This is a genomic window from Williamsia sp. Y853, assembly GCF_056786495.1.
The window spans coordinates 57,672-288,357 of sequence record NZ_JBXCJC010000002.1 but is presented as its reverse complement, the minus strand read 5'-3'; the positions used below and the strand labels follow the sequence as shown (position 1 = coordinate 288,357).

The following is a 230,686-nucleotide window of genomic DNA, read 5'->3' as shown; positions in this document are numbered from 1 at the left end:
CACCGGAGAGAACGACGACGCAGGCGCCACGACCCCACAGAGCAGGGCCGCAGCCGCGACCGCGGCGATGGCGGCCACCGCCACCGCGGCGTGATCGTCCGGGCCGAGGACCACCAGGACCGCGGTCACGCCGAATCCGATGGCACCGGCGGCGATGAGGATCGACGCCTGCGCGAGGTCGGCGTAGGAACGTCCACGCAGGCACAGCAGTGTGGCGATGATCAACGCGTACACCGTGCAACGCCAACTGAAGTCATCGACGGGGTAGGCCACCATCGCGATGCCGGCCACCGCGGCCACCGAGGTGCCCGCGATGATCCCGGTTAGGTACCGCCCTGCCGTCCTGGCCCGGAGTTCGAGTGCTGCGGCCGACGGTAGTGCCATGGCGCCGATCGCCCCGATGCCCTCGATGGCGGGGCGTGGCGCCGAGTCGACGGGATCGATGGCCGCGCCTGCGGTCGGTACCGGGGGCAGCGGCAACCTCGCGAGCAGGATCGTGATGCGCGGTGCCATCGAGATCGCCAGGATCGCGACAGCGCACAGTCCCGCTCCGAGTTTGACGGCGCCCGGTGAGAAGACAAGCTGCACAAGTGATGCGAAGGTCCCGAAGATCGCGGCGGTGCCGACGGCCGCGTGTATCAACGGACCCGCCGTGGATATGCGATAGGACAGGGCCGCCAACACCGTGACCATCGCACAACCGAGTGTGAGGTGAGCTGCCCCAAAAGCTCCCGGTGGCAACATCATTCCGGTGGCCCATGCCAGCGGCATCGAGCACAACGAGGCGAAGGCCGCCGTGGCCGGATCATCGTAGTAGCGGCCGACAACCGCGCCTGCCACCACGAAGGCGACACAGGCGATCGCGGCGATCAGTATCGGCCAGAGCAGATCACGGTCACCGCGCTCGTGGAGCAGCGACAGCGACAGCAATGCCGATGCCCCCACCGCGACCGCATATCCCATCACCCGGGCCGCGGTGGCATTCCAACTGGAGAACTGCGCCTCGCCGAGGCGGGCGACCGCATCGATGACGTCGTCGAAGAGCACGGCACTCTCGCGGGCCGGTCCTGCCCGCAGGATCAGCAGGTCACCGTCGCGGACCCCGGCCTCGCTCAGGCTGCGGTTGGGTGCGATGGGGTCGTGGCCGACGCGGGACAGTGTCCAATGATCACGGATCGGCCCGGGCCGGGACTCGTTCTCGTCGTCGTCGATGGGTGCTCGGGTACTGATCAGCGCGACCAGATCGGGGATCAGCGCGGCCACCGCAACGGCGGCCGGTAGGCCCACGTCGAACTGCGTCGTTCCACCGATCACCGATACCCGCGCCAGCGCCGGTTCTGCGCCTGCCGCGGCGTCCAGCTCTGCCAAAAGGTCAGCAGCGGTCATGATTCCCCCCAAGAGATCCCCACCCAAGTACCGATGACCATAGCGAATCGCTACGACATCTGGCGCCCGGCAGCGGGATTCGATGTGGACGAATCAGACCCTTCGTGGTGCGGTTCGGACCGCCATGGGGAATGATGTGCCGCCAGGGGAGCAAGTTTGAGGTTCAGGGGTGGGGTTTGAATTCCATGATGTCGCGATGACGGCGGGCACAACCGAGGGTTTTGTCCGTCGAGCGCGGGTGCCGGCACCGCGGACGCCGGGCGGCGAGGTCAATCTTCAGGTGCCGCCGGATGTACCGCGGGTGGTGCCCGGCAATCTCCTGATGAAGATGATGCCCGTGGTGATGGTGTTCGCCGTGGTGGGCATGATCGCGATGATGTTCGTGACCGGCGGACGCAACATGCTGTCGAATCCGCTGTTCATGATGTTCCCGATGATGATGCTGATGTCGATGTTCGGCATGTACGCAGGTGGGGGCAACCGCGGCGGCAAACGTGCTGCCGAACTCAACGAAGAGCGCAAAGACTACTTCCGGTACCTGTGCCAGGTCCGGGACGAGGTCCACGAGACCGGCGGCGCGCAACGGGACGCCCTCGAATGGAGTCATCCCGAACCCGCCGCCCTGCTCGGTGTTGTCGGCGGTAGGCGAATGTGGGAACGGCGCCGCGGCGACAACGATTTCGGCCACGTGCGGGTCGGCGTCGGATCGCAGCGTCTCGCGACCCGCCTGATGCCGCCCGAGACCGGACCCCTCGAAGACGTCGAGCCGGTGTCGGCGGTGGCCCTGCGGCGCTTCGTTCGCACGCATTCCGTGGTGCACGGCCTGCCGACCGCCGTGTCGCTGCGCGGATTCCCGGCGATCAACATCGAAGGGGCCAGACAGGAGACCCGGCAACTGGCTCGATCGATGATGCTGGAACTGTGTGCCTTCCACGGACCCGACCAGCTCATGGTCGCGGTGGTCACCGCCGATCCGGCCGCCGAGTCGTGGGATTGGTGTAAGTGGCTGCCGCACGTCCAGCATCCCTACGAACGGGACGGTGTCGGCTCGGTTCGGATGATCTACCGGTCCCTGGCAGATCTCGAGGACGACCTCGCCACAGATCTCCTCGAACGTGGCCGATTCTCGCGGTCGGCGCCACCGGCCGCGGGCCGGGCCCAGCTCGTCGTGATCATCGACGACGGTCATGTGACCGGCGACGAGCGGATCGTCGGGGACGCCGGCATGGAGGCGGTCTCGGTCCTCGACTTGTCCGCACCGCCGGACGGCTTGGCTGTCCGCCGCGGTCTGCAACTGGTGGTGCGGGACGGAAAAGTGGGTGCGCGCAGCGCATTCGGCGTCGAAGAGTTCGCCGACATGGACTCGCTGAGTGTGCCGGAGGCAGAGGCCTTCGCCCGCACGATGGCCCGCTACCGCTTGGCCACCGCCGCGCAGATGGTCAGCTTGGAGCAGGAGGTGTCGCCGACGGATCCGGGGTTGATGAATCTGCTCGGTATCGGTGATGCGACCCGCCTGGACCTGCGCAGTGTGTGGGCACCGCGTACCGCCCGCAGTCGCCTGCGGGTTCCGATCGGCTACTCGGTCAACGGAACACCGGTCGAGATCGACATCAAAGAGGCGGCCGAGGGTGGCATGGGTCCGCACGGTCTGTGCATCGGTGCCACCGGCTCGGGCAAATCGGAGTTCCTGCGCACGCTGGTCCTCTCGATGGTGGCCTCGCATTCACCCGAGGCGCTCAACCTCGTCCTGGTCGACTTCAAAGGTGGCGCAACGTTTTTGGGTCTCGACGCCGCCCCGCACGTGGCTGCGGTGATCACGAACCTCGAAGAAGAACTGTCGATGGTCGACCGGATGCGCGACGCACTCTCCGGTGAGATGAATCGGCGCCAGGAGCTCTTGCGATCGGCGGGCAACTTCGCGAATGTCGGTGACTACGAACGGGCCCGTGCCGCAGGCGCCGCCCTGGAGCCGATGCCCGCGTTGTTCATCGTGGTGGACGAGTTCTCCGAACTGCTGGCGCAAAAACCGGACTTCGCAGACCTGTTCGTCGCGATCGGTCGGCTGGGCCGTTCGCTGCACATCCATCTCCTGTTGGCGTCGCAGCGCCTCGAAGAGGGTAAGATGCGGGGACTCGACAGTCATCTGTCGTACCGCATCGGTCTGAAGACGTTCTCGGCCAACGAATCCCGCTCGGTCCTGGGTGTGCCCGATGCCTACCACCTGCCGAATGTGCCGGGTTCGGGATATCTGAAATGTGATTCGGCCGAACCGATCCGCTTCAACACCTGTTACGTCTCGGGTCCGTACACGCCGCCGGTGTCGGCGATCGATGCGGTGTATTCACCGACCTCGGGCGGCAGTGGCCGGCTCAAGATGTTCACCGCGGGGCGGGTTCCGCTCGACCCGGTCGTGGTGCCCGAATCGGTTCTGCTGGAGGAAGTTCCAGAACCCGTGAGTGTCGCGCCGACGCGGACGTTGCTCGAGACCGTGGTCGGTCAGATCGAGGGACACGGCCTGGCCGCGCACGAGGTGTGGCTGCCGCCGCTGGATCAGTCGCCGACGATCGACGTGCTCGCCCCGCACTGGCAGACGCCGCAGACCGGCAGGCTCGAGTTCCCGTTGGGCATCGTCGACCGTCCCTATGATCAGCGTCGCGATGTCCTGACCATCGACGTCTCGGGTTCGCGCGGCAACGTGGCGATTGTCGGCGGCCCGCAGTCGGGCAAGTCGAATGCGGTGCGCGCCTTGATCCTTGCCGCTGCCGTAACCCACAGTCCCGAACAGGTGCAGTTCTACTGTCTGGACTTCGGTGGCGGATCGCTGGCCGGGATCGCCGGGTTGCCGCATGTGGGTTCGGTGGCCGGACGCGCCGACATGGATGCGGTCCGCCGGACGGTCGCCGAGGTCGCAGCCCTGGTCCGGCAACGCGAATTGCGGTTCGCGGCGCTCGGGATCGAGTCGATGCGGGACTTCCGGAACCGGCGCAGCGCCGGAGATCAGTCGCTGTCCGAGGACGTCTTCGGCGATGTGTTCCTCGTCGTCGACGGCTATGCGGTGATCCGCGGGGAGTTCGATTTCCTGGAAGAGCAGATCAACAGCATCGTTGCGCAGGGTTTGTCCTACGGCGTCCACGTGATCGTGACCGCGGCCCGGTGGGCCGAGGTCCGGCCTGCAATCAAAGACCTGATCGGCAGCCGCCTCGAACTCCGCCTCGGCGACCCACTCGATTCGGAGATGGGACGCAAGGTCGCCGGGCTCGTCCCCGAGGGCAGGCCCGGGCGTGGCCTGACACCGCAGCAGCTGCACATGTTGATCGCGTTGCCTCGCACCGACTCCGAGACCGGTATCGAGTCGCTCAGCGGTGCACTGGCCGACACCGTCCAGAAACTGTGTGCCGTCTATCCCGACCGCAAGGCCATGGTGGTCCGCAAGCTCGCATCTCACCTCGATCGGGCGGAGATGCTCGAGCGGGTGCGTGAGCGCGGGATCACGCTGACGCCGAAACAGGTCGCCATCGGTGTCGGTGAGGCCGAATTGGCCCCGGTCATCCTCGATTTCGGGGCGCAACCACATTTCATGGCTTTCGCGGACGTCGAGCACGGGAAGACGACGTTGCTGCGGAACATCGTTGCCGGCCTCGTCGAAAACGGCACCGCAGAGGAGACGAAGATCGTCCTGGTCGACTACCGACGGACCATGCTCGGAGTCATCGAGTCGGATCACTTGGCCGGATATGCGAGTTCGGCGCAGACCCTGGCGCCGATGGTGAACGAGTTGGTGGCCTTCTTCACCGCCCGGATACCCGGTGAGGACGTGACGCAACAGCAACTGCGTGAGGGCAACTGGTGGTCCGGCCCGGATGTCTACATCGTGGTCGACGACTACGACATGGTGGCAACAGGTAGCGGGAACCCGTTGATGCCACTGGTCGACCTGCTGTCATCGGCCCGCGACATCGGAATGCATCTGATCGTCACCCGACGGTCGGGCGGCGCGGGACGGGCCCTGTTCGACACGATCATCGGGCGCCTCAAAGATCTGTCGACCGATGGCCTGCTGATGAGTGGTGACCGGGATGAGGGGTATCTGCTCGGCCGGGTCCGACTGCAGCAGTTGGTACCCGGTCGCGGTGAACTCGTCTCACGGTCGCGTCCGCAGGAAATGATCCAGGTCGCCTATCTGCCGCCGCTGTGAACGAGAAAGCTGTGAACGGGAACGCGTTGAACCGGGACGTCAGGGATACCGGCGTCGGTATCCGTGCGACCGTGGCCGACATCGCCTACGACGAGTTCGTGGTCGGCGCGGGCGACGCCACCCCCATCGCATCGATGGTCGCGGGCATCGACAGTGCGGGTGTCACGATCGATGGTCGGCGGATGCACACCACCGAGGCGTGGTCGCGGTTGTTCGCCGAGACGGCCGGGATCGGTCCGGTGACGCTGGCGTACCCCAGCACGTGGGGCCACCGGCGAACCGAGATCCTGCGCAACGCGGCACTTGCGTACTGCAGCCAGTTGGAACTCGTACCGCGCGCGGTGGCGATCGCCCGTTCCCACCTCGACTCGGCGGCCCAATGTGTGGTGGTGATCGAGGTCCACGGGCGCAGCGCGTCCGATAGGCGGATCGACGTCCACGAGCTGCGGTCGTCGGCGGCCGGGCCGCAGATCTCGTCGACCCGGGTTCTCACCGATCCGGAGGGACTACCCGAACTCCTGGCCGACGTGGTGGACAACCGCGTCGAGGCGATTCTGGTCGACGGTCGCGAGCGGGCTGCGGTGGCTGCGGTCTGTCGTGGCGCCGAAGCATCGACCATCGTCGGCCGGGTCCTGACGGTCGACCGGTCACTGTTGCGCCGATTCGGTGGTGCCGAACTGCCTCCCGCACGCATCGACGACGGCCCACCACCGGTCAGAGCCCGGAGCCGGCGCCGCATCGTCGCTGCCGTCGCGGCCCTGCTGGTGGTTGTGGCGGCGGCAGTTGGCGTCGGTGTCGCGGTGATGAGGGAAGGTGCGTCGGCGGCGCCGGTGGCCGAGGCCGATCAGACGGTCCAACTCGGACGCGTGAGTTTGACGGTTCCCGGCGGCTGGCGGAGCAGCAGCGAACCGCCTGCCGAAGGCGTCGTCTCGCGAACCACGTTCGCCGCCGCGGATAACGACAGCCGTCTGATCGTCCTGCAGAACACGGTCCGTGACACCTCTACCTTGGCCTCGGTCGCGGTGAGCCTGCGCAACCGCATCGATCAGCGCGGTGACGCGGTCGTGCAGGAGTTCTCCGCGAGTACGCAGTTCGGGGGCCGCGAGGTGATCAGTTATCGCGAGGTCCCGGTATCGGGTGGGACCATCCGCTGGTACTTGACGGTGGAGCGGGGACTGCAGGTCAGCATCGGTTGTCAGAGCGGATCGGCGGGCGAACCCATCGACGCGCAATGCCGCACGGCGGTCCGATCGGTGCGGATCGAGCCGCGCTGACACGGGCCGGTCTCGAGCGCTGGTCGGAGGCGTTTTGACCATGATGACGCCCGAACGGTACTGTTATTCGTTGGTGCGCGGCCGTCTGGTTTACCGGGCGAGTCGAGGCCTGGGTCCCCACTGGTCGCCAGGGCAACCTCTGCCACGTACCTGACCAGCTCCATATCACCGAAACGACAGGACTTTCTGTGCCTACGTACACCCCGAAGGCGAGTGACATCACGCATGCGTGGCTTGTCATCGACGCCACCGACGTGGTGCTCGGTCGCCTTGCCGTGCAGAGCGCCAATCTGCTCCGCGGCAAGCACAAGCCGACCTACGCCCCCCACATGGATGGTGGCGACTTCGTCATCATCATCAACGCCGAGAAGGTTGCCATCAGCGGCAACAAGCTCGACGACAAACTGCTCTACCGCCACTCGGGTCACCCGGGCGGCCTGAAGTCCCGCACTGTCGGTGAGACCCTGGCCACCCGTCCAGAGCGCCTCGTCGAAAAGGCGATCATCGGGATGCTCCCGAAGACCAAGCTCGGTAACGCCATGGCTTCCAAGCTGAAGGTGTACGCCGGACCCAACCATCCCCACGCGGCTCAGCAGCCCGTGCCCTTCGAGATCACCCAGGTTGCCCAGTGACGGCGCCGGAGGAGCAAAACGTGTCCGATCAGACCGAAGCCGAAGTTGTGGCTGCTGAAGTCGTTGAGGCCGAGGTCGGCGCCGATGACTACACCGTGGACGAGGCTGTTGCCGAAGAGGTCGTCGACACCCGTGCGCCGATCGAGTTCGATCGCCCGGTCCAGACCGTTGGTCGCCGTAAGGAAGCTGTCGTTCGCGTCCGCTTGAGCCCCGGCACCGGCGAGTTCAAGCTCAACGGCCGCAGCCTGGAGGAGTACTTCCCCAACAAGGTGCACCAGCAGCTGATCAAGGCCCCGTTTGTCACCGTGGAGCGCAACGATGCATTCGACATCTTCGCGAACCTGCATGGTGGCGGCCCGTCGGGACAGGCCGGCGCGCTGCGTCTGGCCATTGCCCGCGCACTGATCGAGGTCACACCGGACGATCGCCCGGCCCTGAAAAAGGCCGGCTTCCTCACCCGTGACCCGCGTGCAGTGGAGCGCAAGAAGTACGGCCTGAAGAAGGCGCGTAAGGCTTCGCAGTACAGCAAGCGCTGATCTCTTTTCAGTCGCGAGGATTATCGAGCTCGTCTTGACCACAGGCAGGCGTTCAGAAATCTCTGGACGCCTGCCTGTGTGCATGAGAACCAAAGGAACGTAATGGGGCACCTGTTCGGCACGGATGGTGTTCGGGGACTGGCCAACGCCGACCTGACTCCGGAACTGACACTGTCGCTGGCACAAGCCGGAGCGCGAGTACTCGCGACCCGATCCAACTCCACCGGACGCCCGGTTGCGATTGTCGGCCGTGACACCCGGGCATCGGGGGAGATGCTCGAGGCAGCGGTGTGTGCCGGCTTGACCGCAGCGGGTGTTGACGCCCTGCGCGTCGGTGTCGTGCCCACGCCTGCCGTCGCGTACCTCACCGATCACTACGACGCCGCGTTCGGCGTCATGATCTCGGCTTCACACAATCCGATGCCCGACAACGGGATCAAATTCTTCGGCCCTGGTGGCCACAAACTGGCCGATGCGGCCGAGGACGCCATCGAAACAGCGCTCGACGCTGCCGTACCGCGTCCGACCGGGGCCGATGTCGGGCGGGTCCGTGACGCCGACGACGCCCTGGATATCTACCTGCGGCACCTTTCCGGGATGGTCGAGTCGAACCTGAAGCCGGTGACCGTTGTGGTCGATTGCGCTCACGGCGCCGCCTATCTGGCCGCCCCGCGCGCTTACCGCGCCGCCGGTGCCACGGTGATCGCGATCAGTGCCGATCCCGATGGAAACAACATCAATGATGGTTGCGGGTCAACACATCTGGATCAGGTGCAGGCAGCAGTCCGCGAATACGGTGCCGATCTCGGACTGGCTCACGATGGTGACGCCGATCGGTGCCTGGCAGTGGACGCCTCGGGCGAGATTGTCGACGGCGATGCCATCATGGCGGTGCTCGCGACGTCCATGAAAGACGCAGGCACCCTCAAGGACAACACCCTCGTGGCTACGGTGATGAGCAACCTCGGGTTGCATCACGCCATGACGCAGGCCGGAATTGCGGTGCGCACCACCGGCGTTGGCGACCGGTATGTACTCGAAGAACTTCGCGCCGGTGGTTATTCTCTCGGTGGCGAGCAGTCCGGCCACGTGGTGATCCCGTCACACGGCACCACGGGCGACGGCATCTTGACCGGTCTGGCACTGATGGACCGGATGGCTTCCACCGGTAAATCGCTGGCCGACCTGGCCTCGATCATGCACGCGCTACCGCAGGTGTTGATCAATGTCCGCGTGGCCGACAAGAACGTCGTGGCGCAGGCCGCATCGGTGAAACAAGCTGTCGCAGTGGCCGAAGGCGAACTCGGGACCACCGGGCGCGTGCTCCTGCGGCCGTCAGGGACAGAGCAGTTGGTTCGGGTGATGGTCGAGGCCGCCACCGCCGAGCAGGCCCGGTCTGTTGCCCAGCGGATCGCCGAGGCGGTCGAGGCGGCCTGATCGCCGAAGGCCTTCGGGTCTCGTTTGACGCAGTGCACACGCGCCTGCGCGACGCGCCCGCAAACATCTGACAACAGATGTGACTTGAATCACTGTTTTTCGAATCTTGCTGCTTGTTTGGCCCCTATGTGAATTCTTCGAGAAGTATTCTCGCATTCGCAACCATTGGACGATCGACATGGTTGGGCGACTCTGTTCATGCTGGTAGTTGGCATGGAATGGAATTGGCGTCCCCCGTACTGGGGTCACTGTAGTTCGGTTCTTTGGGGCTGGATAATTGCCTTGGATAATCGGGGTATTTGCCAATGTGAAATTGTAGAAATATCTGATTGACATCATTTACGCCTCTGACCTGCGTAGATACACCACTTAACACTTGTGCAAGAGATTTTTGGGTGAACAGAACTTTATCTGGGTGTAGCTCGTCACCGGCGTCGGCCGTCGAGGTTTTCGTTATGACAGACATGCCTGACTGTGGAATGCTGTTGGCGGGAAATGTTTGAGAAGAAATGCTTTTCCCGAATCGTCAGGTCGCGCAGGGTGACCGTGCTGTCACCTCTATGAAGGGATTCAAAATGGGATCGTCCATTGACATTGATGTACTGGAAATCTTTCAGTTCCTGATCAAGAACGCCGATTTTCTTGGTGTCTTCTTCGGCTCTTGAGCTGAGATAGGCGAAAGCCTGTCGTGATGTCCGCGCCCCGTGTATTCGGGGCGCGGACATCGCTGTTTCGACGGGATGATCCCGGCGCTGCCATCTGAAATCGATCAGGGAACCTCACCGCACACCGGTACGTCCAACCTGGTGGGAGGTCAGCATGGCAAATCAGACCTGGATCGATCCGTTGGAGGTGCGGCGCGTCGGTGGCATCTTCGTCGGCACCGCGCGATCAGTGGATGTTGCGTGCATGGGGTTGGGGGATTGCGACTTCGGTGCCCAGTTGGGCCGCCGCTACGCCCATCACGAATTGGCCTACTCGGCGGGCCTGATGGCGATGGCACAGAGTGTGAGAATGCTGGCGCAATCGGCGCGGCAGTTCGGTGACGGCCTGGTTTGTGCGGCCGACACCTTGGACGGACAAGACACGATCAATGCCGATTCCTTCGGCGATGGGGAAGCCCGGCGTGGGTAGGGGACCAGGCGCCGGCACGAACCTGCAGTCCGAACTCGCTGCCACGCGCGAAGCGGCCGAGTCCGCCCTGGAGTTCTTTGCACATGTCGCACCACTGGCGCAGCGATTGGGGATGACCGACTTCCCCGAGTTCGCGGTGTTCGAGGGGCGCTTTCGCCAGGCTGACGACCTGCGCACGGCCCAACTGCGTGCCGACGGTGTTGTGGTGCAACAACTCCACACAACCGTGGCATCTGCGGTCGCGGTCCAGAAACAACAAGAGGGTGTCCTGGCCGACGTGTGGCCGGATGGGTCCGGGATCGCCGCGCAACAGCAGCTTCAATTGATCGTTCCGCGTGCCGAGGCCGATCTTGCAGAGATCGCCGGGATCGGCGCCGGCATGCTGGTCGCGGCCGACTGCATCGACGTCGCACGCTTCACCCAATACAGCTGTATCGCCATGATCGAACCGGACAACCTCCTCGGTGTTCCGATTGCCTTGTGGCTGAAGATGAAAACAGCATGCTTTGCGCACCACGCCGAACTCCGGGCCGCGATCGGCGCCGCCGTTGACCTGTTCGGGACGGCGGTGACCACCTGCGATGACGCCATCGAAGCGATTCTGTCGGGGCTGTGTAACGCCATGGCAGCGGTCGACAGCGCCGCCTGTCCAGCGGCGGTCTCCGGGGCCGACGGCGAACTCAGACGCGACGGCGGCGGGAGCGCAGATCGGGGCGGTGACGGGGACGGGCCTGCTGGAAGGGCGGGGGAGTCGGGCCGGGGCGGGGTACCGGCGAACCCACAAGCGGACCCGGGTCAGGGTGTGGCGAAAGCCGGCCCAGCCGTTACCGGGCAGTCTGTCTCCGGGGCGACCCCGGTATCACCCGCCACCTTCTCCCGCGGTGAGAGCGGCATCCCGGCTGGTACGGGCACGTCTGGGGTATCCGATGCGCCGGCGCTGGGCGCGTCGGCGTTCTCGGGGGAGGCAGCCGCTGAACTGTTGGGTCCGTTGCTGGGTGTTGTCGGCACCATCGCTGCCGCCGCGGTCACCGGTCTGTCCGAAGCGATCACCACAGTGCTCGCTCAGGGCGGTGGGCTGTCGGCCGACGGGCCGATCGACACGGGGCCCGCGGAAGAACCGGTGGGATCCGATCGTCGTAGCGGACCAGGGGGCGCGGCCGCCTCGATCATGCTGGGCGACAAGATCATCGAGATCGAGGCGGGTTCCGATGGTGCGTCGGTGAACCTTACGGTGACCGGCGCGTGCGGTGATACCGACACCCATGTACTCGAAGTGCGACCGGACGGTTCGATCGGGACCACGGAGGCGACAGCAGGCAGAGACGGCGCCGGGGATCAGGGAGGTGCCGGGGATCAGGGCAGCTCCACCGCAGAAGAAACGGCCACCGAAGAGGGGGCGGCCACCGAACCTGTGGCTCCGCCGTCGCAGGCGTCCCCGGATACCGACGTCACGCCGCCAGCCGTGGCGCAAACGCCGTGCCCGCCCCAAGAGTCGGGATCGCAGACCTCGGTTCCGCAGGCGTCGCCTCAGGCCCCCACCCGGCCGGCGCCGGACATCGAACACACCACGCCCGGAGTCGGTGACACCCCGTCGAACAGGGGCACGCCGGTGTCGCCGCAATCGTCACAACAGGGCGACAGGGCCTCACCTGCGGAGGATGGACAGCTGGCTTTGGCGGGTGACCAGTGAGCGTTGCAGACCTGTTCGATGAGATCATCGCCGCGGCAAGGCGTAAGACCGCCTCTGCGACAAAGAACTACGAGCGACAGGTGGCCGTGCTCGGTGAACGGGTACGGGTGCAGGCCGCCGACGATCGGCACCGCCGGGGTGTCACGCGCGAGTCGGTCGCACGGGGCGGGGCGATACTCCTGCCCGCCGACGACATCGACCTCAGTCCGCACAGCCCGATCTCCACACCGGCATCGATGACCGAAGGAGTTGATGACGTCGCCGACGAGATCGTCAGCGACAACCGGGCCGCATCCGGCGACGGCCCGATCGACACCGGAGTGGACTCCTCGTTCGGCAGCGGTTGGCTGACCGACCGCTGACCGAACCTTCTCGTCCGGTCGGGTCAGCTACGGAGCAGTCGCGTGAGTGGATCGACCACATCTTCGGTACCCGGCGACAGCGATTCGGGATCGACGGTGAGCAGTTTGCCCAGCGCGGCATCGGGATCGCTGAATGCGGAGTAGGTGTTGTCGGAGGTCAGCTGATGAAGCAGGAAACCGGTGAGGACACCGCGGGTCACCCGCTGGGTGGCCCTGCTGTTTCCACCGGCGCCCAGTACCCCACGCACGCTGAATCCCTCGGCCAGGCCACGATTGTCGGCCTTCGGCGCCATCCGCAGAACAGCCTGGCTCTCGGCAGGCAGAGCGCGGCGCAACGCCAACGCATTCGAGGTCATCGACTCGAGCTCACCCGGTGCGGTCAGGATCATCGTCGGAATCCTGATCGCCTCTGCAGCCGGAAGCACAGCCTTGCTGGTCGGTGCCGGATACAGCGCGGCCAGCGCCTTCGCGCGCTCACTCCGGGAAGCAGCTAGTGTGGCCGCACCCGCGCCGAAACCGTGTCCGACGAGCCCGAGGCGATGCTTGTTCACGGTGATGTCGCCGGTGCCGAGACGGACCTCGCTGATCACACCCAGCGCTGTTTCGAGATCGGCGGCCAGTCCCTCGTCGGAGCCGAGCATGCCTTTCTCGGTGGACGGCGCGGCCGCCACGATGCCCCAGGACGCCAGATGCGCGAGCGTCTTGTAGTACTGCTTGGCACCGGTCAGCCAGCCGTGTCCGAACGCGATGCCGGGGAGGTCTTTGCCCTGTGCTGGTGTGTAGATGGTTCCGGGGAGCCCGACGATCGCCATGTCGCCGCGCAGGACCTTGTGCGGTCCCGTTCTGGACAGCTGCGAGAGAAGCTTCTTGGGGTTGGCCACGATCTGACTCTAGGTGATCGCGGCGACCAACGGCAGCAGGCCTTCGTCTAAAGAAAGCAAGTTGGGCCGAGAGTGTCGATTCAGCGCGCATTTGGATCGGGATATTGGGAGAGTATTCGAATGGATGCCAATAAAATCCGCAGTGCCTACCTGTCTTTGATGCAGGAAAAGGGCCATGCCCTGATCCCGCGGTCCCCGCTGGTACCGCAGGACGACCCCACCACATTGTTCACCGGCAGCGGTATGCAACCGCTGTTGAAGTACCTGCTCGGCGAGGAGCATCCGGAAGGCAAACGTCTGGCCGATTCGCAGACCTGCTTGCGTTCGCAGGACATCGAGGAGGTCGGCGACAACCGGCACACCACGTTTTTCGAGATGCTGGGCAATTGGAGTCTCGGCGATTACTTCAAATCCGAACAGATTCCACTGTTCTGGCATTTCCTGACCGATGTCGTCGGTCTCGACCCGAGTCGCATCTATGTCACGGTGTTCGCAGGCGACCCGGAGAACGGCATCCCACGCGACGACGAGAGTGCTGACATCTGGACCGAGTTGTTCACCGCGGCAGGGGTTTCGGCAGATCGAGTGGTACTGCTCACCGAGGAACAGGGCAACGAACAGGGTAACCAGGGCGCGCGGATCGCCTACTACAGCGACAAGAACTGGTGGTCGCGTTCAGGCGGTCCGGCGACGATGCCGGTGGGTGACCCCGGTGGTCCCGACAGCGAGGTCTTCTACTATTTCCCGCAGGTCGAGCACGACACCGCTTTCGGAAAGTACCCGCATCAGAACTCCGACGGCGGGCAGTACATGGAAATCGGCAACTCGGTTTTCATGCAATATGCCAAGACGGACGACGGTTTTGCGCAATTGCCCAAGCGGAACGTCGATTACGGTGGTGGCCTCGAACGGATCGCGGCCGCGGCGATCGACAGCCCGGACGTATATCGGATCAGTCTGCTGTGGCCGATCATCGAGAAGATCGAAGAGCTCACCGCGAAGTCGTATGAGGACAACATTGTGGCGATGCGCGTGATCGCCGACCACATCCGCGGAGCGGTGTTTCTGGCTGTCGACGGTGTTGTCCCGTCGAACAAGGAACAGGGCTACGTGATGCGGCGTCTGCTGCGTCGTGCGATCCGATTCGCCCATCAGCTCGGGGTGGAACAGAACTTGCTCACCCAACTCGTCCCGGTGGTTGCCGACCTCTACACGGAGGCCTACCCCGAGGTGGCGGATCGACGCGACGTGGTGATTGCGGTTCTGGAGAAGGAGGAGCGGTCATTCCGCCGGACGCTTGGCAAGGGATTGCGAGAGCTGAAACGGCTGGGCAAGACCGGCGACACCGTCACCGGCGACGACCTCTTCAAGCTCTCGGACACCTTCGGATTCCCCGTGGAGTTGTCGGCAGAGGAAGCCGTGGCCCGTGGGCTGCCGCTGACCGAGAACTGGCGCGCGGAGTTCGACGACGCCATCGAGGCGCAGCGCGCCCGTTCGCAGGCCTCGACCAAGCTCGGTGCCGGGACCGCCTAGAGCTGTTCCGGGGCTCGCGAATCGGTGGCCGGAGCCCACTTCTGGTGGGCCTGGCCACCCGATTCCGAGCCGAGGCCCTGGGGATCGGCGACGCTGGCGAGCCTGATGTCGAGTTCGGTCTTCCACTCCCGGCTCACCTGCTGGTCGAGAGCGGCAAGCCGCTCGATCAGGGGCGGGTGCTGAGCCGGCGGTGTGCTCGCCTGCAACGTCATGAACAACGAACGCAGGCGGCGCTGGACCTGGGTGGAGCCGGTACTGAAATGCCGGATCTCATCGGTGGCCAATGAGACGTAGTCGTTCCAGGTCCGTCGGTAACCATGTACCCGCGACATCGCCTCCAGTGTGCGGTCGGTGCGCACCCGGGGTGCGAGCAGCAACAACAGATCCTCGAGATGGTCGATGGCCTGGACTGCGCGCCCCGGGTCGTTGATCGCGGGGGACAGCGCTTTGAGCGCAACGTCCACAATTGCCTGCAACGCCGCCGAAGGGCTGACCGATGGCCGATGCGCATCGCCGAAACACAGCGTCCCGAGGAGCTGATGCTTCCGGATCTCGGTGAGCGACAGGGCGTCCCCATGAACGACGAAGAGGGGGGCCTCGAGTGCGACGAAGTCACCGATACGCGGTTGCACCTCGATCTGCGCGCCCCAGCGAACTCCGAGTCGCTGCAGTTGCGGGAGATTGATCGCCACCAGCACCCGGCCTTTGCCGGGCAGTCGTTCCAGTTTCATGGTCACGGAAGGCAGATCGAGATCCGGTGACCGGGTCGCCGGCATCGGGCTCTCGCGGCCTGAGGCGGTGAGATCGGTGGAGATACCGGTGTATGTGCGTTTGATCGCCCGGTGTCCCTCTTCGGCGATCCAGCGAAGTAGCCTCGTGGAGTTCAGGATTCGCCCGACCTTGGAGACGAGTACCACAAACATGATTGCGCTGGCGAAGGCCAGGAGCAATGCGAAGGCGCCGGAGGCGATCGGGGCGCGGTTGTCTTCAGAGGCCATGTCGGAGGCGACGATGAGGGAATAGACAAAGGTGGCCAGGAAAAGACCGTTGGCCCATCGGATGACCGGATCCTGTTGCAGGACAGGTACCACTCGTACCGACACCTGGGTGGCGCCGAACTGCATCGCCAGGGTTGTCGCGGTGAAGACAAGACCGGTCAGTGTGATCATGCCCCCGGCGATCGCACTGAGCAGCGTTGCCATCGAACCGGTATCGACCGTCTCCGACGGAGTTGCATTGTCGATGGCCTGGAAGACGCCGGTCATCACCACCGCCAACAGCACGAGCCCGATCGGGAGTCGCCAGACGCGAACGGTGCCGAGCCGGCGCTTCGTCCGCCGCCACCGCACCCCGTCGCGGATGCGGCGCCCGAGATCACCCAGCACGTGCATCGGCGCGATTACTCCTTGTTCGTCGCCAGCCTGAGCATCTGACCCGGGGTGGCGTTGGGAAGGTACGCGCGCGTCAACGCAATTCCGATGCGGGGCAGGTCGCCCTCGTCGCGGAAGCACATGTAGACCGGCTCGTACCGGGGCTGGAACTTCATCTTGAACGCGTGCAGGGACCGGAATCCGTAGAACGGTTCCATCGCCGCACCCAGTGTGTCGAGGAGACGATCCATGGCCTCGGCATCACCCGATTCGTTCTCGGCCCGCGCCAGCGGGGCACCCGACAGCGAGAGGATCTGTGCACCTTCGGCTTTGAACGCCAGTGCGGAGCTGGCGATGAGGAACTCGATGCAGGGGCGGAAGCCGTCGTCGCGGCGGCGCATCACGTCGAGCGTCCACCCGCGCATGCTGCCATCGGGTCCGAAGACCGGCAGCCACGAGAGCACACCGTGTATCGATCCAGTCTCATCGGTGGCCAGCGCAATGCGAACATCGGGGTCGAGGGCTTCTTCAACGCTGCCAAGGGTGAACCCCATCTCGGGGAGATCTTTGTCGCCGACCCATTCTTCGGAGATCGCGCGGACCTGCGCGAGCACCGCGAACGGTTCGTCCTTCAAAGTGGTCAGTTTGAAGGTGATGCCTTCCTTCTTCGCCCGGTTGATGGCAGATCGGATGTCCTGCCACGGTTTGCCTTTGAAGGCCAGCGTCGGCAGGTCGATGATGGTGTCTTCGGCGATCTGCAGTGTGCGCCAACCCATGTCGCGGGCGACGGTGGCGGTGTTCTCACTGACCGAGAACCAGAAGGGGATCCGGCCGCTGTTCTCGGCGAGGTCGGTGAACTCGCGGACCGTCTCGGTGAGTTTGTCCGGTGCGCAGACCGGGTCGGCGAGTGCAACGAGGGTTCCGGCGGGACGCTGGTATCCGATGACCCCCGTGCCGTCTTTCGTGAAGGCGTAGCGGTTGTTCTCCCAGGTGATCATCCAGCTCATCGTGCTGCCGCCGTGTTCTTTCAACAACGTACGGACCTGCTGCGACGGATCCGGTCCACCGTTCCCGGCCATCACCTTTCGGCTGTTGAACGGGACGGTGAAGGCGTAGCGGCCATTGAACAGCAGGATCAATTCCACGATCCAGAGCAGGCCGGTTCCCATGGTGACCGCACCCTGGCCGACATACGACGAGGTGATGAGGGCAACGATGACAACGATGAGGGCGGCAACGTACAACAGGCCGTAGACCACGGTGATCCACCACGCCCACCGACGCCCACGACGTAGCTGATCCGCGATGAGCAGCACGATCAGCATGGTGACGATCGATCCCCAGCTCAACTTGTCGGTCGAGTCGGTGGGACCAAACGGTCCGTCTCCCGGGAACAGTGCAACCGCGATGTTCACGACCCCGATGAGGACCAGGCCGAGGAAGCTGATCATCCTGATCTCTTGGCGCGTGCGTGGCATCACGCCCGATTCGTGCCTGCTGAAGAACTTTTCGCCGACGATCAGCATGACAGTGACGGCGATCAGGTGCGAGACATCCGCGAGGGTTCCTTCGAAGAGGAACGAAATCGCCACGTAGGCAAGGAGGATCGCTCGGGCCCGCAAGCGCCACGGGGATCGTAGGCAGGCGGTTGCCGCGGCCACGGATGCGACGACCGCGGTGGTCACCCCGACGTCGCGGACCTCGGACAGGCCATCGACCCAGTGCCAGGATGCCGGCAGGAAGATCGCGATGAAGGCTATCGCACCCAGGATTCCGACGAGTTGGCCGACAACCGCGACAACTGCCACCCGCAGAGTGCCCAGCAGCCATTCGGACCAACCGACGAAGATCGCAAGCAACAGGACGATGCTGAGGTATCGCAGCGGGTGCAGTCCGAAGAGTGTGCCCGACAGGGGCGTCCACCATTTACCCTCGGTCAGCGGCTGATAACCGTATGCGACATTGTCGAACCAGCTCTTGTGCTCGACCGCCTCCCACAGTGCCCCGGTGGCGATGCCCAGCACGAGAATGACGGAGATGAGCGCCGCGGTGAACGGGACCCTGCGGATCGTCTGTCCGAGGACCCCGGCAACCTTGGCGACTGCCGACGGTCCCGCAGGTTCAACCTGGGTCTGCGTTGAGGCAGGTTGGGGTGCAACTGCCGTCTGCGCAGTCGTGGTGTCGGCCGCCTTGGTGGCGTTGGTCGCCGCCGGCTCGGTGGTGTTGGTCGCCGCCGGCTCGGTGGTGGCTGCCGCCTGCTCGGCCGGTGTTGCCTCACTGGGGGTCTCGGGCGTGCTCATCGGCACCTTTCGTTTCGTGTCGCCGGACGCGTCCGGCGAGTGGCGGGCCTCAACGGAACATCAGCCCGCATGTGTAGTGCATCGCTACTTCGAATGATTGTCGTATGTCTCACGGCAGACCGAGCCGTTTTCCGAGCCAGGGCATTTCTTGCTTCAGGCCCGCTGACCAGACGGCGAACGAGTGGCCGCCCGGCACGGTGCTGAAATGCACGTCCATCCCGGCGGCCTTCGCGGCTTCGTAGACCTGCATCAGTCCGGGCCGGTATTCGGTGTCGTCTTTACCGACCACAAAAGCGCCTGCCACGCCCGGGTACTGCTTCGTTTTCATCAGGTCCATCGGATTGACGGCAACAAACTTGGCCTCATCTCCGCCGAAGGCAGCATCGACGGTCTGTTTGCGGTTGCCGAGTGTCGGCTCCAACTGGCCGGACAGGTCGAGGAACGTCGGGTAGATCTCCGGATGGTTGGTGGTCATCTGCAGCGCGCAGGTGCCGCCGTACGAGAGTCCGCCGATGGCCCACGCCTTCGCGTTCTCGTCGACCTGGAGGTTCTGTTTGACCCAGTTCGGGACATCTTGCGAGAGATAGGTCGCGACGTTGCCCAGTTTGGAGTCCGTGCACAGCGGATTGGCCAACGCGCTGCCAGTGGCATCGGCCACGACCACGATCGGCGCGAGCCCGTTGTTCTGGTTCGCGTAGTTGTCCATGGTCTCGGGCAGTCGACCGCCGACGAGCCAGTCTTGGGGAGCTCCGGGTTGTCCCGCCATCAGGACCAGAACAGGAAGCAGCGGGCGCGGGTGGGAGAAATAGGCGGGCGGCAGATAGATCTTGGCCGGACGCGCAGTGAAACTCGATGCCGTGGAAGGAATTGATGCGGTGCTGATGCTGCCCTGGGTTGGCAGATCGTGAGGGTTCTTCCATTCATCCGGATCTACGGTCTTGAGATCGTTTCTGCTTGCCTCTTCAAGGGAAATCGTCTTGAAGTGATTGATCCCGAAAACCGACCCGACCGTCGGATATTCGCTGAAGTGTTCGTTGATCGCAGACAACGGCATGACAATCGCGAATATGGCAGCGAGAACTGTGATGACTCTGCCGATGCGACCGCTACCCATGACCAGTCTGGGGATGAAGAGCAGCGCCGCGAAGACCGCCACACCGCCCCAGATGTAGCAGTTCGTGGGCACCGCGTCGGAAAAGAGCTTCCAGACATCCTCGATGAGCCACTTGGACAGGACTACCAGCGCCACCGCGACCGCGGCGGCCACCGGTACCACCACCAGCAGGTACTTCTTCTTGAAGAACAGGATCAGCCAGGCGAGTCCGGCGAACCCGGCGATGTCGATGATCCATGGCAGCGCGCCGTCGAGCACCGATAGGTCCCAGAGCCAGTTCATGCTTGTTTCCTTCGAATGCTGGTGATCGCCGATGCGGGGGAGATCACCGCTTCTGGAAAGATACCCGCAAAAATGCCCGAATAGGGTGTTTGAGAAGGGAATTGGAACGAATGTTGGTTCATCAAGCGTGGAAACAAGAGTGCAGCCAAAGAATCATTGATTCCAGAGGCGGAAGGGATAACTATCGGAGATATTCAGATCGATAACCGGATCAATATCCAGTGATGTCGAAGGTGCCAATCGACTTGGCCACCGGTGGTGGAGGACATACGAATCGAACGTATCCAGGGCGTCCCAACCGACGCATCCCCCTTGACTCTCGCGGCGCTTGCGCTCCGTGATTTCCAAGAGTTCGCTCACTGTAGCCCGGAATGTCGTTTCCTGTCACGCCGAAGCGGAGTTTTGGTTTCGCAAATCTGGTTCTGCTTGCGGCAATTCACTCCTGCCGCAGGCGGCAAGTACCCTGTAGCACTATGTGTGGAATCGTCGGATACGTGGGCAGACGCGATGCTCTCGAGGTTGTTGTCGAGGCGCTGCGGCGGATGGAGTACCGCGGTTACGACTCGGCCGGAGTCGCGATTCTGGACGGCGCGGGTAACGCTGCAGTCGAGAAGAAGGCCGGTCGCCTGGAGAACCTCGACAAGGAACTCGCCTCCATCGGGCGCGAGTCGTTTACCGGTACCACCGGCATCGGGCATACCCGGTGGGCAACCCACGGCCGGCCAACCGACCGCAACGCACACCCGCATACCAGCATCGACGGCAAGATCGCGGTGGTCCACAACGGGATCATCGAGAATTTCGCGGCGTTGCGCGGCGAGGTGGAGCAGGCCGGTATCGAGTTCACGTCCGATACCGACACCGAGACCGCAGTCCACATGATCTACCTGCAGTACGCGTCCGGACCCACCGCAGGCGACTTCGTGGCCAGCGCGTACGCGGTCCTCGCGCGGCTCGAAGGTGCATTCACGCTCGTGTTCACCCACGCCGATCACCCCGACACGATCGTGGCCGCACGCCGGTCGACACCGCTGGTGGTGGGTGTCGGGCAGGGCGAGATGTTCGTGGGTTCCGATGTGGCGGCATTCATCGAGCACACCCGCGACGCCGTCGAACTCGGCCAGGACCAGGTGGTGGTCATCACGGCCGACAGCTACCTGATCACCGACTTCGAGGGGAACGTCCAACCCGGCAAACCGTTCCACATCGACTGGGACCTCGCTGCCGCGGAAAAGGGTGGCTACGACTACTTCATGCTCAAGGAGATCGCCGAGCAGCCGCAGGCACTGGCCGACACCCTGCTCGGTCACTTCGAGAACGGGCGCATCGTCCTCGACGAGCAGCGACTGACCGATGACGACCTGCGCGACATCGACAAGGTCTTCGTGGTGGCCTGCGGTACCGCCTATCACGCCGGATTGCTGTCGAAGTATGCGATCGAACACTGGACCCGGCTGCCGGTCGAGGTCGAACTGGCCAGTGAGTTCCGGTATCGGGATCCGGTGCTGGACCGTTCGACGCTCGTGGTGGCCATCTCGCAGTCGGGGGAGACGGCCGACACCCTCGAGGCGGTGCGGCACGCCAAGGATCAGAAGGCCAAGGTCCTGGCGATCTGCAACACCAATGGTGCCCAGATCCCGCGCGAATCCGATGCCGTCCTCTATACCCATGCGGGCCCCGAGATCGGCGTCGCATCGACCAAGTGTTTCCTCGCGCAGATCACCGCGACCTACCTGGTCGGACTGGCTCTGGCACAGGCACGCGGTACCAAGTACCCCGACGAGGTCGCCCGTGAGTTCGCGGCGCTCGAAGCGATGCCCGCCGCGGTCAGCAAGGTGCTCGACTCCATGGAACCGGTTCGTGCGCTCGCCCGCGACCTCGCCCACTGCGGCACCGTGCTGTTCCTTGGCCGGCATGTGGGCTATCCGGTGGCGCTCGAGGGCGCACTCAAACTCAAGGAACTCGCGTACATCCATGCCGAGGGGTTTGCCGCCGGTGAACTCAAGCATGGCCCGATCGCGCTGATCGAAGACGAGCTCCCGGTGATCATCGTGATGCCGTCACTGACCGGGCGCGCGGTGCTGCATTCGAAGATGATCAGCAATATCCGTGAGATCCAGGCACGTGGGGCGACCACGATCGTCATCGCCGAAGAGGGCGACGAATCAGTGGTGGATGTCGCCGATCACCTGATCCGGATCCCGCAGACACCGACATTGCTCCAGCCGTTGGTTTCGACTGTGCCGCTTCAGGTATTTGCGGCCGCGGTCGCGCAGGCCAGAGGCTACGACGTGGACAAGCCGCGCAACCTGGCCAAGTCTGTCACCGTCGAGTAGTTCAGGGGTTCTCCGGCCATGATCAGCTACTTCACCGCCGACCAGATCCGGGTGGCCGAGGCGGCCACCGGTGATCTGCTGTCCGGTGGTGTGTTGATGGGCCGGGCTGCGCACGCGGTTGCCGGAGTGGTTGCTGCCGAACTGAAGTCCCGGGTCGGCGGATGTTATGGCCGTGTGGTCGGGGTTGTCGCCGGCTCGGGTGACAACGGCGGCGACGCGCTCTATGCCGCCGCCGAGCTCCGCCGTCGCGGGGTACAGGCGCAGGCGGTGCTGCTCGGGGGCGATCGCACCCATGCCGGCGGACTGGCCGCGTTTGAAAAGGCCGGTGGTGTGGTTGTCGAAAGGTTCTCCGACACAGTCGATCTGATCATCGACGGAATCGTCGGACTCAGTGGAACCGGTCCTTTGCGTCCGGCGGCCGCGGAAGTACTTGCCGCCTCTGGTGCGCCCATCATCTCGGTGGACATCCCATCAGGGGTCGAGGCCGATACCGGATTCGTCAATAGTCCTGCAGTCAAGGCGGCGGTCACGGTGACCTTTGGGGCAGCGCGGATCGCGCACGTGATGGCGGCGGCGCAGTGTGGCCGAATCGTGGTGGCGGACATCGGTATCGATGCCGCCGGGTCAACGGTCGGTCAGCTCACGGACGACGACGTGGCGGCGCTGTGGCCGATTCCCGGGCCCGCGGACGACAAATACAGCCAGGGTGTGGTCGGGATCGTTGCCGGGTCTGCCCGTTATCCGGGTGCCGGAGTGCTCTGCACCGGCGCCGCGGTGTCTGCGACGTCGGGCATGGTCAGATATGCCGGAGGCGCAGGCCCGAACGTGTTGGCGCAGTATCCCGAGACCGTGGTCGCCGATGAACCGGAGAACGCCGGGACCGTGCAGGCCTGGGTGGTGGGTCCCGGCGCCGGTGCCGATGCCGATGGCCTCCGGCGACTGGAGTACGTCCTGTCCACCGATCTGCCGGTCCTGATCGACGCCGATGGACTCACGTTGGTCGCTGCGCACCGCGATCTGGTCACAGGCCGCGACGCGCCGACCCTGCTGACCCCGCATGCCGGGGAATTCGCCCGTCTGACCGGATCCGCTCCGGGGCCGGATCGGATCGCGGCAGTGCGTGAACTGGCCGCCGAACTCCGGGCGACGGTACTTCTCAAAGGTCGCGCGACGGTGATCTCCGGGGCCGACGGCCTGTCCCTTGTCAACGACGCGCATTCGTCGTGGGCGGCGACCGCGGGCGCCGGAGACGTACTGTCCGGTATCGCGGGCAGCCTGCTCGCGGCCGGGATCGATGCATCACTCGCCGGCGCCGCCGCGGCCCGGGTACACGCTCTGGCCGCGATCACCGCATCGGGCAACACGGCTCCGATCGGGGCATCTTCCCTGGTCAAGGCCCTGTCACCGACCTTGCGCGAGTTACTCGGTGGCCGCAGGTGAAAGAATGGGACGTGATGAACACTCCGGCACTAGAAGCGCGGATCGATCTTTCGGCGGTCTCGCACAACATCGGCATCCTGCGGGCGCACACCAGCGCCCAGATCATCGCGGTGGTGAAAGCTGACGGATACGGCCATGGCGCCGTCGAGATAGGTCGGGCAGCGCTCGCCGCGGGCGCCGCGGAGTTGGGCGTGACAACGATCGACGAGGCGCTCGAACTGCGCCGCGCGGGGATCACCGCTCCGGTGCTCGCCTGGTTGCACGGTCGCAATTCAGACTTCGTCTCGGCCATCGAGGCAGACGTTCAAGTCGGGATCTCCTCGTCTCGTGAGCTCGAAGCGGTGGTGGCCGCGGCACGTACCGCCGGTCGCGCCGCATCGGTGACCGTCAAGGTCGACACGGGCCTGGCCCGCAACGGGGTACACATCACCGAGTGGGACGACACCAGAGATGCGTTGGCGAAAGCCGTTGCCGAACAGGTGATCACCATGCGCGGTGCGATGAGTCACCTCGTGCGCGGTGACGAACCGGATCATCCGCTCAATGATCTGCAGGCGCAGCGTCTGGACGAGGCCGCTGACGATCTGGCCCGGGTGGGTGCGCCGGTCGAGGTTCGGCACATCGCCAATTCGGCGGCCACCCTGATGCGGCCCGACCTTGCGCGCGATCTGGTGCGTCCGGGAATCGCGATCTATGGGCGCTCACCGATTCCCGATCACGGTGACTTCGGTCTGATACCGGTGATGACATTGTCGGCCGAGGTGCTCTCGGTGAAGAAAGTTCCGGCGGGACAAGGTGTTTCATACAGTCATAGTTGGGTGGCCCCGCACGACACGACCGTCGCGCTGCTTCCGGCCGGGTACGCCGACGGTGTGCCCCGGCTGCTGTCGAACACGCTGAGTGTGCAGATCAACGGTCGCCGATACCCCAATGTGGGCCGCGTCTGCATGGATCAGATGGTCGTCGATGTCGGTCCTGACGGCGGTGGGGTGGTCGTCGGAGACCGGGCCGTCCTGTTCGGTACCGGTGCCGACGGAGGTCCGACCGCGCTCGAATGGGCAGAAGCGATCGGCACCATCGACTACGAGATCATCTCGGGTATCCGTGGCCGTGCGGTCCGGACCTACGTCACCGCGCCCGGTCGCGGTGAGGTGGTCTGATGGAACGATCCGGACGGCTCGAGATCCTCGCAGGCACAGCCGGTGTCGCGACGCTGGGCGCGCTGGCGCTCGGTGCCGCTGCCCGCTCGCTGACCCGCAGGCAACCGGCAACCCCCGATCCGAACTCGATCGAGGATTTTGGCCTGATCTACACCGATCACGCGAGCATCGTGGTCGCCGACGATGGTGTGCCACTTGCAGTTCGGGAAGTCGGACCGGCCGATGCGCCGCTGACGGTGGTATTCATCCACGGGTTCTGCCTGCGCATGTCGACGTGGCATTTCCAGCGCCGCGACCTCGAAAAGCGCTGGGGCCCAGACGTTCGGATGATCTTCTTCGACCATCGTGGGCACGGCGAGTCCGGGCAGGCTTCGGCCGGTTCGTGCACCATCACCCAGATGGCCGCCGATGTCGAAGCTGTGCTGCGAACAGTGGTCCCGACCGGACCGGTTGTCCTGGTGGGTCATTCGATGGGCGGGATGGCGATCATGGCATTGGCGAGCCGACGACCCGAACTGTTCGGGACAAGGGTTCTCGGTGTGGGGCTGGTGGCCTCGGCCGCGCACGGCATCGCGGAGGTGGGTCTGGGGCGCGGTCTGCAGAATCCGCTGGTCGATGCCTTCCGGTTGTCTGTCCGGCAGGCGCCGCGCGCGGTGGAGGCCGGGCGCGGATTGACCCGGATGCTGATGGCCCCGGTGCTGACGGCCGGGAGTTTCGGATCCACATTCCATTCACCGGCGGTCAGCGAGTTCGTCGAGTCGGTCATCCAACGCACCCGGATCGACACGGTGGTCAACTTTCTGCGGTCACTCGAAGAACATGATGAAACAGCCGGACTGGCAGTCCTTTCGGCGATCCCGACCCTGGTTGCGTGCGGCTACGAGGACAAGGTCACCCCGCTTCCGAACTCGGTGGAGCTGCACAACCGGCTGGGCTCGCGATGCGAACTGGTCGGCGTACCGGATTGCGGTCACATGGTGATGCTCGAGAAGCCGGACGTCATCACCGACGCCGTCGAGTCCCTGGTCGAGCGGGCCTGGCAGTCATGAGCCCTGTCCTGCCGCACCAGTGCACTCTGCCGGACGTCGCCGACACCGAGGCCTTCGGCCGCGAACTCGCTGCCGGACTGGCCGCAGGCGACGTGGTGATCCTCGACGGACCACTCGGCGCGGGCAAAACCGCGCTGGCCCGCGGTATCGGCGCCGGACTCGGCGTGACCGGCCGGGTGAGCTCGCCCACGTTCATCATCGCCCGCCAGCACCGGGCGGGTGTAGAGGGTCGGCCGGGCATGATCCACGTCGACGCGTATCGCCTCGGCGGTCTCGATGAACTCGATGCACTCGATCTCGACACCGATCTCGAAGATTCGGTGGTCGTGGTCGAGTGGGGCGAGGGTGTGGCCGAGCGGCTGAGCCGCCGGCACCTGCTGATACGCCTTTCGCGCGACATCGACACCGACGAACGCACCGCCTCCTACGGCTGGATCACAGACTGACCCGATTCTCCCGATCACATGGGTCGAGCTCCGCTTCGCTTCGTCTCCCGATCCCATGGGTCGAGCTCCGCTCCGCTTCGTCTCCCGATGATGTGGGGTTGTGGCGAACAAAACCCCAGGTGAGCTGCGCCAAAACGGCACATCATCGGGGGACGGGTACGCTGGCTCATCGTGCTTGTGCTCGCTATCGATACCGCCACTCCCGAAGTTGTCACCGGGATCGTTGAAGTGACCGCAGAAACGGGTCAGGTCGTCATCCGCGCGCAGCGCAGTGAGGTGACCACCCGCGGTCACGCAGAGATCCTCACCACTCGAATCCTCGAATGCCTCGACGAGGCCGGTCTGGCGCGGTCCGATCTCGACGCCGTTGTTGTCGGGCAGGGCCCCGGACCGTTTACGGGATTGCGGGTCGGGCTGGCCACCGGTGCCGCGTTCGGTGATGCACTGGGTCTGCCGGTGCACGGGGTGTGTTCACTCGACGGCATCGCCGCGCAGGCAACCGATGTCGCTTCGTTGCTGGTGGTCACCGATGCCCGGCGTCGTGAGGTCTACTGGGCGCGTTACTCCTGCGGTGTCCGGACTCACGGACCCGATGTGATGGCGCCTGCCGAACTCGGTTCCAAGCTGGCCGGTGAGAAGATCGATGCCAGTGCCGGATCGCCGAGTCATACAAGTCTTTACGACTACCCGATCCTGACCCCGACCGCACCGACCGCGGTTGGTCTGGTGGCGGTGGCGCTGCCTGACCTGCGCTGCGGTGTGGCGCCCAAGCCACTGATCCCGCTCTATCTTCGTCGGCCCGACGCGGTGGAACTCAAGGATCGAAAGAAATGATCGGACCGCTGCTGGCGCGGGATTCGGCACGATGTGCCCGGATCGAAGCGAAGCTGTTCGCTGAGGACTCACCGTGGCCCGCCGAGGCGTTTCGGTCGGAAATCCTTGTACCCCACAATCATTACTTCGCCATGCGTGATGGTGAGACGCTGATCGGCTACGCCGGGATCTCGGTGCTCGGCCCCGCCGATGACCCCGAGTGCGAGATCCACACCATCGCCGTCGATCCGGAGTATCAGGGTCAGGGGCACGGCCGGGAATTGCTCGCGACGCTGCTCGAGATTGCCGACAGCCGAAATGCGCAGGTGTTCCTCGAGGTTCGGACCGACAACGAGACCGCCATCAACCTGTACCGCCGCAACGGATTCGAAGAGCTTGGTGTGCGCCGGGGTTATTATCAGCCCAGCGGAGCCGACGCCTACACCATGCGCCGCCGGGCGATCGGTGAGCAGTCACAATCGGGAGATTCGCAATGATTGTCATGGGTATCGAGAGTTCCTGCGATGAAACCGGGGTCGGCATCGTTCGGTGGAATCCGGATCAGACCACCACACTGCTGGCCGACGAGGTCGCCTCCAGCGTCGAAGAGCATGCCCGCTACGGCGGTGTGGTCCCGGAAGTGGCGTCGCGCGCGCACCTCGAGGCGATCGTGCCGACCATGCGGCGGGCGCTGAGCGCCGCCGACATCAAGGTGCCGGACGCCATCGCGGTGACGATCGGCCCCGGCCTGGCCGGCGCGCTGCTGGTCGGGGTGGCCGCCGCGAAGGCCTACGCCGCGGCCTGGGATGTTCCGCTCTACGCCGTGAACCATCTCGGTGGACACGTCGCGGTCGACACGCTCGAGCACGGACCGATGCCGCCCTGTGTGGCACTGCTGGTGTCGGGCGGGCACACACATCTGCTGCACGTCACCGACCTGGGTGCGCCGATCACCGAACTCGGCACCACGGTCGACGACGCGGCGGGGGAGGCCTTCGACAAGGTCGCCCGGTTGCTCGGTCTGGGTTTCCCAGGCGGCCCAGCGCTCGATGCGGCTGCCGCACACGGGGATCGGAACGCGATCAAGTTCCCGCGCGGAATGACCGGACCCCGCGATTCCCGCCATGATTTCTCGTTCAGCGGCCTCAAGACCGCAGTCGCGAGGCACGTGGAGAAGTGCCGCCGCGACGGTGTGGAACCGCCGGTTGCCGACATCGCCGCGTCGTTCCAGGAAGCCGTCGCCGATGTGCTGACGATGAAGGCGATCCGGGCCTGCGGCGACGTCGGTGTCGACACCCTGGTGCTCGGCGGTGGTGCGACAGCGAACTCGCGGATCCGGTCGATGGCCAAGGAGCGTTGCGATGCCGCCGGCATCACACTTCGTATTCCGAAGCCGCGGCTGTGTACCGACAACGGTGTCATGATCGCCACGTTGGGGGCACATGTCATCGCCGGTGGGGCATCCCCGTCCGCGTTGACCGTTGCGACAGATCCGGGACTGTCGGTTCAGGTCAGCACCTACTGACCGGCGATGGTGTGTCACGAGTTGGCAGTGGTGTGTCACGAGCGGACATCATCGAGCGAGAATCCGTGACAACCACACTCATTGAGCGCATCCTCGTTGTTAACCCCGACGGGAGGCCACGATGGGTGAGCAGGAGAACAACGATCCGCTGCGCAATCAGTTGCATGCGATGTGGAACTCGGTGGCCGACGGCTGGGCCGCGCAGATCGACTACATCGAGGAACGCGGGGCTGCGGTTACCGAGGTGATGCTCGACGGGCTCGCTCTGACGCCCGGAGACCGTGTCCTGGAACTCGCGTGCGGAACCGGCGCCGCCGGCATCGGTGCAGCGCGGCGTGTCGGTGCGGCCGGGATGGTGACGATGTCGGACGTGGCGCCGGACATGGTCGAGGTGGCCACCCACCGGGTGAAGCAGCTGGGGTTCTCCAACATCGCCACGGCGGTACTGGATATCGAGCAGATCGAGATGCCGGCAGATGCCTTCGACGCGGTGCTCTGCCGGGAGGGCCTGATGTTCGCGGTGGAACCCGCACGTGGTCTCACCGAGATCCATCGCGTGCTCAAACCCGGCGGACGGGTGTCGGTTGCGGTGTGGGCTGCCCGAGAGAGGAATCCGTGGCTCGGAGTGATGTTTGACGGGGTGACCGCGGAGCTGGGTTTCGAGGTCCCGCCGCCAGGTGTCCCCGGTCCGTTCTCACTTGCCGACAGGTCCACGCTCACCGGGTTGATCGATTCGGCAGGATTTGTCGATGTGACCATCCAAGAGGTTGACACACCCTGTGTCGCAGCAGATTTCGATCAATGGTGGGAGAGGGTGTCGGCGATGGCGGGCCCGCTTGCCGCGATCATCAAGAACCTTGCACCCGAAGTCCGGGATTCGCTGCGCCGCCGGTTACGAGAATCGGTTGCCGAGTATCAAACCCGCGACGGCATCGAATTGCCCGGCGTGGCACTGGTTGCCGCGGCCAGACGCCCCTGACCGGAACGTCAGGGCTTTACCTCTGATTGATGTAATCCCGTTGCGCCGCACAGGGACCCGGTGTTGTCGTCGTCGGCCTCGGCTCGCAGGATGGCGCGCTGGACCGGTTTGGCGGCCTCGTAGCGGGCCTGCCCGGCGTCGGTCAGTTCGGTGAACACCGACCGGCGGTCGGCGGCGCACATCGACCGCTCGACGAGCCCGTCCTTTTCCAGGCCGGACACCAGTCGCGACAACGCGCTTTGGCTCAGATGGACCTGGCCGGACAGTTCGTTCATCCGCATCTTGTGGTCGGCGGCAGTGGCGAGGACTTCGAGCACCTCGAACTCGCTACTCGAGATCTGTTGGCAGGCTTGCAGTTCCCGGTCGAGGTCGCACTGCAGTTTGTGGTAGCGCACAGACAGCGCGTGCCAGGCCTTGGCCAGCTCGTCGTCGCTTCGGTGCGGGTGTGACATAGCCGCATTCTAGCACATGCAATGGCATTAATTGCAGACACATTTTATGTAGACGAATAAGATGCAACTGCATATAGTTCGTCGCATGACAGTTGAGCTGAAACGAAACACTGCACAACCGCGGCTGATCGATTCCGGGCAGCCGCCCGACCATGTCACCGCTGCCGGTGGGTGGAGCCGAAAGACCTGGATCTTGCTGGTCGTCCTGGCCGGGGCGCTGTTCCTCGACGGACTCGACATCTCGATGGTGGGGGTTGCGCTGCCGTCCATGGGGGCTGACCTGGGCATGGACCAATCGCAACTGCAATGGATTGTGAGCGGCTACGTGCTGGGTTACGGCGGGCTGTTGCTGCTCGGTGGCCGTACCAGCGACCTGCTGGGTCGACGGAAGGTGTTCTTGACCGCCCTTGCGGTGTTCGGTATCGCCTCGGTGATCAGCGCGGCGACCGAGGTCGACAACCTGATCATCGCCCTGAGGTTCGTCAAGGGTGTGGCGGCCGCGTTCACGGTTCCGGCGGGACTGTCGATCATCACCACCACCTTTGCCGAGGGGCCGGCACGGAACAAGGCGCTCTCGATCTACACCGTCGTCGGTGCCAGCGGCTTCTCGCTCGGTTTGGTCTTCGGTGGACTGCTCACCGAATTGTCTTGGCGTGCAACGTTGATATTCCCGGGACCGGTGGCGGTCCTGCTCCTGGTCGTCGGTATCAGGGTGATCCCGCGGTCGGCGCGGACAAACTTCAGTTGGGCCCAATTCGACGTCGTCGGTGCCATCGCATCGACCGGGGCATTGCTCAGCCTGGTCTACGCGGTGGTTCGAGCTCCCGACATCGGCTGGCTGGCACCGTCGACCATCACCCTGTTCGTCGTTTCTGCCCTGTTGGCTTTCGCATTCGTGGGAGTCGAGATGCGCCATCGTCATCCACTGTTGCGCCTGGGGATCCTGCGTTCGATCGCACTTGTCCATGCCAATTTCTCGGCGGCGGCGATGTTTGGCGGGTATGTCGCGTTCCAGTTCGTGGTGACGCTGTACCTCCAGGATTCGCTGGGCTGGTCACCTCTGGAGATGGCGCTGGGATTCCTGCCGGCGGGAGTGTTGGTCGTGGCGAGCGCCGCATTCATGGATCGGGTGCTGGACCGCGTCGATACCAAGCTCCTGATCTCCGGCGGATTTGTGGCCTTCCTGGCCGGCTACCTCTGGTTCCTGCAGGTGGAACCGGGGGCGAGCTACGTGATCTTCCTGCTGCCCACGGTCATATTCCTCGGGGCGGGCTTTGCGGCGACCTTCCCATCGGTGAACTCGCAGGCCACCGCCGGTGTGGCCGATGAGGAGCAGGGACTTGCATCGGGTTTGGTCAACACCAGCATCCAGATCGGTGGAGCCCTGATGATGGCCGTGGTCACGGCCATTCTGGGCAGTGCAGAACCCGGGGAGCCGGGAGAACTCATCGGTGGAATGGTCCCGGCGATCACCGTCATCGCCGTACTCACGACGGTCGCGTTGTTGACGACCGTTGGCGTGATCGTCACCCAGCGGCGGCGGGTGGCGGTCGCAGCTTGAGAAACTTGCACCCTCGGACCTTGAGTGCTGGCACTCGCATGTATAGAGTGCTAGTCGGCGCCCAGTGAGGTTCCGGCACCCGCGACGACGGGACCGATCCAGGCGCCGAATACGTGTTAGACACAGCTACGGGTCCACCTCGGGCCCGAACTACCCCGAAAGTGGAGGGCTCACATCGTGGCGAGCGTGAACATCAAGCCGCTTGAGGACAAGATCCTCGTCCAGGCCAACGAAGCCGAAACGACGACTGCGTCCGGCCTGGTCATCCCGGAAACGGCGAAAGAAAAGCCGCAGGAAGGCACCGTTGTCGCCGTTGGCGAAGGACGCGTGAACGAGCAGGGCAACCGGATCCCGGTCGACGTCAAAGAAGGCGACACCGTCATCTACAGCAAGTACGGCGGCACCGAGATCAAGTACTCCGGCGAGGAGTACCTGATCCTGTCCGCGCGTGACGTGCTGGCAGTCATCTCCAAGTAAATTCTGGTCTCGAGCGATCGAACCTGAATTGGATCACCGCCCCGGCGTCCCCCAGCGGGGTTGCCGGGGCGGTTCTGTTTTTGCGATCACCCAACTGACCAGCCCACTCACTTTCTAGGAGCCACAACACCCATGGCCAAGCAGATCGAATACAACGACGAGGCCCGGCGCTCGCTCGAACGCGGCGTCAACCAGCTCGCCGACGCGGTCAAGGTGACACTGGGACCCCGCGGTCGGCATGTGGTGCTGGCCAAGGCATTCGGCGGACCCAGCGTCACCAACGACGGCGTCACCATCGCCCGTGAGATCGACCTCGAAGACCCGTTCGAGAACCTCGGTGCTCAGCTCGTCAAGTCGGTTGCCACGAAGACCAACGATGTCGCCGGTGACGGCACCACCACCGCAACCGTTCTCGCACAGGCCATCGTCAAGGCCGGCCTGCGCAACGTGGCCGCAGGCGCCAACCCGATCGAACTCGGATTGGGCATCAGCAAGGCTGCCGATGCATTGTCCGAGGCCTTGATCGCCGCCGCGACCCCGGTCAAGGGCGCAAAGGCCATCGCACAGGTCGCCACGGTCTCTTCGCGCGACGAAGAGGTCGGCGAAATGGTCGGACGCGCGATGGAGCGTGTCGGTGTCGACGGTGTTGTCACCGTCGAGGAGAGCTCGGGTCTGATCACGGATCTGGAAGTCACCGAAGGTGTGCAGTTCGACAAGGGCTACCTGTCGCCGTACTTCGTCAATGACATCGACAGCCAGGAAGCCGTCCTCGAAGACGCTCTGGTGCTCATCTACCGCGACAAGATCAGCTCCTTGCCTGATTTCCTGCCGTTGCTGGAGAAGATCGCCGAGTCCGGTAAGCCGGTCCTGATCCTTGCCGAAGATGTCGAGGGCGAGCCGCTGTCGACCCTGGTCGTGAACTCGATCCGCAAGACGATCCGCGCGGTGGCCGTCAAGGCGCCGTACTTCGGTGACCGCCGCAAGGCATTCCTCGAGGATCTGGCCATTGTCACCGACGGCACCGTCATCACCTCGGACATCGGCATCACCCTCGCTGATGCCGGTCTCGACCTGCTCGGCGGCGCTCGCCGGATTGTCGTCACCAAGGACTCGACCACCATCGTCGACGGCGCAGGCACCACCGAGGCCATCGCGAACCGGGCTGATCAGCTTCGTCGCGAGATCGAGGCCAGCGATTCGGACTGGGATCGCGAGAAGCTCGCCGAGCGGCTGGCCAAGCTTGCAGGCGGCATCGCCGTCATCCGGGTCGGAGCAGCAACCGAGACCGCACTCAAGGAGCGCAAGCACCGGGTCGAGGACGCGGTCGCCGCGGCCAAGGCCGCTGTCGAAGAGGGCATCGTCCCCGGCGGTGGATCTGCCATCGTGCAGGCCTCTGCAGCTGTCCTCGACGATCTCGCCGACAGCCTCTCCGGTGATGAGGCACTTGGTGTTCGGGTGGTCCAGAAGGCCGCTTCGGCGCCCTTGTTCTGGATTGCCAGCAACGCCGGTGCCGACGGCGCCGTTGTGGCCTCCAAGGTCGCCGAGCTGCCTCGCGGGCACGGGTTCAACGCAGGCACCCTGACCTATGGTGATCTGCTCGCCGACGGAATCGTTGATCCGGTGAAGGTGACCCGTTCGGCCATCGTCAACGCTGCATCCGTGGCGCGGATGGTGCTGACCACTGAAGGCACGATCACCGAGAAGCCGGCCGGCGCACCTGCCGGTGACGGACACGGGCATCACGGACACGCTCACTGATTCGTGACAAAGGGCCTGAGCCCAGACAAACAACGGTGCCCCGGCGAGATTTCGCCGGGGCACCGTTGTTTGTCATCAGTTCGGGAAATCTTGCTGTGGCCGAGAATTAACGTCAGTGCCTATTTGACTTCACACTGATTTGAAGTGGCCGGCATCAAGAAGTGGGGGTGGAAGTCACTCGTTGTTCGGGTGGTGCGTTGCTCAGCTCGCGATGCGACGGCCGACGCCGCGCTTCATCAAGATTCCACGCTCGGATTCGGACAGTCCGCCCCAGATGCCATATGGCTCTGCAACGGCCAACGCGTGCTCACGGCAGTGCGCCAGGACCGGGCACTGGTGACAGAGTTCTTTTGCCCGCCGCTCGCGTTGGGCGCGGGCCCGTCCACGCTCGCCGTCCGGATGGAAGAACATCGATGAGTCGATTCCGCGGCACAAGCCCTTCATCTGCCAATCCCAGATGTCGGCGTTAGGTCCTGGGAGGTGGTTTGGTTGAGGCATCTGCTGCTCCCCTTTGACGTGCCTTTGCGGCTTAATTGTGAGCTTTATGAAACCGATTCGACGTTTTCCTTGTCGTCCTGCACACCGTATGCAAATGGGTGAAATGGAGTCAATAGCCCGATATCTAGGGCTACGGCAGGGAAAAGTTAGACCGGTGTTAACCATTCGTTTATTGACGCAGAGCCAACTGTCATGTGGCTGATGTGATGCGAGGGGGGCGCGATTGAGGCCATCACCGCAGTTCACAGCGCTGGATAGGGCGCATGTGGAGTAGCGGGGTCGCGGATGTGGTTCGTTACGAAGACATGAGGACACTGCGTCCGATTAACACGTCGGAAATGATTCGGCCATCTATCGTCAACGTTCTGTCGACGTTTCGGCTGATGCAGGTACGTTAAATCTGCGCTAATTCGATTGTCACCGAGTCTGGAGAGCGATGCAGATCACATTACCCGCTATTGCGTTCGGTGGCAGCGCGAGCGCGCAAGAGATTCCACCGGCAGATGGGGCGTGGTCGCGGTGGTTGCGGGCCGTTGCTCTCGGTGGCCAGGGCTTCTATGCCGCTGCCGCGACCGAGTTGCGCCGGATCGACGGTGACGGTGGTGGTCCGGCGCTCAGGTCGCTGGCTGCGAGTACCCGCGCCGCTCACCTGAGGCAGGGTGGCCGGCACCATCGCGCGGCGGACCACGACGGCGCCGCTCTCCATATCGCGGGCCTGGGAGATCTGGGCGAGACCGAATCGGTGACGGCAGCGTGTGATGCCCTGACCGGATTGGCCGCCGACAATCTCGGGCGAGGCATGTTCACGGCCGCGGAGCGACTTCTCGAGCGTGTCGAGCAGATACTCGGTGATCGCCGCACGGTTCCCGGCGGTGATGCGGGGGACTGGATCTGGGGCCCGCGCCTGGAATTGCGGTGGCACTGGGTGTGGGCTGAGCTGGCGATGTATACCGCAGACCCGGCGGGGGCCGCCGAACACGCCGCCGCCGCAGAGGTGATCGCTATCGCGGGTCCGTCGCTGCGACATAGGATCAAGACCGAATTGATCTGCGCGGCTGCTGCGGCCGCAGTCGGGGATACGGCGGCCGCCGGTGATCGCGCGCGATCGGTTGCCGATGCGGCAGCGGCGGCCCGTCAACTGCCGCTGGAGTGGGCGGCGGCGAAACTGTTGGAGGGAATCGGGGCGGGGGAGCACTGGGCGGGACAGGCCGAGCGGCTGGGTTGTGTACTCGCCGGGCGGGGTGGGGCGATGGGTTAGCGTCAACGGCGCGACGCCAGAGGCTGACTAAGCTGACTGTTCATATGAATCAACAAACGGGGGGCGACTCCTGCTGTCATATGAGCGGGGGGCGACGCCGGGCGGTGTACTGGGGGTGATTCCCTCGGGTCGGCGGGGAAAACTTCCCCACGGTCCGTGGGGGGATGGTCCTCGCATGGACATGGGACATTCGACGAAAAGTAACGCGGAGACATCAACGAGCGATGATTTTTACAGGTGACGAGTTGGATCGGGCGGTTACTGCGGCAACGCAGGGCGATCGGTCAGCTCTCTCCGACGTATTAGAGAGTGTCCGTCCCATGGTTGTGCGCTATTGCAGGGCCCGGGTCGGGGGTGGTGAGCGACATTCGCTCTCGGCCGACGACGTTGCGCAGGAGGTCTGTATGGCCGTCATGACCGCGCTGCCCAGGTATCAGGATCAGGGCAGGCCGTTCATGGCGTTTGTGTACGGCATCGCCGCGCACAAAGTCGCGGACGCACACCGGGCGGCGGGCCGGAACAAGTCCGAGCCGGTCGAAGAGTTACCTGAACAGATGGCAACGGGCGGCGGTCCGGAACAGCGGGCCATCGATTCAGACGCGGGTCGGCGGATGAACGCACTGCTGACGAAGCTTCCGGAGAAGCAGCGAGAAGTCCTGGTACTGCGAGTGGTCGTGGGGTTGTCTGCAGAAGAGACGGCCGTCGCCATCGGCAGTACCGCGGGCGCAGTGCGGGTGGCCCAGCATCGGGCGCTCGCAAAGTTGAAGAAAGAAATCATGAAAGGTGGTGAGGGTAGTGTCCAGAAAGCGTGATCGTCGTGCAGGCGGTGTCGACAAGGGATTCGGAGCCATGCCCTCGCCAGATGACGCCGTGCTGGATGAAGACTCGATCCCGGTGGATCTCGGTGCTGTTCGCGCCGATGACGAGTTCATCGAGGCACTGCTGTCGAAGCCGGTCGTTCCGACTCGCACTCAGGTCGACTACGAACTGGCCGGGCTGCTGTCGACGTGGCGTGACGACATGGTGGCCCAGCCGATCGGACAGAAACCCACTCTCGAAGATGTCGAGGCCGGCATCGCCGCCGCCACACGGCGCCAAGCCACGCAGCGACGTTCGCTGCGTATCGCGCGTTATGCCGGGGGTGCGGTGGCCGCGGTTGCCCTCATCTTCGGTGGTGTGAGCGTGGTTGCCCACAATGCGGCGCCCGGCGACCCGCTGTGGGGTGTCAAAGAAGTGATGTTCGGCGCGGATGCGTCATCCACGTTGGCCATGGCAGACGTCGAGGCCAACATCGACCGGGCCGCGCAAGCATTCGTGGCCGGCGACAAACCGGCCGCGAAAAAGTATCTTGACACCGCGGAATCGCTGCTCGATGACGTGCGTGATGCCGGCGACCGAACGTCCTTGGAGCGCAAGATCGTCAAGATGCGCAGCCTGTTGGACGATCCGACATCGAAGACGTCGACTTCGCGACCGGGATCGGGATCGGACAGCTCGAGTCCGGCCCAGGCGCCGTTGACCGTCACGCCCAGCGCACCCACGGCAACTGTGACGGTGCCGCAGGAAACGGTGACGGTCATCCCGTCGGAGACCGCCGTGAGCGAACCCGTGCCGTCGTCGTCGGAGCCACCGCCCACGATCGTCAGTGAGCCGTCGACCTCAGAGCCGCCGCCGTCGAGTACTCCGAGCAGTGAAGTCCCGGTGGTTCCTCCGGGCTGATGCCGACCGCACTGCTGGTGATCGCTAGATCACCAGCAGCAGTTTCAGTGCGCGTCAGGATTTTCAGTGCACGTCAGGATTCGGTCGGCTTTGCGCGGATCAGTCGTCGCGCAGTTTTAGTCGTCTTCGCGGACGTGCATCATCGCGTCGGCGTATCCACGGCAGTAGTCCCACGTGACATATGCCTCTGGCGACGGATCGACGGCCGGCTCGTGAGGCCGCACGGTTCCCTCGACGAGGAGCTGCAGCAGATTCGCGCGCAGCATGTCCCAGTCGTGGTAGTGGTCGAGTTGGCAGTCGTCGCAGATCACAACAAGACCGCGGACACCGCGGCGATTGAGTAATGCCTCGTAAACGGCGAGGTCGGCGAGGTCTTCCTCGATCGCCATCCGCTCACCCGCGTCCAAGGGTTCTCCGGGAGGGGCTGCATCGAGCGCTGCCGATGGGTCCCCTCGGGGATCGTCGGCAAAAGGATCCGGTGGCAGGCCCGGTGGCAAATGGTCTCGCACCCTGACCACGGTAGTCAGCCGCACCCCACGAGCGCCACTCTGCGCGCGGGGTGGCGAAAAGTTTCCGTTGCGCGGATGACAGTGCGACGGCGATATCGGGGTGTGAGGGGCGGCTCCGCTGCCGTGGCAGGGGTTGCACTTTCGAGCAGATAGGATAGGGGCATTCAAACGACTGTGCTGTCTCACGACGATGGCCCGACCGGAATGAGCGTGCCCGGAATGAACAATCAGATAGCCGGCCCAGCCCACGTGTGGACCGGTGGTGACGATCCGAACAAGGTGGCCATGCTCGGCCTCACCTTCGACGACGTTCTGCTGCTTCCTGCCGCCTCTGATGTCATTCCGAGTGACGTCGATACGTCCACGAAGTTGACAAGGGAGATCACCCTGCGGGTTCCGCTGGTGAGCTCCGCGATGGACACCGTGACCGAGTCGCGCATGGCGATCGCGATGGCCCGTGCCGGTGGCATGGGCGTACTGCACCGGAACCTGTCGATCGAGGCGCAGGCAGGTCAGGTCGAGACGGTGAAGCGTTCCGAGGCGGGCATGGTGACCAATCCGGTCACCTGCAGTCCCACCGACACGCTGGCCGAAGTCGACGCGATGTGCGCCCGGTACCGCATTTCCGGTCTGCCGGTCACCGATGACGCGGGTGAACTGGTCGGCATCATCACCAACCGTGACATGCGGTTCGAGGTCGATCAGAATCGTCCGGTCGCCGAGGTCATGACCAAGGCGCCGTTGATCACCGCGCAAGAAGGTGTCTCCGCGGAGGCCGCGCTCGGGCTCCTGCGCCGGCACAAGATCGAGAAGCTCCCCATCGTCGACGGACATGGCCGGCTCACCGGCTTGATCACCGTCAAAGACTTCGTGAAGACCGATCAGCATCCCCTCGCCACCAAAGACGCCGATGGTCGGCTGCTCGTCGGTGCGGCCGTCGGTACGGGCGGCGACCAGTGGGCCCGCGCGATGGCTTTGGCCGACGCCGGTGTCGACGTCATCATCGTGGACACCGCCCACGCCCACAATCGCCTGGTGCTGGAGATGGTCAGCAAGCTCAAGGCCGAGGTGGGTTCCAAGGTCCAGATCGTCGGCGGAAACGTGGCGACCCGCGCGGCTGCTGCCGCGCTCGTGGAAGCGGGCGCCGACGCGGTCAAGGTCGGTGTCGGACCCGGATCGATCTGCACCACCCGCGTTGTCGCCGGAGTCGGTGCTCCGCAGATCACCGCGGTGATGGAGGCCGTCGCGGTCTGCAAGCCGGCCGGGGTCCCGGTGATCGCCGACGGCGGTCTGCAGTTCTCGGGTGACATCGCCAAGGCGCTGGCCGCAGGCGCATCCACCGCGATGCTGGGATCGCTGCTGGCAGGGACCGCGGAGTCTCCCGGCGAGCTGATCCTGGTGGGCGGCAAGCAGTTCAAGAGCTACCGGGGTATGGGTTCGCTCGGTGCGATGCAGGGTCGCGGTCAGGCCAAGTCGTACTCGAAGGACCGTTACTTCCAGGACGACGTGCTGTCGGAAGAGAAGCTGGTTCCCGAAGGCATCGAAGGCCGGGTTCCGTTCCGCGGACCGTTGTCCCAGGTGATCCACCAACTCGGTGGCGGACTCCGGGCAGCCATGGGCTACACCGGCTCGAGCTCGATCACCGACCTGCAGAATGCGCAGTTCGTGCAGATCACGGCAGCCGGTCTCAAGGAAAGTCATCCGCACGACATCACCATGACCGTCGAGGCACCCAACTACACTTCCCGGTGAAAACCTGGTCGGCGGCGAGCCGGCCGTCCGGGGAGCGGTCAATTCAGCTGGTCGGCATCACCACTGTGTGATGCGCAGCGGCAACGAAAGGCACAACACGTGCGCGATCATGTGGACATCGGCATGGGCAGGACTGCCCGGCGGACATTCGAACTCAGTGACATCAACATCGTTCCGTCCCGCCGGACACGTTCGTCCAAAGAGGTGTCGACCGCCTGGCAGCTCGACGCATACCGTTTCGACACGCCGATCCTGAGTCATCCGACGGACGCGCTGGTCTCGCCGCAGGTGGCCATCGAGCTGGGTCGTCTCGGCGGCCTCGGTGTGCTCAACGGTGAAGGACTATGGGCGCGGCACCGCGACGTCGAAGACAAGATCGCCCAGGTTGTCGAGATCGCAGAGAACGAGATCGATCCGTCGGCCGCGGTTCGCAAGCTGCAGGAACTGCATGCCGCGCCGATCGATCGGGATCTGCTGGGTCAGGCCGTCAAGACGATCCGCGACGCCGGTGTGACCACCGCGGTCCGGGTCAGTCCGCAGAACGCGGCCGAATTGACCCCGGTGCTGGTGGCGGCCGGAGTCGAATTGCTGGTCATCCACGGCACGATCATCTCCGCCGAACATGTCTCACAAGAGGATTCGGCACCCCTGAACCTCAAGACGTTCATCTCCGAGCTCGATGTCCCGGTGATCGCGGGCGGTGTGCACGACCACCGCACCGCGCTGCACCTGATGCGAACCGGGGCTGCCGCGGTCATCGTCGGATACGGATCGACCATGGGATCGACCACCACCAGTGAAGTGCTTGGCATGGGTGTGCCGATGGCAACGGCGATCGCGGACGCCGCTGCGGCGCGGCGCGACTACCTCGACGAAACCGGTGGGCGCTACGTCCACGTCATCGCCGACGGCGACATCAACACTTCCGGTGAGCTCGCGAAGGCAATCGCCTGTGGCGCCGACGCCGCGGTTCTGGGCAGTCCGTTGGCTGCGGCGGCGCAGGCGCCCGGTCGTGGTTACTACTGGCCGGCCGCGGCGGCGCATCCGTCGATGCCGCGTGGCGCGCTCTTGCCGGTGGCCTCCGACGAGGGACGTCCATCCCTCGAGACCGTCCTGCACGGTCCGACGGACGATCCATTCGGTCACCTGAACATCGTTGGCGCACTTCGTCGTTCGATGGCCAAGTCCGGCTACTCGACTCTCAAGGAGTTCCAGAAGGTCGGGCTCTCGGTCTGCGACTGAGTGCCGGGATCGGCCGAAGGTCGAGTCACCGCCGCAGCGTTATGTGACAAGGTACGATGTCACGATGTCTGTATCGCGCGGTAACGGTAACTCGCAGCCAGAGAAGCCTGACGCCCGCCGCGACCACGATTTTGATGTTCTGATCATCGGATCGGGGTTCGGCGGGAGCGTCAGTGCGTTGCGGCTGGTCGAAAAGGGCTACAAGGTCGGCGTTGTCGAGGCCGGACGTCGTTTTTCCGACGAGCAGTTCGCCAAGACGAGCTGGCGGCTGCACAAATGGTTGTGGGCTCCCAAGCTCGGGATGTTCGGGATCCAGCGGATCCATCTGCTCAAAGACGTGATGATCCTGGCTGGCGCCGGGGTGGGCGGCGGGTCGTTGAACTACGCGAACACCCTCTACAAACCGCCGTCACCGTTTTTCGCCGATGCGCAGTGGGCGCACATCACCGACTGGGAGAGTGAACTCTCTCCGTATTACGAGCAGGCCCGTCGCATGCTCGGTGTGGTGACCACTCCGATCGAGACCCATGCCGACCGGGTGATGCGCAAGGTCGCCGAGGAGATGGGTGTGGCCGACACGTTCGGCCCGACGCCCGTCGGGGTGTTCTTCGGTGAAAAGTCCGGTGGCACAGGACGTCCCGGTGAGGACGTGGCAGATCCCTATTTCGGTGGTGTCGGTCCGGACCGTACCGTGTGTACCGAATGCGGTGCCTGTATGACGGGCTGCCGGGTGGGTGCGAAGAACACCTTGCTCAAGAATTATCTTGGTCTGGCCGAGTCCCACGGGGCCAAGATCATCGACCGCACCACGGTGACCGGACTTTCGCAGCGCCGCGATGGTGGCTGGGATGTGCAGACCGGTCGGTCGGCCGCATGGGGCCGGTTGGGCGCGCGCCGCCGGACCCTGACCGCCGGTCAGGTCATCGTTGCCGCCGGTACGTTCAATACGCAGAAGATCATGCACCTTGGCAAGAACAGCGGTGCGCTGCCGGACGTGTCGGATGCGCTCGGGCTGTTGACCCGGACCAACTCCGAGTCGATCCTGGGTGCGATGCGTCGCACATACGATCCGGCACAGGACTTCTCCGAGGGTATCGCGATCACCTCATCCTTCCATCCGGCGCCGGACACGCATATCGAACCGGTGCGGTATGGCAAGGGCTCCAACGCGATTGCTCTGTTGCAGACCATGTTGACCGACGGTGAGCCGGGGCGTTCGCGACGCCTCAAACTGATCGACAAGATTCGTCAGGAAGGACTGGGCAGTCTGATCCAGTTGTTCAAACTGCGGCACTGGAGTCAGCGGACGGTCATCCTGCTGGTGATGCAGAACCGGAACAACTCGCTGACCACCTTTGTGCAGAAGTTCGGGCCGTGGCGCTTCGTGAACAGCAAGCAGGGCCACGGTGAACCCAACCCGACATGGATCCCGGCTGGTAACGAGGCGACGGAACGGGCGGCGGCGCAGTTCGAGGACGGACTTGCGGGCGGAACCTGGGGTGATGTGTTCAACATGCCGCTGACCGCCCACTATCTGGGTGGATGTGTCATCTCGGACACTCCTGAGAACGGTGTTGTCGATCCATATCACCGGGTCTGGAACTATCCGACCCTGCACATCACCGACGGCGCGGCCATCTCGGCGAACCTCGGTGTGAACCCGTCGTTGTCGATCTGCGCGCAGGCCGAACGGGCTGTCGCGTTGTGGCCCAACAAGGGTGAGGTGGACATCCGGCCCGAGCAGGGTCAGCCCTATGTCCAGGTTGTGCCGACCCGGCCCAACTCGCCCGTGGTGCCAGAAGGTGCGCCCGGAGCGCTGCGGCTTCCGCTGACCGTTGTGACGAAGCCCATGCAGGCCGGTGCCTAGGATCGTCTCCCCACGGTCGGAACACAACTGCGACGCGTTTAGACTGGTCCGGTGGCAAACAGCGTAGATACAGGTGTGCAATCAGCGGCCCCGCGTCCGGTACTGGTGGTCGACTTCGGCGCCCAGTACGCGCAGTTGATCGCTCGGCGGGTCCGTGAGGCCCGGATCTATTCAGAGGTGATCCCGCATACTGCGAGCCTCGATGAGATCAAAGCGAAAAACCCTGTTGCACTGGTTCTTTCAGGTGGTCCGGCGTCGGTGTACGCCGAAGACGCGCCGGGGATCGATGGTGGCCTGTTCGAGCTCGGGATACCCGTGCTCGGTATCTGTTACGGATACCAGGCGATGGCCAACGCCCTGGGCGGTGTGGTCGCCAACACCGGTGGCCGCGAATTCGGTCGCACGACGATGACCACGGCAGGCGGTGTTCTCCATGGGGGAACCCCCGATGAGCAGCCGGTCTGGATGAGTCACAACGACGCCGTTCAGGAGCCGCCGCCCGGATTCGTGGTCACCGCGTCGACACCCGGTGCGCCGGTCGCCGCCTTCGAATGTGTGGAGCGCCAGATGGCCGGCGTCCAGTACCACCCCGAGGTCATGCACACGCCGCATGGCCAGCACGTGCTCACCCGGTTCCTGTACGAGGTCGCCGGACTGGAGCCGACATGGACCGCATCGAACATCGCCGATTCCCTGGTGGAGCAGGTCCGCAAGCAGATCGGCGGCGGTCTGGCGATTTGCGGTCTGTCCGGTGGCGTCGACTCGGCTGTGGCCGCGGCATTGGTCCAGCGGGCCGTCGGTGACCGACTGACCTGCGTCTTCGTCGACCATGGGCTGCTGCGCGCCGGCGAGCGTGAACAGGTCCAGCACGACTTCGTCGCTGCCACGGGCGCCCGTCTGGTCACCGTCGATGCCGAAGAGACCTTCCTTCGTGAACTCGCCGACGTCAGCGATCCCGAGACCAAGCGCAAGATCATCGGACGGGAGTTCATCCGGTCGTTCGAAGGAGCGGTCAGCGATGTCCTCGGTGACCGTGCCGCCGACGGCGACAAGGTCGAGTTCCTCGTCCAGGGGACGCTGTACCCGGACGTCGTCGAATCCGGTGGTGGCAGCGGTACCGCGAACATCAAGAGCCATCACAACGTCGGTGGGCTCCCGGAAGACCTCGAGTTCAGTCTTGTCGAGCCGCTCCGCCTGCTGTTCAAGGATGAGGTGCGTGCGGTCGGTCGCGAGCTGGGTCTTCCTGAGGAGATCGTTGCGCGCCAACCCTTCCCGGGACCGGGACTGGCCATCCGCATCGTCGGAGCCGTCAACGCAGAGCGACTCGAGTTGCTGCGCAAGGCCGATCTCATCGCCCGCGAGGAACTGACCACGGCCGGACTCGACAACCAGATCTGGCAGTGCCCGGTCGTGTTGCTCGCCGATGTCCGCAGCGTGGGTGTGCAGGGCGACGGCCGTACCTACGGTCATCCGATCGTGCTGCGCCCGGTGTCGAGTGAAGACGCGATGACCGCCGACTGGACCCGTGTTCCTTATGAGGTCCTCGAACTCATCTCGACTCGCATCACCAACGAGGTGCCTGAGGTGAACCGGGTGGTTCTCGACGTGACGAGCAAGCCGCCGGGCACCATCGAGTGGGAGTGATCGCCGGACCTCGTTTCTGAGGTTTGGCCACCGAGCGGTTGTCCGGCTGCGGTCACTCCGCCGGTTCGGTGTCCTTCTTGTCGTGTTGTCCGCTCTTGTCCGGCCGTCCGCCACTGAAGATCAGTGCGAATCCGACCAGGACGGCAACGGCCAACGTGCTCCACAGCGCGGTGCCCGAATTGGTGATGTCCGGGCCGCCGAGAAGTCCCCAGATCGCCACCAGGAGAGCTCCGATACCGCTCAGGGCGAGTGTTGGAGAGAACTTATCCACGGGTGACCTCCACGTTTCCGAGTGACGCGCTCAGGTCGAGGGTCAGGACGGGACCTTCGGTGCCGTCCCGTCCGCCGTCCAGACCGTCGGGGCACTTGACCTCACCGACCGCGACATCGCAGTCGGCGCGGATGTTCATGTCGCGCGGAGCGATGACCGTGAACTCCCCGGCACCGACCTCGGCGGTCACGGTCTTGTCTTCGGTGAGTTCGATGTTCCGCAGATCGAGGGTGCCGTTGCCCATGGACAGAGAGTAGTTGTCCCGCAGGTCTGCGGTGGTCAGCGGCTTCCAGTCACGGTCACCGACCCCTCCGGACGGGAATTCGATGCCATTGATCAACGACGCGACCACAACAAAGCCGGCGACCGGGATGGCAACGGTGACCAGTCCGAAGCCGCGTCGGCGGAATGCGCCGACCAGTATTCCGGCCGCCAGTACCAGCAACCCCACCGAAGCGATCTTGGCCGGACTGAGCCAGTCCACGGAACTGGAGATGCCTGCGGTCACCGCGGTCGCGATGATCGCGATGCCGAGCACGATCGGGGTGTATCGCGAGGTCGACTTCTTCTCGTGCTTCGGCGGTGCGGGCTCGGGGAGATCCCAGGCAAAAGGTGCAACGCCCAACGGATCCCACGCAGGCGGGGACGGCAGCGGGGCGTCGGCCGCGACCGCATCGTCGTTCACGGGGTCGGTGCTGCTTTTTGAGGTGGTCGGTGGTTCGTCTTTGAGCCAGGCCCGCGGGGTCCAGCGCTGGAACTGGTCCGCCGGGTCGGTGACGCTGTCGGAACCGACACCGCTGTGCCACCACGAGCCGGCCGCAGCGGCGGGTTGACCGTCGGGTTGCACACTGCCGGACCCTCGTCCGAGGGTGTCGGCGCTGGTCCCCGGCACAGGTACCGGGGTCCGCTGATAGAGGAGCCACCAGCCGAGCAGCATGAGTGCTGTACCGGCCAGACCGCCCCCGCTCCAGGTGAGATTGGGTTGCAGGACAAGGACAACGACCACCAGGACGACGATCGCGACGACGGTGGGTGGATGCGATGACGAGTGCCCGAAACCATGCCACCGGCGTCCGTGATGCTGGGCGGTCGGTGGTGTGGTCGACGAACCTTCGGGCAATACGATCCACGCGACGATGTAGAGCACCAACCCGGACCCGCCGAACAGGGCTGCAACGATGAACGCGACCTTCACCAGGGTCGGATCGACCTTGTAGCGGGCACCGATGCCTGCGCACACGCCACCGATCGTGGAACCGTCGGTGGCCCGGGCAGGCCGGGTCTGCCACATCTTCCGAATCTGCTGCTGCAAGTCGTCGGTACTCGGCGTGCTGGTACTCATGCTTCTATTCTGCGGAGACCGAGGTCCGCGCACCATCGGGATTCACCCTGATTTGCACCCTGTCTTCACATCTGGGGAATGTCCCCGATGTGGCGGACGGCCACGGCATGCCAGTATCGACTGATGTCCACTGTTGTCCCACGTGTTCGCCGCCGTGATGGGGGCCGTGTCATCGGTGGAGTCGCCGGAGGCGTGGCCGATCACCTCGGTGTCGACGCATTTCGGGTACGGGTTGTGTTCGTGGTGCTCAGTGCATTGGCCGGTGCCGGAATATGCGCATATGGCCTGCTCTGGTTCATGTGCCCGCCGGGTACCGACACCGTGCCACCCACGAAGGCCGAACGCAGACAAGGGATCGGGCTGGCGATCGTCGGCGTCGTCGCGGTGGTGCTGGTCGGGTTCGTCGCCTCCGGCACCCCGGCACAGTTCCTGATCCCGCTGGTGGTGGTTGCCATCGGCGCATCCCTGGTCTGGCGCGAACTCGACTCGAGCTGGCGGCCACGGTCGCGGTCGGCGCGTGCGCTCACGTGGACCCGGATCGCCGGTGGCGCAACGCTGGTGGTGATCGGACTGGTGGTGGTCGTGCTGGCCAGCAACAACATGATCGGTGGCTGGAGCACCATCCTGCTGGCGGTCGCGGCCACGGTCATGGGCGTGATGCTGTTGACCATCCCGCTGTGGTTGCGGATGGCGCGCATGCTCGGAATGGAACGCGCAGCTCGGATCCGCAACATCGAACGCGAGGAAATCGCAGCGCACCTGCATGATTCGGTGTTGCAGACGCTGGCATTGATCCAGAAGCGTTCGGCCCACGCCGAGGAGGTGCAGCGGCTGGCCCGGAGCCAGGAGAGAGAGCTGCGCAGCTACCTGTTCGGAGAGGTTGACAGACATGGTGATTCGCTGACCGCAGCCATCAAGTCCGTTGTCGCCGAGGTGGAGGACCACTACGGGGTGGAGGTCGAGGTGGTGACCGTCGGCGACGTCACCGCAGATGATCCGGAATGGAGTACCGACACGCGCCGGTGGGCTGCGCTGATCGCGGCCACCCGGGAGGCTGTGGTGAACGCCGCCAAGCATTCCGGGCAACGATCGGTTGATGTGTACGCGGAGGTCGACGCCGGGCAGATCGTGGTCTACGTCCGCGATCGCGGCGTGGGCTTCGACCCCGACGAGGTGCCCGAAGATCGTCGCGGAGTGTCGGGTTCGATCAAGGGCCGCGTGATCCGGCACGGCGGTAGCGTTGACATCAAGTCGGTGCCGGGCAAAGGCGTCGACGTTCGGATGGCGATGCCGCGTGCTGAGCGCGGCGGTGAACCGCAGGTGGACAACGGTGGGCAGACGCCGGGGGATGGGGACCAGAAGTGATGACCGGGCGAAGCGGACCGTACCGCGTGTTCTTGGTGGACGATCACGGTGTCTTTCGCTCCGGTGTCCGGGCCGAACTCGCGTCCGAGGCGGATGTTCAGGTGGTCGGTGAGGCGGGATCTGTGCCGGATGCGATTTCCGGGATTCTGCAGTCGGCACCAGATGTGGTGTTGCTCGACGTCCACATGCCGGCAGGCGGTGGGATCGCGGTACTCCGCGGCGTCGCCGATGCCGCGCCGAAAAATCCGCCGGTGTTCTTGGCGCTCAGTGTTTCCGACGCCGCCGAGGACGTGATCGCCACCATCCGGGCGGGCGCCCGCGGGTATGTCACCAAGACCATCGACGGCGCCGAGCTGGCCGAGTCGGTGCGGCGGGTCGCCGATGGTGATGCGGTGTTCAGTCCCCGTCTTGCCGGGTTCGTGCTCGATTCGTTCACCGGTCGTTCGCCGGTACCGGAACCGCAACTCGATCCCGAGCTCGATTCGCTGACACCACGTGAGATGGAGGTGCTGCGGCTGTTGGCCCGCGGTTTCACCTATCGCGAGATAGCCGAGGACCTGGTGATCTCGATCAAGACCGTGGAAACGCATGCCTCGAATGTGCTGCGCAAAACCCAGCAGTCGAATCGCAACGCGCTCACCCGCTGGGCCGTGAACCGGCACATCCACTGACGTCAGCGCACCAGGCTTCAGCGCACCAGGCTTCAGCGTACGAGGGCTTCAGCGCACTAGGGCGATGATGGTGATTGCGATGGCGGCCAGCAGCACGAACACCAGGAACACCGCAGCGGCCAGCCCGAGGTGACGTTGCGGTGGTTGCTGATTCTGCGGTTGCGCAGCAGCCCAGGACACCGGATAGGCCGAGCCGGAGATCTGGGTGGTCTGCGACGGATCGGCGCGTGCAGGCGGCGGTGTCCGCTCGGCTGTGGGTTGAGGGTTCGTCCGCGGCGCGGTGTTGGTCTGTGGAGCGGGGCCCGGAACACCGGTGGCTGCCGGGAGACCCGATTCGGTGGTGGTGGGTATCCGCCGGGTAGGAGCGCGATGGGGGGTGGCCGGTTTGCGCTCGAGAGGTGTGGTGAGGATCTGTGCGGTGTTGCTGTTCTCGCCTGCTGCGATCTGGACGAGTCGGTCGCGGATCTGGGCCATGGTCGGGCGCCGCGCCGGGCTGGGTTCGAGCATCGCCAGCAGAGCGCCTTCGAGGGCGCCGGATCGTTTCGGCGGGATGATCTCGCCACGGGCGACGCGGTGTAGCAACACGAGCGAATTCTCGTCGACGCCAAAGGGCGGTTGGCCCTCGACGGACGTATAGAGGGTGGAACCCAGGGAGTAGACGTCGGAGGCCTCGCTGGGATCCTCGCCCCTGGCCACTTCGGGGGCGAAGTACGCCGGGGTTCCGGTGACCACCCCGGTCTGGGTGAGTGCGGCGTCGTCCTTGGACCGGGAGATCCCGAAGTCGGTGAGCTTGACCAGTCCGGCGTTGCGTCCTTCGGCGATCAGGATGTTGCCGGGTTTGATGTCGCGGTGCAGGATGCCCGCGGCGTGCGCCTCGACCATGGCGTCGGCGATCTGGGCGCCGATCTGTGCCACCTGGTCGACCGGCAGGGTGCCGGACTGGTGCAGGATCTCGGCCACGCTGCGCGAAGGGAGGTATTCCATGACCAGCCACGGCTCGCCGGAGTCGACGGCGACGTCGTGCATGGCGATGGCATTGCGGTGGCTGAGGCGGGCGGCGATCCGGCCTTCCCGCATCGCCCGCTGCCGCATCTCGGCTGCCGAATCCTCGGTCATCCCGGCGACCGAGAGCACCTGCTTGACGGCGACCTGGCGGTCGAGGAGGGTGTCGTGCGCCAGCCAGACCGCGCCCATCCCGCCGCCACCGATCCTCGAACGCAGGCGGTATCGCCCGGCGACGAGGTAGTCGGGGCCGGGAACGCGATAAGAGGGGGCGCTCACGGCATTGACCTTAGTGGACACCGGAGCGCGTGCGGTTGCTGTATCGCTCTGTGCGACTCGCCCCGGCATTTCGGGGCCGACTCGCCGTCCGTGTTGACGCTTGTCGGAGGGCTGACCTACGCTCGTAGATATCGAAAACATGTTCGATTGTTCATGTTGGTTCTGACGGTGGTCCACCTTCCCTGTGCCGCTTCCTCGCCTCGGGTGAGGAGTGATGTGGAGGTGTGATGCAGGCGATGGAAACGGCATCGGCGATGGCGACGGACATGGCAACGGACGCGGTGCCGAGTAGGGCGCAGAAGCTGGAGATGTTGCGGCAGACCCTTGCTGCTGCCACCACTCGGTCACGACCGGAATCCGTTGTGCCGCAGCGTCAGATGGCCGCCGTGCGGTCCGTTGATGAAAAGTATTCTGAGCGCGATCGGCTGCCGGTTCCGCCGGCGTTCGAACGGGTGTTGCCGCCGTCTGGGCTGGCTCGGGGCACGGTGTTGGTGCTGGAAGGAGCGCGATCACCGTTGCTGTCGTTGATAGCCCAGGTGAGTGCTGATGGGGGCCACGTGGCGGTGATCGGGCAGCCGCAGTTGGGGCTGTTGGCGGCGGTGGAGATGGGTGCGGATCTGTCCCGCATCGCGGTGATCCCAGACCCGGGTCCTGACCCGGTGGAGATCGCGGCGGTGCTGCTGGACGGGCTTGACCTGGTGGTTGTCGGGCTCGGTGGGATCAGTGTGCCGCCCTCCCGTAGCCGGGTGGTGATGGCTCGGGCCCGCAGTAAAGGCGCGGTCTTGGTGGTCACCGACGGCCAGTGGTCGGGGGCGCATGTGAAAGTGCAGTCCCGGGTGTGTGACTACCGGCATCAACCGTCGGGGTTTGGACAGTCCGCGCTCCGGCGCGGGCACGGTCGGCTCGGTGGGGTGTCACTGATGGTGCGTTCGCGGGGCCGGGGATTTGCCGGCGCCACCACCAGGCTGGATGTGATGCACCGCGACAACCGTGTTCAGTTGGTGGATTCGCGCACCGACATCGACGGTGTGTCCGATGATGCTGTGGCACAAGACTTTTATGAATCCGGAACACTCAAGGTGGCGCTGTAGATGAGTGGGCGGAGCTTTGGGGTCTGGTGCCCGGATTGGCCGGCGGTGGCTGCGGCAGCGGAGGCCGACATCTCGCCGGAGCGACCGGTGGCGGTGTTGCAGTCGGGGCGGGTTGTCGCCTGTTCGGCCTCGGCGCGCGGCGCCGGGGTGCGCAGGGAGATGCGCAAGCGCGATGCGCAGGCCCGTTGTCCGCAGTTGGTGATCGCCGATGCGGATACCGGGCGCGATGCGCGCCTGTTCGAGCCGGTGGTGGCAGCGGTTGCCGAATTGATCCCGGTGGTCGAGGTGTTGCGGCCGGGGTTGATGGTGTTGCCTGCCCGCGGGGTGGCCCGCTATTTCGGGAGTGAGGAGATTGCCGCCGAGAAGCTGACGGATGTGGTGTCGGCCTGCGGTGTCGAATCGCAGGTCGGGGTGGCCGATGAACTGTTCACCGCGATCATCGCCGCCCGTCGTGGGCTGGTGATCCCACCCGGGCAGGGTGCGCAGTTCCTGGCGCCGCTACGTATCTCGGAGCTGGCTGTGGAGCCGAGTATGTGCGCCGATGATCGGGTTGCCCTTGTCGACCTGTTGTGGCGGATGGGTTTACGCACCATCGGTGACTTTGCGGCATTGTCGGCGACCGACGTGGCAACCCGGTTCGCGGCCGATGCGATCTACGCCCACCGCACCGCGCGGGCCCTGCCCCAACGCCCCGCCTCGGGGCAGGCGCCGCCACCGGACCTGGTGGTCGAGCATCAGTGTGATCCGCCGATCGACCGGGTGGATGCGGCCGCCTTCGTCGGGCGCAGGCTCTCTGCCCAGCTCCATGATCTGTTGGCGGCGGCGTCGGTGGCCTGTACCCGGCTGACCGTCCAGGCGGTCACCGACAGTGGTCGTGAGTATTCGCGTACCTGGCGATGTGCGCAGCCGCTGACACCGGATGCCACGGCCGACCGGATCCGCTGGCAGGTGGAGGGATGGCTCTCCGGGCGCAGTGCCGCCGATCGTCCGGACGGTCCGGTTGTGCTGATCCGGTTGGATCCGGTGGAGGTGATCGGCGCGGGGGCAATGCAATTGGGATTCACCGGTGGTGGTCTGACCGGGGGTGACGGCGAGGTGACCGAGCGGGTGCGCCGGGCGCTGGTCCGGGTGCAGGGTCTGCTCGGTGGTGAGCGGGTCAAGGTCCCGGTGCGCAGTGGTGGTCGGGGTCCGGGGCAGCAGATCACGCTGGTGCCGCTTGGTGATGAATTGGTGGCGGCATCGGATCCGTCGGCGCCGTGGCCGGGCCGACTGCCGGGGCCCTCCCCGGCGATCCTGCCGATGGCACCGGTCCGGGTGCTGGACGCAGAAGATCAACCCGTCGAGGTCACGGCCCGCGGTGGCTTCAGTGCCGAACCGGTCAGTCTGTGCTGGGGTCGTCGGACCTGGTCGCTGAGCTGGTGGGCCGGGCCGTGGGCGGTCGACGAACGGTGGTGGTCCGCTGCCGACGACGGATCGCATGTCGGGTCGTATGCGAGAGCTCAAGTCTTGCTGGAAGATTCGCGAGCGTTGTTGCTGCTGTATCAGCAGGGCAAGTGGGTGGTTGAGGGAGTATATGAATAGGAGACGATACGCGGGGCCACCGGAGCAATGCGGTGTTTGGTTCACCCTGATGACAATGCTTGGAGGATCAGCTGGTGGGCACTGTCATGGGATGACACATCCGAGACTGTCATGGGATGACACACCCGAGATTGAGGACCCCACACCATGAGCCGTGAGTTGCACCTTGGCGGATTTCTGATCGCCTCACCCGTCACCCACTCGCACGCCGCGTGGCGGCATCCCGGATCCACCACCGAGTTCTTCTCACCCGAGCACTATCACCGGGTCGGCCGGATCCTCGAACGCGGCAAGTTCGACTTCGCATTCTTTGCGGACCTGCTCGCGGCGCCACTACGTTTCGGTGACGACCAGTCCGAACCGTTGCGGCGTGGCACGCAGGCTGCCGCCGCCCTCGATCCGTCGGTGGTGGCGGCCAGTATCGCGGCCGTGACCACGCACCTGGGTATTGCGATCACCAAGTCCACCACGTATTTCCACCCCTACGAACTGGCCCGTGTCTTCGGTTCACTCGATCACATCTCCCGCGGCCGGGTGGCCTGGAACATCGTCACCTCACTGACCCAGGCCGAGGCGTTCAACTTCGGACTCGACGAGCATCTCGGCCATGACGAGCGGTACCTCCGGGCCGAGGAGTTCGTCCAGACCGCCATCAAGTTGTGGTCGGCCTGGGACGAGGACGCGGTGATCGCCGACAAGGCAGGCGGCGTGTGGGCCGATCCCGGCAAGGTTCGCACGGTTGATCACAACGGGGAGTACTACCGGACCCGTGGCCCGCTGAACCAACCGCGATCACCGCAGCACCGGCCCGTGTTGATCCAGGCCGGATCATCCTCCACCGGTAGAGATTTCGCGGCGCGCTGGGCGGAGGCGATCTTCGAGATCGACCCCACACCCGAGGGTCGCCGCGCCTACTACGACGACATCAAGTCACGGGTGGTGAATGTGGGTCGCAACCCCGATCACGTCAAGATCCTGCCCTCGTTCATCCCGTTCATCGGTGAGACCGAGTCCATCGCCCGCGAAAAGCAGGCGTTCCACAATGAATTGGCCGATCCCATCTCAGGTCTGATCACGTTGTCGGTCCACACCGACCACGACTTCTCCCAATACGACCTCGATGCACCGCTCGAAGACATCACGGTCACCGGAACCCAGGGCCTCTTCGATGTGGCCCGCCGACTCAGTCAGCGGGACAAGTTGACGTTGCGCGACATCGGAAAGCTGTACGCCCAGGGTGTGCTGTTGCCCCAATTCGTCGGTACCGCCACCGACGTGGCCGACCAGATCGAAGCGGGCTTCACCGGTGGGGAAGCGGACGGCTACATCGTGTCGACCGCCCAGACCCCGGGCACCTTCAACGACTTCGTCGACTACGTGGTCCCGGAACTGCAGCGGCGCGGCCTGTTCCGCACCGAGTACACCGGTGACACCCTGCGCGATCATCTGGGCCTGGGCCACCCGAACGACAATCTGCCCCTCGACATACGTGAGCAGGGGCTCGCCGCGATCGGCTGACCGCAGCAGGTGTCCGTTGTTCCTCGGTGCCCGTCAACCCTGACCGGGACGGTTGAGCACACCGAGGAACAGCGGCAAACCGGTTGAGGTGTCGACGATCTGAAAGACGAATGGCCGGTCGGCGATGAACGTCTCCGCCGGGTCGTCCGGTTGTGCGGAGGTGACACCGACATCGACCTGGGTGGCCGATGCGGCAACCGTGCCTTTTTCGCCGACGGTGATCGAGGTGTTCTGTGCGGCGGCGGTCACCACCAACTGTCGGCTGATCGCGGTGAGGTCCGCGGCATCGGTGAACAGATCCCGGACGCCGAGCTCTTCGAGTGTGGCCTTGAGATCAACCTGACCGGCGATGTCCCAACGGGGCAGACTCACCGCCACCGACGACTCCGGTCCGGACCGCAGCGCGGTGTTCGCATCGGTCAGGGCGGTCGAGCCCAGTAGATCTTCCGGTGTGGACCCGTTGTCCGGCAACAAGACCTGCATGGCCAGGTTCTGTGAGTACGGCAGCCCGATCGCGGTCCATCCGGGGCCGCGACGCAGCGGCACGGTCAAGGTCTTGTTCATCGTGGCGACCTTCGACACTGAACCGCCGGTGGTGGTGAACTCCGCGGAGGTCGTGGAGTCCGGTGAAAAGGGTTGCTGCCAAGCGCCGGCGAGGAAGACGGTGGACAGCAGACTGATCACGGTTTCGGTGCTGTACTCGGTAGGGGTTTGTGAGATCTCGCCACCGGTGTTGACCGAAATCCACTGGTTGAGTGCTGATTCGGTCTGCGGCACCGAGAAGTCGACCGGGTAGACGCCGGTGCCGAAGCTGCGTCCGAGCACTTCGAGGTAGTCGGCACCGACCTCGAGGGAGTCGTCGATGAAGATCCCCGATGCCTGGTGGAACACCGGAGGTGACGGTGGGTTCTTCCGGTCGACGGTGCCGGGATCACCCGAAACCTGGTCGAGCTGACCGATCAGTGCTGCCACGGCGTCGGTATCGGGGACACCCAGTACGGAATCGAGTTCGGCAGCGGTGTTGCCACCGGCGCCGGCCCGCACCATCTGCAGCGTGACCATGGCCCCCCAGGGGGACACCACCGCATTGGCGGCCTGCTGTTCGGCAGCAGACTGGGCGCTGTGAATCATGTCGACCCCCAGATCGCTGGTGGACCTGACCAATTCGGTTGCCGTATCGCGGACCTCGTCGACGCCGATCTCCTCGAACTCGATGTCGGGAGCGGCGGTCAATTCCAGTGTCACCTCGGGTTGTTCGTCCGGGGCGCACGCGGACACGGCCAGTATCAGGGCGGCCAAAGCCGTGGTTCCGAGTCGCTTCACGTGTTGGCTCCACGGGCGGTGACGGGCCAGTGCGTCACCACGTCATCCGCGCCGACCACGACCAGCGCATCGGCGAGATTGACGGCGGTGCACACATGATTGGGGGCGATCCGGACCCGCATCCCCGGTTCCGGGGTGCGCGAGGCGTTCGAGAAATCGATGGTTGCGTGATGCTCGGAGAGTGCGGTGACGCGCGCCTCGGGTTCGTCGGGAAGCCGTCCACCACCGCTGATCCAGGCCGGCTGGTCTGCCCCGAGGACTTTGCTCCCGACGTCGACGACGGCTTTTGCTCCGTTGCGGTGCACCACGGTGCCGATTGCCGTCAATGCCACATCGGCCATGGTAGCGACCCCGAGTTCGACCTGCTGCGCGTCGTTGAAGACATAGACGCCCGGCCGGATCTCGGTGAGGACCGTGGGATCGGCATCGGATACCGAAGGCGTGGAACCGCCGCTGCGGATCACCGGGTCGATCTGGCGACTGCGCAGTGATTCGGCGGCCATTGCCAGGGCTCGCGATTCGGACCCGGCGGCATCGGACGGGCCACCGGGTCGGTAGCTGTGTCCGGGAAACGTGAAGATCCCGAGCACCTGTAGGCCCGCCTCGACCGCGCCTGCTCCCACATCGCCGACCAGCTCCGGGGCGACACCGGTGCGGTGATGCCCCGAATCGACCTCGACCATTACCGAGGCTTCGGGGAGGTGCGCTGCGAGTTGCCGTGCGCCGGCAACCGAATCGACCGCGAGCAGCACCCGCGCCCGCTCCATCACCGCACGCAGTCGTGCGGCCTTGTTCTCGGTCAGCCACAGTGGATAGGCGATGAAGAGGTCCGAGAAGCCGCCGTCGGCAAAGGATTCCGCCTCCGCGATGGTGGCAACTGTCAGACCTGTTGCACCGTGGTCCAATTGGCGTTGCCCCAGGATGTGTGACTTGTGCGTCTTCGCGTGGGGACGCAATCGGAGTCCGGCCGTGGCCGCAAAGGCCGACATGTGGGCGATGTTCGCGTCGAGCACCTGCTCGTCGACCGCGAGGAACGGGGTGTCGATCGCCGATGTCGCGGTCAGTATCCGACTGCCCCGATCGGGCTCGACCCGGCGAGCTGTGATGCGTTCCGTCATGTGAGGCAACAATGCCAGAGTCGGATTCGCGGCACCGAGGTAGTTCACCGCCATCGACCCAGGTCGAGGTGTGAGGGCGACTTGTTGATCGAAACTATGTTCGATACCATGGGTTATGGGCTGGCACAATGGCCCTCCGACCTGGTCGGAGATGGAGCGCGTACTGTCCGGTCGACCGTCCGACGGTGGCCGGTCCGGTGAGACATTTGCCGGTGATGGCAGTGATAGTCCGGCCTGGTCCCGCAAACGCGAACCCTATGAGGCCGGAGCGCTCAGCAGGGGTGTTTCTGCCACTCCGTATGCCGAATTGCATGCCCATACCTCGTACAGTTTTCTCGACGGTGCCAGTAGTCCGGAAGAGATGGCGCAGGAGGCCTACCGGCTGGGACTCGAGGCGCTGGCGATCACCGATCACAACGGCTTCTACGGGGTGGTGCGGTTTGCCGAGGCCGCCCGGGAATGGGAACTGCCCACCATCTTCGGATCCGAGTTGTCACTGGAACACGACTCGTCGCGGACCGGGATCGCCGATCCGAGTGGTTCTCACCTGCTCGTCCTGGCCCGGGGGCAGGAGGGGTACCGCCGCCTGTCGCGTCAACTGGCCGACGGACACATGGCGGCCGGGGAGAAGGGCTTGCTGCGCTTCGACATCGACACGCTGGCACAGGCGGCGCAAGGACATTGGCTGATCCTGACCGGTTGCCGTAAGGGCGACGTGCGTCGCGCACTGGAGGCGGGTGGTCCCTCGGCTGCCGAGAAGGCGCTGCGTGATCTGGTTGGCAGGTTCGGCCGCGACAACGTGGTGATGGAACTGACCGCCCACGGTGTTCCCGAAGACGATGAGCGCAATGCCGCCCTCGCGCAGATCGCCCACCGGAATCGGGTACAGACCATCGCGACCACGGGCGCGCACTTCGCGGCGCCGGAGCGTCGGCGTCTGGCGATGGCGATGGCTGCGGTGCGGGCGCGGCGCAGCCTCGACGAGATGGACGGGTGGCTCGGTCCACTCGGTGGCGCGCATCTGCGCAGCGGGGATGAGATGGCGCGGTTGCTCGCCGCACATCCGGAGTCCCTCGACAATGCCGTCATGCTGGCCAAGGACCTGGCATTCGGGCTGCATCTGATCGCGCCGCAGCTGCCGCCTTTTGATGTGCCGCAAGGGTATACGGAGAGTTCGTGGTTGCGTGAGCTCACCGCGCGGGGGGCAGTGGAGCGGTATGGCACCCCGCAGGAGCATCCCAAGGCGTACCAGCAGATCGAACACGAACTGAATGTTATTGACTCACTGGGCTTCCCGGGTTACTTCCTGGTGGTGCACGACATCGTCTCGTTCTGTCGTGCCAACAACATCCTGTGTCAGGGTCGAGGTAGCGCCGCGAACTCGGCGGTCTGTTATGCCCTCGGTGTCACCGCCGTGGATGCGGTGAGCAACGGCTTGCTGTTCGAGCGGTTCCTGTCCCCGGCCCGGGACGGCCCACCGGACATCGATGTCGACATCGAATCGGATCGGCGCGAAGAGGCCATCCAGTACGTCTACCGGCGCTACGGCAGGCAGAACGCGGCCCAGGTGGCGAATGTGATCACCTACCGCGGTAAGTCGTCGGTACGCGACATGGCTCGTGCCCTCGGATACTCGGTGGGTCAGCAGGATGCCTGGAGCAAGCAGGTGCACCGGTATGGCGCTGCCCAATCTGTCGAGACCGACATCCCCGACGACGTGCTCGATCTGGCCGAGCAGATCAACGGCATGCCAAGGCATCTGGGCATCCACTCCGGTGGCATGGTCATCTGCGATCGACCGATCGCCGACGTGTGTCCCACCGAATGGGCGCGGATGCCCGGTCGTAGTGTGCTGCAGTGGGACAAAGATGATTGTGCCGCAATCGGTCTGGTGAAGTTCGACCTGCTGGGTCTTGGCATGCTCTCGGCCATCCATTACGCCATCGACTTCCTGGCCGAGCATCGCGACATCCACGTCGACCTGGCAAAGATCGACCTCACCGAAAAGGCGGTGTACGACATGCTCTGCCGCGCCGACACCGTCGGGGTGTTCCAGGTGGAGTCGAGAGCTCAGATGGCCACACTGCCACGGCTCAAACCCCGCACGTTCTACGATCTGGTGGTCGAGGTGGCGCTGATCCGGCCGGGTCCGATCCAGGGTGGGTCGGTGCATCCCTACATTCGTCGTCGCAATGGTCTGGAAGAACCGACTAGTGAGCATCCCTCGATGGAGCAGGCACTCAAGCGGACCCTCGGGGTACCGCTGTTCCAGGAACAACTCATGCAGTTGGCGGTCGATGTTGCCGGCTTCAGCGCCGCCGAGGCCGATCAGCTGCGGCGGGCGATGGGGTCGAAACGATCACCGGAGAAGATGGATCGACTGCGCAGCCGGTTCTACCAGGGCATGGAAGACCTACACGGGATCACCGGGGAGGTGGCCGATCGCATCTTCGAGAAGATGGCTGCCTTTGCCAATTTCGGTTTCCCCGAGAGCCATTCGCAGAGTTTCGCCTCCCTGGTCTTCTATTCGTCGTGGCTCAAGCTGCACCACCCGGCAGCCTTCTGCGCGGCACTGCTGAAGGCTCAGCCGATGGGCTTCTACTCGCCGCAGTCGCTGGTTGCCGATGCCCGCAGGCATGGGGTCAGGGTGCACGGACCGGACATCAACGTCTCGAAGCCCTATGCGGACCTGGAGAACGGCGGCCTCGATGTCCGGCTCGGACTGGGGGCGGTGCGCAACATCGGCATCGATCTGGCCGAGAAGATCGTGGCGCAGCGGGAGGCCGGGGGACCGTTCAACGGTGCTGCGGATCTGTCCCGTCGCTGTGAGGTGAGCACCCGGCAGTTGGAGTCGCTGGCCACGGCGGGGGCGCTGGAGTGTTTTGGGACCAGCCGCCGTCAGGCGTTGTGGGATGCCGGGGCGGCCGCTGCGGAGAAATCGGATCGGCTGGCATTGCACGAGGTCAACGGGTCACCGGCGCTGCCGGGGATGAGTGATGTGGAGATGGCCGCCTCGGATGTGTGGGCCACCGGTGTCAGCCCCGGAAGCTATCCCACCGAGTTCATCCGGCCCCAGCTCAAGGAGCTCGGTGTGGTCGCGGCTGCCGATCTGTTGTCGGTACCCGATGGTTCCCGGGTGCTGGTCGGGGGAGCGGTGACACATCGGCAGCGGCCTGCCACCGCCTCCGGGGTGACCTTCGTCAATCTCGAGGACGAAACCGGCATGGTCAACGTGGTCTGCTCGGTGGGTTTGTGGGCCAAGTACCGCAAGTTGGCCCAGTCGTCGCCTGCCCTGCTGATCCGGGGCCGGGTACAGAATGCCGAAGGTGCGGTGACCGTGGTGGCAGAACGTATGCAGCGCATGGACCTTCGGGTCGCCTCCCGGTCACGGGATTGGGCCTGATCCGTCGAGTGTGCTGAAAACCCGTCGTTGATCATGGCGTAATAACCTGAAGTCGTGGAAAAACTGGTGGTGGTCACGGTGAAGCCGAACAGTCGTAAGGGCCCGTTGATCGAAACCGACGAGGCCGGTGCGCTCACGGTGTTCGTCCGGGAACCGGCCACCGAAGGCAAAGCGAATGCGGCTGTCGCGGCGTTGCTGGCCAAGCATTTCGGCGTCGCGAAAAGCTGCGTGTCGCTGGTCGGTGGTGCCGCTTCACGCGTCAAACGATTCAAAATCGTTGTTTGAGGCGCCGCCCTAAGTTGCTTCGTATTGCTATCGAAAGATGTTGCAGCAAAACATAATTGGAGACAATTGACCTTGCGAACACGTGTTCGATCCGCTAGGCTGGAGTCAGTTGATCGCAGAGACTACTGACGAACAAATCCTCTTCCCAAGAGAATTGATCAACTTTCCTGTTGCTTCATGCCCGGAGGTGTTCTGTGGTGCGGCTTCTCGATATGGTCGATTCCCTGGTCGACCTGGTGCTACCCGACGATCCCCACGTGGCGCTGGGGATGACAAAAGATCTGATCACCCTACGCAATGCGACCGAGCATCAGCTCACGGTGTGCGCAGCGGTGATCGACGAGTCCGGCATCGCCCGCACCGCGGGGTCGACAACGGCTAAGTTGTTGCACCCGACGGCTCGGACGATCCGCGCACACTCTCGCAACGTCGCCGACGCATTGCACCAGCTGCTCGATTGCGGTGGTGGTGGGCAAACGCTGGTGTCGGCGCCGCGGACCGAGGTGATGGTCACCGTGCCCGCCGACCATCCGCACGCGGCGTCCCTGCCGTGGATGGGTCCGGTCACCGAGGCCACCGCCGCAGCGTTGCCTGCGATTCGACGATCACGTCGGTCACCTTGGACGGGCAGGACGTGCCCATCGATATCAGTCCACCGAAACGCCTGTTCACCGGACTCGTGCGTAAAGCGATCATCGTTCGAGATAAGTGTTGTGTGAAGTGCGGGGCGTCGGTGACCTGGACGGACTGCCACCACCTCGTGCACTTCGCCGACGGCGGCGCCACCACACTGGAGAACGGGTGCCTGCTGTGCCGGACCTGCCATATGGCGGTCCACCACACCGACTGGGACGTGATCATGGGATCAGACGGCCACCCCTGGCTCATCCCACCGGCCGACATCGACCCGCAGCGAAGACCGCTGCCTGCTTACAACAGGCGAACACTCACCCTTGCTGCCTGACTCTGACGCAACTGGCTTCCCCTGTCGCACCCGGCTTCGGCCGGGACCGCGCACGAAGATTGACAACTTCATAGTGTGAAAGCGGTGGTGCGCTGCTGCTTGCGATGGCTGAACAGGCTGTTTGGACCCGGTGCCGTCGGCCACCGCGGGCACGGGAACCACCCGGCGGCCGGAAAGAGCCTAACCTCGGTATATGACCACGAGAAGCACGTATTCGAGCAATCTCGACAAGCAAGCGTCGGGAGACGACCAGGCGAACGCCAAGCAGGTCATCGACTCCCACATCAAGGATCTGTGGGAATTGGAGGACGGTTGGAAAGGGGCAGGCTCGCTGGCACCGACGGCCCAGGCCAAGGCGTTCTTCGAGTCGTACTGGGACGGTCTGAGCAGCTCGTACTGGACCGAGTCCACACCGTCCGCCACCGTGGACGGTGGCCTGAGCATGCAATGGGCCCGTGACAAATGTGGTTACACCGCGGACATCCTGCCCGGTGGCGAACTACAGCTGACGGTCACCGCGCCTTTCGAGGCCGACAACGCCGAACTCATGATCGCCGAGCCGACGTCCGCCATGCTGCGCAGATTTGTCATGCGCGGTTTGCCCATCGACTGATCGCTGCCGGCTGGGGCTCCAACTCAGACGGCGCCGGGGAATCCGTGTTGACGCCAGGCTTCGTAGATCACGATGCTCGCGGCGTTGGCCAGATTGAGGGAGCGTCGTCCGGGCAGCATCGGGATGCGGACGGTTTCGGTGATGTGTGGATCTGCCAGGACCTCGGCGGATAGTCCGGTGGGTTCCGGGCCGAACAGCAGGACGTCGCCGGCCTGATATTTGATGTCGGTGTAGAACGTGTCCGCATGGGCGGTGAAGGCGTACACCCGCTTGGGTGCCAGTGCGCCCCATGCCGCCAGCAGATCGGAATGAACACTCACCGTCGCCATGTCGTGGTAGTCGAGTCCGGCTCGTTTGACTTTCGGCTCGGACAGGTCGAAACCGAGTGGTTCGACCAGGTGGAGTTCGCAGCCGGTGTTGGCAGCCAACCTGATCGCATTGCCGGTGTTGGGTGGGATACATGGTTCGTGAAATAGCATTCTGAACACTCGCCAAGCTTGCCGTACCGGCGCTTCGACCCCACCGATGGGTGTCGCAAACGAGCCGCCTTTGCGCAGACGAGCCACAAATATGTGTGGCTCGTCGTCGTATTCCTGGCTCGTTTGGGTGGAGGGAAGTGCCCGTGTAGACATGGGGCATGACTGATGTGGCACAGGGTGAACAGTTCGACTATGCCGACTTCTCCGGGGAGACCTGGGAGGACCGCGAGTTTGTCAGCTGTAGTTTTATCGAAGCCGACCTGAGTGAGTTGTCCACTCGTGCAGTGACGTTCACCGATTGTGACTTCACCGGCGCCAACCTCGGATTCTCGAAACACTCCTCGAGCGCATTCCGGAACTGCCATTTCGAACGCACGCACCTGAACAAGGTCGAGATGACGGACTGCAGTCTGCTGGGGTCGGTCATCACCAACTCGCGGGTCCGGCCGATGAAGATCATCGACTGCGATCTCTCACTCACGTCGATCGGCGGTCTGGACCTCTCAGGTGTGGTGCTGCGGGGTTGCCGGATGCGGGAGGCCAACCTGGCGGACTCGAACCTCACCGGCGCCGACCTGGCCGGGTCGGATCTGTCGGGTGTCCGCGCGATCGGGACAAAACTCGGTCAGGCGAATCTGCGTGGTGCGAGAATAGATCCGATGCTCTGGCTGCAGGCCAAGGTCACCGGTTCACTCGTCGACCACGGTCAGGCGATGGAATTCGCGGCAGCACACGGACTCGACATCGGAGGCTGACCTGAGCAAGCCATCGATCTCTCCGGTGCGTTGGACGTCGACCCCTGCCACGACCGATGGCTGGCCGGAGCCGCAGGAACCCGAGATCACCGTCATCGATGTCGAATCCGACTCACCCGAAGATGTGGTCGTCGACGGCCGTGGGCGGATCTGGACGGGGGCGATCGGTGGCGACATCATCTGCATCGATCCCGACACCGGGCACTGGCAGGTGGTTGCCACCACGGGCGGGCGCCCACTCGGCATGGAAGTGCTTGGCAGGCGACTGCTCATCTGTGACAGCGAACGTGGACTACTGCAGATGGACCTCGACACCCACGTGATCGAGACGATCCTCGACGAGGTGGACGGTCAACGGCTGACGTTCTGTTCCAACGTGATCGTGACCGAGCACACCGGTGGCATCGATCCGCGGCCGCGGGTGCTCTATGTGAGTCAGTCCACCACGCGATTCGGTTACGAGCATTACAAAGCCGACATCATCGAGCACTCGGCGACCGGGCGGCTGATCCGGGTGGACCTCGATGACGATCTGCGGTCGACCGCCACCGTCGTTCTGGACGACCTGCAGTTCGCCAACGGGATCGTCGCGCACTCCGGGGTCCTGTTCATCGCTGAAACCGGTGACCACCGGGTGCGGTCCTACGATCCTGCGACGGGGGAGCAGTCGATGCTCATCGATCGGCTTCCCGGATATCCGGACAACGCGTCGTTGAGTCGGGACGGACAGCGCATGTGGCTGGCGATGGCGGGTATGCGGAGCCGGCCGCTGGAGCTGCTTGCCGGACATCCATGGTTGCGGAGGTTGATCTGGCGGGTGCCGGATCGTTTCCTACCGGAGCCGGTGTCCCCGCTGTGGCTGCTCGAGATCGAGTTGCCCAGTGGTCGTGTTGTCGCAGATCATCGGGCACATGTCCCGGGTTTCGGTCAGAGCACCGGAGTTGTCGAGGCCGGCGAAAAAGTGTGGATCTCGGGTATCGGATCATCGAAAATTGCGTGCTTCGACATCCGCTAGATCCATGGCCTGCACAACCTGTGGCCGCGACCTGAAATGATGGGTGTCGTGAGTGCAGCTGTGTTGGACGGAAAAGCCACCCGTGATGAAGTTTTTGTCGACCTGAAAGAGAGGGTGGACAAGCTCCGCGCCGCCGGGATCGTTCCCGGTCTCGGTACGGTGCTGGTCGGTGAGGACCCCGGCTCCCACGCCTATGTGCGTGGCAAGCACAACGATTGCGCCAAACTCGGCATCGCATCGATCCGCAGGGATCTGCCCGCCGACATCACCACCGAGCAACTCAACGCGGTCATCGACGAGCTGAACGCCGATCCGGCCTGCACCGGATACATCGTCCAGCTGCCACTGCCCAAGCATCTCGACGAGAACGCGGCGTTGGAACGCATCGACCCGGCCAAGGATGCCGACGGACTGCATCCGATCAACCTGGGCCGGCTCGTGCTGGACAGCTCCGGGACCTCGTCCGATGCTCCGCTGCCGTGCACCCCGCGCGGCATCCTGCATCTGCTGCGACGGTACGACGTGCCGATCGCCGGATCCCATGTGGTTGTTGTCGGCCGCGGTGTGACGGTAGGACGTCCGATCGGGCTGTTGTTCACCCGCCGGACCGAGAACGCCACTGTCACTCTGTGTCACACCGGCACCGCGGACCTTGCCGCCGAGGTCTCGCGCGCCGACATCGTGATCGCCGCTGCCGGCGTAGCAGGCCTCATCACCGCCGACATGGTCAAGCCCGGAGCCGCGGTCATCGATGTCGGTGTCAGTCGAACGGATGCAGGTTTGGTCGGCGACGTGGACCCCGCAGTGTGGGATGTCGCCGGATATGTCTCACCCAACCCCGGTGGTGTCGGACCGCTCACCCGCGCGTTCCTGATGGCCAATGTCGTCGAGCGCGCCGAATCCGCATTGTCGCGGAGCTGACCCGAATATGAGCAGCAGGTCGGCCGCGGGCGAGGGGGCAGCAACCGGCGCACGGCGTGCGCGTGCTCGTCGCCTCCATCGCGTCCGGCAGTTGCGGTCGGTGCTGGTCCAGATACCTTTCATCGCTGTCATGGCGCTGATCGTGGTCGCCGCGATCTTCTTGATCTTCGACCGCTGGCGTCGAGGGACCTTCGTGCTCGGTTCGGCCGCCTTGCTGGCGGCGCTTCTCCGGGCGATATTGCCGACATCCCGCGCCGGTCTCCTCGAGGTTCGCGGACGTGTGGCGGACGTGTCGTCGATGGTGTTTGTCGGTGTCGCCATCCTCTGGTTGGCGACCTCGATCGACCCTTTGGGCACAGATTGATTACAATGGTTCCGTTGCTGTAATTGTCTGTTGACTTTGGTCGTGCCGAAACGTAAAAGTGCGGCCTCAGACAATGGCGGCAGGGGGACTGTCCAACAACGGCAGTGAATGGATCAGGGGTGTGAAGTCGGCATCATCTGGGCCCCAACCGAGAGATAGCGATCGGAATGAGGACCATGAGTACGTCACTGGGTTTGTCCGCAGGCAGTGGAATGATCCACTGTGTCCTGCTGTCGACCGATGACAATGGTCGCCAGAGTTCGATCAACCGCGTCATCGACGTCGACCTCACCGATGGTCTGACCCGCGCTGGCCGCGTGAACTCCGGCATCGATCTGATGCTGGGTACCGCGCAGGACCGCGGGAGCAAGGTCGGGCCGATCGGCGTTGCGTATCGCACCGATGAGCACGCTCGCGAAATTGCTTCTCGTGGTACCGGTGTCAAGCGGCAGATCCAGTTGATCGCCGAAACAGAGGCTGTGGCGCACCAATTGGGATCAACCGGCGAGATCAGCCGCTTCGCATCGGTGGTCGTCGTGGATCTGGGCGACACCGGGATGAGCATGTACACACTCGATCCGGCGACCGGACGGATCAGTGACCTGCAACGGAGCGAGGCGATTTCGGGCGCTGCGCTCGATGCTCTGCTGATGCAGGACCACACCATCATCGGTCGCCTGCGCGGACGTCGCAGGTCCACGGTGCTGAGCGCATGCCGGACCGCGAAAGAAGAACTGTCCGTGAGTGAGTCGACCTCGCTGATGATCGGTGGCGCGTCGGATACCGGCACCCTGACCCGATCATCGTTCGAAGGTCTCATCCGGCCGATGGCGCAGGCGGCGGCTGCTGCCGTCTTCGACTACACGGCGGCCTCCCGCCCAGAGGCCATCGTGCTCATCGGTGGCATTGCCAACATTCCACTGGTCCGCGACCTCATCACCGACGAGGCCGGTGTCGAGGCGGTGCTTCCGGACGGCCCGGAATCGGTTGCGGCGACCGGTGCCGCCCGCCTTGCCGCCGCGAGCACCCGGCCTGCCGGGCTTGCCTTCATCGGTGGACGGCGTAGCCGGGACTGGTTGTCGGCGGCGCCGCTGGCCATGTTCGGCGCGTTGCTCGCGGGAGCGTTGATGACCGTGTATGCGGTCGGATCATCGCTCGCAGGCAACCCGTCGACACCGATCAAGTCCACGGAGGCTCCGACGGTGCCATCCGCAATCGCTGAAGCTCCACCGGAGACAACGACCACCACGACCAACGCGCAGGTGACCTCCACGCTGACGCCGAAACCGACCGAGACCACGTGGGATATGGCACCACCGGTTGTCGATGGAAACCCCGAACCTGGTTGGGTGACAACCGAATTGCCGCCGCCGGTTTCTTTTTCGGATCCGCCGACGAGAACCCTGAGCCCGTCCCTGATCCCGTTCCCGTTGCCGAGCATCACGTGGCCGCCCAATCTCGACCTGTCGTCCCCGTCGTCTCCGTCGTCTCCATCGTCTCCGTCGACTCCTCCGCCGCCGGAATCAACGACGCCCGATCCGATCCCGGAGGCTGAACCCGCTCAGCCGCAAGAGGGCACGCAGTCGCCGGCACCGTCCGCGCCTGCGCTCGTTGCCCCAACGGTTTCACCGCGGTCCGACGATCCGGCGTCAGGTACGGTGCCGACGTCGCCGCCGGCAGCCTGACGATTTTCCGGTGCTGCCGCACCTGACCGACTGCCACGTGGGCCGGCCGGTCAGGTGGCGGTATCAGCCACGCGCGAGGACGAGAGTCTTCTTGAGAAGGTCTGAGACCGCTTCGAACTCGGTCAGGAATCCGTCGTGGCCATTGGCGGAATGCACCACGTGCAATCCGTCGACGCAGCCGGACATGAGTTCGGCCAACTCGATCTGCTGACGCAGGGGATACAACCTGTCGGAGTCGATGCCACCGACCACGACGGGTACGTGGCAGCTCCGCAGGGCGGCTTCGATGCCACCGCGTCCGCGTCCGACGTCGTGGTTGTTGAGCACCTCGGACAGCACCACGTAGCTACCCGGATCGAACCGGCGGACAAGCTTGTCGGCCTGGTGCTCGAGGTAGCTCTGCACCGCGTAGCGGCCGCCGTGTAGCGGATCTTCTTGTCCCTGAGGGAGGTTGGCGAACCTCTGGTCGAGTTCGGGTTCGCTGCGGTAGTACATGTGCGCGATGCGGCGGGCAATGCCGAGACCTGACGTGGGGGTACGACCGGTGCCGTGATAGTCGCCGTTCTGCCAGTTGGCATCGGCCTTGATTGCCGCAATTTGTGTTGTCTGCGTACCGATTTGGTCGGCTGATGCGCGAGCGCCCACGGCCAGGATCAAGCCGCTCCGCACTCGCTCCGGGTAACCGATGACCCATTCCAGCGCGCGGGCGCCACCCATCGAGCCGCCGATGACGGCTGCGACGGTATCGATCTGCAGCGCGTCGAGCAATGCGACCTCGGCGCGGACCTGATCGAGCACGGTGATGTTGGGGAACCGTGAACCCCACACCTGCCCGTCGGAATCCAGTGATGCAGGGCCGGTGGAACCGCCGCATCCACCGAGGACATTCGCCGAGACGACACACCACTCGTCGGTGTCGACTGCGGCGCCCGGACCGATCAGCCCGTCCCACCAACCGGGGGCGGGCTGATCGGGACCGGCGGGTCCGGTTGCGTGGGAGTCGCCGGTCAGGGCATGCAGAGCCAGAACTACGTTGTCGCGGGTGGGCGAGAGTGTGCCCCAGCGCTGAAACGCCAGGGTCACATTCTCGATCTGTCCACCGTTGTCCAGCGAAATCGGGCCGACCGGCACACTGGTCAGCTGCCCATCGGGCAGGGATTCCCAGTCCGGATGGATTCGTGGTGGCGTGTGCGGGTCGATACTCACCTCACTTGGCCGCAGCGAAGCCTGCATCGAGGTCGGCGAGGATGTCGACGACGTTCTCGATGCCGACAGCCAACCGGACCAGGCCGGGGGTCACGCCTGCGGCCAGCTGCTCTTCAGCGATCAGCTGGGAGTGGGTGGTCGAGGCGGGATGGATGACCAGCGAGCGCACATCACCGATGTTGGCGACATGGCTGTGCAGGACCAGTGCGTCGACGAACTTCTTGCCCGCGTCCACGCCGCCGACGATCTCGAAGCCGATGATCGCGCCCTGGCCGCGCGGAGCCAATTCCTGGCCTCGCTTGTACCAGCGCGAGGATTCGAGTCCGGCGTAGGCCACCGACTCCACCTGCGGGTGCTCTTCCAGGTACTTGGCCACCGCCTGGGCGTTCGACACGTGGCGTTCGATCCGCAGGCTGAGTGTTTCCAGGCCCTGGGCGATGAGGAACGCGTTGAACGGCGAGATGGCGGCACCGGTGTCGCGCAACCACTGCACGCGGGCCTTGAGGGCGTAGGCCGGAGCACCGAGGTCGGCAAAGATCGCACCGTGGTAGCTCGGGTCCGGGGTGGTGAATCCGGGGAACAGGTCTACACCGTCACGCTGGCCCCGCCAATCGAAGGTGCCGCCGTCGACGATCACGCCGCCGATCGCGGTGCCATGTCCACCAAGGTATTTCGTGGCCGAATGCACCACGATGTCGGCGCCGTGCTCCAGCGGGTTGATCAGGTACGGGGTGGCGACGGTGTTGTCGACGATCAATGGCAGGCCGGCCTCGTGGGCGACGGCGGAGATGCCGGGGAGATCGAGGATCTCGTTGTTCGGGTTCGAGATCGTCTCACCGAACAGCGCCCGGGTGTTGGGCTGGATGGCCGCGCGCCAGCTGTCGAGGTCTTCGGGATCTTCGACGAAGCTGACCTGGATTCCGAGCTTGGGCAGCGTGTAGTGGAAGAGGTTGTACGTACCGCCGTACAGTCGCGGGCTCGACACCACGTGACCGCCGTTTTCGACGATGTTCAGGATCGAGTAGGTCTCGGCGGCCTGACCCGACGCGACGAGCAGAGCCGCCACGCCACCTTCGAGGGCTGCGATTCGCTGCTCGACGGCGTCCTGGGTGGGGTTCATGATGCGCGTGTAGATGTTGCCGGGCTCGGCCAGACCGAAGAGGTTGGCGGCGTGCTCGGTGTCGCGGAACGTGTACGACGTTGTCTGGTAAATCGGCAGGGCACGGGCAGAGGTTGCCGAATCAGGGCTCTGGCCAACATGGACCTGTTTGGTTTCAAAGCTCCAGTTGTCAGCCGGATTGACGTCGGTGTCAGACATGTAGGACTTCTCTTTCATGGTCGGTAGACATCCAATTAGAGGGTCCGACCTTTCGGACCCCGCGCTTGCCGCGGCGAACCGCAACCTGGTCGTCACCCGGAGCACCCCACCGCGGTTGGAGGGTTGCCGGTCAGCTAGCCGGGGCTTGTCGCTGACACTCAGGACCTGGCCAAAAGGATATAACACGCGGTTCCTGTTCAAAAAAGCGTTCAGCGCACGGAGATTCTGCGATTCGCCACCAGCCGGATGCCCCTGTACTACGTTCATGCGATTGGCCATTGTCAATGTCCACCGTAACTTTGGTGAACTGCCTCGAAATGCTTGAGGCCGTCGGTGATTCGAAACAACTGGGGCTGCTGTGGGTGTGAGGACGAAGCCTGATCGCGCTGTTCCGAAACCGGCCGGCCGACGGGTGGCGGCGCTGGCATCCGGAGCGGCTGCGGTCGCGCTGCCCGTGTTGACCTTCCTCGGGAGTGCTCCAGGGCTCGCGGCCCAGGCGCAGGCGTACGACTGTGGTGACGGCGTCGTGTTCGTGGTGGCCGGAACCGACGATCCGAACTTCCTGCACACCATAGGGGTGGAGACCCGCTACAGCGCCCGGGGCTACGTGATCAAACGCGTCGACTATCCGGGGACCTTCTGGCCACTCGGTGCACAGAGTTACGACGAGAACATCGACATCGGACAAGCCGCGCTCACCCAGGATGTGGCGACCTATCAGGCCAACTGCCCGGGCAACCCGGCCGTCATCGCCGGCTATTCGCAGGGGGCCCGGATCGCAGGCGATGTACTGGCCGACATCGCGGCAGGCAAGGCCGACGGCGTGACCTCGGTCGGAGTGTCGGGCGAGCTCTATTCCGACCCTCGGCGACGCGGCACAAACGACGGTGCCGGAGCCGAGGTCAACCTCATCAATGCGTATCCGGGTGCGATGCTCGATGGTTCGCGCGACGGCGACTTCGGCGACATGCCGGTGTATTCGGTCTGCATCGATGGTGACCCGGTCTGTGACATACCCGACCCGCGGCGAGATCCGATCGGGGCATTGGACGCGTTGCTGGGCTTCTGGGTCAAGCACCACAACTATGGCGACATCATGACGGCAGGCCCGGGGGTGGCTGTGGGCACCGACGGGATCACCGTCATCGAGGGTCCCGACGGTGCCACGGTGATCTTCATCGCCGCCGATCCCTCACTCACCACTGTGCTGGCGCAGGTCGGACTGCCCAATCTGCTGCGCCCGGTGATTCTGGATTTCCCCTATGCCGAACCGGAGGTCATCCGGCCGATCTCCCGCGCGATCATGGGCTTGCTGCCTGCGCTCCCGCAGCTCGGGCATGGTGCGTATCTGACCGACCTGTACACGGTCCGGGACGCGCTGTCCGGTGACCCGGCCGCGTGGGCCGCGATTCTCGGGAGCGCGGTCAGCATCGTCAAATATCCGGTGAACTTCGTTCGGGACTGGGTTGCGGTGATCGATGCCGTACTCGACCACCGTGACCCGGATCTCGGGTTCATCGCGGCACCGACGGTGCGCGCCATGGCGGATGCGGCATTCGGTGCGGTCTCCGCGGGCAGGGCGGACGTGGGGGACCCGGCCACAGACACCGCCCTTGCCGGTGCTTCTCGGAGGGCACTCGCTGCGTCGTCCGTTGATCGCCCGCAGGCCTCTGCCGACGTCATCCCGGGGCCTGGTCGGCATCGGGCGCCCGAGGTGTCCCCGCCGGCTGTGTCGGATCCCGCTGTGCCGGAAGCCGATGTGCCCGCCTCCGTACCGGTGTGGAACGGTCCGGCAACCTCCCACGCGGACCAGGGTGCTGATGACGACGGCCCCGACGTCGTTGATTCCACGGCAGGTCAGAAGCCGGTCGCTCCTGATCTGCCTGCTGTCGAAGCGCCTGCTGCGACCGAGACAATGGCCGTTGACATGTCGGCGGACCTCACCACCGCCTCGTGATCCGGCCCCTGCGCTGACGCCCCTGACCCGTCAGGTGATGGGTATGCTGGCAAGCAGTACGCCCGTTATATTTACTTTGTCCGGTGAGCGAGGTAACAGCCCGCCGGACTAGGTTGAACATGTTTGGGTGCAGGCGCGCCAGCTCACGAGTCGGCGTCCGAAAGCGGGGCACACATCGTCGAGGAGGACGCGTAGCCATATGGGCAAGATCAAGGTCGAAGGAACGGTCGTAGAGCTGGACGGCGACGAGATGACTCGGATCATCTGGCAGTTCATCAAAGAGAAGCTGATCCACCCGTACCTCGATCTGAACCTGGAGTATTACGACCTCGGCATCGAGGAACGTGACCGTACCGACGACCAGGTCACCATCGACTCGGCATACGCCATCCTCAAACACGGTGTCGGCGTGAAGTGCGCCACCATCACCCCCGACGAAGCTCGTGTCGAAGAGTTCGGCCTGAAGAAGATGTGGCGCTCGCCCAACGGCACCATCCGAAACATTCTGGGCGGCACGATCTTCCGCGCTCCGATCATCATCTCCAACGTCCCGCGACTGGTGCCGGGATGGACCAAGCCGGTCATCGTCGGACGTCACGCGTTCGGCGACCAGTACCGCGCGACCGATTTCAAAGTTGCCACCGCGGGCAAGGTCACCATCACGTTCACCCCGGACGACGGCTCCGCGCCGATCGAGCACGAGATCGTCCAGATGCCCGAAGAGGGCGGCGTGGTGATGGGTATGTACAACTTCAACAAGTCCATCGAAGACTTCGCGCGGGCATCGCTGAACTACGGTCTGCAGCGCAACTACCCGGTGTACCTGTCGACCAAGAACACCATTCTCAAAGCCTACGACGGAGCGTTCAAAGACATTTTCCAGCATGTCTTCGATACCGAGTTCAAGGCTGAATTCGACGCTGCCGGAATCCATTACGAGCACCGGCTGATCGACGACATGGTTGCCTCCAGCCTCAAGTGGGAGGGTGGATATGTCTGGGCCTGCAAGAACTACGACGGCGATGTGCAGTCGGACACCGTGGCCCAGGGCTACGGTTCGCTGGGTCTGATGACCTCGGTTCTGATGACCCCGGACGGCAGCGTCTGCGAGGCGGAGGCCGCGCACGGCACCGTCACCCGGCATTTCCGTCAGCACCAGCAGGGCAAGCCGACCTCGACCAACCCGATCGCGTCGATCTTCGCGTGGACCCGCGGTCTCGATCATCGTGGCAAGCTCGACAACACCCCCGAGGTGCGTGAGTTCGCCCAGAAGCTCGAGGACGTTGTCATCGAGACGGTCGAGAGTGGCAAGATGACCAAGGATCTTGCGCTCCTGGTCGGCGGCGACCAGGCGTACCAGACCACCGAGGAATTCCTTGGGGCACTTGATGAGAACCTGGAGGCGGCCATCAAGACCGGCTGAGCGGCCGGCCCCGCGCCGATCGCATCACAGTCCGCCCCGGATGTCTCGGGGCGGATTGTCGTTCTGTGGGTCAGTTCACGTCCCATCCCGGAATGACATCTGGCCTGTGCCGGTTGACACCGTAGTTACCCCCGCAACGAGCTCCCGGCAGTGTCGCCGTCGCCCCGATCGCCCCTGATCGTCTTCGAGAGGTTCGAACATGTCTGCAGTCAGCACCGTCGCCCCCGAATCCTCGGGGGAGGTGCGCGGCAGTAGACGGACGGTCATTCTGGCGTTGTCGCTCGGCGCGTTCGGTATCGGGACCACCGAGTTCGTCGCGATGGGACTGCTGCCGAATATCGCCGATTCGCTGGGAACCAGCGAACCGACGGCCGGGCACGTGATCTCTGCCTACGCACTCGGAGTGGTGGTCGGCGCTCCGACGATCGCGGCACTGACCGCACGAATGCCACGACGCGCCCTGCTGATCGTGTTGATGGTCGCCTTCACCATCGGCAATCTCGCCACCGTGTTCGCCCAGAACTACGGCATGTTGATGGCTGCCCGCTTTGTCGCCGGGCTGCCACACGGCGCCTACTTCGGTGTGGCCGCTCTCGTGGCCGCCCATCTGGCGGGTCCGGAGTCCCGGGCAAAGGCCGTGGGCCAGGTGATGATCGGTCTGAGCGTTGCCAACGTCGTCGGAGTGCCTGCGGCGACGTGGCTCGGTGGGGCACTCGGCTGGCGGGCAGCGTTTGTGGTGGTGGCCGTGATCGGTTTGCTGACGATCGCGGCACTGTTCAGATTCCTGCCTGCCCTGTCCGACATGAAGATGACCAATCCGGTGACCGAACTCGGTGCGTTGAAACGGCCGCAGGTATGGTTTGCGCTCCTCATCGGAATCGTCGGCTTCGGTGGGATGTTCGCGTTCTACACGTACATCAGCACCACACTGACCAGCGTCGCCGGTGTATCGGAATCGTTTGTGCCGTTTGCCCTGATGCTGTTCGGCCTTGGCATGGTGGCGGGCAACATCATCGGCGGTGCCCTCGCCGATCGTGGTGTGGTGCGGGCGATACTCATCAGCTTGGTTTCCATCGTGGTGACGCTCACCGCTTTTGCGCTGCTGGCGAGCAATCCGTGGGCCGCACTGATCCTGACTTTCTTCATCGGACTGACCGGGGTTGCGCTCACTCCGGCCCTGCAGATCCGGCTGATGGATGTCGCCGAGGACGCCCAGACCCTTGCCGCGGCGCTGAACCACTCGGCACTGAACATCGCCAACGCCGGTGGTGCGTGGATGGGCGGTCTGGTGATCGCGGCCGGATACGGATACCGGGCGCCGTCGCTGCTCGGCGCCGGACTGGCCGTTGCCGGACTCGCGGTCCTCGGACTCGCGCTGCTCTACGCCCGCCGATCTGCTGTCAGAGGACGCACGTAGGCTCGCCCGACGTGACCACAATCGTGACGACGATCAACGTAAACGGCATTCGCGCCGCGGTGAAGCACCGCAGCGAGCGCAATCTGGGGCTGATCCCGTGGCTTCGTGAGACCACCACGGACCACGTCTTGCTCCAGGAGACCCGCGCCACCGAGGAGCAGGTCGTCGAGGCGCTGGCCCCGGCGCTGGACGACGGTTGGTTCCTGAGCCTGCACGAGTCGTCGGTCAAGGGACATTCAGGAGTGGCGATCCTGTCGCGCACCAAGCCGGACAAGGTGCGCAAAGGTTTCGGCAGCGATGAGTTCGACGACACCGGGCGCTACATCGAGGCAGATTTCGGAACCTTGACCGTGGCCAGCCTGTACCTGCCCAAGGGGGCGAGTGACGGTCCCAAGCGCGAGGCGAAGTTCCGTTTTCTCGACGAGTTCGGAGCGCACCTGGGCGCACTCGGCCGGAAGCGCCGGGGTGTGGTGGTCGGCGGCGACTGGAACATCGCACCCACCGCCCTGGATCTGAAGAACGCCAAGGGCAACGTGAAGAACCCCGGCTTCCTGCCGGAAGAACGCGCATGGGTGGCCGGGGTACTGGAGACCGGATGGCGTGACGTCGCCCGTGATCTCGCCGGTGAGGTTGCCGGGCCGTACTCGTGGTGGAGCTGGCGTGGCAAGGCATTCGACAACGATTCGGGCTGGCGGATCGACTATCAGCTCGCCAACAAGACGATGGCCGCCACGGCGACGAAGTCGTGGGTCGACCGCGCCGGTGCCTACGATCTGCGGTGGTCAGACCATGCGCCGGTCACCGTGGAGTACGCCTGAGGGTCGAGTGGGCCAGATGGTCCAAGTGCGGTGTGTGAAATGCGGTGGCGGCCGGATGAGAGAATTCGTCTGTGAGTGAATCGGCAACCGAAACCAAGCCCGCCCGGCGCAAGAGAGTCCTGTCGGGTATCCAGCCCACCAGTGACTCCTTCCATCTCGGGAATTACCTGGGTGCGGTCCAGCAGTGGGTGAGGTTGCAGGACGAGTTCGAGCAGGCGTTCTACTTCATCCCGGACATGCACGCCATCACCACCGCACACGACCCCAAAGCGTTGCGGGATCGCTCGCGGCGCAGCGTCGCCCAGTTGCTGGCCCTCGGTGTCGATCCGGCCCGCTCGACCATCTACCTGCAGTCGCATGTGCCGCAGATCGCTCAATTGACCTGGGTGCTCTCGTGTCTCACCGGTTTCGGCGAGGCCGGCCGGATGACCCAGTTCAAGGACAAGTCGGCCAAGCAGGGCACCGATCATGCGAGCGTCGGATTGTTCACCTACCCGATCCTGATGGCCGCCGACATCCTCACCTTCCAGGTCGATCAGGTGCCGGTGGGCGAGGACCAGCGTCAGCACCTGGAACTGACCCGAAATCTCGCCCAGCGGTTCAACTCTCGGTTCGGCAAGACGTTCATCGTTCCGGAGGCGTACATCGTCACCGAGACCGCGAAGATCTATGACCTGCAGAACCCGTCGGCGAAGATGAGCAAGTCGGCCGAGTCCGATGCCGGTCTGATCAATCTGCTCGACGATCCGAAACGGTCGGCGAAGAAGCTCCGTTCGGCGGTCACCGACAACGGCCGGGAGATTGTCTTCGACCGTGTGGAGAAGCCGGGTGTGAGCAACCTACTGACCATCCTGTCGGCGCTGAGCGGTAAGTCGGTTGACGACCTCGTCGCCGGATACGACGGCCAGGGGTACGGCCAGCTCAAGGTCGACACCGCCGAGGCGTTGACCGAGTTCGTGACTCCGTTGCGGGCCCGTTTCGACGAACTGCTGGCGGATCCGGCTCAGCTCGATCAGATTCTGGCTGCGGGCGCGCAAACGGCCCGTGAAGTGGCTTCGCGAACGTTGGCAACGGTCTATGACAAGGTGGGATTTGTAGCTCCAGTGCCGCTCGACTGACACACCGAATGGGGAACGACATGCCACAGGCTCGCGCCGATTCAAAGTTCAAGCTACGGGCATCCGATCAAGGGCAGGACGCACACAAACCGGGTGTGATCACAACGCCCGGGGCGGCCGACAAGCCATCGTTCCTCGACAAACAGCGCGCACGATTTCCATGGTTCAACCACCTCATGGAGGCGGCGACACGGTATCAGGGCTCCAAGGGTGACTATTTCGCCGCCGGGGCAACGTACTTCAGTGTCTTTGCGCTGTTCCCGCTGTTGATGATCGGGTTTGCCGTCGCCGGTTTCGTGTTCGCCAACAACGAGGAGTTACTCGACAAGGCGAAGGACAAGATCGCCGATTCCGCGGACGGCAGCATGGGTGAGCAGCTCACCGATCTGATGGACCAGGCCATCGACTCGCGCGCCACGATCGGTGTCCTGGGTCTGCTGATCGCTCTCTATGCCGGCCTCGGGTGGATGGCTAACCTGCGGAACGCGCTGACCGTGCAGTGGGGTTCAGAACCCGAATCACCTGGCATCGTGAAGACCAAGTTGTCCGATCTCGGTGCCCTCCTCGGCCTCTTCTTGGCCATGATCGTCACCTTTTCGCTGTCGGCGCTGTCCAGTAGCAGTCTGGTCCATCAGATCTTGGAATGGCTGAGTGTCGATGACCTCCCAGGTGTGTCGTTGGGGGTTCGGGTGGTCTCCGTGGTGCTTTCGATCCTGGCGTCATGGTTGCTGTTCACCTGGGTGATCGCGAAATTACCTCGGGTGGCACTACCGTTGCGTAACGCGTGGAAGGCCGGACTGCTCACCGCCGTGGTGTTCGAGATCTTCAAACAGGTGGCGAGCTTTTACCTCAAGTCCGTGGTGAGCGGCCCTGCCGGAGCCACGTTCGGACCGATTCTGGGCATCATGGTTTTTGCCTTCATCACCACCCGGATCATCCTGTTCGCCACCGCATGGGCGGCCACTGATCCGCGTAACCGCAAGTACGAGCCGACACCGGTACCGGATCCGGTGGTCATCAGCCCGCGGGTGGTGGTCCGCGAAGGATTGTCCGGACGTGGCGCGGTGGCTGCTGTCGGTGCCGGTGTGGTTGCGGCGTTGGGTATTTCGGCGGCGGCGCGGCGTAAACGCTGACGGCACCGGCATTCCGGCCCCGGGATGATTCAGGAGCGTTTGTTCAAGCGCAGCCCGGCATAAACCAGCGCCACCACGATCAGCGCGCCCACCAGCCCGATGATCAGCTTGGCAGTGCCCGACGTGGAATCGGATGGAAGACCGCTGGCCGATGCGATGTCACCGCCGGTTCCGGTTCCGGGAGAGTCTGATTCGGAGAGTTCTTCCACCAGCTCGTCGGGTCCGTCGACCAGCACGCCGATGTTCTGATCAGCCGACTGGGCGAAGCCGTAGTCGAGCATCGCCTCGGCCTGTCGCCAGAATGATCCGGGGCTGTCGTTGAGTCCGTACATCTGAACCACGAGAATCTGCCGACCATCGCGCTCTGCCGCTCCGACAAAGGTTTTGCGGGCATCGTCGGTGTATCCGGTCTTGCCTGCAATGGTTCCCTCATAGTCGTACAACAATTGGTTCATGTTGTAGAGATCGATTCCCAGATCCGCAGCCGGTACCGCCGCGGGGGTGGTTTCGGTGGAAAGTCCGTCGTTCTCGGACGTCTCGGTTGGCATGCCCGGATAGCCGGGGAAGTGGGCCTGATCTTCTTTCGAGATCTCGACGAAGTCAGGATTTTGCAGAGCTGCCCCGAAGATCAGGGCCTCGTCGTACGGGGACGTGGTCATACCCGGGGCATCAAGGCCCGACGGGGATGCGGCGCGGGTGTCCTGTGCTCCGAGCCGCTCCGCCATCGCGTTCATCTTCGCCACGGTGGCGTCGGTTCCACCCAGTTCGCGGGCGAGCGCGTTCGCGCAGTCGTTGCCGGAGACCAGGATCAGTCCGGTCATCAGGTCGCGAACCGTATAGGTGCCACCGGGACCGACTCCGGCGGCATCGCCTTCGACCTCGTCGTCTTCCGTAGTGCCGGTGACCGTGGAGTCGAGGTCCAGTTCGTCGAGCACCACGAGCGACAGGAGCACCTTGATGGTGCTGGCAGGCCGGTAGCGCCCGTGGGGGTCCTTGGCGGCCAACACCGTTCCGGCAGTCAGATCGGCGATCAGCCAGCCGGTCGCGGTCAGACCTGCGGGCGGCGGAGCAGCGCCGTCTGCCAGCACGACCCCACAGCCGCCGAGTTTCTCGCCACCGATCGGAGGGTCGGGCACCGGTAGCGGCGTGGGTGTGGTGGACCCGTCGGAGACCACTTCGGACTCATCGACAGGGGGCACCGGTGTGGTCTGGTACGGGCACGCGTCGGTCACCGTCTCGGGCGCGGGCGCTCCGATCGGCGGCGTGATCGTCACGGGGGTGGCCCCGGACAGCGCCGGACCGCCGAGGCCGGTGAAAAGGAGTGACGCCGCCAACAGGGCTGCGGCGCGTGTCGTGAATCGGATCATCGCACCGGACGATACAGCTGTTGGGACCTGTTTGGGCCTCCGTGCGGCGGCAATTCGGCCCAATTGAACTTTTCGAAACCGACTGATCGGGCGCGCTGTGCGGGACGGATCCGTTGTTCGGTGACCTATTTTCTGGTGTTCTCGCCTGCGAGTTCGCGGATTGCCTTGGCCAGTGGTGCCCATGCGTGCGGGGGTAAGTCGTGCCCGACCTCGGGAAGGATAAGGGTGCTCGAGCCGGGTATTTTGGACGAAATTGCATGCGCAGCAGTAATTTTGATGAGAGGATCGTCTTCGCCGTGCACGACCAATGTGGGACTTGCGATCTCGGTGATCGCGGGGCCACTCCATCGGGCGCCGATCTGTCGACTCTGTGCCTGTTGGTCGTGAATCCCGGGGTCGGGATTGCTTTCCAATTGTGCGCGCATTGCCGCTTCGTCGAACTCTCGGCGCGGGGAGGCGAGTAGTCGTGCGACTGCCAGACCGGCGTCGATTGCGCCCTCTCGGTTGTCGGGGAATTTCAAGCGCGCGAACTTGGAGAGTGTGCGCAAGCGGATGAAGCGGAATGTTCGCAACCCGGTGACATCGCCCGGGACAGCCGCGATGGATGTGAGGGAACACACCCGGGCGGGGTGTCGGAGGGCGACACGTTGCGCGAGAGCGCCGCCGAGTGAGATTCCGAGTACGTGCACGGTGCTCCACCCGAGTTCGTCGACTACCGCAATTGCATCGTCCGCCATGTCTTCGGCGGTGTATCCCTCACTGCGTTTGGTCAGGATCGCGGCGATGGGGTTTCGTACGGCCGTCGGCGGCAGATGGGTGGACTCGCCGCCGTCGCGCTGGTCGTAGCGCACGACAGCGAACCCCTGTGCGGCCAGTTGTTCACAGAATCCATCAGGAACTGCGTGTCGGTTGACGCCCAAGCCGGTGGCGATCAGTAATGGTGTGCCGCCGAGTTCGGGCCGGTATTGATCGAATGCCAGACGTACCGATCCGCTCTGAGCCCATCGCCGCGGTCCCCATGGATTGTTGAGTGTCATCTTGAACCTCCCATTTACTGCGTTCACTGAATGCAGTTTTAGTGTAGTTACTGACGACAACCGCGAGTGGAAGGGTGAAGACGAGTGACACGGTCCGGGACGGAGCAGCGGCACACGACGGTGTGGGAACGCTCGTGCGGCACACGCGGGCCCGCGCCGACGCACAGTCGCGACGATGTCGCTGCCGCAGCGATGGAACTTGCGCAAGAGGGGGGATTATCGGCCGTCTCCACTCGCCGAATTGCGCAGAAACTCGGGGTGAGTCAGTCGGCTCTGTACCGGTACGTGGCGGGCTATGACGACGTGCTCGACCTCATCGTCGATGCTGCTGCCGGTGAGATCGACCTCGATGTCCCGTTGCGCGGCGAGGCAATCGACGACCTCACCGCTCTCGCGGCCCGCGCGAAGGGCGTTCACGTGAGATACCCGTGGTTGCTTGACGTTCCGGTCGAAGCGATGCGCATCGGGCCGCGGGGGATCGACTTTCTCGAGTACGCACTTCGGGCCATGGCTGCGGTCGACGTATCGGGGATGGTGAAGTTGCAGGTGGTGGCTGTGCTGAACACCCTTGTCCAGCAGTTTGCGCGCGCCGAGGTCGGTGGCGGAACGGCGAGACAGAAACGCCGAATCTCTCAGGTGATGTACATACACAAAACCGCCGCGGTCGGCGGTCATCCGTATCTTGCGGCAGCGCTCCATCTTTCGGATCCAGGCGCCGACCAGTCTGGTGACATGTTCGAGTCGGTGTTGCGCCGAGTCCTCGGTGGCATGCTGACGCCGGATTGATTGCCGGTGACGGAGTTCTCGTCACGGACTGTGAGTGCTCGGTTTCTTCACTCAAGCATTCAGCAGAACAGCGAAGAGATCCTGTGACGCAGAAAGGAGAAAGTTGATACCGAACCACTTGTGGCTCAGGGGCAGCTCGAATCAATCGATCTTCAACGACCCGAACTCGGCGAATCCGCGAATACTCGCCGAGCTTGCCGGCTCCCATGCGACCAGAGGTCGCGGCGTTTCGACCACCGAATATCCAGTCGCATCACCCTCTATGATCGTCGACCGATCCCGATGAACACCGATGGGTATGTCGCCGGCAAGCGTCACGCGATTGACTCGCCGGAATTGGTCACCGAAGTCGGCCACGCCGTAATGCTGAGTGGAACGGTTGTCCCAGATTGCGACGTCACCGGAGTTCCAGTTCCAGCGAAACGTGTTGTCGGGACGTTCGACCCGCGCCTGGAGTAACCGCAGCAGATCGCTGGTTTCAGAGGTCTTGAAGCCCGAGAACGACTTGACGAAGTGCCCGAGGGTCAATGCCCGCTCACCGGTTTCGGGGTGCACCCGCACGGCGGGGTGTTCCGTCTCGAAGACGGTCTTGACGAACTCTTCGCGGTACGCCGGGTCCGAGCTGTCGCCGACGGTGAGGTGCTCGGCGTAGTCGTAGTCGTTGGTGTGAACAGTCCGCAGCTGGTCGGCAAGCGCCCGCATCGGGCTCGGGAGGTTGGCGTACGCGGCCACCGTGGACGCCCATATGGTGGCGCCGCCGTAAGTGGGGCGGACGGTGGCGCGCAGCACGGAGATCTTGGGGATCCGGTCGACGAACGAGACGTCGGTGTGCCAGGAATTGGCAGCACCTTCGAGGGGGAGCAGGTCTTCACCCCGGGACAGGACAGTCGGATGCGCCTTGGTCGGCGTACCGAGCAATGATGCGAACTCGTACTGCGAGATGTCGTCGAGATGGTGCTGACCGGTGAAGATGACCGCCTTGTGGGTGGCGATCACGGTCCGGATGGCCTGCACTGTTGCATCGTCGAGGTCGCCGGACAGCCGGACACCATCCACCCGGGCACCAAGGTGTTCACCGAGTTTGGTGACCGTCAGGGCTGGGGATGCCGACAGGGTGGAACCGGTGGCGGGAGATTCGACCAGAACGCTCATGACTCCAGTTTTGCGGTAACTCCGCAGTGTCGGAACCTTAGGAGCAGCCTGATCGAAAGTCGGTGCCACCTCCGGACCGTCACCCCTTGGTTATGAAGCCTTCGGAGATCATCCAGTCCCGTGCCACGATTGCCGGATCCTTGCCGTCGACATCGACCTGCTTGTTGAGTTCGGTGATCACCTCGTTGGTGAGGGCGGCGGTGACCGGGGCCGTCACCTCGGCGATCTCGGGGTGTTTCTCGAAAAAACTCGCCTTCATCGTCACGGACGGGTTGTAGTGCGGGAAGAACTGTTTGTCGTCGGTGAGGACCACCAACCCGAGCCCGGCGATCCGACCGTCGGTGGTGAATACCTCGCCGAACTTGCATTGGGTTCCGGTCGAGGTCGCCTGATAGATGATCCCGACCTGAAGAATCGGGGTGTCGGCCTTCGCCGGGTCGAACCCGTACGCGGCGGCCATACCCGGATATCCGTCTTGGCGGGCCCGGAACTCGGTGTCCACGCAGGTCGCGGCCGCGGCCGGATCCTGCTTGACCAATTCGGCATACTCGGAAAGGTTCGTCACGCCGGTTTCGTCGATCACCTTTTTGCTGGCGGCCAAGGCATAGGTGTCGTCCATCGGGCCCGGCTCGAGCCATACCATGTCATTTTTTTCGAGGTCCTCGTCGCGCACCGCCTCGAATTGTTCCCGGGTGTCGGCAATCGGCTTTTCGTGACCGAGATAATTGATCCAGGCATTGCCGGTGAACTCGTAGGCGACGTCGACCTGACCGGCGATCTGTGCATCGCGTGTACTGCGTGAACCCACGATCCCGGTCATGTCCCGGACATCTGCGCCGGCCGCAACGAGGGTGAACTCGAGGATGTATCCCAGGATCACCTGTTCGGTGTATTCCTTGGATCCCACGGTGATCTGAACTCCTTTGAGACCCTCGTTCTCGGTGATCGAACCCGGGCCGATCTTGAGTGGGACGGCACCGCCGGACGAAAGGCCACAGGCGGCGGCCACCGCGCAGACGATCGCGACGATGAGCGGCTTGAGCGCGCGGTCCATCCGGGAACCGGTTCGAGGCACCGTTGTCATCCTCGTATCCCCTTCGGTCCGAGGTAGTACTCGGCCAGCGCGCCGACCCAATCCACGAGCAGCGCAAGGCACACCGCCAGGACGCTGCCGAGGATCAGCGTGACGTTGTCCCGCAGTTTGTAACCGGTGTCGATGAGGACACCGAGACCACCGGCGTTGACCAGGAAGCACAGTGTCGCGGTACCGACTGCAAGAACCAGCGAGGTGCGCAGGCCCGCGAGGATGTACGGCACAGCCAACGGCAATTCGACCCGGAAGAGGATCGAGGACTGGGACATGCCCTGTCCTTGGCCGGCGTCGATGAGCGACTTGTCGACCTGATCGATGCCCAGGATCGTGCTGCTGAACACCGGGAGCAGCGAATACACCGCAATGGGCAGGACGCCGATCCAGAAACCGGTCTCGCCGGTCCACAGGAAGAGCAGGACGAGCAGGCCGACGGCAGGCGCGGCCTGCCCGATGTTCGCCACCCCGATGAGCGGCGGTCGCAGGAAGCGGGCGTGGCCGCGGGTCACCAGGATTCCGAGCGGGACTCCCGCGAGGACGACGATGGTGGCAACCGTGATCGTGATCAGCAGATGCTGCCAGAGGAGGGTGCTCACGTTGCCTGCATTGATGTTCACTTTCTGGGTGGCGGTCAGATCCCGGTTGAATGCCCAGAAGATGACGGCGACCGCGACGATCAGCACGAGGATCGGTTGGATGATCAGGCGCAGGCGGTCCGCCACGCTGATCGAGGTCGGCGGTGTCTCGACGGCCGTGGTCATGGCGTGACGTCCCTGGTGTCAGGGGTATCGGGGGAGTCGGGGGCAGCCGTCGCAGTGGGCGAGGTGTCGCGGAGTTTGGTGATGGTGGAGATCAACGTCTCGAGTGTCACCACCCCCTGATAGCGGTTGCCCGCGCCTGCGACCACTGCGGAGGCGTGGTCCTCGGCGAGCATCGCCTCGAGCGCGTCCTGCAGGGTGGCCTGCACACTGATCACCTCGCCAAGCGGCTCGGCGAACTCCTCGACGGTGCGCGCCTGCCGGAGCCGGCTCTCGCGCACCCAGCTGACCGGGCGTTCCCGGTCGTCGAGGATGACGGCCCAATCATGTTCGCCTGCGGCCAGTTCCGCTCGGAGTGCGTCGACGTCGTCGCCGGTGTGCGCGGTGGATCGGGCCTCGAGATCGATATCCTTGACCCGGACCAACCCGAGTTGGCGCAGTGAGGCGCCGGTTCCCACGAACCCGGCGACGGTGTCGTCGGCGGGATTGGCAAGGATCGCCTGTGGGGTGTCGTATTGCAGGACCTTCGACTGCTGACCGAGTACCGCGATGCGGTCCCCGAGTTTGACCGCCTCGCTGAAGTCGTGGGTGACGAAGACGATGGTCTTACCCAATTCGCTTTGCAGTCGCAGGAGTTCGTCCTGCAGCGAGCTTCGCGTGATCGGGTCGACGGCACCGAAGGGTTCGTCCATCAGGAGTACAGGAGGATCCGCGGCCAGAGCCCGTGCGACACCGACACGTTGCTGCTGACCGCCGGACAACTGGCGGGGGTAGCGGCCTGAGTACTGTGCCGGATCGAGGCCGACCAGATCGAGTAGCTCTTCGACGCGGGCGGCGATACGTTTCTTGTCCCACTTGAGCAATCCCGGTACCAGGCCGATGTTCTGGCGGATCGTCATGTGTGGGAAGAGTCCGGCCTGCTGGATCGAGTAGCCGATCGAGCGCCGCAACTCGGTGGGTTTGATCGACAGCGCGTCTTTGTCGCCGATGGTGATCTTGCCCGACGTGGGCTCGCTCAGGCGGTTGATCATCCGCATGGTGGTGGTCTTGCCGCATCCGGAGGGCCCGACGAAGACGACGACGTCGCCGGCCGGGATGTGCAGCGAAACATCTTCCACCGCAGGCGTCTTGGATCCCGGGTAGGTTTTCGACACGTGTTCGAGGGTGATCTGCACCCCGGTCGGGTTTGCTGAGCGCAGGCTTTTCGACGCTGAGGTCTGTTCTGTCATCGGATGCCTTTCGACGTTGTGAGCCGTCCGAGAAGTACGTAGAGGGCGTCGAGAACGAGAGCGAGGACAACGATCAGCAAGGTGCCACTGAGGGCCATGGGCACCGCGGTCGGACTGCCGACGCGGGCGAGGCCGGCGAAGATGAGATTGCCCAGTCCCGGGCCCTTGACGTAGGCGGCGATGGCCAGCACGCCCATGGCCATCTGCGTGCTCAGTCTCATCGCGGCGAGAATTGCCGGCCACACCAAGGGGAGTTGCACCCGGACGAGGGTGATGAAGCCGCCCATGCCAATTCCCCGGGCGGCGTCGATGAGTGCAGGCTCGATGTTGTTGAGTCCGACGATGGTGTTCCGGATGATCGGTAGCAACGAATACAGCACCAACGCGGTCACCGACGGTATGACACCGAGACCGACGAGCGGGATGAGCAATCCCAACAGCGCAAAGGACGGAACGGTCAGGATGGCGCTGGAAATCGATGTGGCCAGGTTGGAAGCGATGTCACTGCGATAGGTGAGCAGACCGACCACGACACCGATCACGGTCGCGATGAGGACGCTTTGGAGCACTGCGCTGACATGCTGATAGGAATCGAACACCAACTGAGATCGGTGTGACGTCATGTAATCCCACAATGCGTTCAACCGGTGCCCCCGCTCTTCACTCGTCGTTCCAGCCGTCCACACTCGAACACTGACACCGACAAACCCCCGGCGCAACGATCAACATGTTGGCCTATTTCTCTCGTCCGCGCACCCATGACATTCAGTTTTCGAGTCGATCAACCGGTTTTCGATGACATTTGTCATGGCTCGGACATGAGTATCCATCGAGCTTTTGATGATCGGGTGCACTGGTGACCACAGTCGATGTGGGTGAGCCTTGAAGGCATGAACACAACACATCACAATCACAACCAACATCCGCCTGATTGTCGCGAAACAAGTTCGCAAGCAACCAGTTTCGGCAATCTGATGAAAGACGTCCTTCGTATCGGTCCGGCACCCGTTGGCAGCCGGAAATGGGGGCAGCGATGAGTGCAGTGATCACCGCCCGCGGGTTGCGCCGGGTCTATGGCCAGGGCGACGACGCGTTCGAGGCGGTCAAGGGCATCGATCTCGATGTCGGAGAGGGCGAGGTCTTTGCGTTGCTCGGCACCAACGGTGCCGGTAAGACGTCGACGTTCGACGTGCTGGAAGGACTTGCCGCACCATCTGCCGGTGAGGTCGAGGTCTTCGGTCTCGACCCACGACGGGACCGCAAGCTGGTCCGCCGGAAGGTGGGCATCATGTTGCAGTCCGGTGGTCTGCCTGCCGAATTGACCGTCGCCGAGACATTGGAAATGTGGCGTGGCACCTGCTCGAATCCGACGACCGTGGACGCAGTCCTGGAACAGGTCAACCTCACAGACCGCGCCCATGTGCGCGTCGGAGCGCTGTCCGGCGGTGAAAGGCGCCGGGTCGACCTCGCCTGCGCGTTGCTGGGGCAGCCCCGGTTGCTGTTCCTCGATGAACCGACCACCGGCCTCGATCCGGAAAGTCGCCGCGCCACATGGCGTCTGCTGGCAGATCTCAAGGCGTCCGGGGTCACGATGGTCCTGACGACCCACTACCTCGACGAGGCCGAAGCGCTCGCCGACCGGATCGCGATCATGCACAAGGGTCAGATCGCCCGCCGCGGCACACTCCGCGACATCGTCGACGAGCATCCGGCGCGAATTGTCTTCGACCACCCCGGGACGCCTCTGCCGCCACTACCCGGCGCTCGCGTCGATGCCGGCGCTCGGGTGACTGCGTACACCCACGACCTGCAGGGCCACCTCTCGGAGGTGCTGGCCTGGGCCGGTGCTCGCGGCCTGCAGCTGGGTGGCCTGGAAGCCCGCGCCGCGTCGTTGGAATCGGTCTTCCTCGACGTCGCCGCCGACCCGGCCGACGCCTCGGCATCCACCCCCGACATGATCGGAGCACACCGATGACCACGACCACCGTATCCACATCTGTCGGCTACGGCCGACGCCCGCTGAGCGCTCTGGCCAAGGCCGAGTACCGGCAGTTCGTCCGCAATAAAACCCTTGTCGTGCTGGGAACGGTGTTCCCGGTGGCTCTTCCGCTGGCGACATTCTTCATCGCTCGCAACGAGTCCGGTGCCACGGCGGAGGTCGCGACCACGGGCTTGGAGATGTTCGCGCTGATGGCCTTTCTGTTCGTGCAGTACTACTCGGTGCTGTCGATGGTCACCACCCGCCGTGGGGAAGGAGTATTGAAGAGGCTGCGAACGGGTGAGGCAGCGGACTGGCAGATCCAGACCGCCCCGGCCGTACCCGGTGCCATCCTCACCGTGATCGGTGGTGTGATCGTCGCGGGGGTGATCTACGGCGCCGGTGCGCCAGCGCCCGTCAATCCGATCGCACTGATCGTTGCGATGGCCGGCGGAATCATCGTCTTCTCGCTGCTCGGACTGGCGACGAGTGCGGTCACCAAAAACGCAGAGGCAGCGCAGATCACCTCTCTACCGGTGATGATGATCGCGATGGTCGGCCTTGAATCGATCCGTGACATCCTTCCCGATCGCCTCGGCGACGTGGTCTCGTGGACACCGTTCGCGGCCTTGTCCGACCTGGTCTCCCTCGGCACGGCCGGCCTGCCTGCCACCGCAGGCGAGTCCGACGCACCGCTCGATTTCGCGGGCACTTTTGCCGAGATGGCACAACCACTTGCAACACTGGGTATATGGACCGCGTTGGCGCTGGCAATCGTCGCAACAAGCTTCCGCTGGGACGACCGCGGATGACACGGGTGGCGTCCTGGTGGCGTGAGCTGTCCGGGCCTGCGAAGTTCCGGCTCTACAGCCAGCTCACGCTCCAGGGCGCCATCGCCGGGGTGGTGGTCGTTTCGGCGGCCACCACCGTCGGCGTTCCGTGGTCGGCAGCGGCGATTGTCATCTCCGGGGCTGCAGCTCTTCTCGCCATGCAGACCCAACCTGATCTGTCGGTCTGGACGAATGCCGGACTGCGGCGGTGGGCACAACCGGTGGGGACAGCGGTACTTGTCGTGGTCTGGCTGTTCTGTGCTCTGGTGGCCAATCTGGCCACCGATGAATCCGACATCGACGCGGCACGTACGGCGGGCATCTTCGCCGCACTACTGCCGATGCTTTCGATCGTTCCGTTTCGGCGGGGCAGGTGGTGGCTGATTCTTGGCGTCAGCATCGCTTCCGGCGTGGCTTTCGGGTCGTCTCCGGCAGCGGGACTCTGGTTGGCTGCGGTCGCGTTCTTCATCGGCGGTTTCCTCGTCGCCACCACGCTGTTGACGATGTGGGGTCTGGATGTGGTCGACGAGCTGGAGCGCGCCAAGACCGTCGAGGCCCGGTTGCAGGTTGCCGAAGAGCGATTGCGTTTCAGCCGGGACCTGCACGATGTGGTCGGCCGTGGATTCTCCGCCATCGCGGTGAAAAGTGAACTCGCCGCATCACTTTCACGTGCCGGAGCCGGAGACCGGGCGGCCACCGAGATGGACGAGGTGAAGTCACTCGCCGTCGAATCGATGGACAAGATGCGCGAGCTGGTGCGTGGCTATCGTGACATCAACCTCGACGGTGAGGTCGCCGGTGCCCGTTCACTCCTGGCGGCGGCGGGCTGTCTGCTCGTCGTCGAGGGCGACCCGGCCAAGGTGCCCCCACAATTCCACGAGGTGGCGGCATGGGTGGTGCGAGAAGGGACAACCAACATAGTCAAACATTCGGCAGCGACGTCGGCGACCCTCTCGATCGGTGTGGCGGGAATGTCTTTGCGTAACAACGGCTCCCGCGAGGTGACCGGACAGGATGCCGGTGGGCATTCGGGGCTCCGCGGCCTGTCGGAGCGTCTGGCACACGTCGGCTCCGGACTCGAGGCCACCACGAGCGGCGAGACTTTCATGCTCGAAATACAGTGGGAGAAAAAGTGATTCCAGTACTACTGGCCGACGACGAGACTCTCATCCGCACCGCGATGGCCGCCATGCTCGACTTGGAGGACGATCTCGATGTCGTCGCGAACGTCGGGTCTGGCGAAGAACTGGTCACCATGTGGCGACAACGCGTGGCCGACGGCCGACCCATTGCCGTCGCCGTCGTCGATCTGCAGATGCCCGGGATCGACGGCATCGAGACCGCGACCGAGCTTCTCGCTCTGACGCCGGACGCCGGCATCCTGATCGTCACCAGTCACGGACGGCCCGGCTACCTCAAACGTGCTCTCACCGCCGGGGTTCGGGGTTTTCTGCCCAAGACATCGTCGGCTGCCACCCTCGCCGAAGTCATCCGCACGGTCGACGGCGGTGGCCGTCACGTCGATCCACAGTTGGCCGCCGAAGCGATAAGTGCCGGGGACACCGTACTGACCGCACGCGAAGCCGACGTCCTGGAGTTCGCCATCGATGGTTCCTCCGTGGACGAGATCGCCACGCGCGCACACCTGTCGGTCGGCACCACGCGCAACTACCTGTCGTCGGCGATGGCGAAGCTGGGTGCCTCGAACCGGTACGAGGCAGCCCTCAAAGCCCGAAATCTCGGATGGATCTGAGCGGGCTTGCCTTCAGATCTTTGTGTAGGCCTCGGTCAGCACTGACCGCAGGATCTGTTCCATCTCGTCGAACTCGGCCTGCCCGCAGGTGAGCGGGGGAGCGAGTTGGACCACCGGATCTCCCCGGTCGTCGGCGCGGCAGTAGAGTCCGGCGTCGAACAATGCGGTGGACAAGAAGTTGCGCAGGACCCGCTCGGACTCGTCCGGTGTGAACGTCTCCTTGGTGGCCTTGTCCTTCACCAATTCGATCCCATAGAAGTAACCTTCGCCGCGGACATCGCCGACAATCGGCAGGTCACTCAGGCGTTCGAGCGTCCGCCGGAAGTCCGGTGCAAGTTGCTTCACCCGATCGTTGAGGCCCTCACGCTCGAAGATGTCGAGGTTGGCCAGCGCGACCGCCGCCGAAACCGGATGTCCGCCAAAGGTGTAACCGTGGGCAAACGATGTGGTGTTGTCGTTGAAGGGCTCGAAGAGTCGATCGGTGGCGATCATTGCGCCGATCGGGGAGTAGCCCGAGGTCATGCCCTTCGCGCAGGTGATGATGTCGGGGACGTAGTCGAAGTCGGTGCAGGCGAACATCGAACCGATCCGGCCGAACGCACAGATCACCTCGTCGGAGACCAGTAGCACGTCGTGTTTGTCGCAGATCTCCCGAACCCGCTGGAAGTAGCCGGGCGGCGGTGGGAAGCAGCCGCCGGCATTCTGAACCGGTTCGAGGAAGACTGCGGCAACCGTGTCGGGTCCCTCGAACTCGATGGCCTCTTCGATGCGGTTGGCGGCCCAGAGACCGAATGCCTTGGGATCGTCACCGTATTCACCGGCGCGGTAGATGTTGGTGTTCGGAACCCGGAACGCTCCTGGCGTGAGTGGTTCGAAGGCTTCCTTGAGCGCCGGGATACCGGTGATCGCCAGCGCGCCCTGCGGTGTGCCGTGATAGGCGATCGATCGCGAGATGACCTTGTGCTTGCCGGGTTTTCCGGTCAATTTGAAGTACTGTTTCGCGAGTTTCCATGCGCTCTCCACCGCCTCGCCACCACCGGTGGTGAAGAAGACCCGGTTGAGGTCACCGGGTGCATAGTTCGCCAGGCGTTCGGCCAACTCGATCGCAGGCGGTGTCGCGTATGACCAGAGGGGGAAGAAGGCGAGTTCTTTGGCCTGCTTGGCCGCGGCCTCGGCGAGCTCGACTCGACCGTGGCCTGCCTGCACCACAAACAGTCCCGACAGGCCGTCGAGGTAGCTGCGACCGCGGTCGTCGAAGATCCGGACACCCTCGCCGCGGGTGATGACCGGTGGTGTGGTCGTGTCGCCGTGCCTGGAGAAGTGGCCCCACAGGTGACGTGCCGAGCGGTCGCCAAGGGTGGTGGTGTTGTTCTCGACTGCGGTCATCGGGTACCCCAATTGTATTGTTGTTTGACCAATTTCAGGTAGACCAGGGTCTCTGTCCCGGTCACGCCAGGCTGCGATCGCACCTTTTTGTTCAGTACTTCGAGAAGGTGTTCGTCGTTCTCGCAGACCACTTCGATGACCACATCGAATGATCCGGCGGTCAGGACCACATAGTCGATTTCCTCGACCTCCGCGAGTGCTTCGCCCAGTGCTGCGGTGTCTCCGGTGCAACGGATTCCGATCATCGCCTGGCGGGCAAAACCCACCTGCATCGGATCGGTCACCGCCACGATCTGGAGGACACCCGCCTCGCCGAGGCGCTGAACCCGGTTGCGCACCGCCGCTTCCGAGAGCCCCACTGCTTTGCCCACCGAGGCGTACGAGCGGCGGCCGTCGGCCTGCAGCTCCTCGATGATCTTTTTGGAGATGTTGTCTAACACTATTGGCTGCTCGGTCATGGCTCCGATTCTTCTCGATGCGCTGGCCGGTTCGATCGTTGCACCCCACATGCTACGGAATCCGCAATAATCTGCAACCCAAACGGAGGAAATTCGTTGTCTGATGCCGGTAACCATCGCGAAATGCGCAGTGCCTCGGTAGGGTGGCCATCAGATACCCATCGAGGACGACGGCCCGCGAGGACTGAAAATGACCATTGTTGCAACAACTTTTGCCGCCGGCTGGGTGAACGGACGTGAGCGCTCCGGTGCTGGACGTGTTCACGAGGTGATCGATCCGGCGACCGGCGCCGTCGTCGCATCCACAATGTTGGCCACGGCCGCAGATGTGGACAAGGCGGTCGACGTCGCACGAAATGCGCTGGGGCAGTGGTCAAGCGCAACACCGGCCGAGCGAAGTGCGGCGCTGCGGTCGTTGGCGTCGGCGATGTCGAAGGCCACTGATGAGCTCGCTGCAGAGGAAGTCGGTCAGACCGGCAAGCCGATTCGCTTGGCAACCGGGTTCGATGTCCCGGGTTCGGTGGACAACGTCGAGTTCTTCGCAGGCCTGGCCCGCAATCTCGAAGGCAAGGCCAGCGCCGAGTATTCGGGCGACCACACGTCATCCATCCGTCGCGAGGCGGTCGGTGTGGTCGGCTCCATCACACCGTGGAATTACCCGTTGCAGATGGCGGTGTGGAAGGTGATCCCGGCGCTGGCCGCCGGATGCACGGTGGTGCTCAAGCCGGCGGAGCTGACGCCGCTGACCACATTGACGCTGGCCAGGCTCGCCACCGAAGCCGGTATCCCCGACGGTGTGTTCAACGTGCTCACCGGGACCGGCGCAGAGGTCGGCGCCGCCATCGCCGGTCATACCGGGGTGGACGTGGTCACGTTCACCGGGTCCACCGGGGTCGGCAGGCAGGTGATGTCGCAGGCTGCGGCCAATGGCACCAGGGTCCAACTCGAGCTCGGCGGCAAGGCGCCGTTTGTGGTGTTCGACGACGCCGACCTCGAGGCAGCGATCCACGGAGCGGTGGCGGGTGCGCTGATCAACTCCGGCCAGGACTGCACCGCGGCGACCAGGGCCATCGTCGCCCGTCCCGTGTACGACGACTTCGTTGCCGGTGTCGCCGAACTCATGTCAAAGGTGCGCGTCGGCAATCCGTTCGATCCGGCCACCGACATGGGCTCGCTCATTTCTTTCGGTCACCGTGACAAGGTGGGCGCGATGGTCGAACGCGCCCGGGTGGCCGGGATCCGGGTTGTCACCGGTGGTCGCGCACCGGAGGGCCCCGGTGCCTTCTACGAGCCGACTCTGCTCGCCGACGTACCCGAAGACGCCGAGGTGTATCGCGACGAGATCTTCGGACCGGTCCTGACCGTCAGCGCTTTTGATGACGACGACGATGCGCTCCGGATGGCCAATGACACCGTTTACGGCCTGGCGGCATCGGCGTGGACGCGGGATGTGTATCGCGCACAGCGGGCGTCCCGCGAAATCCATGCCGGATGTGTGTGGATAAACGACCACATCCCGATCATCAGCGAGATGCCGCACGGCGGCGTCGGGGCCTCGGGCTTCGGAAAAGACATGTCCACGTATTCGCTCGACGAATATCTCACCATCAAACACGTGATGAGTGACATCACAGGAGTACCGCACAAGCCATGGCACCGAACGATTTTCACGCTGCCGCAGTGAGCAGCTCAGGGTCGCGGATCGACTGGGCACTCGAGCCCACCGTTCGCGGTACGGCGATGGTCGCGGGCGCGACCCCGGCGCCCTATTGGCTCGACCGGCCACTGCGACCCGCCGCGCGACCGCGTCTGGCGGGGCGCCGCAGCGCGGATCTGGTTGTCGTGGGAGGCGGATTCACCGGTTTGTGGGCCGCAGTCCAAGCGGCCGAGGCGAATCCGCAGCGATCTGTTGTCCTGCTCGAAGGTGACCGGATCGCCGAGGGTGCCTCTGGCCGCAACGGCGGATTCTGCTCGGCCAGTCTGACCCATGGGCTCGTCAACGGCATGGAGAGGTACGAAGACGAATTGCCGGAGCTGCTCCGGATGGGGGTCGAGACCCTCGAGGCGATCGCCGATGCGATCACCAGGCTCGGAATCGATGCCGACGTCGAACGCACCGGGGAACTCAACCTGGCGAGTTTCGACTGGCAGGTCCCCGGACTCAAAGATGTGGTGGATCAAGGACATCGCCTCGACCAGCCACTGCGCTTCCTCGACGGCGACGAACTCACGAAGCATCTGCACAGTCCGATGGCCCACGGAGCCATGTACGACCCGGACGTGATGATCATCGACCCGGCCAAGCTGGCCTGGGGGCTGGCTGCGGCGGCCGAACGCCTCGGGGTCCGGGTCTTCGAGCACAGTGAGGTGACGTCGCTGACCTCGGTGGGGGACCGGGTCGCCGTGGCGACGGGGTACGGCAGTGTGGATGCGGCGCGGGTGGTCGTAGCCACGTCGGCGTCGAAGCCGTTGCGCCGCAAGCTCGGCCATCTGATGGTGCCGGTGTGGGACTACGCCATCATGACCGAACCGTTGACCGACAAGCAGCTGTCCGCGATCGGCTGGTCCGGACGTCAGGGGCTGGCTGATTCCGGCAATCGCTTCCATTACTTCCGGCTCACGGCCGACAACCGGATCCTGTTCGGTGGCTGGGATGCGTTCTACTACTACGGTGGTGACACCGATCCACGCCGGGCGCAGAAGCCGAGTGAATTCGGCCTGCTCGCAGAGCATTTGCTGCAGGTGTTCCCGCAACTCGAAGGCATCACCGCGAGCCACACGTGGGGCGGTGTCATCGACACGTGTTCGCGGTTCAGCAACTTCTGGGATGTCAGCATGGGCGGCAAGGTCGTCTCGGTGCTGGGGTTCACCGGACTCGGTGTTGGCGCGTCGCACTTCGGCGCCGCGACCGCACTCGACCTCGTCGACGGCCGCGACACCGAACGCACCCGCCTGAAGATGGTGCGATCCAAGCCGATCCCGTTCCCGCCAGAGCCGTTGCGCTGGTTCGGGATCACCGTGACCCGTCGTGAGTTCGCCCGAGCCGATCGCAATCAGGGTCGACGAGGACTGTGGCTACGGGCGATGGACGCCGTCGGGTTGGGTTTCGACTCCTGACCCCCCGCCTCCGCACCCATCGGGCTTACGGGGTGAAGCCCTTGGGGACCACAACGATGGGTGCGTCGGTGTTCTTGAGGATCCGCGCCGACATCGACCCGAGAAAGGCCCGGCGCGGTGGTGCCAGGTGTCCGGAACCGATGACGACGACGTCGCCGCGCGACCATTGCAATTGCTCGAGTGCCTCTTCGATGGTATTGCCGTCGGCGACAAGGGATTCGATCTTGACGGCGTTGCCACAACTCTTCTTGGCGAGTTCCAGATTGGCAGTCGCCTGGGCGACGTGTCGCTGCCGGACCGCAATCGACTCCTCGTCCTGACCGTGTAGGTCGTCGTGCGAGACCAGCGAGAGCAGTCGGAGATTCAGGCCTGCCTTCTCTGCGAGATCGAGTGCGAAGGGCAGAGGGCTGTCTTTTGAATCCGAGGTGGGGATGGCAACCGTCAGCGTGGGGATGACCGGACGCTCGAGGCGGGTGTAGCCACGTGGAGCGAGGGCAACCGGAACCGGCGATGCATGGGTCAGTGCCGACGAGATGCTGCCGAGTGTGTGTTTGCCCAGGATGCCGTCGCTGGTGCCGCCGACCACGATCATCGTCGCATGGCTGTGCACCGCAAAGTCGATGAGCGCCTGCGGAAATGACTCCGCCACCGGCGTGTGCAGGGCGACCTCGATGTCGTCGGGGATATCGGCGGCGGCTTCTTCGAGCCACTTCTGCGCCTTCTTGACCAGCGCCTCCTGGAATGTGACCCGGCCGGGGGTGCCGTCGGGTTCGACCTCCCGAACGACACATACCAGGTCGATTGCGGCGCCGGTGGTCTTGGCGATGGCAATCGCCAGGTTGACGCCGTCGTCGCCGGTGTCGGTGTAGAGGTAACCCACTGTCAGTCTCATCGCCTGGTACTCGCTTCCGTGGATGCCGTTGTGGTGCACAGGGACCGGGCCGAGCTGCAATCAGTAGACATCGGGGACCTTGACCTCGGTCTTGGCATTGAGTGTCTTGCCTTTCCAGAAATCCTTCGGACCGAACGCAAAGCACAACAGCATCAACGGGATACCGAGCACCAGCATGCCGACGCCCATGATGAACACGCCACCGACACCGCCGATCGATGTCGAACCGTAGTCGGTCGCGTACATGTCAACGGCGCTTTGGAAGAAGGCCCAGGTCATCGCGACGGCCCCGATCAGCGGGAAGATACCGCGGAAGAACAGATTGCGCGCCGACCGCAACAGCGTCTGCCGGAAGTACCAGACACAGGCGTAGGCGGTGATGCCGTAGTAGAAGGCCACTGCGAGACCGAGGGATGAGATGGAGTCGCCGAGGGTGTCTTCGCTGACGAGGGAAAGAACCAGATAGAACATCAGTGCCGAGGCGCCCATCACGGCCGTGCCGAAGGCCGGGGTCATGTACCGGGGGTGAATGGTGGCGAATCGTTTCGGGATCGCGCCGTACACGGCCATCGACAACGTTCCGCGAGCGGTCGGGAGAATTGTGGACTGGGTCGAGGAGAGCGCCGAGATGGATACCGTCAGCAACAACAGGGAGGCCATGATCGCCCCGGCCACGGGGTCGCCGAGAATGGTCAGGACGTCGTCGGCGTTGTCCGGGTTGTTCAAACCGATTCCCTCCTCTCCGAATCCGGCAAACGACTGGATCGCGTAGGCGACCAGAACGTAGGTGCACACCAAGATGATCGTGGTGATGACCGCGGCGCGGCCGGGGGTCTTGGCGGAGTCCTTGGTCTCCTCGCCGACGGCGAGGCAGGCGTCCCAGCCCCAGTAGATGAAGATGCAGAGGATCACCGCTTCGGCGATGGATGAGGCGGTCAGGCCGCTCGGCCACAGCCACGACAGGCTCGGGTTGATGGCCTGCGGGCCGGCCTTGTCGAATCCCACCTTGAACAGCGCGATGACACTTGCGACGATCAGGACGCCGAACTGGATGACGACGAGCACGTTCTGCATGCGCTCGCTGATCAGGATGCCGCGGATACTGACCCACGTCATCATCACGATCAGGGCGGAGCCGAGGAGGACCTTGACCCAGAGGTTTTCCGCCCACGAGTCGAGGCCCAGGAACTTGAGTAAATAGACACCGGCGATCTCGGCCACGTTGGCCAGCACGATGATCGCCGACACCGCCAGTCCCCAGCCGCCGATCCAGCCGATCCATGGACCGAATGCCTTGGTGCCCCAGGTGAATGTGGTGCCGCAATCCGGGGTGTCTTCTCCGAGTTCCCGGTAGGCGAAGGCGATGAGCAACATGGGGATGAAGGCCAGGACAAACATTGCCGGCGCCTTCTCGTGCACAGCTGCCACGACGAACCCGAGCGTGGCCGCGAGACTGTAGGCGGGTGCGACCGCCGAGAGTCCGATGACCACGTTGCCGAAGAGTCCGAGCGATCCGCTGCGCAGGCCCTTGTCTGGAACAGTTGGACCTGGTGCTTCCGATGCTTCCGATATGGCCATGTATGTCTCCCGACAGTGAGGGATTCGAACACGGTCAGAGTACGATTTTCGTGGTCATGTCGCTGCGCAACGATGGAATTATTTCCAAATCGGTAACATTTCGACTAAATCGGTTGTCCGGATACGATCCGGCGGCCGGATCCGGACCGCATGGGTTGCTTGGTTGCCCCAGGCGCAGCCAACAGAGTTCACCTGGCAACGGAATGACTACGACGGTTTGAGGTGGCTACGACTCACGCAGGTTGGTCCGGACGAGGCATACGACCGAGTCGCAAAGCGGATCTTTCCCTTCATTCGTGAGATGGGGGCGTGGAGTCCACATACGCCAGCCACATGAAGGATGCGCGTCTGACCATCCCCAGTGCTGGCCTCCAGCAGGTCATCCACAGTCCCGGAAGCCATCCACAGATTTGGTTTGACGCCCTCGGGCTGTCGTAGACGCGTGGCAAAATAGCAAGCATGTTCGAAGACGGAGTGGAGGCAGCGTTCGGGGACCTGGGTGTGGCGTCCCCGAACCTATTGCGTCCGCCGGAGCTGGTGCGGTCGCTACGGACGATTGCTCACGCGAAAGGCTATGCGGCATGGGCGGAGTACTCCACCGCGGCCGAGATTCATCGGCAGTTGGCCAAACCCACTGAGAAAGAAGATCTCCGACAACTCGACGGATGGGCGCAATGTTCCGCTCGTGTAGCGGCCTGCCTGAATCTGACACCGGGATCTGCTGATGGGGTCCTCCGCCGCGCATTGGCATTGCGGGATCGGCTGCCGCTTGTCAATGACGCATTGAAGGCGGGACAGATTGCACCGCATCATATTCCGGACATCGTCTCACGCACCGATCTTGTCGAAGGTATGCCGTGGGCAGCGGTCATAGACGCCGAGATCGCAGAAATGTTGTGGCGAGATGGATCCTGGTCAATCGATCGCATGCGAAACATGGTCGACCAGATTGTGTTTCGGCACGACCCCGAAGGTGTCCGGGAACGCCGCGAAAAAGCCAAGGATGGCCGCAGCTTCCAGAGGTACACCACCCAGGACGGCATGGCTGACATTGTCGCTTCGATGACAGCCGAGAATGCGTTGTTGCTGGACAAGAGAGTGCAGGAGCTGGCGTCCAAGGTCTGCGAAGGAGATCCACGAACCAAGCCCCAGCGGCTTTCTGACGCGCTGTTCTGCGCAACGATGGGCGTCGACTTCTCCTGCGAATGCGGCGACGATAACTGTGAACACGGATACCGCGAGTCGGACAATGACGGCGACGGGTCTGCGCTGTTCGTTGTCCATGTGGTGATGGACCAGGCGACTGCCGAAGGCCGGGCGAGTAACCCGGGCTTCATCGATGGGCACGGGGTGATCTCTGGAGATCACGCCAGCGACATCGCTCGCCGGCGTGATGCACGAATCCGGCCGCTCGGTGGCGAGTTGGCAAAGAACCTGTCAACTGAAAATATTTCCGATGACAATGCTCTGGGCGTTAGCGCGTACGCGCCCAGAGCTCCCGAACGCGATCCTGAGATGACCCCAACTGAGCGACTCGCCGAATGGAAGCGACTTACGAAGTTCAGCGAAACAGAGGCGAAGGATACTGCGGCGCCACAGGATTCGGATGCCGCTTTCGGCGCAGAAGCCGACCGCGTGGTGGATGTCGGTGTCGCGTCCGAACCCAATGCGGCGGCGATCGGCACGAACGCCAAGAACCCCACCCCAGAGAAGGACGCTTTGCAAGAAGAGGCGGAGCCAACGAGCACGGAGAAGACCAGGAATGGTCCGATCGTTGCCGGGTGTGAAGCTCCGCCTCCCAAGCCAGCGCCACGCGTGCGACGCATAACCTCACTTGAGAGCCCGAATCGGCAGTGCTGCACCGTCGGGAATGGTCGCAGCCACAGACGCGGCACGGGACCGTTGCTCATGCCGATGAGCATTCCGTCGAATCCCTATCGGCTGTCGACGGCGCTGGATACGTTCGTACGGATTCGCGATGCTTATTGCGTCTTTCCCGGATGCAATCGTCCGGCGTGGCGATCCGACGTCGACCACACCGAAGAATACGACCACGAGAATCCTGAGGCCGGGGGACAGACCTGTCCGGAAGACACCAAGTGCCTGTGCAGGTTTCATCACCTGCTGAAATCCTTTGGTGACTGGATTGACGTCCAGGAGCTCGACGATGAGGGTCGCAGCCGGGTTGTGTTCATCAGCCCCGAAGGTGAGCGGTTCGAAGGTCCCGCGTGGACAGGCGAGGACCTGTTCCCAGAGTTGACCGTCATGACGTGGATCGGTGCGAAACGGAGACCGGCCAGTGAGGGTATACAGCTCCGGACGCAGACCCGCCTGGCAAGCAAACACGCTCGACGACAAGCCGAACGGGAACGTAACCGGCGAAGGCCCGATGAGCCAGGGCCTGCGCCTGACCCGGACGAGATCACGGTCGTATATGACGGTGAAGCGCCACCCTTTTAGATCAACTCACGTGTGTCACACCCAATCCGTAATGTCTCTCCAGAAGCTGAAGACAGCTCGGCCGGACCAATCCGATACTGCCTGATAGCCAGATTTAGATACCCAAGGCGGCCAGTAATTTTTCGCTCTCGATCCACAGGCGAGCCGCCGCGACATCGTCGAGTGCGACCGGGGTGGGCTGCTCTTCGCGCATGCGGTGAAAGTAGCGCCCACCATCGCGTCCACCTTCGGGGTCGGTGGCCAGCCAGAGGAGCGTTTCGGCAGGTTCATCGGGGGTGACGGTGTCGAGGGCGGCCATGTGCGCCTGCATGCGCTCGTCGCCGTGGGATGCGAAATTGCTGGCGACCGCACCCGGGTGCATGACCTGGGCGACGATCCCATCGGCGGCCACCCGCCGTGCCAGTTCTCGGGTGAACAGGATATTGGCGAGCTTGGCCTGCCCGTATGCCGCTGAGGCAGCGCTGAACCCGGTCAGGCTTTGCATGTCGTCCCAATCGATGCCGCTGCTCATCCGGTGGGCAGTCGAGGACACCGCGAGCACTCGTGTCGAACCGGGGACCGAGTCGGCGGCATTCGCCATGAGTAGCGGCATCAGTTCCCGGGTCAGCAGGAAGGGGGCGAGGTGGTTCGCGGCGAAGGTGGCCTCGGTGCCTTCGGCGGTGACCATTTGCTGATCCCGCACGCCGCCGGCATTGTTGATGAGCACTTGGACGCGGGGCGTGAGTTCGGCGACCTCGACGGCCACGCGCTGAACCTCTGTCATCAGGTCGAAGTTGCCGCGCAGCATGATGAATCTGCCACCAGCTCGGGCGGATTCGGCGATCTCGGCCTCGGCTTCCGCGCAACGCTGGGGGTCGCGGCCGACTCCGATCACCTGCCAGCCCATCGCCACCAGTTTGCCGGCGGTCGCTTTACCGATGCCCGCGCTGGCTCCGGTGACGACGGCGACCGGACTGTTTCCATCGAGTTCCATGGTTGTCTCCTCGTGTTTTGTCGTGAACATCATCGTGGTCGCAGGCCGTTGAGTAGTAAGTCGATCGTGAAGTGAACCTGAATGTCCAGCTCGGTCGGGGTCGGTTCGCGGCCATTGACGATCGCGCGCACCCAGCCACCGACCACCAGAGACATGAACGCCCGAGCGGCGCGGTCGCAGTCGGTCGGGGCGATCTGCCCGGCGATGACCGCGCGGTCGAACAAGCCGGCGACGAACTCGATCACCGGTTTGGTGCTTTGCTGGTAGTTCGATGCGAACAGCTTGGGGAACCGGTAGCTCTCGGTGTTGATGATGCGTTGCAGCCGAACACCGTTGGGTGTCATCACCTGGCGGATGCGCAGCCGGGCGATCGTCTCGAGGGTTTCGGCCAGGTCGCCTTTGTCGGCCTCTGCGAGTGTGTCAGGGGGTACGACCTGCCGTTCGATGGCCCGCTGCGTGGCGGCGTGGAACAACGAGGCCTTGTCGGGGTAGCGCGCGTAGACGGTGCGCTTGGTCATGTGGACTCTGGCGGCAATCATCTCGATCGTCGCGAGCTCGTATCCGTGCTCGAGGAACAGATCGAGCGCGGCATCGAGTAGCTGTTCATGGCGTGCCTGCGCCTGCTCGCGGGTGGGGCGGCCTGCCCCCCGGTGAACTGATGAATCTGTGTTTGCCATCGCATCCTCGCCGAAGTTGCCTCTTGCGCTCTGACATCGAGTACAGGTAGGAATGATACGCATAAGGTGCCATTAAGTGGAACCGGCTCGACCACAATTGAAAGGTTGACCAAGTGACTTCAGCCACCGAGAGGCTGGTGAGTTTGGTCGATGCGGAGGACCGCTTCGACCATTCGCCCGCCGACCTGCTCCCGATTCAGATCGAAGCGCTCGAGGAGCAATTCCAGGAACGCAAAGATCGCATCAAACTGCTCGGTCACCGAGCCCGCGAGGCCGGCATCACCGAAGTTCGCAGTCGCGAGGACATGGTGGCGTTGCTGTTTCCGCACACCGCGTACAAGAGCTATCCCGAGAGCTTCCTGATCGAGGAGAAGTGGGACCGCCTCGGCAAATGGCTGGGGACGGTCTCCCCGCATCCCATCAGCCCGATCGAAACCGCAGACATCGGCGACATCGACGAGTGGATCGGGCGCCTCGCGGCTGCCGGGCACTATGTGTCCTGCTCCAGCGGCACCACCGGAAAGTCCGCGATGTTGCCGGCCAGCGAGAAAGACATGGCGTGGTCGCGGATGGACACGGTCAACGTCTTCTCGTGGGGTTCGGGCGTCAAACCGGCCGCGGACCGGCGGATCATGGGGCTGGCGCCGACGGCGTCGGTCCCCAAGAACGAGGTCATCGCCCAGGCTCAGCTCGCGGCATTCGGCGATCCGGCCCTGGAGCGGTTTCGGTTGCCGATCCCACCGATCACAGTCGGTTCGCTGACCCAGATGGTGGTGCTGCGCAAGAAGATCGCCGATGGCACCGCCCGACCCGATGAACTGGCGGACTTCGAGCGGACCTCGCTGGAGCGTCAGGAAGGCCTCGACAAGGCGATGATCTCCGGCGCCGAGGCGCTCATCGAGTATCGCCACGAAAAGCTCTACATCGCGGGAATGTGGAACTCGCTGTACCAGCTGGCGAAGCTGGTTCGCGACATGGGCTACTCCGCGAAGGACTTTCATCCCGACAACTGCATCTACGTCGGCGGCGGACTCAAGCGGGCGCAGCTGCCACCGGACTATCAGGAGTTCGTCCACCAAACCTTCAACATCCCGGCCAGCCGGGATTTCCAGAACTACTCCATGCAGGAGCTCAACTCCGGAATGCCCAAGTGTCAAGTGGGGGAGCGCTATCACGTACCGCCGTGGATTGTGCCCTTCGTCCTCGACGAATCCGGTGAGACCCTGCTTCCGCACGAGACCGGTGAGATCGAGGGGCGCGCAGCCTTCTTCGACCTTTCGCTCGACGGTCGCTGGGGTGGCGTCATCACCGGCGACAAGATCTCGCTCGACTTCAGTCCCTGCGCCTGTGGCTCCAAGGGTGCATCGATCCGCGACAACATCGCCCGCTACGCGGATATCAAGGGCGACGACAAAATCGGCTGTGCCGGCACCGTCGACGCATATGTGAGAGGTCTGTCATGACAACGATCGACACCGACCGAGCAGTGGACACCGACAGGGCAGGGGACACCACGGTCTCGGCACCGTTCTTTCTTCGGGGAGAACTGTTCGAGGGCCAGGAAGTCTCGCACCGTTCCCGCGATCTCGGGGTCACGTTCACCACTCCACGGATCGCGATGGACAAAGTGGTGCACCCGCGCACCGAGCTGCCACCCCTGCTCAACGTGCCGCTCGCCGAGATCATCGATTTCCTCGTCGAGACCGGTCAGCGCATCAATGATCCCGGAAATCCGTTCGTACAGGACTGCATCGACCGGATGGCCTCCACGCACGTCCTGCCGCGCGCGGTGCTGCAGGCGCAGGTCCAGGGCGCAGCCGCTTATCTCGACAAGCGGGTGCTCGAGGCCGTAGTGGAGCAGAACTTCCCCGACCCCAAGGCGCTAGACGAGTGGGTTCCGAAGGGGGACTTCACCGGTCGCAAGAGTTTTGTCCGTGCCTTCGCTCCGCGGCTGGTTCACGTGCTGCCGGGCAACTCGCCCGGTGTCGCCGTGAAATCCATCGCCCAGGGCGCGATGGTCAAGGCCGTCAACCTTTTCAAGATGTCATCGAGTGATCCGTTCACCACCGTCGCGATCCTGCGGACCATGGCCGAGATCGATCCGGACCACGCGATCGTGAAGTCGATGTCGGCGGTCTACTGGCGCGGTGGCGACGACCAGGTGGAGCGCGTGCTCTATCGCCCGCAGTACTACGACAAGATCGTGGCCTGGGGTGGCGGCGACGCGATCAACAATGTGATCAAGTACCTCGGTCCGGGGTTCCAGCTGGTGTCGTTCGATCCCAAGACGTCGATCTCGATGGTCGGCAAAGAAGCGTTTGCCTCCGATGAGTCGCTCGACCTCGCTGCCGAGTTGGCTGCCACCGACGTCATGATCTTGAACCAGGAAGCGTGCGTGGCCAGCCGGTTTGTGCATGTCGAGGCGAACCAGGACGACGCCGACCGGTTCTGCGATCGCCTCCACGCACGTATCGTCGCCAAGGCGGCGGAGTCCGGAGACAGTCGGCCGCTGGAGATGGATCTGCGCGAACAGGTCGACGCCTTGACGATGCTCGACGACGAGTTTCGGGTATGGGGTAAAACCGACGGCACCGGCCTGGTGATCCGCTCGGACGAACCGGTTGATTTCCACCCCATAAACAAGACCGCCAACGTGGTGCGGGTCGACTCCCTCGACGACGCGATGAAGTACGTCAACGTCGCGACCCAGACCGTCGGCTTCTACCCGTTCGACCGGATGTCCGACTATCGCGATCAGCTCGCCAGCGGCGGTGCGCAGCGGATTGTTCACCTGGGTGAGGCGGGGCCGAGCACGATCGGCAATCCACACGATGCGATGTACCCGTTGCATCGCCTTGTGCACTGGATGGTCCACGAGGATGGCGTCGAGGTCGGTCGGTAGGGGATCATGTTCCTTTGTGAACGCCTCTAAGATTCCAGTCACCACCACCGACCCCGACGACATCGGCTCGCGCATCGATCCGGTGCTGGCCCGGAGTTGGCTCCTGGTCAACGGTTTGCAGAATGAACGCTTCCAACCGGCCGTGCAGTCGCGTGCCGACATCGTTGTCCTCGACATCGAGGATGCGGTGGCACCGAAGGACAAGGTCGCCGCCCGCGACCACGTCGTCCGGTGGCTTGCCGGCGGCAACCGGGACTGGGTGCGGGTGAACGGATTCGGAACCCAGTGGTGGGCCGAGGATCTGGCCGCACTGAGTGAGGTCAAGGTCGGTGGCGTGATGCTGGCGATGGTCGAGTCGGTGGACCACGTCACCGAAACCGCGAAGCGACTGCCGGGTGTGCCGATCGTGGCCTTGGTCGAGACCGCACGTGGTCTGGAACGGATCAGCGAGATCGCCTCGGCCAAGGGCACATTCCGTCTTGCCTTCGGGATCGGCGACTTCCGCCGCGACACCGGATTCGGTGATCAGCCCGCAACGCTGGCCTACGCCCGGTCGCGTTTCACGATCGCGGCCAAGGCGGCGCACCTGCCGAGTGCGATCGACGGACCGACCGTCGGTTCGTCGGCGCTCAAACTCAGCGAGGCCACCGCGGTCAGCGCTGAGTTCGGCATGACCGGAAAGATCTGTCTGACACCGGATCAGTGCGCCGCGGTCAACGAGGGACTGTCGCCGTCGCACGAAGAGGTCGCGTGGGCGCTGGAGTTCTTCGCCGAATACGAGCGCGACGGGGGAGAGATCCGCAACGGATCAGATCTGCCCCGCATCGCCCGTGGCACCAAGATCCTGGATCTGGCCCGCGCTTACGGCATCGAGTTCAGCCAGGAATACGACGACCCGGACCACATGCCGGCACCGTCGGACACCTATCACTACTGATCGCCGGACCGAACACAAAAATGGTCGCCGCCCTCGAAAGGGCGGCGACCATTTTGTTGTCAGATCAGATCAGTGCGATCAGCGGGCAAACATCAACGCGCGCTTGACTTCCTGAATCGCCTGGGTCACCTGGATGCCACGAGGGCAGGCGTCGGTGCAGTTGAAGGTGGTGCGGCAGCGCCACACACCGTCGACGTCGTTGAGGATGTCGAGGCGTTCGGCGGCACCTTCGTCGCGGCTGTCGAAGATGAACCGGTGAGCATTGACGATCGCGGCCGGACCGAAGTAACTGCCTTCGTTCCAGTACACCGGGCAACTGGTGGTGCAGCACGCACACAGGATGCACTTGGTGGTGTCGTCGAAGCGGGCGCGGTCGGTCTGGCTCTGAATGCGCTCGCGGGTCGGCTCGTTGCCGCTGGTCATCAAGAACGGCTTGACGGCGCGGAACGCGTCGAAGAACGGCTCCATGTCGACGACGAGATCCTTCTCCACCGGCAGACCCTTGATGGGCTCGATGGTGATGGTGATCTCTTTGGACTTGTCCTTGGGGAGCAGGTCCTTCATCAGCAGCTTGCAGGCAAGCCGGTTGACGCCGTTGATCCGCATGGCATCGCTGCCGCAGACGCCGTGGGCACACGAACGACGGAACGTCAGGGTGCCGTCGAGGTAGCCCTTGACGTACAGCAGCAGGTTGAGAAGGCGGTCGGTCGCCAGTGCCGGCACCCGGAAGCTCTCGAAGCCCTGCGCGTCAGGATCTTCCGGGTTGAACCGGCTGATCTTGAGCGTGACCATGGTCGCCTCTTCAGGGACCGGGGGCAACGGCGGATCGTCGTGCCGGACAGCAGTATCAGTGGTGGCAGTCATCAGTACTTCCGCTCCATCGGTTCGTAGCGGGTCTGGACCACGGGCTTGTAGTCCAATTCAATCGGGGCGATCAGTCCGTCGCCCTTCTTGTAGGCCATCGTGTGCTGCATGTAGTTGACGTCATCGCGGGTCGGGAAGTCCTCACGGGCATGCCCGCCACGGGTTTCCTTGCGGTTCAGCGCACCGACCACGGTGACCTCGGCCATCTCGAGCAGGAAGCCCAGCTCGATGGCCTCGAGCAGGTCGCTGTTGAAGCGCTTGCCCTTGTCGTGCACGCGGATGCTGTTGTAGCGCTCCTTGAACCCGTGGATGTCGTTCAAGACCTTGGTGAGCGTCGCGTCGGTGCGGAACACCGATGCGTTCGCGTCCATCGTGGCCTGCAGCTCGGAGCGGATGTCCGCGACGCGCTCGTGTCCGTGCTCGGACAGGATCGTATCGAGCCAGCCATCGACCATGGCGGTCGGTGCCTCGGGGAGCGGGGTGAACTCGGTGGACAGCGCGTACTCGGCGGCAGCGATGCCGGCGCGACGGCCGAACACGTTGATGTCGAGCAGCGAGTTGGTGCCGAGACGGTTGGCGCCGTGTACCGAGACGCAGGCACATTCGCCGGCGGCGTACAGACCGTGGACGATCTCGTCGTTGTTGCGCAACACCTCACCATTGATCTTGGTGGGGATACCGCCCATGACGTAATGGCAGGTGGGGAACACCGGCACGTACTCGGTGACCGGGTCGACACCGAGGTAGGTACGGGCGAACTCGGTGATATCCGGAAGCTTCTCGTTGAGGACTTCCTCGCCGAGGTGGGTCACGTCGATGTAGACGTAATCCTTGTTCGGTCCGGCGCCGCGGCCTTCGAGGACCTCCAGCACCATCGACCGGGCGACGATGTCACGGGGCGCGAGGTCCTTGATGGTCGGTGCGTAGCGCTCCATGAAGCGTTCACCGTCGACGTTGCGGAGGATTCCGCCTTCGCCGCGGACGGCTTCGGAGATCAGGATGCCCAGACCGGCCAGACCCGTCGGATGGAACTGGTGGAACTCCATGTCCTCCAGTGGCAGGCCCTTGCGGAAGACGATGCCCATGCCGTCGCCGGTGAGGGTGTGGGCGTTGGATGTGGTCTTGTACATCCGGCCCGACCCGCCGGTGGCGAAGATGATCGACTTGGCGTGGAAGACGTGGATCTCACCGGTGGCGAGTTCGTAGGCGACCACACCGGTGGCCACCTGCTCACCCTGCTCGTTCTCGGTGAGGCAGATGTCGAGTGCGTAGAACTCGTTGAAGAACTCGACGTCGTGCTTGACGCAGTTCTGGTACAGCGTCTGCAGGATCATGTGGCCGGTGCGGTCGGCGGCGTAGCAGGCGCGGCGAACCGGGCTCTTGCCGTGATCGCGGGTGTGACCACCGAAGCGGCGCTGATCGATCTTGCCCTCAGGGGTGCGGTTGAACGGCAGCCCCATCTTCTCCAGATCCAGGACGGCGTCGATGGCCTCTTTGGCCATGATCTCGACCGCATCCTGGTCGGCGAGGTAGTCGCCGCCCTTGACGGTGTCGAAGGTGTGCCATTCCCAGTTGTCTTCTTCGACGTTGGCCAGTGCTGCGCACATTCCACCCTGTGCCGCGCCGGTGTGGCTGCGGGTCGGGTAGAGCTTCGTCAGCACTGCGGTGCGGGCGCGGGGCCCGGCCTCGATGGCCGCGCGCATCCCGGCGCCGCCGGCGCCGATGATGACTACGTCGTAACGATGTTCCTGCATGTGTTTGTTGCTCCGATTCGGGCCGGGTCTAGACGCTGTTCACGTCGAAGGTAAGCAGGGCATAGGTGCCGGTGAGCAGCACCAGGATCATCGACAGGACCAGCAGTGTGTTCAGCCAGAACCGGGTCGAGTCCTTGCGGGAGTAATCGGCGATCACGGTACGGACGCCGTTTCCTCCGTGAAGCTGGGCGAGCCACAGCATGGAGAGGTCCCAGACCTGCCAGAACGGTTCTTTCCAGCGGGCGGCGACAAACGAGGCGTCGATCCGGTGCACGCCGTCGTCCCACGCCAGCATGATGAACATGTGACCGATGGTCAGAATGATCAGTGCGATACCGGAGAAGCGCATGAAGAGCCATGCGTTCTTCTCGAAGTTGCCGCCCTTGGGCCTGCGCGGTGAGCGCGGGTTGTCGAGGCTGGCGGGACGATCGTGGTCGGTGCCGTAGGTTTTGGCGATCCGAGGTGCTTGTGATGCGGTCATCTGCGGCGCCTTCCTAAATGTGTTCCACGAGCAGCTGCAGCAGACGTATCGCCGCTGCGCCGAAGATGATCACGAACAAGGTCAAGATCGTCCACAGCATCTGACGCTGGAACTTCGGTCCCTTGGACCAGAAGTCGACCAGGATGATCCGGACACCGTTCAACGCGTGGTACAGCACGCAGGCGACGAGGCCGATCTCCATCAGACCGACGATCGGGTTCTTGTACGTCTCGATGATTTCGGAGTACTTGTCCGGATCGATCCGGATCACTGCCGTGTCGAGAACGTGTACAAAGAGGAAGAAGAATATAGATACGCCGGTTATCCGGTGCAGCACCCAGGACCACATGCCTGGATCGCCCCGGTACAACGAGCGCTTGCGCACCGGTTTGGGCGCGGTCTCGGTAGGAATGCTCATCGAGAAATTGGCCTCCAACATCGTTGATGGACGCGTCGAGCGCGGTTCCGGGCTGCTCGATCGTGGACCCACGTCAAGAACCATAAACCTAAGCTGTTGTGAGAAAGAATCCTGCCCGAGTGGATATGAGCTGCAACACATCTGGACTTAGGATTGCCTTACCAAGGTTTTAGCGCGTAGGTGATGTCCGCTTTCATGGGCGTCGATGGCGAAAGGGTTGCCCTGTGGCACCGGAAATTGACTGGAAAATATTGCGAGACAAGGCGATTGAAGCAATGGGGTGGGCATATGCGCCCTATTCGGGCTATCCGGTGGGCGCGGCTGCAATAGTCGATGATGGGCGTTTTGTGACGGGTTGCAATGTGGAAAATGTCTCATATGGATTGGGCCTGTGTGCCGAGTGCACATTGGCCGGAAATCTCCACACAACCGGTGGTGGGCGCCTGATCGCGCTCAGCTGCACGGACAGCCGAGGTGAGATCCTCATGCCCTGCGGGCGTTGTAGGCAGGTATTGCTCGAACACGGCGGACCGCAGATGTTGATCGACCACCCGGGCGGCCCGAAGTCCTTGGGCGAGTTGCTTCCGGACCATTTCGGTCCGTCGGACCTGGCCGCCGGCCGGGTGTCGGGGGATCTCCGTGGCTGAGGTCTTCGACGCGGTCTCGGTGATCCGGACCAAGCGTGATGGCGGGGCGCTGAGCGATGGCCAGATCGATTGGGTGGTTAGCGCCTACACCGCCGGCCTGGTGCACGACGAACAGATGTCGGCGCTGGCGATGGCGATCCTGTTGCGCGGCATGGACCGTCGTGAGATCGCGCGGTGGACCGAGGCGATGATCAACACCGGTGAGCGGATGGATTTCACTCACCTGCGTCGCGCCGGTGAGCGGTTGGTGACCGTCGACAAACACTCGACCGGTGGGGTGGGCGACAAGATCACGTTGCCGCTCGCACCGTTGGTGGCGTCGTATGGCATTGCGGTGCCGCAATTGTCGGGACGTGGCCTGGGTCACACCGGGGGGACGCTCGACAAACTCGAGGCCATCTCGGGATGGCGCGCGGACCTCACCAACACCGGGATCACCGAATTACTCGAATCGGTCGGTGCCGTGGTGTGCGCGGCCGGTTCGGCGTTGGCACCTGCCGACAAGAAGCTCTACGCACTGCGCGATGTCACCGGGACTGTCGAGTCGATCCCGCTCATCGCCAGCTCCATCATGAGCAAGAAGATCGCCGAGGGAACCAGTGCGCTGGTACTCGATGTGAAGGTCGGAGCTGGTGCATTCATGAAATCCGAGAGTGATGCCCGTGAGCTCGCCCAGATCATGGTCGAGATCGGCAATGACGCGGGTGTGCGGACGTCTGCCTTGCTCACATCGATGTCGGAGCCATTGGGTTTGACGGCGGGCAATGCGCTCGAGGTTGCCGAATCGTTGGAGGTACTCGCCGGTGGTGGTCCACCCGATGTGGTGGAACTGACCGTGGCACTGGCGCGCGAGATGCTGACCGCCGGTGGGATCACCGGCGTCGACCCGGCCGAAAACCTTCGCAACGGCAAGGCGATGGACGTCTGGGAGGCGATGATCGCCGGACAGGGTGGCGATCCGAAAGCGCCTCTGCCGCAGGCGGACCACGAAGAGGTCGTCAGGGCGGAGGAGGCCGGGGTGATCGAGTCGATCGACGCGATGGCGGTCGGAGTCGCGGCCTGGCGTCTGGGCGCGGGCCGCGAACGGCAGGGCCAGGCCGTGCAGGCCGAAGCGGGAGTCCGATGGCACGCTGTAGCCGGGGAAAGGGTTCAGGCCGGCGACCCGCTGTTCACCATGTACACGCAGACACCGGAGCGGTTCGCGGCCGGAGTTCACGCACTCGCCGGAGCCGCTGTGATCGGTTCGTCGGCGCCGCAGACCGGGTCCCGGGTGATCGATCGGGTTACCGTCGAGGAATGACATCATCGCCGCTGGATCTGACCTCCATCGCGCTGGCTCCCAAGGTGCTGCTCCACGATCACCTCGACGGTGGCCTGCGTCCGGAAACGGTGCTCGAGCTCGCTCACGAAGCCGGATATACATCGCTGCCTGCGGACAATCACGCAGACCTCGCGACATGGTTTCGGCAGGCCGCCGACAGTGGCTCGCTTGTCCGATATCTGGAGACGTTCGAGCACACGGTGGCCGTGATGCAGACCGCCCCGGCGCTCGAACGGGTGGCTCGGGAGTGCGCCGAAGACCTGGCGAACGACGGCGTTGTTTACGCCGAGGTCCGGTTTGCGCCGGAACAGCACCTCGAGGCCGGGTTGTCGCTCGACGAGGTTGTCGAAGCGGTGTTGCGCGGCTTTGTCGACGGCACCGCGGAGGCCGCGGCTCGGGGTCGCCGGATACAGGTTCGCACCCTCGTCACCGCGATGCGGCACGCGGCGCGGTCCCGGGAGATCGCAGAGTTGGCCGTGCGATACCGGAATCAGGGTGTGGCCGGCTTCGACATCGCCGGCGCTGAGGCGGGCTACCCGCCGAGCCGTCATCTCGACGCGTTCGAGTACATGCGGGCCTCGAACGCACCGTTCACCATTCACGCCGGTGAGGCGTTCGGGTTGCCGTCGATCCATGAGGCCATCAGTTTCTGTGGTGCCGATCGGCTCGGCCACGGGGTCCGGGTCATCGACGACATCACGTTGCCCGAAGATGCCGACCTCGCCGCGGCCGCATTCAAAGGCGCGCAGCTGGGGGATATCGCGAACTATGTCCGCGACAAGCGGATCCCGCTGGAATTGTGCCCGAGCTCCAATGTGCAGACCGGCGCTGTGGCGAGTCTGGCCGAGCATCCGTTCAATGTGCTTGCGCGACTGCGGTTCCGGGTCACCGTCAACACGGATAACCGGCTGATGAGCGACACCAGCATGAGCCGCGAGTGCAAGGTGCTCGTCGACCAATTCGGTTACGGATGGTCTGACCTGGAGCGCTTCACGGTCAACGCCATGAAATCAGCGTTCATCCACTTCGACGAACGTCTGTCCATCATCGACGACGTCATCAAACCGGGCTATGCGGTCCTGATCGGCTGACCAGCCCTGGAAGCGCGTCAGCCGCGCTTCTTCTCCAGGCGGGCGTCGAAGTCGTGCTCGAGTGCTCGCCAGGCTTCGGACTCGTTGTCGAACGGCGGGCTCGGTGCCATCCGTTTCGGATCCGGGTTGAGCGTGTAGTCCACGAACCAGCCGAGCGGTGTGGTCGTGCCCAAGGCCTCGGCCACCGAATCGTCGTCCGCATAATCTGCTGCGTCCGTGAGCAGTTCGACGGCCAATTCGAGTTGCTTGCGGTCGATCCGGCGTGGGCCGTCGAGGATGTCATCGGTCAGGCCCGGCAGAACGTAGACGTTGTCTTCGTAGACGTCGATCTCGAGAGAGCCGTCAGTGGCCGCGACCTGGATGTCCTCGAAGGTGCTGATCGGCGACAGGTCGTGTTCGTTGTCGTCGGCCAGGTACCGCTCCAAAGCGCGCTTCGAGCTGAAGGCGTAGATCTTGCCGTCCTTACCGAGGAAGACCGGATCATCGTCCAGATAGCAACGGAGTGAGAAGAATTCGCCTTCGGCGGTGACGATCTGGATGGGGTCGATACCGACGGACGCCCAGAAGTCGTCTTCGTCGATCTCTTCGTACTCGTCTTCGTCCTCGTCGTCTTCATCAACGAGGTCGTCGTCTTCGTCGTCGTCATCGGCATCACGGTCGACGATCTCGACGTCGTCTTCGTCCGGCTCGTCCTCGTCTTCGGCGCTGGCGGCTGCGAGGAGTTCGGCGTCGGCCACCGCAACGGCATCGGCGTCGACGTCTGGAGAGCTGATGACCTCATCGATCGCGTCGATGACGTCGTCCCAGCGCTTGTCGATGAGCGTGCCGATGCGCTCCCACAGTTCGGCGCCGTCTTTGCCGACGAAGTTGCGGGTGCCGGTGGTGACCGCGCCGAGGATGGGGTTGCCGTTGAAGAACTTGGTGATCGGCGTCAGTTCACAGACCTCGCCGATGATCCGGACGATCTCGAGTACATCTTCGAGCTTGGCGATGACATCAGGTGTCGGGTCTTCGGCAGCGAGTTCCGGGACTGCGATCAGGTCGAAGGACTTGTCCTCGGCGGGTTCGAACTCGTCGGCCTTGAGTCCGACAACGGTCTTCCATGCGGGGTGCTCATCGAGATCGTTTTCAGCGCCCGATCGGACGAACGCGACAAGCTCGGCGACCGAGCTGAATCCGTACAAGTCTTCGTCGAGACCCAGGAACGCCTCCCACTCGTCATCACCCTCACGCCAGCGGGGAGCCCACAGCGTAAAGGTGTTGCCTTCGGTGATCACGAGTTCAATTGGGACGATGTCTCCGGCCATGGGGACAGAGCCTAGTCACCGATGATGACCGTGGGCTACTTCGCCTCACCATTACCGCTGTGGCTTTGCCATGAATTTGTCGCCGCGTCTCAGAAGGGCCGACAAAAGCCCTCGAAAGTCGGGTTCGAGAGCGCGATTGCAGTAGGCGGCAACTTCATCGTGGTGTGTGAGTGTCCACACATCGTCGGCCCCGCGATGCGACGATGGGAAGCATGAGAGATCCAGAGGCAATGGACGACGACGAGTTGCGCCCCGGGCTCTTTGCGTCGCAGCGGACACGAGAGTTGGCCATCGCGATGGATGATCCGGACAACCTCCCACACATCGAAGAGCACATCCGGCGCTACGAAGTCGAAATCGTCAGACGCGGCCTGTAGTCACGTGGGCCGGTAGAACCCCTCAAACGTCTGATTCAGGTTTGAGGTCCGGACGGGCGAAACGCTGACCGGATCGCCGCCGGCTTCGACCATCTGGCCGTTGCCGATGTACATCGCGACGTGTCCGGACCAGACAGCGAGATCGCCTGGCTGAAGGTCGGCTTGTGACACCGCAACTCCGGCGGTGTCCTGTTCCTGGGCGAGGCGGGGGAGTTCGACGCCTGCCTCGCGGTACGCCCACTGGGTCAGGCCGCTGCAGTCGAGGCCCACGCCGGGAGTGGTCCCGCCCCAGACGTAGGGGACACCCTGCTGGCTCAACGCGGCCCGCACCGCCTTGGCTGCACGCTCGTTGGGGGCGTAGGCGGCCGAGCCGTCCGGCAGGGTGATCGCGACGCCGGTGCCGTCGGTGTTGGTGGCCGACAACCCGGCGGGAACGGTCGGTGCGGCGCCCGGGTCCTGCGGCAGTCCTGCTTCGGATGGGGTTGACTGTGCGGCCGCGGTGACGGGCCCGAAGGCGGCGTTTGCGAGATTGCCGAGTTCGGTGCCCACTCGGGCGAGCTGGGAGGTGACCGAATCGGTGGTGGCCGGCGCGGGTGTGCGGCCGATCTGTAGAAGCCTGTCGGTGTCCGCGGCCAGTTTCGTGCGTGTGCGTTCGACGACATCGATGCCACGTTGCAGGTGGGTCATCGCAACCGGCAGGATCGCGGCGATGCCCGCCGGGGTGAACAGTGTCGGTCCCATCGCGGCCGCGATCGTCACAAAGGAATCGAGGATGGCCTCGAGTTCGAGGGCGGCCTGCCGCACGGTGTCGCCTGCCGACTCGATGATGTCGGCGATGGCAAGGCTGTCGTCGGAGTAGTTGGCCGCCGCGACGACAGCCTCGTCGAGAACTGCGATGGCCGAGTTGGCGCCTGCCCCGGACCACTGTGGTTTGAGTTCGGTGTTCACGCGGTACTGGCCGGCGCGGGAATCGTCGAGAACCGTTGCGATTGTTCTCAATTGCGTGGCGGGCGCACCACCTGGCAGAACCCCGGTGCCAAGGGTGGCAAGGAGTGCTTGCAGCGGTGCGATCAGGATCTCGACGGGGATCATCTACAGCGCACTGTTCTGTTGGACTCTGATCTGTTGGGCGCTGATCTCGTGCGCGCTGCCGTTGTCAGCGCCTGAGTAGGTGGCGGCGGACTGCTGCATGTCGGTTGCCAGCGCGTCGATCCGGGACGCGAGGTCGGTGAGTTCACGGCTGTGCCGGTCGGTGACCGTCACCGCCGCCGCTGCGAACTCGGCTCCCATGAGGCCGAATGCCGGAATCAGTGCGGCCGCCTCGATGCGACCGGTGGCCGCGTATGCCGCGATTTCGGTAGCGACCGATCGTGTTCCGGCAGCGGCGGCGGTCAGGGCGGCGGGTTCAACGGATACCGAAGTCATGGGTTTACGACGCGATGGGCGGGTGGTCTGGTTCCCCTCGTATGGTTATCCCATGCAGATCCGGACTGTCGATCATCCCTTGGCCGCGGCCAGACTGACCACCTTGCGCGACAAGAACACCGATAACGCGGCGTTTCGTGGGGCGTTGTCAGACCTGACCCAAATGCTCATCTACGAGGCACTGATCGGTGCTCCGGTCACCGAGATCGCGGTGTCGACGCCGGTGACCGAGACCAAGGGCGTCCGGTTGGCTGCGCCCCCGCTGCTGGTACCCGTGCTCCGGGCCGGCTTGGGCATGGTCGAGCAGGCGCACGCCATGGTGCCCGAAGCCAACGTGGGATTCGTGGGTATGGCTCGCAACGAGGACACCTACCAGCCGGTGCCCTATCTCGAGTCGCTTCCCGACGACCTGTCCGGCCAGCCGGTTTTTGTCCTCGACCCGATGCTTGCCACCGGTGGTTCGATGATTCACACGATCGAATTGCTGGTGACCCGCAATGCCACCGACATCACCGCGGTGTGCGTGGTGGCGGCGCCCGAAGGTGTGGCAGCGCTGGGTAATTCAGGTCTTCCGGTTCGCCTGGTGACCGCGGCCATCGACGACGGTCTCAACGACGTCGCCTACATCACGCCGGGTCTCGGCGATGCCGGTGACCGCCAGTTCGGACCCCGCTGATCCGAACGCGGCGTGATCAGCCGGCCGGCCGGCGAGTATAGAACTCGAGGGCGATGCCATCGGGGTCGCGGAAGGCGATGAGGTCTCCGATCATCCCGGCCACGATGCCGTTGTGTTCGATCTGGGCGTTGTCGAGTATCGACCGCCAGCGGTTCAGTTCTTCGAGGTCGGAGACCTCGAACGCCAGATGATCGAGACCGGGCCGGAACTCGGAGAAGCCGCCGCGCGCTGCGCGGGGACCGTGTGAGATCAGGCTGAGGATGAGCCCGCCGGGGTGATGGAGCATCGCCTTGTCGGCACCGTCTTTCTGTTGGCGCGAGGCGACCTCGAAGCCGAGGACCCATCGATACCAATCAATACTTCGGTCGAGGTCGACGACAGTGATGCTGACGTGGTGGATGGCACCGATCGCCGGAAAGTCAGCTGTCATGGGATTGCCTCCGATCGTGGGTTTACGGACCTAACGACTGCGCGCAGCCCACCGACCACCATCGCGCGTCACCAGGACCGGGTGGTCGAAACACTTGGTGATGGTTGCCGATGTGAGGGCTACCTCGACGCCGCCTTGGATGACCGTTTCTCCATCACGCAGCAGCACGGCGTGACTGGTGCTCGTCGGCAGGTCTTCGAGATGATGGGTGACCATGACACTGGCCAGATCGGTGACTTCTTTTCGGAGTTGGTCGATGCTGGTCAGCAGCTGTTCGCGGGCGGCGAGGTCGAGGCCGGTGGCGGGCTCGTCGAGCAACAGCAGTGACGGCCGCGGCATGAGTGCCCGCGCGATGAGAGTGCGGCCACGTTCGCCCTGACTCATCGTGGTCCACACCGATTCCCGGCGCGCAGACATTCCGAGTAGCTCGAGAAGGTCGTCGGCATGGCGGTGCTCGGCGGTGGTGTAGCTGCGTCGAGGGTCGAGCTCCGGGGTGTTGGTCAGCCCGGTCAGGACGACGTCATGCGCCTTCAGTGGAAGATCAAGACGGTGCCGCGGGTCGACATGTCCTATGTGCGTGCGTAATTCGCGCATGTCCACCTGGCCCAGACGGTGGCCGAGGACGTCCACCGTGCCGCGGGTCGGGTGTCCGAATGCACCGAGGATGTGTAGAAGCGTCGACTTGCCTGCGCCGTTGGGGCCCAGGAGGGCCCAGTGCTCGCCGGGACTGACGGTGAAGTTGATGTCGCGCAACAGATATCGCCCGCCGCGCACCACGTCGATCGCAGCGGCGTGCAGAACTTCGGGCCGGGGGTCGGTGATCGATTCGGTTGGCATCAAGGTCAATTCGTCCAGTAGTAGAGCATCGGTTCCTGCGAGACGACCGCGCCGTTCGTTGCGATGGTGAGGGACGTCGGCGTCATCTCATAGGTGGTGTCGCGGTTCAACGCCACAAACTGGTTCCCGGAACGCGTCGGATCTGGGATCTCGACGCCCAGGCCGTTCGCCAGGCCCTTGTAGTAGTAGCGGCCGGACTGATTATCGGCCTGGCAGACAACAATTTTCGACTGATCTGTCTGGCCGACCATGACCACCGTGTCTTCCGGTCCGTTGCAGCGTGGACCGCTGACAAAGCCTTGCCGATCTGCGCCGGGGACATTCGGCACCGGACCGACCGGTGTCGAGGTTGGCGGGGTCGGCGTCGGAGAGGGGGTCGCGGTCACGGTCGACGGCTCGGCCGTCACGGTCTGCGTCGACACCTGCGGGCTGGTTGTGGTGCTGCTGCTCTCGGCTTCGGAGGTGGAGTCATCTGACGGGATCAGGAGAAAGCCGAGGAGGATGGCCAGCGCCAGTACGAGTACGCCGGCCACGATCGCACCGATCACAACCGGTGACGACCATGGAGATCGCGGCGGGGGTGTTGGGTAATAGTTTCCGCTCACGCGCTCACCCTACCGGCGACGCCCGGCACAGTAGGTGGCGACTTGAGCGGTGATCGCGGCCATTCGAGCCTCCGCCGACGCTCGTGCGGTGGTCAGCGGTGGGCCCGGAATTTCGGCGACCTCAAGGTAGAACTTGAGTTTCGGTTCGGTGCCCGACGGTCGGGCGATGACCCGGATCTGGCCGGTTTCAGAGGTGCCCGTGAGCTGCACGGCATCGGTTGCCAGGCCCGGTGGACGACCGAGCAGATCTTCGGCGTCGACGGCGACCCCGTCCAACTGCTGCGGCGGGTTCGTGCGAAGGTCGGCCATGATCTCGGCGATTCGTTCGAGGTCCTCGACACGCAGCGAGTACTGGCGTGTCAGGTGGACACCGTGCTCGATCGCTATTTCGTCGAGACGGTCGGCCAGGTCGCGGTCGGAGTCGGCGAGCGACTGGGTGAGGACACTGAGCGCGACCGCGGCGCTGATGCCGTCCTTGTCGCGGACAGCATCGGGGTCGACGCAGTGTCCGATGGCTTCCTCATACGCATAGACCAGGCCCTCTCCGGCTCGGACCAGCCATTTGAAACCGGTCAATGTTGCCGCATACCGGACGCCGGACGCCTTTGCGATTTTGTTCAACAGGCTGCCGGAGACGATCGTGTTGGCCACCAACACGTCTTCGCCGGTGTGCTCGGCGATGATCTGGGAGCCGAGCAACGCGCCGGTTTCATCGCCGGTGAGCATTCGCCACATGCCGTCGATCCGCGTGCCGACCGCACAACGGTCGGCGTCGGGGTCCAGGGCGATGGCGATGTCGGCGTCGATGTCGGCGGCCAGTTCGAGTAGCAGATCCGCAGCGCCCGGCTCCTCGGGATTGGGAAACGTGGCGGTGGGGAAGGCCGGATCCGGGGCATGCTGCAACCCGACCACCGTGACATTGTGGAACCCGCACTCGCGCAGGGCCTGCACCGCGAGATCGCCGCCCACACCGTGCATGGCGGTCAGTGCGATCCGGATCGTTCGACGCTCGTGGTGGCCGAACCGGGTCACGATTCGAGCAAGGTAGTGCGCGATGTTCTCGCGCGCACGATCATCCGGTGCCACCGGCGTCCGCGGGATGCCGTTGGCAGGCCCGGTGGCCGCGATCAACTGCTCGATCTCCACGTCCGCAGGCGGAACCAGTTGCGCCCCTTGCTCCAGGTAGACCTTGTAGCCGTTGTCGGCAGGCGGGTTGTGCGAGGCGGTGATCTGGATCCCGGCGACGGCATCCAGGTTTCGGGTGGCGTACGCGACCAACGGGGTCGGTCCGGGGGCGGGCAGTGCGACCACGTCGAACCCCTGCGCCGCAAGGACTTCCGCGGCCGCGGTGTAGAAATCCTCGGAACCGTGGCGGGCATCGCGACCGACAACCACTGTGCCGCCTGCATGACCGTGGTTGATCAGCCACTGCCCGACCCCGGCGGTCGCCTTGGTGACCACCGCGACGTTCATCCCCAGCGGACCGCCGCGGACCGGGCCGCGCAGCCCTGCAGTCCCGAAATGCAGGGTGTCGGAGAACCTCTCGTCGAGCTCGTCGGTGTTGAGCGTGGCGAGTTCGGCTCGGGTGCGCGGATCGGGATCGGCGTCGATCCAGGCCTGGACTGCTTCGAGCGGTGTCATGAAAAGTCCTGTGTCATGGGTGCTCTCAGATCTGTTCGATCACCTGGGCCAGCAGGTGACCCATCCGGGTGGCTGAGGCCTGGCCGACCTCCAGGACTTCTTCGTGATTCAGTGGCTCGCCGGTGATACCCGCCGCAAGATTGGTGACCAGCGAGATGCCCAGGACCGACATCTTCTCCGCACGGGCGGCGATGGTCTCGTGCACGGTCGACATACCCACGAGGTCGGCTCCCAGGACCCGCAACATGTTGATCTCGGCGGGCGTTTCGTAGTGGGGCCCGGGGAGTCCCGCGTAGACGCCTTCGGCGAGTGTGGGATCGACGGACTGTGCGATCTTCCTCAGGTGCGGTGCATAGGCGTCGACGAGGTCGACGAACTGCGCGCCGATGAGAGGGGAGCGGGCCGTGAGATTGAGGTGATCGCTGATCAGGACCGGCTGGCCGACCGTCATGTCGTGGCGCAGACCGCCGGCCGCGTTGGTCAGCACGATGGTCCCGACCCCACATTTGGCGGCAGTCCGGACCGCGTGGACAACGCTGCCCAGTGGATGTCCCTCGTACGCATGGGTTCTGCCGAGCAGCACCAACACCGAACGACCGCCGATGCGCAGCGAGTGGACGGTGCCGGAGTGTCCGGCCGCGCTCGGTGGCGTGAAACCTGGCAACTCCGCCATCGGGATGCTGGCGTCGGCGGTACCCAATGCGGCAGCGGCCGGGGCCCAGCCCGAGCCGAGGACCACGGCCACGTCGTGGCTCGGCTTCCCGGTTGCCGCAGCGATCGCGTCGGCAGCCGCCTGCGCTGCGCCGATGGGATCGATCGTCGGATCGGAGCTGGTTGAAATCACGTCGGGTCCGTCGGTTGCCATGGGACAACCCTAAGACGAAAACGGGCGACTATCGCACTCTGCGTTGGTTCCGCGGCGAACAGTGCTGTGTCCGTCGTAGCGAGAAAGGCCGGGACCGCTAGGCTCGCGACATGCCGTACGTGACCACACATGACGCCGTCCACACGCTCTTTCTGGGCACCGAGGGTGACGACAGTGATTCCGACAATCGCTTCGGAATCGACTGGCTCGACTCCATCAATGCCTGCCTCGACGAGGTCGCCGACAACAAGCCGGGCGCGTTGGTCATCACCGCGACCGGAAAGTTCTTCTCCAACGGGCTCGATGTGGATTACATCGGCGCCAATGGTGACAAACTTCCGGCGTACCTCGACCGCGTCCACGCTCTGTACACGCGGATCCTGACGTTCCCGCAGCCCACCGTTGCCGCGGTCAACGGCCACGCTTTCGGTGCAGGCGCCATGCTGGCGCTGTGCGCTGACCACCGAGTGATGCGGACCGAGCGGGGCTTTTGGTCGCTCCCCGAGGTGATGCTCGGAATGCCGTTCACCAAGGGGATGGCGACATTGATCCGGACCCGACTGACCGACGCCACCGCCACCGAGGCCATGACCACCGGACGTCGGTACGGCGGTCTCGATGCGGTTTCCGCCGGAATCGTCGAGCAGGCCGTCGATGTCGATGTGCTGACATCCACGGCCTCCGACATCGCCGTTGGGCGAAGTGCTCTGGCCGGACCGGCTCTGCAGATGATCAAAAAGGGTCTCCGCGAGCCCCTTCTCGCCGACCTCGCCTACCTGACCCCACCCAACCTGGTTGGCTAACTCGGATCAGGACGCAATCGCGATGGTGAGACAATGAACCGATGACACAGATCGGGCAGCGAGGCGCGCATGCCGTACAGGCAGTGGCCGGTGACCTGATCGAGTTGTCTCATTCGCTTCACGCCGAACCGGAACTGGCGTTCTCCGAACACCGCAGCGTCGCCAAGGTGACCAGCCTGCTCGACGACTACGGCTTCGACGTCACCACCGGGGTTGCCGACCTTCCCACCGCGTTCACCGCGACCTACGGTTCGGGCGATCTGGTGGTCGGGCTGTGCGCCGAGTACGACGCGTTGCCCGGTTTGGGGCATGCGTGTGGGCACAACATGATCGCCGCGACCGCGGTCGGTGCAGCGCGTGGCCTTGCGGAGATGGCCGATGAACTCGGCATCACCGTCCTTGTCCTCGGCACACCGGCCGAAGAGACCGGTGGCGGAAAAATCGTGATGGCCCGCGCCGGGGTTTTCGATCCGGTTGCGATGGCATTGATGGTGCACCCGGGCCGGATGGACGAAGTGGCCAGCCGGTCTTTGGCATTGGATGATCTGGCGATCCGGTACACCGGTATCGAATCGCATGCGGCAGCTGCGCCCGAGCGCGGCCGCAACGCCGCGGATGCGGGCACCATCGCGCAGGTTTCCCTCGGGCTGCTGCGCCAACATCTGAAGGCCGGCCAGCAGATTCACGGAATCGTCAGCGACGGCGGCAGCGCCCCGAACATCGTGCCCGGACACAGCGAGTTGCTCTATTACTTACGGGCGATCGACGAGGCATCGCTGGCAGACCTGCGTGAGCGCGCCGAAGCGTGTTTCGCGGCCGGTGCGATGGCGGCGGGCTGCACGTACGAGATCTCGACCGTGTCGCCGACTTACGTTGAGCTCCGGCACGATCAGCGACTACTCGCGGCGTACCGGGGTGCGATCGCCGACCTCGGACGCGAAGTGATGCCGGCAGCCCTGGAGGGTGTGCGCCCGCTCGGCAGCACTGACATGGGCAACATCAGCCATATGTTGCCGTCCATCCACCCCATGATCGGCATCGAGAGCAACGGCGCCGGAACCCATGAAATCGAGTTCGCGGCCGCCGCTGCGTCGCCGTCGGCCGATCAGGCGGTCGTTGACGGGGCGCTGGCCCTGGCAGCCACCGCCGCGCGTGCAGCGGCCGATCCGCAGTGGCGTGAAGACCTCCTGCAAGAGCAGGAAAAACGAATTGGTTCAGTCCCGCGTGACGCGGGCAGATGACGATGAGTGTGCAACGAAATATGAGTGGGCAACACGTGGACGCAGAACGTTTCCTGAAGGATCTGGACGGTTGGATCAACGCCAACACCGCGCAGTTGGTGGCGTGGCGTCGGGATTTCCACTCCCACCCGGAACTGTCGCGAAGTGAGCTGCGCACCACCGGTGTCATAGTCGACGAACTGACGAAGGCCGGCCTGTCCCCACGGGTTCTGCCCCAGGGTGTCGGCGTGGTCTGTGACATCGGTCCGGCCGGACCGATGGTGGCGTTGCGCGCCGACATGGATGCGCTGCCGATCTCCGAGCTGACCGGTCTGCCGTTCGCGTCGACCGTCGAGGGCGTCTCACATGCCTGCGGGCACGACGGACACACCGCGATGTTGTTGGGTGTGGGTAAGGCCCTGGCCTCGATGGACGAGCTACCGATCGGTGTCCGACTGGTGTTCCAGGCGGCCGAGGAAGTGATGCCCGGTGGCGCTCTGGATGCCGTCACCGCCGGCGTCACACGTGGTGTGTCGCAGATCTACGCCTTGCACTGTGACCCGAAACTCGAGGTCGGCAAGGTGGGACTGCGACGTGGTCCGATCACCTCGGCGGCCGATCACGTCGAACTGGTGTTGCACTCGCCGGGTGGCCACACCTCGCGACCACACCTGACCGCGGACCTCGTGTACGCCATGGGAACTGTGATCACCGGTCTGCCCGGAGTGCTGTCACGGCGGATCGATCCGCGAACCAGCACCGTGATGGTGTGGGGTTCGGCACATGCAGGCGATGCGCCCAATGCGATTCCGCAAGAGGGCCGTCTACGCGGCACGGTGCGCACCGGCGACCACACCACCTGGGCGCTGCTCGAGCCGATCGTCCGCGAGATCATCGAAGGGATGCTGTCGCCGTTGAGCGTGCGCTACGACCTGATCTACAAGCGTGGCGTCCCACCGGTTGTCAACGATTCGATCTCCACCGAGATCTTCCGCGACGCGATCTTGTCGGTGAGCCCCGACGCGCTCGCCGACACCGCGCAATCCGGTGGTGGAGAGGACTTTTCGTGGTACCTGGAGAACGTTCCGGGTGCGATGGCGCGGCTCGGGGTGTGGTCCGGCCGCGGACCGCAGGTCGACCTGCATCAGCCCAACTTCGACCTCGACGAGCGTGCGCTCGCGGTGGGCGTGCGGACGCTGGCCGGGATCGTTCTGCAGGCGAGCCTTCGCGACCGGTGACGGTCGCGGGGGCTGCTGGTCTGGACTAGTGGTCTGGTCCCGGGCTGTCGGGTCCTGGCCCCACATTTCGTGATTCGCGGACCCGGAGCTGATGCACGTATTCGGAAGGTGCACCGGCGATTTCAGCTGCCTCGGACATGACGCCCAGGTAGCGCGCCGAGGGTAGGCCGCCTTCAAAGGCGTCCAGGACATACAGCCATGCCAGGACCGGTCCGTTGGGTGTGGTGATGCGGCAACGGATCTTGCGGTGGATCCCGAGTTCGGAGCCCTCCCAGCGGTCAAGGCTGGATTCGTCGTCCTCGGTGACGTCGTACAAGACGACAAAAACGCGGGCATCGGAATCGTCGCGGTCCTCGGTGACCGTTGCCAGTGCACCTTCCCAGCCGATGTCGCCGCCACCGAATGTCAGCCGCCACCCGTACAGCCAGCCGGTGCCCGCCATCGGAGAGTGTGGGGCACGCATGAGCATCTGCTCGGGATGCATGTTCGAGCCATAGGCGGCGTAGATAGGCACGGAGAGGAGCCTAGATGGTCAGCTCCCCATCGGGAAAGTGCAAGAGGCGATCGACTAGATTCTCAAGTGGCGCCACCCCGCCGGCAGGCCCATCCGACATCCCTGGGAGTTGACCTGAAATGACCAAAATCGTGATCCTCGGTGGAGGACCCGCCGGCTACGAAGCGGCACTTGCCGCCGCCACCTACGGTGCTGACATCACTATTGTCGACAGTGACGGCATGGGCGGTGCCTGCGTCCTGTGGGACTGCGTGCCGTCGAAGACATTCATCGCCTCGACCGGGATCAGAACGGACGTCCGTCGCGCCGTTGACCTGGGAATCAACCTGCAATATGACGGTGCGCTCGTGTCGTTGCCGCAGATCCACGAGCGCGTCAAGGATCTCGCCTTCGCCCAGTCGTCCGACATCCGCTCGCGGCTCCTGAGCGAGGGTGTCCGGATCGTTCACGGCCGTGGCCGACTCGCTGTGCCCGAGGTCGGATTTGCCCGACACAAGATTCTCGCCACGCCGTTCGGGCCCGATGGCAGTGACGAAACCGAAGAGATTCTGGACGCCGATGTGGTGTTGATCGCAACCGGCGCGTCGCCCCGAGTTCTTCCTGACGCCAAGCCTGACGGTGAGCGGATCCTCACCTGGCGCCAGATGTACGACCTCGATGAATTCCCCGAGCACCTGATTGTCATCGGTTCAGGTGTCACCGGTGCGGAGTTCGTGCACGCCTACACCGAGCTCGGTGTTCCGGTGACGCTGGTTTCGAGTCGCGACCGGGTCCTGCCCCACGAGGATGAAGACGCAGCGCTTGTCCTCGAGGACGTGTTGGCCGAGCGCGGCGTCACGCTGGTGAAACACGCGCGGGCCGACAAAGTCGAACGCACCGCCGATGGCGTGAAAGTCACCCTTGCCGATGGGCGCACCGTTGAGGGCTCTCATTGCCTGATGACTGTCGGATCGGTTCCGAACACAGACGATCTCGGACTGGAGAATGTCGGCCTGGAGCTCGGCCGTGGTGGCTACCTGAACGTCGACCGGGTGTCGCGGACCGCAGTGCCCGGTATCTACGCCGCCGGTGACTGCACCGGGCTGCTGCCGCTGGCATCCGTGGCTGCCATGCAGGGCCGAATCGCGATGTACCACTCGCTGGGTGAAGGTGTGTCGCCGATCCGTCTCAAGACCGTTGCGTCGGCGATCTTCACGCGGCCCGAGATCGCCACCGTCGGTGTCAGCCAGCAGGCCATCGACTCCGGCGAGTACCCGGCCCGGACGGTGATGTTGCCGCTGGCGACAAACGCGCGCGCAAAGATGAGTGGGTTGCGGCGTGGCTTCGTGAAGATCTTCTGCCGTCCGGCAACCGGTGTTGTGATCGGTGGAGTTGTGGTGGCACCCAATGCATCTGAGCTGATCTTGCCGATCGCGCTCGCAGTGCAGAACAAGCTGATGGTCGGCGATCTGGCACAGACGTTCTCGGTCTACCCGTCGCTGTCCGGATCGATCACCGAGGCTGCTCGTCAGCTGGTCCGTCACGACGATCTGGACTAACTGTCCCATATTTTGGGAATTGCATTTCATATTTCGATTAAGGCGCGCTAACCTGGGTTTTGCGACTCACACTGGCGCGCCTTATTCGGTGACCACTCTCATCACCACGCATTATTGATACCTGCTGCTGTGGAGAGTGATTGCCATGTCTGTTGTTGGAAGTCCTTACGCACCATCACACGCGTTGGCGAATGTTCGCGGATCAGCGATCCGTGATCTGCTGAAGCTGACCGAACAGCCCGATGTGCTGAGTCTCGCGGGCGGACTGCCCGCCACCGAATTGATTCCTGCGGCGCGAATCTCGGAGTCGGCTGCACGCATCAGCGCTGACCCGGCCTCGTTGCAATACACCGTGAGCGCAGGGGTGTACCCATGCCGCGAGGCGGTGGCGCGGTATGTCGGTGCCGATGATCCAGGTCGGGTCCTGCTGACTCACGGTTCGCAACAGGCACTGTTTCTGTTGGCGCATGCCCTCGTGAATCCCGATGACCTCGTGGTGGTCGATGACCCGGTGTATGTGGGCGCGCTGCAGGTCTTTCAGTCGGTGCGTGCACGGGTGCGTGCGTTGCCGATCACCGCTTCTGGATGTGATGTCGGGGCACTGCGTGAGTTGCTCGAAGCCGGCGAGCGACCGCGGATAGTGCATACCGTCAGCAACTTCCACAATCCTGCCGGGGTGACGGCCACGGCGCAGACTCGGATCGAACTGGCACAGTTGGCCGATCACTATGGATTCATCGTCGTCGAAGACGATCCGTATGGGCGGTTGCGGTTCTCCGGTTTCGATATCGAACCGATTGCGGCGCACGGTGATCGAGTTGTCCGGCTTGGTTCGGCATCGAAGATTCTGGCACCTGCGCTGCGCGTCGGATGGATGAGCGGCCCGCCTGAGGTGATTGCAATGGTGGAGCTGCTTCGTCAAGGTGCGGATCTGTGCGGGTCGACCTTCAGTCAATTGATGGTTGCGGAGTTGCTCGATGACGAAGCGTGGCTGGATGCGCATATTTCCCACGTGCAGTCCGAATATCGCCTGCGTGCAACCACTTTGACTGGCGCGCTGCGTCGTGAGTTGGGGGAGAAGGTTCAGTTCTCTGAGCCCGAGGGCGGCATGTTCTGTTGGGTTCGGATGCCTGGCGTCGATACGTCGCGGTTACTGACGGACGCGGTGGATGCCGGCGTGGCATTTGTGCCGGGGGCGGCCTTTGGCGTGGAAGAAGATATCAGTGATTGCCTGCGGCTGAGCTTCTGCACTCTAGGACCTGAAGGGTTGGACGAAGCAGTTCGGAGATTGGCTGGCGCTGTGGAAAATTCGTCGAATTAGTTCGAATATACGTTCTACTTGCGAGGCCCTTTGAGGTAAACTGATTGAAAGCGTTCGATCAGATGTCTTGGGGGGCATGATGACTGACGATTCCTCGATTGATCCTTCTTCGGTTCCGGTGTTGGTGCGCAAATACCTCGAGTTGGAGCTACTGGTTGCCGACATCGCGGACTGCGCTGATTCTGATATGGCTGATGCGGAAGTCAATGAGCTTGTGCGGGTGCATGAACGGATCGTCCGCAAGCTCGAGTTCACCGGGTTGCGGCACCTGCTGTGGGTCTCGAACCGGTCATCGTTCACCGATGCCGGATATTCGTCGCTGTTTGGTTTCACCCGTAGCGAGTTGCGGTTGACCAAAGGCCAAACCATGTCCAGGATCCGCGGTCTGGAAGCAGTCGGCCGATTCCATACGATGCAGGGTGAAGAGCTGGCACCGAAATGCCCTGCCGCCGAACATGCCTGGTCCCAAGGACTGATCGGCGCAGCGCATATGGATGTGATGTTGGATGTGCGCAAACACATCCCGTCAGCGTCGGATTCGGCGGTGTACGACGTGGTTGATTATTGGATGACCGAAGAGGCTGTTGGCCAGGATCCGACTCAGTTGGCGGCGGCGGGCCGTCAGGTGCTGGCCCGGGTCGATCCCGATGGTCGGTTGACCGATGATTCGGATCGGGCGCGTAAACGTTCGGTGAGTTTGGGTGATCAGGGTGTGGACTTGATGGCGAAAATCTCCGGCACGCTGGATCCGGAAACGTTGGCGTTGTTCACGACGGTGATGGATGTCTGGGCTGCACCTGGCATGAATAATCCGGCCGATCCGAACTCGCCGTCCGGTGCCAGCGATGATCCGAAACAGGATCCGGAGTTGATGAAGGCTGCGGCTGAGCGTGATACCCGCTCGATGGGCCAGCAGCGCCACGACGCTTTGAAGGCGATCTTGAAAACGATTTTGGAGTGCAACCTGCTCGGCAAGTCCCATCGGGGTTTACCGGCGCAGCTGATCATCACGATGACCAAACAGCAGCTCGAGGATTGCGCGGGGATCGCCAAGACCGCCTCGGGGGTGGATATTCCGGTCAAAGAGGCCCTGCACCTGGCTGCGCGTTCGGACAAATACTTGGCGGTGTTCGCTAGCCACAGCGCCGAGGTTCTGTATTTCGCCCGGGCCAAACGCACCGCGCAGAAGGGTCAGCGGTTGGCGTTGTTCGCCCGAGATCGAGGCTGTTCACACCCCGGTTGCACGAACCCGGCGACCTGGGTGGAGATCCATCATCTGATTGCCTGGATCAATGGTGGTCTGACCGACATCGATCTGATGGGATCGGCGTGCCCGCCGCACCACAAGTTGGTGGGCGATGGTCCGGGTCAGTGGCAGACGGTGATGATCACCGAGGGTCCTGACAAGGGCAGGGTCGGTTGGATACCACCAGCGTCGGTGGATCCGGAAAGAAAACCGCGGGTTAACCGTGCTCAGCATGTCAACGAAACCTTCGCGGCGGCCTGGAAGAAGGTTCTTGCCGACCGGCAGGCGGTGTTGGCTGACAAGTTGGCGGAACGGACCGGCGGCGAACCTGAGGTCCAACCCGATCCGGTGGCTGAAGACCCTGGCCAGGGTGAATAGCTGAACGAGCACTGGGTCCCGCGGCATGGTGCTGGTCCAGGTGTCGAGTTCAATGCTGGTTGGAACCGATTGCCACCGGCTAACGTCGTACCTCAGGTGGGAGATCTATGCGAGGAGGGGACATGTCCGACGAAGTGCAGTTCACCGATGAACAGTGGGAAGCCGTAGCAAAGGCTGCCGAGGTGTTTGCGGAGGCCTTGGAAGCAGAGCGGTCGAAACTGGTACGCGTTGTCGTTTCCAATTGGGCGGGCGCTTGTGCGGAAGGCGAGGCTACGACGGCAAATCTACAGTCGCTGCTTCGTGGTGAGTCGGGGTCGTTCTCGGAGGCCATCTCGTCGGAGGCGAGCTACCTCAAGAGCGTCGCATCCCAGTGCCGTTCGTCGAAATCTGTTCTGACATCAGCCGATGAGACGGCGTACCAACGGTTTCCCCAGTGAGGGTTCACCTCGGCTTCTTGATTGCGGTTGTCGTGTGTACTTCGGCTTGCCAGGTGGACAGCGATAAATCTGTGGCGGTGCCACGTTCGATGTCAAGCAGCATCGAACCTGCCTTGACAGACGAAATTGTGTTGCCGTTCGATAGCCCGTTTCCGAATCGTCGTAACTCGTCTAACGACGGGACGCCTTTTGAACCGTGCGTGGCATTCTCGGATCAAGAGTTGCTGCGGTTTGATGTGGATCCCGCCGTGGTCGAGGATGCAGCATTGGTTGATGGGCAGGGAATCCGAGGGTGTGGCTGGTATATGCCGAACAAGTTCGCACTTAGCAGCCTAGTTACGAATGCTGTTTCGCTGGAGCTGTACAAGAAGGGCAAGCCGGAGCTCGACTGGAGGCCCGACCTATTGGTTGATGGTCGCGTTGTGGGTTTAGCCGGGATAGATGAGGATAAAACGACCTGCGCGACCTACGTTCAATCGTACGGAGCAATTGTTGTCACGGATGTTTTGATCGCCAGTGAGCTGGAGGCGGGTTCGAAATACGACCCATGCCGAATAGCAATTGATTTCACAACAGCCTACATAGGCAAAATTCCAGGCTGATGCGATGGCGGTGTCAGTTTCAGGTTTCAGGGCAATGCTGCCGTATGTTCTGGTGTTTGCCGCCGCGGGCGCCTTGTCGGCGTGCGAGGTAGTTGATTCCTCGACTATGCCGATTGGGGACAGCGTTGCATCCATGGCGCCAAGTGTTGTGGATGCTGGTGAACCGGTGCCGCTGCCTTTTGAGGACAAGTTCCCAAATCGTTGGAATCCGTCGAACGACGGTACGAGTTTCGAACCGTGCGTTGCATATTCCGATGGCGAACTGATCAGGTTTGATGTGGATCCACTGCAGCGTGAGGACGCTGCTCTTGTTGATGGTCAAGGAACGCGTGGGTGCAACTGGCATATGTCAGGCCGATTCAATTTAGGCCAGGTGGTGACCAACTCGGCGTCACTGGACTCTTATCGGTCCGGAGTTTCAGAAGTGAATTGGAAGCGGGATCTAGATGTCAATGGTCGGAGGGTTGGGATCTTTACGGTCGACTATGCGAACAGTCAGCTGTGTTCTACCTATGTGCAGTCTTCTGGTGCAGGAGTGGTTACGAACGTACTGACGGACGTTTCGTCAAAGGGTATAGACGCTTGTGACTTGGTTGAAGATTTTACGCGTGCATACATAGACAAGATTCCGGAATGACTTGCTTCGTAGCTGTGACAGCGCCACCGAACTCGGTGCTCTAAACTTCGGCAGTCAGTGCTGGGGAGTGCTGTGAGGGAGATCGGGGGAGAGCGTGGCGCCAAAGTCGATTGATCCGACGGACTGGGTCAGCCATGCGCTCGATGAGATGCGTCGGGTGTGCGCGAGTATGCAGCCGAGCTCGGCGGAGGCCGATGCTGAGGCGATCAGGCTGATTGCGAGTCGAATTCAGGCAGCTGCGGCGGTCTATGAAGCGGCCCTTCCAAAGTTGTATCCGGAAGGCGAGTTCAGCGGTGAAACCGTCACTGGATCGCACCGCGCGACTGTTGCCGGTATCCGGCACACGGATAGCTCGGCGGCAGTCGGGCTCCAGATTGCGGACCAGATTTCAGCTATCGCGGGGATCCTCTCGCAAACTCAGGGCAACGTTGCGGACCTTGACACCACATTCGGCGATGGCGGCGGCAACAACAATATGGAGCGGGCGGTGCACCGCGCCCTGATCGCCAAGACGATGACGGATTCGTACAGCAACCCGGTCATCGGCGCGAATGGCTCACTGCCCGAATACGACGCCGCCCCGCTACCGCAGCTCGGTGCGGGATTTGAACAAAACGTCGTCGAAGCCCTGGGCGGAGCTGGCTCCGGTAGCGGATCAGGGGACACCAGTCCGGCGTTGCTCGCGGGAGCCGGCGCAAATGGCGCAAACGGCCCCGACGGGCCAGGCGGCCCGAGCGGGCCCAGCGCTGAGCAGTCCGCCTATGTGGGAGGCCAAGCCGATGACACGCCCTTCACCCTCGGAAGCGGCGGCGACGCATCTGGCACAAGCGGAGGCGGATCCACACCGGGCCCGCTCAATGGCGCTTTTGGCGCACCGATAGCCGGTGGCGCGGGCGGCCTGACGGCGGCCGCAGCGTTGAACAGTGCCCGCGGTGGGGCGTCCGGTAGCGGCTCGGGAAGCGGTGGTTCGGGCGGAGGTCGCTCCGGCGGCGGGGCAGGTGGCGGCGTCGGAGGCGCTGGTTCGGAAGCGAGCCCGCTCGGACGTCGGATGCCCGCATCGCTGGTGACACCGACAACCGGCGCCAATCAATCGGCCGGGGCGACACCGTCAGCCGGCTCCCGGGGTGGAAGTCCTACAGGGTCGCCCGCTGGAGGCCGCGGAGCCGGGAAGGACAAGGATGGCGAACATCGCGCGCCGTCGTACCTGCACACCCGGGAAAATGGGGAAGAGATTGTCGGGCGCCTGCCGTTGGTGGGACCGCCCGTCCTCGGCGATTGGGCTCGCGTCCTGGACCTCGGCCCGACCGACGAGAACTCAGCGCCGGACGCGCCCGGTGGCAAGGACCCAGACGACAAGCAGCAATAGCGCACTTCGCTGCCGCTCGCTCTTCGTGGCCGCGCTCGCTCAGGCCAGGTCGTAGCTTCGTTCGACGGCGGTGTTCCATTCGGCGAAGCGCTCATCCCGATCATCGACGGGCATTGCGGGCTCCCAGGACTTGTCCTTTGCCCAGTTGTCGCGAATCTCTTGTTCGCTGTCCCAATAGCCCACCGCGAGCCCGGCCGCGTAGGCGGCACCCAATGCTGTGGTTTCGTTGATAACCGGCCGGACCACCGGAACGCCGAGGATGTCGGCCTGAAACTGCATGAGCAGCTCATTGACGACCATGCCACCGTCCACCTTCAGGGTCGACAACGTGACACCCGAATCTGCTTGCATCGCCTCGATCACCTCCCGCGTCTGAAAAGCGGTGGCCTCCAACGCTGCTCGCGCGATATGGCCCTTGTTGACAAAGCGCGTCAGGCCAACGATCACGCCACGCGCATCGGGTCGCCAGCGCGGAGCGAACAAACCTGAAAAGGCCGGCACAAAATAGACGCCGCCGTTGTCATCGACGGTCTGAGCGACCTCTTCGATATCTCCTGCAGTGTTGATCAACCCAAGATTGTCTCGCAGCCACTGGATCAGGGATCCGGTCACCGCGATCGACCCCTCCAGAGCGTAGACGGGTTTGTTGTCGCCGATCTGGTAGCAGACAGTCGTCAGCAGTCCATGGTTGCTGTGCACCACTTCTTCGCCGGTGTTGAGCAGCAGGAAATTACCTGTGCCGTAGGTGTTCTTGGCTTCGCCGACCGACAGGCAGGCCTGCCCGAACGTGGCTGCCTGTTGATCGCCGAGGATGCCGGCGATGGGTACGTCGGCGAGCGGACCCCGCTCGCGGACATGGCAATACACCTCCGACGAACTGCGAATTTCGGGCAGCAGACTCATCGGGATACGCATCTCGTTGCAGATCTGCTCATCCCAGGCAAGTGTTTCGAGATCCATCAGCATGGTCCGAGAGGCGTTGGTGACATCGGTCAGATGCTGTCCGCCGCTCGGGCCGCCGGTCATGTTCCAGATGAGCCAGGTATCCATTGTGCCGAAGCACAATTCGCCGGCCTCGGCGCGTTCTCGGACGCCGTCGACGTTGTCCAGAATCCACCGGATCTTCGGCCCGGAGAAGTAGGTGGACAACGGGAGTCCGGTTCGCTGCTGATACCTGCCCGCGCCGTGGTCGCCGGCCAGTTCCTCGCACAGTGCAGCGGTGCGCGTGTCCTGCCACACGATGGCGTTGTAGACGGGCCGTCCCGTCGACCGATCCCAGACCACGGTGGTCTCACGCTGATTGGTGATTCCCAGCGCGACGATGTCGGCGGTCTCGAGATCTTCCGATGCCATCGCAGCGGCCACCACGCGGCGCGTATGCCGCCAGATCTCCACGGCATCGTGCTCGACCCACCCGGACTGCGGGAAGATCTGCCTGTGCTCGACTTGTTCCGAACTCACGACACGTCCGGAATGGTCGAAAATCATGCAACGCGTCGACGTTGTGCCCTGGTCGACCGCGGCTACGTACCCCGTGGTGTTGCTCACGTCCCCGAGTGTTCCATGAACTGCCCGTAGAGTCCGCTGTGTGGACCATCGACGTGTCACCGAAGCGGACTGGAGTGGCCGAATAGTTACCAGCGGGTAACCTTGGCACAAGAGTATCCGCCCAGCTGAATGGGAGATCGCGATGAGCACAGCAACTTTCGATCCGGATCGGCCTGCAGACCTCGGTCCCCGCTACCGGGAAAACGCCTGGCAGCGCCTCTCGACCGAACAGTTCGACGTTGTTGTCGTCGGCGGCGGCATCGTCGGGGCCGGAACTGCGCTCGACGCCGCAACCCGCGGTCTGCGGGTGGCTCTGGTCGAAGCCCGCGACATCGCATCGGGCACATCGAGTCGCTCATCGAAGATGTTCCACGGCGGATTGCGCTACCTCGAACAACTCGAGTTCGGTCTGGTCCGCGAAGCGCTGCACGAACGTGAACTCTCCCTGACCACCCTGGCGCCGCACCTCGTCAAACCCCTCCCGTTCCTCTACCCACTGACCCACCGGGGCTGGGAGCGTCCCTACGTTGCTGCGGGCCTATTTCTCTACGACTCGCTGGGCGGGTCCAAATCGGTTCCCGGACAACACCATGTGACGCGTTCGGGGGCGCTGCGTATTGCTCCGTCCCTGAAACGGAACTCGCTCACCGGCGGGATCACCTACTACGACACCGTGGTCGACGACGCCAGGCACACCTTGACCGTGGCGCGCTCTGCCGCCCACTATGGCGCGGTGATCCGGACGTCGACCCAGGTCACCGGCTTCCTTCGCGAAGCCGACCGAGTCAGTGGTGTCCGAGTCCGGGACACCGAGACCGGAGAGACCGCCGACATCCGCAGTCACTGCGTGATCAATGCGGCCGGGGTCTGGACCGACGAGATCCAGGCGTTGTCCAAGCAGCGCGGCCGCTTTCGGGTCAGGGCCTCCAAAGGTGTGCACATCGTCGTCCCGCGTGATCGCATCGTCAGTGAATCGGCCATCATTCTCCGGACGACCAAATCGGTGCTGTTCGTGATCCCGTGGGAAACCCACTGGATCATCGGCACCACCGACACCGACTGGAACCTCGATCTGGCCCATCCGGCCGCGACCGCCGCCGACATCGACTACATCCTCGAACGGGTCAACGAGGTGCTGGTGACCCCACTGACGCACGGTGACATCGAAGGCGTCTATGCCGGCCTCCGCCCACTCCTGGCCGGCGAAAGCGACGAGACGTCGAAACTCTCGCGCGAACATGCTGTTGCCGAGGTCGCGCCGGGTCTGGTTGCGATCGCAGGCGGCAAATACACCACCTACCGGGTGATGGCTTCTGACGCGGTGGACGCCATCACCGACTTCATCCCGGTCCGGGTGGCGCCGTCCATCACCGAGAAGGTGCCGCTGCTCGGAGCCGACGGCTATCACGCGCTGATCAATCAATGCGATCAGCTCGGACAACGACATGGGCTGCACCCGTACCGTATTCGGCGCCTGCTCAATCGCTACGGCTCGATGATCGAGGAGGTCTTGGACTACGCCAAGAAGGACGCAAGCCTGCTCGAACCGCTGACGGGCGCCCCGCAGTACCTGCGGGTCGAGGTTGTCTACGCCGTCGTCAGTGAAGCGGCTCTGCACCTCGAAGACATCCTTGCGCGTCGCACCCGGATCGCGATCGAGTACCCCGACCGCGGTGTGAATTGCGCAGCGGAGGTGGCGGATCTGGCTGCGCCACTGCTGGACTGGGATGCCGAACAGACCGCGTTCGAGGTCGAAACCTACCTGGCCCGCGTTGTGGCCGAGGTTGCCTCGCAGCGTCAACCTGACGACGGATCTGCCGATGCCCTACGCGCGGCTGCTCCGGAATCGCGGGCCGAACTGCTTGAGCCGGTACCGGTTCCGGACTGACACCGTCAAAACCGCAGGCGCCGGGTCAGGCGGGCTCGTACCGCAGCAGCGTGACGTCGTCGTCGGGGTAGTCGAAGAACACCGGCTTGACCCGCATGCCCACCGTGATGTCTTCCGGTGCGACGTTGACCAGCTCGGTGGACAGTCGGGGACCTTCGTCCCACTGCACCACGGCAACAAGCTGCGGCACCGAGTCGGCGAAATGCGGCGACACCGGCTTGCGCGCGATGGTGAACGTGTAGAGCGTCCCGAGGCCGGAGATCTCACGCCACTCGAGGTCGTCGGCGAGCGTGCCGGGCGCCAGGACACGCGGATAGAACACGTACTGCTGCAGCGACGGTGAATATTGGATGCGGATCTTGTGCTCTGCCAACGCATCCCAGAAGGGTGCGGTCACAGGCGTTTTCACCGGCATCGGTTTGGTGAACGTCATGAGGTGATCGCTTTCTAGTCGCCCTGGAGAACAAGTGTGGTCTGTTCGCCCATCACGCCACCGTTGCCGGAGACGAACGCGCGGTTGCAGTCGTCGACCTGTGCGGCCCCGGCCCGGCCCATGATCTGGCGGGTCGCGTCGCACACGTGGTGCATGCCGCCTGCCAGTCCGGCCTGCCCGAATCCGAGCTGGCCGCCCGCGGTGTTCAGGGGGAAGTCGCCGCGGAACGTCAGGTCATGCGAGTTGACGAACTCCATGCCCTTGCCCTTTTCGCAGAAACCCGCATCTTCCAGGCTCATCAACACCGTGATGGTGTAGCAGTCGTAGATGGAGACCATGTCCATGTCGCTGCGCTCGAGACCGCTCATCGTGAATGCGGAGTCGGCCGCCTGCGTGATCGGGGTCTGCAGCAGGTCTTCGGCATAGCTGGGCGTCTTGTAGGCGACGTGCTCGCCGAAACCCTTGATCCACACCGGACGATTCCTGCTCTTCTTCGCCAGTGCCGCCGAGGTGACCAGCACTGCGGCGCCACCAGAGCACGGCATCACGATTTCGAGGCGGCGGAGCGGGTCGGCGATCATCGGGCTGGCCAGCACATCGTCGATGGTCAGGGTCTTGTCGTAGAAGATCGCATCGGGGGTGTGGTTGGCGTTGACCCGTTGATCCACAACAATTTTCGCCAGCGCCCGCTCGTCGTATCCGTATACGGAGCGGTACAGCTGAGCGATCTGCCCATACGGACCGTTCTGTCCGAGATTGCCGAACGGGATGTCGAACTCGGCCTGCGGCGAGCCGTAGCGATTCGACGACGACCCGTACAGCAGGATGTCGGTGAGACTTTCCGGCAACGGCTTCTTCTCGTTGTACGGCACGCCGTAGTCGGCCGGAAGAACACACAGGACCGCTTGGCAGATACCGAGTTCCACCGCTGCGGCGGCGCGCCAGACCATCGCGGATGCCGATGCTCCACCGAGGTCGACGATCTCGGCAAAGTTGACCTTCGCGCCGAGATACTCGGCAATGGTGGACGGTACGAACATCTCGGACTCGAGCAGGGTCGAGGTGACGATCCCGTCGATCGCGATGCCGGTCAGGCCGGCGTCTTCGATGGCCGACGCCGACAGTGTCGCCCACTGTTCAAGTGTGAAGCGCGGGGTTCTGGTGGACACCTTTTGCGGCGGCAACTCCGTATATCCGACAATTGCCGCATCGCCCTGAAAACCCATGGATGCTCCTGCGCGTGGAGAAAGTGGAAGAGATTGTCTTCCACCAACCTACTAGAACCCGAATCTAGTTTTCAAGCGTTGGCTCGGCCGGGCCGAACAGGAAGTCCATGAATCGGTTGCACAGCCGGTAGACGTCGTCCATCGTTCCGTCGTGGTAGATCGCCGAGGTGAGGGCGGTGTTGATGATCGACCACAACATGATCGCGGCGTCGGCGGCGGCACCGGGGCCGAGCCGGGCGAAGTCGCCGGCCAGAGTCTGCTGGCAGACGGTGAAGAACTCGCCGAGCAGTGCTTTTGCGTTGGTATCCGAACTCGACTGCAGGATCACGTGGACTTTGAAGAAGTGCGGGCGACGCTCGAACGACGAGATGACCGCGTTCATCTTGGCCCGGATCTGATGCTCCGACAGGTTGTCACCGGACCGCGCGTAAGCCGGCGCTGCCCAGTCCAACAGCACCGCCGCGTAGAGGTGTTCTTTGGACGAGAAATAGCGGTAGAGAGTGCCCAATGCAACTCCGGCTTCCTGCGCCACGTCGCGGATCTGGATCTGCTCGTACTCCTGGGCCTTGAGTGCGGCGTTGGCGGCCTTGATGATGTTCAGCCGCCGGGCCTGCTGCCAGGCGGGCAGCTCCGAACTGAGCGTTGCCGCCGCAGTGGAAGGTGCCTGTTGCGCCATGGAAGAGTTCCTCTGTCTATGTGGGCCGCGACCCGGGTGAGCCATCCGGTGATAGCCGGGCTAGGTACACAGTAAATTGTGCCGACCGACCCTGTACGCCACAACCGGGAGGTTTCGGGTGATCCGGTTCAGCCGGTTCGCCGTAGCCGCAACCCTCGAGGCGTGGCCGCGAATCCGCTTTCGCGTAGATGTGGTGCGAGGTCGCTCGTCTGAACGGGGTCGCCGTTGACTCGTTCGACGTGTAGCCGGTCGACCTGACCCCGGATCACCACCTTCGCCAGAGCCCCGGACGCCGCCTCCAGATGTGCGACGTTTTCGCTGAACGTCAGAACCGTCTTTCCGCCGCGCTCGACAAACAACACCAGGTGCCCGTCGACGAGAACCACCAGCGCGCCCGGCTTGCGGCCGGGCCGGTGTCCTTCGGTTTGTTTCGGCCATGCCAGCGCCGCGCCATACGGGTTGGCCGGGTCGGTGGCCGCGAGGGCCAGAGCACAGGTGCCGGTCGTCTCGACCTCGTCGCGGAGACGATCGACGGTGGTGGTCGCGGCGAACTGGGCACCACCGAGCCCGTCGATGTAATACCCGCGCCGGACCTTGCCGCTGTCCTCGAATCCACTGAGCGCCTTGTATACCCGCGAGAATCCGCCGGCGATGCCCTCGGTCATCACCGCACCCTTCGTCACCACGCCATACCGATCGAGCAAGGCCGAACACTGAGCGGCCACCGCTCGTGTCGGATCGGACGTGGGTTCGGGCAGGGCGAACCATCGCCCGGTCATCGACAGTGGCGCAGTGCGTGGGGTGCGGGCGAATCGGCTGCGTCCACGATGCGCCGGGGCACTGCGGGTGGCGCCCGATTTGCGACCGGGACCGAGCAGCGCCCGCACCGGACTGAAGGTGTCGTTGCTGATCCGTCCGGCCCAGGCCAGATCCCACAACGCGGTCTCCAGATCTGAACCGAGCGGAGCCACGCCGCCGAGAGTGAGCGCATCGCTGAGTTGCCGAAAGAAGAAGGCGCCGCCGGAGGAGAGCTGTTCGAGTAGCCGGTGATGCAACTCGCTCATGTCGATCTCGACCGGAATGGGGAGACTGTCCTCGGCGACGTCCGCCGGATGCAGACTGATCCAGCCGTCGGATCCGGACAGCCTTCCGTGACCCGCCCAGAGCACCTCGCCACCGGCGGTCAATTCGTCGAGCATGTCGGGGCGATAGTCGGCCACCCGTGCGGGCAGGATCAGCGACTCCCACGCCGATGCCGGAATGGGTACTCCGGCAAGCTGATCGATCACCGCGGACACACCGTCGATGCCACGCAGCCGCGACCGTGCGGTGACGTGCTGCCAGCCCGTGACGAACCGGGCGTAGGTCTCGTGACTCACCGGCGCGATCTCCGCGCGGCTCGCGGCCAGAGAACCTCGGCGCAACACGGCGAGTACCTCGGTGTTGCACCACTGTTCGGCACCGGTCACGGTTCCCGCAGGTTCGGGGCGGAAATCGCCCTCGACCACGCGTCGCTGTCCGGCCAAACGCACCAGGGTGTCGCGGACGACCGCTACGCCGACTCCGAGCGCTGCTGCGGCGTCGGACGCGACAAACGGGCCGTGGGTACGCGCGTAGCGGCCGACGATGTCGCCGAGCGGGTCGTCCACCGGTTCGAGGAAGGCCAGCGGAAGCCCCTGCGGTGGAGGGATTCCCAATGCGTCTCGAAGGCGTCCGGCATCTTCGGCGGCCGCGTACAACTGCGCCGAGCCGCGCTGGATCGTGATGGCCCGGCCCGAGGCCACGAGTTCGTCGAGCAATGGCTGTGGATCGTCGCCGGTGTAGCGCAGACCCACATCGGCGGCGCTCAGTGGTCCGAGCCAGCGCAACAGATCGGCGATGCCTTCGAGGTCGCGGGCCTGGCGATCGGGATGCAGGCGCTGCAGCTTGGCCTCGGTATCGGCGATCACCTTCGCGTCGAGCAACTCTCGCAGGTCGACCCGTCCCAGGAGCTGGGCCAACAATGCGGTGTCGAGGGACAGGGTGGCGGCGCGGCGCTCGGCCAGCGGGGCGTCGTCCGCGTACATGAAGGCGCCCACATACCCGAACAGCAACGACGAAGCCATCGGAGACGGTGTCTGCGTTTCGATCTCGATGATCCGCAGGCGCCGCGTTGCGATCCGGGTGAGCAGATCGGTCAACGCGGGGAGGTCGTAGACGTCCTGGAGACATTCGCGAAACGCCTCGAGGATGATCGGGAACTGTGGGTACTTCCGGGCCACATCGAGTAGTTGCGCGCTGCGTTGGCGTTGCTGCCACAGCGGCGCCCGACGTCCTGGGTTGCGGCGCGGTAAAAGCAGCGCCCTGGCGGCACATTCGCGGAACCGGGAGGCGAACATGGCAGACCCGCCGAGTTGCTCGGTGACGATCTGCTCGATCTCGTCGGCCTCGAAACCGAACAGTGCTGCGCCGGGAGGCTGGTCGTCGGTGTCGGGAAGGCGGACGATGATGCCGTCGTCAGCTGCCGAGACCGCCCCGTCGATGCCATAGTCCTGCTCCAGACGCGCCGCGACCGCGCTTGCCCACGGCGCATGAACCCGTAAACCGAAGGGGGAGTGCAGGATCACCCGCCAGTCGCCGAGCTCGTCGCGGAATCTTTCGACCAGTAGGGTGCGGTCGGTGGGCAGATGGCCGGTGGCGGCCTGTTGCTCTGACACCAGCTGAGCGAGATTGTCGCGGGCAAAATCGTTGAGACCCAGCCGCTTCGCGTGCGACTCCAGCTTCTTGTTGTCGATCAGCTCGCCGACAAACCGGCCGATGGCCTCGCCCAACTCGGCTGGTCGGCCGATACTGTCGCCGTGCCAGAACGGCAATCGCCCGGCCTGCCCGAATGCCGGCGTGACCAGGACCCGGTCGTGGGTGATGTCCTCGATGCGCCAACTGGTGGCACCCAGGGCAAACACATCGCCGACCCGCGATTCGTAGACCATCTCCTCGTCGAGTTCGCCGACCCGCGTTTGCTTTTCGCCGACCATGTAGACGGCGAACATTCCGCGATCGGGGATCGCGCCACCCGAGGTGACGGCCAGGCGTTGCGCGCCGGGACGGCCGGTCAGCGTGCCCTGCGCCCGATCCCAGACGATCCGTGGCCGCAGTTCGGCGAACTCGTCGGACGGATAGCGCCCCGACAACAGGTCGAGGGTGGCGTCGAAAACGGGCCGCGACAGCGTTGCGTACGGCGCGCTGCGGCGCACGAGTTGATACCAGTCGTCGACACCAATAGTGCCCGTGGCGCAGGCGGCGACGGTCTGCTGCGCGAGGATGTCGAGCGGATTGGCCGGGACCGTGAGTTCTTCGATGAGTCCGTCGGTCATCCGTTCGACGGCGACCGCGCACCGCAGCAGGTCGGCCCGATGTTTGGGAAACAGGACGCCCTGGCTGATCTCCCCGACCTGGTGGCCGGCCCGACCGATCCGCTGCAGGCCGCTCGCCACCGACGGCGGTGCTTCCACCTGGATGACCAGATCGACCGCCCCCATGTCGATGCCCAACTCGAGACTGCTGGTGGCGACAACACAGCGCAGGCGTCCGGCCTTGAGTTCTTCCTCGATCTGTCCGCGGACCTCTTTGCTGACCGAACCATGATGTGCGCGGGCGAGCAGGGGAGCGGCACCCTTGCTGGCGCCGCTGGCCATCACCTGTGCCGGGGCGCCGCCGGGCACCCGGGGATTCGGGCGCGATTCCGGGGCTTCGCCGATTCGGGTGGCGTGGACCTCATTGAGCCGGGCCGTCAACTGTTCGGCGAGTCGACGCGAATTCGTGAAGACGATCGTGGCCCGGTTCTTCTCGATCAGATCGACGATGGAGCTCTCGACATACGGCCACAGTGACCCGGCAACCGGCGCCGATGCCTCGTCGTCGAACCCGTCGCTGCCCGCGATCACCGGAATGTTGGTCATGTCGGCGACGGGGACATCGACGGACAGGTCGAATGTTTTCTGCGCAGGCGGCTGCACCACCGTGCAGGGGCGGCTCCCGGACAGGAACTCGGCGACGCGCTGCGGGGGTCGCACGGTCGCCGACAATCCGATGCGCTGCGCGGGTTTGTCCAGGAGTGCATCGAGACGTTCCAGCGAGACGGCGAGGTGGGTGCCCCGTTTGGTCCCGGCAACCGCGTGAACCTCATCGATGATGACGGTCTCTACCGAGGTCAGCGTCTCGCGGGCCGACGATGTCAACATCAAGAAGAGCGACTCGGGTGTGGTGATGAGGATGTCCGGTGGCTTGCGCAGCAGTTGCCGACGTTGGGCGGGCGGCGTGTCACCGGAGCGGACGCCGACAGTGATCTCGGGGACGGGTTCGCCCAGATCCTGTGCCGCCCGGGTCAGCCCGATCAGCGGTGCACGCAGGTTGCGTTCGACGTCGATCGCCAGTGCTTTCAGCGGCGACACGTAGAGAACCCGGGTACCCGCGGGCTCGGCTCCCTCCGGGGTTGGGTGGGCGGCGAGCTGGTCGAGCGCCCATAGGAAGGCCGACAGCGTCTTTCCGGACCCGGTTGGTGCCACCACCAGTGTGTTCTGGCCGTCAGCGATCGAGTTCCAGGCACCCAGTTGGGCCGCGGTGGGTTCGGGAAACGCAGCGGCGAACCACGCCCGGGTGGGCGCGGTGAACCGGCCGAGGACCTGCTGGGTGTCGATGCCGGCAGACTTCGGCGGGGAGGGCTTGCGGGCGGCCATTGCTCCATGATCCACGAGTGGTCTGACAGTGACGCCGGGGATGGATCTGACAGGTCGTCTGCACTGTTCGCCTTGACCGGGCAAAACGCGCAGGTTTAGAGTCAGCCCAACGCTGTGTGGACGGGAAATCCGGTGTAAGTCCGGAACGGTCGCGCCACTGTGAGTTCAGGCGGAGTCACCAGGATCCGCCGGAACGAGTCAGAGCACCGACACCCAGCGAACATCCATCGAAAACGCGGGCGCGTCTACCCGCGAGAGGAGTTCAGTTGTCGAGTCCTGCAGTATCCGCAGCATTTTCAGGTGCACAATCAGGTTCTGGTGCCGGGCTTGCCGTCGCCGTACCTGATGTATCGGTGGTCAACACCGCGCTATGGCTGACGGCGACCACCTTCGTCGCGGCGCTGGCCTATTACTTCCTCGGGTACGACCAGGGTGCGGTGTCCGTGTTCGGCGCCGACACTCATGTGCACGAGTTCGTGCACGATGCACGCCATTTCCTCGGCTTCCCGTGCCACTGACGGGCGCCGACGAACATGGAAAAGAAATTCATAGGGGCCGGCCTGATCGCCGGGATCGTTGCCGGGTTGTTCTCCTTCGTGTTTGCCCGCATCTACATCGAACCGCTGGTGGACCGGGCCATTGCCTACGAGGGTGAGCGTCCGGACGCAGAGATCGCCATCGCAGGCGGTGTTCACGAACACGGCGAAGAGGTGGTCAGCCGCACCATCCAACAGAATCTGGGTGTTGGCGTCGGGACGGTTGCGTTCGGCCTGATCATGGGTGCATTTTTGGCTGTTGCGTTCACTGTCGCCTGGGCGTACGTCGGACGTCGCCATCCGCAGACCGACCCCCGTTCGGTGGCAGGTCTGCTGGCGCTATCCGGGTTCGTCGCGGCCTACCTGATCCCGTTCTGCGCATACCCGGCGAACCCTCCTGCGGTCGACCTGGAAGGCACCATCAACGGGCGAACCAGTTCGTTCCTCACGATCACAGTGCTGTCGGTGGCGTTCATGATCGCCGCGTGGGTTCTCGCGTTCTACCTGTCACCGAAGATCGGCGGACTGTACGCGGCGATTGTGTCGGGTGCGGCCTACCTGCTGGCTGCCGGGATCGTGATTCTGCTGTTGCCGAAGTACGACGAGATACCGGGCGAGCTTCTGGATGGCGACACCATCGTCATGTCGGGCTTCCCGGCAGACGCCTTCGGTGACTTCCGCTTCTACTCGGTCCTGAACCAGGTCATCCTCTGGACTGTCCTCGGGCTGGCGTTCGCGGTGATCTTGACCGTGATCGGCAAGCGTCAGGCACGTGCGGCTCAGGTCCCGGCATCTGCGAGCGTCGGCTGAAACTGCGATTGATCACCGCGGCCCGCACCGGTCCCAACGTGGCACTGAGATTTGGTGCCGATGAACCACTCGACAGACGCGGTCGCGCCGATTGTGCGCGGCTGCGTTTGCCGTATCCGGACCCGGTGCAGATTGCGCCGGAACGTGCGGCCGGCGAGACCGCTGCACTGATCGGCGCCATCGGCCCGGTTGAACCTCGGCTGGCGGCGATCGACCTCGGGGCGTGGCACACGCTTGTCCCCGAGCAGGTCGATCCGATCGAGCTCGGTACCTGGTTGGCGGACCCGGATTTCGCGTCGCACGGCGGCGAGAGCGTCGCCGCCTTTGTTGCGCGACTTGATGATTGGCTCACGAGCTGTGCCGAATCGGACCAGACCGCGGTGGTGACGAGTGGGACCGCGCAAGGGTTGGTGGCAGCTGCGCTTGGTTGCGACTTCTGGAGTGTCGAGGTTGCACCAGCCCACATCGTCAACCTGTCGCGACGCGACGCGCGGTGGCGGGTCCGGTTCGGGGGCCACTAGGTCGACCCGATACCTGAACCAGGCACAAGAACTGGAACTTGTTCTAGTGTTGGGTATCGAGTGGATACGCCAACGGTAGGGGATTTGAATGTTCGAGTGGTCCGAAGAAGACCTGATGGTGCGGGATGCGGTCCGGAGCTTTGTCGACAAGGAGATCCGTCCCCACGTCGATGAGCTCGAGACCGGAAATCTGCCGCCTTACGACATCATCCGGCTGATGCTGAAGTCGTTTGGCATCGACGCCATGGCGTCCGACGCACTCGAAAAGGATCTTGCGCACGAAGAGGCGGTCGCGCGTGGTGAGGCCGAGCCGAAGTCGGGGTCCGGCGGTGGGGGTATGACGTCGATGGCGTCGATCTTGAACATCGAGTTGTCCGGGGTGAGCCTGGGCATCGTCGCGTCGATGGGGGTCAGCATGGGGCTGACGCCCTCGACCGTCAGATCGCGGGGAACGCTGGCCCAGAAGAAGCGGTGGCTGCCCGATCTCGTCACCTTGAACAAGGTCGGGGCATGGGCGATCACGGAACCGGACTCGGGTTCGGATGCGTTGGGCGGCATGAAGACAACGGTTCGGCGCGACGGTGACAAGTACATCCTCAACGGGCAGAAGACGTTCATCACCAATGGTCCGTACGCCGACACGGTGGTGGTGTTCGCGAAGCTCGACGAGGGAGATCCCGATGTCGACCGGCGACACCGCAAGGTCCTCACGTTTGTGCTCGACAAAGGTATGGAGGGCTTCACGCAGGGCAAACCGTTCAAGAAGATGGGCATCATGTCGTCGCCGACCGGTGAGCTGTTCTTCGACAACGTCGTACTCGAAAAGGACCGCTTGCTCGGGGAGACCGAGGACACCGGAACGGGCAGCGGTGGCGAGGGTGCCAAGGCCGGCTTCGCCATGGAACGCGTGGGGATCGCGACGCTGTCGCTCGGAATCATCAACGAGTGCCAGCGGCTGTCGATCGACTACGCGAAACAGCGCACGTTGTGGGGCAAGCCCATTGCTGATCTGCAGTTGATCCAACTCAAGCTCGCCGAGATGGAGGTGGCCCGGTTCAATGTGCAGAACATGGTGTTCCACGCGCTCGAACGCTCGAAGGCGGGTAAGCCGCTCGATCTGGCCGAAGCGTCGGTGATGAAGCTCTATTCGTCGAGGACCGCCACGGACGTCGCGATGGAAGCCGTGCAGCTGTTCGGCGGCAACGGCTACATGGCCGAATACCGAGTCGAGCAGCTGGCGCGCGACGCCAAGTCGCTGATGATCTACGCCGGCAGCAACGAAATCCAGATCACCCACGTCGCGAAGGGTGTGTTGGCCCGCTAGACCCGCAAAAGCACACGGTCCAGTCAAAAGCACACGTTGCAACGTGTGCCTATGACTGGACCGTGTGCTTTTGTCGGAGAAATACCCGGAACCAACTTACAAACAGACTGGACTGTTTCTTACTTCTCGGTTACTGTCGCTTGTGTGGCGACAAACACATCAACGACCGATGACACAAACGGGTCCGCCGACCCGGATGTGACACCCAGTCGTACCCAGGCACAGCGCACCGCGCAGATGCGGGCCAGGCTGCTCGATGCGGCGATCGGCTGCCTTATCGACAAGGGTTACGCCGGGACGAGCACCCAGGAGATATCCCGTCGCGCGGGGGTTTCCAGAGGCGCGCAGCTGCATCATTTTCCGACGAAAGAGTCGTTGGTGGTCGCGGCAGTCGAGCATTTGGTGGAGCAACGGCTCGCCGAGATGCTCGACGCCCATGTGGCGGACGACAAGGCCGGGGTCGAGCTGTTTCTCGATGCCTTCTCCGGGCCGCTGTTCTATGCCGCGCTCGAACTGTGGATCGCAGCGCGTACCGATCCGGTGCTGCACGCCGCGGTGCTGCCCCTCGAAGCGCGGGTGAACGAGGCCATTCAGGCAGGCAGTGCGGCGATTTTCGGTGATCGGATGTCACCGGAAGCCATCGAGATCAGCGTTGAACTGGCCAGGGGACTGGCGGTTTCGGCTCTCTTTCGCAACGACACAACCGACCGGGAGATGCGGCAGCGCCTCGTCCCGATATGGGAGGCAATGGTGACCCGCACATGAGTACTCAACCCTCACGCACAGTTCCGCAGGCAGCATTGCCTGCGCAGGTGCACACGCTGATCGTCGGAACCGGCTTTGCCGGGATGGCCGCGGCGCACAAGATCCTGACCGAAAAGACCTCATCCGACGTGGTGCTCATCGAACGTGCATCGGATGTGGGCGGAACCTGGCGCGACAACACCTATCCCGGTGCGGCGTGCGATGTTCCGAGCAACCTGTACTCGTTCTCCTTCGCGCCGAGTCCGGCATGGACACACAACTACGCCCGTCAGCCGGAGATCTTCGATTATCTGAAGACGGTGGCGGACCAGCACGGGATGCGCGAGCGGACCGTGTTCGACTGCGAGTTGCTCACCGCGCGATGGGATTCGGTGACCTCGCGGTGGGAGGTCGAGACCTCCCGCGGTGTTACCTCGGCCCAAGTGTTGGTCGCTGCGACGGGGACCCTGTCGAATCCGAGCTTTCCGGATGTCCCCGGGATCGAAGATTTCACCGGGACGATATTCCACAGCGCCACCTGGGATCATAGTTTCGACCCGGCAGGCAAGCGCATCGCGGTGGTCGGAACCGGTGCATCGGCCATCCAGTTCGTCCCCGAATTGGCTGATCCCGCAGAACATCTGACTGTCTTCCAGCGCACACCGGCATGGATCATCCCTCGGCTCGATCGTTCGATCGGCACACTGGAGCGCACGCTGTACAAGGTGTTGCCCTCGTCGCAGAAGCTTGCCAGGGGTGGCCTCTACGTTTACCGCGAGGGCTACGTCCTCGCGCTGGCGAAGTTCACGTTCCTGTTGCCGCTGTTCAAACTGCTCGCCAAGAGCCAGCTGCGCAGACAGGTCAAAGATCCGGTGTTGCGGAAAAAGCTGACGCCGAAGTTCACCATTGGTTGCAAGCGGATGCTGCTGAGCAACAATTGGCTTCGGACGCTCGCCCGACCCGATGTGAACCTCGTGGACACCGCAGTGGCGGCGATGACCGCGGATGGGGTTGTCGATGGGCACGGGGTGGAACACAAGGTCGACGCGGTGGTTTTCGGTACCGGCTTCACCGCGACAGAGCCGCCGGTGGCGCAGGTGTTGCACGGCGCTGACGGCCGCAGCCTTGCCGAATCGTGGAACGGCAGTCCCAGTGCCTATCGGGGGACGTCGGTGAACGGTTTCCCGAATCTGTTCCTGATGTATGGACCGAACACCAACCTCGGACACAGTTCGATCGTGTACATGCTGGAATCGCAGGCGAACTACATCAATTCGGCGATCGCGCAGATGACCAACCGCAAGTTGTCCAGCATCGACGTCAAGCGTGAGGCGCAAGAGGCCTACAACGCGGACATCGACGAGCAATTGACGGACACCGTCTGGAACGCAGGCGGATGCTCCAGTTGGTACTTCGATCGCAAGGGCCGCAACTCGGTCATGTGGCCGACGTTCACCTGGGAGTTCCGCAAGCTCCTGCGCACAACAAATCTCAGCGACTTCGAACTCGGCAGCGGTGCAGTGGTTCCGCAGCCACGAGAAAGTGAGCCTGCATGAACGACTATGACGTGGTGGTTGTCGGATCCGGTTTCGGTGGATCGGTGGCCGCACTCCGTCTGGCCGAAAAAGGCTACAAGGTGGCGGTTCTCGAGGCCGGGCGCCGCTTCGAAGACGACGAGCTGCCGAAGACCAGTTGGCGATTGCGCAAGTACCTGTGGGCGCCGTGGATGGGTTGCTATGGCGTGCAGCGCATACACCTGTTGCCCGACGTCCTGGTGATGGCAGGGGCGGGGGTGGGCGGCGGATCGCTGAACTACGCCAACACGCTGTACCAGCCGCCGAAACGCTTCTTCGAAGACCCGCAGTGGGGCGACATCACCGACTGGTTCGACGAACTGGACCCCTACTACGATCAGGCCCGTCGGATGCTGGGCGTTGTCGACAACCCGAGTGTGACGGCCGCAGACAAGGTCATGCGAGAGGTGGCCGACGACATGGGCGTCGGCTCGACGTTCAGCACCACGCCGGTGGGTGTCCTGTTCGGCAACCCCGGTGAGCGGGTGGCAGATCCATTCTTCGGTGGGTCCGGCCCCGAGCGCACGGCCTGCACCGAATGCGGATCCTGCATGACCGGTTGCCGGGTGGGTGCCAAGAACACCCTGGTGAAGAACTACCTGCATCTGGCCGAGAAGGCCGGGGTGACGGTCCTGCCGCTGACCACGGTGCGCGCGGTTCGGCCGTCCGCCGACGGATACGAGATCGTCACCCGGCGCACAGGTGCCAAGCTGCGGCGTCGTGAGAAGAGCATCTTTGCCGGCCAGGTGGTGTTCGCCGCCGGAACCTACGGCACGCAGAAACTGCTGCTTGCGATGAAGGAGACCGGGGAACTGCCGCGTCTGTCAGAGCAACTGGGTTCGGTGGTGCGCACCAACTCCGAGGCGGTGTTGGCCGCGACCGCTCGCAACCGGGATATCGACTACACCAACGGTGTCGCCATCACGTCGTCCTTCCATCCGGACGACCACACGCATATCGAGCCGGTTCGATACGGCAAGGGCAGCAATGCCATCGGACTGTTGCAGACGGTGTTGTCCGATGGTGGCGGGCGAACTCCTCGGATACTCAAGACGGTTGGTGTCGCACTGCGTCATCCGGGCGCGTTCGTTCGGAGCCTGTCGGTGCGGCACTGGTCGGAGAAGACGGTGATCGCACTGGTGATGCAGACCGATGACAACTCACTCGAACTGGCGTCCAAGCGCGGCATCTTCGGCCGGAAGCTGACCAGCCGGCCCGGCTCGGGAAACCCGCCGCCCGAATGGATTCCACAGGGACATACGGCGATCCGATTGCTCGCGGACAAGATCGACGGCGATCCGGGCGGATCGATGGCCGAAGTGGTCAACATCCCGATGACCGCTCACTTCCTGGGCGGTTGTGTCATCGGCGCGGATTCGAAGCAGGGTGTGGTCGACCCGTATCACCGTGTCTTCGGACATCCCGGGCTGCATGTGGTCGACGGATCGGCGGTGAGCGCCAATCTGGGTGTCAACCCGTCGCTGACCATCACCGCGCAGGCCGAACGTGCGATTGCGCTGTGGCCCAACAAGGGCGAGGTTGACCGTCGCCCCGGGGTCGGCGAAACATACGTGCGGCTGCCCCCCGTGCCACCCACCTCGCCGGTGGTTCCGGCAGATGCACGCGGCGCGTTACGGCTGCCCCTGTTCGTGACCGGTTCCGAGACAGTGAAGGGAGCCTGCTGATGTGGAGTGTGGTCGAATCCGAAGGTGCTCCGGAGCAACTGCCGATCAGCTCTCCGCCGCCGTGGCCGGCGTCGGTGCGGGCCACGCTCTGGTGGCACCGGGCAACCGATGAAGCCGTGGCCCTCGGTGGCCGAGAATCGACGATCAACATCACCGTCGGGATGGTCGTCGACTATCTGGACTCGCCGGTTGGACCGTATCGCGAGATCCTGGCCAGTCCGGTCCTTCGGCGGCCGGGCGGTGGGCTCGGGATGATGCCTCGGTTGTCGGTGCCGTTCATCGCCGTCGACTCGGCCGCCTCGGTTCACGGTGGTCGCTTCCACTGGCAGTTGCCAAAGGTGCTGGCCGACTTCACCGGCGACGTCCTCGAAGGTGCCGGTGTCTCGGGACGTGACTGGCTGGTGCAAACCCAGTCCGATGGGCGCGGGCCGTCGTTCCCGATCAAGGGCGCTCTCGGATTTGCCCAACCGGTTGACGGCGGCGTGGACATCGCGGCGACCAAGCTGACGGGACGGGCCCGCTACGCGAAGGTCGCTGTCCTTGCCGAGGGCCCGACCCTGTCCAGCTGGCTCAAGACCGGAACCCACCATGGCCTGCAGATCGTCTCCGGAACGATGGAAACCGGTACCGCTCGGACAATTTCGTCCTGACCCAACCACCTGCACCGGGTGAGGTCAGGGGGTGAGGGCTCGCCAGACCCTTGGCGGGTTCATCGGCAACTCGTGGATCCGGACGCCGATCGCGTTGCGGATGGCGCTTTCCAAGGCAGGCGCAACCGGGTTGTATGGCGCCTCGCTCATCGACTTCGCACCCAGTGGGCCGATGGTGTCGTAGGTGTCGGCGAAGTACACCTCGGTGCGGGGCACATCGGCCAGCGCCGGGATGTGATAGTTCCGCAGCACCTGCGTGATCACATGACCCTCGTCGATGATCATCTCCTCGTACAGCGCCGTGCCGATGGCCTGTGCCGCACCGCCTTCGATCTGTCCGCGACACTGCCCGGGGTTCATCACCACACCGGCGTCGGCGGCCTGCAGCGACTGCAGGATGCGGACCTCGCCGGTCGCGGTGTTGACCGCGACCCGGAAGGCGTGCACGTTGTAGGCCACCGACCGCGGGCTGCCATTGTGGGTGCCTTCGCATTCGAGTGGTCCACCGGCGGCTGCGGCGATACCGGCAAGGTCGATGAAGGCTGCTCCGGCTTGTACGCCCTGGGGGCCCAGAACACATTCGGATTGATCTGCCCCGAGTTCGGTTGCCGCGATCTGGAGAATCTTCCGGCGGAGTTCGTCCGCGGCCAAGCTCAGCGCCTTGCCTGCGACGACCGTGCCTGCTGAGCCGAATGCGCCGGTGTCGTAACCAATGACGTCCGTGTCGGACTGGCGGATGACGATCTGGGTCGGCGCGCAGCCCAGTGCCGACGCGGCTATCTGGGTGAGAACGGTGGTGGTTCCGTTGCCGAACTCGGCGGTACCCACAGCCGCCACGAAAACACCGTCAGGGGTCAGTGTCATCCTGGCATCGGCATAGTGGCCGCGCGGCGGATTCGTCGCAATCATCGTGGAGGCCATGCCTTCACCTACCCGCCAATGCGGCTGGTCGGCAAGCGCTTCGCCGTTGCGCGTGGGATCGGTGCGAGCCGACTGCAGTGCCTGCTGGGCCAGATCCAGGCACTGGTCGAGGCCGTAGCTGCCGAACTCGAGGTCGTCGTCTTCGACTTCCCAGGTCACAAACGGATCACCCGGGACGGTGGTGTTGATCCGGCGCATCTCGAACGGATCGATGCCGAGCTGCGCGGCCAATTCGTCGATCGCACCCTCGATCCCGAACGCGACCTGGCCGAGTCCGTAGCCGCGGAATGCTCCCGACGGAATGTTGTTGGTGTACACCGCACGTGCGTCGACGTGCTTGTTCGCGCACCGATACAGGGCGACGGATTCACTACATGAATGAAACAACACGGGGCCGCTGTGATTGCCGTACGCGCCGGCATCTGACAGCACCGAGACCGAGAGTGCGGTGAGTACACCGTCGGCGCCGGCAGCCGCGGTCACGTCGACGCGCATCGGGTGACGGCACGTCGCGATGGTGAACTGATCGGTCCGGGTGAACTCGTAGACCGCCGGGCGGCCGGTCTTGATCATCGCCAGCACCACGAGGTCCTCGGTCAGGAGTTCCTGCTTACCTCCGAAGCCGCCACCGACCCGAGACGTGTAGACCCGGACGTCGTCGACGGACAGGCCGAAGATGTGGCACAGCCCGTCGCGGGTCAGGAACGGGACCTGCGTGCTCGAACGAATGACGAAGCGGCCGTCATCATCCCGCCAACCGACGGCGCCGTGGGTCTCGAGATGTGTGTGCTGGATCCGCGCGGTCTGCCAGCGTCCGGAGACCACGGTTCCGCCGGCGGCCCGGGCCGCTTCGATACCGGCCTCCACATCGCCTGTGGTGCCCCCGAATTCGACAACGAGGTTGCGCTGCGGATCAGTGATGCGGGCATCGGTGCTCTTGTCGCCGTGGACCAAGGGCGTGCCGGGTTCGGTGGCAAGAGCCGGATCGAAGTTGGCGGGCAGCACTTCGTATTCGACGGCGATCAGCTCTCCGGCCCGGCGGGCGATGGTCATCGAATCGGCGACAACGGCGGCGACCCGCTGCCCCACGAAACGAAGGGTCGTGTCGAAAACGTAGGTGTCGTCGGGGTTGTCGAGACGATTCTCGTGGCGGGCCGTCGAAAAGGGCACTCCGGGATCGTCCCGGTGCGTCAATACCGCGCGCACTCCGGGCAACTGCTGCGCCGCGGTGGTGTCGATCGACACGATCCGGGCATGCGGATGCGGGCTACCGACGACGGCGATGTGTCCGAGATCGCTGGGAAGCCGGTCCATCGTGTACGGCTCGGTGCCGGTGACGATGCGCGCCGCGGCCGGTGCCGGGATCGACCGTCCCACCGAGAGCCCCGGATCGCCTGCGGAGACTTTCTCGACCCCCACGACTCCGTTGATGGCATCGCAGATGGAACGATAACCGGTGCAGCGGCACAGGTTTCCCTTCAGGCTCTGCGGAAGATCGTCTCGCTGAGCCTGGTCGAGCGCGCTGACGGTGACCACCATCCCGGCAGTGCAGAAGCCACACTGGAAGCCGGCCGCGTCGACAAATCGCTGCTGCAGCGGATGCAGGTTGTCGGGGGTGCCGAGCCCGGCCACGGTGGTGATCTCGGCATCGGCCACCCGGAACGCGGGGATCAGGCACGAATGATGCGGCTCACCGTCGATCAGAACCGAACAGGCACCACAGTCGCCGGCGTCGCAACCCTTTTTGACACTGTCCTCACCCTGGTCGCGAATGAACGTGCGCAGGCACTGACCGGGTGCGGGGCGGCCATCGACAGGTTTCCCGTTGATCTTCATATGTCTTTGCCCTTCACGAACCGGCGAGCTCGGCAACAACGTCCCGGATCAGAACACCGGTGACGTGACGGCGCCAGTCGGCCGCGCCGTGTGGATCGGAATAGTACGCCTGCAGGGGTATCGCCGAATCGATATGGGCCGCAACCTCATCGGGTTCCATCGATTCCGTCGCGATCACATAGGGGACGCGGGTCGCGGCCGTCACCGAGATCAATGCGCCTGCCGGTCGGTTGCGTCCGATGACCACCACGCCGGAGCGGCCCAGCGGCGACATGGCCATTTTGCGCAGCGCGGTGGGCTGGGTCAGTGCGGAAGCCGGAATCATGATGGAGCGCAGCACGTCTCCGGGTTGGAGAATGGTCTCGTTCTGTGCGATGACGAATTGCGGCACCGTGTAGATCCGGTCACTGCCGTCTGCTTTCCACACCAGAAGTCGGGCGTCGAGCGCAGAGGTCATCGAAATCATTGCGCCTGCGGGGAATCCGAGGCAGAGGTTGCCGCCCACGCTGGCGTTCTTCCAGATCTTGAACGATGCCAGCAGTGCGCGGGCGGCGGCGGGAAAGAGGGCGGTGGCAACCCATTCGGCTGGGTAGTGCGCCGAGTTGAGTGTCTCGATGGTGCAGGTGGCGGCAATCTCGAGTCCGTCGTCGGTGATGGTGAGGTCGGGCCAGTCGAGACCGCGCAGGTCGATCAGTCGGCGCAGGTGCATCTGCGGTTCACTCATCAACCAGGTGCCGCCGGACATCAGACCGTCGGTGGCGCTCAGCCCTGCCAGATCGGCGCGGGTGCGTGGTGTTTCGATGCTTTCTATCGTGTGGAGATCCATCAGCCTGCCTTGGCGATCAATGCGGTATGTGCTGCCGCGACTTTGCGTGCGGTGTCCTCGGCGTCGATGGTGGTCAGCTCCCCGCCGCTGACAACCGTTTTCCCGTTGACCCATAGTCGTTCGATGGGCGGGACGTCGCCGAGCACCAGCGCTGCCACCGGATCTTCGATGCCGCTGTGGCCAAGGCCGTCCAGCCGCCACAGCACCAGGTCGGCGAGTTTGCCGGGCTCGATGGACCCCAGCGTGCCCTGATATCCGAGAACGCGGGCCCCGCCCAGGGTTGCCAACTCGAGAGCTTCCCTGGTGGTCAGAGCGGTGGGACCGCCGATGGCGCGGGCCATCAACACGGCCTGGTGGGCTTCTTCGAGCAGGCGGCTCGATTCGTTGGAGGCTGCACCGTCCACGCCAAGACCGACGGGTACGCCTGCCGCGATCAGGTCCCGGGTGCGGGCGATACCGGCTCCCAATCGGCCATTGGAGGTGGGGCAGTGGGCAACTCCGCTGCCGGTTGCGGCGAGTGTGGAGATCGCCTTGTCGTCGAAGTGAACGCCGTGCGCAAACCAGACGTCGTCCCCGAGCCAGCCGACACTCTCCATGTACTCCAGCGGGGTACAGCCGAAATGCTCCGCGGTGTAGTCGGATTCGTCGACGGTCTCGGCGAGGTGGGTGTGCAGTCGCACGTTCTTTTCGCGGGCCAGCTCAGCCGAGGCGCGCAAAAGGTCCGCGGTCACCGAGAAAGGAGAGCAGGGGGCAAGGGCGATCTTGACCATCGCATCGGGCGACGGGTCATGCCAGCGGTCGATCGCATCAGAGCTCGCGGTGAGGATCTGATCGATCGTCTCGACCACACTGTCGGGCGGTAGTCCGCCGTCCTTCTCGCTCAGATCCATCGATCCGCGGGTGGGGTGAAAGCGCAGGCCCACCGATTGTGCGGCGAGTATTTCGGCGGCCAGCAGGTCGCCGCCCTCTTTGGGGAAGACGTAGTGATGATCGGTGCTGGTTGTGCACCCTGTCAGCGCGAGCCGGCCCAAGGCGCCCATGGCGGCGACGTGGACACTCTCTTCATCGATACCCGCCCACACCGGATACAGCGTGGTGAGCCATTGGAAAAGCGTGTGATCGGCGGCGAGGCCGCGGGTGATCCACTGGTACAGATGATGGTGGGTGTTGATCAGGCCCGGTGTCAGGACGCATCCGCTGCCGTCGATCACCTCGGATACAGCTGCGATTTGTGGGTCGACGCGGCCTTCGCTGACCGCGGTGATCGTATTGCCGTCAAAAACCACGGAACCGGAGCGCAACTCCCGGCGCCCGGCATCCATGGTGACAATGTAGGCATTCTCGATCACAGTGCTCATGGCGTCACCGTACGACGAGCGGGTTACAAAGAAATGACAACGACCTGTATGGGCCTGGGTGAGGAATATCATCATTTCCGTCGGATACAACGGTTGCGGCCGGTTGGCGGCGCCTGGGGACCGGAGGGTCTGAAATGACAGAAACCACAGTTGATCCCGCTTCCAAATCTGAACCCGAACTGAAGCGGGTGATGGGGCCGGGCCTGCTGCTCCTGTTCATCGTCGGTGACATCCTCGGGGCGGGGGTGTACGCGGTCACCGGTCAGATGATCGACAACGTCGGCGGGATGGCGTGGCTACCTTTCATCCTGGCATTCGCGGTCGCCACCTTGACCGCATTCTCGTACCTGGAGCTGGTGACCAAGTTCCCGCGATGTGCGGGTGCGGCGTTATATACGCAGAAAGCCTTCGGTATCCACTTCGTCACCTTCCTCGTGGCATTTGCGGTGGTGTGTTCGGGTATCACGAGTGCGTCCACCTCGTCCAACGTCGTCGCAGGCAATCTACTCGCGGGCCTGCATGAATCATTCAGTAGTGCCGACGGATTGGGTTGGTTCGATGTACCCACCGGTGAGGGTGCGCAATTGGCGGTGGCACTCGGGTTCATGCTCGTTCTGGCCCTGGTCAACCTGCGAGGGGTCGGTGAGTCCGTACGGTTCAACGTGGTCCTGACCGCGGTGGAAATCCTCGCGCTCGTCATCGTCATCGTCATCGGTTTCGTGGCGGCCGGACGTGGAACCGGTGAGGGCGACATCGGAAATCTGGTGGTGTTCGAGGATGCCAACGACAAGGGATGGTTCCTGGCCGTTACCGTCGCGACCACGATCGCGTTCTTTGCGATGGTGGGTTTCGAGGACTCGGTGAACATGGTGGAAGAGACCAAGGAACCCCAGAAGATCTTTCCCAAGGTGATGCTGTCCGGACTGGGGATAGCGTGCCTGATCTACGTTTTTGTCGTTGTCGCGGTGATCGCGGTACTGCCGCTCGACTACGACTCGGGTGACGAGGGCATCCTCCTTCACGTGGTCGAGATCGGAGCACCGTCGGTGCCGATCGACGAGATCTTCCCGTATCTCACTGTCTTTGCCGTGGCCAACACTGCGCTCATCAACATGCTCATGGCCAGCAGGTTGATCTATGGAATGTCCAAGCAGCGAGTACTTCCGCGAGGTCTTGGCAGGGTCCTGCCGAACCGCCGGTCGCCGTGGAGCGCGATCATCTTCACCACACTGCTCGCGTTCGGACTCATCATCGTGGTGAATCAGTTGTCGGGCAACGATGTTGTTGCGGCCCTGGCGGGCACCACGGGGCTGCTGTTGCTCTGCGTATTCGCGGTGGTAAATGTGTGCTGCCTCGTCCTCAAACGTGCTGACGACAAGACCTTCTTCCGGGCACCGGTCTGGATTCCGGTACTGGGTGCGATCCTGTGCCTTTTCCTGGCCGGTCCGTGGGCTCGCACCGACTCGCAGATGATCCAGTACAAGATCGCGGGCGTGATGTTGCTGCTCGGAGTGGTGCTCTGGGGCGTGACCTACGTGGCGAACCGGATGGATAACGGTCCGCGGGACGTCGATGACGTCGACGCCCTCGCCGGCGATCCGAGCTCGAAGACATAGCTACGGCGCAGACATTACTTGCGTATCACTTGATGGGATTTGCGATCGGAACATCTACGCCCATTTTTGTGATGAGCCGAATGGCCGGATGGGCGGCACACGTCATTGAGCAGGCCGGATCCACCGCTTTCAGCCGTCCGCTCGGTGAATAACGCGGTTACGAACAGCGCACAGTCACGGCCTGAATATTTGTGAGGACGTAGTCGGGTCGTAGGGTTTCTTTCATGCAGGGTTCTGTCCGGTTCCCGCGGTGGGTGCAGTGATCGGAGCGAATGAAGGTGGAGGCGGGTTGATGTTTCGTAAGGTGCTGGTGGCCAATCGTGGAGAGATCGCGATTCGTGCGTTCCGTGCGGCGTATGAGTTGGGCGCAGGCACGGTCGCGGTGTACCCATATGAGGATCGCAACTCGATTCATCGATTGAAGGCCGATGAGGCCTACCAGATCGGTGAACCCGGTCATCCGGTGCGCGCGTATCTGTCGGTGGACGAGATCATTGCCGCGGCCCGTCGTGCCGGGGCGGACGCGATCTATCCCGGATACGGCTTCTTGTCGGAGAACCCCGACCTGGCTGCGGCGTGTGAGGCTGCCGGGATCACGTTCATCGGTCCCAGTGCCGCGGTGTTGGAGCTGACCGGGAACAAGGCGCGAGCAATCGCTGCTGCCCGCGAAGCGGGTCTGCCGGTGCTGGCGTCGTCGGAGGCATCGGATGATGTCGAAGAGTTGATGGTTGCAGCCGAATCGATGACGTTCCCGGTGTTCGTCAAGGCGATCGCCGGTGGCGGTGGCCGGGGTATGCGCCGGGTCGCGACGATCGACGAGTTGCGTGAGGCCATCGATGCCGCTGGGCGCGAGGCGAAGTCGGCATTTGGCGACGCGTCGGTGTTCTTGGAGCAGGCGGTGATCGAACCACGTCATATCGAGGTTCAGATCCTGGCCGACGGCGCCGGCAACGTGATGCATCTGTTCGAACGGGACTGCTCGGTGCAGAGGCGCCATCAGAAGGTGATCGAGCTGGCGCCTGCACCGAACCTGCCGCAGGAGCTGCGCGAAAAGATGTGCGCGGACGCGGTGGCGTTTGCCAAGCAGATCGGCTACTCGTGTGCGGGCACGGTCGAGTTCTTGCTCGACCGCAACGGCAATCACGTGTTCATCGAGATGAATCCGCGCATCCAGGTCGAACACACGGTCACCGAAGAGATCACCGATGTGGATCTGGTGCAGTCGCAGATCCGGATCGCCTCGGGTGAAACGCTGTCTGATCTCGGGTTGTCGCAGGACACCGTTCAGATTCGCGGTGCGGCGTTGCAGTGCCGGATCACCACCGAAGATCCGACCAACGGTTTCCGTCCCGACACCGGCCGGATCACCGCATACCGCACACCTGGTGGTGCGGGCATCCGGCTCGATGGTGGCGCAACCCTTGGCGCCGAGGTCAGCGCGCACTTCGATTCGATGCTGGTGAAGTTGACGTGTCGCGGTCGCGATTTCGAGACGGCGGTGGCCCGCGCCCGGCGGGCGGTGGCAGAGTTCCGGATCCGCGGTGTGGCCACGAATATTCCTTTCCTGCAGGCAGTTCTGGATGATCCGGATTTTCGGGCCGGGAATGTCACCACCTCGTTCATCGAGCAGCGTCCGCAACTGATGACCTCGCGGGTCTCGGCCGACCGCGGCACCCGGATCCTGAATTATCTGGCTGATGTGACGGTCAACAAGCCTCATGGTGAGCGGCCTGCCACGGTCTATCCGCGCGACAAGCTCCCCGACATCGACATCAGCTCGCCGGCTGACGGCTCGCGGCAACGGTTGCAGAAGCTGGGACCGGAGGGTTTTGCCGCCGATCTGCGGGCGTCAAAGGCGTTGGGGGTCACCGATACGACCTTCCGCGATGCCCATCAGTCGTTGCTCGCGACGCGGGTACGGACGTCCGGATTGATCATGGTGGCCCCGTATGTGGCCGCGGCGACACCGCAGTTGTTGTCGGTGGAGTGCTGGGGTGGCGCGACTTATGATGTGGCGCTGCGGTTCTTGAAGGAAGATCCGTGGGATCGGTTGGCGCAGTTGCGTGAAGCGATGCCGAACATCAACCTGCAGATGCTGCTGCGTGGCCGCAACACCGTCGGCTACACGCCGTATCCCGAGACGGTCACCAAAGCGTTTGTGGCCGAGGCGGCCTCGACCGGTATCGACATCTTCCGGATCTTCGACGCGCTGAACAATGTCGATCAGATGCGGCCTGCGATCGACGCGGTCCGCGAGACCGGTACCACGATCGCCGAGGTCGCGATGTCGTACACCGGGGATCTGTCTGATCCGAACGAGAAGCTGTACACGCTTGACTACTATCTGAAGCTTGCCGAGCAGATCGTCGACGCGGGTGCGCACATCCTGGCGATCAAGGACATGGCCGGGTTGTTGCGTCCGCAGGCCGCCACCGCGCTGGTCACCGCGCTGCGCAGCAACTTTGATCTGCCGGTCCACGTGCACACCCATGACACCCCGGGTGGCCAATTGGCGACCTACTACGCCGCCTGGCAGGCCGGTGCGGACGCGGTCGACGGTGCGTCGGCGTCGATGGCCGGGACCACAAGCCAGCCGGCCCTGTCGGCGATCGTGGCGGCGACTGCGAACACCGAATACGACACCGGTCTGGATCTGGGTGCCGTCTGTGACATCGAGCCGTATTGGGAAGCCCTGCGGAAGGTATACGCGCCGTTCGAGTCCGGGCTGCCGTCACCGACCGGCCGGGTCTACACCCACGAGATTCCCGGTGGGCAGCTGTCGAATCTGCGTCAGCAGGCTGTCGCACTGGGCTTGGGAGATCAGTTCGAGCAAATCGAAGGCGCTTACGCCGACGCCGATCGCATGTTGGGTCGGCTGATCAAGGTCACCCCGTCGTCGAAGGTGGTCGGAGATCTGGCGTTGACCCTGGTCGGTCAGGGCGTCAGTGCCAAGGAGTTCTCGGATGATCCCACCTCCTACGACATCCCGGAATCGGTGATCGGATTTCTGCGCGGAGAGCTCGGAGATCCGGCTGGTGGCTGGCCCGAACCCCTACGTAGCCGAGCGTTGGCCGGGCGGGCCGAGCCCAAACCCGAAGTCGCGTTGTCGGAACAAGACACGGCCGATCTGCAGGACCCGGATGCGGCGATGCGTCGAAAGACGCTGAACCGCTTGCTGTTCCCGGGTCCGACCAAGGACTACGAAGAGCACAAGGTCGCCTACGGCGACACCTCGACATTGTCGGCGAACCAGTTCTTCTACGGCCTGCGCTACGGCGACGAGCACCGCGTCGAACTCGAACCCGGCGTCGAACTGCTCATCGGTCTCGAGGCGATCAGCGAACCGGACAAGCGGGGGATGCGCACGGTCATGTGCATCCTCAACGGGCAACTACGCCCAGTGCAGGTCCGTGATCGCAGCCTCGACGTCACCGAAGCGGTGGCCGAGAAGGCACAAACCGGGAATCCGAAACACATCGCCGCACCGTTCGGTGGTGTGGTCACGATTGTGGTGCAGCCGGGCGAAAAGCTGACCGCCGGAGCAGCGATCGGATCGATCGAGGCCATGAAGATGGAAGCCGCGATCACCGCGCCCACCGGAGGCACCGTGAAACGGGTCGCCATCACGTCGGTGTCGCAGGTTGAAGGCGGCGACTTGCTGGTGGAGCTGGAATAAGACTGTGCGGTAAACAGATTCGCCGGCGCCCTGATGGGCGCCGGCGAACTTGTGTCTATCGCCTTGCAGGCTCTGTCACGTACTCCGTCAGATCGGCGTGGCGGGTCATCGTCCAGTAGTCGATGATTCGCCACGGCAGGACCGCAACCACGCGGCCGTCGGCGTTGCGGTACCAGTTGCTCATGCCGGGGTGGGTCCACACCATCGACGCGTGGGCGGCGTCGACCGACTGGTTGTAGTCGTCGTGGACGTCTTGACGAGGCTCGATGGCACCGAGATCGGTATCGACCATCTGCGTCAACGCGTCCATGATGTAGCGGATCTGGCACTCGAGCATGGTGATGAAGCTGCCGCCATGGCCAAGGGCCGTGTTCGGTCCGGTCATGATGAACAGGTTCGGGAAGTCGGGCACGGTGACGCCGAGGTACGCGCGGGCGTCGTGCTCACCCCACACCTCACGGGTACTGGCACCGGAACGCCCGACCACATCCATGGGGTAGAGCAGACGGTCGGTGTGGAATCCGGTGGCCATGATGATGACGTCGAACTCGTGTTCCCGGCCGGCGCTGTCCTTGAGTCCGGTCTCGGTGATCTCCGCGACGCCTTCGGTGATGAGTTCCACGCCTGGGCGTTTCAGCATCCGGTACCAGCCGTTGTCGAGAAGCATCCGCTTCCCGAAGGGCGGGTAGTCCGGCAGGCACTTCTCGATGAGGTCTGGGCGACCTTCGAGTTCGTCGCTGAGGTAGCGCGTGTAGAACGCGCGGTGTCCATGGTTGGTCTTGTTGATCGAGAGCTTCGGCTCGGTCCACTCCGGGTCGACGGTCAGGGTCGGATGGACCTTGTCGTTGAAGATCCAGGACAGCCTCACCCGGTACCACTCGTGGTAGTACGGCACATGGTCCATCAGCCAATGAACGTCGTCGCCGACCTGCGAAAAGTACACGTCGTTGGGGGCGATCCATTGCGGCGAACGCTGGAAGATGGTCAGTGAGGCAACCGAACCGGCGATGGCGGGTCCGATCTGCATGGCGCTGGCACCGGCGCCGACAATGGCAACCCGCTTGCCCTGCAGGTCGATTCCCGATGGCCACTGCGCTGAATGGAAGAGCTCTCCGGTGAATGTGCCGAGTCCGGGTAGCGGCGGGATCTTCGGGCGGTTGAGAAGACCCACCGCGCTGATCACGGCAGTGGACGAGAGTGTGATCAGGTTCTTGTCGGTGTCGCGGGCGGTGATGTTCCACCGCTGTGTGGCTTCGTCGTAGACCACGCTGCTGACCTCGGTGCCGAAACGGATGTTCGTCCGCAGGTTGTAGGTCTTGGCGAAGTCTTCGAGATACTGCTGGACCTCATCGCGTTTACCGAAATGTGTCGACCACGGGTGACGGAAGAACGAGTACGAGTACAGGTAACTCGGCGTGTCCACCCCGGCGCCGGGATAGGTGTTCTCCCACCAGGATCCGCCGACGTTGTCGTTCTTCTCGAGGACCACGTGGCTGATACCGGCCTTGCTCAGGCGGACCGAGGCGAGCATGCCGGCGATACCGGAGCCGATCACCACAACCGAGAAATCTCCTGGAACCGCGCGGGTCGGGTGAGGTTCGGGCGTGTTGTCGAAACCCATCACCTCGGCCATCATCGGGCCGAACTCGTGCGGCACCGGCTCACCCATGGTGAACTCCATGACCTCCATGAGTTCTGAGGTGTCGAGGACGGGGTGTGCGGGATCTGCGCCGCCGGCCCAGGCGAGGACCGCGTCGACGGTTGCGGCTCGGACCTCGGTCTGGAGGTCGTCGGACAATCCACCGGTGGCGTTGTCGTCCATGCCGCGGCTTCGGGTCGGCTGGTAGCGCGCGGAAAGCCACTGTCGATCGCCGGTCAATTGATAGAGGACGGCGAGGAGTGTGGGGATGTTCGCTGCGTTGACTGCTTGACCCAGCCGGGCGGAGTCGATCCCGTTCGCGGGTGCGGGTGGCTGAAGGTTCACGACACAAGACTAACCACGGATAGTCTAGAAAATGCAAGGGCTTGGACGAATTCCGCCACTTGGCCGTGGGCGAGCAAGAGGGACTTGACAGAACGGCGGTCTACTGGCGATGCTGTGACTGCAATCACGCTAACAGCGGTAAGTAGAAGCTGGTCAGTCATCCGCCGTCGCCTCAGGGCCGCGGGCGGGACCGATCCCGTAACAAGGAGATTTTGATGGAACTTTCCGAGGCGATGCGCACCACCGGAACCTGTCGGCACTACGCGGATACGCCGGTTCCGGAGAAGGTCTTCTACGACGCATTCGAAGTTGCCCGCTTTGGACCGCAGGGCGGCAATCGCCAGCCGGTCCGCTGGATCGTGGTGCGCGATGCTGCCAAGAAGAAGGCGCTGGCAGACCTGTACCTGCCGTACTGGGAGGCCTACTACAGCGCGATCAGTGACGGCACCAAAGACGTCGGTGCGGTACCCAAGACGATTCGCAGTGCCAACGAGTTCGCACACAACCTCGCGACGGTGCCTGCGCTCATCGTGGTGTGCGCCGAGATCGACGGGCTCCATCCCACCGACGCCGAGTTGGACCGCATCAGCGTGGTCGGCGGAGCATCCATCTATCCGACGGTGCAGAACCTGTGTCTGGCGTTGCGTGACCAGGGTGTCGGTAGTGCGGTGACCACGCTGCTGTGTCACGAGGAGCCCGCGGTCCGCGAACTGCTCGGGATTCCCGAGGGTTTCATCACCGCTGCCCACATCGCCGTCGGTTACCCCAGCGGCAAGTTCCCGACCAAGCTCACCCGGAGCCGTGTCGAGGACATCGTCTCGATCGATTCCTTCGAAACGCCAATGTTCGCTTAGTCGATCATTTTTCCGTCCCCGCACTGCTGTGACCATCGCGGCTGCTGCGGCGCATTGGCTTCGCCAGATCATGGAGTATTGAAAAACAATGTCTTTGAACACGATTGCCTCGAGCCCACTGGGCCGGGCCACGCTCGGTGACCAGCTCCGCCGCCACGCCCGGACCCAGGGTGGCAAGCCGGCATTCATCAGCTACAACGTCGCCGGTGATCGCCATGTCTGCACCTACGCCGAGCTCAACGAACGGGCGAACCGCTGTGCCGACACGCTGCGCGGCATGGGTGTGGGCAGAGGCGATCGTATTGCCGTGATGGCACGCAACCACGTCGACACCGTGGTTGCGTATTACGGCGCGCTCAAGATAGGCGCCTCGTACTCCGGTATCAACGTGATGTTCGGTACGGCCGAAGTCGCGCAGCAGCTTTCGCACCTGGAGCCGTCGGTGGTCCTCGTCGGCGCCGAGTTCACGCATGTGGTGGACGACGTGCGGGACAGCGCGCCGGTCGGTCACCACGTGGTGTTCGGCGGAGCCGACGTCGCGGGATGGAAGTCGTTTGACGCATTGCTGGCAGCAGCGTCATCGGACGAACCGGACTGTGAGGTCGATGAACACGACCTGGCGATGATCGTCTACACCAGCGGCACCGAAGCGGCGCCCAAGGGCGTCATGATCACGCACCGCAACTACCTGATCTCCACCGGTCCGGCATGGAGCTGGGGTCTGCGTACGCAGCCGGACGACATCTGGCTGTATGTCATGCCTTTTCACACCATCGCAGGCATCGGATCGATGACCACACTGACGATGATGGGTGCAACCCTCGTGCTGCCCGCGACCACCGCAGCGGGCGCGTCGTTGTCGATGATCCGGGACGAGAAGATCACGGTCCTGGCCCAGACGCCGACCTTCTACATCGGTCTGTCCGCACATTCAGATTTCGGTTCGGAGACCGTGCGAACTGTGCAGCGCTGCATGACCTACGGCGGTCAGGTGTCGCCGCACGCGATCACGGCGTGGGCGGAGGCGGCGCCGGGCGTCACCTGGGGCACGTACTGGGGCCAGTCCGAGCTGTCGCAGCTGGGCAGCGTGGGATGGTTCCACACACTCGATGACATCCCGGACGCCGATCCCACATGGATAGGAAAGCCGGTTGCGCATCTGGAGGTCGAAGTCATCGACGCCGAAGGGAATCCGGCGGAAACCGGTGAGCTGATCTGCCGTTCGCCGTCGGTGATGTCGGGGTATTTCAAAGACCCCGAACGGACGGCGCAGGTCATCCGGGACGGATGGGTGCACACCGGCGACATCGTGCGACGCGATGACGACGGCAACCTGTTCTTCCTCGACCGCAGCAAAGACATGATAAAAACCGGTGGCATGAACGTGTCTTCCCAAGAAGTCGAGCGCGCCCTGCAGAGCCATCCCGACGTGGTGCGCGCCGCAGTGGTCGGCTTGCCCGACGACTATTGGTCCGAGGTTGTCACCGGCTTTGTCGTCCTGCGCGAGGAGTCGACGCTCGACGCCGACTCGCTCATGGCGCACTGTAAGCAGTCGATCGCAAGCTACAAGACCCCCAAGAAGATTCATGCACTGACCGAATTGCCGGTCGACCCTCAGGGGAAGGTGCTCAAACGCGAACTTCGTCGCCTTTATGCCGAGGTGAGCTCCCGGTGACGGCGCAGGAGGCGCCGGCGGCGAATGGGCGGGGTGCGGGGCGTCGCGCCGAGATCGTCTCGGCGGCAGCGGATTTCTTTGCCAAGCAGGGCTATCACACGGTTGGCATGCGGGAGATCGGCGAAGCGGTGGGTATCCGTGGCGCGAGCCTGTACAACCACTTCTCCAGCAAAGAAGAGATCATGTACGCCATCGCGCTCCGCATGACACGCGACCTTCAAGACCTGCACATGCCACTCCTGGACGCTGCGGGAACTCCGAAGGAGCGCCTGTCGAACCTGATGCACGCGCATATCCGGAGTCTGGCCGAGCATCAGACCGAGCATCTGGTGAGTCTGCGTGAGCAGACAGCGCTCGCACCCGAACATCTGGCGGAGATCACCGATATCCGTAAGTACTACCAGCGACGGGTGCGCGACGTGATCGCCGCCGGTGTTGCTGCCGGAGAGTTCCATACCGCCAATCCCCATCAGGCGGCGGTGGCGATCCTGGACATGATGAACGGGATCAGCTGGTGGCTGCATGCCGGTCAGGACGTCGGCGCCCTTGCCGATACGTACACCTCTTATGCGATCGACGGTGTGTTGCAGAGCGGCATGCCTGAAAGGAATGACCGATGACGGGGCCGCTGACCGGTATCCGAGTGGTCGAGATGGCCGGAATCGGTCCGGTACCTCACGCAGCGATGATCCTGGCCGATCTGGGTGCCGACGTGGTCCGCGTGGACCGCCGGGCCAAGGCGGCAGCAGCAGATGGTGTCGCCGACGCGGATCGAGCGATGTGGCGGGGCCGCGCACTGGTCACCGCAGACCTCAAGGATGAGATCGACCGGAACCACGTACTCGACCTGATCGCCTCTGCGGACGTGTTGCTCGAAGGCTTCCGGCCGGGCGTCATGGAACGTCTGGGTCTGGGCCCGGACGACTGTCACGAACGCAACCCGCAACTGGTGTACGGCCGGATGACCGGCTGGGGACAAACCGGACCGCTGGCGCAGACCGCGGGCCACGACATCAACTATCTGGCACTGACCGGTGTCCTCGGTGCGATGGGTCCGGCCGACGGCCCACCCGTGCCGCCGTTGAGTATGGTTGCCGACTTCGGCGGCGGATCGATGCTGCTGGTGGTCGGAGTTCTCAGTGCCCTGTGGAATCGGGACAGCGACCGGGCAGGCACCGGAGGCGGCGGGCAGGTCGTCGATGCCGCGATGGCGGACGGCGCCAACCTGTTGTCGCAGCTCCTCTGGTCGTGGCGGGCCGCAGGCCGATGGTCCGATGACCGTGGCACCAACCTGCTGGACGGATCGGCCCCGTTCTATCGCACGTATGAATGCTCGGATGGCGGCTACATGGCGGTCGGATCGATTGAACCGCCCTTCTATTCGCAACTGGTGCGCGGCCTCGGACTGACCGAGGCCGACCTACCGGACCGCTGGGACAAGGAGCAGTGGCCGGTACTGGCCAAGACTTTCGAGGACGTGTTCGCCTCGCGTCCCCGGGATGCGTGGACCACGGTTTTTGCCGGCACCGATGCCTGTGTGACACCGGTTCTGGCCTTCGGGGAGGTTGCTGAGCACCCACAGATGGCCGACCGGGACGCCATCATCGTGGTCGACGGTGTGGTCCAGCCGGCGCCCGCACCACGCTTTTCCCGCACGCCCGTACCGGTGCCGGTGTCACCGACCGAACTCTCCTTGGAGGATTCGATCCGGAACTGGTCTGGGCGCTGACCGGCGGGCCGCCACTGGTCAGCGAGCCGGAAAATTGCCTGCCCGGCTGAGTTGCCCTGGCACATCCTTCGAGAGTTGTCCGCCCAGCCAGACGGCCGTTTCGGCCAGGGCTTCGAGCTTGACGCCGGTCGTGACACCGGATCGGTCGAGTGCGTAGATGAGGTCTTCAGACGCGATGTTGCCGGTGGCGGCAGGGGCGAATGGGCACCCACCGAAGCCGCCGATGCTCGCATCGAGCGCCTGGGCGCCGAGGTCGAGCGCGGTCAGTGCATTGGCGTATCCGGTGTTGCGGGTGTTGTGAAAGTGCCAGCGCAGCGCCACATCCGGTGCGTTGCGTGCAGCGCCTGCGGCGAGTTTGCGAACCTGGGCGGGTACCCCGACACCGATTGTGTCGGCGAGTGCGATCTCGTCCGGTCCGGCCTCAGCGACCCGGCCGATCAGCTCGGTGACCCACGCGGGGTCGACGTTGCCGGAAAATGGACAACCGAACGCGGCGGCGATGGTCACAGTTGTGCGCACGCCTGCTGCCTTCGCCGCGGCGGCGATGTCATTCCAGGCCGAAACACCCTCGGCGACAGTGCAACCCTGGTTTCTCGTGCTGAACTCGTCGGTTGCGACGACCACCACGTTGACCTCGTCGACATCGGTGGACAGCGCGCGGTCCAGACCGCGGCGGTTGAGGACGAGTCCGATGTACGAAACCCCGTCGACCCGGGGCACCTGGGCCATCACCTCTTCGGCTCCGGCCATCTGGGGGACCCTGGCCGGATTGACAAAGCTCACGGCTTCGACACGTTTCACTCCGGCCGCGACACTTCGGTTGATCAGTTCAACCTTCGAGTCGACCGACAACACCGTCTTCTCGTTCTGCAGGCCATCGCGGGGACTGACCTCGACCAGTTGCACCGTTTCCATCCGTCCATAGTGCACGTAGCCCAGGTTGTATGCACACGCTCGACGCGTAACCTGGTCGCCGGGGGCGGGAGACAAGACAAACTATGACACTCCGCCTAGATTGTGAACAACAATTGAGGGAGGTCCACGTGACCCGAGCGGTCGACAAGGTGTACGCGCATATCCGGGAGGGAATCTTCGACGGGAGATATCTTCCCGGTGCGCGATTGGGGGAGGTCGAACTCGCGGATGTGACCGGCGCGAGTCGTACGCCGGTCCGGGAGGCTCTGCGACAACTCGAGATGGAAGGCTTGGTCGAGGTTTTGCCGCATCGCGGCGCCCGGGTCTACGACTGGACGGCAGACGACGTCGAAGAGATCTACGACCTGCGAATGGTGCTCGAGGCGATGGCCGCATCGCGGGCCGCTGAGCGGATCGGTGCCACCGAACTGGACCGGTTGGCGGAGCTGTGCGATCTGATGGACTCCGCACTCGCCGATGAGCGGGTCGAGTTGGTCGCCCAGTGCAACGACGAGTTCCACTCGATCGTGCGGATCGCGGCGGCGAGCTCGCGATTGACAACGATGTTGGGCAATGTCATTCAGGTCTCGCTGGTGATGCGCACCTTCCAGCGTTACGACCCGGAAGAACTGTCGCGCAGCTTTGCGCACCACCGTGACCTCGTCGCCGCCCTACGCAATCGTGACGCGCTCTGGGCCGAATCGGTGATGAAAGCGCACGTCCGCGCGGCCAAAGCTGTTCTGTTGCGGGAGTTGTCGCCCGAGGCGGAGTAGCCGCGTCTGGCGTTGGAATCGCGTGTCGTACCCCCCGTTTAGACTCGAATGTATGTTCGATGGGGAGGTTGAAGATGCAGGTGGGACGATGAAATCGGCCCCTGTCGAGTCGCTGGGTGTCAACGAGTTGTTGCGTAACACCGAGTTGGCGATGGCTCAGCAGTCGCGGATGGAGTGGGAGCGATACGCCGCTGCGGCGATGCTGCACTGACATCTCGTCGAGCCCACCGCCGGGACCGAAGCGGAGATGCGGGCTCTTGATCCGTTCGCGCAGTGTGCGGCGAGATTGTCTGCGGCGCAAGGGTTGACGCAGCGGACCGCGGAGTTGCAGATCAATCGCGGGGTGGCGTTGCGGGATCGCCTGCCTGCGGTGAATGCGTTGTTGAAGGAGGGACGGGTTGCTGCCCATCACATTCCCGATATTGTCGCCCGGACCGAGTTGATCGAGGGTTCGGCCCATATGGCTGAGATTGATCGCGGTATCGCCGAGGCGCTGCGTCGGCGTGGGTCGTGGTCGAAGAATCGGATGCGGGACATGGTCGATGCCATCGTCTTTCGCCGCGATCCGGACCTGGTGCGTAAGAACCGGGAGGATGCGTACAACAATCGCGGGGTGTGGGCCAACAACACCGACCACGGCATGGCGGTGCTGGATGCCCATTCCACGGCTGAGGAATTGGCAATGATCATGGCGCGGCTGGAGAAGTTGGCGATGGCCACGTGTAAGGCTGATCCGCGGAAGAAGTCTGATCGGATGGACGATGCGTTGTTCGCCACGGTGATGGGCCGTGAGTTCTATTGCCAATGCCCGAATGACCCGAAACATCCCTGTACTGCTGAGATCATCACGGTCCCGGCGGATCAGCTCATCTCCGGTGTCGATGTCAAGATCGTGCTGCACGTCATTACCGATCAAGTCACCCTGGACGGCACCGCCAACAATCCTGCGTTCCTGGACGGGCACGGGGTGATCTCCGCCGATCACGTTCGCGATATCGCGGCCCGGCCGGAAACAATCATCCGGCCGTTGGGCAACACGTTCGAACCGGCCGAGCCGGAATCTGCCGAACCCGCGCCCGAACCCCACCCGGGTGACAATCCAGACGCCACTCCACCGCGGCGGACTATGTACATGCGGGGACCGGAGAACCCAGATCTGGGGGAGTGCCCTGGCACTGCCGATGTCACCGAAGCGCCTTTCCCGCAGGTAGTTCCGTTGCCGGCCAACCAGTTCGGTGACAAGTATCGGCCCTCGGTTGTCCTGGACAGTTACCTCCGGATCCGCGACGTTTACTGCATGTGGCCCGGCTGTGAGCACAAGGCCTGGGGCGCCGACCTGGACCACACGTGCGAGTACAACCACAACGATCCCGATGCCGGTGGCTGCACCCATCCGTCAGAGATGAAGACACTGTGCCGTTTTCACCATCTGTTGAAGACGTACTCCGACTGGCTTGACGATCAATACCCTGACCCACGTACCGGGCGGACTCGGCTGATCTTCACCACACCCGAACGCCGCAACTATCACGGCCCGGGATGGACCGGCGACGACCTGTTCCCGACGCTGAGGCTGACCGTCTTCGACAACCAACGCGGCTCACCGGGCCGGCCACCACCAAGACCGTCGCCATCGCGCCCGCAGCACACCGACCGCCAGCAGTCGCGTACCGCTGCCAAACATGCACGCCGCCAATAGGAACGACTCGCCAATCGTCGGCAGCGCGAACTAGCAGAGCAACTCAACCTGGAACGTCGCGAAGAGCGGGGGAGGAACGAACCGCCACCGACATACTGAGGATGGGACAGCCTGGCGATCGGTGGCCCATGTGGTCGGCTAGGCGAGCCAGGTGCGCTGCGGTGTCCAGGACGGTCCGGCGTCGGGTGCGTCGTCACGGGTGACCGTAGCCTGGATCAGGCCGTAGGGCCGGTCGTCGGCGTTGAACACCTCGTTGTTGTTCTCCAGACCGAACTTGGAAAGGTCATAGACGAAGTGGTGGATGTTCGGTGCCGACAGCTTGACCTCGGCGATGTAATCGAACGCCTCCAGGATCCCTTTGCCTATCTGAAACAGTGTCTGTTGCAGGGCCAATGAGTGCACGGTGGCGAACTTCTCGATGATGATCTGCCTGATCGCCGGGTAGACGGCCTCCCAGTCGACGTAGTCGTATGGTCCAGCTCCGCCTTCGGCTTCGTGTCCGGCCGTAAAGCGCCACTTTGCGACCAGAGAGGTGGACATCACCCGGTCGTTGGTCGGTTCCAGGACCGTGTATTCGTCTTCGAGGAAGTCGTGGAACTCCGAGCCGGTCGACTTGAGGACCACCAGGTCTTTCAAACCGCCTATGACCCAGGTCTTTTGATCATCGCCCACGCCTTCGACGGTGATGTCCGCGGTGCGGACTTCCTGTCCCTTACGGACCCAGGTGTGATCGTGTTCGACGCCGTTGACCACGGCGCGTTCCCAGCTGTATTCCTCGACCTCGATCCGCGCGCCGATCACCGGTTCGGTGTTGTCGACGAACCGTTTGGCCAGTGCGAGAGCGTACTTCTCGATGCTCTCGATGCCTTTTTCTTTCGCGTACGCGTAGGCGGTCTGCTTCTGGGTATCGGTCGGCAACACCTTGCGCTGGTCACCGTCGGTGTGGGCGTCCACGAAATCACCGCGCAGTGAGGTCCCGACGTTGATGTCCTTGATCTCGTGACGGGGTGAATCCCGGTAGATCCGAACAACCCGGTTCTCGGCTTTTCCGTACTGGTTTTCGCCAAGGATGATGCCCATGGGTCTGTGTCACTCTCTTTCGGATCAGCTACCCCGATAGGTGGAGTAGGCAAAAGGGCTGAGCAGCAACGGCACATGGTAGTGCCGCGAGGTGTCGTTCACCGCGAATGCGATCGACACCTCCGGGTAGAAATGCTCAATGTGCCGGGCGGCGAACCATGTTCCGGTGTCGAACGTCAGTCTGTACGTGTCTGCGGCGAGATCATCGTCGGCGATCGACTGTATTCGGCCATCGGAATCGGTTGTTCCAGACGCTATCTTGACTCCACCGGATGTGCTGAGTGTGACTTCCACGCCGGCCGCCGGTAGCCCGGTGACCGCATCGAGTACGTGGGTACTCAAGCCGCTCACCTTGTCACTTCGATCGTCCACATACTCCAGCTCACTCCTACCTCGACCGTCGTGATTCTGATCACGCGGTGTACGCATCTTCCTCGGTGGCGTACCGCACCGCCGGTTCCAGCATGGCGGTGAGCCGCCGCCGATTGATCTTCGACAACTCCATCCGCAGGACGCGCCGCTCGGTCTCCGGGCTGTTGCTCATGCGTTCTTTGAGTATTGCCAGCAGTTCTCCGGCCGGGCGGCCGTTGGCAAACACGAGATAGACATGTCCGAACCTGGCCTCGTACTCGGCGTTGCACCTCTTGAGTTCGTCGAGAATCTCCGCGTCCGCGCCCGCGACACCGGACTGCTCACCGGCCGACGAGGCGTTGTCGGTTTTGTCACCGATTCGGGGGTGTCCGTCGAGCGCCTCATCGAGATCGGCCTCGGTGAGTTCGGCCAGGATCAGGTCGGCGCGGTCGAACAAGGCCTCTTCATCGACATAAGGACGTCCTGCCGCCACCCGGAGGGCCCAAATCGTGGACGTGCAGCATTGGTATAGGGCGTGAATTGCCTGACTCTGCCGCAATTCGTTGAAGCTCTCCAGGCCCCGCCAGTCAACTCGTCGCAAGTTGTGACCTCCGTCTTTATCTATGACCTGTCTTTTCTCTTGTGCATCAGCCCAATACGTCTCGGATTGAACCGCGCCGATTTGATTGGGCTTGTCCATTCGCTTCAAGCCGTTGCGAAGTACCATTCTGCCGCACGTCGACTGCTTGAGCGCGGCGATGAGTTCGGTTTCTCGGGGCAGTGGTGGTGCGGTGGCGTGATCGTGTGTGATGGAGCGGCGACAGTTGTCGTCGTGGCAGCGGGTCGGGCGAGGGGTGGGCGGTGAGTCGCGTGGGAGTCGGTGACGACGAGCGAACCGGAGTACCGGTGGTGGTCGGTGTGCTGCTGGCCGCCGGCGCCGGAACCCGATACGGTATGCCGAAAGTGCTTGCCGCAGAAGGGGAGTGGCTACGATCGGGTGTTCGGGTGCTGACTGACGGAGGGTGCGCGCAGGTACTGGTGACCGTGGGCGCCGCCGAGCCGGATATGCCGCCGCAGGCCCGCGCCGTACGGGTGCCGCGATGGCAGGCCGGACTCAGTGAATCGGTGCGAGCCGGCCTGAAACAAGCCCGTGAACACGATGGGTTGATCGGGGTGGTTTTACATGTTGTTGACATCCCGGATGCCACCGCGGGGCAGGTTGCCCGACTGTTGGCTGCGGCAGGTCCGACGCCGGCCGCGCTGGCCCGGGCAACACACTCCGGAAAGGCCGGACATCCGGTGTACATCGGTGCCGCTCATCTGGACGCCGTGCTCGATTCCCTGGCGGGCGATCGCGGAGCTGGACCATACCTGGCCGGCCGGACAGACGTCATCGACGTCGAATGCGGCGACCTCGGCAGCGGCGTCGATCACGACTACCCGGACTTCTGAGCCGGAAAGCACAAAACCACATGTTCCAGTCATTTCCACCGGTTACAACTGGTGGAAATGTCTGGAACATGTGGTTCTGCGAGAAGTACTAGTTGCGGATGGTGAAACCGAGGGCGCCTTCACCGAAGCGGCGGACCACAAGCTTCGCGGCCTCGAGCGGTACCTCGAAGCCGTTTCGGGCGAACCCTGTCAGCGTCGCGAGATAGGTGTCATTCTCGGGTTCGAGCGCGACCTCGGCGAGCATCTCACCGGTGGTCGGTTCGCAGACCGCCCAGGTGAACCGCGTTTCGTTCGCCCAGCCCTGTTCACAAGATCTGACGTAATCGGGATCGGTGACACCGGCCAGCGCCAAGGCCGGCCGGTCCGACACCCGGTCATCATCGCGGTACGCGCGGAGGTACCACGCGCCCGCGTTGATCTCGACCGCTTCGATGGCTGCGGTCCTACTTGAGCTCGAACAGGACGGTGCCCTGCGTGACGGCTGCGCCGGCTTCGATGCTCAGGCCGGTGACAACGCCGTCCTTGTGGGCGGTGACGGGATTTTCCATCTTCATGGCCTCGAGCACCACGACCAGTTCACCGGCCGCGACTTCCTGACCTTCGACGACGGCGACCTTGACAACGGTGCCCTGCATCGGAGCGGTCACGGAATCACCGGAAGCGGCAGAAGCGCCACCCTTGGCGCGGGTACGCGACTTCGGCTTCTTCTTGACCGCACCGTTGCCACCACCGTTGCCGATGGCGAGATCGCCCGGCAGGGAGACCTCCAGGCGGCGTCCACCGACCTCGACCACAACAGTCTTGCGGGGCTCGGTCTCATCCTCTTCGATCGGCTGTGCGCCGGTGTAGGGCTCGATCTGGTTGTCCCAGTCGGTCTCGATCCACTTGGTGTAGATGTCGAAGCTCTGGCCGTCGCCGATGAAGGCCGGGTTCGACACGATGTGGCGATGGAACGGCAGCACGGTGGCAAGACCCTCGACCTGGAACTCGGCCAGTGCGCGGCGTGAACGCTCCAGGGCCTGCTCGCGGTTCTCGCCGGTGACGATCAGCTTGGCCAGCATCGAGTCGAACTGTCCGCCGATGACGTCGCCTTCGACCACACCGGAATCAACGCGCACGCCGGGGCCGGTCGGCTCCTTGTAGACGCTGATGGGTCCGGGGGCGGGCAGGAAGCCGCGACCGGCATCTTCACCGTTGATGCGGAACTCGAACGAATGGCCGCGCGGCGCGGGATCTTCGGTGAACTCGAGCTTCTCACCGGCGGCGATGCGGAACTGCTGACGAACGAGGTCGATGCCCGCAGTCTCCTCGGTGACCGGATGCTCGACCTGCAGGCGGGTGTTGACCTCGAGGAACGAGACCAGTCCGTCGGCGCCGACGAGGAACTCCACGGTGCCGGCACCGTAGTAGCCGGCCTCCTTGCAGATGGCCTTCGCCGAGGAGTGGATTCGTTCCCGCTGTTCTGCCGTCAGGAACGGGGCCGGTGCCTCTTCGACAAGCTTCTGGAAGCGGCGCTGCAGCGAGCAGTCGCGGGTTCCGGCGACGATGACGTTGCCGTGCTGGTCGGCGATGACCTGGGCCTCGACATGGCGGGCCTTGTCGAGGTAGCGCTCGACGAAGCACTCGCCGCGACCGAAGGCCGAGATGGCCTCACGGGTGGCCGAGTCGAACAGTTCGGGGATCTCTTCGATCGTGTACGCGACCTTCATGCCACGGCCACCGCCACCGAATGCGGCCTTGATGGCCACGGGCACGCCGTATTCCTGTGCGAAGGCGACGATCTCGTCGGCGTTCTTGACGGGGTCCTTGGTGCCGGGTGCCATCGGTGCGTCGGCCTTCAGCGCGATGTGGCGCGCGGTGACCTTGTCTCCGAGGTCGCGGATGGACTGCGGTGAGGGGCCGATCCAGGTGAGCCCGGCGTCGATGACGGCCTGGGCGAACTCGGCGTTTTCGGACAGGAATCCGTAGCCGGGATGGATCGCGTCGGCACCGGACTTGGCAGCGGCGTCGAGGATCTTGTCGAACACGAGGTACGACTCGGCCGATGTCTGTCCACCGAGGGCGAACGCCTCGTCGGCAAGCTTCACGAAGAGAGCATCCGCATCGGGTTCTGCGTACACCGCGACGCTGGTCAGTCCGGCGTCTTTCGCGGCGCGGATGACGCGAACCGCGATTTCGCCGCGGTTGGCGATGAGGACTTTCGTGAGTGCTGTGCTGGCGTGACTTGGCACTGGATCTCCTGTCGGGCGCTGGTGTCTGCGCGTTGGTGACACTGTGTTGGATATCGATGTTGGATATCGACGTCTTGTGGTGTGGCGCACTGGTCCATCGGTGGATGGACGACAGCACTCCAGTGGAGTCTAAGCACCTCTCGGATCAGTCTCGACTCCAACCCACGGATCGCTCGTTCGGTCCGGTTTAGCTACTCGCGGGTAACCGAGAAGGCGGTTATTCGTTCATGTTTCCCTACTCGCGGGTAAGGATCCGAATGTGCTCTGATCACCGATCTGCTTGAGGAAGTCGCCGAACCTCGACAGATAGCGGCCGACCTGGTTGTGGGTACGGCCCTGGGCCGGGAAACGAGCCGAGATACGCAGACCAGAGGCTGTCCGATTGATCCAGATGTAGACCTCATCGCTGGAATAGTTGTGGCTGCGCAGAACTCGTGCCCGACCGGCATCGGCCTCGGCGTGTCCGGGTGCGAATCGGAGATCGATGAACGACACGACGAACTTCGGCTCGGGGAAGTCGATATTGCCGGCCCGTGCCACACTCCGCTGCGCTTCGTCTCCCGCGCTGCGAGCGGTCGAGATCCGCTGCGCTTCTTCTCTTTTCACCTCTTTGAGGATCTCGCCGACCCGAAGGAAAGGGAGGTTGGCCGCTTTGCGGACACGGCGCATCTCGTCGGAGGCCCGCCCGATCAGCTGGCCGAAATCGGACACTCCGGTCGTGTCGAGGCGGAAGGGAACGGTTGCCACAAACCAGCCGAGCGCGCCGAACCATTGTTGGTCGCCGCGGGTGTGCCGGGGAATCACACAGCGCAGCACCGGGCCGCCGCCGAGTTCGGCATAGACCGCGGCGAGCGCCGCGAGCACACCCGACATCAACGAACCGCCTGCCGCCGAACACACGGCCGTGAACCGGTTGGTCTGCTCGTCATCGAGCAGGGCTCCGGTCAGCGAGCCCTGAGGGACCAGATCCGAGATCGGGTGCGCCGAATCAGGCTTGCCGTCGGTGGCTGCTTCCTCGGTTTCATCGGGTTGGTCGGTTTCATCGGGTTGGTCGGCCAATTCGAAGGCGGGCAGTGTGCCGCCGGTGTCTCGGAGGAAGTCGGCCCAGACCGCGACGGCTTCGTGGTCGACACCGGCCGCATCGGCCTCGCGCCGCTGATAGGCGCTGAAGTCGACGTAGGAGCCCACTGCGGGCAGCGCATTGTCGGTCCGGCGCCGCGCGGCGGAGTAGAGCGCGACCAGTTCGTGTTGCGCCATGATCAGCGAGTATCCGTCGACCAGTGAATGGTCACCGGCGAACAACAGCGTGAACGATTTCTCCCTGGCGACCGTCGCAAAAATGTAGGCAGGCCATTGCAGGGGCGCGGTGGCCCTGTCGAATGTGCCTGCCAGCTGGTCGAGCAAGGGTGCCGATTCCGAGTACCAACCAACCCGGCCCATCTTGAGCTTGACCGTTCCCGGTCCGGTGGTCAGCCTGGCCAGGTGGTCGCTCCAGATCACCACATGGCTGCGTAGGACCTCGTGGCGGTCGATCCACATCGTGAGCGCGGCGCGGATGGCCGGGATCGAGAGCGGTTCGTCGAACTCGATCGCCAGACCCAGCCAGGACTCACGGCCACCTTCGCGGTGGGTCCGGAGCCGGTGCTCGAACGCACCGCGCAGATGGAGTTCATGATTGTGTGAGGTCGGACGCGAATCCGCGGTCCAACGGGCCATTCCACCCTCGGTGTAAGGGCTCCACTCGACCAGCCCGCCCGGTTCGACGGGCTGGTCCATCATCTGGATGAACTTCATGACCTCGTGGATCGGGCAGGAGGGCCCAGATGCGCCTTGATCCGGCTGAGCATGGCGGACATGCCCCGCAATCGCAGCGGACTGATGGCCGAGTCAAGCCCGAGCCGCGTGTAGAAATCGACCGGAATCGCGAGGATCTCTTCCGAGCTGGCGCCGTTGAGTCCCTGATAAAGGATCGACGCGAAACCACGGGTGGTCGGCGCCTGCGGCGGTGCGCTGAAAAACAACTTCACCGAATCCGGGTTGCTGTTGTCCACCGAGAGGAACAGCGGTGACTGGCATTCGGGTACCGGTTCCATCGCGGCCTCGGCGAGATTCTCGGGTAGCTCGGGAAGCTCATCCGAGAACTCGAGGAGGAGCTGGATCTTCTCGGAATCCGACAGTGCGGCGAAATCGTCGACGATTTCGTCGAGCGCCGCGGTCATCTCTGGCTGCTTTGGGTGCCCGGTTCCGAACCGGTCACGATGGGAGCCCGAACGGCGTTGCCCCATTCGGTCCACGATCCGTCGTAGTTGCGGACCTTGGTGAATCCGAGCAGGTGGGTCAGCACAAACCAGGTGTGCGACGACCGCTCACCGATCCGGCAGTAGACGATCGTCGGGTTGTCGGCGTCGAGGTCGGCGTAGATCGCGTCGAGTTCGGCGCGCGATTTGAACCGGCTGTCGGGAGCGGCGGCCTTGGCCCACGGGATCGACGCCGCGGTGGGGATGTGGCCCCCGCGAAGTGCACCTTCCTGCGGGTACTCGGGCATATGGGTGCGCTCGCCCGTGTACTCCTGCGGTGACCGGACATCGATCAGGGGTTCGGTGCCGATGACTCCGTGGACCTCCGCGGCGAACGCTCGGATGACCGAGTCGTCGCGGGTGACCACCGGGTAGTCGGATTCGGGGTATGAAGGCAGATCGAAGGTGATGTCGCGGTCCTCGGCGAACCAGGCGTCGCGGCCACCGTCGAGCAGCCGGACGTCCTCGTGGCCGAAGAGGGTGAACACCCACAGCGCGTAGGCGGCCCACCAGTTGCTCTTGTCGCCATAGATGACGACGGTGTCGTCACGCCGAATGCCCTTGCTGCGCATCAGTTCTGCGAACTGTTCGCCTGAGATGTAGTCACGGACGACCGGGTCGTTGAGGTGAAGATGCCAGTCGACCTTCTGTGCGGTCGGGATGTGCCCGATGTCGAACAGCAACACATCTTCGTCTGACTCGATGATCTTCAGTCCATCGGTCCCCAGGTGGGCGCTGAGCCATTCGGTGCTCACCAGGCGCTCGGGGTGTACGTACTCGGCGAAGCCGGGGTTGTTGTCGGTCTCGACGGTCACTGTGTCTCTCCAGACGATCGCTGCCGACCAATGGAATCGGCAGGTGCGGATCTAAATGTTTGTTCGAGTCGAGATTACCGACCCTGCCAAATCGACGAGGTCGTCGAGCACCCGCGCTGCGGTCGACACTCCGATGTCGGTAGAAGGATATCGCGCCCGCAGATGCAATCCGTCATGGTCCCGCCAGAACCACAGTTGCAGTGCATCGGTATCGCTGGAACTCGAAATATGCTGCGGCGCAGACCAAGCCGGGAGATCAAAACGGCGATAGTCGACGTACGACACCATGAAGACGTCGTGGCGGACCATCCGTATCCGGTCCCCGAACACGCTGAAAACGGTCGACAATCCCAGATCCGCGGCGAACACCGCCGTCCTCAATGCCCCCGTTGCCTTGCGCATCGACGCGAGCAGGTCTGGATCGGATCCGTCCGCGAGCAATGGCCCATTCGACACGAACCAGCCGACGGCGCGTTCACGGTTCGGCTCGTTCCGGGTGTGAACAGGGATGATCATCGCGGTGCGGTCGGGACCGCCTGCGCGGAAGACGGCCGTGGCGAGGCAGGCGACCATCGCCGGATAGGTGCGCAGACCCTCGGTGCGTGCGATGGCGTCGAAACGGCTCGCGGCGGCGGCATCGTAGATCGTTCGGATGTCGATGTGAGGGGGCACACGGTCGCCTTCGGTGACACCGAGTTCGAGTGGGAACGCCGGGACCGCCCAGTCGGTCGCGTGCAGCAGGCCTCGCCACGGAACAAGTCGAGGGTCGTCGGCGGGGGCCATGGCGGGCACTTCGGCACCACCGCCGGACAGGAATGAGCCCGCAGCGGGTACCTCGATCCCGCGAAAGTGGTCGAGCAGATCCTCGGCGATGATCGCCAGCGACAGCGCATCGACAAAGCAGTGATCGAAGGCACATACGACGGTGGTCGAGTTCTCGTGACGCACCGCTGCGAAAAAATGTGGGTACGGCTCGAACGGTGTGCACGTCGCGTTGATCGCCGATTCGAGAGCCGCCGCGCCGGTGTCGGCGTCGATGGAGAACTGATCGCCCCGGGCCTGGATGTCGGCACTTCCGGGGTCGTGGGTGAACCGCGTGTACCCGCCATCGGCAGACGCGGCGGCGTCCTGCTCGTCGGTGACAACGAAGTATGACCGCAGGACGTCGTGACGGTCCAGTAGTTCGCGTAACGCTTCGGTGAGGACTTCGGGCAAAAACGGGCCGGGTAGCTCGATCGTGACCGCCAACCAGCCGATACCCCCTCCTTGTACCGACTCGAGGTGGAAGCGTTCGTTTTCCGACGGTCCGGTCGGACTCGGTTGTGCCGCGCGATTTGCCGAGATCGGCCAGGTGTCAACCCGGCCCGGCGCGATGACCACGCGGTCGATTGTGGTGAGTTTCATTGTGCGCGTTTCTAACCGGTCCGTACCGGCCGGTTCTCGCCATTGGCGAACGACGCGATGAAGTCGGTGACCACCGCGATGTACTCGGTGGTGTTCTTGCGCGCCGTCTCGTTGTCCGGGATCTGCGTCAGCAATCGAATTCCGTAGTCACCGCGGTTGATCCACATGTTCGCGTTCCGGGTTCGGCCTTGACCGGGAAGGATCAGGGCGGCCTCCTTCACCGGATCGTCCGCGCGGGGCAGACGGCGAAGGTCGAAATACGAAACCATTTGCGGTGAACCACTTTCGAGATCGATGGAACCTTCGGCCGCGAGATACCCGAGCGCTGCATGCACTGGCAGGGACCCGATTTCGCGTGCCTTGCGGGTCGCTGCCGACGCGGTGATGACAAGGTCGCTGAAGTCGACGTCATCTTCCACGCGGAACGCCACCGGTGCGAAGTTGCACAACCAGCCTTGTGTGCCAACAGTTTCCGGCGTGCGAACGGAAAGGATGGTGGTCGTGAAGAACTCTGAGCTGCCGGCCAGCACACTTTCGGCCGCGGCAAGGGCGGCGAAGATGCACCCTTGCAGGGAGGCGCCGATCTCGCGCAACCGTTCCTCGCAGCGATCGGATCGTGGACCGTCGATCACCGGCTTCTCGATCACCGCGTTCGGCATGGCTTCGCCGCCGGTCAGCCCGAGGTCGAGTGGGAAGCGCGGGACCTTGCCGCCATGGATCTTCAGGATCTGTCGCCAGGCATCGATACGCGCGTCGTCAGGTGTGGTCTGGCCCGCGAGCTGCATCTCGGTGGCCACAAAATCGAAAAAGCTGGCGGCGGGCAGTAGCGGAAGGTCTCTGCTGCCGTCGATCTCGTGCCGGTAGGTCTCGAAGATCTCGTCGAGCGCAAGCGCTTGTGACACCCCGTCGGTATGCGAATGATCGGCAGCGAAATAGAAGCCGAACCGGTCGCCGGCGTCGATGGCCCCGAACGCGAACCCCGGGAGATGGTCGAAGACGGCCTCGGTGTCGATGCGAGAGTGAATGTAGGCGACCAGTTCGTCGGGGGTGCCCGACGGACCCTCGTCCACCGTGGTGAACTCGATCGCCGATTCCGGAGCCACGTGGCGCACCGGTCCTGAGTCGGAGACGTCGTACCAGCACCGCAGTTCGTCGTGCCTGCGTACGAAGGCGGTCAGGGCGCGGGCCATCGCATCGCGGTCGAGTCGTTCGACAACGTCGGTGACGATCATGGCGATGGCCTGGTTTGTCTCACCGGCCGCGCGCTTGGCAGCTGCCGCCATCAGATGGTCACGCTGCAGGAAGGACGGGCCGGTGGAGCTCTGGGCCGAGTTTGCCCGGGCTCCGTCGGGATCGCCTAGGCGCCACTCGATCAGTGCACCGGGTTCGGGCGACCACCAGTCCAGCGTTGAACCCTTCACCGGCGCGCGTCCGGTGAGTGCACGCTGTCTCGACTCGGTTCGTTGGCGGTGTCGGTGTCGAACAGCGCGTCACCGTCGTCGATGACGGTGCGCAGGACGTCATTGAATGTCGAGATGTAGCGGTGTACAGATTCGCTGGCCTGCTGGCTCGCGGAGAACCGCGCCGATATGTTCGTGCCGTTGGGAACCCGGTTGATCCACAAATACACCTCGTCGGAATTCCGGGTCGAGCTGCGCAACACGCGAGCCTGGCGGGCATCCCAGTGTTCGGAACCCTCGGCGTTCCGCAGGTCGATGTAGGAGATGACGAACTGCGGCGGACTGCGGTCACCGATGAGATCGGCGATCGGGTAATAGGGCGAGGTACCCAGTTCCTTGTACTCGGCCGCGTTCTTTCCGAGCTGTGTGATGGCCTCGGAGAAACTCGTCGCCGAGCCCGGACGCAGATGCACCGGGATGATGCCGACAAACCATCCGGCGGATTCGCCCCACTTGGATTCTGTGCGGGTGTGAACCGGGCTGATGAACCGTAGATCAGGATTCCCCGCGAGCCGCGAATTGGTGATCGACAGAGCGGTGTAGACACCGGCCTGCATGTTGGCCCCGAGCTTTTTGCAGACCTGGTGGAAGCGTTCGGTCTCTTCGGAATTCAGAAGCCACGAGGACAGGCTGGCCTGGTACTCGCTGTCGTTGACGGGTGACACACCAGCCGGGCGTTCCGCGACCTTCGGTGCCGGGATCGTCCGCAGAACGGGGAAGCGTGGCATCGAATGCGGCTGGGTGTCGAGCGTGGAATCGTGGTGGGCCTCGAAGAACGCGGTCCACCGCGATACCACTGCGTCGTCGGCGGTGATCTGCGATCCGATGGTGCGTTCGGCGTCGCTGAAGTCGAGGTAGCTGCCGAATTCGTGTAGCTGATCGGGTACGCCGAGCAGTTCCGATTCGTAGATCGCGGTCAGTTCCTTGATGGCGAAAACCTGGGTATAGGCGTCCATCACGGTGTGATCGGCCGCAAAGATGACCAGAAACGACTGTGAATCGTCGGCAGGCGCGATTGTCACCGCGATGCACGGTGGCCAATGCAACGGATTGACCCCGGTGTTGAACAGTTCGCTGACCCGTCCGAAAACAGCTGTGCTGGAGATGACCTCAGGCGAACCGATGGTCTCGACCGACATTGCGTCAGGCGACACCGTCCGCCGGAGGAAGTCGACCCCATCGCTGGTTTCGGATGGCACGACGGAAGCCCGGAACGCCTCGTGACGTGCGTACCAGCGAAGGAGGGTTCGAGAGAATACCTCTGCGTCGAGCCGGTGGTGAATGGCGAAGGCGGTTCCGATCCATTCGCTGAACCAGGCGTCGCCTTCGGCGTAGGCGCGCCGAGCGTGTTCGAGGTGCATGTACGACAGCTGTCGATCGTCGGCGCGCCAGGCGTCGTCATCTGCGACGGCTGGGTACCACTCGGTCAGAACACCGCTCGGCAATGCATAGTCGGCCAATTCGGTATATTCCATCAGAAATCTCCCCGTCTGTTCATTGATGCCTGATTCCGCGAGGGGCGAGAGCCCTTGTCGGTTCTGGCAGATCGTGAAATAAGTTCGAGCCCTTGAACTTTGCGCTCAGGCCGAAATTCCGAGACCCCGTGCGAGCACCGGCCAGCTCTTGTGCATTTGAGCGACCCAGTATGGCCACGAATGTGTGCCCAGGTCCTCGAAATCAAACGTCGCTGGTATGTCTCGATGGGCCAATTCGGTAGCCAACTGTTGGGTGCACCATAGCGAACCCAGTTCGATCGTGCCGCCTACGACGACACGGTCGAACGGGTTGCTGTTTCCCGGATAGCCCGGGGCGTCGTACGTACCCGGCAATCCGGATCCGACCGAGACGTAGATGGCTGCATCGCGAAGTCCGCCTGCGCGGAGCAGAACGTCGTGTGCCGCCCAGTCGGGATCGCCCATGGGGCCCCACATGTTGTCCGCATTGCCGCCGAACGCTGCGACGATACCCCTGGTCAACACCTGTGTGCCCGGATCTGCAGTCGAATAGCAGCCGCTGTAGGCCGCCACCGACCGGTAGAAACCCGGGTTGCGGGAGGCCAGGGTGAGCGAAGAGCCGGCGCCCATGGACAGGCCGGCGATCCCGCGGGTTCCATTGCCGTCGAACTCGGCATCCACCAATGGCGGGAGTTCCTCGGTCAGAAAGGTCTCCCACCGATAGCGTCCGAGCTCTGGATCGTCGCGTTGCCAATCCGTGTAGAAACTGCCGTTGCCCGCCAGCGGCAACACGACGTTGACGTTCTTCGATTTGTAGAAGTCGACGGCGTCGGTCTTGCGCAACCACATGCTGTTGGTCGGGTCTTCCTCGCCGAGCCCGCTGAGCATGTACAGCGAAGGGCGAGTGGTTGACGTGGCGACTTCGGGTGTCAGGACCTGAACCTTGATGGTCTGGTCCATCGAGGCGGAGTGCACGTACATCGCCCACTGGGTCGGGCCCTCTTGGACGACCTGCTCGACCGTCGAAACCGGTGCCGGTGCGGCTGCGGCGGGCGCTGTCATCGCAACGATCGGGGTGGAGAGTGCCGCGAGCACCAACAGCTGCCTGAAGAATCTGTGGCGGCGCGCCGCGCCGTCGGCAGCTGTCATCGGTGCACGTGGCATCAAGTGGTCCCTTCGGGTTTTCGGACAAGAGGTACTCGGACAAGAGGTACTGCGGTGTGATGAAACATCGTCGTCATCGTTCCGATGCAGTCGCGTGATCATAATATGGGTTGGGACACACCTGCGCTCAGATCAATTGATTTGCGATCCAGCGCGTCACCACAGTATGGGTTTGAGATCCCAACGGGCGCACTCGGAGGCGAGTAGTTCGGAGAGTGTGTCCGTGTCCGGCAACGCAACCGGATCCAGGCCGCTGACCGTGAGGTTCATGGTTTCGCCACTGACGATCGCGCAGGCCATCAGGCCGCCACGGAGTTGGACGAGCCGTTCGCGGGTGATGGCGGGCGTGACGGACCTGCCCATGAATTTATCGACTCGGCCGGGGCGCCCGAGGCCACCGAATGTGGCACTGAAGGTCCCCATATTCGACGCCAACGCCAGCGGCGTCGAGGCTCGTTGGTTGAGTCGGAGCAGTGTTCGATCGCTCAGCGCCTGCGCCAGCGGTTGCAGGAGAGTGATCGTGCTCGGTCGCCGCGCCGAATCGATGTACATGAGTTTTGAATGTGCCTTGACGGCCTCCAGATCCCGCTCCTGGCTCAGTCGGGCCGGAAGGTCAAGGGAGCGGCCGGTGGTCACGTTGGACCGGATGTCGTCGGGGTCCGTGCGGGCGGTCATCGGGACCGACACGCGGACGGTGTCGTCCCAGCAGGCGCGGCCGGTCCCGACCAGGATCCCCACGACCATGGCCACGAACAACGAGTTCCCCGAACCCCCGTGTCTGGCGGCGACATCGAGCCATTCTTTTGTCGGCATACTGGCGACCGCGAACGGCGCGATGTACCCGGGACCATCGTCGGGCACCTCTATATGGGCCGGAAACGGAACGGACAACGAGGTCACGACGTCGGCAGGACGTTCTTCGGCACTGCGTCGAGACCGTATCCACGATGCGGCCAGAGTGGCCAGACCTCCGCAGATCTGACGAAGTTGACCCACCGCGTCGGACAGGTCGTCGCGCGACCGCACCGGTGTGGCAGGCGGGATCGTGGGGGGCTCGGCGGAGAGTGCGGCATCGATGTTCTTGCCGAAGAGGGCGCCGTCCGCCACTGCGTGTGAGAAACAGAGCGACACCAGCTCGCCGCCGTCGAGCAGTGGGGCAGAACGGAGCTCCCACACCGGACCGGCGGTGAGGTCGACCTCGAACTGGGCGGCGGTATCGATCCAGTCGTGGATCTGATCGGCGTCCAATGCGGCCGAGTCGACATGGACAGCACCGGGTGTTCCGCCACGGATCCAGTGGTCGCGGGCCAGCGGCAGCCGCCTCCGGCGCAGGACCCGATTGAAATGCCCTGCCGCCAGCGCGGTCCCGAACTGTTCCAGCTCGCCTGCGTCGAGTGGAGATTTCAATCTCCAGACCATCTGGCTCACGACTCCGAGGCCTGCCGCCCGGTGCATCCGGACGAAGAGATCATCGTCGGGGGTGATGCGTTGAACCGAGGGCGACTGACCCACCAAAACTCCTTCGTTGGGCGGTCGGACTACAGCCGCCGCAAGTACGTCTTCACGGTCAGCGGTGCGATCACCGCGATGACCACGGTGGAGCCTAACAACGACCACACGATGTGCATGTCGGCTTGGCCCTCATTGGCCAGCGAACGTACCGCGGAGACCAGATGCGAGATCGGGTTGATGTCGGCGATCGTTCGCATCCACTCCGGCATGCTCTCGGTCGGCACAAAGGCGTTGGACATGAAGCCCAGAGTCGTCAGCGTGAGCGCCGAGATCCCCTGAATCGACGAGGCCTTACTCATCAGGACTCCGATGAACGCAAAAATCCAGCTCAACGAGAAGGCCGCGTAGATCACCAAGGCGATTGCGGCCAGCGTGCCAAAGGCGCTCGCGGGCTGATATCCCATGCACAATCCGACCACCAGGGTGATGACGATCGCGATGACATAGCGGACCACGGCGGCAACCAGCGAACCGGCCAGCGGCGCGATTCGCGAGATCGGCAGCGACACGAAGCGATCGAAGACACCGCGGTCGATGTCCACGCGCAATTGGACCCCGACCACGACGGTGCTCGTGATCACGATGTTCACCAGCACCCCAGGGATGAGGACGGGTAGATAGGCGTCGACACTCCCGGCGATCGCGCCGCCGAATATGTTGGCGAACATCACGGTGAACACGATGGGTACCACGATGACGTCGAGTAGTTGTTGCGGTGTGTGTTTGAACTTCAGCAGGCCCCGACGGGCCATGGTCGACGTGTCGCGCAAAGCTTTTCTGGTGGTTATGTGCCCGAGTGCCGGGTCGTTCGACAATTCGGTCGTCCGGTCGATGGTCATGCCGGGCTCCGATCCTCGGTCAGCGCAAAGAACACCTCGTCGAGTGACGGCTTGTGGACGCTGAGTTCCTGCACCTCGATCGACTGGTCGGCGAGTGCCGCGATCACCTGCGCCGAACGCGCCGAATCGCTCACCGACATCGTCAATTGCCGCGTTCTCTCCTCGAACTCGATCGGCCCGTCGAGCAACCGCATGATGATCTCGGTTGCGCGGGCGCGATCGTGGGCGCGGGCGAGCGTGATCGAAAGGGCGTAGTTGCCGACCGAACGTTTCAGCGATTCCGGTGTGCCGTCTGCGACCACGTGACCGTGATCGATGACCACGAGGTGATCGGCGAGGGCGTCGGCTTCATCGAGATACTGGGTGGTCAACAGAACTGTCGTGCCGGCTGCGACCACACCTCGAACCATCTCCCACAATTGGATTCGCGTCCGCGGATCGAGTCCGGTGGTCGGTTCATCGAGGAACAACAGTTCTGGTCGACGAATCATGCTGGCCGCCAAATCGAGTCGGCGCCGCATCCCGCCGGAGAACTTCCGGACCGGGCGCCCCCCTGCAGCGGTGAGCCCGTATTCGTCGACGAGCTCGCGGGCCCGGCTCCGGGCTTCGGCATTACGTAGACCGAGCAACCTGCCGAAGATGTCGAGGTTCTCGGCGGCGGTGAGATCGTCGTCGACCGAGGCGTACTGCCCGGTCAAGGAGATGAGGGACCGGATTGCGGGTCCTTCACGGACGACGTCGCGGCCGAGGATCAGAGCTGTCCCGGAGTCGGGTCGCAGCAGCGTGGTGAGCATCCGGATCATCGTGGTCTTGCCGGCCCCGTTCGGGCCGAGGACACCGCAGACCGTCCCCCGCGCGACGGTCAGGTCGATGTTGTCGACCGCACGGTGGTCGCCGAAACTCTTGCACAGACTTCGTACTTCGATGGCGAGGTCGTTGGTCGATCCCATCGGTTCAGTTATCACGCGTACAGGCTAGTCGGGCCGCGTCCGCGATGTCATGGTCATCCCCCGGGGGACCACAGGTCCGTGACACTGAGGCCAACCCGATCGAGCAGCGTTCGGACAAGCGGGAGGCTGATCCCGATCACCGATGACGGGTCGCCGTCGATGCCGTCGATGAACCAGCCGCCGAGCCCGTCGAGGGTGAACGCTCCGGCGACCTGCAGGGGCTCGCCGGTGCCGACGTACGCGTCGATCTGGTCATCGGTGGGGGAGCTGAAGCGAATAGTTGTTGCGACACTGCCGGTTTCGGTGGACACGATCTCGCCGTCGATCAATCGGAGCAGACAATGTCCGGTGATCAACTGCGCTTCGGTACCGCGCATCTCGATCCACTGGGAGCGAGCGAGGGGCGCGGTGTGTGGCTTGCCGGTGAGCACCCCATCGCGCAGCAGCATCGAATCGCAACCGACGAGCACCGAATCCACCGCGAGATCGGTGTCGAGGCGACCGGCCACGTCCAGTGCCTTGGCACGGGCCAGCAGCGTCACGATCGCCGAAGGTGAGGCCGCGCTGCCTGCTTGTGCAAGCAGCGCGTCCTCATCGACTTCGGAGACCGACACCACCGGACTGATGCCGGCGGCGTCGAGAATCTTGCGACGTGCGGGTGACGCCGATGCCAGGATGAACCGGGTCATCGGCGGTAACCGGGCGTCACCGGGTCAGTAATCCCAGCGCAGGTTCGGAAAAGCGCTGGGCGCCAACGCACCTGCCGGCCGAAGCCGGTCTACGTGTGAACCCCAGAGGTTGCGGGGGCCGGGATCGGCGGGTGCACCCGACCCGCTTGCTGCCGCGAGGACACCGACCAGGGCAGCGACCTCGACGTCGGTCGGATTGCCCTTGACCACGGTGAGGAACGGCGCAGCGGCCGGGGCGGTCTCGCCTGTGGGTGTTGTGTGCTCGCTCATAGGGGGATGTTCCCGTGCTTCTTCGGCGGCATGCTCACCATCTTGCGCTCAAGGAGTTTGAGTGCGGTGGCGATCTGACCGCGGGTGTGCGACGGCGGGATCACCGCGTCGACGTATCCACGCTCGGCGGCGACATACGGATTGACGAGGGTGTCCTCGTATTCCTGCTGCAGCTGCAGGCGCAGAGCATCGACGTCGTCGCCGTTGGCGGCGGCTTCCTTGAGCTTGCTGCGGTAGACGAAGCCCACCGCGCCCGAGGCGCCCATGACAGCGATCTGAGCCGTCGGCCAGGCCAGGTTCACGTCGGCGCCCATGTGCTTGGAGCCCATGACGTCGTATGCGCCGCCGTAAGCCTTGCGGGTGATGACGGTGATCTTGCCGACCGTGGCCTCGCCGTAGGCGTAGAGGAGCTTGGCGCCGCGACGGATGATGCCGTTGAACTCCTGCTCGGTTCCGGGCAGGAATCCCGGCACATCGACCAGGGTGATGATCGGAACGTTGAACGCGTCGCAGGTGCGCACGAAACGGGCGGCCTTCTCGGACGCGTCGATGTCGAGGCAGCCGGCGAACTGGGTCGGCTGATTGGCGACGAGGCCGACGCTGCGTCCGTCGACGCGGCCGAAGCCGACGATGATGTTCATCGCACGCTCGGCCTGCACCTCGAGGAATTCGTCGTCGTCGAGGATGCGGCGGATGACCTCATGCATGTCATACGGCTGGTTCGGGGAGTCCGGGATGAGGGTGTCGAGCTCGAGGTCCTCGTCGGTCAGGGTCTCCTCGATCGAACCGGCGGCAGGCGCGGCAACCGGCAGGCGAGGGGCCTCGCCGCGGTTGTTGCTCGGCAGGTAGCTCAGCAGATCCTTGACGTACTCCAGGGCGTCTTCTTCGTCGGTGCCGACGTAGTGCGCAACACCGGATTTCGCCATGTGGGTGTGGGCGCCGCCGAGGTCTTCCATCGTGACGTCCTCGCCGGTGACGGTCTTGATCACGTCGGGGCCGGTCACGAACATCTGGCTGGTCTTGTCGACCATGACAACAAAGTCGGTCAGGGCGGGGGAGTAGACGTGGCCGCCGGCCGCGGCGCCCATGATCAGTGAGATCTGGGGGATGACGCCAGAGGCGCGCACGTTGCGGTGGAAGATCTCGCCGTACAGACCCAGGGAGACAACGCCTTCCTGGATGCGGGCGCCTGCGCCTTCGTTGATGCCGACCAGCGGACGGCCGGTCTTGATCGCCAGGTCCATCACCTTGACGATCTTCTCGCCGTAGACCTCGCCGAGGCTGCCACCGAACACGGTGACGTCCTGGCTGAACACGCAGACCTCGCGGCCGTCGATCGTGCCGTATCCGGTGACCACACCGTCGCCGACCGGACGGCGATCGCCCAGTCCGAAGTTGGTGCTGCGGTGACGGGCCAGTGCATCGAGTTCGACAAACGAACCGTCATCCAGGAGATGGGTGATGCGCTCTCGTGCAGTGAGCTTGCCCTTCTCGTGGGTTTTCTCGACTGCTGCTTCGCCGACCGGGTGCTTTGCCTCGGCAAGGCGATTGTGCAGGTCAGTGAGTTTTCCGGCAGTTGTGTGGATGTCCGGCGCCGCTTGCGCGTCCTGGGGGGAACTCGTCATGGCTTTGATGCTATCCACACTGTGTGAAGGGGGTGCGCGCCGGGCTAACCTGAGGTTTAACTCACATTTGAAGTGGTACCGCCGGATACAGGTAAATCTTCGTCTCGAACTCGCTGCGGACAGCCGAGAATCTCCTCGATGTCGGCCCCTACGCTGATGGCATGAACCCGCAGGCAATCAAGCGTGATCCGATCGATGAGCAGGCACTCCGAGAAGCGGTGACCGGTACCCGCTGGAGCTCGGTACGGGTGGTCGAGGAAACCGGTTCGACCAATGCCGATCTGGTGGCGCTGGCCGCGACATCGAACTGTGTCGGGTCCGTTGTGGTCGCCGAACACCAGAGTGCGGGCCGTGGACGTCACACGCGGCAGTGGGTGAGCCCGCCGCGCTCGCAGGTGGCGATGTCCGTGGCGGTGACGGCGGATACCGCAAACGCTCCGGCCGCGCTCGGCTGGTTGCCACTGCTGGCCGGCCTTGCGGTGGTCGATGGCATCGGGGCGGTCAGTGACCTCGAGCCGGTGCTCAAGTGGCCCAACGATGTTCTGTTACCGGCGCCCGGCGAGACCACCGAAGGTATCGGCGGCCGGAAGGTCTGCGGAATCCTGGCCGAACTGACCCGTGGACCCTCGGGTGCGGCGGCGATCATCGGGATCGGGATCAACGTCAGCCTCACCGAGGCCGAGCTTCCGGTCCCGACGGCGATCTCGCTCGAGCTGGCGGGTGCCCACGTGAACAGGCAAGACCTCGCCGCAGCCGTTCTCGTCGCGCTGGACCGCAGGCTGGGGCAGTGGCCGGATGACCTCGACGGGCTGCGGCAGGACTATCGCGAGCGCTGCGCCACGCTCGGCCATCAGGTCCGGGTGGAGTTGCCCCTCGACAAACTCCTCGAGGGTGTCGCGGTCGAGATCGACAGCACCGGGCGGGTTGTCGTGCAGGACAAGCGCGGGGAGCGGGTGGCGGTGTCCGCAGGCGACGTGACGCACTTGCGCATCACCGACTGATCCCCGCGCCCGCGAGCTCGTCGGACTTCAGATCAGTGGCGGTCCATGCTCTTCGTGCCCATCGCCGGGATGAGGAACATGATCGGAAGACCGATCACCGCGTGGACGATTGCGGTCGAGATGCCGGTGGTCCATTCCCGAGACAGCAGCAGCGGGATCAGGATCGCCGCGACGATCAGCAGTCCGACGATCCACTTGAAGAAGTCGTTGGGTGCCGGGGTCGCCAGTTGCAGGACGTACCAGAGCGCACCTGCGAAGATGGCGCAGAGGAACGCCACGACGGCAAACCAGTACTCGTCGTTGGCCATCGGATTCCACACACCGAGCGCACCGGTTTCGTTCACGCGGGTGATGATGAGCCGGATGATCCACGCGACCAGCCAGGCCGCGAGTCCGGTGACCACGGCCGTGGCCAGGACGCCGCCGATGAACATCGTCGGATTGACCTGTGGCCGATTGGGTTTCGGTCGTCGCTTCGGCGCCGCCGGGGGCGCGTAGTTCTGATCGGCGGGGTACTGGCCTGCCGGATACTGATCGTGGGGTTGCTGGTAGCCCTGCTCGGGGTAGGCCTGGCTGTATGCCTGCGAATCGGGGTCCTGTCCGCGGTCGTAACGCCGGGTGCGTGGGTTGTTCGGATCATTCGGGTACATCGGGCACCTCCCTGCAGGTGAGTCTACTGATCACCGAAACCTGCGGTGTTCAATGATGAGGCGACAACCGTAACCCCCACCGGCCCGGACCCGGCGTCAGGAGTGGCCTGCGGGTGGTTTGATTGCGGCACGTCCAGATGTGGCGGACCGGCGCGTCGGGTCATATGCGTATCGAGAGGGAAGGCCTGTTGATGGGGTATCCGGAGAGCATTTTGGCCCAGGGTGAACGCGTGATCCTGCACCACCACCCGCACTGGAAGTGCCTGCTGATGCCGATCCTGGTATTTGTTCTCGGTACGGCTCTGGCCGGTGTCGCGGGCGGATACCTGTCGACCTCGGATGTCGGATCATCCACGAAGACGATCCTGGGCATCATCATCGCGGCGGCGTGGCTGGCCCTGGTGTTGTGGTTCTTCATCCGGCCGTTCATCAGCTGGCGGACCACCCATTTCGTGCTCACCGACCGTCGCGTGACCTACCGCAACGGCATCATCACCCGGTCCGGGATCGACATCCCGGTCCAGCGCATCAACTCGGTCGAGTTCCGGCACGGCCTGATCGACCGGATACTGCGGACGGGAACGCTCATCATCGAGTCGGCATCCGAGGATCCCCTCGAGTTCAACGACATCCCACAGGTCGAACGCGTCCATTCACTGCTCTATCACGAGGTCTTCGACACCGCCGACGGCGAAGACTTCCGTGGTCGCAGGTGAGTGACGTCGCAGACTTTCCAGGTGCAGACATGGGCGTTGGCGGCACATCTGTGCGCCGGGGGCCTAAGTTGATCAAGTGACCGACGTTCTGCTCGCCGAAGACGATGAAGCGATATCCGCGCCGCTGGCACGTGCGCTGACGCGTGAGGGTTACGGCTGCGAGGTTGTCACCACGGGTACCGACGCACTCGAACGCGCCGCCAGTGGACGGTTCGACCTGTTGGTCCTCGACCTCGGTCTACCGGAGATGGATGGTCTCGAGGTGTGCCGCCGCATCCGGCAGTCCCGGCCTCAACTGGCCGTGCTGATGCTCACCGCCCGCACCGACGAGGTCGACTTCGTCGTCGGTCTCGATGCCGGAGCGGACGACTACGTCGGGAAGCCCTTTCGGCTTGCCGAACTGCTGGCCCGGGTCCGAGCGTTGTTGCGCCGCAAGCAGACCGCCGACGTGGTGCTCGAGGCCGGCGACATCCACCTCGACGCCCGGGGGCGACGTGTCCAGGTGTCCGGCGTGGACACCACGCTCGCCAACCGAGAGTTCGACCTGTTGCGTTACCTGATGGAGCGGGCCGGTGAGGTGGTCAGTCGGGAAGAGATCCTGACCGAGGTCTGGGGCACCCCGGATCTGCTCTCCTCCAAGACGCTCGACATGCACATCTCCTGGTTGCGCCGAAAGATCGGGGACGACCAGCCCAACCGTCGGAAGCGGATCGTGACCGTCCGCGGTGTCGGCTTCCGCTTCGATCCCGACTAGACGTGCGCGGCCGCATTCTCCGGTCGATGATCGGCATGGTCGTGGGCATCGGGCTGCTCCTCGGCGTGCCCCTGATGGTCACCGCCTGGTGGTGGGTGGACGACACCGCACACCAGGACCTCGATGACCGCCTCAAACGTATCTCGACAGAACTGCTCCTCCAGGAAGGCTCCGACGGCACGATCACCGGGGCACTCGATCGGGAGAAGTTTCGCCTGCTCATCCCTGCCGAGGGCCGATTGGTGATCACTTTTCCGGTGGCGACGACGAGCGGGACCGAACAACGGGAAGTCGGCATCGGCACCGAGTTCGATGAACGATCGGTCAGCGAATCGCTCGCCTTGGGGGAGGCGGGGTCGTTGACCCTGTCGATTCCGCAGACCCAGGTGCGCAGCAGGCAGTTGGCTGCCGTCGGCGTCGTGTCGCTGGTCGTGACGATGTCCGTGATCGCAGGCGTCGTGGTCGCGGCCGTCACCGCCGGGCGCCTGGCCGATCCACTCGAAGATGTCGCGGAGCGCGCGGCGCGGATGGCGCAGGGTGACTTCGGGACCGAAGGCAGGCACTACGACATCGAAGAGCTCGACCGGATGTCGTCCGCTCTCGACGCCGCGAACCGGGAGATCATCACCCGGCTCGAACGGGAGGGCCGGATCGTCGGCGAGGTATCCCATCAACTTCGTAGTCGGCTCACCGCGATCCGGCTACGGCTCGAAGAGTTGTCGATCCATCCCGACACCGATGTCGTCAACGAAGCGGAAGCGGCCTTGGGACAGGTGGAACGACTGACCAACGAACTCGACGAGCTGATCACCGCGGCCCGCGGCGAACAGGTCGCGATGCTCGAGCCGGTCGACATCTCGCAGCAGGTCGCGTTGGTGGTCTCCGACTTCGATCAGGCGTTCGCGGTGCAGGGTCGTCAGTTGACCGTGCAGACGACCGGACAGGCTGCCGCACGGGTGACGCCCACCCGGTTGCGGGAGGCGCTCGCGGTGCTCGTCGACAACGCACTGCAACACGGTCAGGGCGATACCGTCGTCGACACCCAGGAACTGCCTGGCAGCGGCATGATCCGGATCTCGGTGTCGGATCAGGGTCCGGGCGTGACCGACAAAAGTGCGCCGCACGTATTTCAGCGCGGCTATTCGGAGGGCGGTTCGAGCGGTGTCGGACTGTCGCTGGCGAGATCTCTCATCGAGGCCGATGGCGGTCGGCTGGATCTGTTGCATCGTCGTCCACCGACGTTCGCGATTGTCGTGCCCAGGTACGACGTCGAGGAGGACAGCGCGGATGCATCGAACAGCCGGGTAGAGCCCCGGTGAACCCCGGACCGCTCAGCTGTGGCCGAGGTCGCCGGGTGTTGGTTCGAGACCGGTGGGGACCGATCCGCCTGCGTCCAGCTCGGACTCGGGGAAGGCGAAGCGGCGCAGCGCCCAGAATCGGAATGCCATCTGGAGCAGATTGCCGATGATGTAGCCCAGGACGAAGTCGATGAAGACCAGCTGGGTGACATCGACCGAACTACGGATGTCGAAGAGGTTGTTGGCGACGAACAGCGGCGCTGCCTGCAACACGACGCCGACGCCGCTGATCGCGAAGAACAGCATGGCTTCGTGGTGCGTTTCGCGGCCGCCACGGTTCTTGAATGCCCACTCGCGGTTGAGGACGTAGCTGACGATCGTGGCCAGTACACCGGAGATGATCTTGGCGATGACCGGCTTGTTGTCGAGAACGGTCAAGCTCAGCGAATAGAAGATCGCCATGTCGAGGATCATCATCGATCCGCCGATGATCGCGAACTTGATCAGCTCGTTGTGACGCATCGCCAGCGCTCGGATCGGCGCTGGAGTACGGGACAGCAGCCCGTCGATGAATGACACAAGGATGCAGTCTACGAAATAACCACCCGCCGGAACGAATCTCCGTGCGTGTGGCCTGCCCGTGTCATTCATCTGGGGTCGAACATGACACGATTGGTAGCCGTGACGAGTGATCGAATCCCATCCCCTGAATCGATCGTGGCAACGGCTCCGCCTGCCCCTGCCCCGGCCCCGGCAGGAAGCGCCGCCGCGGCGACCGGCAGTCGGCAGGCAGCGGTATCGGGTATGCCGGTGGTGACCATGATCGGCGGCGGTCAGCTGGCCCGGATGACACACCAGGCAGCGATTGCGCTTGGCCAGCGGCTGCGGGTCTTGGCCGCTTCAGCCGACGAACCCGCCGGTCAGGTGACCCCTGACCTGGTTCTGGGTTCACATACCAACCTCGACGATCTGCGAGCCGCCGCCCGCGGTTGCCATGCGCTGACCTTCGATCACGAAGGTGTGCCCGTCGAACATCTCGAGGTTCTCGTCTCCGAGGGCGTCAAGGTGTTTCCGCCGCCGACCGCGTTGATCTACGCCCAGGACAAACTGGCGATGCGCGGCAAACTGGCATCACTGGGCGCCCCGATCCCGGACTACGTGGAATTGGCGGGCGCTGATCCGCAGGCTCAACTGATCGAATTCGGTGACCGACATCACTGGGAGATCGTCCTCAAAGCGATCCGCGGCGGCTACGACGGGCGTGGTGTCTGGCTCCTGGAGAGTCGGGAGCAGGCACTCGAAGTCCTGGCGAAGGCCCCCGAGGGAACGGCGTTGATGGCCGAGCAGAAGGTGGCGCTGCGCCGTGAACTGTCGGCGATGGTCGGGCGCTCACCCTTCGGTCAGGGAGCGGTGTGGCCGGTCGTCGAAACCGTGCAGCGCAAAGGTCAGTGCGCCGTCGTGATCGCGCCGGCACCGTCCCTCGACCCCGATGTCGCAGCGCAGGCGCAGCGTCTGGCGTTGTCGCTCGCCGCTGAACTCGGTGTGGTGGGCGTGATGGCGGTGGAATTGTTCGAAACCAAGGATGGCGAGCTGCTGGTGAACGAGCTGGCGATGCGGCCGCACAACAGTGGCCACTGGAGCATGGACGGCGCGGTCACCGGGCAGTTCGAACAGCATCTGCGCGCCGTGCTCGATTACCCGCTCGGCGACACCGGCGCCCTCGTGCCGATCACCGTGATGGCCAACATCCTCGGTGCCGAGCAGGCGCCGGAGATGTCGATGGACGAGCGCCTGCATCACCTGTTCGCGCGGATTCCGCAGGCCAGGGTGCACCTCTATGGCAAGGGCGAACGGCCGGACCGCAAGATCGGGCACATCAACGTGCTCGGCGCGGCGTCCGACGACATCGACAACCCGGCCGATGTGGCGCGGGTGCGGGAGGTTGCCGAACGGGCGGCACACTGGATGTCGACCGGGATCTGGACCGATGGATGGGATGTGCACGGTGAGTGAAACTGCAGGGGCGGCGTCAGGACCGCGGGTCGGCCTGATCATGGGCAGCGATTCGGACTGGCCGACGATGGAGGCCGCCGCCGAGGCGCTCGCGGAGTTCGGCGTTCGATTCGAGGTGGGTGTCGTCTCCGCGCACCGCACACCGCAACGCATGCTCGACTACGCCAAAGATGCTGCCGGCCGAGGTATTTCGGTGATCATCGCCGGCGCCGGCGGCGCCGCGCACCTGCCGGGCATGGTGGCATCGGCGACGCCGCTACCGGTGATCGGTGTACCGGTGCCGTTGAAGTATCTCGACGGCATGGATTCATTGCTGTCGATCGTGCAGATGCCGGCCGGAGTGCCGGTGGCCACCGTATCGATCGGCGGGGCCCGCAATGCCGGCCTGCTGGCGGTCCGGATCCTGGCTTCGTCTGAACCGGCGCTGCGGGCCCGGATGGAACGGTTCCAGGCCGACCTCAACGACATGGTCCTGGCCAAAGATCAAGCGCTGCAGGACAAACTGCTCGGCGAGTAGTGATGGTCGCGTCGAGCGTGTAGTTGTGGCGAGGAGCACTCGGTCGATGCCGCGGCAACTACACGCTCGACAACAACTTGCGGCGGAACAGGTCGAGGACTTCGTCAAGTGCCTGTCGGGTGGGCTGGCCGGGTTCGTCGATGAGGTGTTCGGTCAATGCCGAGTGCGGCGGCATCGGTGACGGCCCGGCTGCGCTGTCGTCGAGTTCGATCGCCACAAATGCGTCACCGAGCTGTTTGCGCAGAAATTCGAAACGCTTTGGGGGAGATATGTGGTCGCCCTTGAATCGGACGCCCAGTACCTGAAGGCCTTTGGCGCAGCGGCCTTTGACGGTGTCGAGCTCCTCGGGCGAGATGTCGATATTGCCTGCCAATGCGTTGATCGGCCGAAAAGGCAGCGACGGTTGGGCGAGCACGGGTGCCAGCAGCCGTTCGTCGGTGGCCATCGCCAATGCGAACCCGCCGGTGAAACACATTCCGATCGCGCCGACGCCTGGTCCGCCACAGCGACCGTGTTCGTCGGCGGCGAGTGCGCGCAGCCAGGTGACGACCGGCGAGGACTTCCCGGTGGCCAGGGTGGTGAACTCGCTGCTGATACAGGTCGGGATGAGTGAGGCGGCCATTTTTGCCAGGTCTGCGGGCCCGGAACTGTTGGGGTCCAGACCGTCGATCCCAAAGAGGCTGGGAAGCACTGCGGTGCAACCGATATCGGACACCTTGCGGGCGAACTCGAGGACTTTCGGTGTGATGCCGGGTATCTCGGCGATGATGATCACCGCGGGTCCGTGTCCACGCCGGTAGATGGTCCTGGTCTTGCCGAAATGTGTGAAATCCGTCTTCTCGAAATCGGAGAGTGCTTCTGTCGGTGCTCTCTGGCCGCTCATCTGTGATCGCCTTTCGACATGCGGGTCTTCGGGTGCGCCAAGGCTAGCTTTCGTGGGCGTGTGACGGGGCCCGAACAGACTTCAGTTACCCGGCAGTAACTGAACCGATCGCCGGTACTAGAATTGCGGCGAAGGAAAATCGCACTGGCGCCTACTAGGAGTGTTCTGATGGCCGGCAATCCCGACTTCGATCTGTTCAAGCTCGCTGAAGAGCACGATGAGCTGCGTTCCGCGATTCGGGCGCTCTCGGAAAAAGAAATCGAACCACACGCGGCAGACGTCGATGAGAATGCGCGATTCCCGGAAGAGGCGCTCACCGCGCTGAAGGCTTCGGGTTTCAACGCCATCCATGTGCCCGAGGAATACGACGGCCAGGGCGGTGACTCGGTCGCGGCGTGCATCGTGATCGAAGAGGTCGCCCGCGTCTGCGCGTCGTCCTCGCTCATCCCGGCCGTGAACAAACTCGGCACGATGGGATTGATCCTCAAGGGTTCCGAGGAACTCAAGAGGCAGGTTCTGCCGACCCTCGCCAGTGGCGAGGCGATGGCCTCCTACGCGCTGTCCGAGCGCGAAGCCGGTTCCGATGCCGCATCGATGAAGACCCGCGCGAAGGCCGTCGGCGACGACTGGGTGCTCAACGGCTCCAAGTGCTGGATCACCAACGGCGGTAAGTCCACCTGGTACACCGTCATGGCCGTCACCGATCCCGACAAGGGTGCCAACGGCATCTCCTCGTTCATCGTCCACAAGGACGACCCCGGCTTCACGGTCGGCCCGCTGGAGAAGAAGCTCGGCATCAAGGGTTCACCGACCGCGGAGCTGTACTTCGAGAACTGCACCATCCCGGGTGACCGCATCATCGGCGAGCCGGGCACCGGTTTCAAGACCGCGCTCGAGACCCTCGACCACACCCGCCCGACCATCGGCGCACAGGCCGTCGGTATCGCACAGGGCGCGTTGGACCAGGCGATCGCCTACACCAAGGATCGCAAGCAGTTCGGCAAGTCGATCAGCACCTTCCAGGGTGTGGAGTTCATGCTCGCCGACATGGCGATGAAGGTCGAGGCCGCCCGCCTGATGGTGTACACCTCGGCAGCGCGCGCCGAGCGGGGCGAGAAGAACCTCGGGTTCATCTCGGCCGCTGCCAAGTGTTTCGCCTCGGATGTGGCCATGGAGGTCACCACCGACGCGGTGCAGCTGTTCGGTGGCGCCGGCTACACCCGCGACTTCCCGGTCGAGCGGATGATGCGCGATGCCAAGATCACTCAGATCTACGAAGGCACCAACCAGATCCAGCGTGTCGTGATGTCGCGCGCACTGTTGCGCTGACCTCATCTGGTGGCCCCCGGCACAGATCAGACCGTGGTCTGATGCCGGGTACCACCGGTGGCCACTAGGTTGAACGCAATGAACACCCAGCGGATCCTCGAACGCTGGAACCGGTTTGCCGAGCCGCGACGGCTCCTGCTCGATTCACTGCTCGCCGCCGCACTTGTGGTGGCCGCGGTGGTGCCCGAACTCTGGGAATCGATGGGTGAACACCGTTGGTGGCGGATTCTCCTGGGGTCGGTCGTGTGCGCGGCACTCGCGTTCCGCAGGACCCGACCTGACATCGCCGGCCTGACCATCGCCGGTGCCGCGGTGATCCACGTCATCGTTGACCAAGACGCCAGCCCGGCGGTCAGTGTGACCGCTCTGATTGGCCTCTACTCGATGGCCGCCTATGGATCCGAGTGGGGAACCCGCGCTGCTCTGGTGCTGGGGATCGGCTGTGCGGTTGCGGCGTCGGGAAAGTACTATTCGGTCCCCGACGAAGGACACTCCTTCAACTACACCGTCACAGGTGTCGCCTTCCTGGCCGCGTTCGCGGCCGGGGTATGGGCGGTCGGAATGCTGCGGCGGACGCGGATTCGTGAGGTCGCGACGTTGCGGGAACGTGCGCGGCTACTCGAACTCGAGCGTGCCCAGGAGGCCGAACTCGCCGCGGTCGGTGAACGAACCCGCATCGCCCGGGAGATGCACGACATCATCGCCCACACCCTGACCGTTGTCATCGCACAGGCTGATGGCGGACGCTATGCGGCACAGCAAGATCCGGACGTGGCGGTCAAGGTGCTCGCGACGATCGCAGACAATGGCAGGCAGGCGTTGTCGGACATGCGGGCGCTGCTCGGGGTTCTGCGAGATGACGGCCCGCGCGAGATCCGTGCGGTCCCGGGTATCGCCGATCTCCCGGACCTGGTGGCAACAGTCCGGTCGGGCGGGTTGCCGGTCCGGTTCCAGGCGATCGGTGAACCTCGGGACGTGTCGGTGGGGTGCGCGCTGACCGCGTATCGAATTGTCCAGGAATCCCTGACGAACATTCTCAAACACGCGGGGACCGACGTCACCGCAGATGTCGAATTACGCTGGGAGAATGAGATGTTGACGATCGTTGTATCCGACGATGGACGCGGCCGAACAGGGTTGGCGACCGATTCCACAGGGAAGGGTCTGCTCGGGATGCGGGAGCGTGCGGAGTTGCACGGCGGATCAGTGAGTACCGGAAGTCGTTCGGACCGTCCCGGATATCAGGTGCGCGCGGTGCTGCCGGTGGGGGTCTCGCGATGACCGACCTGATCCAAGTGGGCCTCGTCGACGATCAATCTCTCGTCCGGGCCGGGTTGGGCATGGTCATCAACTCGCAGCCGGATATGGCGGTGGTGTTCGAAGCCGGTGACGGAGCCGAATCCATGACGCGGCTTTCAGAGGCGTACGCCGACGTCCTGCTCATGGACGTGCAGATGCCGGGTGTCGACGGAATCGCGGCGACCCGGGCAATTTTAGAGCGTGGTCCCGCCGCACCAAAAGTGCTGATCCTGACCACTTTTGACACGGATGAGTATCTCTTTGCGGCCATCTCGGCCGGTGCCAGTGGCTTTCTGCTGAAAGACGCACAGCCGGAGGACCTGCTGGCCGCCATCCGCACGGTGCACGCCGGAGACGCGGTGATAGCGCCGCGGTCGACCCGACGTCTGCTTGCACACGTGGCCGCGACCGCTTCGCTGCCACCCCGCTCCGCCGCATCGGGTGGCGGCTCGGTTGCGACGACATTGATCGATGCCCTGACACCACGCGAAACCGAAGTCCTACAAGCGATTGCGATCGGTAAGACAAACACCGAAATCGCCGCGGACTTCCACCTCTCGCTCGCCACCGTGAAAACCCACATCGGTCGGATCCTGACAAAAACCGAGTCCCGGGACCGCGTTCAGGTGGTGCTCTACGCGTTACGGTCCGGCCTGGTCGGGATCGACGACATCCTCGGTCTCCACCAGTAACCGCAGGCACCTACCGGCCGGCACGGTCATCCCGCCGGCTGATGACGTCAGACCGTGGTCTGACGTCTCGTGTGCTGTGAAAGTCGTTCCGTGCGCTGATGTTCGATGACCCATCGCGGCAATACGTTTGTCCTGCAGATCAAACGATCTAGCAGACAACGGAGGGTACGTCGATGTCGGAGACAATCGCGGCACGTGCGATAGGGGTACACAAGTCATACGGTGACGGTGGGGCTGTGGTGCATGCACTGCGCGACGTCAGTGTGGACGTCCCGGCGGGGAAGTTCACAGCCATCATGGGTCCGTCGGGCTCGGGTAAGTCGACCCTGATGCACTGCCTGGCGGGCCTGGACACACCCACCGCGGGAACAGTGATCATCGGGGACACCGATCTTTCCCGCTGCAACGATACTGCGCGCACCCGACTTCGGCGCCGTGAACTGGGGTTCGTGTTCCAATCGTTCAACCTGTTGCCGGCGTTGACGGCGCGCGCGAACATCGTCTTGCCACTGACACTCGATCGGCGGTCCCCGGACGCGGCCTGGTTCGACGAACTCGTCGATGTGCTCGGTATCGCCGAGCGTCTTGATCACAAGCCCAACGAGCTCTCCGGCGGCCAGCAACAGCGTGTTGCGATCGCGAGGGCCCTGCTCGGTCGGCCGCGACTGGTTTTGGCCGATGAGCCCACCGGCAACCTCGACAGTGCCTCCGGCGCACAGGTGTTGTCGCTGTTGCAGGCGAGCAGCAGGAGCGGTGGCCAAACCATTGTCATGGTGACACACGATCCGGTGGCTGCGAGCTACTGCGACCAGGTGCTGCTGATGGCCGACGGCGGCTTGGTCGATCGAATCGACTCTCCCACAGTCGAATCGGTACTCGAATCTCATCTGCTCCTCGGTTCGGCGGCAGTACCTCCGGTGAGAGAGCGACGATGAGGGCCTACGCGTTGGCGCAACTTCGCGCGTACAAGGGGCGATATATTGCTTCCGCTCTGGCGGTGATGATCTCCGTGGCCTTTGTTGCAGCGACACTGACCCTGACGGCAACGTCGACTGTGTCGATGCGTGATGCGGTCGCGGGCCAGTTCTCCGGAACCGATGCCGCAGCGGTGGTTCCAGGGGAGTTCGTCGACCGCATCGCCGAAGAGTTGGTGGATCTTCCTGGCGTCGAGGCAGTAGCCGTGGATCGGACCCGCTGGGTCAATGTCAGCAGTGGCGGCAAGACGTACAACCAGGTGGAGTTGGGTGCGATGGCCACCGACAATGCACTTCGGTGGCACCAGCTCTCCACCGGGACGTGGCCGGAGGGCCCGGGGCAGGTGGTGGCCTACGCCGGCTCGAACTTCGCTGTTGGAGAACGGTTGTATCTGCGGCCCGACGTCGGCACAGCCACCGATCAAGAGCCTACCGAGATGGCAGTGGTCGGCCTGCTGGAAGCGACCGGTGCGGCCGATGGCGCGCAACTCTTCGGAGCCGCGGAGGCGGTCTCTGCCATGGATACCGGGCGAAGCTTCGAAGGTGCCGAGGGTGTGATGATCCGAACCGCGTTTGCACCCGGAGCCGATTCGGATGCCGTATTCGACACGATCCGGACGCAGGTCACCGCAATCCCCGGAGGTGAGGTCCTGAGCGGCGCCGAGGCAGCGGACAGGAAAGTCGGCCTGTTCACCGGAGGCTCCGACGTGCTCGCCACGGTGTTGCTGACGTTCGCCGCCATCACAGCACTGGTGTCCTGTCTTGTCATCTCCAATACCTTTGCGGTCTTGGTGACTTCGCGTGCACGTGAACTCGCGTTGCTGCGTTGTATCGGGGCCGAGGGATCGCAGGTGCGTTTCGCGGTGCGTCTCGAGGCCCTGATCCTGGGTGTCCTTGCGTCGGTGATCGGGGTGGGGGTTGGCATCGGAGGTGTTGCGTTGACAACGGTCATCGCGCAGGTCAGTGGTGCGCGACTACCGCTGACCGATCTGTCGATTCCGGTGTCGGCGTTGGTGGTTCCACCAATCCTCGGTGTGGTGATGACGTTGGTGGCGGCGACGGTGCCGGGCCGGTTGGCCACGAGAGTCTCACCGTTGGCCGCAGGTGCCGGTCGAGAGGTCGCCGACGGCAGGCGAAAGCCGATCGGTCGACTGGTGAGCGCCGCCGCCCTCGCGATGGTGGGTGGGGTGTCGCTGATCGGCGGCGTCGCATCCGGATCTGTTCTGGTCGCCGCGGGTGGTGGTGCGATGACTTTCCTGGCCATCATGCTTGCCTCGGTTGTGCTCTTGCCGCCTCTGGTCCGTGGTGCAGGCCTGGCCGGTGCCCGCCTCCTGCGACCAACAGCTGCCGGACCTATTGCCGAACTGGCCGCCACGAACGCGGGCCGGTCGCCACGCCGTACGGCCGCAACCGCATCGGCTCTGATCATCGGGATCACCCTGACCACGATGATGGTTGTCGGGGTCGAAGCGGTGAAATCGAGCGCCACTCAATTGATATCCGAGCGGGAGCCGGTCGACATGGTGATCTCGTCGGGAACGCCGCTACCTGATGAGTTGGTTGCCTCAATCGGACGGACTGCGGGAGTGGTCGAGGTGGCCACGGTGACCCCCACCCCGATCGTGGTCGACGGTGTACCGCTGACAGTGGGTGCAGTCGCACCGGCGCAATTGCAGAAGGTGATGCGAAGTGGCCAGGCCCCGACGGCCGGCACGATCGCCCTGGCCCCAGCGGATCGTGCACTCGCTGACGTCGAGATGGGGGAACAGGTCGTCGTGGAGTCAGCCGGAATTGCGCGGACGCTGACGGTGATCGACGGGGCAGCGGGTTCCTATGCCGATCGTGGCGTGATCTCCGCCGCCGCGGCGTCGACCGGAGTCGCGGTCCGGTTGGACTCGGTTGGTGCCGACAGCGCCGCTGTCGTGACAGTCCTTCGTGGATTGATCGCCGACGCCATACCGGACGCGACACTCTCCGGCGGGGTGGAGGTCGGCAGACAACTCGACGACATGCTCACGTTGATCCTGGGAATTGTGTTGGCATTATTGGCGGTTTCGGTGCTTGTTGCGCTGATCGGGGTCGGGAACACCATGGCGCTGTCGGTGATCGATCGACGCCGAGAGAACGCACTCCTGCGGGTGATCGGACTCAGTCGGCGCGGCGTCACGGGCGTGCTCCTCGGCGAGGCGGCGGTCATCGCGGCGGTGGCGTCCGCGGTGGGCGTGGCACTCGGGACCGGGTACGGTCTGGCCGGCGCGGCATCGGTGCTCGGGATCGACAAGTTTGCGGCCCCGGATATGCCGTGGATGGCGTTGGCGGGGATTGTTGCGGTCGGCGGACTTGCCGGCCTGCTCAGCGCTGCTCTGCCGGCCAGGCAAGCACTCCGGGTGGATCCGGTTGCGGCGCTGTGATCTACGCGGGGGGATCACCTGTGTTCGGGTGATGGACTTGACATCAAATAGAACGGATGTTCGACTGGTCACATGCGATGGGACGGGCAACTCCTCGACGCCGAACCCGACGCGGGGGAGGACTCGGCCGCTCCAGCCTTACCGGGGCTGGAGCGGGCCGGTCTCGTCCGATCGGTACAGACGCCCGACTTCGACGGCGTGACCTTCCATGAGGTCCTCTGTAAGAGCGCGCTCAACAAGGTGCCCGAGGGGTCGCAGGTGCCGTTTCGGTGGACCATCAATCCGATGCGAGGATGCCTGCACCAGTGCGTGTACTGCTTCGCCCGCGGAACACACGAATACCTCGACCTCGATGCCGGACGCGACTTCGACACGCAGATCGTCGTGAAGATGAATGTGGCCGCGGTGCTGCGAAAAGAGTTGTCGCGCAGGAGTTGGAAGCGTGAACCGGTGGCGCTCGGCAGTAACTCCGATCCCTACCACCGGGCAGAAGGGCGCTATCGGCTGATGCCGGGGATCATCGGCGCGCTGGCCGATTCCGGCACTCCGATGTCGATCCTCACCAAGGGGACGTTGTTGCGCCGCGACCTTCCGCTGTTGACGCTTGCGTCGCAGAAGGTTCCGGTGTCGATCGGGATCTCTTTGGCGCTTCTCGACGAAGATCTGCGCAAGCAGGTGGAGCCCGGTGCCCCGTCGGCCCGCGCGCGCCTGGATCTGATCACCGCCGTCCGGGACGCTGGATTGGATTGTCATGTGATGGCGGCGCCAATTCTGCCGCAGCTCACCGATTCTCGCGGGGCACTCGACGAGTTGTTCGGTGCGCTGGCGGCCGCGGGCGCCACCTCGGTGACCGCGTTTTCGATGCATCTCCGTGGCCCCACCCGGAACTGGTATCTGACGTGGCTCGGGGAGAACCATCCGGCATTGATGAAGAGCTACCGCCAGATCTACGGGCGCGGGGCCTATGCCGCACCGGAATACCAGCGGTGGTTACGCGACCGCACGACGCCGCTCATCGAGAAGCACGGGCTCGCCTGCGCCCCGGACGACGGCTCGGAGGACGTCGGACAGAACCCGCTCCGTGGAACGTTGCCAACGCATGCGCCGGTGAAAGAGCCTGAGCCCACACTCTTTTGAGCTCAGAGCAGGGTCGCGGTGACCTTCTCTGTGGTGGCACGCGCGGCCAGCTTGCTGTCATCGGGATGGGCCACCTGCACCAGTGAACCGCCGGCGATCAGGGGCATCAGCAGGTTTGTGATCAGGCGGTCGGCGGTGTCCCAGGTACCCGTGGACATGACCCGTGAACCCGCCACGATCCCGGTCTCGTCGGCAGCAGCGGTGGCCGCTGAGACGATCTGCGCCACGGTTCGACCGTCGAGCGCCAGGTCGGCGGGCCCGCTCGGACGAAACTGGTCCCCGTGCACCCGCACCGACGCCGCATAGTCGGTAAGGCCGATCGGCAGATCACGCATGGGCATACCGAAGGGGTCGAGCGAGACCACCGCGATCTCGGGTGCCTGTTCCATGGCCTCGAGGGTGTCCATCGAGCAGAAGGCCACTGCGGCATCGTCGCTGTATCCCAGGCGCACATGCATTCCGGCCCACCATGCGCCGAGCAGCACCCCTGCGGTCTGCCAATGTGCAGGCAGATCGACGGCCACGACATCACCCGGCATCAATCCGAACTCATCACGAATCATGTTCGCGGTCTTGGCAGCCCAGTTGGCAGCGGTCAGACCCGACAGTTCGGTCCGCTCACCGGTGGTGTCGTTGTAGTAGGTCAGAAGCGGTTGGGTGCCGTCTCTGGTCAGCGCCGGATCGAGTGCGGCGTCTGCAAGGGTCATCAATTGACACACTCCGGGCCGGTTCCACCGGCAGTGATTCGAGGGGCGGGTGGAGCGGGGGGTGCGATGTCACCATCAGAATCCTGGCTGTCGGTTGGACCGGAATCATTGATCGAACCCGGCCCGGTGTAACTGTCGGTCAGTAGGACACGAACGGTGTTCGGGGGCAGCGACGGATCCGCGATGATCGACAGTCCGCCGAGATCTTTGGCCACAGCTTTCGCGCCGGGATCGTCGGTGGTCGCCGCGAGCACCTGGCTGTCGACGGTGTCGTTGAGGTCGTTGTCCGTTTCGCCGGGGAGATATCCCTTGCCCGCAACGATCCGCGACACATTGGTTGCCAGTCCGTCGACCGTGCCGGTGTTGATCACGTCGACGGTGTAGTCGGCGGCCACGAACACAGTGTTGCCAGAGGCATCCTTTTCGCCGAGCAATCCGGCGGTGAAGGACCTGACCGCGGCCGGATCGACCTCGACCACACTCTGCAGGCCGTCGTCGCTCCAGCCCTGTTCGGTTACCACGGGAATGGTTGCGAACTGGACACGGCCACCGGACAGATCCTTGAGCTGTTCGACGAACTTGATGACGTCCCAGCTTTCGTCGATCACCACGGAGCGCGATACCGCGTTCTGGAGATCGGACAGTTTGCCGGGGCTCGACAGGGTGCCGGCCGAGAGGACCTTCTGTGCCAGCGAGGCCATGAAGACCTGCTGACGCACGATGCGGTCGAGATCACCGCGTGGCAGGTCATGGCGCTGACGGACAAAGCTCAGCGCCTCGGACCCGTCCAGGGTCTGTGCTCCGGCCGGGAAATCGGCACCCGAGAACGGTTCGGAGACCGCCGCTTTGAGGCAGACATCGACTCCACCGACCGCATTGGTGAGCAGGACGAACCCCAGAAGGCCGATTTCGGCGTAGTGATCAACCTCGACGCCGGTGAGTTCGGTGACGGTGTCGATGAGGGCGTCGCGTCCGGCCTCCACGGATTTCTTGTCGGCTTTGTCCAGGTCCATGCCGTCGGTGACCAGCTCGCGGCGGCGCTCCTCCTTGGCAGCACCGTAGGCGGAGTTGATCTTGTTCATCCCGACCCCGGGGACGTCGACGTACGAGTCACGGGGAATCGAGATCGCGGTGGCCGAGGATCCGTCGTTGGGGATGCGGATGAGCAGGATCGTGTCGGTGTTCGTGCCGACATCATCTGCGGAGTGCAGCCGGGCCAGTTCCTTCTCCGAGAGCGGGTTGCCCTGCGCGTCAGTGCGTGAGTCGGTACCGACCATCAAGATGTCGACGGCGCCGTCCTTGCCGCTGCCCAGGCTCAGGCCGTCGAGCTTGGTGATGCTGTTCTCGAGGTTCGTCATCTGGTTCCAGGCGTAACCGGTCGCGACCATGACGGCGACCGAGACCACGGCCACCGCGATCCGGCTGATGGAACGAGCCGATTTCTTGTTCTCGGCGGCATCATCTGTCGCCGAGATGCCCCCTGCCAGGGCTGTCTTCTTCGGACGACCTTCGGGGGTTGGCCGGTCGCTGCGGCGGGCCCTCGGTGGTGGATCGCCTGCTTGCGGTCGCGACGGGCGGCGACCGCTTTCGGGGTCTTCCCGTCGACGCCGTGGCCGTCGCTGTTCGCCAGGCACCGCGGCGCGGGGATCGTCCGGCGATGCCCGGCGGCGTGCACCCGGCGGAGTGGGTTCGCCCGAGGGGGTGCGCGGTTGGCGACCTTCGCGCGGTGATCCGCTGCGGCGCTCACCCGACGGTCGATCCGAAGAGGGACGGTCCACGGCGGGCGGCGCTCCTATCTCTGTGTGCTGGCTCTGGCATGGATCGGCTGGGGTCTCCGGGCGCGATGTGCGGTACACCGGGGACGGACTGGTGGCAATGCTACGTGCGATTCTGGCGGCGTCGCCGGAGCTGCATCGGCGCGCCCGTGATGATGTTGTTCACGTTGGCGAATCGGGGCTCGATGCGCGGAGGCCGACCGAACCGGACATGATGGTCTGTATGCAAAGGCAATTGGGGTCTGTGGTCGTGACCGGTGCCGGCGGCCAGTTGGGCAGTCGGCTACGTATTCAAGGGGGCGAGCTGGTGCGGCCTCTGACCTCGGCCGATCTGGACATCACGGACCCGGTGGCAGTGGATTCGGTGCTCGGCGGACTCGGACCTGCCGACGTGATCATCAATTGCGCGGCCTACACCGCGGTGGACGCGGCGGAGACGGACCGGGACCGCGCATATGCGATCAACGTCACCGGACCCGCCAACCTGGCAGCCCTGACCGCCTACACCGGCGCGCACCTGATCCACATCTCGACCGACTACGTGTTCACCGGTGTGGCCGATCGCCCGATGGAACCGGATGATCCGACCGGACCGACGTCGGTCTACGGCGAGACCAAGCTGGCCGGCGAGGTCGCGGTACGCGCAGGTGACCCATCGGCGACGGTGGTCCGCACGGCGTGGGTGTACACCGGTGCGCCCGGCTGCAATGACTTCGTCGCAACCATGCGCCGGCTCGAGGGCGAACGCGACACCGTGTCGGTGGTCACCGATCAGGTGGGCTCGCCGACGTACGCGGCCGATCTGGCCGACGGCCTGCTGCAACTCGCCGCCGACATCTGCGCAGGTGGTTCACCGGCGACCGGAACCATCCTGCACGCCACGAATGCGGGGAGTTGCAGCTGGTTCGACCTCGCGCAGGCCGTATTCGCCGAGGTCGGGGCCGACCCGGCTCGGGTGCTGCCAACCACATCAGACGCATTCCCGCGCCCGGCGCCACGTCCGGCGTATTCGGTCTTGTCCGGTCAGTCGTGGCAGAAGGCCGGATTGACCCCGCTACGGGACTGGCGTTCGGCGCTGGCCGCCGCGGTCAGGGCTTGACCGGCGGTGAGGGCGTGATGGGAGGGGACATCGCGGTATCCGGCTACCCTATGGCGGTGAGTGATGAGCAGGTTTCCGACCGTGTCGCTGTAGTGACCGTGACGTATTCGTCCGGTGACTACCTGGCCCGATTCATCGAGACGCTCGATGACGCGATGACCGGGACACCGGCGGTGATCATGGCGGACAACGGATCTGACGATGGTGCCCCCGAGTTGGCGGCGCAGAAATACGACCATGTCTCGTTGTTGCACACCGGTGGCAACATCGGCTACGGCGGCGCGGTCAATCGGGCGGTTGCCGAGGTGGATCCGAGCATCGAATACGTGATCGTGGCCAACCCGGACGTCGAGTGGGCGCCGGGTTCGATCGACCGGTTGCTGGCCGCAGCCGATCGCTGGCCGCGGGCCGGTGCTCTGGGACCCCTGATCCGCGAACCCGACGGGACCATTTATCCGTCGGCGCGCCGGGTTCCGAATCTGGTCTCCGGAACCGGACACGCGATCCTGGGGACGGTATGGAAGTCCAACCCCTGGACCGCGGCGTACCGGCAGGATGCCGTCGATGTGTCCGAACGCGCCGTGGGGTGGTTGTCCGGGTCGTGCCTGCTGGTGCGCCGCGATGCCTTCGACTCCATCGACGGTTTCGACTCCCGCTACTTCATGTACATGGAGGATGTCGACCTCGGTGACCGGTTGGGCCGAGCCGGCTGGCTCAACGTCTTTGTGCCCGACGCGGAGGTTTTGCACACGAAAGGCCATGCGGCCGGGCGTGACCCGGGAAAGATGTTGCCTGCACACCATCGCAGCGCATATCGGTTTCAGGCCGATCGGCACCCTCATTGGTGGCAGGCGCCCGTGCGACTTGCCCTGCGCGCGGGACTCACAGCGCGGTCGGCAGTGGTGGTGGCAGCGGCCAAACGTGCTGCCCGCCAAGAAGATTCATCAAACAACTCGACGATCGACAGTTCGACGAAAGGTGCAAAGTGACCCTCGATAATGGTGTGACATCCCCGGCGACCGACGCCCCGACAGATGATGTCCAGGCCGTTATCTTGGTCGGCGGCAAGGGAACTCGACTGCGTCCGTTGACGCTGTCGGCGCCCAAGCCGATGTTGCCGACGGCGGGTGTACCTTTTCTGACCCACCTGCTCGCCCGGATCAAGGCTGCCGGGATCAAGCAGGTCGTCTTGGGAACCTCGTTCAAATCCGAGGTCTTCGAACAGCATTTCGGTGACGGGTCGAAGATGGGCCTGTCGATCACCTACGTGCACGAGTCCGAACCGATGGGTACCGGTGGCGGTATCCGCAATGTGCTCCCGCACCTGACGGCCAAGACCATCCTGGTGTTCAACGGCGACGTCCTCTGTGGCACCGATGTCCGCTCCATCATCGACACCCATCGGACCTCCGGTGCCGAGGTGACGCTGCATCTGGTGCGGGTCGGAGATCCGCGGGCATTCGGTTGTGTGCCCACCGATGAGTCCGGACGCGTCACCGCATTTCTCGAGAAGACGCAAGATCCGCCGACCGATCAGATCAATGCCGGCTGTTACGTCTTCAACCGTACGGTGATCGAACAGATCCCCGCCGACCGTCCGGTCTCGGTGGAACGTGAAGTCTTCCCCGGATTGCTCGCCGACGGCGCGCACGTGCAGAGCTACGTCGACTCCGGTTACTGGCGTGACATGGGCACACCCGAGGACTTCGTCCGCGGCAGTGCGGACCTGGTGCGCGGTATCGCACCGTCTCCGGCACTGAGCGGACCTCGCGGTGAATACCTGGTCCACGAGGGTGCCGGGGTGGCTCCCGGGGCGCTGCTCATCGGTGGCACGGTGGTCGGCCGTGGCGCGGAGATCGGTGCAGGCGCACGACTCGACGGCGCCGTCATCTTCGATGGTGCGGTGATCGAGGCGGGTGCGGTGATCGAGCGGTCGATCATCGGTTTCGGAGTCCGGGTCGGACCACGTGCCCTGATTCGCGACGGCGTGATCGGAGACGGTGCCGACATCGGGGCCCGGTGTGAATTGCTTCGTGGAGCGCGCGTCTGGCCAGGGGTGAAGATCCCCGACGGTGGAATCAGGTTCTCGACAGATGTCTGACGTCGTCGCCTCACCATCATTCAAACGCTTTGTCGCCCTCGGTGATTCGTTTGTCGAGGGTGTGGGCGACGTGGAGTCCCGCTGCCCGAACGGGGTGCGGGGCTGGGCCGATCGGGTGGCCGAGGTGATGGCCCGCGCCGATCCCGAATTCCGGTACGCGAACCTGGCGATCCGCGGTCGGCTGATGTCGGCGATCGTGTCGGAGCAACTGGGCCCGGCCCTGGAGATGAAGCCGGATCTGGTTGCCATCAGCGCCGGTGCCAGCGATCTGTTGCGGCCGAACGCCGACATCGACACCCTCATGGAGGACTACGACGCCGCGATCGGCCGGTTGCAGGATGCCGGCGCCAAGGTGGTCACCTTCACCGTTCACGACACCGGCGGCAAACCGGTGTTCGGGGCCTTGCGCGGCCGATTCGCGGTCTACAACGAACTCCTGCGAGAAGTGGTCGAGCGGCGCAATCTCACACTGGTCGACTTCTGGCGGATGCGGGTGTTCCGCGAACGTGGAATGTGGGAGTTCGACCGGATGCACATGTCGACTGCCGGGCACGTCTACATGGCCATCGAGGTGCTCGATGCGCTCGGTATCGAACACGATCTGGTTCCGGTGGAACTCGGTCCGCCGCAATCGATTTCGCCGACGCAGCGTCGTCGGGACAGTCGGCAGTGGACGGTGGAACACGCGATGCCGTGGGTGGGCCGCCGACTACTGGGTGTTTCGACGGGCGACACGATCGCACCGAAGTACCCCGAACTCACCGCGATGACACCCAGCACCTGACCAAACGCTCCACTTCTACGAAGACGCTCCGGAAATATGTGGAGCGTCTTCGTAGAAGTGGAGCGTTTGGGTAGGAGACCGGCTAGTCGGCGGCGGGTGCCTTGGCCGCTGCGAGCAGTCCACGGCCCAGCGGGATCACCACCGGCAACAGTGAGTCGTCGTCGGCGACGAGCATTGCCGCTTCGCGCGCGGCGAGCGCGGCCTGATCGGACGTGGCCGGGTCGGCGACGGTTCCGTCGGCAGAGGCGTTGTGGATGACCAACACGCCGCCATCGCGCAGCAGTCGGAGGCCTTCGGCGACGAAACGTGGCTGGTCGGTGACCGCGCCGTCGATGAACACCAGGTCATAGCCACCGTCGGCGAGACGGGGGAGAACCTCTGCGGCCCGTCCGTTGATGAGGCGGGTGCGGCCAGGGCTGATCCCGGCCGTGTTGAACGCCAGTTTGGCGGCGCGGTGATACTCGCCTTCGGAATCGATGGTGGTCAGCACGCCGTCGACACGCATGCCGTTGAGGAGCCACAATCCGCTGATCCCGGCGCCGGTACCGACCTCGACGACGGCCTTAGCATTGACCAGTCGGGCCAACAGTGACAGTGCGGCACCCACGGCCGGGGTGATGGAGGGGGCTCCGAGTTCGTCGGAACGCTCGCGCGCCAGACGCAGGGCCTCGTCTTCGACGATCGCGGCCTCCGCATAGCTGCTCAGCACTGCTGGGTCGATGACAGGCGGCGGGGAATCGGTGTTGGCGGGCTGGCTCTCATCGGACACAGATCTGAGGTTAGCGCCGCGCGCGGAATTGGCCGCCTAGGCGCGCTGAGCAGCAATATCGGAAGTCTGTTGCTCCGCGCGAGGACTCTCAGGGAACGCTCAGCCCGCTCATAGTGCGTACACACCCCGGTCGGACAGGGTCATAGGGGAACATCCGGCCCGGTGTCGGCGTTGCCTTCGGTAACAATTCGTGACGATGTAATGCGTGTATAGCAATTGACCGGAGCAGTCGGCCGGTCCTGGGAGGAGAGTTGCAGATCGTGACAGAGACCAACCGCAAAGACGGTAACGGGACTCTCGACGTCGACACCAACGATTCCGTGACAGAACAGCCGGGTGGTACGGCGCGCTTCGACGCGACCGGCGACGCGACCCTGATGCCGGCCTGGGATGAGCTGGTCCGTGAACATGCCGACCGGGTCTATCGATTGGCCTACCGACTCTCCGGCAATCAGCATGACGCCGAGGATCTGACGCAGGAGACCTTCATCAGGGTCTTCCGGTCGCTGTCGAGCTACAAGGCCGGCACCTTTGAGGGTTGGTTGCACCGCATCACCACCAACCTGTTCCTGGACATGGTCCGGCGCCGGAACAAGATCCGGATGGAAGCACTTCCCGAGGACTACGACCGGGTACCGGGCAGCGATCCCGATCCCGAGCAGATCTACAACGACGCCAATCTCGATCCGGATCTGCAGAGCGCCCTCGACTCCCTGGCACCGGAGTTCCGCGCCGCAGTGGTCCTGTGTGACATCGAAGGTTTGTCGTACGAGGAGATCGCCGCGACGCTGGGAGTCAAGCTCGGCACGGTCCGCAGCCGCATCCATCGGGGTCGGCAGGCCATCCGCGGACATCTGGCGGCCAGTGGTCATCACTCGGGGCGATCGGTGATGACGCAAGACTTCTGACCCGCGTACCGAACGGGAACCTGAGGGGACGTGACTTCGTTGTTGATGTTGGACGGGGAGGCGGCGAACATGCGCCCGAGTCCGTAGAGTCGAGACGAATTGTCGAGACGCCCAAAAGGTTTGTCCTGTACTCCAGGATCCCGGTGGGCACGTAAGAGGAAGGAGCGAATGCGGTGAGTGAACGTACACCCGATGACTCCGGCCCCGCAGCTTCGAACGGCGCCGAACCGACAGGCAACGGTGAACGGCCCGCAGCAATGCGGAACCGGCGACGGGCGCTGGGATGGTTCCCGGCATCGTCGATGGTCTCGGCAAACAAGAACTATCGAGCACCCGGCAGCGTCGGCGGACGCCGATTCCTGTCCACCGAGCATCTCGCCACCGAAGCGGTGGCCGCATATGTGGACGGCGAGCTCCGGATGAATGCTTACATGCGTGCCTCACAGCATCTGGAGATGTGCGTGCAATGCCGCACAGAGGTCGACGCGCAGAGTTCAGCGCGCGCGGCACTGCGACGCTGTGGCGAGGTCGTGATGCCCGCGGGCCTGTTGGGCGCGCTCAACCAAATTCCCACTCGCGAAATCGACCTGCGCGCGACCTCTGGCAATCCAGCACATGTCGCCCCTGACGAACCTCTACTCGATGCACCCGGCTCGCCGGCGCATCGGGACCAGCGTCGACGCAACCGCTGAGAATAGTGTCCGCGGCAGCGCCGCAATTGTTTTGTACCGGCAGCCGGGTAGCCTCGGTGAGGGTTGATCGGCGGTGCCGGTGAATCTGCGACCGAATAGCCGCGAGCGAGGGGTTCGAGTTTTTCATGAGACCGGATAACCGGGCGGGCCGGTGACCGATACTGACAAGTACGGCCTCGGCGCCACACCTCCTTCCGAACCACGCGAACTCGGCGAGGCCCCTCGTCTGGGGCCGCGGCCGAATGAACGTCCACCCGTGCCGCAACAGACAGCCGCCGTCTTCGGGCGTCCTGCCGGTGTCGACGGCGCTTTTGCGCCTTCAGAGTCCGCTCCCTCGCGAGCGCCACAACCGGTCGTGTCGAATCCCGATCCGGTGTTGCGTGAGGCGTTTTCCCGTCCCGAAGGTTCAGACAGCCTGCAGCGAGATCCGGATGAAGAGTCCGGTGATGTCGAGCCGGTACCCGCACCCGAGGATCCGTGGCGCGATCCCGATGCCGCCGCCAGCCTGAGCGCGCCTGCCATCGAGACCGAGGTGCCACCGGTGCCGACGACACCCGGGCCCAAGCTCGGTGTCCGCGAAGTGCTCTTTGACCGAAAGGTCAGCTGGCAGGCCCTGGCCGTGCTGGCGGTCATCGCAGTGCTGGTCGGTGTGGTCGGTGGGCTGATCGGCAGGCTGACCGCAGAGGTCACCTCGCCACTGCACTCGAACACCGTGAGCCTGTCCGGCAGCGACGACGACAACGAGGCCGAACCGCGCAGCCAGGTCGCCCGTGTGGCCGAGGCCGTCGAGAAGTCGGTGGTCATGGTCGACGTCCGCCTGCCCAACGGTGGCGGTACCGGATCCGGTGTTGTCATCGACGACGAGGGTTACATCGTCACGAACAACCACGTGATCTCGATGGCGGCCAACGACAACAGTGCAAAACTCGAAGTGGTCTTCTCCGACGGCACCCGCGTGCCTGCCCGCATCGTCGGCCGCGACATCCGCACCGACCTTGCGGTCCTCAAGGTCGACAACGTCGACAATCTCACCGTCGCGAAGCTCGGCGACTCGGACAAACTCCAGATCGGCGAAGAGGTGGTGGCGTTCGGAGCGCCCCTGGGCCTGGATCGCACGGTCACCAGCGGAATCGTCAGTGCGATCGATCGTGCTGTGCCACTGCGCCCGGACGAGACATCCGACACCGACGCGGTGATCGACGCCATCCAGACCGACGCGGCAATCAACCCCGGTAACTCGGGTGGTCCGCTGGTCGACGATCAGGGTCGCGTCATCGGCATCAACACCGCGGGCCTGGCGCCGAACGGCGGTTCGATCGGCCTCGGGTTCGCAATCCCGGTCAACGAGTTCCTGCCGGTCGCGCAGGCGCTGATCAACGACGGACGGGTGGTCCACGCGCAGATCGGTGTGAACGCGAGTTCGGTTCGCAACGACCAGGTGCTCGGTGCCCAGATCCGCAATGTCGTCGAGGGCTCGCCCGCGGCGCAGGCTGGTATCCGCGAAGGCGATGTGATCACCAAGTTCAACGGCCGGATGACCGACGACGCCGACGAACTGACGGTGGCCGTCCGCACAGCCGACATCGGTAAGCCGGTGAAGTTCGAATACTGGCGCGACGGCCGGACCTTCGAAGGAACCGTCACCCCGGCCCCTGACTGAGTCCCTTACTGCGCCGTCCGGTGAGTGGTTGTCTGGGAGGTTGCTGTCAGATCCCCGGGGAGGTTCCTGCCAGATCGCCCGGTCGATTCGACAGCAGCTCAGTTACCAGTAATCTGGAACGGTGTTCAGCAGCGTTGGGTGGGGCGAAATCCTGATCTTGATGATCGCGGGTCTGGTGATCCTCGGTCCCGAGCGATTGCCTGATGCGCTGAAGTGGACTCTGAAGTCGGTGCGAGAGGCCCGCGACTACGCCACCGGTGCCACCAGCCAGCTCAAAGAAGACCTCGGCGCCGATTTCGAAGATCTGCGCAAGCCGCTGGCCGAGCTCAACGAGCTGCGGGGGATGAGTCCCCGGAAGGTCATCACCAAACATCTGCTCGACGGCGACGACTCGTTCTTCACGGGCAATTTCGACGCACAGACCAAGATCAAGCCGGTATCCCAGCCTCTGCCGTCCACCGATGAGAACTCCAAGGTCCTCTCGCCCGGTGCGGTCGACAAGCCTGCGCCGCCGTCGCTGTCCAAAGCCGTCACCGCGGCGCCCGCTCCGGCCGTCGACGCCACCGGTGTGGATCGCTGGGACGCCACCTAAAAACCTCGACGTCAGCTCCGCAGCTTGCGACGAGCGCTTTGACCGTCCGTGACCTTGCATGTGCCGGTGGACGCCTCGGAGAGGGGCTTCACCGTACACCGCACGCGATAATGTGGACAGATGGATGATGCGCAGAGCCCACCGCAGGTGGACCGGACTTTGGGGTTGCTCTGGCGCCACCAGGCCGGGCGGCCGCAGGGTTCCCGCGGGCCGAGACAGCGGGTCAGTGTCGACGAGGTGATCGTGGCGGCGATCGCGCTGGCCGACGAGGAGGGGCTCGCTGCATTGTCGATGCGGAAGGTGGCCCAGCGGCTCGGACTCGGTGCGATGTCGATCTACACCTACGTACCCGGCAAGAACGAACTCGTGGGATTGATGGTCGACGAGGTTGCGGGGGAGGTCGACTACCCGGAGCACACCGGTGACCTACGGGATCGGATGATCGCGGTAGCCCGGCAATCATGGGACGAATACCACCGGCACCCATGGCTTTTGCACGCGCAGAAGGCCAGGCCGTGGATCGGCCCCAACGGGTCAGCGCGCTTCGAGTGGCAGCTCCGGGCAATCGAGGGCGTCGGTCTCGACGACCTGGAGATGGACAACACGATCGCGGTGCTGACCGGATTCGCGGAGAGTTCGGCCCGCGCGTCCATCGACGCGGCCGGTGCGCGCACCGAATCGGGTATTACTGATCTTCAGTGGTGGGAGATCAACGCGCCCGTCCTCGAGCAACTGATGGCGGGGACCGACTACCCGATTTCGAGACGGGTGGGGCAGTCCGCAGGCGAAGCCTACGAATCGATCGGTGATGCGGCCCGGTCGTTCGACTTCGGCCTGGCGCGGATCATCGACGGAATCGAGTTGATGCTCCACCGATGACCGATGACCGATGACCCGGTACCCGGAGCCCTGATCAGAGCAGCGGTTTGGCTGCGCTGCGGGCTGTGTCGATACCGAGGTTCATGCCGGCCAGGCCGCGTTTGCGGACCGCCAGTTTGTCGGCAACCTGACGTAGCGCGGCACCGGCCGCGGAATCGGGAGCCGAGAGCACCAGCGGCATACCTTCGTCGCCGCCTTCGCGCAGGGCGGGGTCGAGCGGAATCTGACCCAGCAGAGGCACTTCGGCGCCGACCGCGATGGTGAGTCGCTCGGCGACCTTGGCGCCACCACCGGAACCGAACGGCTCCATCCGGGTTCCGTCGGGAAGCTCCATCCACGACATGTTCTCCACGACACCCAAGATCTTCTGGCGGGTCTGAAGCGCGATGGCTCCGGCGCGTTCGGCGACTTCGGCAGCCGCTTGCTGCGGTGTGGTGACCACCAGGATCTCGGCGCCCGGGATCAACTGTGCCACCGAGATCGCCACGTCGCCGGTGCCCGGCGGGAGGTCGAGCAGCAGGATGTCCAGGTCACCCCAGAACACGTCGGCGAGGAACTGCTGCAATGCCCGGTGCAGCATCGGCCCGCGCCAGACAACCGGGGTGTTCCCGCTGGTGAACTGTGCAATCGAGATGAACTTCACGCCGTGCGAAATCGGCGGCATGATCATCTTCTCGACCTGCGTCGGCTTGGCGTCGTTACCCAGCATGCGGGGCACCGAGTGGCCGTAGATGTCGGCGTCGAGCACACCGACCTTCAATCCGCGTTCGGCCAGCGCCGCAGCAAGGTTGACGGTGATGCTGGACTTGCCGACACCACCCTTGCCGGAAGCGACCGCATAGACGCGCGTCAGCGAGCCGGGTTGGGCGAACGGGATGACCGGTTCGGCACGGTCGCCGCGGAGGTTCTTACGCAGTTCGGTGCGTTGTTCGTCGTTCATCACGTCGAGTTCGACGGACACCGTTCCCACACCGGGGACGTCGGCGGCGGCGGTGCTCACCCGCTGCGTGATCTCGGTGCGGAGCGGACAGGCGGACGTGGTCAGGTAGATCTCGATGGCCACGGTTGCGTCGTCGGCGATCGAAATCGACTTCACCATGCCGAGGTCGGTGATGGGTTTACCGATCTCGGGATCGTTCACTTTGGCCAGAGCCGCGCGAATGGCTGACTCGGTCGGCAATGTTGCTTGTGTCATCAGGCGATCAGTTTACGCGCGCACCGAATCTGACCGGATTCGGCTGGGGTCGAGGGGCCCCGGTGGGCCGGATCGGGTCAGCCGGCGGGCCGGATCGGGTCAGCCGGCGGGCCGGATCGGGTCACGGAGGTGGCAGCGTCGGCAGTAGTGACTGCACTTCCGGTGGGAGGCAGATGATCACGCAGGGACCGGGTGTTGGTGACGGCGACGAGCTCGACGAGGAACTCTCGCTCGGGCCGGGCGAGGGACTGGTGCTGCTGGAAGAAGACGAGGAGGACGAACTCGAGGACGAACTCGAACTCGACGGTCGCGGATCCGGAAGTGGGCCGGTTTCGGTTGGCGCGGCGTTGGTGGCGTATCCGGTGGCCCAGGAGAGCACGTTTGCCACGTATTCCATCGAATTGTTGTACCGCAGAACCGCGCTGACCCGGACCTTCTCCGACATGATGTCGGTGACCCCGGAACACAGGTACCGGCCTGCGGAGTAGGTGGCGTCGAAGATGTTGTTCGGATTCACGATGCCGTCGCCGTTGGCATCGGAGCCCCAGGCGGCCCAGGTCGACGGGATGAACTGCATCGGACCCATCGCTCGGTCGTGTTTGATGTCGCCGTCCACGCGACCGCCGTCGGTGTCGGTGATCACGGCATTGCCTGCCACCGTGCCGTTGAGCACCGGTCCGGCGATCGTGGTGAGCGTGGTGCCGGAACTGTCGACGTTGCCACCCCCGGCATGTCCGGATTCGATCCGGCCGATGGCCGCGAGCAGGAACCACGGCAGTTTGCACTGCGGGGTCTCGGCGCCGACGCGTTGTTCGGCGAGTTTGTAGGCGTGCAGGACGATTCCCGGGATTCCGAGCGGTCCGGTCGGGAGCAATGTCGCGGGCACGCGCTGGGGTTCGATCGCGGCGGGCACCGGGAGGACCTCGCGCGGCGCCGGCGGCGTGAAGGCGAGGTCGGGGCGAGCTGCCGCGGGCAGGATCTCGGCTGCGGCGACGACGTGATCCACCTCGGTGTTGGCGGTCAGCGCAGGCGCCGGACCGATCTGTGCACTCGAGGTGACCGCAGCCAGCACTCCGACACCGATGACCGCACAACCGGTCAGCATCTGGACTCGACCCCACTGCACGCAAAAGCTCCTGGTTCATCTCCCCGACACCCGGAATGGCCCGGGCGAATGTGACCCACGATACATTTTTGTTACTGGCGTGCATGGAGAAATCAATTAGTCACAGATAAGTAACGATTGGCAATCCGGCGGCAGATCCGCTGCGCGCGGGGACGTCAATCGGAATGCGAAGCACCTGGTTTCGAGGACTCCTCGGCCTTGGCCTGATCGCCGAGAATTCGCTCGGACAGTTCGGTCAGCAGATCGTCGAGCTCGCGGCGCAGATAGTCGCGGGTGACGGTGTCGCCGACCGCAAGCCGGACCGCGGCCAGCTCCCGTGCCAGGAACTCGGTGTCGGCCTTGGTCTGCTCGGCGCGCACCCGGTCTTCCTCGAGCGAGACCTTGTCCCGGTTCTCCTGGCGGTTCTGGGCCAACAGGATCAGCGGTGCGGCATAGGCGGCCTGGGTGGAGAACGCCAGGTTGAGCAGGATGAACGGGTACGGATCCCATTGCAGCGTGACGACTGCGAGGTTCAGGAAGATCCAGACGATGACGAGCATCGTCTGGATGGCGAGATAGCGCCCGGTGCCCAGGAAACGTGCGACGCGTTCGCTGTAGACGCCGACCACGTCCGAATCGAGATTGAGCTTCCATCGGCGTCGCTCCCCGGGGGTGTCCAGGCGTCGTGCCGAACGCGCACTCTGTCGTTCTGCACGGTCCTTGACGTGCGAATCGGAACCGTTTGAACTCATCACCGCATCCTTTCGGTGGTGGCTTCGTCGTCGACCTCGTCGTCGGCCTCGGTCTCGCGCCAATCCTCGGGCAGCAGATGGTCGAGGAGGTCGTCCACCGTCACCGCACCGATGAGGTGTCCGTCGTTGTCGAGGACCGGTCCGCAGACGAGGTTGTAAGTGGCGAAATAGCGGGTGACCTTCTCCAGGGAATCGTCGGATCCGAGGCAGGGGAGCCGGTCGTCGAGGATGCCGCCGACGAGATTTGCCGGTGGTTCCCGCAACAGGGCCTGGATGTGGACACAGCCGAGATATTTGCCGGTCGGTGTGGAGGTCGGTGGTCGCACCACGAATGTGAGGGATGCCGATGCGGGTGTGAGGTCGGGGTCGCGGGCCCGGGCCAGCGCCTCGGCGATTGTCGTCGAGGCGGTGACCACGAGTGGTTCGGTGGTCATCATGCCGCCTGCGGTGTCGGGCGAGTGCCGCATGAGCCGGCGCACCGGTTCGGACTCCTGGGGGTCCATCAACTGCAGCAACGCCTCGGCCTCGATGTCGGGGAGTTCACCGAGCAGATCGGCCGCGTCATCGGGGTCCATGGCCTCGAGGACATCGGCGGCCCGTTCTACCTTCATATGACTGAGCAGCTCGGTCTGGTCGTCCGAGGGGAGTTCCTGGACGACGTCGGCCAATCGCTCGTCGTCCAGTGCCGAAGCGATCTCCAGGCGACGTTTTGCGGGCAGTTCGCGTAGCGCGTGGGCAACATCGGCGGCCCGCATGCCCTCGAACTGCGACAGGATCTGGGCGACGCCCTGCCCGGGCAACGCCAGTGCGCTCTGCGTCAGGCCGAGCACGTGGTTCCACTCGACCACATGCGTCTCACCGCGTCGGCCGAGTCGGGTCCGGGCGCCACGGACCGCCACCCGAGAGATCACCCAGTCGCGGGTGCGTCGTCGCTCGATCGCCAGGTCGACCACTGTCAGGTCTTCGCCGTGCAGGTGCTCGAGATCCGGATCATCCACGCGGACACGGGATTCGACGATCTGACCGAGCACAAGTGCCTCGCCCGGGCGGATGATCAGCCGGCGCAGGCTCACGGTTCCGGTGTTGAGTGTCACGGAGTTGGGTTCGATGGCGGTGACCCGCGGCATCGGTACAAAAATGCGGCGACGGGTGGTCAATTCGACCGCCAGACCCAGAACCCGGGGTTGCCCGGTGCCAAACCTGATCGAGACCACCACGTCGCGGACCCGACCGATGGATTCCCCATCCGGTCCGATCACCGCCAGACCGGCCAGCCTGGCCACGAATGCCTTGCTCACCGCTGCCATGGCTGTAAGGGTAGTTGGGCACCTTCGCCCTGCTCGGCAGCGCCTTCGGTACGGCCACGTCCACCGCAGATATCAGCGCCGGGCAGAATCAGACATGGGCAGAATCAAATACGGGGAGAATCGGAGTTGTTCGCATCGAGCAGCGGGTTTCGAACACCGGATGTGATCCTGCGAAGCTCTTGTCGCCAGTAGATGACCGAACGCCACACCATCGTCACGAGGAGTCACATGCACGCCGCCGCCCGCCGGTCCATTCTCGCCGTACCCGCCAGCAGTTCGCGGATGCTGGAGAAAGCGCGCGGTCTGCCTGCCGACGAGATCTTCCTCGACCTCGAGGACGCCGTGGCCCCCGGAGCGAAGGAGGCCGGTCGGGCCGCGGTCGTCACTGCGCTCGCGGCCGCTGATTGGGCCGGCCAGGCCCGGGTCGTCCGGGTCAACGACTGGACCACGCCCTGGACCCTCGACGACGTGGTGACCGTGGTGCGGGGTGCCGGTGCACATCTGGATTCGATACTGCTCCCCAAGGTGACATCTGCCGCGCAGGTGACCGCATTGGACATGCTGCTGCGCCAGCTGGAGATCAATTCGGGGTTGCCGGTCGGGCAGATCGGCGTGCAGGCGCAGATCGAGAATGCCCAGGGTTTGGCTGCCATCAACGAAATCGCCTCGGCGAGTGACCGATTGCGTTCACTGGTGCTCGGTCCCGCCGACATGATGGCCAGCTTGGGTATGCGTGGCCTGGCGGTGGGAGAGCAACCGCAGGGCTACGTCCATGGCGACGCGCATCATCACGTGTTGATGACCATCCTGGTCGCCGCGCGTGCACACGGTCTGAGGGCCATCGACGGTCCCTACCTGAAAATCGATGATGCGCAGGGGTTCCGGGCGGTCGCGGAGGCGTCGGCGGCGCTCGGCTACGACGGCAAGTGGGTGGTTCATCCGAGCCAGATCGACATCGCCAACGAGGTCTTCAGCCCGCGTCAATCCGACTACGACACCGCTGAGAACCTCCTCGATGCGTACGCGCATGCCACGTCGGCCGAAGGCGGCGAGCGCGGTGCGGTCCGCTTCGAAGGTGAGATGATAGATGAGGCGAGCCGGAAGATGGCCGAGGTGATCGCCGCCAAGGGGCGGGCCGCGGGCATGACCCGGACACCGGCCGAAGCGTCCACGAAGGGCTGAAGCAGCATTCGGCCCCCGAGCACGTAAGTCGGCGCACGTAGGCCAGCGCACGTAGACCCGAGCACGAAGACCGAGCACCTAACCCAAGGACATGGTGACGATGAGTAATCCGATGCGACCAAATCCACGACCAGGCCTGCCCACACCGCCCAAGGGGTGGCCGATCGGTTCGTACACGACCTACGCCGAAGCGCAACGCGCCGTCGACTTCCTGGCCGACGAGCACTTCGAGGTGCAGGATGTCACCATCGTCGGTGTCGACCTGATGCAGGTCGAACGGGTTCTGGGGCGACTGACCTGGGGCAAGGTGATCGGCGGTGGGATCGTGTCCGGAGCCTGGCTGGGTCTGTTCTTCGGTCTGCTGGTCGGGATCGTTGTCGAGGACCCGTTGATGCCGTTGATAATTGGCCTCGTCGGCGGCGTCATCTTCGGAGTCGTGTCGACGTCGATCCCCTACGCGGCCACCAGGGGACAACGGGATTTCGCATCGACGATGCAGTTGGTTGCCGGCCGCTACGACGTGCTGTGCGATCCGAAGAGCGCCGAACGGGCCCGCGACATGTTGACCCGCCTGCAGCCCTAGCCGGATCCGGCCGGTCGCGACACGCCTGCGGCCCCACCGCGTTACGCCGACGACGCTGCGACACGCCTGGAACGGCGTTGCCTTGCGCTATTCGATGACTTCTTAGTACAACTATGTCCATAGTGCTGCGCGTCACGTTTTGACGCCTATAACGTAAGTGCTGGGCATTCAGGTGTGCTTGGAAGACCGCGCGCACCTCCGACGCATCGAGGAGGCTGCGTGAAGCGCACAGGCGATCGCCCCGTGGACGGGGAATTGTCCACAGGTTTTGACGGAGCGGCGTCCCAGGATTCGGGGCCGAAGAAATACGGCGGACTCAAGAAATTCGGATTGTCGTGCGCTGCAATCGCTGTGGCGCTCCCGGTGATCAGCGCCTGCGGTTCCGGTTACACCGCCGGAACAATCAACATTTACGCGCCCGCCGATGGTGCCTCATTCATCGAAGAGGCCGGCAATACCTGCACCAAGAATTCGAATGGCGAATACAAGATCAAGACATTCGCCCTCCCGAAAGCCGCCGACGATCAACGGCTGCAGTTGGCGCGCAGGCTCGCAGGCAACGACAAGGGCCTCGACCTCATGGGCATGGATGTGGTGTGGACCGCTGAGTTCGCCGACGCGGGCTGGATCGAACCGGTCCCGGATGACATGGCCGCCACCATCGCCGACACGACGCTCGGTGGGCCGGTCGAGACCGCGCTGTGGAAGACCGACGAAGACGAAAAAGAGCGTCTCTACGCGATTCCCACCTGGACCAACACCCAGCTGCTCTGGTATCGGAAAGACGTTCTCCAGCAATATCTGAACCGGACCACCCCGCCCACGACGTGGGACCAGATGCTGGTCGAGAACGAAGAGATCCGCAAAGCAGGCGGACCGAGCTACATCATGGTGCAGGGCAAGCAATACGAGGGCCTGATGGTGTGGTTCAACTCGGTCCTCGTCAGTGCCGGTGGGCAGGTACTCGACCCGGAGAACCCCAACAAGCAGACACTTAACGACACCCCCGAACACCGGGCCGCCACGCTGCGGGCGCTGCAGACACTGAAAGCTGTTGCCACCGCGCCTGGCGCCGATCCCTCGATCACGAACAGTGACGAGTCGTCGGCGCGGCTCGGGATGGAAAGCGGCCTGGCCACCTTCGAGGTCAACTGGCCGTTCGTGTTCCCGTCGATCCGGTCGAACTCCGCCGCCGGTGACGTCGCGTTCATGAAGGAGGTGCAGCAGCAGTTCGGTCCGCTGTTCGCCGATCCCGACAATCCGCCTGCCGATGAGGATCTGGCTCCGGCCAACGACCTGGTGCGGAACAAGTTCGACTTCGCCAGGTACCCGGGTGTGGAAGCCGATCAGCCGTCAAAAGTGACGCTCGGTGGCGTCAACATCGCGGTTGCGGACACCTCGCAGCAAAAAGAACTGGCGTTCAAGGCCGCTCAGTGTTTGACCGACGAGCAGTCACAGAAGCTGTACTCGATCAGCGGTGGCACCCCTCCCACGATCGAGTCCATCTACAGCGACCCCGAGTTCAAGGCCGCGTACCCGATGGGCGATGCGATCAAGGCTCAGTTGGAGACCGGTTCGGCCGCACTGCGCCCGGCCTCGCCTGACTACCAGGCGATTTCGACGCTGATAACCGCAAAGCTCAGCCCGGTCGGCTCCTGGGATCCGGAACCGATGGTCGACATACTCGCCGAACAGGTCGACAAGGCCATCAAAGGGGAGGGACTGATCCCATGACCGCAACGATGGACAGAGAATCTGCACCGAGCAAGAAAAAGAAGAAGCCCCCGCTCAGTGAGGGCAAGCGGGCCGAGCGGCGGCTGGGCCTCTGGCTGATCACCCCGGCGGTGATCATGATGATCCTCGTCACCGGATACCCGATCGTGTATGCCTTTTGGCTAAGTCTGCAAAAGGCGAGCCTGTCGGCGCCCGGCGATGACGAGTTCATCTGGTTTTCCAACTACGGCACCGTACTGACCGACAGCTATTGGTGGACGGCGCTCAGTGTCACGCTGTTCATCACGGTCGTGTCGGTCGTCATCGAGTTGGTGCTCGGCATGGCGATCGCACTTGTCATGCACCGCACGCTCTTTGCCAAAGGCGCGATCCGCACGGTGGTCTTGATCCCGTACGGCATCGTGACCGTGGTCGCGGCGTTCTCCTGGTACTACGCCTGGACACCGGGTACGGGTTATCTGGCGAACCTCCTGCCGGACGGCAGCGCACCGCTCACCGAGCAGTGGCCGTCATTGGCGATCATCATCCTCGCCGAGGTCTGGAAGACAACACCATTCATGGCGCTGCTGCTCCTGGCCGGATTGGCTCTGGTCCCGGACGATCTGCTCAAGGCGGCACAGATGGACGGTGCCGGTGCCTGGACTCGGCTGTGGCGGATCATTCTTCCGCTGATGAAGCCCGCGATCCTGGTGGCGCTGCTGTTCCGCACCCTCGATGCCTTCCGCGTATTCGACAACATCTACATCCTGACCAGAGGTAGCAACAACACCTATTCGGTCTCGATGTTGGGCTACGACAACCTGTTCAAGGCGTTCAACCTGGGCGTCGGCTCCGCGATCAGCGTGTTGATCTTCCTTTGCGTTGCGATCATCGCGTTCATCTTCATCAAGTTGTTCGGGGCCTCGGCGCCCGGCTCTGACAACGAGGGGCGGTAGGCACCGATGAATAATTTGATGGGACGCCGTATCGGGTGGTCGGTCGTCAACCTGCTCGTGTTGGTCTACGCGTTGATTCCGGTCCTGTGGATCATGAGCCTTTCGTTCAAGCCACCGGGGTCGGTGAAGGACGGTAATTTCATCCCGTCCGAATGGACGTGGGACAACTACACCAGCATCTTCGAGACCAGTGCATTCACCTCGGCGCTGCGCAACTCGATCGGAATCGGGTTGATCACCACGGTGATCGCCGTGGCCCTGGGCACGATGGCCGCCTATGCCATTGCGCGCCTGGACTTTCCGGGCAAGAAGGCGTTGGTGGGCGCGGCTTTGCTGATCGCGATGTTCCCGCAGATCTCATTGGTGACACCGTTGTTCAACATCGAACGCCGGCTCGGTCTGTTCGACACCTGGGCCGGTCTGATCCTGCCGTACATCACCTTTGCGTTGCCGCTGGCGATCTACACGTTGTCGGCCTTCTTCCGGGAGATTCCCTGGGAGCTGGAGAAGGCCGCCAAGATGGACGGCGCCACTCCGGCACAGGCTTTCCGTAAGGTGATCGCGCCGCTGGCCGCGCCGGGCATCGTCACCGCGGCGATCCTGGTGTTCATCTTCGCCTGGAACGACCTGCTGCTGGCCATCTCGTTGACATCGACGGAGCGATCGATCACGGCTCCGGTGGCGATCGCGAACTTCACCGGCAGCAGCCAATTCGAAGAACCCACGGGATCGATCGCGGCGGCGGCTGTGGTCATCACGATCCCGATCATCATCTTTGTCCTTCTGTTCCAACGTCGAATCGTTGCCGGTCTGACCTCCGGCGCTGTGAAGGGATAACCAATGTCCGATATCGTGCTGGACCAGGTGACCAAGAAATACCCGGATGGTTCGGTGGCCGTCAACGATGTGAACATCAACATCGCCGACGGTGAGTTCATCATCCTGGTCGGCCCTTCCGGCTGCGGGAAGTCGACAACGCTCAACATGATTGCCGGCCTGGAGGACATCACCTCGGGGGAGTTGCGGATCGCCGGCGAGCGGGTCAATGAGAAGGCGCCCAAGGACCGCGACATCGCCATGGTGTTCCAGTCCTATGCGCTCTATCCGCACATGACGGTGCGCCAGAACATCGCGTTCCCGTTGACCCTGGCGAAACTGTCCAAGGCAGAGGTCTCGGAGAAGGTCGACGAAGCTGCGCGCATCCTCGACCTCGGTCAGTACATGGACCGCAAGCCGTCGAATCTGTCCGGTGGTCAACGACAGCGCGTGGCGATGGGCCGGGCTATCGTCCGTTCTCCCAAGGCCTTCCTGATGGACGAGCCACTGTCGAACCTCGATGCGAAGCTGCGCGTGCAGATGCGGACCGAGATCGCGGTACTCCAGCAGCGCCTGGGCACCACGACGGTATACGTGACCCACGACCAGACCGAGGCCATGACCCTCGGCGACCGGGTCGTGGTGCTGCGGGCGGGCAATGTTCAGCAGATCGGGACGCCCGCCGAGCTCTACAATTCGCCGGCGAATCTGTTCGTTGCCGGATTCATCGGGTCGCCGTCCATGAACTTCCTGCCGGGACGATTGACCCAGACCGGCATCGAAACCGCCATCGGTGAGGTCGTACCCATCGACGTGGGCAAGGTCATCGACAACGCCAAGCAGGTCAAGAGCAACGGTGAGGTGCTGATCGGTATCCGGCCCGAACATTTCGAGGACGCGAATCTGGTTGATGCGATTGCGAAGTCGCGGGGCGCGACATTCGACGCGAAGATCACGGTGCTCGAGTCGATGGGTTCGGACAACTACGCGTACTTCAACATCGAAGGCGGACAGGCATCGTCTGCCGCGCTGGCCGAGATCGCGGCCGATGCCGGTCAGGAGATGGGCAGCGGTCAGTTGATCGCACGGCTTTCACCCGAGTCGCCAATCGCCAAGGGGCAGCAGGCAGAACTGTTCTACGACACCTCGAAGGTCCTGGTGTTCGACCAGCACAGCGGCGCAAACCTCAGCTTGTAGGGGCCGGCGGTCAGGGCATCAGGGGAGCTTGCGGCGACGACGCGCGCGGGTGAGGAGTTCGTCGATGATCTCCTCATCCCAGATGTGCCTGCGCACCAGACGGTAACGCTCGCACGCCAGCCACAGATACAGTTCGGCGTCGCTGTCGATGTCGGGCAGGACCTCCGCGCGGCGAGCCATCCTGACCACCGGTAGGAATTCTTCGCCGAACCAGCGGCGCGCGACCTCGGCCCGGTGAAGGAATGTTCCCGTTTCCTGGCTGAGCCGAAAACCCCACGCTTCGATGTTCTCTGCCAGTTCGGCGTAGTCGAAGGGGTCGTCGAACGAGATCGCCTCGCGCTGTTTGCCTTCCAGCGGGACGCGGGACAAGAAGAGCCGACGGTGATCCTTCATGATCAGGTCCGAGCGGGCATTGATGCCCTCGGGGGATATCCGCGTGTGGATCTCGGTGACATAGGCGTCGATCGTGCTGAATTTCCGGGCGATGGCGATCGACACGCGATGATGACCGTCGATGACAAAATGCATCTTGCCGATGCGGTACAGCTGGACCGGTGGTACGGATTCGCCTCGGCGCTGGGCGGCGGCGAGCCGTTGCCATCGTTCTCGCACCCGGGCCGATGTCGGCCGGAAGTAGCGGTCGAAATCGCGGGTGCGGTCGACGCTTCCGACAATCGTGGAGACTTCCACAACGACCAGGCCGAGGTAGGTTTCACCGGTCTTGCCCAAGGCGGCAACAACTTCGTCGAACGGCAGAATCGTGTTGACGTCGGCAGGCTGCCGGGTCAGCCAGGCCGACAGCCGGGCCAGTTCGGCTTTTCGACGTTGCCTGCTGAAGTCGTTTTCGGCGTCGGGGCCGGGAAACCCGGTGTCACGAGCCATGTCGCCTCCGTTGGACCGTGATCTCGCCGCCGCCCGGTTCGATGTCGAAGACGCTGTATCCGACGGTGTTCATCGAGATCGTGCTCGAACGCAGCGACCCACCGAGCCTTCGTTTCTTGTGCAAGATCGTGTGGTCCATCGGCGTCTGTCCGTGAGGATGGATGTGTCCGTGTACCAACAGTTGTGGGCGCAGGCGGTAGATCAGCGGCAGGTAGCAACGGAAACCGCGATGGGGTCCGTCTTCGGCGTCTCCGATACCGCGGGGCGGGCTGTGGGTCAGCAGGATGTCGATGTCACCGAACCCGGGTGTGAAACGGTAGCGGAACCGTTGGAGCGCAAGCCGGTTGGCGTGTCGGCGCTGGGTGGCCTCGCGGTACTGGTTGGGTCCGTCGCTGTAGCGGATGCTGCCACCGAGCCCGGCGATGCGCAGTCCGGCGACCGTCACGATCCGGCCGTCGGCGTTCACCGCCCCCTGCGGACCGGGGTCTGTGGTCGGTAGTCCGGCTCTGGTCCAGCCGCTACGTGTGCGTTTGTACCCGCTCAGGTCGCGGTCGTGGTTACCTGGCACGAAGACGCAGGGCGCCTCGAACCGGATCATCAGCTTTTCGAGATAGTCGAAGGGCAGGTCGCCGGCACCGATGATGAGGTCAGGCGCGAGTTCGTCGGCCGCCCCATGTTGGAGGCTGTCGACGACTTCGTCCGAGACCGCGAGCACACGTACCACTTCACCGACCCTAGCCACTTCGCCGACCTCAGCCATTTCATCGACCCTAGCCACTTCGCCGACCTCAGCCATTTCATCGACCCTAGCCACTTCGCCGACCTCAGCCATTTCATCGACCCTAGCCTCGTGGGGCCGTCGAGATACCGAAGATGGTGGTGTTTAACTAGGCAGTGCAATGAGTGATTCAGAATCGTCGGTGATCGAACGGGTGTCGGCGCACCTTCAGCAGGCATTCTCCGGTGCGGAGCCCCAGCGGGCATCGGTGACCTTTTTGGGTTTGGAATCGATTGACGTACTGCGATTCACCGGCGGTTTCGATGCTGCCGGGGGCGCTTCGGACGGGGCTGTCGAGGTCGCCTATGTCTCACTGGGTTGCAGCCGCCATCCGATGGGTGAGCCGGATCAGATGCTGGTCGATCCCAGCGTTGGTCCCCGTGGCGAGATCGTGGTCCGGATGTACGCTGCGTCGCCGCTGCCGGGACTTCATCGCAGCGTCGCGATGCTGGCGGCGGCACCGGCGGTCGAGGGCCTGGTGCTCACCCCCGACGGTTTGATCGACCTCGGTGAGCCGCTCTGGGAGGGTTCGAACTGCACGGCCGTGGTGTTGGAGGCCGACGCCGTCGCACCGTGCCCGCTGCCCGGCGACCTCGAAGACGTGATGTTCTTCCGGGCCATCCCGATCACTGCCAACGAGGCCGCCTGGGTTCGCTTGAAAGGTCTCGACGCCCTGCGCAGCGCCTGGACCGAGGCGGGTATCGACGTCCGCGATCCGGTCCGCGCCGGCGCCACCATCGGCTGAGCCCCGACCGGTCAGAGGCGGGGCGGGCCCTGTGCAATCCGCTTGCGGGTGGCCTCGAGATCACCGCCCGCGGTGAAGCTCGATTCGATCCACCAGGTTGCACCGGCGGTGCGGCATGCCTCGACAACGGCGTTGTCCGACGGACTCTCGGTGGTGCCGAATCTGATGACGTCGTAGGGATCCTCGCCAGTGCGATGGGTGGTGACGTAGTCGACCGCGCTGCGGACATCCTCCGGGGCGACGTCGAGTCCGTAAGTACCGGCGGTGACCAGTCCGTCCCACCGCGCAGCGCGCCGGAGCGGGCTGCGGGCCGGCCACGACGCGGCGACCCAGATCGGTACCCGCGGTTGCTGCACCGTGGGTGTGAATGCGGCGCATTCGATGTCGTAGTGGTCGCCGTGATGGTTCACCGGTTGTCCGCTCAGGAGCTGAGCCAGGACGTCGAGACCTTCGTCGAGCGCTTCCGCCCGTTCCTTGGGGTCGCTGCTGTCGCCGAATGCGGCGTAGTCGGGGAGGTACGGGTAACCGGCACCGACCCCCAGGGTCAGGCGTCCGCCGGAGAGATGGTCAAGGGTGATGATCTCGCGAGCCAGTTTGCCCAGATGTCGTCGGGGGACCGGGGTGACCAGTGTGCCCAATCGGATGCGCTCGGTTTGCAATGCCATCGCGGCGAGTGCGATCCACGGGTCGACCACGGGTTCGGTGAATTGCAGATGGTCCCAGAGGAAGAATCCGTCCCATCCGGCCGCTTCGGCGTCCGCCGCCAGGCCTGCGAGAACCCGGGCGTCGCCGCAGAAGTCGAAGTTCGGTGTGTAGTAACCGAACTTCATCGGAGGAACCTGTGTGGATGTGGGAGGCATGGGCCAGAATGTTACAGATATTCCAGTTCTTGTAAAGTGTGTATGTGACGATTGATGGGCGTGGTGACAGCGATTCCAGCCGGACGCGGATCCTCCGGGCGACGGCGACGGTGCTTGCCCGGATGGGTCCGAGCCGGTTGAGCATGTCCGAGGTGGCGACGGCTGCGAAGGTGTCGCGGCCCACGCTGTACCGGTACTTCCCATCGAAGGAAGCGCTACTGGATGCGCTCGGTCAGCACGAGCAGGAGCGGGTGCGCGCGGCGGTGGCGGCCGCGGTTGACGGATTGAGCGGCCGCGAACGACTCGAGGCGCTGTTGCGGTACATGGTCGAGTCGCACAACTCCTATCCGCTCCGGAACCTCATCCTCATCGAACCCGAGCATGAGTTGGGCGAGATCGAACGCGTGCTACCTGTTGTGCAGCAATGGATTGCACCCGAATTCCCTGGCGAGGGTGGCGCCACGACCGCAGGCGCGATCGCGCGTATCGCGATCTGCCACTACCTTTTTCCCGCAGACGACAACGGTGCGTCGTTTCTCGCCCAGCTGCGTCAGGTCGCCGGGCTCGGCGACTGAGGAAGCAGGATGTCCCGGCTCAAACGTGAGACGTGTTCAGAGCCAATGATTTTTGCGGAACGTGCGCCACAGCGCAGTGCAGACGCCGACGAGGAAGGCCAGCACGATGAAGTAGCTGTACTTCCACTGCAGCTCGGGGATGTTCTCGAAGTTCATGCCGTAGATACCTG

Annotated in this window: 209 protein-coding genes and 1 riboswitch (2 of these 210 only partly in view); of the genes, 124 read left to right on the top strand and 85 right to left on the bottom strand. The window is 64.1% G+C overall.

All coding sequences use genetic code 11. The features are described from left to right. Positions 1-1,386: the 5' portion of a type VII secretion integral membrane protein EccD gene (gene eccD / locus AC1TPF_RS13300; RefSeq protein WP_482144367.1), read on the bottom strand. It extends 102 nt beyond the left edge of the window; only the first 1,386 of its 1,488 coding nucleotides appear in the window; its start codon is at positions 1,384-1,386; the stop codon falls past the left edge of the window. A gap of 196 nt (positions 1,387-1,582) precedes the next feature. On the opposite strand from eccD, the gene eccCa reads away from it, so the two are divergent. The 5 genes from eccCa to glmM all read left to right on the top strand — a co-directional run bounded on the left by eccCa (position 1,583) and on the right by glmM (position 9,460). After that, positions 1,583-5,581: a type VII secretion protein EccCa gene (eccCa, locus tag AC1TPF_RS13295; protein WP_482144365.1), complete on the top strand. Its 3,999-nt coding sequence runs from the start codon at positions 1,583-1,585 to the stop codon at positions 5,579-5,581. Between the two features lie 11 nt (positions 5,582-5,592). Then, positions 5,593-6,855, top strand: a complete 1,263-nt coding sequence (locus tag AC1TPF_RS13290; protein WP_482144363.1) for a type VII secretion-associated protein — start codon at positions 5,593-5,595, stop codon at positions 6,853-6,855. Positions 6,856-7,043: 188 nt separating this feature from the next. Further along, positions 7,044-7,487, top strand: a complete 444-nt coding sequence (gene rplM, locus AC1TPF_RS13285; protein WP_482138295.1) for a 50S ribosomal protein L13 — start codon at positions 7,044-7,046, stop codon at positions 7,485-7,487. Further along, a complete protein-coding gene (gene rpsI, locus AC1TPF_RS13280; RefSeq protein ID WP_482138297.1) occupies positions 7,484-8,023 on the top strand; it encodes a 30S ribosomal protein S9 in 540 nt (179 codons plus the stop codon). The genes rplM and rpsI overlap by 4 nt, the downstream gene beginning before the upstream one ends. 102 nt (positions 8,024-8,125) lie before the next feature. Beyond that, positions 8,126-9,460 (top strand): phosphoglucosamine mutase, encoded by a 1,335-nt coding sequence (gene glmM / locus AC1TPF_RS13275; RefSeq protein ID WP_482144361.1) that lies wholly within the window; start codon positions 8,126-8,128, stop codon positions 9,458-9,460. 425 nt (positions 9,461-9,885) lie between these two features. Here glmM and AC1TPF_RS13270 read toward each other — a convergent pair whose 3' ends face one another. Next, entirely contained in the window at positions 9,886-10,185 is a 300-nt protein-coding gene (locus AC1TPF_RS13270) for a hypothetical protein (RefSeq protein WP_482138300.1), read from the bottom strand. Positions 10,186-10,279: 94 nt separating this feature from the next. On the opposite strand from AC1TPF_RS13270, the gene AC1TPF_RS13265 reads away from it, so the two are divergent. From AC1TPF_RS13265 to AC1TPF_RS13255, 3 genes are read left to right on the top strand one after another with little or no spacing between them, the layout of a single operon-like run. Continuing rightward, complete coding sequence (locus tag AC1TPF_RS13265) at positions 10,280-10,594, top strand: hypothetical protein (RefSeq protein ID WP_482144358.1); 315 nt, start codon at positions 10,280-10,282, stop codon at positions 10,592-10,594. Next, a complete protein-coding gene (locus AC1TPF_RS13260) occupies positions 10,587-12,284 on the top strand; it encodes a DUF5585 domain-containing protein (protein WP_482144356.1) in 1,698 nt (565 codons plus the stop codon). The genes AC1TPF_RS13265 and AC1TPF_RS13260 overlap by 8 nt, the downstream gene beginning before the upstream one ends. Next, positions 12,281-12,646: a hypothetical protein gene (locus AC1TPF_RS13255; protein WP_482144355.1), complete on the top strand. Its 366-nt coding sequence runs from the start codon at positions 12,281-12,283 to the stop codon at positions 12,644-12,646. Before AC1TPF_RS13260 ends, AC1TPF_RS13255 begins: the two co-directional genes overlap by 4 nt. 23 nt (positions 12,647-12,669) lie before the next feature. On the opposite strand, the gene AC1TPF_RS13250 is transcribed toward AC1TPF_RS13255, so the two are convergent. Beyond that, positions 12,670-13,527, bottom strand: coding sequence for a dienelactone hydrolase family protein (locus AC1TPF_RS13250; protein WP_482144353.1), 858 nt, complete (start codon positions 13,525-13,527; stop codon positions 12,670-12,672). Between the two features lie 120 nt (positions 13,528-13,647). Between AC1TPF_RS13250 and AC1TPF_RS13245 the strand changes: the two genes are divergently transcribed. Beyond that, the gene (locus tag AC1TPF_RS13245) at positions 13,648-15,060 is read left to right on the top strand and encodes an alanine--tRNA ligase-related protein (protein WP_482144351.1); all 1,413 of its coding nucleotides are present in this window, start codon (positions 13,648-13,650) and stop codon (positions 15,058-15,060) included. On the opposite strand, the gene AC1TPF_RS13240 is transcribed toward AC1TPF_RS13245, so the two are convergent. The 3 genes from AC1TPF_RS13240 to AC1TPF_RS13230 form a co-directional block, all read right to left on the bottom strand. Then, positions 15,057-16,451, bottom strand: a complete 1,395-nt coding sequence (locus tag AC1TPF_RS13240; protein ID WP_482138310.1) for a DUF2254 family protein — start codon at positions 16,449-16,451, stop codon at positions 15,057-15,059. The genes AC1TPF_RS13245 and AC1TPF_RS13240 overlap by 4 nt on opposite strands. A gap of 8 nt (positions 16,452-16,459) precedes the next feature. Further along, on the bottom strand, positions 16,460-18,730 hold the full coding sequence (locus AC1TPF_RS13235; RefSeq protein ID WP_482144349.1) for a bifunctional lysylphosphatidylglycerol flippase/synthetase MprF: 2,271 nt from the start codon (positions 18,728-18,730) through the stop codon (positions 16,460-16,462). A 109-nt stretch (positions 18,731-18,839) separates the two neighbouring features. Next, positions 18,840-20,126, bottom strand: coding sequence for an alpha/beta hydrolase (locus tag AC1TPF_RS13230; protein ID WP_482144347.1), 1,287 nt, complete (start codon positions 20,124-20,126; stop codon positions 18,840-18,842). Between the two features lie 473 nt (positions 20,127-20,599). Here AC1TPF_RS13230 and glmS point away from each other — a divergent pair, with 473 nt between their 5' ends. The 9 genes from glmS (at position 20,600) to AC1TPF_RS13185 (ending at position 29,874) form a co-directional block, all read left to right on the top strand. Then, positions 20,600-22,462, top strand: coding sequence for a glutamine--fructose-6-phosphate transaminase (isomerizing) (gene glmS, locus AC1TPF_RS13225; protein WP_482138314.1), 1,863 nt, complete (start codon positions 20,600-20,602; stop codon positions 22,460-22,462). Positions 22,463-22,480: 18 nt separating this feature from the next. Further along, positions 22,481-23,902, top strand: a complete 1,422-nt coding sequence (locus tag AC1TPF_RS13220; protein WP_482144345.1) for an NAD(P)H-hydrate dehydratase — start codon at positions 22,481-22,483, stop codon at positions 23,900-23,902. Between the two features lie 14 nt (positions 23,903-23,916). Next, positions 23,917-25,062, top strand: coding sequence for an alanine racemase (alr, locus tag AC1TPF_RS13215; protein WP_482144343.1), 1,146 nt, complete (start codon positions 23,917-23,919; stop codon positions 25,060-25,062). Continuing rightward, on the top strand, positions 25,062-26,111 hold the full coding sequence (locus tag AC1TPF_RS13210) for an alpha/beta fold hydrolase (RefSeq protein ID WP_482144341.1): 1,050 nt from the start codon (positions 25,062-25,064) through the stop codon (positions 26,109-26,111). Before alr ends, AC1TPF_RS13210 begins: the two co-directional genes overlap by 1 nt. Further along, positions 26,108-26,557 carry a tRNA (adenosine(37)-N6)-threonylcarbamoyltransferase complex ATPase subunit type 1 TsaE gene (gene tsaE, locus AC1TPF_RS13205; protein ID WP_482144339.1) on the top strand — a complete coding sequence of 150 codons (450 nt, stop codon included), beginning with the start codon at positions 26,108-26,110 and terminating at the stop codon, positions 26,555-26,557. The genes AC1TPF_RS13210 and tsaE overlap by 4 nt, the downstream gene beginning before the upstream one ends. Before the next feature lie 171 nt (positions 26,558-26,728). After that, entirely contained in the window at positions 26,729-27,391 is a 663-nt protein-coding gene (gene tsaB, locus AC1TPF_RS13200) for a tRNA (adenosine(37)-N6)-threonylcarbamoyltransferase complex dimerization subunit type 1 TsaB (protein ID WP_482144337.1), read from the top strand. Continuing rightward, a complete protein-coding gene (rimI, locus tag AC1TPF_RS13195; RefSeq protein WP_482144336.1) occupies positions 27,388-27,867 on the top strand; it encodes a ribosomal protein S18-alanine N-acetyltransferase in 480 nt (159 codons plus the stop codon). Before tsaB ends, rimI begins: the two co-directional genes overlap by 4 nt. Further along, a complete protein-coding gene (gene tsaD, locus AC1TPF_RS13190) occupies positions 27,864-28,895 on the top strand; it encodes a tRNA (adenosine(37)-N6)-threonylcarbamoyltransferase complex transferase subunit TsaD (protein WP_482144334.1) in 1,032 nt (343 codons plus the stop codon). The genes rimI and tsaD overlap by 4 nt, the downstream gene beginning before the upstream one ends. Before the next feature lie 121 nt (positions 28,896-29,016). Continuing rightward, on the top strand, positions 29,017-29,874 hold the full coding sequence (locus AC1TPF_RS13185) for a class I SAM-dependent methyltransferase (protein ID WP_482144332.1): 858 nt from the start codon (positions 29,017-29,019) through the stop codon (positions 29,872-29,874). An 8-nt stretch (positions 29,875-29,882) separates the two neighbouring features. Here AC1TPF_RS13185 and AC1TPF_RS13180 read toward each other — a convergent pair whose 3' ends face one another. After that, on the bottom strand, positions 29,883-30,326 hold the full coding sequence (locus tag AC1TPF_RS13180; RefSeq protein ID WP_482138330.1) for a MarR family winged helix-turn-helix transcriptional regulator: 444 nt from the start codon (positions 30,324-30,326) through the stop codon (positions 29,883-29,885). Positions 30,327-30,411: 85 nt separating this feature from the next. Between AC1TPF_RS13180 and AC1TPF_RS13175 the strand changes: the two genes are divergently transcribed. From AC1TPF_RS13175 to groL, 3 genes are all read left to right on the top strand, one after another. After that, a complete protein-coding gene (locus tag AC1TPF_RS13175) occupies positions 30,412-31,887 on the top strand; it encodes an MFS transporter (RefSeq protein ID WP_482144330.1) in 1,476 nt (491 codons plus the stop codon). Between the two features lie 177 nt (positions 31,888-32,064). Then, positions 32,065-32,364, top strand: coding sequence for a co-chaperone GroES (gene groES, locus AC1TPF_RS13170; RefSeq protein WP_482138334.1), 300 nt, complete (start codon positions 32,065-32,067; stop codon positions 32,362-32,364). A 132-nt stretch (positions 32,365-32,496) separates the two neighbouring features. Beyond that, a complete protein-coding gene (gene groL, locus AC1TPF_RS13165) occupies positions 32,497-34,122 on the top strand; it encodes a chaperonin GroEL (RefSeq protein ID WP_482138336.1) in 1,626 nt (541 codons plus the stop codon). Between the two features lie 201 nt (positions 34,123-34,323). Here the strand turns inward: groL and AC1TPF_RS13160 are convergent, their stop codons facing one another. Continuing rightward, on the bottom strand, positions 34,324-34,620 hold the full coding sequence (locus tag AC1TPF_RS13160) for a WhiB family transcriptional regulator (RefSeq protein ID WP_482138338.1): 297 nt from the start codon (positions 34,618-34,620) through the stop codon (positions 34,324-34,326). Between the two features lie 436 nt (positions 34,621-35,056). Between AC1TPF_RS13160 and AC1TPF_RS13155 the strand changes: the two genes are divergently transcribed. The 3 genes from AC1TPF_RS13155 (at position 35,057) to AC1TPF_RS13145 (ending at position 37,597) form a co-directional block, all read left to right on the top strand. Beyond that, positions 35,057-35,878: a hypothetical protein gene (locus tag AC1TPF_RS13155; protein ID WP_482144327.1), complete on the top strand. Its 822-nt coding sequence runs from the start codon at positions 35,057-35,059 to the stop codon at positions 35,876-35,878. Positions 35,879-36,102: 224 nt separating this feature from the next. Beyond that, complete coding sequence (locus AC1TPF_RS13150; protein ID WP_482138341.1) at positions 36,103-36,690, top strand: sigma-70 family RNA polymerase sigma factor; 588 nt, start codon at positions 36,103-36,105, stop codon at positions 36,688-36,690. After that, positions 36,674-37,597, top strand: a complete 924-nt coding sequence (locus AC1TPF_RS13145) for an anti-sigma-D factor RsdA (protein ID WP_482138343.1) — start codon at positions 36,674-36,676, stop codon at positions 37,595-37,597. Before AC1TPF_RS13150 ends, AC1TPF_RS13145 begins: the two co-directional genes overlap by 17 nt. A 116-nt stretch (positions 37,598-37,713) precedes the next feature. Here AC1TPF_RS13145 and AC1TPF_RS13140 read toward each other — a convergent pair whose 3' ends face one another. Then, on the bottom strand, positions 37,714-38,106 hold the full coding sequence (locus AC1TPF_RS13140; RefSeq protein WP_482138344.1) for a DUF5319 family protein: 393 nt from the start codon (positions 38,104-38,106) through the stop codon (positions 37,714-37,716). Between the two features lie 219 nt (positions 38,107-38,325). Here AC1TPF_RS13140 and guaB point away from each other — a divergent pair, with 219 nt between their 5' ends. The 4 genes from guaB (at position 38,326) to guaA (ending at position 44,611) form a co-directional block, all read left to right on the top strand. Continuing rightward, the gene (gene guaB, locus AC1TPF_RS13135; RefSeq protein ID WP_482138346.1) at positions 38,326-39,858 is read left to right on the top strand and encodes an IMP dehydrogenase; all 1,533 of its coding nucleotides are present in this window, start codon (positions 38,326-38,328) and stop codon (positions 39,856-39,858) included. Between the two features lie 99 nt (positions 39,859-39,957). Then, positions 39,958-41,100 (top strand): GuaB3 family IMP dehydrogenase-related protein, encoded by a 1,143-nt coding sequence (locus tag AC1TPF_RS13130; protein WP_482138347.1) that lies wholly within the window; start codon positions 39,958-39,960, stop codon positions 41,098-41,100. 64 nt (positions 41,101-41,164) lie between these two features. Then, positions 41,165-42,967 carry a GMC family oxidoreductase N-terminal domain-containing protein gene (locus tag AC1TPF_RS13125; RefSeq protein WP_482138349.1) on the top strand — a complete coding sequence of 601 codons (1,803 nt, stop codon included), beginning with the start codon at positions 41,165-41,167 and terminating at the stop codon, positions 42,965-42,967. A 51-nt stretch (positions 42,968-43,018) separates the two neighbouring features. Then, positions 43,019-44,611, top strand: a complete 1,593-nt coding sequence (guaA, locus tag AC1TPF_RS13120; protein ID WP_482138351.1) for a glutamine-hydrolyzing GMP synthase — start codon at positions 43,019-43,021, stop codon at positions 44,609-44,611. Positions 44,612-44,663: 52 nt separating this feature from the next. Here the strand turns inward: guaA and AC1TPF_RS13115 are convergent, their stop codons facing one another. Together AC1TPF_RS13115 and AC1TPF_RS13110 are read right to left on the bottom strand one after the other, a co-directional pair. Then, the gene (locus AC1TPF_RS13115) at positions 44,664-44,882 is read right to left on the bottom strand and encodes a hypothetical protein (RefSeq protein ID WP_482138353.1); all 219 of its coding nucleotides are present in this window, start codon (positions 44,880-44,882) and stop codon (positions 44,664-44,666) included. Beyond that, the gene (locus AC1TPF_RS13110) at positions 44,875-46,224 is read right to left on the bottom strand and encodes a PspC domain-containing protein (RefSeq protein ID WP_482144325.1); all 1,350 of its coding nucleotides are present in this window, start codon (positions 46,222-46,224) and stop codon (positions 44,875-44,877) included. The genes AC1TPF_RS13115 and AC1TPF_RS13110 overlap by 8 nt, the downstream gene beginning before the upstream one ends. Positions 46,225-46,347: 123 nt before the next feature. Between AC1TPF_RS13110 and AC1TPF_RS13105 the strand changes: the two genes are divergently transcribed. Both AC1TPF_RS13105 and AC1TPF_RS13100 read left to right on the top strand, forming a co-directional pair. Continuing rightward, the gene (locus AC1TPF_RS13105) at positions 46,348-47,589 is read left to right on the top strand and encodes an ATP-binding protein (protein ID WP_482138357.1); all 1,242 of its coding nucleotides are present in this window, start codon (positions 46,348-46,350) and stop codon (positions 47,587-47,589) included. Then, on the top strand, positions 47,589-48,260 hold the full coding sequence (locus tag AC1TPF_RS13100; protein WP_482138359.1) for a response regulator: 672 nt from the start codon (positions 47,589-47,591) through the stop codon (positions 48,258-48,260). Before AC1TPF_RS13105 ends, AC1TPF_RS13100 begins: the two co-directional genes overlap by 1 nt. Positions 48,261-48,308: 48 nt before the next feature. Here the strand turns inward: AC1TPF_RS13100 and AC1TPF_RS13095 are convergent, their stop codons facing one another. After that, positions 48,309-49,541: a serine/threonine-protein kinase gene (locus AC1TPF_RS13095; protein WP_482144323.1), complete on the bottom strand. Its 1,233-nt coding sequence runs from the start codon at positions 49,539-49,541 to the stop codon at positions 48,309-48,311. 236 nt (positions 49,542-49,777) lie between these two features. On the opposite strand from AC1TPF_RS13095, the gene AC1TPF_RS13090 reads away from it, so the two are divergent. The 3 genes from AC1TPF_RS13090 (at position 49,778) to AC1TPF_RS13080 (ending at position 53,731) form a co-directional block, all read left to right on the top strand. Beyond that, positions 49,778-50,632 carry a hypothetical protein gene (locus AC1TPF_RS13090; protein ID WP_482144321.1) on the top strand — a complete coding sequence of 285 codons (855 nt, stop codon included), beginning with the start codon at positions 49,778-49,780 and terminating at the stop codon, positions 50,630-50,632. Then, complete coding sequence (locus AC1TPF_RS13085; protein WP_482138363.1) at positions 50,633-52,213, top strand: DNA polymerase Y family protein; 1,581 nt, start codon at positions 50,633-50,635, stop codon at positions 52,211-52,213. Between the two features lie 147 nt (positions 52,214-52,360). Then, positions 52,361-53,731, top strand: a complete 1,371-nt coding sequence (locus tag AC1TPF_RS13080; protein WP_482138365.1) for an LLM class flavin-dependent oxidoreductase — start codon at positions 52,361-52,363, stop codon at positions 53,729-53,731. A gap of 33 nt (positions 53,732-53,764) precedes the next feature. Here the strand turns inward: AC1TPF_RS13080 and AC1TPF_RS13075 are convergent, their stop codons facing one another. Both AC1TPF_RS13075 and AC1TPF_RS13070 read right to left on the bottom strand, forming a co-directional pair. Beyond that, positions 53,765-55,054 (bottom strand): serpin family protein, encoded by a 1,290-nt coding sequence (locus tag AC1TPF_RS13075; protein ID WP_482144319.1) that lies wholly within the window; start codon positions 55,052-55,054, stop codon positions 53,765-53,767. Beyond that, complete coding sequence (locus AC1TPF_RS13070) at positions 55,051-56,172, bottom strand: alanine racemase (protein ID WP_482144318.1); 1,122 nt, start codon at positions 56,170-56,172, stop codon at positions 55,051-55,053. Before AC1TPF_RS13070 ends, AC1TPF_RS13075 begins: the two co-directional genes overlap by 4 nt. A 115-nt stretch (positions 56,173-56,287) precedes the next feature. Between AC1TPF_RS13070 and AC1TPF_RS13065 the strand changes: the two genes are divergently transcribed. The 5 genes from AC1TPF_RS13065 to AC1TPF_RS13045 all read left to right on the top strand — a co-directional run bounded on the left by AC1TPF_RS13065 (position 56,288) and on the right by AC1TPF_RS13045 (position 61,437). Beyond that, positions 56,288-59,575, top strand: a complete 3,288-nt coding sequence (locus tag AC1TPF_RS13065; protein ID WP_482138371.1) for an error-prone DNA polymerase — start codon at positions 56,288-56,290, stop codon at positions 59,573-59,575. Between the two features lie 54 nt (positions 59,576-59,629). After that, a complete protein-coding gene (locus AC1TPF_RS13060) occupies positions 59,630-59,860 on the top strand; it encodes a DUF167 domain-containing protein (RefSeq protein WP_482138373.1) in 231 nt (76 codons plus the stop codon). A 197-nt stretch (positions 59,861-60,057) separates the two neighbouring features. Beyond that, positions 60,058-60,579: a hypothetical protein gene (locus AC1TPF_RS13055; protein ID WP_482144317.1), complete on the top strand. Its 522-nt coding sequence runs from the start codon at positions 60,058-60,060 to the stop codon at positions 60,577-60,579. Positions 60,580-60,593: 14 nt separating this feature from the next. Continuing rightward, positions 60,594-60,824: an HNH endonuclease gene (locus AC1TPF_RS13050; RefSeq protein ID WP_482144315.1), complete on the top strand. Its 231-nt coding sequence runs from the start codon at positions 60,594-60,596 to the stop codon at positions 60,822-60,824. 193 nt (positions 60,825-61,017) lie between these two features. Then, the gene (locus AC1TPF_RS13045) at positions 61,018-61,437 is read left to right on the top strand and encodes a hypothetical protein (protein ID WP_482138378.1); all 420 of its coding nucleotides are present in this window, start codon (positions 61,018-61,020) and stop codon (positions 61,435-61,437) included. A gap of 23 nt (positions 61,438-61,460) precedes the next feature. On the opposite strand, the gene AC1TPF_RS13040 is transcribed toward AC1TPF_RS13045, so the two are convergent. Next, positions 61,461-61,925 (bottom strand): tRNA (cytidine(34)-2'-O)-methyltransferase, encoded by a 465-nt coding sequence (locus AC1TPF_RS13040; RefSeq protein ID WP_482138380.1) that lies wholly within the window; start codon positions 61,923-61,925, stop codon positions 61,461-61,463. 149 nt (positions 61,926-62,074) lie between these two features. On the opposite strand from AC1TPF_RS13040, the gene AC1TPF_RS13035 reads away from it, so the two are divergent. From AC1TPF_RS13035 to AC1TPF_RS13015, 5 genes are all read left to right on the top strand, one after another. Continuing rightward, positions 62,075-62,671: a pentapeptide repeat-containing protein gene (locus tag AC1TPF_RS13035; RefSeq protein ID WP_482138382.1), complete on the top strand. Its 597-nt coding sequence runs from the start codon at positions 62,075-62,077 to the stop codon at positions 62,669-62,671. Positions 62,672-62,696: 25 nt separating this feature from the next. Continuing rightward, on the top strand, positions 62,697-63,686 hold the full coding sequence (locus AC1TPF_RS13030) for an SMP-30/gluconolactonase/LRE family protein (RefSeq protein ID WP_482144313.1): 990 nt from the start codon (positions 62,697-62,699) through the stop codon (positions 63,684-63,686). Positions 63,687-63,734: 48 nt separating this feature from the next. Continuing rightward, positions 63,735-64,607 carry a bifunctional methylenetetrahydrofolate dehydrogenase/methenyltetrahydrofolate cyclohydrolase gene (locus AC1TPF_RS13025; RefSeq protein WP_482138385.1) on the top strand — a complete coding sequence of 291 codons (873 nt, stop codon included), beginning with the start codon at positions 63,735-63,737 and terminating at the stop codon, positions 64,605-64,607. Between the two features lie 7 nt (positions 64,608-64,614). Then, positions 64,615-64,971, top strand: coding sequence for a DUF3017 domain-containing protein (locus tag AC1TPF_RS13020; RefSeq protein ID WP_482144311.1), 357 nt, complete (start codon positions 64,615-64,617; stop codon positions 64,969-64,971). A gap of 176 nt (positions 64,972-65,147) precedes the next feature. Continuing rightward, positions 65,148-66,656, top strand: a complete 1,509-nt coding sequence (locus tag AC1TPF_RS13015; RefSeq protein WP_482144309.1) for an Hsp70 family protein — start codon at positions 65,148-65,150, stop codon at positions 66,654-66,656. A 63-nt stretch (positions 66,657-66,719) separates the two neighbouring features. Here AC1TPF_RS13015 and metX read toward each other — a convergent pair whose 3' ends face one another. Both metX and AC1TPF_RS13005 read right to left on the bottom strand, forming a co-directional pair. Beyond that, the gene (gene metX, locus AC1TPF_RS13010) at positions 66,720-67,889 is read right to left on the bottom strand and encodes a homoserine O-acetyltransferase MetX (RefSeq protein ID WP_482144307.1); all 1,170 of its coding nucleotides are present in this window, start codon (positions 67,887-67,889) and stop codon (positions 66,720-66,722) included. Next, on the bottom strand, positions 67,864-69,180 hold the full coding sequence (locus AC1TPF_RS13005; RefSeq protein ID WP_482144306.1) for a bifunctional o-acetylhomoserine/o-acetylserine sulfhydrylase: 1,317 nt from the start codon (positions 69,178-69,180) through the stop codon (positions 67,864-67,866). The genes metX and AC1TPF_RS13005 overlap by 26 nt, the downstream gene beginning before the upstream one ends. 56 nt (positions 69,181-69,236) lie before the next feature. Next, positions 69,237-69,346: riboswitch (SAM riboswitch) on the bottom strand. Between the two features lie 198 nt (positions 69,347-69,544). On the opposite strand from AC1TPF_RS13005, the gene AC1TPF_RS13000 reads away from it, so the two are divergent. From AC1TPF_RS13000 to yhjD, 6 genes are all read left to right on the top strand, one after another. Then, a complete protein-coding gene (locus tag AC1TPF_RS13000) occupies positions 69,545-71,137 on the top strand; it encodes a cutinase family protein (protein WP_482144304.1) in 1,593 nt (530 codons plus the stop codon). 199 nt (positions 71,138-71,336) lie between these two features. Beyond that, entirely contained in the window at positions 71,337-72,560 is a 1,224-nt protein-coding gene (locus tag AC1TPF_RS12995) for an NADP-dependent isocitrate dehydrogenase (protein WP_482138396.1), read from the top strand. Positions 72,561-72,759: 199 nt separating this feature from the next. Beyond that, on the top strand, positions 72,760-73,977 hold the full coding sequence (locus AC1TPF_RS12990; protein ID WP_482144303.1) for an MFS transporter: 1,218 nt from the start codon (positions 72,760-72,762) through the stop codon (positions 73,975-73,977). A gap of 11 nt (positions 73,978-73,988) precedes the next feature. Then, on the top strand, positions 73,989-74,795 hold the full coding sequence (locus AC1TPF_RS12985) for an exodeoxyribonuclease III (protein WP_482144301.1): 807 nt from the start codon (positions 73,989-73,991) through the stop codon (positions 74,793-74,795). Positions 74,796-74,866: 71 nt separating this feature from the next. Next, positions 74,867-75,913: a tryptophan--tRNA ligase gene (gene trpS, locus AC1TPF_RS12980; protein ID WP_482138402.1), complete on the top strand. Its 1,047-nt coding sequence runs from the start codon at positions 74,867-74,869 to the stop codon at positions 75,911-75,913. Positions 75,914-76,011: 98 nt separating this feature from the next. Beyond that, positions 76,012-77,046: an inner membrane protein YhjD gene (gene yhjD, locus AC1TPF_RS12975; protein ID WP_482144706.1), complete on the top strand. Its 1,035-nt coding sequence runs from the start codon at positions 76,012-76,014 to the stop codon at positions 77,044-77,046. Positions 77,047-77,075: 29 nt separating this feature from the next. Here yhjD and AC1TPF_RS12970 read toward each other — a convergent pair whose 3' ends face one another. Then, positions 77,076-78,413 carry a D-alanyl-D-alanine carboxypeptidase family protein gene (locus AC1TPF_RS12970; protein WP_482144299.1) on the bottom strand — a complete coding sequence of 446 codons (1,338 nt, stop codon included), beginning with the start codon at positions 78,411-78,413 and terminating at the stop codon, positions 77,076-77,078. Between the two features lie 125 nt (positions 78,414-78,538). Beyond that, positions 78,539-79,450, bottom strand: coding sequence for an alpha/beta fold hydrolase (locus AC1TPF_RS12965; protein WP_482144298.1), 912 nt, complete (start codon positions 79,448-79,450; stop codon positions 78,539-78,541). Between the two features lie 192 nt (positions 79,451-79,642). Between AC1TPF_RS12965 and AC1TPF_RS12960 the strand changes: the two genes are divergently transcribed. Continuing rightward, positions 79,643-80,236, top strand: coding sequence for a TetR/AcrR family transcriptional regulator (locus AC1TPF_RS12960; RefSeq protein ID WP_482144705.1), 594 nt, complete (start codon positions 79,643-79,645; stop codon positions 80,234-80,236). Between the two features lie 141 nt (positions 80,237-80,377). Here AC1TPF_RS12960 and AC1TPF_RS12955 read toward each other — a convergent pair whose 3' ends face one another. From AC1TPF_RS12955 to AC1TPF_RS12935, 5 genes are all read right to left on the bottom strand, one after another. Next, positions 80,378-81,388 (bottom strand): TauD/TfdA dioxygenase family protein, encoded by a 1,011-nt coding sequence (locus AC1TPF_RS12955; protein WP_482144296.1) that lies wholly within the window; start codon positions 81,386-81,388, stop codon positions 80,378-80,380. Positions 81,389-81,467: 79 nt separating this feature from the next. Continuing rightward, positions 81,468-82,442, bottom strand: coding sequence for a glycine betaine ABC transporter substrate-binding protein (locus AC1TPF_RS12950; protein ID WP_482144704.1), 975 nt, complete (start codon positions 82,440-82,442; stop codon positions 81,468-81,470). Positions 82,443-82,468: 26 nt separating this feature from the next. Continuing rightward, positions 82,469-83,239 (bottom strand): ABC transporter permease, encoded by a 771-nt coding sequence (locus tag AC1TPF_RS12945; protein WP_482144295.1) that lies wholly within the window; start codon positions 83,237-83,239, stop codon positions 82,469-82,471. Beyond that, positions 83,236-84,465, bottom strand: a complete 1,230-nt coding sequence (locus AC1TPF_RS12940; protein ID WP_482144293.1) for an ABC transporter ATP-binding protein — start codon at positions 84,463-84,465, stop codon at positions 83,236-83,238. The genes AC1TPF_RS12945 and AC1TPF_RS12940 overlap by 4 nt, the downstream gene beginning before the upstream one ends. Further along, positions 84,462-85,109 carry an ABC transporter permease gene (locus tag AC1TPF_RS12935; protein WP_482144291.1) on the bottom strand — a complete coding sequence of 216 codons (648 nt, stop codon included), beginning with the start codon at positions 85,107-85,109 and terminating at the stop codon, positions 84,462-84,464. The genes AC1TPF_RS12940 and AC1TPF_RS12935 overlap by 4 nt, the downstream gene beginning before the upstream one ends. A gap of 389 nt (positions 85,110-85,498) precedes the next feature. Between AC1TPF_RS12935 and AC1TPF_RS12930 the strand changes: the two genes are divergently transcribed. The 4 genes from AC1TPF_RS12930 to AC1TPF_RS12915 are packed head-to-tail and all read left to right on the top strand — an operon-like array spanning position 85,499 to position 89,026. Continuing rightward, positions 85,499-86,440, top strand: coding sequence for an ABC transporter ATP-binding protein (locus AC1TPF_RS12930; RefSeq protein WP_482144290.1), 942 nt, complete (start codon positions 85,499-85,501; stop codon positions 86,438-86,440). After that, positions 86,437-87,255: an ABC transporter permease gene (locus AC1TPF_RS12925; RefSeq protein ID WP_482144289.1), complete on the top strand. Its 819-nt coding sequence runs from the start codon at positions 86,437-86,439 to the stop codon at positions 87,253-87,255. The genes AC1TPF_RS12930 and AC1TPF_RS12925 overlap by 4 nt, the downstream gene beginning before the upstream one ends. Next, positions 87,252-88,409: a sensor histidine kinase gene (locus AC1TPF_RS12920; RefSeq protein ID WP_482144287.1), complete on the top strand. Its 1,158-nt coding sequence runs from the start codon at positions 87,252-87,254 to the stop codon at positions 88,407-88,409. The genes AC1TPF_RS12925 and AC1TPF_RS12920 overlap by 4 nt, the downstream gene beginning before the upstream one ends. Then, complete coding sequence (locus AC1TPF_RS12915) at positions 88,406-89,026, top strand: response regulator transcription factor (RefSeq protein WP_482144285.1); 621 nt, start codon at positions 88,406-88,408, stop codon at positions 89,024-89,026. The genes AC1TPF_RS12920 and AC1TPF_RS12915 overlap by 4 nt, the downstream gene beginning before the upstream one ends. Positions 89,027-89,038: 12 nt before the next feature. On the opposite strand, the gene AC1TPF_RS12910 is transcribed toward AC1TPF_RS12915, so the two are convergent. Together AC1TPF_RS12910 and AC1TPF_RS12905 are read right to left on the bottom strand one after the other, a co-directional pair. Further along, complete coding sequence (locus AC1TPF_RS12910; protein WP_482144284.1) at positions 89,039-90,412, bottom strand: aspartate aminotransferase family protein; 1,374 nt, start codon at positions 90,410-90,412, stop codon at positions 89,039-89,041. Further along, positions 90,409-90,870 (bottom strand): Lrp/AsnC family transcriptional regulator, encoded by a 462-nt coding sequence (locus tag AC1TPF_RS12905; RefSeq protein WP_482138426.1) that lies wholly within the window; start codon positions 90,868-90,870, stop codon positions 90,409-90,411. The genes AC1TPF_RS12910 and AC1TPF_RS12905 overlap by 4 nt, the downstream gene beginning before the upstream one ends. Positions 90,871-91,060: 190 nt before the next feature. Between AC1TPF_RS12905 and AC1TPF_RS12900 the strand changes: the two genes are divergently transcribed. Next, entirely contained in the window at positions 91,061-92,554 is a 1,494-nt protein-coding gene (locus AC1TPF_RS12900; protein ID WP_482138428.1) for a gamma-aminobutyraldehyde dehydrogenase, read from the top strand. A gap of 56 nt (positions 92,555-92,610) precedes the next feature. Beyond that, positions 92,611-93,987 (top strand): NAD(P)/FAD-dependent oxidoreductase, encoded by a 1,377-nt coding sequence (locus tag AC1TPF_RS12895; RefSeq protein ID WP_482138783.1) that lies wholly within the window; start codon positions 92,611-92,613, stop codon positions 93,985-93,987. Positions 93,988-94,012: 25 nt separating this feature from the next. Here the strand turns inward: AC1TPF_RS12895 and AC1TPF_RS12890 are convergent, their stop codons facing one another. Beyond that, positions 94,013-94,879 (bottom strand): universal stress protein, encoded by an 867-nt coding sequence (locus AC1TPF_RS12890; RefSeq protein ID WP_482138430.1) that lies wholly within the window; start codon positions 94,877-94,879, stop codon positions 94,013-94,015. Positions 94,880-94,939: 60 nt separating this feature from the next. Beyond that, positions 94,940-96,457 (bottom strand): APC family permease, encoded by a 1,518-nt coding sequence (locus tag AC1TPF_RS12885; protein ID WP_482144283.1) that lies wholly within the window; start codon positions 96,455-96,457, stop codon positions 94,940-94,942. Positions 96,458-96,916: 459 nt separating this feature from the next. On the opposite strand from AC1TPF_RS12885, the gene AC1TPF_RS12880 reads away from it, so the two are divergent. Then, positions 96,917-98,917, top strand: coding sequence for an HNH endonuclease signature motif containing protein (locus tag AC1TPF_RS12880; RefSeq protein WP_482144281.1), 2,001 nt, complete (start codon positions 96,917-96,919; stop codon positions 98,915-98,917). A 94-nt stretch (positions 98,918-99,011) separates the two neighbouring features. Here the strand turns inward: AC1TPF_RS12880 and AC1TPF_RS12875 are convergent, their stop codons facing one another. Next, positions 99,012-99,890 (bottom strand): SDR family NAD(P)-dependent oxidoreductase, encoded by an 879-nt coding sequence (locus AC1TPF_RS12875; protein WP_482144280.1) that lies wholly within the window; start codon positions 99,888-99,890, stop codon positions 99,012-99,014. Between the two features lie 29 nt (positions 99,891-99,919). Further along, positions 99,920-100,567, bottom strand: a complete 648-nt coding sequence (locus AC1TPF_RS12870; protein WP_482144278.1) for a TetR/AcrR family transcriptional regulator — start codon at positions 100,565-100,567, stop codon at positions 99,920-99,922. Between the two features lie 113 nt (positions 100,568-100,680). Here AC1TPF_RS12870 and AC1TPF_RS12865 point away from each other — a divergent pair, with 113 nt between their 5' ends. The 3 genes from AC1TPF_RS12865 to AC1TPF_RS12855 are packed head-to-tail and all read left to right on the top strand — an operon-like array spanning position 100,681 to position 104,406. After that, entirely contained in the window at positions 100,681-102,030 is a 1,350-nt protein-coding gene (locus tag AC1TPF_RS12865; protein ID WP_482138439.1) for a hypothetical protein, read from the top strand. Next, positions 102,027-103,469 carry an acyl-CoA reductase gene (locus tag AC1TPF_RS12860; RefSeq protein WP_482138441.1) on the top strand — a complete coding sequence of 481 codons (1,443 nt, stop codon included), beginning with the start codon at positions 102,027-102,029 and terminating at the stop codon, positions 103,467-103,469. Before AC1TPF_RS12865 ends, AC1TPF_RS12860 begins: the two co-directional genes overlap by 4 nt. A gap of 16 nt (positions 103,470-103,485) precedes the next feature. Next, positions 103,486-104,406 (top strand): HpcH/HpaI aldolase/citrate lyase family protein, encoded by a 921-nt coding sequence (locus AC1TPF_RS12855; protein ID WP_482138443.1) that lies wholly within the window; start codon positions 103,486-103,488, stop codon positions 104,404-104,406. Positions 104,407-104,484: 78 nt separating this feature from the next. Here the strand turns inward: AC1TPF_RS12855 and AC1TPF_RS12850 are convergent, their stop codons facing one another. The 4 genes from AC1TPF_RS12850 to sdhC are packed head-to-tail and all read right to left on the bottom strand — an operon-like array spanning position 104,485 to position 107,923. After that, complete coding sequence (locus AC1TPF_RS12850; RefSeq protein ID WP_482138445.1) at positions 104,485-105,270, bottom strand: succinate dehydrogenase iron-sulfur subunit; 786 nt, start codon at positions 105,268-105,270, stop codon at positions 104,485-104,487. Then, the gene (sdhA, locus tag AC1TPF_RS12845) at positions 105,270-107,024 is read right to left on the bottom strand and encodes a succinate dehydrogenase flavoprotein subunit (RefSeq protein WP_482138447.1); all 1,755 of its coding nucleotides are present in this window, start codon (positions 107,022-107,024) and stop codon (positions 105,270-105,272) included. The genes AC1TPF_RS12850 and sdhA overlap by 1 nt, the downstream gene beginning before the upstream one ends. A gap of 28 nt (positions 107,025-107,052) precedes the next feature. Further along, the gene (locus AC1TPF_RS12840) at positions 107,053-107,505 is read right to left on the bottom strand and encodes a succinate dehydrogenase hydrophobic membrane anchor subunit (protein ID WP_482138449.1); all 453 of its coding nucleotides are present in this window, start codon (positions 107,503-107,505) and stop codon (positions 107,053-107,055) included. A 13-nt stretch (positions 107,506-107,518) separates the two neighbouring features. After that, the gene (gene sdhC / locus AC1TPF_RS12835) at positions 107,519-107,923 is read right to left on the bottom strand and encodes a succinate dehydrogenase, cytochrome b556 subunit (protein WP_482138451.1); all 405 of its coding nucleotides are present in this window, start codon (positions 107,921-107,923) and stop codon (positions 107,519-107,521) included. 224 nt (positions 107,924-108,147) lie between these two features. On the opposite strand from sdhC, the gene AC1TPF_RS12830 reads away from it, so the two are divergent. From AC1TPF_RS12830 to AC1TPF_RS12820, 3 genes are read left to right on the top strand one after another with little or no spacing between them, the layout of a single operon-like run. After that, complete coding sequence (locus AC1TPF_RS12830) at positions 108,148-108,570, top strand: cytidine deaminase (protein ID WP_482138452.1); 423 nt, start codon at positions 108,148-108,150, stop codon at positions 108,568-108,570. Next, positions 108,563-109,870 carry a thymidine phosphorylase gene (locus tag AC1TPF_RS12825; protein WP_482144276.1) on the top strand — a complete coding sequence of 436 codons (1,308 nt, stop codon included), beginning with the start codon at positions 108,563-108,565 and terminating at the stop codon, positions 109,868-109,870. The genes AC1TPF_RS12830 and AC1TPF_RS12825 overlap by 8 nt, the downstream gene beginning before the upstream one ends. After that, the gene (locus tag AC1TPF_RS12820; protein ID WP_482144274.1) at positions 109,867-110,982 is read left to right on the top strand and encodes an adenosine deaminase; all 1,116 of its coding nucleotides are present in this window, start codon (positions 109,867-109,869) and stop codon (positions 110,980-110,982) included. Before AC1TPF_RS12825 ends, AC1TPF_RS12820 begins: the two co-directional genes overlap by 4 nt. A 17-nt stretch (positions 110,983-110,999) precedes the next feature. On the opposite strand, the gene AC1TPF_RS12815 is transcribed toward AC1TPF_RS12820, so the two are convergent. Then, on the bottom strand, positions 111,000-112,289 hold the full coding sequence (locus AC1TPF_RS12815) for a primosomal protein (RefSeq protein ID WP_482144272.1): 1,290 nt from the start codon (positions 112,287-112,289) through the stop codon (positions 111,000-111,002). Between the two features lie 212 nt (positions 112,290-112,501). Between AC1TPF_RS12815 and AC1TPF_RS12810 the strand changes: the two genes are divergently transcribed. Continuing rightward, on the top strand, positions 112,502-112,666 hold the full coding sequence (locus AC1TPF_RS12810) for a hypothetical protein (RefSeq protein ID WP_482138459.1): 165 nt from the start codon (positions 112,502-112,504) through the stop codon (positions 112,664-112,666). Here the strand turns inward: AC1TPF_RS12810 and AC1TPF_RS12805 are convergent, their stop codons facing one another. Continuing rightward, complete coding sequence (locus AC1TPF_RS12805) at positions 112,667-113,758, bottom strand: C40 family peptidase (protein ID WP_482144271.1); 1,092 nt, start codon at positions 113,756-113,758, stop codon at positions 112,667-112,669. Further along, entirely contained in the window at positions 113,759-114,091 is a 333-nt protein-coding gene (locus tag AC1TPF_RS12800) for a type VII secretion target (RefSeq protein ID WP_482144269.1), read from the bottom strand. It abuts the gene before it with no gap. Positions 114,092-114,143: 52 nt separating this feature from the next. On the opposite strand from AC1TPF_RS12800, the gene upp reads away from it, so the two are divergent. Then, positions 114,144-114,767, top strand: a complete 624-nt coding sequence (gene upp, locus AC1TPF_RS12795; protein WP_482138465.1) for a uracil phosphoribosyltransferase — start codon at positions 114,144-114,146, stop codon at positions 114,765-114,767. A gap of 16 nt (positions 114,768-114,783) precedes the next feature. Here the strand turns inward: upp and AC1TPF_RS12790 are convergent, their stop codons facing one another. The 5 genes from AC1TPF_RS12790 to AC1TPF_RS12770 are packed head-to-tail and all read right to left on the bottom strand — an operon-like array spanning position 114,784 to position 119,145. Then, positions 114,784-115,197 carry a VOC family protein gene (locus AC1TPF_RS12790; protein ID WP_482144267.1) on the bottom strand — a complete coding sequence of 138 codons (414 nt, stop codon included), beginning with the start codon at positions 115,195-115,197 and terminating at the stop codon, positions 114,784-114,786. Positions 115,198-115,227: 30 nt separating this feature from the next. After that, positions 115,228-116,034 carry an ABC transporter ATP-binding protein gene (locus tag AC1TPF_RS12785; protein WP_482144265.1) on the bottom strand — a complete coding sequence of 269 codons (807 nt, stop codon included), beginning with the start codon at positions 116,032-116,034 and terminating at the stop codon, positions 115,228-115,230. A 5-nt stretch (positions 116,035-116,039) separates the two neighbouring features. Continuing rightward, complete coding sequence (locus AC1TPF_RS12780) at positions 116,040-116,639, bottom strand: hypothetical protein (protein WP_482144263.1); 600 nt, start codon at positions 116,637-116,639, stop codon at positions 116,040-116,042. Between the two features lie 9 nt (positions 116,640-116,648). Then, positions 116,649-118,280 carry a phospho-sugar mutase gene (locus AC1TPF_RS12775; protein WP_482144261.1) on the bottom strand — a complete coding sequence of 544 codons (1,632 nt, stop codon included), beginning with the start codon at positions 118,278-118,280 and terminating at the stop codon, positions 116,649-116,651. Between the two features lie 25 nt (positions 118,281-118,305). After that, a complete protein-coding gene (locus AC1TPF_RS12770) occupies positions 118,306-119,145 on the bottom strand; it encodes a purine-nucleoside phosphorylase (RefSeq protein ID WP_482138473.1) in 840 nt (279 codons plus the stop codon). A gap of 110 nt (positions 119,146-119,255) precedes the next feature. Here AC1TPF_RS12770 and AC1TPF_RS12765 point away from each other — a divergent pair, with 110 nt between their 5' ends. The 3 genes from AC1TPF_RS12765 to AC1TPF_RS12755 are packed head-to-tail and all read left to right on the top strand — an operon-like array spanning position 119,256 to position 122,406. Beyond that, positions 119,256-119,948, top strand: a complete 693-nt coding sequence (locus AC1TPF_RS12765) for an enoyl-CoA hydratase/isomerase family protein (RefSeq protein ID WP_482144259.1) — start codon at positions 119,256-119,258, stop codon at positions 119,946-119,948. Positions 119,949-119,989: 41 nt separating this feature from the next. Continuing rightward, on the top strand, positions 119,990-121,189 hold the full coding sequence (locus AC1TPF_RS12760) for an amidohydrolase (RefSeq protein ID WP_482144257.1): 1,200 nt from the start codon (positions 119,990-119,992) through the stop codon (positions 121,187-121,189). A 20-nt stretch (positions 121,190-121,209) separates the two neighbouring features. Beyond that, on the top strand, positions 121,210-122,406 hold the full coding sequence (locus tag AC1TPF_RS12755) for a M20 family metallopeptidase (RefSeq protein ID WP_482138478.1): 1,197 nt from the start codon (positions 121,210-121,212) through the stop codon (positions 122,404-122,406). 25 nt (positions 122,407-122,431) lie between these two features. On the opposite strand, the gene AC1TPF_RS12750 is transcribed toward AC1TPF_RS12755, so the two are convergent. Continuing rightward, positions 122,432-122,920: a gamma-glutamylcyclotransferase gene (locus tag AC1TPF_RS12750; protein WP_482138480.1), complete on the bottom strand. Its 489-nt coding sequence runs from the start codon at positions 122,918-122,920 to the stop codon at positions 122,432-122,434. Positions 122,921-123,039: 119 nt separating this feature from the next. On the opposite strand from AC1TPF_RS12750, the gene AC1TPF_RS12745 reads away from it, so the two are divergent. The 7 genes from AC1TPF_RS12745 (at position 123,040) to AC1TPF_RS12715 (ending at position 130,445) form a co-directional block, all read left to right on the top strand. Beyond that, positions 123,040-124,458: an NAD(P)H-quinone dehydrogenase gene (locus tag AC1TPF_RS12745; protein ID WP_482144256.1), complete on the top strand. Its 1,419-nt coding sequence runs from the start codon at positions 123,040-123,042 to the stop codon at positions 124,456-124,458. Positions 124,459-124,603: 145 nt separating this feature from the next. Then, positions 124,604-125,779: an aminotransferase-like domain-containing protein gene (locus AC1TPF_RS12740; RefSeq protein ID WP_482138482.1), complete on the top strand. Its 1,176-nt coding sequence runs from the start codon at positions 124,604-124,606 to the stop codon at positions 125,777-125,779. 79 nt (positions 125,780-125,858) lie between these two features. After that, positions 125,859-127,403 carry an HNH endonuclease signature motif containing protein gene (locus AC1TPF_RS12735; protein ID WP_482144254.1) on the top strand — a complete coding sequence of 515 codons (1,545 nt, stop codon included), beginning with the start codon at positions 125,859-125,861 and terminating at the stop codon, positions 127,401-127,403. 122 nt (positions 127,404-127,525) lie between these two features. After that, positions 127,526-127,840 carry a hypothetical protein gene (locus AC1TPF_RS12730; protein WP_482144252.1) on the top strand — a complete coding sequence of 105 codons (315 nt, stop codon included), beginning with the start codon at positions 127,526-127,528 and terminating at the stop codon, positions 127,838-127,840. Continuing rightward, entirely contained in the window at positions 127,837-128,442 is a 606-nt protein-coding gene (locus AC1TPF_RS12725) for a DUF3558 family protein (protein WP_482144250.1), read from the top strand. Before AC1TPF_RS12730 ends, AC1TPF_RS12725 begins: the two co-directional genes overlap by 4 nt. Before the next feature lie 4 nt (positions 128,443-128,446). Further along, the gene (locus tag AC1TPF_RS12720) at positions 128,447-129,079 is read left to right on the top strand and encodes a DUF3558 family protein (RefSeq protein ID WP_482144249.1); all 633 of its coding nucleotides are present in this window, start codon (positions 128,447-128,449) and stop codon (positions 129,077-129,079) included. Positions 129,080-129,173: 94 nt separating this feature from the next. After that, the gene (locus AC1TPF_RS12715) at positions 129,174-130,445 is read left to right on the top strand and encodes a hypothetical protein (RefSeq protein WP_482144247.1); all 1,272 of its coding nucleotides are present in this window, start codon (positions 129,174-129,176) and stop codon (positions 130,443-130,445) included. Between the two features lie 39 nt (positions 130,446-130,484). Here AC1TPF_RS12715 and glpK read toward each other — a convergent pair whose 3' ends face one another. Next, positions 130,485-131,993 carry a glycerol kinase GlpK gene (gene glpK / locus AC1TPF_RS12710; RefSeq protein WP_482138492.1) on the bottom strand — a complete coding sequence of 503 codons (1,509 nt, stop codon included), beginning with the start codon at positions 131,991-131,993 and terminating at the stop codon, positions 130,485-130,487. 142 nt (positions 131,994-132,135) lie between these two features. Between glpK and glpD the strand changes: the two genes are divergently transcribed. Next, on the top strand, positions 132,136-133,881 hold the full coding sequence (gene glpD / locus AC1TPF_RS12705) for a glycerol-3-phosphate dehydrogenase (RefSeq protein WP_482144245.1): 1,746 nt from the start codon (positions 132,136-132,138) through the stop codon (positions 133,879-133,881). 25 nt (positions 133,882-133,906) lie between these two features. Here glpD and AC1TPF_RS12700 read toward each other — a convergent pair whose 3' ends face one another. The 4 genes from AC1TPF_RS12700 to AC1TPF_RS12685 form a co-directional block, all read right to left on the bottom strand. Then, a complete protein-coding gene (locus tag AC1TPF_RS12700; protein ID WP_482138495.1) occupies positions 133,907-134,314 on the bottom strand; it encodes a Zn-ribbon domain-containing OB-fold protein in 408 nt (135 codons plus the stop codon). Positions 134,315-134,328: 14 nt separating this feature from the next. Continuing rightward, complete coding sequence (locus AC1TPF_RS12695) at positions 134,329-135,540, bottom strand: thiolase family protein (RefSeq protein ID WP_482138497.1); 1,212 nt, start codon at positions 135,538-135,540, stop codon at positions 134,329-134,331. Between the two features lie 64 nt (positions 135,541-135,604). Further along, positions 135,605-136,216 carry a TetR/AcrR family transcriptional regulator gene (locus AC1TPF_RS12690; protein ID WP_482138499.1) on the bottom strand — a complete coding sequence of 204 codons (612 nt, stop codon included), beginning with the start codon at positions 136,214-136,216 and terminating at the stop codon, positions 135,605-135,607. Between the two features lie 128 nt (positions 136,217-136,344). After that, the gene (locus AC1TPF_RS12685) at positions 136,345-140,931 is read right to left on the bottom strand and encodes an ATP-dependent helicase (RefSeq protein WP_482144243.1); all 4,587 of its coding nucleotides are present in this window, start codon (positions 140,929-140,931) and stop codon (positions 136,345-136,347) included. 266 nt (positions 140,932-141,197) lie between these two features. Here AC1TPF_RS12685 and AC1TPF_RS12680 point away from each other — a divergent pair, with 266 nt between their 5' ends. The 8 genes from AC1TPF_RS12680 to AC1TPF_RS12645 all read left to right on the top strand — a co-directional run bounded on the left by AC1TPF_RS12680 (position 141,198) and on the right by AC1TPF_RS12645 (position 148,775). Next, a complete protein-coding gene (locus AC1TPF_RS12680; RefSeq protein WP_482138503.1) occupies positions 141,198-141,449 on the top strand; it encodes a CbtB domain-containing protein in 252 nt (83 codons plus the stop codon). Positions 141,450-141,464: 15 nt separating this feature from the next. Further along, positions 141,465-142,277, top strand: coding sequence for a CbtA family protein (locus tag AC1TPF_RS12675; RefSeq protein ID WP_482144241.1), 813 nt, complete (start codon positions 141,465-141,467; stop codon positions 142,275-142,277). 38 nt (positions 142,278-142,315) lie between these two features. Beyond that, a complete protein-coding gene (locus AC1TPF_RS12670; protein WP_482144239.1) occupies positions 142,316-142,798 on the top strand; it encodes a histidine phosphatase family protein in 483 nt (160 codons plus the stop codon). Positions 142,799-142,886: 88 nt separating this feature from the next. Then, complete coding sequence (locus tag AC1TPF_RS12665; RefSeq protein WP_482144237.1) at positions 142,887-144,122, top strand: acyl-CoA dehydrogenase family protein; 1,236 nt, start codon at positions 142,887-142,889, stop codon at positions 144,120-144,122. Positions 144,123-144,359: 237 nt separating this feature from the next. Further along, on the top strand, positions 144,360-144,887 hold the full coding sequence (locus tag AC1TPF_RS12660; protein ID WP_482138785.1) for a TetR/AcrR family transcriptional regulator: 528 nt from the start codon (positions 144,360-144,362) through the stop codon (positions 144,885-144,887). Further along, positions 144,884-146,422: a flavin-containing monooxygenase gene (locus AC1TPF_RS12655; protein ID WP_482144235.1), complete on the top strand. Its 1,539-nt coding sequence runs from the start codon at positions 144,884-144,886 to the stop codon at positions 146,420-146,422. The genes AC1TPF_RS12660 and AC1TPF_RS12655 overlap by 4 nt, the downstream gene beginning before the upstream one ends. Continuing rightward, positions 146,419-148,125, top strand: coding sequence for a GMC oxidoreductase (locus tag AC1TPF_RS12650; RefSeq protein WP_482144233.1), 1,707 nt, complete (start codon positions 146,419-146,421; stop codon positions 148,123-148,125). The genes AC1TPF_RS12655 and AC1TPF_RS12650 overlap by 4 nt, the downstream gene beginning before the upstream one ends. Next, positions 148,125-148,775 carry a hypothetical protein gene (locus tag AC1TPF_RS12645; RefSeq protein ID WP_482138514.1) on the top strand — a complete coding sequence of 217 codons (651 nt, stop codon included), beginning with the start codon at positions 148,125-148,127 and terminating at the stop codon, positions 148,773-148,775. Before AC1TPF_RS12650 ends, AC1TPF_RS12645 begins: the two co-directional genes overlap by 1 nt. 24 nt (positions 148,776-148,799) lie before the next feature. Here AC1TPF_RS12645 and AC1TPF_RS12640 read toward each other — a convergent pair whose 3' ends face one another. Genes AC1TPF_RS12640 through AC1TPF_RS12630 form a run of 3 tightly spaced genes read right to left on the bottom strand, consistent with a single transcriptional unit; the run spans position 148,800 to position 153,716 of the window. Beyond that, entirely contained in the window at positions 148,800-151,532 is a 2,733-nt protein-coding gene (locus tag AC1TPF_RS12640) for a molybdopterin-dependent oxidoreductase (protein WP_482144231.1), read from the bottom strand. Between the two features lie 13 nt (positions 151,533-151,545). Next, positions 151,546-152,358 (bottom strand): FAD binding domain-containing protein, encoded by an 813-nt coding sequence (locus AC1TPF_RS12635; protein ID WP_482144230.1) that lies wholly within the window; start codon positions 152,356-152,358, stop codon positions 151,546-151,548. After that, positions 152,358-153,716 (bottom strand): 8-oxoguanine deaminase, encoded by a 1,359-nt coding sequence (locus tag AC1TPF_RS12630; RefSeq protein WP_482144228.1) that lies wholly within the window; start codon positions 153,714-153,716, stop codon positions 152,358-152,360. The genes AC1TPF_RS12635 and AC1TPF_RS12630 overlap by 1 nt, the downstream gene beginning before the upstream one ends. A gap of 134 nt (positions 153,717-153,850) precedes the next feature. On the opposite strand from AC1TPF_RS12630, the gene AC1TPF_RS12625 reads away from it, so the two are divergent. From AC1TPF_RS12625 to AC1TPF_RS12615, 3 genes are all read left to right on the top strand, one after another. After that, the gene (locus tag AC1TPF_RS12625; RefSeq protein ID WP_482138521.1) at positions 153,851-155,332 is read left to right on the top strand and encodes an APC family permease; all 1,482 of its coding nucleotides are present in this window, start codon (positions 153,851-153,853) and stop codon (positions 155,330-155,332) included. Further along, positions 155,329-155,484, top strand: coding sequence for a citrate/2-methylcitrate synthase (locus tag AC1TPF_RS12620; RefSeq protein ID WP_482144703.1), 156 nt, complete (start codon positions 155,329-155,331; stop codon positions 155,482-155,484). Before AC1TPF_RS12625 ends, AC1TPF_RS12620 begins: the two co-directional genes overlap by 4 nt. 140 nt (positions 155,485-155,624) lie before the next feature. Beyond that, complete coding sequence (locus tag AC1TPF_RS12615; RefSeq protein WP_482144226.1) at positions 155,625-159,008, top strand: pyruvate carboxylase; 3,384 nt, start codon at positions 155,625-155,627, stop codon at positions 159,006-159,008. Between the two features lie 55 nt (positions 159,009-159,063). On the opposite strand, the gene AC1TPF_RS12610 is transcribed toward AC1TPF_RS12615, so the two are convergent. Continuing rightward, positions 159,064-160,992: a flavin-containing monooxygenase gene (locus tag AC1TPF_RS12610; protein ID WP_482144225.1), complete on the bottom strand. Its 1,929-nt coding sequence runs from the start codon at positions 160,990-160,992 to the stop codon at positions 159,064-159,066. A 215-nt stretch (positions 160,993-161,207) separates the two neighbouring features. Between AC1TPF_RS12610 and AC1TPF_RS12605 the strand changes: the two genes are divergently transcribed. The 4 genes from AC1TPF_RS12605 (at position 161,208) to AC1TPF_RS12590 (ending at position 165,250) form a co-directional block, all read left to right on the top strand. Further along, on the top strand, positions 161,208-161,846 hold the full coding sequence (locus tag AC1TPF_RS12605) for a nitroreductase family protein (RefSeq protein ID WP_482138526.1): 639 nt from the start codon (positions 161,208-161,210) through the stop codon (positions 161,844-161,846). 88 nt (positions 161,847-161,934) lie between these two features. Next, a complete protein-coding gene (locus AC1TPF_RS12600; protein WP_482144223.1) occupies positions 161,935-163,521 on the top strand; it encodes a class I adenylate-forming enzyme family protein in 1,587 nt (528 codons plus the stop codon). Beyond that, complete coding sequence (locus tag AC1TPF_RS12595; protein WP_482144222.1) at positions 163,518-164,141, top strand: TetR/AcrR family transcriptional regulator; 624 nt, start codon at positions 163,518-163,520, stop codon at positions 164,139-164,141. The genes AC1TPF_RS12600 and AC1TPF_RS12595 overlap by 4 nt, the downstream gene beginning before the upstream one ends. Beyond that, positions 164,138-165,250 (top strand): CaiB/BaiF CoA transferase family protein, encoded by a 1,113-nt coding sequence (locus AC1TPF_RS12590; RefSeq protein WP_482138531.1) that lies wholly within the window; start codon positions 164,138-164,140, stop codon positions 165,248-165,250. The genes AC1TPF_RS12595 and AC1TPF_RS12590 overlap by 4 nt, the downstream gene beginning before the upstream one ends. Before the next feature lie 18 nt (positions 165,251-165,268). Here AC1TPF_RS12590 and AC1TPF_RS12585 read toward each other — a convergent pair whose 3' ends face one another. Next, positions 165,269-166,165 carry a hydroxymethylglutaryl-CoA lyase gene (locus AC1TPF_RS12585; RefSeq protein ID WP_482138533.1) on the bottom strand — a complete coding sequence of 299 codons (897 nt, stop codon included), beginning with the start codon at positions 166,163-166,165 and terminating at the stop codon, positions 165,269-165,271. A gap of 128 nt (positions 166,166-166,293) precedes the next feature. Here AC1TPF_RS12585 and AC1TPF_RS12580 point away from each other — a divergent pair, with 128 nt between their 5' ends. From AC1TPF_RS12580 to AC1TPF_RS12570, 3 genes are all read left to right on the top strand, one after another. Next, positions 166,294-166,938 carry a GntR family transcriptional regulator gene (locus AC1TPF_RS12580; RefSeq protein WP_482138535.1) on the top strand — a complete coding sequence of 215 codons (645 nt, stop codon included), beginning with the start codon at positions 166,294-166,296 and terminating at the stop codon, positions 166,936-166,938. An 88-nt stretch (positions 166,939-167,026) separates the two neighbouring features. Next, complete coding sequence (locus tag AC1TPF_RS12575) at positions 167,027-167,149, top strand: hypothetical protein (protein ID WP_482144220.1); 123 nt, start codon at positions 167,027-167,029, stop codon at positions 167,147-167,149. Between the two features lie 36 nt (positions 167,150-167,185). After that, positions 167,186-168,637 (top strand): HNH endonuclease signature motif containing protein, encoded by a 1,452-nt coding sequence (locus AC1TPF_RS12570; RefSeq protein ID WP_482144218.1) that lies wholly within the window; start codon positions 167,186-167,188, stop codon positions 168,635-168,637. A 138-nt stretch (positions 168,638-168,775) separates the two neighbouring features. Here the strand turns inward: AC1TPF_RS12570 and pucL are convergent, their stop codons facing one another. The 3 genes from pucL to uraD form a co-directional block, all read right to left on the bottom strand. After that, positions 168,776-169,717, bottom strand: a complete 942-nt coding sequence (gene pucL / locus AC1TPF_RS12565) for a factor-independent urate hydroxylase (RefSeq protein ID WP_482144216.1) — start codon at positions 169,715-169,717, stop codon at positions 168,776-168,778. A gap of 24 nt (positions 169,718-169,741) precedes the next feature. Beyond that, positions 169,742-170,068, bottom strand: a complete 327-nt coding sequence (gene uraH / locus AC1TPF_RS12560; RefSeq protein WP_482138540.1) for a hydroxyisourate hydrolase — start codon at positions 170,066-170,068, stop codon at positions 169,742-169,744. 61 nt (positions 170,069-170,129) lie between these two features. Then, complete coding sequence (gene uraD / locus AC1TPF_RS12555) at positions 170,130-170,669, bottom strand: 2-oxo-4-hydroxy-4-carboxy-5-ureidoimidazoline decarboxylase (protein WP_482138542.1); 540 nt, start codon at positions 170,667-170,669, stop codon at positions 170,130-170,132. A 269-nt stretch (positions 170,670-170,938) separates the two neighbouring features. Here uraD and AC1TPF_RS12550 point away from each other — a divergent pair, with 269 nt between their 5' ends. Continuing rightward, positions 170,939-171,520, top strand: a complete 582-nt coding sequence (locus AC1TPF_RS12550; RefSeq protein WP_482138787.1) for a nucleotidyltransferase family protein — start codon at positions 170,939-170,941, stop codon at positions 171,518-171,520. Between the two features lie 88 nt (positions 171,521-171,608). Here AC1TPF_RS12550 and AC1TPF_RS12545 read toward each other — a convergent pair whose 3' ends face one another. The 15 genes from AC1TPF_RS12545 to AC1TPF_RS12475 form a co-directional block, all read right to left on the bottom strand. Then, complete coding sequence (locus tag AC1TPF_RS12545; protein ID WP_482138788.1) at positions 171,609-171,953, bottom strand: hypothetical protein; 345 nt, start codon at positions 171,951-171,953, stop codon at positions 171,609-171,611. A gap of 10 nt (positions 171,954-171,963) precedes the next feature. Beyond that, entirely contained in the window at positions 171,964-173,751 is a 1,788-nt protein-coding gene (locus tag AC1TPF_RS12540; protein ID WP_482138544.1) for an acetyl/propionyl/methylcrotonyl-CoA carboxylase subunit alpha, read from the bottom strand. 225 nt (positions 173,752-173,976) lie between these two features. Beyond that, a complete protein-coding gene (locus AC1TPF_RS12535; protein WP_482144215.1) occupies positions 173,977-175,545 on the bottom strand; it encodes a condensation domain-containing protein in 1,569 nt (522 codons plus the stop codon). Next, positions 175,542-175,970, bottom strand: coding sequence for a SufE family protein (locus AC1TPF_RS12530; RefSeq protein WP_482138548.1), 429 nt, complete (start codon positions 175,968-175,970; stop codon positions 175,542-175,544). Before AC1TPF_RS12530 ends, AC1TPF_RS12535 begins: the two co-directional genes overlap by 4 nt. Beyond that, entirely contained in the window at positions 175,967-176,863 is an 897-nt protein-coding gene (locus AC1TPF_RS12525) for a sulfurtransferase (RefSeq protein ID WP_482138550.1), read from the bottom strand. The genes AC1TPF_RS12530 and AC1TPF_RS12525 overlap by 4 nt, the downstream gene beginning before the upstream one ends. Before the next feature lie 51 nt (positions 176,864-176,914). Continuing rightward, on the bottom strand, positions 176,915-178,267 hold the full coding sequence (locus AC1TPF_RS12520; protein ID WP_482144213.1) for a condensation domain-containing protein: 1,353 nt from the start codon (positions 178,265-178,267) through the stop codon (positions 176,915-176,917). An 11-nt stretch (positions 178,268-178,278) separates the two neighbouring features. Continuing rightward, positions 178,279-179,688: a condensation domain-containing protein gene (locus tag AC1TPF_RS12515; protein WP_482144211.1), complete on the bottom strand. Its 1,410-nt coding sequence runs from the start codon at positions 179,686-179,688 to the stop codon at positions 178,279-178,281. Next, positions 179,685-181,202: a condensation domain-containing protein gene (locus AC1TPF_RS12510; protein ID WP_482138555.1), complete on the bottom strand. Its 1,518-nt coding sequence runs from the start codon at positions 181,200-181,202 to the stop codon at positions 179,685-179,687. The genes AC1TPF_RS12515 and AC1TPF_RS12510 overlap by 4 nt, the downstream gene beginning before the upstream one ends. Before the next feature lie 105 nt (positions 181,203-181,307). Beyond that, positions 181,308-182,330 carry an alpha/beta hydrolase gene (locus AC1TPF_RS12505; protein WP_482144702.1) on the bottom strand — a complete coding sequence of 341 codons (1,023 nt, stop codon included), beginning with the start codon at positions 182,328-182,330 and terminating at the stop codon, positions 181,308-181,310. 171 nt (positions 182,331-182,501) lie between these two features. Continuing rightward, a complete protein-coding gene (locus tag AC1TPF_RS12500) occupies positions 182,502-183,857 on the bottom strand; it encodes a condensation domain-containing protein (RefSeq protein WP_482144209.1) in 1,356 nt (451 codons plus the stop codon). 26 nt (positions 183,858-183,883) lie between these two features. After that, positions 183,884-184,696, bottom strand: a complete 813-nt coding sequence (locus tag AC1TPF_RS12495; RefSeq protein WP_482138558.1) for an ABC transporter permease — start codon at positions 184,694-184,696, stop codon at positions 183,884-183,886. Continuing rightward, positions 184,693-185,661: an ATP-binding cassette domain-containing protein gene (locus AC1TPF_RS12490; RefSeq protein ID WP_482144208.1), complete on the bottom strand. Its 969-nt coding sequence runs from the start codon at positions 185,659-185,661 to the stop codon at positions 184,693-184,695. The genes AC1TPF_RS12495 and AC1TPF_RS12490 overlap by 4 nt, the downstream gene beginning before the upstream one ends. A 38-nt stretch (positions 185,662-185,699) precedes the next feature. Beyond that, positions 185,700-186,335, bottom strand: coding sequence for a Maf family protein (locus AC1TPF_RS12485; RefSeq protein WP_482144206.1), 636 nt, complete (start codon positions 186,333-186,335; stop codon positions 185,700-185,702). A gap of 24 nt (positions 186,336-186,359) precedes the next feature. After that, positions 186,360-186,605 (bottom strand): acyl-CoA carboxylase subunit epsilon, encoded by a 246-nt coding sequence (locus tag AC1TPF_RS12480; protein ID WP_482144204.1) that lies wholly within the window; start codon positions 186,603-186,605, stop codon positions 186,360-186,362. Beyond that, positions 186,602-188,230 carry an acyl-CoA carboxylase subunit beta gene (locus AC1TPF_RS12475; RefSeq protein WP_482138565.1) on the bottom strand — a complete coding sequence of 543 codons (1,629 nt, stop codon included), beginning with the start codon at positions 188,228-188,230 and terminating at the stop codon, positions 186,602-186,604. Before AC1TPF_RS12475 ends, AC1TPF_RS12480 begins: the two co-directional genes overlap by 4 nt. Before the next feature lie 161 nt (positions 188,231-188,391). Here AC1TPF_RS12475 and AC1TPF_RS12470 point away from each other — a divergent pair, with 161 nt between their 5' ends. Next, positions 188,392-189,231, top strand: coding sequence for a biotin--[acetyl-CoA-carboxylase] ligase (locus tag AC1TPF_RS12470; protein ID WP_482138567.1), 840 nt, complete (start codon positions 188,392-188,394; stop codon positions 189,229-189,231). A gap of 32 nt (positions 189,232-189,263) precedes the next feature. Here AC1TPF_RS12470 and AC1TPF_RS12465 read toward each other — a convergent pair whose 3' ends face one another. Continuing rightward, positions 189,264-189,881, bottom strand: coding sequence for a hypothetical protein (locus AC1TPF_RS12465; protein ID WP_482138568.1), 618 nt, complete (start codon positions 189,879-189,881; stop codon positions 189,264-189,266). A 164-nt stretch (positions 189,882-190,045) separates the two neighbouring features. Between AC1TPF_RS12465 and AC1TPF_RS12460 the strand changes: the two genes are divergently transcribed. The 3 genes from AC1TPF_RS12460 to AC1TPF_RS12450 all read left to right on the top strand — a co-directional run bounded on the left by AC1TPF_RS12460 (position 190,046) and on the right by AC1TPF_RS12450 (position 192,670). Further along, positions 190,046-190,597 (top strand): PH domain-containing protein, encoded by a 552-nt coding sequence (locus AC1TPF_RS12460; RefSeq protein WP_482144203.1) that lies wholly within the window; start codon positions 190,046-190,048, stop codon positions 190,595-190,597. A 76-nt stretch (positions 190,598-190,673) separates the two neighbouring features. After that, positions 190,674-191,351, top strand: a complete 678-nt coding sequence (locus AC1TPF_RS12455; RefSeq protein WP_482138572.1) for a response regulator transcription factor — start codon at positions 190,674-190,676, stop codon at positions 191,349-191,351. Positions 191,352-191,377: 26 nt separating this feature from the next. After that, a complete protein-coding gene (locus AC1TPF_RS12450; RefSeq protein ID WP_482144202.1) occupies positions 191,378-192,670 on the top strand; it encodes a sensor histidine kinase in 1,293 nt (430 codons plus the stop codon). A gap of 12 nt (positions 192,671-192,682) precedes the next feature. Here the strand turns inward: AC1TPF_RS12450 and AC1TPF_RS12445 are convergent, their stop codons facing one another. Continuing rightward, positions 192,683-193,228, bottom strand: a complete 546-nt coding sequence (locus tag AC1TPF_RS12445) for a GtrA family protein (RefSeq protein ID WP_482144200.1) — start codon at positions 193,226-193,228, stop codon at positions 192,683-192,685. A gap of 225 nt (positions 193,229-193,453) precedes the next feature. Between AC1TPF_RS12445 and AC1TPF_RS12440 the strand changes: the two genes are divergently transcribed. After that, positions 193,454-194,662 carry a 5-(carboxyamino)imidazole ribonucleotide synthase gene (locus AC1TPF_RS12440; protein ID WP_482138792.1) on the top strand — a complete coding sequence of 403 codons (1,209 nt, stop codon included), beginning with the start codon at positions 193,454-193,456 and terminating at the stop codon, positions 194,660-194,662. Further along, the gene (gene purE, locus AC1TPF_RS12435; protein ID WP_482144198.1) at positions 194,646-195,179 is read left to right on the top strand and encodes a 5-(carboxyamino)imidazole ribonucleotide mutase; all 534 of its coding nucleotides are present in this window, start codon (positions 194,646-194,648) and stop codon (positions 195,177-195,179) included. The genes AC1TPF_RS12440 and purE overlap by 17 nt, the downstream gene beginning before the upstream one ends. 58 nt (positions 195,180-195,237) lie before the next feature. Here the strand turns inward: purE and AC1TPF_RS12430 are convergent, their stop codons facing one another. Continuing rightward, a complete protein-coding gene (locus tag AC1TPF_RS12430) occupies positions 195,238-196,062 on the bottom strand; it encodes a dienelactone hydrolase family protein (protein WP_482138578.1) in 825 nt (274 codons plus the stop codon). Between the two features lie 168 nt (positions 196,063-196,230). Here AC1TPF_RS12430 and AC1TPF_RS12425 point away from each other — a divergent pair, with 168 nt between their 5' ends. The 6 genes from AC1TPF_RS12425 to AC1TPF_RS12400 all read left to right on the top strand — a co-directional run bounded on the left by AC1TPF_RS12425 (position 196,231) and on the right by AC1TPF_RS12400 (position 203,904). Further along, positions 196,231-197,391 (top strand): acyl-CoA dehydrogenase, encoded by a 1,161-nt coding sequence (locus AC1TPF_RS12425; RefSeq protein ID WP_482138580.1) that lies wholly within the window; start codon positions 196,231-196,233, stop codon positions 197,389-197,391. A gap of 78 nt (positions 197,392-197,469) precedes the next feature. Next, positions 197,470-198,672, top strand: coding sequence for a sensor histidine kinase (locus AC1TPF_RS12420; protein ID WP_482144196.1), 1,203 nt, complete (start codon positions 197,470-197,472; stop codon positions 198,670-198,672). Then, entirely contained in the window at positions 198,669-199,382 is a 714-nt protein-coding gene (locus AC1TPF_RS12415) for a response regulator transcription factor (protein ID WP_482144194.1), read from the top strand. Before AC1TPF_RS12420 ends, AC1TPF_RS12415 begins: the two co-directional genes overlap by 4 nt. A gap of 173 nt (positions 199,383-199,555) precedes the next feature. Continuing rightward, complete coding sequence (locus tag AC1TPF_RS12410; RefSeq protein ID WP_482144192.1) at positions 199,556-200,317, top strand: ABC transporter ATP-binding protein; 762 nt, start codon at positions 199,556-199,558, stop codon at positions 200,315-200,317. Next, positions 200,314-202,767 (top strand): ABC transporter permease, encoded by a 2,454-nt coding sequence (locus AC1TPF_RS12405; RefSeq protein ID WP_482144190.1) that lies wholly within the window; start codon positions 200,314-200,316, stop codon positions 202,765-202,767. The genes AC1TPF_RS12410 and AC1TPF_RS12405 overlap by 4 nt, the downstream gene beginning before the upstream one ends. Positions 202,768-202,839: 72 nt before the next feature. Beyond that, positions 202,840-203,904, top strand: a complete 1,065-nt coding sequence (locus AC1TPF_RS12400) for an Rv2578c family radical SAM protein (protein ID WP_482144188.1) — start codon at positions 202,840-202,842, stop codon at positions 203,902-203,904. Positions 203,905-203,906: 2 nt separating this feature from the next. Here the strand turns inward: AC1TPF_RS12400 and AC1TPF_RS12395 are convergent, their stop codons facing one another. Both AC1TPF_RS12395 and AC1TPF_RS12390 read right to left on the bottom strand, forming a co-directional pair. After that, complete coding sequence (locus AC1TPF_RS12395) at positions 203,907-204,611, bottom strand: TIGR03089 family protein (protein ID WP_482144187.1); 705 nt, start codon at positions 204,609-204,611, stop codon at positions 203,907-203,909. Beyond that, positions 204,611-206,389: an LCP family protein gene (locus AC1TPF_RS12390; RefSeq protein ID WP_482144186.1), complete on the bottom strand. Its 1,779-nt coding sequence runs from the start codon at positions 206,387-206,389 to the stop codon at positions 204,611-204,613. The genes AC1TPF_RS12395 and AC1TPF_RS12390 overlap by 1 nt, the downstream gene beginning before the upstream one ends. 220 nt (positions 206,390-206,609) lie before the next feature. On the opposite strand from AC1TPF_RS12390, the gene rfbD reads away from it, so the two are divergent. Genes rfbD through AC1TPF_RS12370 form a run of 4 tightly spaced genes read left to right on the top strand, consistent with a single transcriptional unit; the run spans position 206,610 to position 210,370 of the window. Continuing rightward, complete coding sequence (rfbD, locus tag AC1TPF_RS12385) at positions 206,610-207,485, top strand: dTDP-4-dehydrorhamnose reductase (RefSeq protein WP_482138793.1); 876 nt, start codon at positions 206,610-206,612, stop codon at positions 207,483-207,485. Positions 207,486-207,535: 50 nt separating this feature from the next. Continuing rightward, complete coding sequence (locus AC1TPF_RS12380; RefSeq protein WP_482144701.1) at positions 207,536-208,474, top strand: glycosyltransferase family 2 protein; 939 nt, start codon at positions 207,536-207,538, stop codon at positions 208,472-208,474. After that, positions 208,471-209,586: a mannose-1-phosphate guanylyltransferase gene (gene manB / locus AC1TPF_RS12375; RefSeq protein ID WP_482144184.1), complete on the top strand. Its 1,116-nt coding sequence runs from the start codon at positions 208,471-208,473 to the stop codon at positions 209,584-209,586. Before AC1TPF_RS12380 ends, manB begins: the two co-directional genes overlap by 4 nt. Beyond that, on the top strand, positions 209,579-210,370 hold the full coding sequence (locus tag AC1TPF_RS12370; protein WP_482144182.1) for an SGNH/GDSL hydrolase family protein: 792 nt from the start codon (positions 209,579-209,581) through the stop codon (positions 210,368-210,370). The genes manB and AC1TPF_RS12370 overlap by 8 nt, the downstream gene beginning before the upstream one ends. An 82-nt stretch (positions 210,371-210,452) precedes the next feature. On the opposite strand, the gene AC1TPF_RS12365 is transcribed toward AC1TPF_RS12370, so the two are convergent. Next, the gene (locus AC1TPF_RS12365) at positions 210,453-211,139 is read right to left on the bottom strand and encodes an O-methyltransferase (RefSeq protein WP_482138598.1); all 687 of its coding nucleotides are present in this window, start codon (positions 211,137-211,139) and stop codon (positions 210,453-210,455) included. A gap of 260 nt (positions 211,140-211,399) precedes the next feature. Between AC1TPF_RS12365 and sigE the strand changes: the two genes are divergently transcribed. The 5 genes from sigE to AC1TPF_RS12340 all read left to right on the top strand — a co-directional run bounded on the left by sigE (position 211,400) and on the right by AC1TPF_RS12340 (position 215,870). Then, the gene (sigE, locus tag AC1TPF_RS12360; protein ID WP_482144180.1) at positions 211,400-212,047 is read left to right on the top strand and encodes an RNA polymerase sigma factor SigE; all 648 of its coding nucleotides are present in this window, start codon (positions 211,400-211,402) and stop codon (positions 212,045-212,047) included. Between the two features lie 173 nt (positions 212,048-212,220). Then, a complete protein-coding gene (locus AC1TPF_RS12355; protein ID WP_482138602.1) occupies positions 212,221-212,739 on the top strand; it encodes a hypothetical protein in 519 nt (172 codons plus the stop codon). A 151-nt stretch (positions 212,740-212,890) separates the two neighbouring features. Then, positions 212,891-214,399, top strand: coding sequence for a S1C family serine protease (locus AC1TPF_RS12350; protein WP_482138604.1), 1,509 nt, complete (start codon positions 212,891-212,893; stop codon positions 214,397-214,399). Positions 214,400-214,520: 121 nt separating this feature from the next. Further along, a complete protein-coding gene (gene tatB / locus AC1TPF_RS12345) occupies positions 214,521-214,991 on the top strand; it encodes a Sec-independent protein translocase protein TatB (protein WP_482138605.1) in 471 nt (156 codons plus the stop codon). A gap of 120 nt (positions 214,992-215,111) precedes the next feature. Beyond that, the gene (locus tag AC1TPF_RS12340; RefSeq protein ID WP_482144178.1) at positions 215,112-215,870 is read left to right on the top strand and encodes a TetR/AcrR family transcriptional regulator; all 759 of its coding nucleotides are present in this window, start codon (positions 215,112-215,114) and stop codon (positions 215,868-215,870) included. 34 nt (positions 215,871-215,904) lie between these two features. On the opposite strand, the gene AC1TPF_RS12335 is transcribed toward AC1TPF_RS12340, so the two are convergent. The 4 genes from AC1TPF_RS12335 to AC1TPF_RS12320 form a co-directional block, all read right to left on the bottom strand. Next, the gene (locus AC1TPF_RS12335; protein ID WP_482138609.1) at positions 215,905-217,065 is read right to left on the bottom strand and encodes an Mrp/NBP35 family ATP-binding protein; all 1,161 of its coding nucleotides are present in this window, start codon (positions 217,063-217,065) and stop codon (positions 215,905-215,907) included. A gap of 121 nt (positions 217,066-217,186) precedes the next feature. Further along, positions 217,187-218,191, bottom strand: coding sequence for a lytic transglycosylase domain-containing protein (locus AC1TPF_RS12330; RefSeq protein ID WP_482144177.1), 1,005 nt, complete (start codon positions 218,189-218,191; stop codon positions 217,187-217,189). Positions 218,192-218,346: 155 nt separating this feature from the next. Next, positions 218,347-218,922 carry a DUF1003 domain-containing protein gene (locus AC1TPF_RS12325; protein ID WP_482138612.1) on the bottom strand — a complete coding sequence of 192 codons (576 nt, stop codon included), beginning with the start codon at positions 218,920-218,922 and terminating at the stop codon, positions 218,347-218,349. Beyond that, the gene (locus AC1TPF_RS12320; protein ID WP_482138614.1) at positions 218,922-220,229 is read right to left on the bottom strand and encodes a magnesium transporter MgtE N-terminal domain-containing protein; all 1,308 of its coding nucleotides are present in this window, start codon (positions 220,227-220,229) and stop codon (positions 218,922-218,924) included. The genes AC1TPF_RS12325 and AC1TPF_RS12320 overlap by 1 nt, the downstream gene beginning before the upstream one ends. Before the next feature lie 228 nt (positions 220,230-220,457). On the opposite strand from AC1TPF_RS12320, the gene AC1TPF_RS12315 reads away from it, so the two are divergent. The 6 genes from AC1TPF_RS12315 (at position 220,458) to AC1TPF_RS12290 (ending at position 226,676) form a co-directional block, all read left to right on the top strand. Continuing rightward, positions 220,458-221,411, top strand: a complete 954-nt coding sequence (locus AC1TPF_RS12315; RefSeq protein WP_482144700.1) for an HpcH/HpaI aldolase/citrate lyase family protein — start codon at positions 220,458-220,460, stop codon at positions 221,409-221,411. A gap of 100 nt (positions 221,412-221,511) precedes the next feature. After that, positions 221,512-221,994, top strand: a complete 483-nt coding sequence (locus AC1TPF_RS12310) for a YflT domain-containing protein (protein ID WP_482138615.1) — start codon at positions 221,512-221,514, stop codon at positions 221,992-221,994. A gap of 219 nt (positions 221,995-222,213) precedes the next feature. Next, positions 222,214-223,728: an extracellular solute-binding protein gene (locus tag AC1TPF_RS12305; RefSeq protein ID WP_482138617.1), complete on the top strand. Its 1,515-nt coding sequence runs from the start codon at positions 222,214-222,216 to the stop codon at positions 223,726-223,728. Then, the gene (locus tag AC1TPF_RS12300; RefSeq protein WP_482138618.1) at positions 223,725-224,663 is read left to right on the top strand and encodes a carbohydrate ABC transporter permease; all 939 of its coding nucleotides are present in this window, start codon (positions 223,725-223,727) and stop codon (positions 224,661-224,663) included. The genes AC1TPF_RS12305 and AC1TPF_RS12300 overlap by 4 nt, the downstream gene beginning before the upstream one ends. A 6-nt stretch (positions 224,664-224,669) precedes the next feature. After that, complete coding sequence (locus AC1TPF_RS12295; protein ID WP_482138620.1) at positions 224,670-225,500, top strand: carbohydrate ABC transporter permease; 831 nt, start codon at positions 224,670-224,672, stop codon at positions 225,498-225,500. A gap of 3 nt (positions 225,501-225,503) precedes the next feature. Next, positions 225,504-226,676, top strand: a complete 1,173-nt coding sequence (locus AC1TPF_RS12290) for an ABC transporter ATP-binding protein (protein WP_482138622.1) — start codon at positions 225,504-225,506, stop codon at positions 226,674-226,676. An 18-nt stretch (positions 226,677-226,694) separates the two neighbouring features. Here the strand turns inward: AC1TPF_RS12290 and AC1TPF_RS12285 are convergent, their stop codons facing one another. Continuing rightward, positions 226,695-227,558 (bottom strand): chromosome partitioning protein ParB, encoded by an 864-nt coding sequence (locus tag AC1TPF_RS12285; protein ID WP_482144175.1) that lies wholly within the window; start codon positions 227,556-227,558, stop codon positions 226,695-226,697. Then, the gene (locus tag AC1TPF_RS12280) at positions 227,548-228,282 is read right to left on the bottom strand and encodes a metallophosphoesterase family protein (RefSeq protein ID WP_482138798.1); all 735 of its coding nucleotides are present in this window, start codon (positions 228,280-228,282) and stop codon (positions 227,548-227,550) included. Before AC1TPF_RS12280 ends, AC1TPF_RS12285 begins: the two co-directional genes overlap by 11 nt. Positions 228,283-228,457: 175 nt before the next feature. Between AC1TPF_RS12280 and AC1TPF_RS12275 the strand changes: the two genes are divergently transcribed. Then, the gene (locus AC1TPF_RS12275) at positions 228,458-229,081 is read left to right on the top strand and encodes a suppressor of fused domain protein (RefSeq protein ID WP_482138625.1); all 624 of its coding nucleotides are present in this window, start codon (positions 228,458-228,460) and stop codon (positions 229,079-229,081) included. An 11-nt stretch (positions 229,082-229,092) separates the two neighbouring features. On the opposite strand, the gene AC1TPF_RS12270 is transcribed toward AC1TPF_RS12275, so the two are convergent. Continuing rightward, positions 229,093-229,941 (bottom strand): LLM class flavin-dependent oxidoreductase, encoded by an 849-nt coding sequence (locus AC1TPF_RS12270; protein ID WP_482138627.1) that lies wholly within the window; start codon positions 229,939-229,941, stop codon positions 229,093-229,095. A 44-nt stretch (positions 229,942-229,985) separates the two neighbouring features. On the opposite strand from AC1TPF_RS12270, the gene AC1TPF_RS12265 reads away from it, so the two are divergent. Beyond that, entirely contained in the window at positions 229,986-230,516 is a 531-nt protein-coding gene (locus AC1TPF_RS12265; protein WP_482138629.1) for a TetR/AcrR family transcriptional regulator, read from the top strand. Between the two features lie 36 nt (positions 230,517-230,552). On the opposite strand, the gene AC1TPF_RS12260 is transcribed toward AC1TPF_RS12265, so the two are convergent. After that, positions 230,553-230,686: the 3' portion of a magnesium and cobalt transport protein CorA gene (locus AC1TPF_RS12260; protein ID WP_482138631.1), read on the bottom strand. The gene runs 937 nt beyond the window's last position; only the last 134 of its 1,071 coding nucleotides appear in the window; the start codon falls outside the window, past its right edge; the stop codon is at positions 230,553-230,555.

What these genes read in the sequence shown, in the direction of transcription:
- AC1TPF_RS12570 (WP_482144218.1), top strand. Translation starts at nt 167,186, where the DNA reads ATGCGGGCTCTTGATCCGTTCGCGCAGTGTGCGGCGAGATTGTCTGCG.
- glmS (WP_482138314.1), top strand. Translation starts at nt 20,600, where the DNA reads ATGTGTGGAATCGTCGGATACGTGGGCAGACGCGATGCTCTCGAGGTT.
- eccCa (WP_482144365.1), top strand. Translation starts at nt 1,583, where the DNA reads ATGACGGCGGGCACAACCGAGGGTTTTGTCCGTCGAGCGCGGGTGCCG.
- AC1TPF_RS12320 (WP_482138614.1), bottom strand. Translation starts at nt 220,229, where the DNA reads ATGGCAGCGGTGAGCAAGGCATTCGTGGCCAGGCTGGCCGGTCTGGCG.
- AC1TPF_RS13110 (WP_482144325.1), bottom strand. Translation starts at nt 46,224, where the DNA reads ATGAGTACCAGCACGCCGAGTACCGACGACTTGCAGCAGCAGATTCGG.
- AC1TPF_RS13070 (WP_482144318.1), bottom strand. Translation starts at nt 56,172, where the DNA reads ATGACGGAACGCATCACAGCTCGCCGGGTCGAGCCCGATCGGGGCAGT.
- AC1TPF_RS12640 (WP_482144231.1), bottom strand. Translation starts at nt 151,532, where the DNA reads ATGAAGATCAACGGGAAACCTGTCGATGGCCGCCCCGCACCCGGTCAG.
- AC1TPF_RS12340 (WP_482144178.1), top strand. Translation starts at nt 215,112, where the DNA reads ATGGATGATGCGCAGAGCCCACCGCAGGTGGACCGGACTTTGGGGTTG.
- AC1TPF_RS13080 (WP_482138365.1), top strand. Translation starts at nt 52,361, where the DNA reads ATGAGCCGTGAGTTGCACCTTGGCGGATTTCTGATCGCCTCACCCGTC.
- AC1TPF_RS12440 (WP_482138792.1), top strand. Translation starts at nt 193,454, where the DNA reads ATGCCGGTGGTGACCATGATCGGCGGCGGTCAGCTGGCCCGGATGACA.
- AC1TPF_RS12480 (WP_482144204.1), bottom strand. Translation starts at nt 186,605, where the DNA reads ATGAGCGAGCACACAACACCCACAGGCGAGACCGCCCCGGCCGCTGCG.
- AC1TPF_RS12785 (WP_482144265.1), bottom strand. Translation starts at nt 116,034, where the DNA reads ATGCCAACCGAATCGATCACCGACCCCCGGCCCGAAGTTCTGCACGCC.
- AC1TPF_RS12495 (WP_482138558.1), bottom strand. Translation starts at nt 184,696, where the DNA reads ATGACCATCGACCGGACGACCGAATTGTCGAACGACCCGGCACTCGGG.
- AC1TPF_RS12760 (WP_482144257.1), top strand. Translation starts at nt 119,990, where the DNA reads ATGACACAGATCGGGCAGCGAGGCGCGCATGCCGTACAGGCAGTGGCC.
- AC1TPF_RS12530 (WP_482138548.1), bottom strand. Translation starts at nt 175,970, where the DNA reads ATGACCGCGGCGCTCGACGAAATCGTCGACGATTTCGCCGCACTGTCG.
- AC1TPF_RS12860 (WP_482138441.1), top strand. Translation starts at nt 102,027, where the DNA reads ATGACAACGATCGACACCGACCGAGCAGTGGACACCGACAGGGCAGGG.
- AC1TPF_RS13035 (WP_482138382.1), top strand. Translation starts at nt 62,075, where the DNA reads ATGACTGATGTGGCACAGGGTGAACAGTTCGACTATGCCGACTTCTCC.
- AC1TPF_RS13245 (WP_482144351.1), top strand. Translation starts at nt 13,648, where the DNA reads ATGGATGCCAATAAAATCCGCAGTGCCTACCTGTCTTTGATGCAGGAA.
- AC1TPF_RS12605 (WP_482138526.1), top strand. Translation starts at nt 161,208, where the DNA reads ATGGAACTTTCCGAGGCGATGCGCACCACCGGAACCTGTCGGCACTAC.
- sdhA (WP_482138447.1), bottom strand. Translation starts at nt 107,024, where the DNA reads ATGCAGGAACATCGTTACGACGTAGTCATCATCGGCGCCGGCGGCGCC.
- AC1TPF_RS12290 (WP_482138622.1), top strand. Translation starts at nt 225,504, where the DNA reads ATGTCCGATATCGTGCTGGACCAGGTGACCAAGAAATACCCGGATGGT.
- AC1TPF_RS12950 (WP_482144704.1), bottom strand. Translation starts at nt 82,442, where the DNA reads ATGGACCGCGCGCTCAAGCCGCTCATCGTCGCGATCGTCTGCGCGGTG.
- AC1TPF_RS12970 (WP_482144299.1), bottom strand. Translation starts at nt 78,413, where the DNA reads ATGATCCGATTCACGACACGCGCCGCAGCCCTGTTGGCGGCGTCACTC.
- AC1TPF_RS12395 (WP_482144187.1), bottom strand. Translation starts at nt 204,611, where the DNA reads ATGACCCTTGCAGACGCCGCACTCGATCCGGCGCTGACCAGAGACGGC.
- AC1TPF_RS13240 (WP_482138310.1), bottom strand. Translation starts at nt 16,451, where the DNA reads ATGCACGTGCTGGGTGATCTCGGGCGCCGCATCCGCGACGGGGTGCGG.
- AC1TPF_RS12655 (WP_482144235.1), top strand. Translation starts at nt 144,884, where the DNA reads ATGAGTACTCAACCCTCACGCACAGTTCCGCAGGCAGCATTGCCTGCG.
- AC1TPF_RS12815 (WP_482144272.1), bottom strand. Translation starts at nt 112,289, where the DNA reads ATGGCCGGAGACATCGTCCCAATTGAACTCGTGATCACCGAAGGCAAC.
- AC1TPF_RS12505 (WP_482144702.1), bottom strand. Translation starts at nt 182,330, where the DNA reads ATGACAGCTGCCGACGGCGCGGCGCGCCGCCACAGATTCTTCAGGCAG.
- groL (WP_482138336.1), top strand. Translation starts at nt 32,497, where the DNA reads ATGGCCAAGCAGATCGAATACAACGACGAGGCCCGGCGCTCGCTCGAA.
- AC1TPF_RS13160 (WP_482138338.1), bottom strand. Translation starts at nt 34,620, where the DNA reads ATGCCTCAACCAAACCACCTCCCAGGACCTAACGCCGACATCTGGGAT.
- AC1TPF_RS12450 (WP_482144202.1), top strand. Translation starts at nt 191,378, where the DNA reads ATGATCGGCATGGTCGTGGGCATCGGGCTGCTCCTCGGCGTGCCCCTG.
- AC1TPF_RS12810 (WP_482138459.1), top strand. Translation starts at nt 112,502, where the DNA reads ATGAGAGATCCAGAGGCAATGGACGACGACGAGTTGCGCCCCGGGCTC.
- AC1TPF_RS12685 (WP_482144243.1), bottom strand. Translation starts at nt 140,931, where the DNA reads ATGGCCGCCCGCAAGCCCTCCCCGCCGAAGTCTGCCGGCATCGACACC.
- AC1TPF_RS12730 (WP_482144252.1), top strand. Translation starts at nt 127,526, where the DNA reads ATGTCCGACGAAGTGCAGTTCACCGATGAACAGTGGGAAGCCGTAGCA.
- AC1TPF_RS12600 (WP_482144223.1), top strand. Translation starts at nt 161,935, where the DNA reads ATGTCTTTGAACACGATTGCCTCGAGCCCACTGGGCCGGGCCACGCTC.
- AC1TPF_RS12630 (WP_482144228.1), bottom strand. Translation starts at nt 153,716, where the DNA reads ATGAGCACTGTGATCGAGAATGCCTACATTGTCACCATGGATGCCGGG.
- AC1TPF_RS12745 (WP_482144256.1), top strand. Translation starts at nt 123,040, where the DNA reads ATGACCAAAATCGTGATCCTCGGTGGAGGACCCGCCGGCTACGAAGCG.
- AC1TPF_RS12410 (WP_482144192.1), top strand. Translation starts at nt 199,556, where the DNA reads ATGTCGGAGACAATCGCGGCACGTGCGATAGGGGTACACAAGTCATAC.
- AC1TPF_RS12775 (WP_482144261.1), bottom strand. Translation starts at nt 118,280, where the DNA reads ATGACACCGCTCGAAGCAGTCCAGGCCTGGATCGACGCCGATCCCGAT.
- AC1TPF_RS12875 (WP_482144280.1), bottom strand. Translation starts at nt 99,890, where the DNA reads ATGGAACTCGATGGAAACAGTCCGGTCGCCGTCGTCACCGGAGCCAGC.
- AC1TPF_RS12955 (WP_482144296.1), bottom strand. Translation starts at nt 81,388, where the DNA reads ATGAGCGTTCTGGTCGAATCTCCCGCCACCGGTTCCACCCTGTCGGCA.
- AC1TPF_RS12585 (WP_482138533.1), bottom strand. Translation starts at nt 166,165, where the DNA reads ATGGAAACGGTGCAACTGGTCGAGGTCAGTCCCCGCGATGGCCTGCAG.
- AC1TPF_RS12840 (WP_482138449.1), bottom strand. Translation starts at nt 107,505, where the DNA reads ATGACCGCATCACAAGCACCTCGGATCGCCAAAACCTACGGCACCGAC.
- AC1TPF_RS13005 (WP_482144306.1), bottom strand. Translation starts at nt 69,180, where the DNA reads ATGTCTGACACCGACGTCAATCCGGCTGACAACTGGAGCTTTGAAACC.
- AC1TPF_RS13065 (WP_482138371.1), top strand. Translation starts at nt 56,288, where the DNA reads ATGGGCTGGCACAATGGCCCTCCGACCTGGTCGGAGATGGAGCGCGTA.
- glmM (WP_482144361.1), top strand. Translation starts at nt 8,126, where the DNA reads ATGGGGCACCTGTTCGGCACGGATGGTGTTCGGGGACTGGCCAACGCC.
- AC1TPF_RS12590 (WP_482138531.1), top strand. Translation starts at nt 164,138, where the DNA reads ATGACGGGGCCGCTGACCGGTATCCGAGTGGTCGAGATGGCCGGAATC.
- AC1TPF_RS12790 (WP_482144267.1), bottom strand. Translation starts at nt 115,197, where the DNA reads ATGACAGCTGACTTTCCGGCGATCGGTGCCATCCACCACGTCAGCATC.
- AC1TPF_RS12905 (WP_482138426.1), bottom strand. Translation starts at nt 90,870, where the DNA reads ATGACCGAGCAGCCAATAGTGTTAGACAACATCTCCAAAAAGATCATC.
- AC1TPF_RS12285 (WP_482144175.1), bottom strand. Translation starts at nt 227,558, where the DNA reads ATGGCTCGTGACACCGGGTTTCCCGGCCCCGACGCCGAAAACGACTTC.
- AC1TPF_RS13270 (WP_482138300.1), bottom strand. Translation starts at nt 10,185, where the DNA reads ATGTCCGCGCCCCGAATACACGGGGCGCGGACATCACGACAGGCTTTC.
- AC1TPF_RS12665 (WP_482144237.1), top strand. Translation starts at nt 142,887, where the DNA reads ATGTTCGAGTGGTCCGAAGAAGACCTGATGGTGCGGGATGCGGTCCGG.
- AC1TPF_RS12425 (WP_482138580.1), top strand. Translation starts at nt 196,231, where the DNA reads ATGGCCGGCAATCCCGACTTCGATCTGTTCAAGCTCGCTGAAGAGCAC.
- AC1TPF_RS12510 (WP_482138555.1), bottom strand. Translation starts at nt 181,202, where the DNA reads ATGGAATATACCGAATTGGCCGACTATGCATTGCCGAGCGGTGTTCTG.
- AC1TPF_RS12965 (WP_482144298.1), bottom strand. Translation starts at nt 79,450, where the DNA reads ATGACACTCAACAATCCATGGGGACCGCGGCGATGGGCTCAGAGCGGA.
- AC1TPF_RS12415 (WP_482144194.1), top strand. Translation starts at nt 198,669, where the DNA reads ATGACCGACCTGATCCAAGTGGGCCTCGTCGACGATCAATCTCTCGTC.
- rfbD (WP_482138793.1), top strand. Translation starts at nt 206,610, where the DNA reads ATGCAAAGGCAATTGGGGTCTGTGGTCGTGACCGGTGCCGGCGGCCAG.
- AC1TPF_RS12805 (WP_482144271.1), bottom strand. Translation starts at nt 113,758, where the DNA reads ATGATCCCCGTCGAGATCCTGATCGCACCGCTGCAAGCACTCCTTGCC.
- purE (WP_482144198.1), top strand. Translation starts at nt 194,646, where the DNA reads ATGTGCACGGTGAGTGAAACTGCAGGGGCGGCGTCAGGACCGCGGGTC.
- AC1TPF_RS13155 (WP_482144327.1), top strand. Translation starts at nt 35,057, where the DNA reads ATGCAGATCACATTACCCGCTATTGCGTTCGGTGGCAGCGCGAGCGCG.
- AC1TPF_RS12770 (WP_482138473.1), bottom strand. Translation starts at nt 119,145, where the DNA reads ATGGCAACCGACGGACCCGACGTGATTTCAACCAGCTCCGATCCGACG.
- AC1TPF_RS12995 (WP_482138396.1), top strand. Translation starts at nt 71,337, where the DNA reads ATGGGCAAGATCAAGGTCGAAGGAACGGTCGTAGAGCTGGACGGCGAC.
- AC1TPF_RS12660 (WP_482138785.1), top strand. Translation starts at nt 144,360, where the DNA reads ATGCGGGCCAGGCTGCTCGATGCGGCGATCGGCTGCCTTATCGACAAG.
- AC1TPF_RS13235 (WP_482144349.1), bottom strand. Translation starts at nt 18,730, where the DNA reads ATGAGCACGCCCGAGACCCCCAGTGAGGCAACACCGGCCGAGCAGGCG.
- AC1TPF_RS12885 (WP_482144283.1), bottom strand. Translation starts at nt 96,457, where the DNA reads ATGGCCATATCGGAAGCATCGGAAGCACCAGGTCCAACTGTTCCAGAC.
- AC1TPF_RS12900 (WP_482138428.1), top strand. Translation starts at nt 91,061, where the DNA reads ATGACCATTGTTGCAACAACTTTTGCCGCCGGCTGGGTGAACGGACGT.
- AC1TPF_RS13220 (WP_482144345.1), top strand. Translation starts at nt 22,481, where the DNA reads ATGATCAGCTACTTCACCGCCGACCAGATCCGGGTGGCCGAGGCGGCC.
- AC1TPF_RS12380 (WP_482144701.1), top strand. Translation starts at nt 207,536, where the DNA reads ATGGCGGTGAGTGATGAGCAGGTTTCCGACCGTGTCGCTGTAGTGACC.
- AC1TPF_RS12925 (WP_482144289.1), top strand. Translation starts at nt 86,437, where the DNA reads ATGACCACGACCACCGTATCCACATCTGTCGGCTACGGCCGACGCCCG.
- AC1TPF_RS12405 (WP_482144190.1), top strand. Translation starts at nt 200,314, where the DNA reads ATGAGGGCCTACGCGTTGGCGCAACTTCGCGCGTACAAGGGGCGATAT.
- AC1TPF_RS12335 (WP_482138609.1), bottom strand. Translation starts at nt 217,065, where the DNA reads ATGACACAAGCAACATTGCCGACCGAGTCAGCCATTCGCGCGGCTCTG.
- AC1TPF_RS12755 (WP_482138478.1), top strand. Translation starts at nt 121,210, where the DNA reads ATGAGTGGGCAACACGTGGACGCAGAACGTTTCCTGAAGGATCTGGAC.
- AC1TPF_RS12850 (WP_482138445.1), bottom strand. Translation starts at nt 105,270, where the DNA reads ATGACTGCCACCACTGATACTGCTGTCCGGCACGACGATCCGCCGTTG.
- AC1TPF_RS12990 (WP_482144303.1), top strand. Translation starts at nt 72,760, where the DNA reads ATGTCTGCAGTCAGCACCGTCGCCCCCGAATCCTCGGGGGAGGTGCGC.
- AC1TPF_RS13185 (WP_482144332.1), top strand. Translation starts at nt 29,017, where the DNA reads ATGGGTGAGCAGGAGAACAACGATCCGCTGCGCAATCAGTTGCATGCG.
- AC1TPF_RS12880 (WP_482144281.1), top strand. Translation starts at nt 96,917, where the DNA reads ATGTTCGAAGACGGAGTGGAGGCAGCGTTCGGGGACCTGGGTGTGGCG.
- AC1TPF_RS13020 (WP_482144311.1), top strand. Translation starts at nt 64,615, where the DNA reads ATGAGCAGCAGGTCGGCCGCGGGCGAGGGGGCAGCAACCGGCGCACGG.
- AC1TPF_RS12945 (WP_482144295.1), bottom strand. Translation starts at nt 83,239, where the DNA reads ATGACCACGGCCGTCGAGACACCGCCGACCTCGATCAGCGTGGCGGAC.
- AC1TPF_RS12400 (WP_482144188.1), top strand. Translation starts at nt 202,840, where the DNA reads ATGCGATGGGACGGGCAACTCCTCGACGCCGAACCCGACGCGGGGGAG.
- AC1TPF_RS13015 (WP_482144309.1), top strand. Translation starts at nt 65,148, where the DNA reads ATGAGTACGTCACTGGGTTTGTCCGCAGGCAGTGGAATGATCCACTGT.
- AC1TPF_RS12645 (WP_482138514.1), top strand. Translation starts at nt 148,125, where the DNA reads ATGTGGAGTGTGGTCGAATCCGAAGGTGCTCCGGAGCAACTGCCGATC.
- AC1TPF_RS12695 (WP_482138497.1), bottom strand. Translation starts at nt 135,540, where the DNA reads ATGGGTTTTCAGGGCGATGCGGCAATTGTCGGATATACGGAGTTGCCG.
- AC1TPF_RS12870 (WP_482144278.1), bottom strand. Translation starts at nt 100,567, where the DNA reads ATGGCAAACACAGATTCATCAGTTCACCGGGGGGCAGGCCGCCCCACC.
- AC1TPF_RS12300 (WP_482138618.1), top strand. Translation starts at nt 223,725, where the DNA reads ATGACCGCAACGATGGACAGAGAATCTGCACCGAGCAAGAAAAAGAAG.
- AC1TPF_RS12650 (WP_482144233.1), top strand. Translation starts at nt 146,419, where the DNA reads ATGAACGACTATGACGTGGTGGTTGTCGGATCCGGTTTCGGTGGATCG.
- AC1TPF_RS12940 (WP_482144293.1), bottom strand. Translation starts at nt 84,465, where the DNA reads ATGACAGAACAGACCTCAGCGTCGAAAAGCCTGCGCTCAGCAAACCCG.
- AC1TPF_RS13265 (WP_482144358.1), top strand. Translation starts at nt 10,280, where the DNA reads ATGGCAAATCAGACCTGGATCGATCCGTTGGAGGTGCGGCGCGTCGGT.
- AC1TPF_RS12920 (WP_482144287.1), top strand. Translation starts at nt 87,252, where the DNA reads ATGACACGGGTGGCGTCCTGGTGGCGTGAGCTGTCCGGGCCTGCGAAG.
- AC1TPF_RS12470 (WP_482138567.1), top strand. Translation starts at nt 188,392, where the DNA reads ATGAACCCGCAGGCAATCAAGCGTGATCCGATCGATGAGCAGGCACTC.
- AC1TPF_RS13045 (WP_482138378.1), top strand. Translation starts at nt 61,018, where the DNA reads ATGACCACGAGAAGCACGTATTCGAGCAATCTCGACAAGCAAGCGTCG.
- AC1TPF_RS13125 (WP_482138349.1), top strand. Translation starts at nt 41,165, where the DNA reads ATGTCTGTATCGCGCGGTAACGGTAACTCGCAGCCAGAGAAGCCTGAC.
- AC1TPF_RS12475 (WP_482138565.1), bottom strand. Translation starts at nt 188,230, where the DNA reads ATGACGAGTTCCCCCCAGGACGCGCAAGCGGCGCCGGACATCCACACA.
- AC1TPF_RS13230 (WP_482144347.1), bottom strand. Translation starts at nt 20,126, where the DNA reads ATGAACTGGCTCTGGGACCTATCGGTGCTCGACGGCGCGCTGCCATGG.
- pucL (WP_482144216.1), bottom strand. Translation starts at nt 169,717, where the DNA reads ATGGGCATCATCCTTGGCGAAAACCAGTACGGAAAAGCCGAGAACCGG.
- AC1TPF_RS12960 (WP_482144705.1), top strand. Translation starts at nt 79,643, where the DNA reads ATGGAACTTGCGCAAGAGGGGGGATTATCGGCCGTCTCCACTCGCCGA.
- AC1TPF_RS12430 (WP_482138578.1), bottom strand. Translation starts at nt 196,062, where the DNA reads ATGAGCGGCCAGAGAGCACCGACAGAAGCACTCTCCGATTTCGAGAAG.
- AC1TPF_RS12485 (WP_482144206.1), bottom strand. Translation starts at nt 186,335, where the DNA reads ATGACCCGGTTCATCCTGGCATCGGCGTCACCCGCACGTCGCAAGATT.
- AC1TPF_RS13180 (WP_482138330.1), bottom strand. Translation starts at nt 30,326, where the DNA reads ATGTCACACCCGCACCGAAGCGACGACGAGCTGGCCAAGGCCTGGCAC.
- AC1TPF_RS13100 (WP_482138359.1), top strand. Translation starts at nt 47,589, where the DNA reads ATGACCGGGCGAAGCGGACCGTACCGCGTGTTCTTGGTGGACGATCAC.
- AC1TPF_RS12625 (WP_482138521.1), top strand. Translation starts at nt 153,851, where the DNA reads ATGACAGAAACCACAGTTGATCCCGCTTCCAAATCTGAACCCGAACTG.
- AC1TPF_RS13105 (WP_482138357.1), top strand. Translation starts at nt 46,348, where the DNA reads ATGTCCACTGTTGTCCCACGTGTTCGCCGCCGTGATGGGGGCCGTGTC.
- AC1TPF_RS12270 (WP_482138627.1), bottom strand. Translation starts at nt 229,941, where the DNA reads ATGCCTCCCACATCCACACAGGTTCCTCCGATGAAGTTCGGTTACTAC.
- AC1TPF_RS12930 (WP_482144290.1), top strand. Translation starts at nt 85,499, where the DNA reads ATGAGTGCAGTGATCACCGCCCGCGGGTTGCGCCGGGTCTATGGCCAG.
- AC1TPF_RS12675 (WP_482144241.1), top strand. Translation starts at nt 141,465, where the DNA reads ATGGAAAAGAAATTCATAGGGGCCGGCCTGATCGCCGGGATCGTTGCC.
- tsaE (WP_482144339.1), top strand. Translation starts at nt 26,108, where the DNA reads ATGAGCCCTGTCCTGCCGCACCAGTGCACTCTGCCGGACGTCGCCGAC.
- AC1TPF_RS12465 (WP_482138568.1), bottom strand. Translation starts at nt 189,881, where the DNA reads ATGTACCCGAATGATCCGAACAACCCACGCACCCGGCGTTACGACCGC.
- tsaD (WP_482144334.1), top strand. Translation starts at nt 27,864, where the DNA reads ATGATTGTCATGGGTATCGAGAGTTCCTGCGATGAAACCGGGGTCGGC.
- AC1TPF_RS12325 (WP_482138612.1), bottom strand. Translation starts at nt 218,922, where the DNA reads ATGAGTTCAAACGGTTCCGATTCGCACGTCAAGGACCGTGCAGAACGA.
- AC1TPF_RS13175 (WP_482144330.1), top strand. Translation starts at nt 30,412, where the DNA reads ATGACAGTTGAGCTGAAACGAAACACTGCACAACCGCGGCTGATCGAT.
- AC1TPF_RS12615 (WP_482144226.1), top strand. Translation starts at nt 155,625, where the DNA reads ATGTTTCGTAAGGTGCTGGTGGCCAATCGTGGAGAGATCGCGATTCGT.
- alr (WP_482144343.1), top strand. Translation starts at nt 23,917, where the DNA reads ATGAACACTCCGGCACTAGAAGCGCGGATCGATCTTTCGGCGGTCTCG.
- AC1TPF_RS12520 (WP_482144213.1), bottom strand. Translation starts at nt 178,267, where the DNA reads ATGAAACTCACCACAATCGACCGCGTGGTCATCGCGCCGGGCCGGGTT.
- AC1TPF_RS12895 (WP_482138783.1), top strand. Translation starts at nt 92,611, where the DNA reads ATGGTCGCGGGCGCGACCCCGGCGCCCTATTGGCTCGACCGGCCACTG.
- AC1TPF_RS12370 (WP_482144182.1), top strand. Translation starts at nt 209,579, where the DNA reads ATGTCTGACGTCGTCGCCTCACCATCATTCAAACGCTTTGTCGCCCTC.
- glpD (WP_482144245.1), top strand. Translation starts at nt 132,136, where the DNA reads ATGAGCACAGCAACTTTCGATCCGGATCGGCCTGCAGACCTCGGTCCC.
- AC1TPF_RS12460 (WP_482144203.1), top strand. Translation starts at nt 190,046, where the DNA reads ATGCGTATCGAGAGGGAAGGCCTGTTGATGGGGTATCCGGAGAGCATT.
- AC1TPF_RS13210 (WP_482144341.1), top strand. Translation starts at nt 25,062, where the DNA reads ATGGAACGATCCGGACGGCTCGAGATCCTCGCAGGCACAGCCGGTGTC.
- AC1TPF_RS12700 (WP_482138495.1), bottom strand. Translation starts at nt 134,314, where the DNA reads ATGACGTTCACCAAACCGATGCCGGTGAAAACGCCTGTGACCGCACCC.
- AC1TPF_RS12735 (WP_482144254.1), top strand. Translation starts at nt 125,859, where the DNA reads ATGACTGACGATTCCTCGATTGATCCTTCTTCGGTTCCGGTGTTGGTG.
- AC1TPF_RS12315 (WP_482144700.1), top strand. Translation starts at nt 220,458, where the DNA reads ATGCACGCCGCCGCCCGCCGGTCCATTCTCGCCGTACCCGCCAGCAGT.
- AC1TPF_RS12310 (WP_482138615.1), top strand. Translation starts at nt 221,512, where the DNA reads ATGAGTAATCCGATGCGACCAAATCCACGACCAGGCCTGCCCACACCG.
- AC1TPF_RS12420 (WP_482144196.1), top strand. Translation starts at nt 197,470, where the DNA reads ATGAACACCCAGCGGATCCTCGAACGCTGGAACCGGTTTGCCGAGCCG.
- AC1TPF_RS13085 (WP_482138363.1), top strand. Translation starts at nt 50,633, where the DNA reads ATGAGTGGGCGGAGCTTTGGGGTCTGGTGCCCGGATTGGCCGGCGGTG.
- upp (WP_482138465.1), top strand. Translation starts at nt 114,144, where the DNA reads ATGCAGATCCGGACTGTCGATCATCCCTTGGCCGCGGCCAGACTGACC.
- AC1TPF_RS12890 (WP_482138430.1), bottom strand. Translation starts at nt 94,879, where the DNA reads ATGAGACTGACAGTGGGTTACCTCTACACCGACACCGGCGACGACGGC.
- AC1TPF_RS12690 (WP_482138499.1), bottom strand. Translation starts at nt 136,216, where the DNA reads ATGGCGCAACAGGCACCTTCCACTGCGGCGGCAACGCTCAGTTCGGAG.
- AC1TPF_RS12740 (WP_482138482.1), top strand. Translation starts at nt 124,604, where the DNA reads ATGTCTGTTGTTGGAAGTCCTTACGCACCATCACACGCGTTGGCGAAT.
- guaB (WP_482138346.1), top strand. Translation starts at nt 38,326, where the DNA reads ATGAACAATCAGATAGCCGGCCCAGCCCACGTGTGGACCGGTGGTGAC.
- AC1TPF_RS12910 (WP_482144284.1), bottom strand. Translation starts at nt 90,412, where the DNA reads ATGACCGCAGTCGAGAACAACACCACCACCCTTGGCGACCGCTCGGCA.
- rimI (WP_482144336.1), top strand. Translation starts at nt 27,388, where the DNA reads ATGATCGGACCGCTGCTGGCGCGGGATTCGGCACGATGTGCCCGGATC.
- sdhC (WP_482138451.1), bottom strand. Translation starts at nt 107,923, where the DNA reads ATGAGCATTCCTACCGAGACCGCGCCCAAACCGGTGCGCAAGCGCTCG.
- AC1TPF_RS12575 (WP_482144220.1), top strand. Translation starts at nt 167,027, where the DNA reads ATGAAATCGGCCCCTGTCGAGTCGCTGGGTGTCAACGAGTTGTTGCGT.
- AC1TPF_RS13090 (WP_482144321.1), top strand. Translation starts at nt 49,778, where the DNA reads ATGGAAACGGCATCGGCGATGGCGACGGACATGGCAACGGACGCGGTG.
- AC1TPF_RS12635 (WP_482144230.1), bottom strand. Translation starts at nt 152,358, where the DNA reads ATGGATCTCCACACGATAGAAAGCATCGAAACACCACGCACCCGCGCC.
- AC1TPF_RS12275 (WP_482138625.1), top strand. Translation starts at nt 228,458, where the DNA reads ATGAGTGATTCAGAATCGTCGGTGATCGAACGGGTGTCGGCGCACCTT.
- AC1TPF_RS12765 (WP_482144259.1), top strand. Translation starts at nt 119,256, where the DNA reads ATGCCGTACGTGACCACACATGACGCCGTCCACACGCTCTTTCTGGGC.
- AC1TPF_RS12535 (WP_482144215.1), bottom strand. Translation starts at nt 175,545, where the DNA reads ATGAAGTTCATCCAGATGATGGACCAGCCCGTCGAACCGGGCGGGCTG.
- AC1TPF_RS12295 (WP_482138620.1), top strand. Translation starts at nt 224,670, where the DNA reads ATGAATAATTTGATGGGACGCCGTATCGGGTGGTCGGTCGTCAACCTG.
- AC1TPF_RS12820 (WP_482144274.1), top strand. Translation starts at nt 109,867, where the DNA reads ATGACATCATCGCCGCTGGATCTGACCTCCATCGCGCTGGCTCCCAAG.
- AC1TPF_RS12800 (WP_482144269.1), bottom strand. Translation starts at nt 114,091, where the DNA reads ATGACTTCGGTATCCGTTGAACCCGCCGCCCTGACCGCCGCCGCTGCC.
- metX (WP_482144307.1), bottom strand. Translation starts at nt 67,889, where the DNA reads ATGCAGGCTTCGCTGCGGCCAAGTGAGGTGAGTATCGACCCGCACACG.
- AC1TPF_RS13150 (WP_482138341.1), top strand. Translation starts at nt 36,103, where the DNA reads ATGATTTTTACAGGTGACGAGTTGGATCGGGCGGTTACTGCGGCAACG.
- AC1TPF_RS12720 (WP_482144249.1), top strand. Translation starts at nt 128,447, where the DNA reads ATGGCGGTGTCAGTTTCAGGTTTCAGGGCAATGCTGCCGTATGTTCTG.